The sequence below is a fragment of the Mangrovimicrobium sediminis genome (assembly GCF_004745945.1).
GTDB lineage: Bacteria > Pseudomonadota > Gammaproteobacteria > Pseudomonadales > Halieaceae > Mangrovimicrobium > Mangrovimicrobium sediminis.
The window spans coordinates 1-230,686 of sequence record NZ_SRLE01000011.1 but is presented as its reverse complement, the minus strand read 5'-3'; the positions used below and the strand labels follow the sequence as shown (position 1 = coordinate 230,686).

Sequence of the window (230,686 nt, the reverse complement as noted above, 5' to 3'; positions counted from 1 at the left end):
GAAAGTCCTCGAGCTGTGCGGCAGTAACGAAGTAGCCGGTTTCCAGCGCGTCCGGCTCAATGTTCTTGCCCTTGGGCGCTACCTCGTACAGATCCTCGGTGGCGAAGAAGCCACGGTAACTTAGCAGGGCTTCGTACACCGCGCCGAGCTGGTTGATGCCGAGCTGGGTATAGCTCACCCTGCCCCGGCGCCGCTTGCCTTTCTGCGACCGCGTGAGGGACATGGACTGCACAACCTGCTGCAGGGTGGCATTGCTGAACACCACGCGGTTCAGCAGCGGCGTTCTGGCCGGGTCGAACAGGTGGCTGTCCAGCCCCTGCAGGGTGAAGGCGTTGGCACTGCTCGCGTGGGTGTGGTCGGCCTGGCGGGCGGGAGCGTAACCACTGTAGACCAGGGTGAACATGCGCTGCAGGCTGTCGTGGAAGTAGTGGCCCTGGCGGCTGGCCTCGGTGGTGAGGCGCACCATTTCCAGGTCGCGCAGGCTGTCGAGGCTGTAGCCCAGGCGCCAAGTGTCGTCCGCGGTGGGCAGGTAGCCCAGCTCCGGCCGCGCCTCGATGTAAAACAGGAAAAGCAGGCGGTACATGTAGCGCAGGCATTCGCGGGAGAGCTGGTCCGGGTCCAGGGCGTTCTGGCCGCTGTAGATGCCCTCCTTGCGCTCGCGGGCCTGCTCGATGAGCTGCCCGGCGGCCTCGTTGCCGAGCAGTTCGATGGCCTGGCGCAAGGCGTATTTCAAGTCGTCGGAGACGGCGAAGGCGTGCTTGTGGCTGTTCTCGTCCAGGTTGTCGAGGCGGCACTGGCCCTCTTCCGGCGCCAGGCTCTCCCGGTGCAACAGCACGGCGGTGGCCTTCAGGGTCTTGTCGTCGCGGCGGCCGAGGATTTCCTCCCAGTCGAAACGCAGCAGGCGGTTCTGCGACCACTTGTAGCGGTCTATCAGCAGGCCCTGGCGGTCGCTCAGCAACAGCACCCAGCGCGGCGGGTTGGGCTGGCGGAACAGGGCCTCGTTGAGGATGGCGTACCAGTCCTTGTTCTTCAGGGTGTCGTGGTGAGGGCCGGGGCCGATAAACTGCTCGCGGTTCAATGTGAGGGTGAGCGGGTCTTCGCCCTCGTTGTCCGGGTCCAGTGCGCCCAGTACCCAGAGCTGGTCGCCCAGGGCGGCTAGGACTGGCAGTTCCGTGTTAGGAGCCACCTCACGGTTTTCCGGTTGCCAAGAGATGCCCAGGGCCTGCATCAGTTCCTTGAAGAAATCCCGTTGCAAGCGGATGCGCTCGGTGGCGCTGCGCTCGCTCTTGAGTTTTTGCCGCAGGGCGAAGTAGGCCTGGTGCAGGTTGCGCAGGGCGCGGTGCGGGGAGGTGTAAGCCTCTGCCTGGGCTTCCCTGCTCTCCCATTCGGCGATGGTGTCGGCGAAATCACCCTGGAACACCTCGGCCAGATAGTGGGGGCTAAAGAACTCATTCTCGTTGCTGAGGCCAATGAAGGTGGCGGCTGTGTCCTGGACGGCCATCGTGATTCCTTATGCCCCGCTGCCGTTGCCACGAGTAAACGCGGCGATGATCTGGATATAGGGCTGTGGCTCGATGGTCAGGGTATCGCGCACCCAGACCTGGTATTCCTGGAACACTCTCTCGATATGCTTGAGGCGCATTTCCCGACGGGAAGTCTTGAAGTTCTCTGCCTGCTCGGAACGGGCCAGTTGCATTTCGAGTTGTCGCTCCTGGCGGTCCTGCAAGGACTGCAAATCTGCGAGTTGCCGCTCCAACTCAGGCTGGTGGGTGGCGACGAAATCCGCCTGGCGCTGGGCCATTTCCGCCCTTACGCTGTCGATCACCGGCTGGCGCAGGGCTTCCAGGCCACTGATATCCACCGGCTGGGCGCGGTTGGGCAGGCGGTCGTCCAGCTGTAACTGGCGCAGCCAGTCCTCCGCGGGCTGTACCTCGGCGACCTGCCCTGCCCCACAGCGCACAGCGAACCACTCCCAGATCACCGGGTGGGCTTTGCGGTTGGGGATCAGGCCGCTGACCAGGAACACCGATTCTCCCGGCGCCAGCGCGGCGTTCACCTGCGGGGTATCCGGCAGCACCAGCACCGGCGCGCTGTGGCGGGCCACCTGGGCCAGCAGCCTGTCCTGCAGCCACTGGATAGCCGGGTGCTGGGGCCAGAGATAGTGCAGCTTGGGCCAGGCGTTCTCGTCCTGCCGGCTGCGGCGGATTTCCTCCTCAAAACGCCGCCGGTCTGCCGTTAGTACCAGGCTGCCGGTATCCGGGCGGATTTCCGGCGGCAGGAAGCGGAAACGGTAGTCGAGGTCGTCCGGGGGCGTGAGGGTGAGCGTGTCTTGCGCTTCGTTGAAACTGAAGTTGACCTGTTTGCGTTCGCGGTTGAGAGCTTGCAGGGCCTGGCGGGCAAACTCAAAATCGCTGGGGAACAGGCTGTACCGGTCTACGGTTTGCTGTTCGCTTTCAGCCCGGGATTTGGGCTGTGCGGCATCCGGGTTGAGGAACAGGGCAAGCAGGTCGTCGCCGTCGTTGCTGTCGTCCGGTTGGTACTGCTGGTCGAAGGTTTCGGCATCAGTACCCGCGGCCATGGCCTCGGCCGTCAGCTCTTCCTCCGCCTGCGCATCGTGTACCTTCATGAAGGTGGCCGGGTCGCCGATGTTCCGGTAGGCCTGCTCGTCCTTGTCCTTAAGAATTTCCAGGATGCGCTGGTCACCCTTCACCGTGGGGTTGTCACTGCGGGTGATGAGGTAAGTGATGATCGGCGTCTGTTCCTGGCCGTAGCGGTCCACCCGGCCGTTGCGTTGCTGGAATACCATCAGCGACCAGGGGAGGTCGAAATGCACCAGGCGGTGGGAGAGGTAGTGCAGGTTGATGCCTTCCGAAGCCACGTCGGAGCACAACAACACGCGCAGCGGGGATTCGGATTTGCCGAAGGCCTCCACGATCTCTTGTTGTTCAATATCGCTCCTGCCGCCATGGAGAATCTTCATAGCACTTTCCTTCAACTTGAGATCCGTGCCCATGCGTTCGTAGAGCCACTTCAGGGTCTCGATGCGCTCGCTGAAGATCACCAAGCGATCTTCGGCGTTGGATTTCTTCCAGCCGAAGTCTGTGCTCTTGAGTAGCTTGAGCAGGGACTGGTATTTGCTGAAGTGTGCCGGGATGACCTTGCCCAGGGCCCGTTGCAGACCTTCCAGGGCTTGAATTTCCTCCCGCTCTGCCTCGCTTTGCTGGGCGCCGCTTTCAAGCTTTTTGACGCGCTGCTGAACGGACACCAACGCTGCCGCCGGGGAGCTAAAGATGGCCTTCTGCAGGCCGATACGCACCAGCTGGCCGTTGCGCTCGGCGGTGTTTTCGCCGCGGGCGCTGTGTTCTGCACGGTAGGTGAAAGGCACCTCCAGCAGGGCCTGGTAAGCGAGCTCCTCCTCGGGTGAGGCGTCCAGGTAGATGTCGTTGACGACCCGCTCCTTGAACTCCTGCTGCACCTGGTCGCGAATGTCTTTCTTGAAGCGGCGGATCACCAGGCCCTTGTCGCGGAAATCCTCTTTGGCGTAGTCGTCGGGATCGCTGATGGCCGTCGGGTCCAGCATGTTCACCAGGCTGGCGAAGGAGCGGGCCTTGCCGTCGTGGGGCGTGGCGGAGAGCATGATCAGGGTATCGGACCGGCCCGCCAGCAGCTGTGCCAGCTTGGCGCGCTGGGAACTGGTGCCGCGCTCGGCCACATTGTGCGCCTCGTCGACGACGATGATGTCCCAGTAGGCACTCTCCAGGTGGCGGCGAAACTCGTTGTCCTGCTTGAGGGTGTCGATGGAGATGATCGACTTGTCGTAGTAATAGAACGGATTGTGGTTGCCAGGGATGTTATTGCGCACCCGCTGCAAACCCTGGGAGTCCAGCCGGGTAAGCGGGATGGTGAAGCGGTTCCACAGCTCCTTCTGGAACTGGGTCATCATGCTCTTGAGGGTGAGCACCAGTATGCGCTTGCCGCGGCCACGGCGCATCAGTTCAGTCACCAATATGCCGGCTTCCAGGGTCTTGCCCAGGCCCACGGCGTCGGCAATGAGGATACGCTGGCGGTTCTGTTTGAGCGCCTGTAGGGCCGGGTCCAGTTGGTAGGGCACCGGGTCCATGGCCGCCTTGTGGCCGAGGTGGATGCGGTCGTCAGCCGGGGTAATCTGGCGCAGTTGGGTCTCGATGAACAGGCGGCTCTTCTCGAAGCCGGGGCTGAGGTCCTGCTCGAAGCGGGTCTCGGCCGGGTCGAGCACGCGGATGGCGTTGGCAGCTTCTTCGAGGCTGGTTAAAAATTGGGCGCTCTTGCCAATGACGAGTTCGGAGAGGCCATCGACGGTGAGCACGTAGCCGCCGTCATCGCAGGCATCGGCGCGACGGACGACCCACTCACAGTCGCGAATGACGACACGGGCGCCAGGGGCATACAGGCAGTCTTGCCTAGGTTTTTGCATGTCGTCGGTTCCGTCCATCACTAGCCAGCTCTAGCGTTCTGCAGCGTCCTTGATCGCGCTTTCCAGTACAGTTTTTAATCAATCTTGACGATTCCAGTACTCGCGCTCGCTGGCCGGTAATGATGCCAGAACCGGAGGACCATTGGACATTTCAAAAGATTACAATGACTAACAAAATCCAGGCCTGTGCAGTGATTCGCAAAGCTAGCGTCCGATCAGTCTCATCACTTGATTCACCCACTGGAACACGGTAGTGCTGAAAACCAAGGCTGTGGCGTCAACCGGCGAAGCTGGCTCGTGCACCGCTAGCTACTGGAACGCTACGCCGCCAATTGAAGCATCTGGAAGGCGCAATTCAGATACTGGCTATTTATACAAGTCGTGTTTTCGCGCATAACCGTGAAGCAGGCATTTGCAGTTGGCTACATTGGCAACCCTATAATGCGAACAAATTTGAAACCGATTACTTGTGCCCGTTTGAAAATAGCCGCCCTTGCACAACAAGTAGCAGGGAATGAGAGCTACATTTGAACATGGCCCACCTATAAAAAGTACTGCCGTGCCTTTTTTAACACTACTGGATGAAAGAGCCAAACCCAAGGGATCCCGCGACCCCCTCGGCTTCGAGATGGTGTGGACCTATTTCGGCCGTCGCGTCATCAGCAACCTGACAACGATCACCTCCTCACTGGAAAATTTCGCCACTGCCCTGCTTGGGTTCAAGTGGTGCAATGAACTGAACAGCCACTACCCGGAGCACGAGCGCTACCTGAAAATTCAGGAGTCGTTCCTGCGCTATGAACAACTGGCCGGGTATCTGCGCTTCCTGGGTCGGGACCACAAAATCATGGGCATCACCCGGGTGAGAAAACGCCTGGAGGATCCCAACCGAGCCATTACATTCGGTCTCGGGGCCGGGCAACTCATCCTGAGTGACCAGGCCAGCTACGGACTCTGGGGTCTCTACTCAACGGCGCTACGGGATACGGGCCTTGTCTCTGGTGAGCGACGCGAGTTGACGGCGCACGGACAAGAAATCGCCGGTCAGATAGAAAGAAAGCTGGGGCAAAACAAGCGGGATATACTGATCGAAATTTTTACAAGCAACTCCCGTTTTGGCGACGACGAAATCAATGCGTATTCCTCCTCTTTCGTCCGCGCCATCAACAACCGTACCGCCCGGGAAGCGTTGCGGGACGCTCTGCTGACGGGCAACCCTGGCCATGAGGTCCAGGCTGAAGTGTGGCGCGTTACTCAAAAGATCGCGGGCTCCAGTATCAGGAATATGACTCTGCAGCGATTCATCGATGAACTGAGAAAGCACACCACGCTGGACCGACTCGCCGACTACCTCACGGATATCGAGCATGTTGAGCGGCTGCTGGTCGCCGCCAACAATATTTTCCACTACTGCCGCCGCAAAGACGGAGAGTCACTCGACACCATCCTCTCGGAACTGAAGGGTCGCTACAGGTACGATCATTTGCCAAGGGAGCTGGACCTATCCGGGGTACCACGCGGCGAGGCATTGAACGAAATACTTGATGCCCTCCATCGAGGCGACCAGGCCCGCGTTGTGGAACAGATACTTCAGCTCAATAGCGCCGTTATGGAACAGCGCGGTGGTGCTCCGTGGGTGGAGGTTGAAAGCGGGAGGACCCTACGTGTCAGAGTCCCGAGCGAAACCGTGGAACTGAAAAACCAGGCGGAATTGGAGAGTGCCTGGGATTACGACTACTTCATCGACTCCTACATGCGCGTGGCCAACGACGGCCTGGAGGCGGGATGGAAACTATAGTCGTCTCGGACCGGGTCAGGGAACTGCTGGACGGCTGTACCGTCGAGGCCGCCGTCTTCACCACCTATACCTTTGAGCCGGAGTTTTTTGAGCTAGAGGTGATCCCGCTGTTACTGCCGGGCAGCATCCCCTACTCCTCCGACGCACGGGTAAAACAGTTCCAGGTTCGCGAGAAGCTGCGTACGACCGGGCTCCCCCTGGAGGTGTTTTTTGATCTCAAGATATTCCGACAGGAGGGTAATACCTCACCTGCCATGGAGTACCTGTTCCACGGTGTGCACCTGGGCAACAACGCCTTTCACCCCAAGGTGGGACTGATACTGGTTTACGACCCCAACTATGAAAGGCGCTGCCTGCTGGTCGGCGCAGGTTCGAACAACCTGACCCGGGCTGGCTGGTGGGACAATATCGAATGCATGCATTGGGAGGTACTGTGGCAGGATGAAGCTCCACGGCAATTCCTCAAGCAGTTACGCGACGACGTCACCTGGCTACAGGCTCAGCGCCAGCTGCCTGGCGGCGGGGATCCATCGGCACTGGACAGGATCGGACTCTTCCTGACCGAATGTCGGAGCACGAGGAATGCATCATCCGCCGCCTACTATGAGCTTAACCGCAACAAGGAGCGGCACAACCTCCCCAACTTCCTGCGCAAACAGGCACGAGACAACTTTACCTACAACAACTGGACCCTGGAGATTATCTCGCCATTCTTCGCCGAAGATCCGGAGAATGACCTGGCGGACTTCTTCGACGACTTGGGCGTTCAGGAGATACACATCCTGCTGCCGCTCGATGCGGAAGGCAATGCGCTGTGTACTCCGGCCTATTTCGAGCGCATCAACGCAGAGGAGTATCTCCATTGGGCACGTTGGCGCGATGAGGTCGCGACACAGCTGGGTACGAAAGGACAAGTGTTCCGTCGGCTCCACGCGAAGATGTACCATTTCTACAACCGGAAGCAGTCCTGGCTGTTTGTGGGTTCAGTCAACTTCTCCCACAAGGCAATGTATGACAACAGCGAAGCGGGCTTTTTCACCAAGCTCGACCGTGCAGGCCCACTACTCGAGCCGATAAAACGACTTGCCAATATTCACCCCATCGAAGCCCTGGATCTGCCACCTGGCAATGAGGTCGATGAGGACACGGATTTACCGCGGATCGTACTCGCCTATGACTGGGTTGAGCAGCGCCTGCGGGGCGCCTGTGAGAAAAACCAGGGCTATACGATCAATATCCTTACCCCTGAGGGGTCCGCGGCAGTAGAAGGGTATGCTGTCACTGGATCAGGCACCCAGTGGGAGGGGGAAGTCACGGCTCTGGAGACTCTGCTGCGCAATGGATCCTTAGTCAAAGTCAGCGGTATAAATACCCGCTCTGCCAAGCCCTTCCCGTCCCACCGGGTGATGCTGCAACAGACCGGGTGGACCCATAAACCCATGGAAATACCGGATCTGACGCCCGCGCAAATCATGGCGATCTACGCAGACCTCTCCCCTGAGCGCCGGGAACAGATCGCCCTGAACGAGATGATTCGCAAACTGGTGGACCTGGGAGAAGCCGGTGACCTTACCGGGCCCACGGATGACCTGGTGGTCAAACAGTTCTTCAGTGAATACGCGGAGATCTTTCACGCCTTTCGTCATTTCAACAAACGGCTCGGAGAGCTGGTTGAGACGGACAACCAGAAGCAGCTTGCCTATTACCTGAGCGGTACCGGCATGGATAGCCTGCCTGTCCTGATTGATCACATTTGCGGCGAAGAGGCCAAGCTAGACAGCGTCACCGCCTACCTGATGTTGCTCTGCGTACAGGAAATCTACACCACACCGGCATACGTCAAAGACAAGTCCACCAAAAAACATCTGGACAGGACCAGGCAGGCGATCAAGGTGTTGAAAACCGGCGACGCCATCCGCATTGAGCCTCGGCCCGGTATCAGCCGCAAAGCCTTCTTCGACTGGTTCGAGAAACAGTTCTACGCCAATTACACGGCTAGAGGCCATCAATCATGAGCGCCAGGCCGCTCGACCTGGCGACCGCCGGTGAAATACTCGATTTCACCGGCGGTGATGAGTCGCTGGCCAGCCTTGGCCAGCTCCAGCTCGAAGGCGCGGTAGCTCTACACAACATGATCGTCGATCCCGAGGTCAGGATGGGCTACCTGGCCGATGAGGTCGGCATGGGCAAGACCTATGTGGCCCTCGGGGTGGTGGCCCTGCTGCGTTACTTCAATCCCACGCTCCGGGTACTCTATATCTGCCCTAGTAATAACGTGCAGGAGAAATGGTACAACCGGGAGTACCGGGCCTTCGCCAAGGACAATGTACGGGTCAGCCACTACCGGGTGCGGACCCTGGACGGGCGATCGGCGGCGCCATCGATCAGTTGCCGCAATGTGCCGGAACTGCTGCACAGCCTGTCTCGTGGCCATTACAACGACATTTTTGTCGGTATGAGCAGCTTTAGCCTGTCTCTCAACGAAGACGAGAGCTACTGGGAAGCGAAACTCGAGGAGCTGAGGGAGCTGTTGCCCGCTGCGAGAATGGCCAAATACCGCCGTTCCAAGGATTCCGTCAAGGAGGTCTACGCAGAAGCCTTGAACTATGTGCTGCCCACCTTTGATCTGGTGGTGATCGACGAGGCCCATAACTTCAAGCACGACTTTGAAAGCAGTGACCGGAACAAGGTCTTATCAGCCGCCCTGGGCTTTCGGGGCAATGCCCGATACCGCCGCGTCAAAAGCGCACTGCTACTCTCCGCCACGCCCTATGACCGTAATATCGAGCAATTGCGCAACCAGCTTAAACTTGTAGGCGACGAGCATCTACTGCCGGCAGAGGTCACCAACGATGATCCGCTGCAGATTGAAAACCACCTGCGACGCTTCATGGTGCGCCGGCTCAATGAACTACAAATCGCCGGTCAACCGCACACCCGGAACATGTACCGCATGGAACGGCGCAGTGGTGACGGGGCGCAGATCGAACTGGCCTCGGATGAACAGAAGCTGGTCACCGCGCTGGTACAGAAAAAGGTTGGTGAAGCCCTGGTCAAGCAAGGCGGTTCACCGTCGTTCCAGATGGGCCTGCTGGCTTCTTTCGAAAGCTATGCCGAGACCGCCAAATCAGGCCCGGTAGAATTCGACGGCATATCCGTCGAGAAGGAACATACCGATGCGGCAGACCGGCACGTGGTGGCGGTTATCCAGGACAGTTATGTTGACGCCAAACTCGGACGCACCCTGCCCCACCCCAAAATGGACATTGTCTGTCAGCGACTGGCAGAGCAGCTCTTCACGCAAAACCGCAAGCAGATTGTCTTTGTGCGGCGAGTCAAGAGCGTCAAGGAGCTCAAGATCAAGCTGGACGATCATTACTCCGACTGGCTCACCGGCACGATCCGCGACAGCCTGAAAGGCTATCCCGCCCAACGGGAGATCATGGAGAACCTCGTTGCGGAATTTGAACGCCAGAGTACCCAGCGCGAGGACGATATCTCCGGTGGGGATTTCAAGGGGGGAAGCACCGGCGAGGCGGAGGATCAGCAGCCCCCCAAGAATGACACGCTCTTCACCTGGTTCTTCCGCGGCGCTTGCCCCACGGAGGCTGAGCCCTACCTGAAACAAGGCGATGACAGTTACACCACGCCTGAGGCCATGCGTGCAGGCCTTTCCGCCAAGAACCAGGTGATCTCGGCGCTGCTGGAAATCAACTGGGCCCGAGTAGTGACACGACTCCGTGGTGATGCGCTAGCACAGCTACTGGTAGCGCACGCCGACACTATCGCTAAGCTCGCCACGACATACACAAAAGGACAGCTACGCAACAATCAGCTGGAACTTTTCGAGGCTTCACAGCTGGGCTTTCTGCACTGGTACGCAGAGCAGCACGACCTGCCCGAACTCATGCTGTTGGTGAACCACCTGGCCTCCCGTGAGCAAGTTAAAGAACCAGTGAAGATATCTCCGGATCGCCTGGAGGATGCGCTGAACACACATACACTGTATTGCGCCCTACACGACGCTGATCTGCTACACAGTCTGTTCCCCGCCCTGGAACCACTTCTTGGCCAGCTGTTGGAGGGCACAGCGGCGCAAGCGGAAGCCTTGCAGAAACTGGAGATTCACAAACATCTGGTATCACTGTGCCTACGTACCGGCCATGGCGTAATCGACCTCTATCTCGCCAGGCTCAAGCTCGGCACGGCGAATCTGACCGCCACAACCCGTGCAAAGTGGATGGACAGCTTTGCCAAGGCCCTACGCGAGCAGTCCAATAAGTCGAGTTTCAGCACGTACCGGGAGCTCTACGACACCGCCCAGCACCTGGACTTGATCATCAAGAACAACCTACCGGAGATCTACGATAAGGATCGGGAGGAATATCGCATACACCTGTCGCGTGCCCTGAACCCCATTGCACCCGTGATCGGCGCCACCGGGGAAACGGTGGCCTTGCGCACCGCCCAGGCGCGCAAATTCCGGATGCCGGGCTACCCGCTGGCCCTGATCAGCACGGACGTGTTCCAGGAAGGCGAGGACCTGCATACCTTCTGTGACAGCGTGGTGCACTACGGGCTATCCGGCTCTCCGGTCAGCATCGAGCAGAAAACAGGACGCGTGGACCGCGTCGGCGCCAAGGCACAGCGCCGCCTGCGTGGAATGAAAGATGCCCAGTCCGTGTCGGACGAGGACCTGATCCAGGTCAGCTTCCCCTTCGTGAAGGAAAGCATTGAATTCCTGCAGGTCCGCGCCTTGTGCCGCAACCTGAATACCTTCATTGAGTCGCTGCACAAGATCGGCGAACGCCTGGCTCCCATGAGTGACATTATCGAGGCGGAGCGTGAGATGATTGACGCCTCCCCGATTCCGGATCAAATCCGCAACCACCTGACCTCGCCCTACCTGGCCATCTGTACCCAGAAGTCGTCTCGATTGAACCGGGAGGTGGATATCCGGAATCAGGGCAGTCACATGGAGCGGGTAAGGCAGCATCTGGAAGCCTTACTCAAGGAGTACTTTGGTGAGTCTGCCATCGGCAATGAGGGGCTCTATCTCTCCTATCCCGATGGTCCGACACGCAACGTCCGTGTAAATCTGCGTTCAGCGCGCTCCAGTGGTGAGCTATTGATCAGTGCCGAAGTCATTGACGAGACCATCACGCTTGATGAAATTTCCACTCTCGCCAAGCTAAAGGAGCAGATGGTCATTCGTTCCTGGAATACGTTCCACCGGACCTATGCAGCAGAGACCAGTCTTGGCCATTTCCAGTTGCATCACGATGCGGAAATGCTGGTCGGCGACGATCAGCTCACCAGCGCAGGCGAGATCGCACGTTTCTTTGAGCGTTTCGCCAGACCCCACAACCCCGCCGACTACGCCATGCCAACCTCGAAGACCGTCACTGATGCCTGGCGTCAGGCAAACAAAGAAGGAAACAGTCACTACGGTCAGTGGCGAGCCAGCGTGACCACGTATAAGCCGAACGGATGTCTGGGTCTCGAATTCAGGTTCGGCGAAGACAGTTGGTCTCGCACCCACTGTATCAATATCTTTGAGGCAGAGGGGCGATGCATTTTCCTCGCCCAGGCAGCCTCAGCCGAAGTGGTTCGCTGCCTCAGTGTCGAGCAACTCGTCCGCCTGACGTGGGAGCGAAATCGCTACAACGATATCGTCGAGTTCGCCCTTGACGATGAATACTCCCTGATGGGTCGCGCGATTCACCCGGTTGAAGGACTGTCGTATCGGGAGTTTATGTACTGCGCCTATACGTTGGCGGTTTTGACCGACCGGCTCGAGTTCCTAGTGCGGCAAGAGGACGTGCATTAAGCAGTGCCAACAAACTCTCCAATCTGGGCGCCAACAACAGATACCGACTTCAATGCGGGCTTCGTCGCTACGCTCCTAGTCCAAAATGCACCTGAAGTCACATTTTGTCGAACCGGAGATTCCGCGCGAAATCAGCGCCCTGCGCATAAACAAAAAGGGCTGCCCAAATGGGCAGCCCTTTTTGTTTATGGCGGAGAGCGAGGGATTCGAATCTACAAAGGGCGAAAATGACGCCACCGAATGCCCTCCCACGCCTTTAAAATCAAAGACTTAGAAATTGAGCTGGGCGTGGGGTGGCATGACAAGGCGCGTGCGTGGTCCCATGGTGGTCCCAAAATCCAGCCCCGGATCCAGCCGCCCATGCCCCCGGGCTTCATCAAGGTAGGTACTGGCAAAGCCTTCCATGCATACCGTCATCAACACGAAGCACGATATCACCTACTAGCTCAGGGAGTCAGGACAACGCTTTTGAGCGCAAGATAGTACCTCAAGGGGCGGCATATACTCAAACCGATGACTGCCTATACCCCAGTATTAGTCGTGAGTTAGTATCATCTTGGTTGAGCATCCTCGCCACTTGACACCTCAACCCCGTTTAGCTAAGTAGAGTCCGGTTCCCAAAGCCCGGTTGTGCGGTCGTTTTGTAGAAAGTACGCATAACGGTGAAAACGCTCTGCTAATCGGGATATGACCCCGATAGGCGTCGGTCGTCCGTCACCTACTCCAGGTCCAGGCACTCGATCTAGGTACAGACCTGCCACCATTGTATGGCGAAGTGGCTCACTCCCGTCGCCACCGTGGCCAATGCCAATGTCTTCGTAGACAGTTACACATCCAATATGGCCGGCATGTGGGTCCTTCTTGAGGCCGATCCGGCATTGCACTCAGCCGACACCGGCGTTGGGCTCCTCCAGTGCAGTCTCCATCCCTAGCTTAATCTTAATACTGCGCCTATATTTCTATTGGGCAGACTACTCGCATTATTGTAAAACAGCGGAATGGCATACCAAGGAGCGTCAAATGGAAAAAATTGACACATATTCAGACAGTGAGTGGTTCATCTTGATGGATGTCGACTCGGGCGTCTGCCAATCGTTTTCGGTCCCAGCGATTAGGAAAGAATGGGTGAAAGTTGAGGGTCCTTTCGAGTCGAAGGGGAACGCGGAAAAAATGTTAAGCGAAATATGCATTGAGTTTCGAGCCCGCCTTTATCTGAAAGATGAGTACCGAATAAAGCACCTTCAAGTTGAAAGAAGAAGTAGCCATCGTGCAGACCTAGCTATCTGCCAATCCTACGAAGGGGAACGTTTGAGTAGTGAAACTGGCTGGGATCAATACATCGGAGAATGTGCTACAGGTGTGCAATACGTCTGTCACCAATCGAATGACCCGATTGGCAGAACAAGTGAATGGAAGAAAGGTCAGGCAGTACGTGGGAATAGTGTTCCGGCAGGAACTGCGATTGCATCATTTCGCAACGATGTTTACGCCGATGACCATGCAGCAATCTTAATTGCAGAGAGATCAGAAGGATTGGAAGTCTGGGATCAATTTAACAATCCACAGAAACCATGGGGCAAACGCATACTCGGGTTCGACTATTCCGGAAAGCACCCATATTCCAATGACGGAGACCTTTTCAGCGTAATTCTGTCATAACAATGAACTCAACAGAAGAACTCAACAGAAGTGGAATGATCTCAACCCCCTAGGTGGTACCGTCTCAATTGGGATGTCTAACACTGCGGTTCGGTTGCAGATGCCACAGAAGATAGAGCGTCCTCAGGGGCCGCTTCAAAGCACCAGCGAGAGTCAAGCAGCAACGGTCCCTGGCACAGCGAACTGAGTGCTGGTTTTTCATGTACTTACGCCTAAACAATTTCGCCTTAACCTGCGACCTTGTGGCCTAAGGTTCTATTGTTGGCCTCTTAGCTTGAGACGAATCTTCTTCATCGCTTGACTGTAAGTGACTGCTTTCATCATTTACTGCCGTCCGAAACCCCCTGAGTGCGGCCCCCAGGTCAGTACCCAAGGATCTCAACCTTTTTGTCCCAAAGAGTAGCAAGACTATCGCCAGCACTATCAGCAGTTGCCACGCACTTATACCCATATTACCTCCCGATAATAGTCTATTTAATTTTATAGACTGTAATTGCTAAACAAACCAGCCGGGATTGTCGACCCAAGTTTACTTGACTTTTCTCGGACATAGTCATTAATTAAAAATAACATCACTGACAAAGGAGTTGGTCGTGAGTGAAAAGGATCTTCACGAGGAATGGACTGATGTCAGTGACACGCTCGACACATTAAAGCCCTCGCTAACTCGGCGCAATTTTATTGCGGCAAGTTTGTCTGTTCCCGGTGCGGCCCTCATTTCCTCGTCCTTGTCTGAATCAAAGCCCGATTCGCACGATTCTGACCTCCGATTTCATCTTTCCGAAGATAGAACACATGTCCGAATTGAGATAGTTGAAATTGTAAGCGACCCCGAGTCAAATCAAGTCTTTGAGCAAATTCTGCCTGCCCCCACTTGGAATATTGAATCTTCAGTGTTGGGGTCTGATGCGAGGTTTAAACTACTCAAGCACAAAAGCTCACGCGAGGAGCCAAGCTGGGATAGTGACCCCACATACCGATTAAATGTTAGCAACTGTCAATTTGGACGAAACGGAGGCAGGTCGCTCAACTTTGATTTCTTTTTGAGAACAAGCAATGCCATACCCCGATGGCAACTGCGAGCGAGAACAAATTTTCTGGGCTCTAGTCCCAATAGTTCCTCGCAAAAAATGGGTCTCGTGGTTCCTAGAGTTGTTTTGGATGATATCGTCCATCCAATAGATATGCGTGAGTTTCTCAATGGTGAAGATGCCTTAAGCGCTAGGATTAGTAACACGGCCTTCAGGAACCTTCTAGACCGAACCTTCAATGGCCTTTTCGAACCACTTTCCAATGGAAAAGTCACCGCAAGACTTGGCCCCGATCTAGTCTGGAGTATAGGGCCCGATATAGCCGACTCCGAAGCAGACCAGCACGAACCGTTAGTTTCTGGATTACATGAAGATATTGGAATTAGCCTATTTAAGTTTCGACGAATGCAGAGTGGTGCTGTAAACCCAGGCGATGCCGGAGGATTTGCTGGCGTAGTTGGGGAAGGAACGCCAAACCTTCTCTCAGACGCGATACGAATAAAAGACTCCTCTGGCACAAATACCATTTATCGAACGCCTGACATACTTCAGAACGGGGCGATCGATAGTCAAGACGAGCAGAAGTCGGCAGTTCCAACGTTTCTCGCCAGAGTTGCTGATAGTACACAGCCAAATCAGCCTCCAACTCTGGCCGAGGCGGCGTTGGATGCTCGCTGGTCCCTCACATTCCAAGATGGTTCTGAGGTTACCGGACCGTTCGAAAACCTTCGAGGGCGGCTACATAAATCAGTCCAAGTGGACAGCGATGACTGGGATGACCTTCAACCTCCATGCGAATCCAGGTTGGAATTTCGAGCATACGCGCTGGACTCGCAAGAACGACCTATCGAAACCCCAGCGGGGACAATGAGTGTTGAGGGAATAGCGCTTGAACTTCAGGTGAACGATAAGGCAAGTCGCAGTACTTCTAGGGACCCGTTTAGAAGTATTCCCCAGGCTACGGTGGTACAAGTATTAAGTAGCAAGGAGTGGGGACTTTCAGAGCCGATGGAACTGGATTGGCTTGAGGTAACTTACTACATAAAAGAGGTGGCTATCGCGCTTGAAAATGCTCCTTACAGCCGACTTTTGTTCAATCGTCCCGAGATCGTCTTTCTATTTAATCCACGCCTAGTTGCAACACCGTCTACCAACGTGGTTAACCTAAATCGTAGTACCCGAGGTTCCGCTATAGCAAGACTTAATCTGAATCGGGCCGAGGTCACTGCATCCCGATATACCGATTTGCTTCACTTAAAGTTCCGATTCAAGGACCTTTTACTCGAGATATTCGAAGACCAGCCACCGAAAATCCGCTTCGCAAATGAAAGCTGTGGCGCTTGGTCAGCGAGAGAAATATCAGAATCTCTCGATTCAAGTGATTCAGACCCATCAGAAGGCCAACCCGAGTTTCAGGTTTTACGGAAAATGCGGGACAGAACTGAAGAGCGCGGTACGCAAGCTCAGTCACAAACCGATGAACGAATAGAGCTTCACGACCATCACAATGGCCGCGGTCGGCAGAAACACGATACCAGACCGTTATTAGTGGTGGAATTTCCACCTCAGCACATACTTGAAGAAGCCGTCTTTCTACCACGACCAAGCTCCCCCCCTGATAGCAGTTCTTTAATAGCAGGCAGCGGGGGCGATCCAAATAGATATCGTTTTATCGTAGGATCGGACTTTAGTTCAACAAACTTCCAGATTGAGGATTTCACTAGCGACAGTAGCATCTTTGAAGAGAATCACTGGGCAATCCGGCTAGATGATCGAAAAGGAATTGAGTATGTTCTTGATCAGTTTACCGAGGAGTCTTCGAGACTAAAGTTTCGAGAGAAGCTCCGCGATGAAAAGAAAAAACTCCCCGATGGAAATACATTCTCGGAATTCATCAGGCTGTTCGAGACGGAGGTAGATCGTTACCCGCCACTAGGAATAGGACGCAGAATACCGGCAGATCAGAAAGTCTATATTGGTCCATATGGTATGGATCCAGACACTTACATCGTAGCGCGTAGCGTTGTACTAAAACAACAACGCGCAGATGCTCGAAGGATCGTGACTGAACTGCTTGGATCTGTTCTCGACTCTGCAGTGAACTTACAACGTCTTGGAATTGGAGATTTCGAGTCCAACGATTTGTCAGAACGGCTCGGCGTCGAATCCAAACTTGAATCAATGCATCCTCGCTACCAACAACTTCGAGTAGCTTTTCGGGACTTCCGGCTGGACAAAGTACATGAAGATCTCGGCAATTCACTTGATATCAAGAATGTAGAGTTCTTTATTAGAGATGCGAAGTCGCCCGCCAGCAACGATTTCATAGACAACCATTACATTCCTTGGCTCACGCAAACTCAATCAGCAAAAGGACTCATGGAAGCTCGCATTTCTAGGAAGTCCAAGCTCGTATTTCGAATAAACTGCTTCGATACAATGTCCTCCGGTAGAAAGCATGCATCGCACCCAACTGTAACCCAAGATTACTCCTGCCCATTTAGCCGAGAGACCTTAGATTTTAGCCTTGACGAACTCACTAATTGGTCATCGATGGAGCTAGAGGTAGTATCTCGTGCGGAGAACGTATGGCAACCGGGCCGGGATGGAAGGTTAGACGCAGGGAGCGGTAGAACGCTCGACCTTTCTGCGGGGGCAATGCTCGACAACCTTGGGTTTATCTCTGGACAGAACGTCAGTGCGAGCACAAGACTAGCAGACGTACACTCATCTCTTAGCGAGCGACCGGGAGCGTACGAAACCGAGATTGTAATACCCGCAAGACTCTCGCTGTCGCCTGCGGACAACGCAGTGTTTTTGACGCCAAAACCGGTCCCAGATGATATTTACCTCGATCACGATACAGTTGCTGACAAGTCTCCTAAGTCAGATCTCCTGCAGAAATGCCCTCGGCCTACTCAATTGTGGAATGCACGCCTTGTTTGTGAGGGAGTAGACCCAGGTTTGCGCGCAATCTACTCGCCAGATCTTAGGGCAGACTTTCTATTTGGATCAGAGAAATCTCGAACCTGGCGGGCCGAATGGCCAAGTGACAAAGGTAACAACTCCAATGGAGATGCTGGGAAGTTTCGTCAACTGCCCGGTGGGGCAGCACCCGTAGGTGGATCTCGGGCACCATGGATAATGGGTATCGAAGACACCAATACAAGCCATCCGGGTCCGCTGGACATCGCAAAAAGGATTACTTCTAATCCCGAACCCTGGGACTCTACTCAACTAGATTTCTGTAGAAAATTGCTGAACAGTCAGCTAGAGGATAAGGTTCAGCGTAAATTGTCACCACTTATCTATGACCTTTGTAGTCGTATGGTCTCTTGGGACAACTGGAAGAAGAAACCTAACACCAACAATCAGGAAATCTATAGAAGAATTCGGGAGTTCAGAAGTTCTCTTTCCGCAAATGACCGACATCAGCTAGTACTACTAAGTTCGGCTTGGGGATTGCCGGTCGTGGGGCGGAGGAACCTGGCAGGTGGACTAACCAACGACTCAAGTCAGGCTGAGCCACCATCACGCTATCGCTTAAACGATATTGAGCCGGGTAACGCGTTGTACATGCCTCGGCCTCTAAATGTTTCTGAACTAACGATGACTCCACTTGGGGGCTCATTCCGACACAATACAGGATTCCAGCCATTCGCCGGTGCGCGCCATATTCAGGGAGACTCGTTATTCGAAGCTACTTCTATTGAACAGTGGCAACATTGGACTGTACTCGGACGAGATGTTTTTTGTGAAGTCGTATACAAGGGCTTTCTGGTTCCCACAGGGCATCGGGCAGCACTGGTTAAGCTGACAGAGCGCACTTTCTTGAGGGATAAGGACGAGGGCGTAGTACGTGCTTACTTGAGGCAGCGTATGTTTATTCGCTGCGCCCAGCCTGAAAAGCGGTTTCCTGCTCTGGGACAACCCAATGACGGACGTCGTTTCCCTGCAGGACTTCTCAAACTACTGACAGTACAGACACCGGATATCGTGGACCCATATGAAGGTCGATGTGAAAATAGCTGCGTTGGCGCCGGAGGCAAGGTAGAACTAGACTCCTCCATTGGATTGGTGTTCTGGCCTCGAACAGCACTCATAGAGGGCAACGAAGTACAGTTCGAGCTCTCCATAAGTGGCGTCAAAACGAAGATGCCCATGCTGTTTGTAGACAACGTAGCAGCAAACGACGTAACTACGCTTGAAAAGCTCACGGAGTACTATAATGGCCTTAGATCGCCGGATTATCCTACTGCGCAGGATAGCGTAGATCTAAGCAAAAACCCACGCACCATGCCTCTATCAGGGAGTAAGATTCGCTATTGTCCCGAACTGGAGTCTGGCTCTGCAAGCATAGAAACTGATTATTGGACATTGGGTATAGAGGGGGGAGAGCTTAAAGTACCATCAAAAGCGCGCTCTATCAGCGTTGAAGATTCCAACGCTCCTGTATTCAAGCTCGAGAATAAAAATTTTCGATTTGAATCAATTCTTCAGGGTGCCGATCAACCACCATTTTATCCGTATATCGAAACTCAGCGCGTTCAACTAAGGCAAAACGAGCGCCTGACTGGTAAACGAGAAAGAAGCGTCATAAGCGCATTCGACGGACATTACGTAGCCTATGGTCTTCCGGGTGCACCTAAGACTGGAACACTTCGTGAAGTCACAAGGCTGTATCAATTTGCTACGGAAAATTCCATAAACCCTGCTGATCGCGAAAACCGACAAGAAATATTTCTCAATTTTATTGGACAACCGAGTACGGGAAACGATCAGAATCCTCGACCGGGTCAAGCTATTCTACCTCTGTCTCAACCCAAGCAAGATATGGGTGCAAGACAAGATCAGTCTGGTGGTATCTTTCGTCCGAAGGGCTCAATGATTGCATTGTCCCGCAAGAACGGCGTGATCACCAGAAGCGGGGACTTTCCAATTTGGGGCGATGATCCAAGCCAATTCGACCCAGCGAGCGAAATAACCAGCCTAGCACCCCTCTACTCCAGCAAAGGATTACCAGCCAATCTCTACCAACTTAGCAAATTACAAACAGCGGATATTCTGACGGAGAATCGGCAGCTGTTGAGCCAACATGTCCGCGTATCAGACATAAAGAAGGAATGGCAGAAGATCTATAAAGAGTATTTTTCTGAGGGGGCAACGTTGTTTGGTGTCGTTAAAATTCGCGACATCATTGGGTTGCTCGAAGACACTCTTGAAGACCCTTCTACCGGGGCTCCCCAATTGTTAGAGAAAGTCCAATACGGCGCGAATCAAGCAATTGGTGAAGGTGAAGACGCCGTCGATTATGTTAGAACCCGGGTAGCAAAACCACTATCAGATATCGTTAAGCAAATTGTAACTGATTGGCGTGAGCTCGATGAAGTTATCCGCGAGCGCCAGTCCGATCTAGGTACGCTGTTTACGCCAGTAACGATCGCCCAGGTATACCCAGAGTTGAACCAGGGATTACTCGAACTGGATAGGTCGCTCGACGCCGCGCTAGCGGAAAACGACACTGTGGCTTTCGCATTTTCGCTATCGGAAGTCTATGAAGCTGGCCGCCGGTTTCTGGATGTGGTTCTTGCAACAGCGTCGGACCCGGGTTCAGCTGTAGAAAAAGTTTTGAAGGGTCGCTTCGATACCGTTGTAGAATTTGCTACGGATTTGACGGGAAGCATCACAACTTTTATCTCACATCTAGAAACCGCGGTTGGAAATCTAGACATAGTAGAAACAGTCGCCGACCTTCTTGTGCCCGAAAAGAACGAGACAAGGGCCTATCCTTGGCTTCAGTTTCCTATCCCTTACCCTACTTTCCGCCAAACGGCAGAGAACCCAAACATTCTGATTAAAGTAATGGCTTGCGATGTTCACGAGCTTATAAAGCGAGTCCTGTCAGGTCAGGTATCGCAGGCAGCGGGAATAGATATCCACTATGGAATACAAGGATCAGAGGATGTTTACGCATTTTTCAGAGAAATATTAGAAGATAATATTCGCTCCGTAAGGGAAATACTGACAACCGTAGATGACAAGCTACAGTTGGAGGTGTTCAAAAGAATCCTAGATTCTGAAAGTAACTTCGTCCAGAGAGCCATCCAGAAGTCGTTCGAAAAGGAGTTTGCAATAGTCGAGGCCGCGCGTACGGCTTTTGTCAACCTCCAATCCAGTGCTGAGAACAATTCGCTCGATCAAATGTTCTCGGCCACCGTAGAGCTTGTAGAATTGTTCACCGGCCCTATTGAACTAGAAATTCCGAAGATTTGTGCACCCAATGGCTTGAAACCATTGGTGGTATCTATTGCTCAAGGGGTGTACATCGACCCGATCGCACTGTCGTCAGCGGGCTGGGGGGAAGGAAAAGAGCTTTGCGTTGTTGAGAATATGACTTTAGATGCCAAGTTTGCTCCCACAGACCCAAATGATTCGATTGGCCAATCTCTCTGGGATGCCCACCAGTCGTCTCGGAAGCTTTACGATGAATTATCAGTAGCAGAAATTCACATACGGCGAGGGCTGGAAAGCGCCAAGGTCTCCACATCTGAAATCGACAAAATCGTTGCAGGAATCACAAAAGCAAACACCGCCAGTCTGAACCTCGGCGGCGCGACGGCCCGGATGTATTGTACTGTATACAACGATACCGTATCGCTGTACCTGGCCGGAAGCTCAATGGACAAAGCAGTAACCGCTGTAATATCTACTAACGATTGCCCAACTGATCCAAATGAGCTAAACGAAGCGATCAGAGCCATGTCCACTTTAGTGAAGGCTCTCGACAGTTTCGTGGAAATGCGGACTGGGCTCTTAGGATGTTTGTTTGACGAACTTGATTACTCAGTTTCGACTTTACGCGTATTTTTTGGCAAAAACGACATTCTTAAGAATATATCTGAAGCAGGCTTGGCTCGGTTACTAGTAAGTTCTGAGTACTTGAGCGACCTTTCGGATCCTTTACAGAAGAGAGCCGCTGAGCTAGCCGCAAATCTAGATAAAGAAGTTGAGATTCTAGCCAGACTTTTGCTGAGTTTCTTCAAAGAAATGACGTCAAATTTCATACCGATCACTCAGGTATTCTCTAACGCGCTACCGAATTTGGGTCAATTAAAGTTACCGTTTGGCATCAATATTGAGCTTCTAATTGAAATTGATGAAGCACTTGATGACGTCGTTGAATCCCTCGCAAAGTTGGATGCAAAGCTCAGCCAGACCCTCGCGCTGCCTAATGTGAACCTGAAGACAATCGAAAATCTGAAAGTTGCTTTGGAGGAGAGCGAATCGGCGCTAGATCTTCTTTCTCAAAATATGTCTGATTCTAAATATGGTTTCTCAGGACTATGTAAGGTGGAGCGAGATATTCATGGTTACATCTCTTACCTGAGTGACATCGGCCGCAGATACATAAAGGATTTCGAGCAGGATGCACTCAAGGCACTCGACCCATACGCTGAGAAGATACTCTGTCTGGGTTCTGATGAGCCTCTTTTGGTTTCAGGATATGAGGGGCTCCGCGATGCGCGTACGAAAATAGTAGAGCTAATTGCAGGCAGCGCCATAGCAGGCACTACTTTAGCGCAACGTTTTATTGATGCGCTATATCCGCAGCCCAGAGTAGCAAAGTTCAGAGATCTTGGTAGCGAAAACCTTGATAGACTCGAGCGCGACATTCTATACCTGAAACACACTATTGAAAATCCGATATCGCTAAGAGACAACCGACGCTATTTGAATGCGTTCATCGGCGAATGGGCGAATTCAGCCTCGAACCCTTCAACCCCGGTATTAATTTTACAAGAACTAGGTAAAGTTGCTGCCCAAATTCTACGTGGAGATGTTCTTCAATTGCTCCCATTGAATGAGATTCGTGAAGAAATTGAACAGTATCTATTAAGTTTGGTTCCGACAAGAATCGAGATGCACTATGGATTCGGTCTAACACTGACCGAGAAGGTTGCCAAGGCAACGGCCGGTATCTTTGAACCAGGACACGAATGTCGTTTTCAGAACGACATGAATATCAACATTGATATGAGCACGGGCTCACCTGAGCTGACAATGTCTTCAACTGGGTCACTCGGTCCATTTCAAATAAACCTTATCGGGGACTTTAAGGCCGTCACTCTCTTTTTTAATGGTGCTACTTTTACCGCTGACCAAAACGGTAAGCCAGATTTCGATCTTGATTACAATGATTACGAAATTGGTGATCAACTTTCATTTGTACAGCAAATACAGTCTTTCTTGTCACCTAAAAGCGGATCTGGGTTCTATGTTACTCCGCTTAGTTCCGGTCCAGGGATTGAGGCAGGATATGGCTTGGATTTGGGTGTCATATCTTTTGGTGCCATGTCCTTTTTTAACGTGTCGCTTAATGCAGCTACACTCCTTTTTTTTAATGGCGAAAAAGCTCGTTTTCGAGCCGCATTATCCCGTCGCGATGCACCTTTCACGATTTCTTACACGCCGTATGGAGGCAGTGGATTCTTCGCCATTGAAGCGACTGCGCATGGCGTAGAAGCCTTTGAGGCTTCAATTGAGTTTGGGGTAGCCGGTTCGTTCGGCTTTGGGCCACTTACTGGTCAGGGTCGAATCATGGCTGGTATTTACGTTCGTGTCTATACGGCGCCAGTAAATGGAAGGTACGAAAAACTCACTGAGATTCTTGGGACTTTTTTTGCCGGAGGATCAGCCAGCATTTGGATATTCAGTACCTCGGCATCGTTGTCCGTACGCCTAGGACAAAGTGGCACTGGCGATATGATTGGCGAGGCTGTCTACACGTTCTCATTCTCAATGGGCATAAAAGACTTTGATTACTCTGTTGGTGTTACCAGAGAAGAGAAGAAGCCGAAACCGAGGTCAAGCCAAACTCGCTCGATGGCTCTATTCCATGAACAGTCGCCAGACGCTTGTCGCACTGATCAATGTACTTCTCGGAATGGCCCGATTATTCAAGCAAAAGTCGATCATTCGTACGACGACTGGAAAAGCTATAACGAATACTTCGACGCGGACTTGGATTTGAGGGGGTTTTGGTAGTATGGCAGAGAAAGACGAGATTATTGATAGCGTAAATGCAAGTCGCGGAAAAGCAACCCCCTACTTCCGCATAGTACCCTCTGGAGTTATCGAAAGGGACGGGGTCAAGCACTTCCGGGCAACTGTGCTTCTGACTCCAGACAAAGACGGGGATGGCAAGCTTGAATACCCGCTCGAAGAGTGGCCAGAACAAGTCATCACCGCGGTCAAAGAAGGATTTAGGGGTTACGTCGGTGATGCCGCAGAACCATGGTCAATACCATTGACGATGTACTTGTCCGATAACGGCAGCGGAGCATTTCGCTCTCAAATTGATCTAGGGAGGAAAGTTGATTTCCTAGGTAAAGCTAAGAGACTACGAGCAACGTTCTCGGCACCTGGCTCACCGCAAATAGCAACTGAGATATGGCAAAAGTCGCTAAGCGAAGGCGCAACGGCTGGGTCTAGTGTTTGGGACGAGCTACTCGAGAAAACCTCTGGGTCTATCGCTGGTTCTACTGTTCTAGTAGGAGACCCCCTCCTTAAAACTACTGGCGGCTCGAGCCCAACTGTCGAGTTGGGCAGCCAAGGTCAAATCGTGCAAAAGATGGCGGCTGGAGGGGACAAAACTGTCGACAGTGTTCTTCGAAACCCTCACAGCAGTCTCGCGCTCATTCTAGAAATGCAAAGAGCGGAAGAATTGCTCACTTCGATAACCGAAGCTTTTGGCAATAAGAATGCCCACTTGGCTTCAGAGTATCAAATGCTCTTGCGTGAAGCCGAAAAGTTGAGGTCGAATCCTGAATTTATTTATCGAATAGCGAGATCTAACCAGAGGGAAAACGATTGTACTGCAGACTTTAAAGCCGCTATCTGTGAACAGAAAAAACTGGACTATAAGGAACTCCTCTCTGCGACTGATCAACAACGCGCAATCGCGCGTACATATTTTGATTCTTACTCCAAATCAAGCAATGTAATCAATGCAAGTGTGGCCGTAGAAGCGCCACTAGCTGAACGATGGTCTTCCTCGGATGACCTTCGATCTACGACTGTTCGTGAGAGAGCAATGGAAAGCGAGATGGAGGCGTTCTCATACTCAACGTGGCCACAGTATGCAGAACAGAATGATCCTTGCTCTAATATTTTGAGCTTTACGGACGAAGAGGAAGAACAGAAGCCGCTCCAAGTATTCTTTACTATGCAAAGTACTCCGACCGTATCCAGGCTGTCTGCGCTCGCGATTGACGTAGAGATTCCGCTACCTAGTGTCGCCTCCGAAGCCTTAAGCGCGGTCGAAAATAGTGCAACGGGCGAGACATGGCTCTACCTGTTAGTCGGTACGCCATTAAGCGACTCACTAGCCGCGACCAGAAGGTCTGCAATGACGTTGACCAAGCTTGGATTCAATAAAGACCACGAGCCGATACATTTTTGGCCTACCACAGCCGACGAGTACATTCATCACAAATCAAATTCGCATCACAATATTGAAAGTAGAGTGATGCAGTACAATGGCTTTGTTCTGATGGGATCGAGTGTACCTGATTCATCGGGACAGTCGGGAAGTGCAAGATTCGACCTTTCCAGTATTGATGTGCGCAGTGCTACTGAACTGGAGCTCCAAAGGCGCCTGACTCGGAAAAGCGACGCAATGTACGCCTTAGCGCAAGGTAACAGTTTAGCGCCCAATCCCCCTAATTCACGTGCTTCCACTTTCAACACTTCAGGTCTAGTACTACTAGATCGCGCCGCCCAACTAGCTGCAACTCGAAAACTAGCTTCACGCCACCATAAGCGAGAACAAAACGGGCGTAATCCAAATACCCGATACGTCATACTCGACGCTGATGATTTAACAGCTGGACACCAGCTTTATGTGGGCATACCCAAAGATAGGCAAGACCTCCGAGAAGGAGGTTCCGAATGGCGATCTCTGGTAAATCGGGTGATCGACTTCGGCACCTCGGGAGAGACCGGCTTGGCGGATAGCGCGGCCAAATTGCTTGATAGTCTTGTAGGCAAAAGCTCGGACAGCGATCGCCTCGCGCTCGATAGAGCTAATCTCGGCACTCAAAGCCGTTTACTCCCAAGTAACTACACCCCTGATGGTTTACTTGGAGATCAGGGACGGGTAGAAGCGGTTATTGATGAGGCCATTTGTCAGTGGGACGGTGATCCAATGGGGCTTAACTCCAGCCTCGGTCGAAAATCTTCTGAATCAGAGAATCACTGCACCAACGCGGCCGATGCCTTTGTGTTTGGAAGAACCCTCAGCTTACCAAGTCGCAAAAATAGGCATGTGAACAAAAAAGACCTTCCTATGCATTTAAGATACGGCGTGCCCTATCGATTCGCTATGCCTATAGTCTACGCCGGTGGTTGGTCTGTGCCCACGACGGACATTGACGATACAGATAGGCGGTTAAGTCACAAGGTATGCTACCCCCCCTTGCCTGAAGGACGAGGCCTCCCATATTTTCGTTTTTTGAGGCAGACCCGACTATCCCCACCTCAAGTTCTCATTCCGGACGATGCTGTTCCCACTAGTCATGGCGATATGGGTCCAGAAGATGCGAGCCAATTAGTAATACGTTCGGTGCTAGATGTTCAACCCGGAGTAACTCTCAATGATGAAGAGAAAAAGGAGTACGATGAATTAAAAAGGTCAAGAAAGGCGCCAGCGAGATGTGTCCGTATTCTATTCCCTCCTCCGCTTGACTTCGAAGATGTCGTTCGACATGGCGTCTACGATAATGACAAAAGCCAAAAGCTGATCAAAGGCTGTTTGAGAGCATATTCCTACATTACGGATGAAGGTAAATTCCCAGTCGCGCTGACCAAACGAATGAAGGGATTTAACGGATTGTATCATTTCGTTAGCCGGGAGGTAGTTAGCAATCCCAAGGAAGATGAACTCAATGAGAATATTACAATCGGAGATCCGGTGATCAGCACGAAGTATCCGGAAACTAGGGGCTATTTCGCCGATCCTAAAGCGCGCGCAGTCACTTTTGCTCTGCGCCGACCAGGTGAGAAAGAGTATTTGCCACAAACTCTGACGATACCTATGTTCGGTGATTCAGATTTGTACGAAGTGGAGCCGATGGCAATAGAGGTTCGCTCAAGGAGAATTAGCAAGAAAGATGGGAGCCAAAACGTCAATATTCTACTTAGCGCTGAAAACATCAAGACTCAGATTAGCGGGAGAGAGCACAAATTCGCTGGTGTCCGGGTGGCACTTCTCCCAGGCGAAAGCTACGAGTTGGATATGTGGTGTGTTCCATCGGCTCAAGATTTAGCCAGAGAATTTTCTATTCTTCAATCATTAGCTATAAGGGTGTCCGGTGATGCTTCCTCCAGAAAAGAAATATCAGCCGATGATGTCATCGAAGGCCTTGCCAAAGTACTTGGACCATTCAACCGAAGTATTGCGGAGGCACTCAAGAGAATTCAATTGTCAGCGGTAGTGCCAAAAGACACTTGCTTTGTCGGTCCTGGTGGCTATGTGGTACCAGAGATGGAATTCTTAGTGAAGCTTGCCGAGTTGATCCGCGAAGTGATGCTCACTCACCCCCTAGGAGAAATTGCAGCAATAAAAACAGTCACCGTCACACATGCGGCGAACCGGCCTCAAGAGCCCCCTATTCTAGCTGGCCCGTTGGCAGCAAAGGAGCCTCTGATTAGGTCCGCGGGGCTAGTACCGGAGAGCGTTCGCGACAATTTGGACCTTGTTGTATCGCGAGAATCCGAGTCATCCGAGAAACCCATTGAAGCCGAGATTACTTCAAATGGATCTGCAGGAAACGGCTATAAACGTGTGATTGAAGATACTACGGCGTTCCAAATACAAGGTAAGCTCGAGATAGATCTAGACACGACAGACGGCTTTGAATTGATCGCCCGCACTGTTCTGCCGGGATCAGACATCTTCGACGACTCCGGTAGAAGGCGTAGCTTAGGTGATCGCTTATCCGGTCGTTGGCCAAAAGTGGACGAGCAATGCGAGGCGGCAAGTTCCAATGATGCAAAACACCTTAGCGCAGAACAAGTTTTTGGGTTTTCTATCACTAGAGATGGAAGCGTATTCCATCGTTCCTCCGATGTGTCTCTGCTGCGAGTTGAAGGACTAGATGCATCGAGCCTACCCAACAACTCCTCGATTGGTAGTGATGGACGAAGCGTAATAGAGCTTGGACAATTCTTCCGCGAAGAGACTGGAGGGCCGGATAGCTGGCGAGTAACCAGTCGCCACACATTCCCCGACGGTAAAGCTCGATTGCTAGAGATCACTCCCAGGATATTTTGCCGCTCATTAAACGCAATGACATCCATTCGCCGGGTTACGACCAAGGGAGACAAATACGTGTTTCTCCCTAGGGAACCTGTTCCGGGCAAACACGCAGTTACCATTGGAAAGACAAAGGCCGCACTCCTACCAGCTACAGTAAGGCCGACAAAATGTGATGTGTCTGACAAGATTCCTACGGTCACCTTCAGTTGGAAGTGCGAGGAAGCCGGCTCTGGCATGCATCGAAAAATGCGGATCAGAAGGATGGCAAATATTCATATACGACTCGGACGCGAATGGTTTTCCTCCGGGTTGTTTGAACGCGTTGGTCTGGTGGTGTGGCCCCCATACCTACGGACACCGGAGGATGATGGAAACATTGACGAAGATTATGTGCCATTACGGCATGGTCCGGACGATGACGATCCAGAGTTGATGGTATTACGGGATTTCCAAGATAGCGACTTGGGGCCGGGTGGAGCCTTCGTTACTCGGCTCGGCAGTGATCCAATTCGCGGTACCACATACGATGTCGATATGGGTAAAATTGGAGCCCCGGGCGTCTTTCTCCCGCTAAAAGCATTTCGTGACCTAGAGAGTGGTAACGCACTGTTCGAAAGCGCCTTGAAAATGCCCTTCGGCTCCGCTACAGACTCGAAAGAGCATGGTGTTGAGGATCTAATCTCTGACTCACTCATAGTAGGTGTCGTACACTATGAACCGAAGTTCGACCCAGACAACGAAGAGTGGTACGTGGATGTGGAAATCGACCCTGGTTACTTACCAGAACCGTTCGTACGTCTAGGTTTAGTGCGGTACCAGCCCTATACGCGCCCTGATCTTAAACTATCACAGCCAGTGACCCAGTGGATTCAGATCATGAATGAACGAATCACCGAGCTGAGCATTAAAGATAGCAAGGTACATATCTTAGTCCAGGGATTGGCGACTTTGAACATGAAGCCGCTCCTCGATAACGAGCTCGAGCAGGAGTACAGGGGTCCTATCATGCGAGTTCAGCTCTTCAGTGAAGTCTTTTCAAGCAACGGGGTGACTCACAGAAATCACATCCCCCTAATAGGTAATGGGGGCCAAGCGATGACGGCTAGGGAAGGTTCACGGCCAAGCCTCAGAATGACCAGGGCTGACTGTGGTGATGCGCGTCGCACTACTTGCCAGTGGGAAGTTTCAATTGAGCTCCCAGCCGCTTTTGATCCAGCTGCTCGCTATGTGGTTCACATTGAAGAAATTGAGTTTCGACGTCCCACCGAGTATCCAATAGAGCCAATATCTACAGAGATTCTTGAGGGACTTGACTACTTTGAGGAATCGGGACCTAGGTTTCAGTGTGATCTCGACATCACTGAGTACTTTAAGACACTGGACGTTTCGGTGTAGGGAATTTGACTAGCAGTTTGACTCACTTTAGTTAAGAAAGTTGGCCAGAAGTGTCACTCGAACCCGGGGAAGTCCAGTTGCCACGAAATACCTCGGGAGGCTCCGTGATCTCCCAATCGGGTTTGCTCGCTTTATCGCAATTATCTCGATGGTCCTTGCTTTAGATAGCGATACTTCAAGTGAATGCACTTAGTTGGTCTAGCGCTCAGCAATCAATTTATCAATGGAGATGATAGAGATGCTAGCCAAGCCGCCAGAACCAGATGGTGTCAGCATCCGGATATTCCGCATGGACAGCTCTTGAGCCATTCCACAGATCAATGTGGCCAGTAGCGAGAACTATTGACTTAAAGTCTTCCAGTAGCTGCTCAAGCCCGCGCAGCTCATCATATATTTTTGATAGTACGAGCCCGCCCTCAAAGTAGACGCTTAAAATCAAAGACTTAAAAATTGGGCTGGCGTGGGGTGGCATGAAAATACGCGTGCGTGGTCCCATGGTGGTCCCAAAATTCAGCCCCGAATCGAGCCGCCCAAGCCCCCGGGCTTCGTTAAGGTAGGTACTGGCAAAGCCTCCTAGGCACGCCGTCATCCACACGAAACCCGTCGCACCTAACCACCACAGCACGAGTCGCCCATTCTCGATTGTAGCCCTGTCGTAGTCACGCTTTTCAAGCGAGGTTCCCTGGTACCACTTTGAATATAAATTTGACACCCAATAGCTCAACCGTGCTCTACATCATGTAGTCATGCCTGATCGATCTAGGTACTCGCGCATTTAATGCGAGCATAATTCCTGGTCGATGACGAAATGGCACTGCGAAAGAAGTCCTGCCAGCTAAGTTATTCGGTGCGCTTCAGCCTCTACCAAAAGCTGTCCAATCTGACCTTGCTCTCTACTAGTTGCTAGATTCCAGAAATAAACAATAAAGAATATCGCCAATGCACCTGCCGCGCGGATTGTAAATCCGCCGAGCTCTCCCTGAAGGTTCAAGACTCCGGGGATCACCGCACCAATTGCTCCCGCGGACAGTGCAAGTACGATCCGGAAAGTGATCTCTTGCATGGGTGTTGGGTCCTTGAGCCATACCGTGAGGGCCAATAGAACAGTTATGAATACGAAGCCGAATGTCACTGCTATCCACTTTTCTGCCGTCATTTTCTCAATCCTCATTTGACCGGCGCGTAGCCTATTTTGTCGCTTCTCGTCATCGAATCCAGATGTCGGCAACCCGCGCTTCTGGAACTCATCTCTCAACTCGGTACAATGCTCGGGATATTCAATTCTGACCATTCCCTGCATCATCCAATAAGCATCGTCGGGAGGTTGAAAGCGTTTCTGAATGCAACCCCCAAACTCTCTGATTCTCTTCCAAGAAAGTCCCTGTAGTGCAAATAACTGGTAAGGACAGCCCTGCATGATCCGGCAAGTGACAATCGCCAAACTTCATCTTCCTGTGCGCGCAGATAAGAGCTTTCGGCTACCCACTTTTCAACCCTCGAAGAGTAGCGAACTGCCGACTGGTGTGCCTCCTGGACGAGTTTGGTTCGTTCCTCGACTGTACCGCGCGATCTCTCTGCGCTTTCAATACTTCCGAGAATATTCAAAAAATCCTGCTTACAAGACTCTATCTCCTCTTCCGCAGCTCATATAGCCGTGAAATCGTTTGGCATCCTACCTGCCCGTACCTGAAGTCTTGCCCGTACCTAAAGTCCCCAGCAATCCATCCAGGTCCGAATTGTCTGTTGTAAGGTGGTCCACCTCGAGATCTGGAAAGTGACGCATTATTATGTACTCAACTTCCTCAACTCTCGGAATCGACTCTAGTGATTCGATATCCGCCAAGACTTCGTCAATTTTTTTCATCGACATTTTCGCCAGATCGCTCAAGAATCCTTCGCAAAAGTTTCTGTTGTTGAGTGGACATCGTGTTTCTCCCTATTCCTGAATTACAGACCTGCCTGAGATTTGGTAAACCAAACCCTGCACGTAGACATCCCTGTTGCTAGGAGATTCATCCGTCAACCTTGTCTTGATATGAGAATCGCCCCGGATCAGGCGCATGGTTTCGATTTCCTTTACCGTAGCGAAGTCCAACAAATAGCTTTCCGCATTGAGTTCCAGTGAGCTGCAACCCATCCATTCTTCGTCATTACGCCGCCTCGGAAAAGACCCCGGTCAGTGCTAGTTTAGGCAATAAGTTCTCACAATATGACAGGCGTTCTCAAACTCACTTTGGTACAACCCTGTTCAATTCTGCGGCGCTAAGTGTGTCGTGCTCTTGTAGCATCTCCCTAACGTCATGCAGGGCTGCCTGCGCATGCACCTTATCGCCTCCCATAGTAGAAAAACTCCAGATTGTGCCTGCTTGCGTCAACACAAACCCACCGACGCAAATTAGTGCAGGAAGCCCAGTTACTGCGCTTGGGTTACAGCCGGCTAGAGTCATCCCGTACCCGGTATAATGAAAGGCAACCGTTACAGCTGCCTGGATTTCAGCACTAGTTGTAGCGTCAGCTAGTCGCTATTCTGCAGCTTGAATCTTGGTAAGATAGGTTTGGCGCGCTGTTTTCCATTTGGCCAAATCAGCAAGTTGAGTGTCCGAAATATCTAGAAGATTGTGGACATAGATGTCTGCGCGATAATGCTCCAGCATGCCACATTGCATGCCTCCGAAAGCTTTGGTATCGAAAGCCTCTGGTACCACGACTGAAGTATTGATGATGAACGACTGATTGCAGTTTTGCGCATGCGCCGTGGCTGCAAAAAAAGCAGAGAAGACCAATATCACCATTCTGAAAAACACCACGTTCCTACTCCTCACATGCCGGACTGAAAAATATCCGGCGAACGAATCTACCTATCAGGTAATAAGGGCCTACAAACCGCTTTGGATTCTTCTCTGCTGGAACAGTGCCGTACATTCTGCAACTCCCTTGCATTTTTGTCTAACAATCTGGCTGAGTTGGTCGGCAGGTGGTTGGTGGTCTTGCAATTAACTAGACTTCCAAAGCTAGTTGGGAGGCATGGCAAAGTTGATCATCATAACCTCGCTCATGGCGTCGTCGGTACGATCTTGAATAACATTGGCGTCGTCTGGTTCGCCCAGGGCGACGACCTTCTCGGCAATGATCTGAAAATCCAACAGCAGCCGCTCTTGCTCCGCACTAGGCCGGATCTGCGGCACTTCTCCCTGCGATAGAGCGGCCTCCCAAACTGGAACTCTGTTGGCCAATGCGCCAATGCGCACCCCGATATATAAGACGATCGACTGGAGAACGGAGCACCCACCAGAACGGCAGGCATAGTAGAACATGCGATCCGCAGCGCGTCGCTTGTGCCAGTCGTTACCTGCCTCCACGCAAGCGACATCGTGAACGATGGAAGCGCGGCGGTAATTGCCAGTGTAGGGTGAGCCGACGGTCGACCATAGCGGCTTGGGTATGCTGGCACCGTCAACAATTGTGCCGCTGGGAGCCTGCCAGATCTTACCGTCTGGGTCGCGATACCAGAAATCTTCCAGCAGCATCATGTCGTGATCCGTACCACGTTCAGTCAGCCAGCGCGCGTCTGGTTCGCCTGAGAATGGCGTTTTACCGTTTGTGCTTTCATTTGACATCCCAGACCCTGTCATTGAGATGTCATCTTGCGTCCCGCGGCATTGTTCGCCTTCCTCGTGCTGATGCAGGTCCATCGCCTCGTCGATGGAGCGCAGCACCGCCTCGGCATCGTCGGGTGCCCATTCGGGCACAGCGGGTTGATCAATGCTGAGTAGCTCTGTATCGGACAATTTACTCGCGGCGATATTTTTTTCGCAAAGATTAAGGAATGCGCCCCAATCGATTACCGCCCCGGCGCGGATCACACTGGGGCAATTCTTGCCGGACCAGTCATGATGTTGCTTCATGCAACCGGGGAAAGTGAGGCCCAGCTTTTTTATGCAGAAGGCCACTAGTTTCGCAGCATTAGAATAGCCTTTCGCATCATCCATGTCCGAGTTCATGCAAATTTCGACACCGATGCTCGAGGTATTGCCTCTACTTGCATGAAAACCCACCTCATCGGTCGGCAAGTGCTGATAGACCCCTTTGTCATCTACTGTGTAGTGCCAGGATACCATTCGCTTCACTGCATCTTCGCTTCTCACATAGCGGTTATGCGCGGCTGCATTCGCGCCGGATGTTGTGTTGTCGGTGTTGTGGATTGTGATGTAACTCGCAGTCAACGGCGTTTGAGGTCGGGTCGGAAGACTGGTCGGAATATAGTCTTGGATGATATTTACCAACGCTAATCTCCTCCATTTTGCAAAACATCAGATGGTGTTAACAGAAGTACCGTTGAAAATTCCCGCAGACGATATTCCACGTGGAACGAGTAAACTATCTGACATATCTCGAAAGTCATTACCAGGATCTCTCAATACCGTGTCGAATACATAAAAGGGCCAAGAAATAGACACCCACTAAAATAAATGCCAGGTAGTGCAATTGGATTTGCATGATTTCGGCAGGCTGGTCGTCACGATACCTGCCAAGTTCACTCCAGCGTGTGTCCTTGACGAGTGCTTGCCTAATGCGATCTTTAAGTCCCTGCGAAACGCCGGCTTCGAAAATCGCAATTAATGCACCCTGCCCGAGAACGCCCAAGATTTCAGTTGAAATGGGAATATCAAGCGCTCCCTTCATCTTTGGCATACCTGCTGGATGCATAAGACTCGTCGGGCCCGGGGTAGTACTGAAAACACGCGCCGTCTGTTGAGCAGTCAAAAGAACAATCGACCAGGTTACCGACTGAAGACGGGAAATACTTACTCCCTGGCTTTTTCTATAAGGACATCCACCGATCTGTCGTTGAGCGACACTCCAAATGCGCTGGAACACGTCGTCGTAAAAAGCGGGAACGATCTCAACGCCTTCATCTCGGAGCTGATTTTGGAATAATGGGTATTGATGGACGGCTTTTCGAAGACCGGTTGCGGCGGTAGACTCTTGCTGCATCCAGCCGACACTGAATTCATCAATGCCATGAATCAAGAAGACGTAATTTTTGGCCATGAGAACAATCGTCCATGAAATTGTAGTTCTACATCGGCGCCGATTCACCAATCGGCTAAGACTAGGTATAGCGTACATCTTAAGATTGGACAAATTATGTCAGCTTACTGTATCCGATCAACCCGATTCGGATATTCGCTGTTGGAACGTGTTTAGGATTCTTCCACTTACAGCTACCGAACTCACAAACCAGTTGGTATCAATTCGGCCTATGGTTCATCTCGAGTTCAACCTCCTAGCCACCGGACAAAATTAATTATATTTCATAGAGTTACAGCTCAAGAACTATGAATTTGGCCGGGCATGAGGTCGTACACGCTGTCATGAACAGAGAACTAACCCGTGAAGAACTCTTCCTCCTCGATTGGTGTCGTCCCTCGCAGGAGGTGGCGCGCGATCTGGGAATATCAGACCTGGTACCCTGCAAGCACTGCAAGAAGTTTCGGCTACTCAAGCAACCACCTTCGTATTGGCCAGGGATACCAATCACGTTCACTGCAGTAGAAAGCAAAAGAGCCAAACGCGCCCTGCCTAGCAGACGGGTAGCCAAAAACTTCCCCTACATCCTTGCAACGAGAGGCCTTTTTGCGTACCCCACTAGAATTTAACAGGTGCCACGAAGATCGCCTAAAAAATCTGACTTCTCACTAAATGGGACTTATACGCGGCATCAGAATTGAGTCGTGGTCTTTGCTTCAAGAACGCGACGTTTTATCTGAATACACTTATTGACGTAAACCCATAACGATCAAAGGTCGTGGAAATATTACTAACCAAGCCGCCAGAACCAGATTGTGGCGGCGTCTGGATACTCCGCATGAACTGCTCCTGAACCATTCCACAGATCAATGTGCCCAGTCGCGAGAATTAGCGACTTAGAATTCCTCGTGAGCCCATCATAAATTTGTGAAAGTGCGAGCCCGCCCTCAAAATAGACGATTCCTTTCCAACTGGGTTTGTTGGCCCAACCTGTGGCATCAATTGCCCCACTATTCTGGCTTTTGGTCACTCTGGCCATGCCATCAGCGTTCCTTACTCGCCCATGTGGGCAGTAGTTAACGTTTGACGCTGATGGGAGTGAATAGCCCGCACTTATGACGGCATCCGACAGGTTTAGTGCACAGCAAAGAACGCTGGCAGATTTGCAGCCTTGTGGATGATTGAACTCACACCCGGACACGATGCAGCCAATCTCCTTGAACTTGGCTTCGACCTTATCGTATTTCCAATCCTTAGTTGATGACATTGAAGGCTATCCTGTCGTTATCTTTGCGAGCAAGTGAAGGTCTCGCTCTGGTGGCTCGGAATTACAATTCTATGCAATCAACACTATCTCAGAAAAACTCTTCGAAAGGTAAGCATGAATAAGTCTAGACAAAGTCGCATTGATGGCAAGGAAGTATCCTGGATGTTGAGCAAGTTTGCGATATCCTGTCATCCGCGATTTACAGGCACGACTACCCCGCTCCCGATGATCATCTGGTCCTATTAGAGAAAATCTACCTCGGCAGTGATACAGGGGGCCCTCTCACCGCGGCCAAAGCCATTTGCAAGAAACTCGAAGACGATATGGAGAAATGGGAGCTCGCGTTGTCGGCGGAACGGGAGGCTATTTGCGGCGAGGCGCTAGGACTAAGGATCGGCGACACGATCCTCACGGAGTCTCGCGGCAAAACACTGCGGCTAAAAATTGAGCAGATAAGCGCCTACGTATACAAGGAGAAGTTGAACTTCCACATATCCGGCAAACGGTACCGGAAGGATGGCGTGCTGGGTAAGCGAGACGAAACCATTTGTCTACGAACCGACTGTGATTTTAAAAAATCATCGAAGGTCCAATAACCCCGAAGGCCGGTATACTCAGAAGACTGCCAATCTCGATGAAATAGTAACCGCATGTCCAGTGAGTCTTTCCCCCACAATCAGACCCTCGACATATTTGCCGCCGATGCCCCTGAAGATCGGTTGGTCGATTCCGGTTACCCGGCGCCCGATCGTTTTCCCCTCAACCTGGACGGGCTAAAAGTCGAGAATGTGGTGCTCTCCGATCTTCGGAGCAGCGCCGCCCCTTTGATTATCACTGGCTTCGCCAGTATCGACCGCCTCATCGATTTCTGCTGCGACCATTGCAGCTCAGGCGACGCCGTGGTGCGACTCTTGATCGGGCACGAGCCGTTTCCGTCACGCCGCAGTACGTTCACCGTCAACCGGGCGGACCTGACCACGGAGGCTGAAGCCTATTGGTTAAACCAGGGGATCTCCCTCCTCTATTCTGCCAAGGTCATCGAGATGGTAAACCTACTGAAGTCTGGCAGGATTGAGGCGCGCTACATGCCAGGGCATCGCCGCCTGCATGCCAAGATCTACAGTGGTGAGCCGGGTATTACCGTTGGCTCCTCCAACTTCACCGAGCCTGGCTTGCGGACCCAGATCGAGGCCAATGCGCGGTTCTCAGCCACAAAGGAGTCCAAGCGCTACCGCGAACTGACAGCGATCGCGCAGAACTACTGGGAGCGAGGTGTCAGCTATCAGGAGCAATTGATCGCCCTGCTGGAGAAGCTGCTTCGCGTAGTCAGCTGGGAAGAAGCCCTGGCCAGAGCCTGCGCCGAGCTGCTGGAGGGCGAATGGGCGGAGAAGTACCTGCAGGGAGACTATCTGACAGCCGCCGGCAATCTCTGGCCCTCACAAAAGCAAGGCATTGCCCAGGCGCTCACCGTGTTGTCGAACCAGGGGAGCGTGCTCATTGCCGATGCCACAGGCGCGGGCAAAACGCGCATGGGCACCTATCTGATCGGCGCAGTTCAAGACCAGATCGTGCGCTCAGGTCGTATGCGCCAGGGCAAGGCCATTATGGTCTGCCCGCCTGCGGTGGAAGAGAACTGGATAAGAGAATGCAGTCAGAACAGTGTTTCTCTGGAAACCTTCTCGCACGGGAAATTGAGTCACAAGCGCGCTCGACGGCACGAGCTGACAATTGATGCCCTGCGCCGGGCCCAGATATTGTGCGTCGATGAGGGGCACAATTTCCTGAACTTCAAATCCAACCGGACCCAGGAACTCCTGCGGAATATGGCCGACCATGTCGTCCTGCTGACAGCGACCCCGATCAACCGCAGCATCGTCGATCTGCTGCGGATTGCCGACATGCTCGGCGCTGATAACCTGTCGCCATCAATCCTCCAGGCCTTTGACAAAATGCTGGGCACGAAAAGCATCAACCGGCAGTTGACCGAACCGGAACTGGAGGAGTTACGCAAGGAAATTCGTCGCTTCACGGTCAGACGAACCAAGCGGCAATTGAACAAGCAGATCGAGAAAGACCCCCTCGCCTACCGTGACCAGGATGGCAGACCCTGCAGATTCCCGGATCATTTGCCCAAGGTATATGCCCTCGATGAGAGTGCGTCCGACCGCGCTTTGGCGGAGGAGATCCAATCGCTCACCGACGAGCTCTATGGGGTGACACATTTCTTCAAGCCCATTGAGATGCCGGCCATATTACGCAACCAGGGCGTGTCAGAGTCTCGCTATCTCGAAGGCAGGCTGCATTCGGCAAAGAAGCTGGCCCGCTATATCGTCATGGCCTCCCTTCGATCCTCACGGGCGGCGCTACTGGAGCATATCGAAGGCACCGCAGCTGCTATCGACTACTTTCAGCTGGATCAGTTTCATAAAGGCAGCAGCACCGGAAACGTTCTAGCGCAATTGAACAAAATTGAGGGCCGGGTACCGGAGAACAAGCTCGCTATCGCACTCCCGGACTGGCTGACATCCCCTGAAGCACACGCCAAAGCGAGCCGACACGACCAATCGATCCATCGCCGTATTGCAGAATGTGCACGAAAAATGAGCGATGCCAGGGAAAGGACCAAGGCCAACAAACTGGTTGAACTGCTCGATCACCATGCGCTGATTCTCGCCTTTGACAGCCGCCCCATTACTCTGGCGTTCATCGATCAACTTCTGAGGATACAAGGCCGCGCAGAGACGATTCTGGCATTCGGCGGTGCCGGTACTGAACGCGACAAGATTCTCAAACACTTCGCGAGAGGTTCACATACCCGGGGAATCGTCGGATTGTGTTCGGACAGCATGTCGGAGGGCGTGAACCTGCAGCAAGCATCCTGCCTGGTGCACCTGGATATGCCGAGCGTCGTCCGCATAGCCGAGCAGCGCGCCGGCCGCGTAGACCGTATGGACAGTCAACACAAGGCGATCGAAATCTGGTGGCCCGAAGATGCTGAACAATTTGCGCTGCGCTCCGACGAGCGTTTCATTGAGCGGTATGAGACCGTTGAGCAACTGCTCGGGTCCAATATGCCGCTCCCGGAGTCGATGCGGACCGTACAGAGTGATGTGGTCCATGCCCGCGATATGATCCACCTGGCGGAGACAGCTGACCACCACTGGGACGGGATCGATGATGCCTTTCAGCCAGTGCGTGCGCTGGTGGAGGGCGAACACGCGATCGTGACCGAGGAGGTGTACGAACATTATCGTCACACGCGCGAGAAGGTGTTGTCCCGTGTCAGCCTGGTCAGTGCCAAGAATCCCTGGGCGCTATTCTGCGTCACTGGTGGCAGTTTCGGTGCGCCCCGCTGGGTACTGATCCCCGAGCGTAGATCCAGACCCATTACCGAGCTCAGTCTCATCACAACGACTCTCCGAGAAAGGTTGACACCCAACACTGAAAACAAAAAGCTGGATGAAAAAAGCAGCCATGTCCTTCAACACTTTCTGGAATCACTCGCGGACAATGAAATAAGCTTGCTTGCCCAGAAAAAGCGACGGGCGCTTGAGGAACTCAGCTACGTCATTCAAAAGTTGCTGACCATCACCGGTGAACAGAAGGCGATCGACCACCTACTTCGCCTAAAGGCCTTGTTGGAGTCACCCAGCAATGATCACCAGCCAGACTGGGAAGAGGTCGCATCCCGGTGGTTGGATATGATCAGGCCAGTTTGGTTCGAGCGCCTGAGCGGTAGACGGAACAAGCCGCTGTTACTCAAAGATATTCGCAAGGACCTTCTTGCGCGTCCGGAATGGCTAATTCAATCCCTGGAGGAGAACTTTAGGGAATTTCCGCTGTTGCCAGGTATTGAAGAGCGCATCAAAGCCTGCATTATTGGTGTCAGTTGAAACCAAGGAAGAACCGCTTACGAACAATCCAGTAATCATCCCTGGAGCAGCATTAAAAATATGGACCTACCCGAAATCCAAAATGAGGTTATGCGTAAGATTGGTAGAAATGTTCTTCTCTATCAACAGGTCGAGTACGTCCTCAAATATTTGGTAAGCCATGGACGCATCTCAGGCGACGAAAATACGCTCATGTCGCGTCACGAAAAGAGAATAAAATCGGTTTCCAAGCGAACGATGGGAACGGTTGCTGGTGATTTTTTTAACGAAATATTTGGCGATGATGAGTCTCCTGATAGTCAATCGGAAGACCCAAAGAAAATACACCTCTCAATCGCTTTTCGTATAGAGACTGAAGAAGAACATTTCGAACTACGGCGAGACAAAATAGCTGAACTAGTTGCCGACCGGAATGAATTGATACACCATCTCATTCCAAGACTTAACACCGAATCCATTGATACTTGGACCGAGACAGATCGACTTCTTGACCGTCAAAGAGAAAAGATTCTGCCGGAGCTGGAGTATTTACAATCTATCGCAAAGCAATTTTCGGATTTGAAGAAGGGACTTGGTGAATTTCTCTCGTCGCCCGAGGGTAAAATGCATCTTTTTGGAATCCCCGGTGATACGCAGTGATCGACAAAGCCCTATTTCTGGTCTTTTGAAGATTACTTTTTTCAATCACCGATTAGAACGTCAGGAAATTTAATGCCGATTCACCACTATCCAATCAGGCTCTGTCTGAGATGCCTAAGAAGTCCCGCGTTGACGGCACCAAAGTAATCGATGTTCAGCGCGCCTCTTTTCGACGTTATCAGGCAAGGAGAAGCTGTCGAGAAACGAACGCTTAGCCGCACGCAACGCGTCAATCTGGGCTTGAACTTCGGGAACTTTGCACCGTATCCGCTCCTGAGACTCGTACTCCTCTTTCCGCTTCTTGATCCTGGCTACCGCCTCCTTTGCTTCGACGAGCTTGCCCCCAACCGAAGTCACTTCTCGTTGTAGATCGCTCCGCGACAGGCCCTGCTTCTTTAGTTGGTACATGTATGTCCGGTCCGCCTTTACCTGTTTGATCTCACTAAATACCTCACTGATGGAGGACTTGTAAGCGTCAAGCTGACGAAAGCAGCTATCTAGTAAGCGTCTAATATCGCCGATTTCCGACCTGTAAGCCTGCACTCGCTCATAAGCGCGATCGCGGTCGTATTTTTCGCCATCCAGGTCTCCAAAGCTCTGACCGAACAATGAATGCTTCGGCAGTTCCTTGCCGGCGTTGCCAAAAAATGACCTTCTCGATCTACGGTACCAGGCGTCGATCCGGTCCTTGGCTGTATTGAGATCGCGATAGGCCGCATCCTTGCCACTGTGGGCGGCTGACTTGTCGGCCTTCAACGAATTTATTTCATCCCACAGACCGGATTTTGCGTCGAGAAGCTGGGACTTGCGGTGGTACAGTTCATCGAGCTCCACCTTGTAGCTGCGCAAAAAATACTCAAGCAGGCTCAGGACCTCGGACTGCTTTTGCGCTGCCTGTTTGACGCAATTCTGTGCTTCCTCCTGATCCCTGCCATAAATCTCAGTGGATCGCTCAAATATTGAGCGATTCAAACTAGCAAGCTTCGCCTGTAACGCGCTGTCACAATACTTTAGCGCGGCTTCCTGCTCATGGGCTTTACGGCACACCTGATCGTACCGCCTGAAATCCCAGGAGATCCGCAATTCTCGGATATAGGCGCCAACTTTATTAAACATATTAAGATTTTGTCTTGCAGCTGTTTCGAATAAGCGATCCCAAAAAAGGCCGCGACGGTTCAGCCGAGCCCCAACAGAGTCTCACACCTTAGATTATCGCTGACACCACTTTTGTGCAGTTTTTTGATCATCACAAATTAACAATTCGTCGAATTCTGTGAGTTCATTGGAAACCTGACAGAACCTGGATGATTTGCTTTGGTGATCGCTTCACATGGCCATACACTGGTGGAAATGCCCCGGACACGTTGCTATAGCCCTCCACAAAGGCAATGGACATTCAGCTGCCCAATCTACCGATTACAATGCGAGATCACCATATGGATCTGAAGTGGGAAACCTACAAGCTCTTCATTTTCGACGACCCGAACGCCGAATATAAGTATCAGCAGTACCGCAGCGATGCAGAGGAGCAACTGGCTACCGATCCTCAATTGGTAAGCGAGGTTGATAAAGCCGCCCGGGAAGGCAAACGTGCTGCCGCCCTGGCCGCAACGGTCAAACAAAAACTCCGCTTGGGCGACTCCCCCGACGAAGTACGAACCTGGATTGACGAGACCTGCAAGTACGAGCCCGGGCGCGTTGTTAAATCTGTCAACACAGCGTTTAAGAAAGCAATGGACTGGAAGACCGGCAAAGGAGTGCTCAGGGAGAAGAATCGCAACTTCAAGATCTCCCTGCCCTATACCCCAATCGAGAACGGCTTACACCCACAAAACCTGCGCGCACTTCCGTCATCCCCACGGTGGGAGATCTACATCGACGAAACCGGTAAGGAGTTTTCTGCCCAGGCGCAAGCCTTGAATGAAACGGATAGCACACTGGGGCGCGTTATCGCCCTGGCGATGCCAGAAAGCTGTACATTGCCCGGGCTCGGAAAAAGCACCCACGCCACAGAGCTTACCTATACCGACATCGAGGCGATGCTCCATACCCTGAGAAAGAGCGATGCCGGGATCCTGGGCGCCACGCTCAAGTCTGATCTACACAGTCACAGCTGGATCGCAGCCATTGTCAAACTGGCTCGTTGGATACTCCTCATGCTGCCCATGGACGGACAGACAATGGTTACGTTCAAAATTGAGAACCGGGGAGAATACCGGGACAGCCGAAGCATGAAAGCACTCGAGGAAACTCTCCTCGACGAGCTTCGCCGTCTTGCCCCGGAGCGCTTCGCTACGCTCAATCTCTCATTGAAGCTGATCGACAAAGACGAGCGTTACAATGGCTACGTCGATGTCATCGCCAATTGCTGGGGCAGTTCAGACAAGACCAAGAAAAAACTGCTGAATCGCACCGGTTGGCCAGGCCATTGCCTCCTGCAGAGTACTGATGTCGCCGAAATTGATCGGCTGTACCGAGAGGCGGAGAGTGACCTGGACCCCGCTACCTGGTTTGCGATATGCACGCACCTGACAAAGGAACCCGGACACTCGCTCTTCCATGATGTACTTGCGCTACTGGGGGAGCGCACGCGGTGCGACGCCGCGCTGTGGCGAAAATATCTCGCGGAAGTCCGATACCGCATTGCGCACAAACGCTTCGATGCAGGCAGCCTGGGGCGGGCGCTCACCTGGCTGGACAACTATCATCCTTCTAGCGCGCGATTGCCCGGTCTTCTGGAACTCCAGATGAAATCTGCTCAGCTCGCCGGCGCCAACCATTTGGGGCAATGTGACGTCCAGCAGGTGGCGCAAGTCATGGCGGCAGCTAACGCCCTCAAGGAGGAATCGGCTCACGATGCGTGTGAGGCAGCCTTGAGAATAGCCATTAGCGCGACCAACGGTTTCGACTTTACCAGTGCAGTACCCTTCATAGAGGATTGGCTGACGCAACCCATCGCAGTTCCAGGTCGCCTGAATCATGGCAAATTGCACTCTACCCTGGGGCAACTGTGTGCTTTTCGCGGCGAGTACCCACAAGCCCTGGCGTATTTTGAGGCCGCATTAGAGCAGTTTTCGCAACTTTCCGATCCGGATCAAGCCACCAGTAATCGTCGACAAACTGAAATCTACAAGGCTATTGCATTGATGGACTTGCAGCATCCCGATGCACCGCTAGCTATCAGGGCGATCACTGAGCAGGCCACCGGCAAATCCGGCGCCCCGAGCATCCGACAATTGGCACGCAGCGCTTCGCCATTGCGCTTCGAGCACTATCTATTACTGCGCTGGCTGGTGCGCGGTTCCGAGGAGACCCAGGAACAACTGGAGTATCTCGGCTGTTTCGATGATTGGCAGAACCACGAGGGGCATCCTTGGATGCTAATCAATGCCTACCGAGCCTGGATGTTGGCGAATTCACTCAAAAGCGTTGAGGCCGTCGTTTACCTGCAAAAGGCGGTGGACGAATGTTGCGATGAGGAAAATAGCGCCATACTGCACTGGATGGCCCACTGCCTGCACGCGCTCGGCGACAGCTTAGCACTTGAGCTTGAACCACCCAGGCGCACCTGCCCTGAAGCACCCTTCCCCTCGGCGCATCTGGGTGAACTACGCCATGCCACCTCTAACCAGGAGCGGATACACGCGTTGGATACACTGTTGCCATTCAATTTTCATTGACGGTGAGCGGCAATCCGCCGCCTGCCACAGTCAAGGTAGGTAGGGGGGATAGCTTGTTGGAGGTTTGCATAAAATCCACTACGACGATACCTGGTCGCCAGGCACCCAAAGGACTCACATTTATGTGTTGACAACGGGAAAGTGACTGCCGTATTCTCCTTCGCGCTCTCAGAGCAACTCCAATCAGAGACGGGTACTGCCCGACTCCTCAAAAATCGATACTCAGTTCCACTGGGTGTCGCACAGACAAAACTTTTTTTTGTGGTGCCTTTAGACGTAGCGACGTCTCAAACGGCATGTTTTTGTTGCGATTGGAGGCTCCTATGCGACTTTCTGCTTCTCCTTTGTCTATCGATACCGCTCTCGATAACGTTATCGATTTCGAGGGGCTGATCACGTCCACTCCACTGAACGACCGCGTATCGGTGGCGATCTCACCCTCCTATCGACAAATCACAATCTCGACAGCGGGCCGAGCCTTCTCGGGAAATCTCGACGCCAAGTTGATCCACCAGCTGGGTTCTCACATCTGGCGCGACCTTGATCAGACCGCGACTATGAAGCAATGGTACAACCTGGGTACAGCCGACCTCGTCCAGCGGCTCGAATGCGCCCTGTCCAATTCGGGTTATGTGCTCAGGAGTATGGAAGCCAGCGATGGTCGCCGGATCTATGGACTCACCTCGCCAAATTTCGTTGAGATGAACCAACAGGATTTCCGGCGTGTCTTGGTACAATCGCTGCAGCGACTTGGTATTGCTCCGCGCGAAGCGGTATCTCACACGCCGTTTGGAGAAGTCGTGGAAGAATTCTCCGTGCCTGGGAGCGATCACCAGGTGGGGCTCACTTGCAGAGTCGTCTATGGTCTGAATAATGGCTATAGCTCATACCGATTGAACTGGGGCCGCGTGGTGTTGATCTGCAAAAATGGGCTTACTGCCATAAGAAGTACGGGGCGTGATCGCTGGTTACACACGAAGAATATGGAGATTGGCGATTTCGCCGCGATGTCCGCGGCGGCCGCCTACAATCACCTTTCAGAGGTCGAAAAGCAGATTGCAGCGGCGCGAGCCAGAGCGATCAACTATTCACTTCTCGATCAATTTATGACCAGATTGGCGCTGGCAAACGCGACCAAAGAGCGTGTCGTTGCGCGGTTCGGCCATGAGTTTGGCGATACCGGGGCGAATGAATGGTCGGTAAGCCAGGCTCTGACGTTCCTTGGCCAACACGAACGGGCGATACCCCTGCGCGTCAGGGACAACCTCACGAGGCTCGGCTCCGGGGTGCTCGAACACTCATTGACCGAGGTGGCGTCCTCTCCCGCCGTCATTACGCCCTCGGGATTCTATGACCTTTTGCGCTAGAGAATCTCTGTGACCATACAGTCGGTGATTCCCATGTACCGTTTGACGTGCCGACGTGAGACCTCCGTCATCGTTCAATATAAGGACAACCATGAACGCATTTGAATTCGTCAATCAAGCACTCGATATCAAGAACAATGAGCTTGACGCGATTCTCCAACTGACCGAGGGGAGCGAGGTCGATTGGCTGGAGTTCAAGGCGGCGATCAAGGCCCAGAATCCTCAGGAGGCCGCGGAAAGTAACGATGCGGACTATGTCTTCAACCTGATAAAAGCCCTGGTCAGTATGGCAAACGGCTCAGGCGGTATGGTCGTGCTCGGCATCGACGATGAAGGCAATGCAGTCGGCCTCGACAAAAGTGGGTTCGATGGCAATAGGGACTCTTTCACCCGCCTGATCTCTGACAAGGTTCTAAACAAGGATGGATGGCGCACCCAAAACCGTGGGCGATGGCGCTGGAAAGTTCCAACTGATCGGTTAGATTTTGATCCTTATTGGGCGAGATACCAGGGAACTGACGTGCTCCTTTTTGCAGTTGCCCCGCGCGACTTTTCACACGGTCCGCTTGTCCTCACGCATGCAACAACTAAGAATTCACAGCACAAAGAGGTAGTTCTTGTCAGAGCAGGCGGAGACCGAGGAACCACAGCCAATCTATCACATGAAGAAGCCGAAACTTGGTGGGAAAAGCGCGATCTGGCAGTTGTAAGCCCTAAGTTCGATTCATGGATCAAGGAATTGCAGAAGACTGATCCCGCCGTTTACTTCTCGACGGTGAGCACCTACTGCCATGAATTGGTGGAAGCAAGAGTAGCCGACGAGCAACTGTTTGTGCCACTTGAAGCTACTGCCCGGCAGCGTGACAAAAACTCCGGACGTCGTCGTTATCAGTCCAATGAGGATTATCTCTCCTCCGAGAGGTCCAGCGGGGACATGGCCATGGACAAAAGCCAGTTTCTAGAGATCGCCACCCGGGTGTATCCCGCGTTTCTAGTCGGGGAGCCGGGCTCTGGGAAGAGCACGAGCCTGCTGAAACTGGTGCGAGACATCAACTTTGCTTACCGCACCGTGAATGATGACTGGGCGCTGTATATCCCAATCTCGGGATACACGGGTGAAGGTCTCCGTGATCTGATCTGTCGAGAGATCCGACCACTGAAATGGGCAGATATCTCACTTGCACTCGAATCCGGCCAATTGGCGTTAGTGTTGGACGGACTAAATGAGTGTCCGTCACCACATTTTAAACAATGTACGACTGACCTGAGTGATCTCCTGAAGGAATTTCCTGGTGCGAAGATTATTGTTTCTACGCGCGCCGCTCACCTACCCTACTTCGCTGGAAAAACTATCGAGCTGCGATCCATGGGCACATCGCAACAGCAGCGGTTCGTTGCCAAATATCTGGATGATGTCCCTGACACAGTGCAAGCTTTCTGGGAGTCACTGACGCAGAAATCCACCGCGCAGATGATCGCAAGAAGTCCGCTCCTCCTCCAGATGACGGCTTGGCTCTGGCGCGAAAATGGCGAGCTCCCCGACGGCCTCGCCGACCTTTATAGTCGATTCTTTGGGGCCTGGTTACGCCGGGAAGTTGATAAGGATTTGTCCGCGGGCGAACCATCCATCTATTCAGAGGATGAAACACAAGAGGCCCTGGCATTGCTTGCCTATTCGATGCGCTGCGATGGGCTTGTGGCCTGTACTCCTGGATACGCAGAAGATCGGTTACGCCCGGCACTGGGTGACAGAACAACCCCATTTATTGACCGAACTGTGCAAGGCTTACTGATTCAGACCATAGGCAACGGTTCAAATATCAGGTTCACTCATGAAACAATACAGGAGTACCTGGTAGCCGTCTTCCTGACCAGTCACCCACAACATCATCTACTCCAGGCGGGCAAAGACTTCGACTTGCATCGGTGGTCCATGCCGATAGTTTTCGCATTCGAACTGTTTGATCATCCACCTGAACATTTCGTACAAGCTGCCTGGCAAATCTCACCTCTCTTGGCTTGTGCAGCATTTCGGGATGATGCAAGACTAAAGATTCTTCCAGAACCGGTGGGTCGCCACTCTGCACCGCAAAATGACCTCTGGGTAAGAGGTATTATTCGTTGCATGCGCGGTGAAGACGTCGATGAAGTTACGAGAAGTTTAGCCTACCTTGGCCGGACGCCATCACCAGGCCGCCATTTTCAGAAACATCCACTACCGGACGAGCTCACTTCTGCGCTTGAAGGCGTCGCGTTCTGGTATGCCTTGACAAGCTTTTCTCAAGGGCGTGTCCGCTTGGAGCGCCTGCAGCACCTACTCATCGACAGACGGAATGTCTGGCTGGAATTACTGCCACACGTGGTCATTGGCCAGCCCGACTGGTTGTTACATATGACCAGTGCGCAAAAGCTGGTCGTAGGTGAATTGGAAGACGGCGAGCGTGCCGACGCGATAGCCAATGCGACGGTGGTAGAGCTCAGCTTCATGGTACGCAACAAGATCATTGGTGAGGACGAGTTTCGAGGGCATTGGAAGCGTGCGCTCAATGTCAACGATGGTGACCCTCTGGAACTCGAGCTTCTGGCCCTACTTGCTACCAAGAAGGTCAATACTTCTCAGTTCAACGGTGCCCAACGCGCCATATTGAAGAACATCGGCCAGAGCACGGAGCTATCGCCACGAATACTTAACGTGCTGACGAAAGATCGCGTCCTGCAGGTAGAGGAAATCCGGCAAAACCGTGACCAGATACTTCGGCTGGCAGATTCGGTTTCACCCGTACGCGCGATGCAGTTGATAAAACGCGGAGTACTGCGTCGCAATGACTTTACTGCGCAACAACTACACCTGTTATTTGAAAGGGCCGAGACAGACAAGGATATTGGTTTCATCCTCGAAGCTGGTTTGGCCCAGAGCCGCCAACAAATACCTCTATCCGTTCGAAATCGGGTTCACGGACATGGAGGCTCCATGGAGCGTAATTTGGATAGTTCTACAGATTCTGTCGTGCGCAATGTATATAAAAGCACAGACAAGCGTCCTAGCGAGTTGATCGCAGAACTGTACCTGTCACCCGAACAGAGGCAGCTGGAAAGGGTGCAGCGTGAGATCCAGGATCCTTGTAATTTTCCTGCGGGCAGTGGGTATCACCGGGAGCTGGAGGCCCACATCGAAGCAAGCTCGGATTGGCCCCTGGCGGAGCGCCTGCAATTGATTGACCTCGCTGAGGCTTTCTTCCTCTCCCACGGAAGCAAAAAGCGACTCAAGGACTATCGCGCACTGATCAGAACTGCCCGAGAGGCGATCCTGAGCGCCCAGAAAGACCGGTAGGAGCACTAAGATCGGATCGAAGCGGGCCCCATGCTGTAGTAGCGGTCTGTGATCCTGGTGGAGTGAGATTTGACCAGCTTGCGGGCATCTGCCAGATCGTACCCGTAGATATGGGCGGATGCGATCGAGCCCTTCAGGCTGCCAACACCACACTCAAGCCGATGCGCCAATCGTTCATGCAGGGCGGCGATCGCAAGCAAGTTGGCATATTGGCGACCGAAGATATTCTGGCTGCGGAAGAAAAATTGAAGATGGAGGTCATCATTGCGAATTTTCGCATCCAAGACACTGAGGCAAGGTAAGTTGGGGTCACTCAATCCTGGCGTCACCAGAGAGATCGTCGCTGACTTGGTCTCAGGTTTCGCCTGCAGGCGTTCTACCATCCACTCAAATTGATCGATACCGTTCATGTCATAGATAAGTTGTCCGTAGGTGAACGGACGATCCTTCATCACAATACCTTTGGAGAATTTTCTGAGCATCTTGTCAATGACGTTCTGATCTCCCACATTGGCGATAAAAAGATCTTCTGAAGAAGGGTAAGAGATCGCCACCGAGAGTCCCAGAACCTCCTGGATGACGACATCTTCATCATGGTGTATTTGCCCGTGATCGAGCACGGACTGTATGCATTTTACCCAACACTCTCCAAGCGTGTTGGCAGCAATTGTTATCATCGTCGGCTATACCTACACAAAATTCTTCGTCGTTTTACTCGAACATTTCTTGAGGATCACTGAGAAAATCGAAATAGCTCACTCCATTGATCCGGTTCAAGAAACTATCGTGTTCAATCTGTCGCAATTTTTTCCTGTGTCCTTCCCTCGTCTTGGCCCAGACGCCCCCCGTTTCAATAACCTCTCCGATTACTGTGAGACTGGTATCGCTTCGGTCACTGATGCTCCCTAAAGTTGCGATGTTGTCCTTCGGGACGCAATACAGAAACTGCCAGTCCCCTCCAGCCATTGATAGCTGAAGCGGAGATAGTGCCAGTGTGTTCGCCAATCCCTTTAATGCAGGGTGAACCGGAACCTGTATTTCCTCCAATTCAACACCAAGGCTCGATCCAGGAATCATATTGCGGCATGCCGCCTGCAAGCCGTCACTTATATCGGTGCAGGCGTTGGCAACTCTGGCTCGACTCATCTCCAACGCCAAGCGAAAAGGCGGCCGCTGGCAAATTTGCGCATGGACGAGGACGTCTCGAACCGCGTCTGAGATGGCATGCCCTCTTTTGAAGACTGCAGAGCCAAGTAGCATCGATCCTAGCACCCCGGATACCACCAGCTGGTCACCAGGTTGAGGCGTATTTCTATACAAAAGATTGATTGATGGCGCTCGACCGAGCGCAGTAACCACTACAGACAGTGTATCTGCTTTTTTGGTATCTCCGCCCGTGAGAGTCACATTAAAATCTGCACAAGCTTGCAATATACCGTCAAGAATTTCATCTACAAGACCGACCGTCGTATCCCCGGGCAGCATCAGCGCTACCGACACTGCGAAAGGTTCTCCGCCAGATGCCAGGATATCACTCACCGCATGAGACACCGCAAAATCACCAATACATTCACCACCAGCGAGTCCTAGTTTGTAGGCCTTGCTCACTCCAGATTTATCTGTGTTGATTAGCAACTTGTCGTCGGAGCCGAGCGGATTGTTCAGGATTCCTGCGTCATGGCCTAGACCGCCAATCAATTCCTTGGTAACAGTGGGAAAAGATTGGATGCGCTCAAGAATACGGCTTTTGATAAAACGCTCGCCGACAATATCCAATGCTCGGCTTTCGACCTGTTTTTCAGCGTTACTCATGACAACTAATTCTTCGTTTTGATCTTCTTTTATCAATTGGGAATTCCAATGCGCGCTACCGGAACATAGCAACCACCGTGTCAGATGAACAGCAATTCCGCAGGACCACCACGCTGGCCTATCAGGATGGCGTTCTGCTCAAAAATGATCGCCAGTGCCTCCGCCTGCAAGAAGTCGATACCCGCGACGAAAAAGCTCTGTTCGTACCAGTCACCCGATGCACTGCGACCCACGCCATCAAAGACGTACTCGTTTTTCATTCGAAGTACATCACCCAGAATGCGTTGCCTTTCCCGGTTAGCCTCATCATCGAGCTGTTGTGAGCGCGGATTACACGCGGTAATAAAACACCAGCAGTCACATTCCCACTGTTTCAAATGCTCATCCAGGTCTGGCGCCATCTCGCCCGGCGACAGGGTAATAACGCAATCGGGGAGCTGGCAATCAAACAGCGTCGTGTCGTAGGCCATAGCTGTTGCCGGTCCGATTTCCCGGATGGCCTGGATGCCCGGGTTGGGATTGATCCCTAAGGCCTGCAAATTCATCCCAATACGGGTTTCCAGGTGCAAACAATCCATCCACTCATCTGCCACAGTCGGCTACTCCATTTTTTATGATCAAGATGTATTCACTCATGGCTAGTGTGTGGTTCGTGGGACGTTGAACCGTTGCTGCAAAACTTCATAGAGCGACATCTAGGCCATTTCAGGAAAAAACTTATCTTTAACCCAGCGCGCGCGTCCTATCATCCAAAGCGCCTGGTTCAATGCGAGATTGGGTTGATGGATAATATTCGGGATAAAGGAACTGTACGCCATAACCCACCGGCTTTCTCCCCGCTCCCATATGGTCCAGCTACCCAGTAGTGGGAGTGGGGCGTCATTCATCACCTCCATTTGCGCATAGAAGCACGGTTCCAACGAGTATTCTCCATCCACTTCGAAGGGGAGCTTCAAGGTTGTCAGTAAGCCATGACCAAGAACAGGGTGCGGCTGGCTCGTATGCAATTCGATCAGCGCGGTATCCGAACCAAAAGCCAACTCGAGTGATAAGCCGGTTTTATCCGCATTCACGAAGAATTGATCCTCAGGTAAGCGTTCTGCGATCTCCTCGAACTCACCACTCCCTGCCCACCGACTGGGCTCCTGACCTGCGGGTACAAAATGATGTTCTATGGCGAAAAGTGACTCGTCAACCGTTGCCAGCGGCGGTCCATTGGGTCCGGACACGGCCGGCTTCACACCAAGCTGTTCCGCCATGGCCACAGCCAATCGCTGGGCATCGTAGGCCTGCAGAATCCCTGTTCCGGCGATAAACCGCGGCGTCCAGGCGAGATTGTCCTCGCGGATGTAAACCGTACTCACCAGTGCAATCGGCCTCTCCCCAGGACCAACCCCCATTGCAGCTCTGCAATCACTGTCCAAGTGATCGACCGTATAGCTCGGAGCACCGTTCATGATAACGCGCAAGATCGACGGCAACTGATCATTCTCGGAATGGACCGATTCAAGCAGCTCCGTACGAAGAGTCACCTTGAAATTCGTGTTCCCATCAATCTCGATTCCTTCTGAGACCCGAACGGAGAGCCTATGCGATCCTGGCCACCAGTCAAATCCGTCCGAGTACCAAACCGCCCTGTCATCCGTGATGGCCCAGAATGCAGCTAGCTCTCGTACAAACTGATAGCCAATATCCTGTCGCATAGGTTTCCGTGCTCTGTGAGTGCGTTATGAATCAATAAATGCGGACGTCGTAGCCCAGAGCCCTTAGGCCCTTGCTGGTGCGGCCATTCCTCGGTGGGCACAGCTCAGGCCTTGCCCAACCTGCGAGCTCTGCCACCTGGTTGGTTCCGAAGTGGGCTAGTTTTCGCTCCTCCAGACTTGTCACGTCAAAGATGCGATTCGGCAGTTCCTTGGCTGGACCACCATCGAGCACGTACTTCAACAGGTCGACGACTGACTCCCCTTTCTTGTTACGTTTCTCCCAGAGCCAGCTGGCAAAAGCCCTGGCCCGCTGGTGTTCAGTCGCTCCAGGTGTGTCTTCCAGCCCCAGCACAGACAGGCGCATCCTGCGGACGTGATCCATTGTGGAGTGGTTGGCCGCACACACTTCAATGAAATCTTCCAAGGTGATGTGCGCCAACCGATCTTTGGCGAGGAAGCGTTGTATGATCGGCGCCCGCACATGGCAATGCTCGTCCTCATGCGATGGTGGGTCAGGTAGCCGGGACCACCATTGTAGCGTCCGGACTACCGCCCCAGCGGGATCCGCTCGGTGTTTCACATAGAAATCTTCGTAGGGGTGCCTAGCGCCGTCCTGGACCTCGTTGTAATAGTAGGCATGAAGAAACTGGTCAGCTTGCCAGGCGGGGGGTACATCTTCATGTAGCCATCGCGGCCGAAAATCAGGAGCCTGCTGCGCGATCTCGCGCAGAAAGGTCAGACCCTCGGTCCACTCTTTCACAAAATTGATTCTACGTTTATCAATGGCCTTGCCCTTGTTGGAAACCTCTACAGGCCCACCCCATGTTTTAACCGACCGAAGTTTCAGGGCTTCAGTGTCCAGTGAATGAATTTGCTTAGACCGCAACGCCTGGATGGCTTCTTGCTCGGCGACAATCTCTTCGGTCAATCCGATAGCCGCCTCGCAGCTTTCCAACTGCGCAAAGAAATCCTCTATTTCCCCGAGGCTGCCAGCACTTTCCAGCTCTGACTCCGGGAGAAACACACCAAACTCGATATTGGTCATCCAGGCCCGATCAGTGAGGTTGGCCGAACCCACGTAGACGCCATACCTCTTCCACCAGATGACCTTGGAATGCAGTACATCCGAGATCAGTGTACAAAAAATGTTCGAAGATGCGCTGGCGAGCAGCTTCCGAAGCAAGGCCGGTGCAACCGGCACGGTATGGTCATACCGCATCCAGATATCCAGTCGCCGCCGATTGGCGAGGCAGTTCTCGATTAGCGTTGTAGCGTCATTACCGTAAGCGATCGCGGCCCGTACAAAATCGATTTCGACTTTTTCGTCAGGCAGGACGTTAGGAAGAAACTGACCATTTAGCTTGTTGGCAAATATCTGCATCCATAGCCCCTTTCTAGAAACCCCTGAATCGAACGCCTGTAGGCCGCAGCCAATAGATCCCGATCACGCGCGGCGGCTGTACACAGGCGCGATGGATCGGGAACGATCCCCACCCTACCCAGATCCAGACGATCTGCGTCCCAGCAGGTCATAACCGTCACGTCCGCCTCAAGATGCCCTTCGCTATGACCTTCACAAGCATGCACCAACAGCCCCAGCTCCACTTCGGTCACATCTATTAGCTCCCCGGCTAGCTCCCGGGCCAGGCCTGCTGCCCGCAGACCGTGCTCTGGATCGTGATCGTCGTTACGTCGCCCCAGGTCATGAATGAACGCGAAATACTCCACCACGCGGGTATTGGCCCCTGTCTGGGCTGCCAATAGCAAACCATTACGGCGTACCCGTGCCCAGTGCGAGGCCCCATGGATACCGTGCCAGTCGAGTCGGAACTCGCCCTTCGCATAGTCGATAAACTGGTCGGTGATCAGCGACGCCAATATTTGTCTCCCGAAGGAATAGGCAAGTGGTCCATCCCCGCTTGATTGAATCCGTCATCGATCAGATCTGTGCTGGAAAGGTCCAATTATTTCTCTCATCCATCAGTTTCACCGCGATTACCTTGGGGGGGACCGGCCCCTTACGAAAAACTCGCAGTGGGGCAAGCGAATTGATTGGCCATATTATGCCAGCACCCAGGAAATCGGACTCCTGGTGGCGCAGACCTGTCGCTTTTTCGACCACACCTCAACCCAACACTAGACCATACCATTGTATGCACCCGTGTATTGAGTAAACTGATCACAATAGTCCAGTTACCTCCACGCCCGTCAATTGATTTGCGGCCAACAGTTATCGCGTAGGCACCAACAAAGGACTGCGATGATATTCAAGGAGAAACCATGGCGCCTGCCAGCGGGAAAATCCGAGTAACACTCGGGCTCAAAGCAGACGGGCCGCTGCCCGAACCGCTCAGAAACTCGTTGGGCGAAGTCGTTTGTGGTCCGCAGGGTTTGCTAAACCTACTCGAAACCCAGCTGGGCATACCAGGTAACGAAGCCTCCTTCACCACGCGGCTCATTCAATACCTCGGCTGCGTGGACAGCGCCGTACAGCCGGACGCCTTCTACAGCAAATCCTGGGACGCGGATCCCTTCTCGGTGGCCCGAACCTTATTGCTGTGGCGCGACCAGTGGTATGAAGCCGGCTGGCAGGGTGCATTTCCTGTGGGTGTGCCTGCTCGGCTGGCGGATCTAGCCGCCATCGAGGTCATCGCGCGCGAATCTGTGGCGCCCGGCATTGGTCAGCGCATACAGCGCATCATCGGTCTGCTAGCGGACAACCCTATTGCGATTGAGTCCATCGCCCTCAGGGATTCACTCAGCGATTATCCCTGGCTGTGGCAAAGACTGATCGAAGCTACCGGCGCCGAGCTCCTGCACCTACCAGAGGTGACTCCACAGGCTGATCCCTCAACAGACCTCGGCAAGCTGCAACGTCACCTGCTCAATCCTATAGGCCAGAAACTTGAACTAGAGGACGACGGTACCCTCGTCGCTATTGAGGCCGACGCAGCTTGCGACACGACTTCGCTCATCACCCTGCTCACCCGGCAGCATCTATCAGGCAAACCCGACGAGAACCTCGCCATTCTCGCAGAGCTACGCGGAGATCTGCTGGATGAGGCCATGGAGTGCGGCGGTGCACCACGCCTCGGATTTAGCGCGTTGTCGATCTGGCGCCCTGTATTCCAGGTGCTTCCACTGGCCTGTGAGTTACTGTGGGAGCCACTCAACCCGACTGCCATGGTGCAGTTCCTGTCTCACCCAGTTGGCCCTATCCCGGCTCGGCAAAGGGAAGTCTTGGCAAGAACAGCGGCTGAAGTACCTGGCATTGGCAGTGAGCGCTGGCAAGATGCCGTTACCGAGTGCCTTGAGCGGGAGCCGGAAAGTGAGCGTCAGCGGTTCGCTGACAATATCCGGTACTGGCTGGAATGCCCTCGTTACTCGCCTCAGGAAGGGGTTGAAGGTCAGGTTCTTGCAGACCGGGCTGAACGTGTCGCACGGTGGCTTACTGGGGCTCGGGAAGCATGCGAGGACGCCGCCCTTCAGAGCCTTTACACCATCGCACTCAACCAGGCCGAGGAGTTTGTGCTCGCAATCGAACGCCTGCGCGAACAAGGCCGCAACACACTGAGTCGCGACAACGTATTGCGCCTGATCGAGGACGTGCGAGGAACCGGAGCGCCCGTAGTGGATCGAGAGGCGCAAGTATGCCCCGACCAACCACGCGCCTACCCGGCCACCCACGCCGGAACCTTCTATACGCCTATGGACCGAGTGATCTGGTGGGACTGTCAAGCAGCGGATTCCGTCCGTCGCTGGCCCTGGTCCCGGTCCGAGCGGGCCGCATTGACGGCGAATGGCGTGATGTTGCAAGGGGAGGACGAACAACTCTCCTGGTTGGGTAAGGCTTGGGTACGCCCAATCCTCTGTGCAACACAGCAATGCCTATTTGTCCTGCATGGGGATTCCGACCGACATCATCCAATCTGGGATCATATCAGTAGCGTGACTGCAAAACTGGAGATCGCGCCCGCCACAGCACCCGAGACAATGGCGCGCCTTGGTCTTTCCTACGCAAATATGGAACCGCGGAGCCTGCCACCCAAATCTCGCTGGTGGCAGCTTCCGCCCGATCTCGCGTTAACCGACCGGGATTACGAGTCCTACTCCAGTTTGGACGACTATATACACAGCCCCTACAAGTGGTTGCTCAAATACGCCGCGAAGATTCGGCCCGGGTCACTCGCTGCCGTAAACGACGGATCGCTTCTCAACGGCAATGTAGCCCACCGTTTATATGAGCACTACTTCAGCGAGCACGACAATATCCAGGCCATCGACGTCGGTCTGGTTCCCGCCTGGGTGGACGCGCAGATGCCAACACTTCTGAAATGTGAAGGCGCTCTTCTACTGGAACCCGGCCGCCAGGCGGAGTGCGAACACTTTATCATCGTGCTACAGCAGTCGCTGGTATCCCTGGTGGAGCACTTGCAACAGGCAGGTGTGATCAGTGTCTCTATGGAGGTTCACGGCGAAGGAATTTACACCGGCGGGAAGCTCAGTGGCTCAATCGACCTGCTGGCCACCACAGGTGATGGCCGCGAAGCGGTCATAGATATTAAGTGGGGCAGCAAGAATTTCCGCCGGGATTCCATGCAGGAGGGCAGCTACCTACAGCTGGCTACCTACGCCCAATTGAGATTAGCTGCCGGCGCACCCTCCTTCCCAATGCTGAGTTACTTCATCGTCAGTGATAGCCATATGCTCAATCTGGCCCACAGTTTCTTCCCCAATGCGGAAGTCATCAACCCGACCACTGGGGAAAACGCAGCCCAGTACTGGGCGCGGTTTGAACACACGTGGCGTTGGCGTAAGGCGCAGTTCGACTCGGGGCTGATCGAGGTTACCGTCAATGGCACCGAACCAACAGAAAACTCTGAACCCGGAGAGGCCGGCCTGCCCATGCCGGAAACCAGTGACAAGTTTAACGACTACCAGTTCATTACCGGATGGGGGGAAAACCAGTGAGTACTGCCATCCATTTCATCAGTGCTGGCGCAGGCAGTGGCAAAACATACCGGCTTACACAAAAGCTCAATGACCTGCTCTCCCAACAAGCGGTATCACCCGCAGGGGTAATCGCCACGACCTTCACCAAACTCGCAGCTGGTGAGCTGCAGGAAAGAGTCCGTGGAGCCCTCATCGATGCCGGCCAACTGGTTGTCGCAAACGAGATGGAGCAGGCCCTGATAGGCACCGTGAACAGCGTCTGTGGCGAGATATTGCGTCGTTTCGCCTTTGAGGCGGGAATCCCTCCAGACCAGCAGGTGATCGACGAGGACCAGGGAGACATACTCTTCTATCGCGCTATGGAACAGGCCCTCACAGGCAACAAATCCACGATACGAAAAATGAACATCCTCGCGCAGCGACTGCAAATCGCAGACACGCAAACCAAGCAACAGCTCTGGCGCCAGGAAGTCAAAAAGATCGTCGATACTGCCAGAGCCAACAACCAATCACCGGATACCATTAGGGCCCTGGGCAAATCCAGCGCTGATTCACTCCTGGCGTATTTTCCCCCTGCGATTGACCGCAAGTTTGACGATGAGCTTCTGGGTGCCGTAAATCATGCACTAGCTGCAATCGACACCGAATATGACAAGACCCAGGACACAAGCAAGTTTGTATCGTTGCTCACCGGCGCCCGGGCTGCCCTGATCCACCGACGCCTCACCTGGCCCGAATGGATATCGCTTAGTAAGGGTAAAGTCGGTGCCAAATCCCGCGATCACGTTGCACCTCTTATAGACATTGCAACGCAATTCGCATCACATCCTCAGCTGCACAAAGACCTCCGCGACTTCACCGAACTGGCATTCGCCATTGCCGCTGACAGCCTCATCGCGTACCAGGAAATGAAGCGGCAGAAAGGCCTGATCGATTTCGTGGACCAGGAGCAGCGGCTCTACCAGCTACTGGATAACCCTACCGTCGCCACAACCCTGGGCGAGGAGTTGGAATTGCTCATGGTAGATGAGTTCCAGGACACCAGCCCGATCCAACTGGCACTTTTCCTGAAGCTCTCCAGGTTAGCCGATCGGGTCATCTGGGTCGGCGATATAAAGCAATCCATCTACGGATTCCGCGGCTCCGACCCCTCGCTGATGGACGCCGTGTTGCGTCGAGTCATTGAGCAGGGCAACGCTCCGGAGATACTCGGGGATTCCTGGCGATCCACCCCGGAACTGGTGGCGTATGCGAACAACCTTTTTGTGCCAGCCTTCAGCGACACATTGGGCGCAGAACAGGTCGAGCTCAACCCGCAGCGGGCCCCCTTGCCTGAACAACCTGCAGTGGAAACCTGGCGCCTTCAGGGTGGAAGAAAGGATGTGCGAGCCAGAGCGCTGGCAGGTGGCATAACGTCTTTATTAGACAGCGGTCGCCAAGCGATCGACAAGCACTGCAACCAGCCACGCCCCCTGCGTTATGGGGATATCGCCATTCTCTGTCGCAATCATGACAACCTCGGGGAGATCGCTAATGCCCTGGCCGATGCGAAGCTGCCCATTCGCTATAAACGCCCAGGACTACTGAGCACGCCTGAGTGTTGCCTGGCGCTCGCCTGCCTGCGGCGCCTTGTCGATCCGCTGGACAACCTGGCCTCGGCTGAAATTCACAGCCTCAGCACCTGCGAAAATCCGGAAGCCTGGATCAGCCAGCGCCTGGCCTACATTGAAGCCCCTGAGAAACCGGCACACTCCTGGCTGGAAGATATGCAAGGGCCACTCGCCAATCTGAAGGCACTGCGCAGCCGCATGCCCTACCTTACACCCGTAGAAGCCCTGCGCACTGCCATTGATGCTGCCGGGGTGCGGGAGTCAATTACTCGTTGGGGGCCAACCCCGCAGCGCACCCAGCATCGACTCAATAACTTGGCCGCACTTCTCAATCACGCCCAGGATTACCTCGACCAGTGCAAGGCACAGAGCGAGCCCGCTACCACCGCGGGTCTTATCCTATGGCTTCGGGCACTGGCCGATGCTGAAGAAGATACACAGGCCAGCGGCGGCAACGAGGATGCGATACAACTGGTAACTCACCATGGAGCAAAAGGCCTGGAATGGCCCATTGTGGTTGCCATGGATCTGTGCACAGAGTTGAAGCCACGTCTGTGGGGGCTAACTGTCCTCCCCTCCCCCTCACCCATCGATCTGGATGATCCATTGGCGAATCGTACCCTGCGCTATTGGCCCAGATTTTTTGGAAACCACAGTACCAAAGTCGAGGTACTGGATACTATTACGGAGAGCCAGGACGGACAGAACGCGCTGGAACAGGAAGTCCAGGAATCCAAGCGGCTCCTGTACGTTTCGCTGACACGCGCCAGGGACGGCCTGATTCTGTGCATGGACAACAAGAGAGCAAGCGGCCCCTGGATGGATACACTGCAGGCCGGCTGGATGTTACCTGATGGGGACAGCCTGATCTTACCGGATGGAAGAGCCATCCCCTGCAGGGCCATTGAACTGGTGGAAACCAATAATGTGACTGCAGCTCCACCCTACCAGCCGTTCTGGCCGGAATTCCCCGGCCTCCCAGACACACTGCTGTCACTACGAAAAAATCCATCATCCGTAGCCCCTGTTGAGAGTGCAAGCATCGGCGAAATCATTACCTTGGGTGACCGCATTGAGGTGAACGGCAGCTACGACCCTGCCACCCTCGGCTCCGCACTACATGCGGTGATCGCAACGACTATAATGGGCCAGCAAGCCACCTCGAGAATATTGCTGGACTACGGTGTTCATGAAGTGATCTCGATCGAGGCCGCGGACACATGTTGTCGTCGGCTAATCGAGGCCTTGGATGACAATTTCTCACCCACGGCCTTTTATACAGAATACCCTCTCACCTATACGACGCCATCGGGACAAGTAGTGACGGGTTGGATCGACTTGCTGGTAGAAACCGAGGAGGGACTGATAGTAATTGATCACAAAGCCTCGCCCCGAGGGCGCTCGGAATGGGAGGAGATAGCTCTAAGCTATTCGGGCCAACTTGACGCGTATGTTGAAGGTCTACGGACCTGCTCATCGAAGCCCGTTATCAGCAAATGGATACACTTTGCAGTGTCAGGTGGGCTGGTTAGCGTTATCTAGTCGGCCAGGTGATATCGTACCCGCAGACCCGCTTCTTCGAAGCGATACCTATCCTGTTGCTTGCTGTCATAGGGATTGGGCAGGATTCGTAGAATGGGACTATCGGTGAGCGCGTTCAGCACATGGATAATCCGGAATTGCCGTTTCCATCCTTTTGCGCAGCCTAGGGCGAGACGGATTTCGCTAGAGCCCATCTCAAAAGATTCATCATCCGACTGACTTGCCTTGACCTCGTAGTAATAGGTTTTCCCATCCACAACGATTTCAATATCACAGCCATAGTCGTCGCTTGCAGCATTTCCGGGAAAAGAGTGGCGACTGTTTTCGGATTTCCAGCTACTCGGACTCACGACTTCCTTCCCATACTTCGACTCCAGCAAGCGATAGGCGTGAATTTCCCCTGCGAGCCCCACTAGGTCCTTCATTGCCTGGGACATCCGGCCTTTCGACTTTTGTCCACCGCCTGGTCCTGGCGTGGATTTTGTCGGCTTTGGCTTCCCTTTTCTCGTTTGTGCTTCAAGGTCGCCCGGATGGGTTGCATCCAGCAGTTCCAGGCTGTCGAGGCTCACGAGACCAGAGATATGTTCCATGAGAGTACCCAGGTTATCCGACGTATTCGTAAATTCGGACCCACAAACCTCAACAGCATTTTTGCGCCTGGTCTCTGCCTCACGGTAATGTTCCATGACCTTGCTAGCTTCAGCTATATCAGCTGGAGATACGCCAAGCTTCTCCATCATCTTGTCTATGGCGCTAAACTCTTCGATCGCGTCCCAGATTTCGCTACTAATGCCAGCAGGCTTTAACGCGCTGAGCATGGCGACACAGTCAGACGCTTGCCAAACCTGAATATAGGCTCTCTGAGAGAGCTCCTGCACTAGTTTACCTTCGATGGCCGCTCGCTCCTGAGCCCAGAACCCCGCGTCGATGTCACGCCTCGTGGCCCAAGCTATTGCTACAGACCGCAGCCTTTCAATGGTCGTCGAGAGCAAACGCTGGTTTTTTGCCTGGACCTCGAGTGGGTCAGTTACAACATCGATATCAAGCTTTGAGAGGCGTTCCCGCAGATCCGGCAGACTGGAGGCAGCGGCCACAGCTTCAAGCAAGGATTCATCAACATCCAAGGTGCTTAATGATTGAACAACCACAGACATTACGCCGCTAAAGGGCAAGGTCCAGTAACGTTCGGAATAGTTGGTTGGGCACTTAATGCTCGAAATCTGATGATAGACTGTATCGAAAGCTATCTCACCGCCTGCACGGATCACGAGCGCCCTGGAAAATTGTCGAAATATCAGCCGAAGGGATTCAATCACTCCACGAAAATCTTCAACAACTTCGTCGTTCTTTACAACTGCTTCTCCGCACCGTTCCAGTGCGCTATTCCACGCTCCAAGCTCTGCGACATCGCCAAGTAATTCGTTGGCACCCTGCCCCAGAGTCTTGAAGCCACTCGAACTGTTGACGAGACCGGTCATCTGCTCGAGCTGCTCGGAAGAAAAACCCAGATTTGAAATTGCAGCGAAGAGCTCTTCTGGGTTCGTTGCAGACTCAAGCTCTTCAAGAAATGCATCCGGTTCCAATATAAGCACCAGCGGACGCCAAAGCCGTATTTGCCATGCGAAATCACCAATCCACCGATGCTGAACTTGCTCCAATTCATCTCGAGCTATATTGAGCTTGTTAAGTGCCTGACACAGCTCGTCGTCCGAATACTCCCCAAAGAGCTCGCGCTCGCTCAGAAGGAGTTTTAACGATATGTCAATGTCGCCACGGCCGACGACCACAGACAATACATCTGCAAGCCCACTGAGATCACTCTGAACGCCTGCCAGAGCTAGAATGGTCGGAGATTTACCACTGATGAGAGCTTGGGCGTCTAGTTGTGTTTCGATGAAGCCGTTGTACCGCCAACAGGTATCGAGTTGTTTGACCCAACAAATTCTGACCGAGCGCAGTACATCAAGGACTTCCGTAAAACGCTTGGTCCCTGTGCCACGAGATTGGCTACCGGTGAATGCAACAGTAGCAAGCACCAATGTGATCAGCCAAGGGCACTCTTCCGAGAGCAACGTTTCATTACCAACTTCGACCCATTCCTCTCCGTCGACTAGCGCTAGCTGTTCCAGATGTGATGCAAAACGAATCCGTTCCCCATAGGCTTGGGAAAAATATGCCTCCATTCTCCTCGCGTCTCGCGGTTCTATAGCAAGCAGGGGCTTTGCATGCGCTTCCAGGCCTCGATGGATCTGATGCGTTGTGTCCGGGATATAGACAGGCTGTTCAACTGCAGGGGAGACCACTCGCAAATTTCCAGCCCCCTCACTAATGACCACATACTCAAGCGGTCCTTCATCTTCAAAGGGATTAAACTGCGCCCAAGCATCGCGCACCTGTCCAAGAAACACGTTGGTATTCGAGATATAGTTCTCGGGATCATTCAGCGCACCTGCCAAATCCTCCAGTAATCGGGTAGATCGAGTTTCAACTTCAGGCCCCTGATAGGTCGGCATACCCAATTCGGTCATCACTTCCGCGATGGAAGGATCACTGTCAATAACCGAGGAAATTTCCAGGGGCATTGGATGGAGGTGTGAATACTGATGTATTCCACCTAATCTTGAAAACGCGGGGATATACCACCTTTCAGACGGCGCGAATTCAACTGCTTCCTCATTGAACACTCCCTGAAGCCACTCAACCGTTTGCAGGAAAAACATCAAGAATGACGCCGGGGTGAGCGTATGGGACGTACCCCCGATTTTTCTGAGTCGAGTGACTTGCCAGGAAGGGACGACTTTATCCCAGTTAGGCATTGAAACGAGCAGTAGTTGCATGAAGCGCTCGCGGGCTGTCGCTTCCATAGCTGACCAACTTTCCAAACCCGGAAGGCTGTGCAGAGCACCCATTTCATATTGGAACGCCTTCATAAACATCGGCGCGCTTGATTGAGCCACGTACTCGCGATAGCTAGACCAGATCTCGTTCTCAATAGATTTCGGACCTTGCAGTGGGAGCTGTACTCCTGATGCCATCGAGACCCATAGCTTAGACGCCCACGTGTTGGGCTTAATGACCGTGAGCCTGAGGCCGGAGAAAACTCCAGCCGCAACCAACAGGCGAATCGACGTTCCTCCAAGGCTGCCCCACAAGAGACTGTCCGGCGGGAGCAACACCTTTTTATGCGCGGCAGCGCAAGCCGGAGTGCCAACGGTAGTGAGATAGTCCTCCAAATTCTCACCGGACTTGCCATGCCAACCAGATCCAAAACTGGTCTGGTTAAGGGGAAACCACCCTCCCCGGCACGGTACTGGCAACTGCCCCAGCAATCTGATGGCCTGTTCCTGATCGCCCTTGGCGGCAGCCAAGAGTCGTAATCCCCAATGCAAGATTTCGCGGCACAAATCGGAGTCAGCCGCTCCAAAACTGATAGGCAGTTCTGGTACTGCCTTGACCAGGACACTGCTGAATATCCGCTCTATTCCGTAGGTTTCCACCAGTCCTTGCGAAAGAAATGAGTGTACGGGCGTGTTTCTGATACCACCACGCTCACCGGGCACCTGCACTTCGATAGCTTCGCTCAGGAAAGCCACAGAATTCCGTAATCTTCCCGGAATATCTGTGACATCGAAATCTTGTCTAACCTCTTCATCATCTCCGGAAGTTCTGGGTTGGAAGAAGACTGAAGATCCATCCCCAACAGAGTGTAACTGCCCATCTGTTCCCAACAGTACATTCTTCGAAAGAAGTGGTTGGGGTTTGTTCTTCAACAATTTTCCAGTGTCTTTCCAAAACCCGTTCCAACTTGCTTTCGCTCCGGCTTTGTGGAGATCCGCTGCAATCTGTTCAAGAGTATTTGCGATATCGTCGTCGAGTGGAGCTACCGAAATTCCAAGGCTGTCGTACAGAGCCTGCAACTGCTTCGTTGCATCAGAGCTGCTTACGTTTACCACCGGAAAAGTCGCGTGTTGGCGCAAGACATCTTCTGTGATCACTTCAGCGGCTTCGACCCTAGGCAACAGGCTTGACATATCGGGGCTGTTCCAATCATCCCCTGTAAGCAGGATATCCGCTGATTGAAGCTCGATACCCCGCTGGATCAAGACGGAACTTAATGCCTCGAACCACTCACGACCTTCATCGGTGTTGGACCTGGCAACGAGATCGAGGATTGCATCAAACTCATGCTGCCCACGACCGACAAGGCTTTCGAAGACAATGTCAACTGACAGCTCAGCGATCGTATCTATCAGAAGTTTATTGAATGGATTGGAAAAATCGACGGTGGTTCGGCTCATGTCCCCATGAAAAGGGCCACTGAAATGTGCTGCACAGCCAGTCGGCACACGGGTGGGCAAATATATGTTTAACATACCAGGCGCACTACCCGAGTCCTTCTGCAACGCGACTGCAACAGTCGCCTGCTCTACTTGATGCCAACTGCCCGGAAGTTCCGCTACGGCTTCCTGTATCCGGCTTCTCTCCTCTTCGTTACCCGCCCCACCAATAGTTCGCTGCCACACCCAGAAACAGTGCCCTTTAACGGGTGAGCAATCTCCATCGACCTCATCGACTCGAAGCTCGACCCCCGAAAACGGATCCTGATCAATAGGACGACGCGACTTGAAGAAGTTGCGGACTTTACCCTCCGCTTCCAATGAGAGGGAGTCAAGTTTGTCCAAGAACAGGATTGACTTGGCCTCCAATTCCGAAAGCCGTCTTTTGACGGCAGCTTGCGCCGACGAATTTCTCAGCGGCAACCTCACGACAGTCGAGAATCCTTGTCGCTGAAACTCGAGAACTTTCGGTGTAAATTCGTCTAGCTCTACCGGGATTGGCATGACATAGGGCGACAAATATCCGAGCTCTTCGACCAATCCATCAGCGTTTTCCCCGCCAAACCGGCTATTGAACTCCGCAACCTTGGCTTCTTCCCAAGTACACAGCAGCTCGCGATCATCTACCGGGAATGCAACTTCCGACACACCGTTTGCTAACTTCCCTATTGCTGTGCCGAGAACACAGATGATTTTTGGGTCAAATCGGAAGCAGTAGCCGTCAAAATAATCGCTATCCGATGACTGTCTGGAGTAAATATATGGCTCAGTGGTGATTTCCAGAACGCTACGGAAACCGATACCCTTATTGCCTATGGACTCCTGCGGGTTCTTGTCACTCTGCCCCAGGTTACTTATCGCCTTAAAGTTTGAAGCCGAAAGTGGGCGCCCATCATTTGCGACGTACAAGGATCCGAATTCGCCCTCTTCTTCGTAGGCTATCGCGACTCGTTGAGGGTGTTTCGCGCTAGTTTCGCTCAATAATGCGTCATGTGCGTTTTGGAGTAACTCGACCAGAAAGCGATCATGATATTGATGCTCAACCTGCTCAGTCAGATTGTGGAGGCTGCGGTAACGGGATGTTTCATTGACCATTTCATCCAGAAAACTGCGCAATTCGCCCAGTGTTTTCCTGATAATATGTTCCTTGGACATCCAGATAGATCCAGTACAGAATTATTCAGATTTCTGATCGCAGGCCACAGCTAAACGCAGATCGCGAATAGTTATCGGTCAATATCGTACTCACCCCGACGTACCCAACGGCCTATTTTTTCGCTAATTCCACGGCCTTCCTGTAAAGCATTACTTCCATACGACTTGGCCTTGTCGATATAACCTTGTACTTCCTTGGAACGCCATTCTTCAGCAAATCCTGGACGCTCTTTCATACTGTCCGAGGCTGAGGATAGCTCGATCTGGTAAGCAATAGGATGTATACCGCTGGTGGAAAAGCAATGCAAAATCGCTGAAAAGCGTTGCTCCGGCTGTTTCCCACATTGGCGGTCTATTTGCTCAAGCCGTCGGAGACACTCCTCGGCATACTGGCGTTGGTCTGCCACCCGATGGCAAATGTACGCTTGCACAGGGCCCGCACCAACATTTGCGACAATGCTGTCCAGTTGTGTGATTCTTGAATGCAATGCGCTGAGCCCAGCAGCCTGTAATTTGTCCAGGGCGGCATGTGTGCGCTCCGACCATCGCTTTCTCTCGGGAAGTGAAACGCTGTCTTTCACCTGGCCGACTACTTTTCCTGTCTGCGACTGCGCCAGGATGGGTACTCCGGCGCCCAATACCCAGGCGCCGGCCGGACCGAACAGAAACAGTCCGATACTGGCACCCGCCCAGTTTCCGGTGATAGCCAGACCAGTTCTCACAGTACCATCCATCAAAACCTGCTCGACGGCCTGCGCGCCCGTCAGTTCGCCCTCGTATACGCCCTTTGCGCTGCGATAAGCCGAGATAGCCAAGGCAAACACCGCCACATCGGGATCTGTGGCACTCTGTCCCGCCGCGATCGACATATCGGCGATTTGGGTGACTAGTTCATTACTCACACCGTCAATGAAGTGAACACGCCCTATCAGTTCCTCAGGAATCTGCCCCATCAATTCGGTGTTGGCGATCACCGGGTAATCGTACTGTTTGAAGTGCGTGAGAATTCCGTCCAGATCACTGTGGAATTTTACCTGGACCATCTCCCCATCGACCAAAAGGTCCCAACCAGGCTCGCTTGCTGAGTCAGGCATACTGACAACGTGCCCAGATGCTTGCAGTTTGGCCGCCACTACCTGCTCGGCCATATAGCCCTTGAGGCGCGTAGCAGCGCCCTCACCCATACCCGCCGCGAGCAAAGCAAAGTCTAGCGGGCCGTCAATATCCGCAAGGTAAGAAAAGTTAGCCGCGGCGATAGCCTCGGGGCTAATCTGGGCGAGGCCATAAAGCATATCTCCGACTGTCATGACACCCATCGCCACGGCATTCTCAGATTCCAGTTGCGAACTACGCTGGCGGTCAGTGTCGTTGAGCGGTCGATCGAACTCTTGCCATTCGCGAGGCGATTTTTCAGAGGGAAGGCGCGTTGTTGGCCTCACTAAACGCCACTCCTCTCGATACTGTTCGAGAAGTTCTTCGGTGAGACCCTGGTCCGGGGCGAGATTTTCCGCGCCAGCAAATGCCTGCAATGCTGAAAACAGGCCGGGGCGGCCAACCCCCATACCACGAATAGCGAGCATCGCGACGATGCGTGTTGCTACGGTCGCACGAATCTTCTGATTAGCCGAACTACCCAGCCACCACCCCATACCAAGGGTGCCCGCCACTACGGTAATCGGGTTCGAAACGACCGCCACGAGAGAGACTAGGCCCGGACCGCTGACAAGTGGAATGAAGGCGGACGCCTGAGCTGCCAAAATGTAGGCGGAAAACCCGGCCATGCTCACTGCACTACTGAACACGGCCAATCCGCCTCCCGTAGCCAAAATCTTACTCAGTGCAGCCGCATTGATCTCATCTACTCCAAGTTCCTCTCTGATGCGTACCTGTTCGTCCGGACTGAGTGCGCACATGGCTGCGACCGCGCGATCGATGGAGCCACCACATTCACTTTCATTACCAATGTCAGCGTTAGCCGAGAGCGCCGACTCAAGTAGCTCTCGCAGTACGGGCTCGACGACGGTTTGTAGGTTCACCACCTGGCTCTCGTCGACGTCAGCTCGCTTCCACAGACCTCGTTCGCAAAGCCAATCCTTACCTTCTTCCAGTCTGCTCGGAACGGGTGACAAGATGCTTATCACAGCTGCTGCGACATCGTCAGCCAAGAGTTCCGCGCCGACCAAGCTCGCTGATAAGCGTGGCCCCAACCCCAGGGCGCTACGTAATTGCGCCCACAATACCAGTCGTAGCTGTTCCTCACTGAGGCTCGACTCCAACCAGTGGTGCTGCCGGTGTTTGACGTTGTCTGCGACTTGCAAAAGTTCATCGCTTGTCAACTTACGCACCTGACCTCTTGCCTTTTCGTATACCCGCTTGACATGCGATCCCAGCGAAGCTTCGTCAAAAAGCGCCAGGCATGTCGCCAGCAACTCGCGCTCCGCGCCACCGAGTCCCGCCACAATATGAAGCGGACGCAATGCTTCCTGCGAGGGGCGAGTCGCTGGCAGACTACTTGAGCGCGAGGCGGACATCAGCGCATTCTCCTTTGCATCTACGACTACATTTCCCTATCAATTTCAGTTGCACGATGCTACCTAGTCGCTCCTGTGGGCAAACATACCTTAGCGAGGAATGCCAGGCAGGTCGCAATCACTCACCCTCGAACTCCGCAGAGTCAAACTTGAGTACGCTGCAGTTCTCCTTGATCACACGCTGCAACCCTTCATCGAACCCTGCGCCCTGGCGAGCCTGAATCTCCACCGAGATGGACACCTCGACTCCGAGTTTGGCGGTGAACTGCTGAACCACCTCATCCATGATGGTTGCGAAGTCCATTTTGGCCTTCACCGGATCCACTGAGATGCTGCCGTAGAACTGAGTCTTGGCACTTGCCACCACCCCGCCGCTTGTCTCGCCGCCAGTGGCTGTACCCGTGCCTTCGCCACCTGGCTGCACACCTGTACCACCCGAGGTAGGAGAACCAGCCGGGGTGGTAGCCCCCCCGGTTGTGGTCGGCGTGGGCGTTTCACTTGCCATTTTCTCGCGATAGGCTAGTGCCGCCTCTCTGTCGATCAGCAGTGATGACTCGTCCAGGTTAATGAGCGAACTCCGGCCGAAGGCAAATCCGAGATAACGATCGCCTTCCTTACCAGAAGCAAATCCGAAGTAATCATCGCTGTTGATGCCCTGGTCGATGGCGTTGCGGAAGACCGTGTCATTTACCAGGCGCGGCATGAACAGGTAGTGGCAGGCATCCTGCCAAACCTTGAGGGCGCTGACCTCCGTTACCCCATCTTTCAGATACCACTGATTCAGTACATTGCGGAGGTGGATCGGCGCCCATTCGTAGACCAGCCACTCCTCTTCACGGAGTTTCTGCTCGATAGCCTGGATAAGGTTAGGCGCAGTGGGTGAAACGGAGACCACTTCCCAGCTCAGTGTCGGCCTGCCCTTGACGATCTCCTCGATCGGTGCGATCAACCACTTCCATGCCTCCCGCACCAGCTGCGTGAGGGACTGCTCGGCCCCATCGCGATAGCTCTTTGCCTGCTTGAGGTGGGCCAGGTCCTGGTTCAGCGCACCGCTCTCGATGTCTTCTACGATCGACTGCCAGGCCAGGAAGATACAGCCCTGCTCCTTTAGGCGGCTTACCACATCGTAGTCGGGCGCCAGAAAAATTAGGCGGTTCTGCTTCTGCCGGGGCTGGTCGCCACGGTTACGCAATATCTCCTCTGCCGCAGCAAAGGCCTGATTGCTCTCGGACTTGCTGTAGGCGCCATTTACCGGCAGGACGACCAGGCGTGGACCAGTACCGTACTCATCCGGAATGTCCGCCGACGGCGTGAAGACATGGACGGTTGAGAACTGGTGATTGCGGCCAACAACCTGGGTTGTACGGGTCTTCAGCAGTGGCAACAGTTCGTCGCGCTCGCTGACGGACTGCTTACGGCTTTCCATCTCCCGCCGTAGGTTGGGCTTGGTGTCCAGCCAGTAGCGGTCTTTATCCGCGTAGAGGTAGTGCAAGCGGTCGCGCAGTCGCTTCAGTACGTCGTCGAACAGCCCGATGGTCTGTCCGGGCTGAACAGTTCCCAACAAAATCCGCTCTGTTTCGATACCGCGAATCATTTGCTCACTTGATGACGGGGCGCTACCAAGAAAAATGGTGCGTGCGGCCCGACGAGCGGCCTGTACACTACCAAAACGTGTGTCGTGCCCATCGATGCTGTAGGGCTCTGAACGCGGGCCATCCACTTCCTTTTCGATTACCGGCTCCCAGCCCTGGGGCAGATAGTGAATACTCTTGTTCCGGACGTTACCGTCTTCAAGCGGCAGAGATCCCGGCATGATCAGCGCGTCGCGATTGTCCGAGTTCCACAGGCGGTGGATCACGATAGCCATGTACTGCAGCACGCCACGGGTACGCTGAAACTTATCGAGGGTGGACCAATCCTCGTAGAGGCGGTCGAATATCTCTGGGTGTATGGGGTAGGAGTTGCACAATCGGTCGAAATACGCGTTTGACTGGGTTTCCACCGGGAATTTTTCAGCATGTGCCCGGTAGAAGTCCGAAAACTGGCGACTGATCCCCTCTACAGCAGCACGCTCTCCCGGGGTTTCGAACAAGCGGCGGCGCACAATCTCGAAGGCCTCCTCCGAACCCACCGGCTTCCACACTGACTCCACGCGGGCGAAGTACTTCTCCAGCGAGTTCAGCGCCTGTTGACCCATCGTGCCGCCTACTTCCAACTCTGATTCGGGCAATGAAGCGAGCAGGATGGCGTTGGGCACAGCCTTCATCGCTTCTGTCAGAGCCTGGATAAAGCTGATATTGCTGTCGAAGGTGCCCGCCTTGAACTGCTTGCCCAGTTCGAGCTGGCGGACGAAGGCAACCAGCTCGTCGATAAGGACCACACAGGGTGCTGCCTTCTGTAACAGTTCGCGCAGTACCTCTTTACCGGGTGAGGTACCGTCAGCATCGCTCTCGGCCACCATGTTGTACCCTTCATCGCCGAGCAGTTGCACGGCAAGCTCGCCCCATAGGGTGTTGATAGTGATCCCGCCGTGCTTGCGCGGTTGGCTGGGAGATAGCCGGATACCATCAATCACCGCAATATTGGCCCGGGGTAACTCCTGAATGCCCGCTTCGTCCAGCACCGGGGGGATGCCGGCCAACTTGTCTGTACTGACTTCGCGACTAGCCAGGTGCAACACCGCCAGCATGGTGTGGGTCTTGCCGCCACCGAATGCCGTCTGCAGCTGGATGACCGGGTCTCCGCCTTTGCCGGCAAGGCGCTGGGCAACCGAGATCAACAGCAAACGCATCCCTTCAGTGATATAGGTGCGGGAGAAGAACATCTCCGCGTCCTGGTACTCGGGCGACGCCGTACCGGTGGCCACCTGGGTGATGTCAGCGGCGAACTCGGATTGCTTAAAAGTACCCTCCAGGACATCCTTGTGGGGCGTTGCAATCTCTCGCCAGGGTTTCAAGCTCATCACTCTTCTCCAATCAGTTTCTTCACTCCCGCAAGCAACACGTTAAAGCTGCGGGAGCGGTTGTTATCCAAATTCATGTGGGGTGCAATGGCCCGCGATCCCGCTACCTTCTGGTAGGTAGGTGCGATCTTCTTGAGTTCCTCCGCGGGATTGCCCAACCGATCTGGATCGCGAAACTTTGCCTTCTGTTGTTGATTCCCCAGGTTGCCAGGGCCTATAGCAGTGGCTACTGCCGCCAGATCGCCCAGGTAAAAGCTTTCAAGCTCCCGACACGCGATACGTACTACGGCTTCAGGCTTACCAGCCGCAGCGCACTTTCCCACCAGGCCAGCCTTGATCGTTCCACAATCCCCGCTGTCCTGATCTCTCATCACGACGAACAACGAATCAGGATGCTGCCAGGCTCGTAATCGAATGGGCAGGCGCTTCTCCAGGTCCTGCTTGCCTTCAAACACCACAAACTGAGTCGTGAAATCCTCAGGCAGAAATTTTGGCAGGACCCCTTGCAGCATCTCGCGGGCAGAGGGCTCTTCCAGAAAGAATACCAATTGCGCCATTACGGGCTGGCTCCCTGGAAAAATCCTTCTTTCCAGAGATAACCCATCTGATCTCCCTCGGCGATAAACGCGGCAATCTGTTTGTCATCCCGCGCTCGTTTGATTTCGGTGCATCCGTTCTTCTTGATAAGCCAATAGACCTCATCAATCCCAACCGCGTTCAGGAAATCCGGTGAGTGGCTGGAGACAAACACCTGCCCTCCCCGCTCCGCGTAGGCGCGGAACTCTTCGGCCAACTCCCATAGCAGTGTGGGGTATAGCTGATTCTCTGGCTCTTCCACACAGAGCAAAGGATGTGGCTCCGGGTCGTACAACAAGACCAGGTAGGCAAACATTTTGATCGTGCCATCCGATACATACCGAGCCAGGAAGGGATCCTCGAATGCGCCATCCTGAAAGCGCAGTAGGACCCGTCCCTCTTCTGTTGTCTTAGCATCGACCTGGGTAATGCCTGGCACCCGTTCCGAGAGCTTCTTCAAGACAGTCTTAAAGACCTCGGGATGCCGACTGTGCAAATACTCCGTGACCAAAGATAGATTTTCACCTTCACGGGAAAGGTGCTCGGCATAACCGGACTCCTGCTCCGGACGTGCTCGACTGATATGGAAATCAGATATGTGCCAATTCTCGATCAAGTTTCCCAGTGTCATCACAGCAGGAAAGCGTTCGAACTGGGCCAGGCCCTTGACTGCCAAAATCTCAGGGGAGCGCAGCTTCTGCTGTTCGCGATGAAGATCCTTTACATCAGTGACCCGGTCGAGTTCATTGGTTACCGCCACCCCTTCGCCGTTGCTGAAATCAAGGAAATGCCAGGGTTGCCCTCCACTACCCCTGCGATACTTGAGGATTTCGCGAGTCACTATCGGCTTACCTTGCTGTTCGCCCACAGAGAGAAAATAGGTAATCAACGGCGCGTCTTCGCTCTCACGGAATTTCAATTCGATCTCGATGTCGCCATCTGAACCCCGGGTACGCACTTCGGTAAAGCCACGACTACCACCAAGTTTCATCAATGCGGTATGGACATTACTTGAAAGTGCCTCGCGCAAGAACTCAAATACGCTAAACAGCGTAGACTTACCCGATCCATTGGCGCCGACGATCACGCAAAAACGCGGGATGTCCGTCATCTCTGCGTCACGGAAACTCTTGAAGTTCTTTAGGCGTATAGACTCAATGTGCATAATTGTTGTCCTCAGAATCCCAGCCAAAGATCAGGCCATCTGCCACTAAGGCTGATTTCATGGGAGAAAAGGAGGCAGTCTGCCCGAAAGCAGTCGTTCCGGTATAGACGCGCTCTTCTCGCCAATGCTGCGGTTTCATACCCAAATCCTATACACAAATGTTTCCAACAAGACCGATACTTCTGCTTCGGTCTCATCCAGCTGGCCAGTCTCAATAAACCTGAGGGCGGCAGCAACCTGCATCGGATCGATATTGCCCGACTTTCTTCGGCCGTTGGCATTGACTGCCTGGCCGGATTCTCGCAACTCAACTTCGTCAAGTCCCGCCTCGGTCAGGTAGGTACCTGATGGCTCCCGCCGCAACCAGCCGTTCGATTGCCAATATTCCAAAGCCTTTCGCCGATTCAGAAAGTGAAGCAGTGAAGTGGACATGGCCCTGCCTGTAGCCAAGTCAGCGACAGAACGCACTTGCTGAGCTGCAAGAAAACTGGCGAGAGTATTCGCGCTGAGTGCCTTACCTGTCAGTTCCTTATCTTGGCGATGGACTCGAATTGACGTCATGGCAACCTCCTAGTCAAAAGTCCAGGCCACTTTGAGTACCGCTGTGACCTACCTCATGGGAGGCAGCAACGACCCTGTGCCAGGAGGCGATCAACTCATTGTAAGCGCGGGCCTCTTCAGCCCACTTTTTACGCTCGCACAACGTATAGAGGTGGTACGCTAACTGTCGGATAGGCTCCCCCTTCTCCGGCATTTTCGCTAGTAGTGCTCCAGCGGCTGCTTCCCCTTGATTGTTTAGACTGCGAATCATCTGGTGGCAGGCCTCCCAAATCGGTGTTCGATTATCCGTGGTGGGATCCCAATCCTCAGCGTACTCCTCCCAACGAAGCAACCGGACCTTTTTCTTGCCGGACTCCAACACCCCAGCATCAGCTACCCCCTGCACACTTATTCCTTTAGCCCTCGCCAGTACATCTGCCTCACCAAATTGGCCAGTGCTCCAGCCGTACTGCTCAAACCAGCTGGAACAGAACTGGGTATCTGCGTCGAAGGCACCAGAGTCCGGGCTCAGGTAATCGGTAATAGCACGATTGATCAGTATTAGGGCATCATGGACACCCATATTGGTTCCGTCCTGGTTAAGGACTGCCGAATACTGGGAGAAGATGGCCATGCCCGGGCCAATCGATGCCTGTGCGAGGTCAACCGGTGCAATAGGGCTCTGGCCGCTTTCGCCGCCGATCATGGTTTCCAAAGCTTCAGGCATCTCTTCTCGTAGCTGGCGCTGGAAATCCCGACGCGAAATCGTATCTGCAGAGGACAGGCGCTTTCGACAGATCAATACAATTGAGGACGCCAGCGCATTTGTACCCGAGCCAATCATGCGATTGGCAAGCTCAGTGCGCATTGGCCAAGTGCCATCAATGGAGAATCCAGCCCGAATCACTGCTTCAAGGAAGGTTACCCAACCTGTACTAGTGGTACTACCCTCTTTAGTTTCCGATTGTTTGAATGCGTAATATATCGACACAGGGAAGGCAGGATGGGCCTGCTCCGCTAGATTGTGGATTGCGCGGGTCATCCCATCGAGGAAAAAGGATTCAGCCTCTTCCTTTCCACCATGACGATAAGGTGTAGCAACCAATTCTTCAGCCTTAGGTACTGCCATGGTCCCAAAGAGTTCCGGATAAACGCTGCGCAGAGAGCGTCGGATCCATACGTAAAAATAGTCGGAAAGGTCGGCATAGCCGATATTGTCGTAATATGGAGGATCAGTAGAAACAAGTTTTGCGACACTTAGTCTTTGGCTTCCAGCATCTAGTTGCTCCGCAAATCCGTTCAAAAAACAAGGCAGGCGTTCGATAGACTTTGCTATATACTCGACTTGTACTGTAAAGCCCCCCGAAGACTCAGTCATACAGTTTCCCTCTGCAAAGTCCCAAGTCATAGGAACTGCCTGTCTTCCAAAAGCGTTTCTTATTTTTTCGGCGCTTTTGTGTGAATCCCATGTACAAACAGTCGAACTTCTATCTGCGAGGCGACTTGAGGCGAAGCCTAGATAAACTCCAATTGCATCACCATATGCTGTAGCTCCGCTACCGCCATCAGCCAACCCTATACCATCGTCCGGTACGCCGGCGGCTTTGGCACCAGTAAAGGCCCTTTCGCGGGCTTCCTGTACCAGATCGGAAAAGGTCGTCAGTGCAACGAGTTGTCGAGGAGTAAATAGATCACCAAACGTATTAAGCCCATAGTTCGGTGTCTTAAAGTCCCTCGGATTGACCGGAAGTGTATGCTCGGGCTTCCAAACTGGTTCTGCTTTTTCTGCCAGACGCTCCATTTCTTCGGTTGGTGATAGGTAAACCCTACTTCGGTTTCCCTCTGCCACTATCGCCATCAGGCGCACACCCATGCGCCCGGCTTTACCTTCAGATCTAACGTACTTAAATGTCATGGCAGTCTGAGACATTATGCATGTAGCCCCAGACCGCTCGACCGTTCCGACAATCCCGCCTACCGGCTGCTTTCCAAGCCTGACTTCAAATCGGTAGCTGTCACCCTCTATTACTGGCTCTACCCAAGCCTCCTTTCCTTTTTTGGTCGACAACATGAATGACCGGACCAGCGGAACCTCGACATCGCTGAAGGCTGGATTAGGGCTCTTGACCGTGCGCGCCCACAGCCAGGCTATTACCGTCAGCTCTTCGTTCTCATAGGGCTTGAGATCCTGCCGCCCGGCAATCAATTCAGGGGTAATAGTTACTTTCGGGTATAAATGACCGATGCGTTTGAAAGCCTGTTCGCGCATCCAATGGCCGTAGCGGCGCACATCTTCAGCAAGACCCCTAGCCCCGCTCCAGTCGTCAACCAGCTTGGCTTGCTTTTCACCCTCCGGCAGGGGTCCCACCGGTGCTTGGCCTGCGAATCGAGGCGGAATCTCAATCATTGCCTTGTTGATCATCACCGCGACTGGGTTGAGATCTGAGGCATAGCTCTCCAATCCAAGCCTTTGAGCTTCCAGTGGAATTGCACCACCTCCAGCAAACGGATCGTGGAATGCTGGAAGCCTTTCAGGATCGAAGAGTTCCTTTGCCTGCGGATGGTTTCGATTGAGATGGCAGGTCTCGCGCCAGCTCTCCCATATGGCCTCGCGCGCTCGGCCTAGCACTTCCTCATTGTTGGTATTTTCCCACAGCACAAGGTCGCGAATAATCTGGAACAGCTTTTCGCGCTTGATCTCCGCCTCCTTTTTGTTGACGCCGTAACCCAACTCCCTCTGGTAGCCGGGGTCATTCACTAACTGGGCGAAAAGAACCGCTCGTGCCGCCGCCAGTGGCCGACGAGCCCACCACAGGTGCAGAGTGCTGGGGTGGCCGTGGCGGATGGATTTTTCCCGCGCCGCGGCTGCATTGATGTCGTCGAGGGGAAGTGCGACTTCAATAAGCTTTTTGGGGCTTTTAACCTGCATCAAACTACTTCCTGATCATGGCCGCAGCCTTCCGAAGAAAGCCTGGCTGAGATAGTACTGGCACTCCGAGCTAGCCAATCCATCGAAATGTGCCGGAGGGCGGTGATACCACAGTGTGGGCAGCATCTCCCTGACCCAATCGAAACTGATAGTTGAAATGATCGCATTGCGATGCTCATCAGGATAATCGAGCTGTGCGATAAGGTACTCGAGATGCCGATCCTGGACTTTCATTCGCAGTTCAAATCCCTGCACACCTTCAGCATAGAATGCGTTGAAGAATTTCAGCTCCAGTAGGCCTTTACCAGTTTTCAGTGGTTTGACCTGCTGTACAAAGATCGGCGAATAATAGGGCTGATAACCGTTCCCGTATCCCGGCAACATTTGCCACCCGTACCAAGTCCGCTCCTGCAGCTGCAAATATTCGCTCATCTCCACGACCACGCCTTCACGCTGATTCCCTGACCTCTGGGATCGTCTCACCCAACCGACTTGCGATAATCTCCCGTCGCCGGGTAATCAGTTCGGGTAGATTTCCCAGACGATAGTTTTGAATGTCGTCGGGGAGAAAGTGCTGTTCCAACTGATTGGGTGTAAGCCTCTGAATCCATTGATCGAATGGCAGCTCGTAGTAATGAACCGACTCATCCTCCGTCAGCGCCAGAGCGAGCCCCAACCTATTGGCATGATGCTGGACACTGGTATGTAGCGCTTCGGGAATGCCCGCGCGCTTCAACTCTTCTGGCATGAAATAGCGCGACTGTATCAGCGGCAACGGCCGCAGCTGGTTGGCAGCGAGGTCCTTGCCGTAGACAATAGAGAGCAATTTTTCAGCATTATTCTGGTCCATTTCGACATCGCAGAGCTTTTCTGACCACTCTGCGTTAAAGCCAAACACACGACCATTCAATGCAAACATACGCGACACATCAGCCACTGGAAAATCGACGCTGTGTGATGGCATTTTACGAATGACAGTTCGATAGTCTGTGAGATTCTTTTTTGTTTGCAGTGACAGCAATTTCTGGAACTGCATCAGAATCACCCACTGGCGAATGGTTTCGGAATTCTCGTTTGAAAGTGGGGTGGTTTCGTCGCTGATCCCCTTAAACCAGAAGTAGTAAGAAAGAAACATGACCAGGTTGTGGCCTGACAAGGCATCGCCATACAAGCCATTGGCCCGCATCCAGCGCGCGGTAAACGTCATCGCCTGCTTCACTGAGTCCCAGGACTGCTCCAGCTTGCGGATATTCGCTGGCGTGAAATTCTTTACCTGGATACTGAAATCGAGATTGTTCAGGTAAAGCGCCGTGCGTAGCAGGAATTCGCGCTGGAATGCGCGTTTCGGCAACAATTCCTTGGTGAGTGCCTCCAGCAGTTCTTCTGTTTCGGTACGCGCATTGAACTGCTCCCAGCGCAGGGTAATGACGGACATCAGCAGGTCACTGCGGCTCAGGCGTGTACCACCGTCGTTGGCGCGGATAAAAATATCCAGGACCCGGTCATAGGATGCGCTCTTCTCGGTGAAAGAGGCGAGCGTTTCGTCCTGCCAGACCATATCCCAAAGACGGCGAAGGTTTTCCTTTGCGACAGATTTTTGGGATGCTTCAAGACTGCTGTTGTTGGTGATCCAACTGGTCTCCAGCCGCGCATACTCTTCCTCAGTTGCGACACCGAGAATGAAAGACACCTCAAACCACAACTCCCCCGGCTTTTGCCGGGGACGGTCACTCACGTCGAAAAACTTGAAGCGATAATGCTCACTCAGTGGACTGTCTTCGTCATCCAGTGCATCGTCCGCCTCTGGGGCATGAGCCAGGTCGATATGCAGTGCCAACTCCTCCCAAGCATCAGCGTTGGAACGACGCTTACCTTTTTTCCTGAGTGTGTAGGTACCCTTCAGCCCGATAAGCAGGGAGGTCAAGCGCTGCTGGCCATCCAGGACGAGTGTGCAAGGCTGATCGCCGGAGATTTCAACGCGATCGTTATGGATATCTCCTTCCCAGAAATTCTCTACGAAACGGTAAACTTCCCAGTCATCACGGCTCTGCGCGGGCAAATTCCAGAGCAGCAACGTGCCGATGGGGTACTTGCGCATAAGGGAATCGAACAAGCGGATGATCTGGTCCGCCGTCCAGACGTAGGGCCTCTGGATGCCGGGAATATAGACTCCCTGATTGATCCGGCCGAGCGTTTCCGCGATTGTTGTAACGTTGTAGCTCATCGATTAAAACCTGGATTTTCTTTTGATCTCACAAAGTACTGCAAATTATCGGCGCTAGACTGCTCACTCTGGCAGTAGGCTTTTTTCTATCGCAACCGCTTTGCCTAACAAGTCGCCCAATTCGTAGTTCACACTCGCCACACCGAAATCGGGTTCGCTGGTAAATGGCTCGCGAATGTAGAACGGCCCCTCGAACTCGTCCCCATCGACAATTACCACTGCCAGCAGGAACTTATCCGCCTGGTTGAGTGCGTACATGATTTCGTTGCGACTGACAGTAATGGTGCTCTGCCCCTTGGCACGACCCTTAACCTCGATGTGACGATCCGGCTTGAGTGAGTTATCAGGGTTGGCAGGGGGCTGGGCGGTGACGTCCCAGCCACACTTCTCGGCAGAAACATCTTTCACGGAGTGTCCCAGGCTGCACTCAGCATCCATAACCGCGTTCATCGCAATCCGCTCAATTCGTGAGCGCGCGGCAGCATCAGCGCAGAAGTTAGCCTCACCCTTTCTTTGAGCCAGCAAGCCCTGTGGTACCACCAAAGCACCACCAATCACCACCGGCGTACTGGACTCCACATTCTTCATGGCTTCCAGTTCCCGTTTGCGCTGTTCCAGGCGGGCCGTGAGCTCTTCTACTGTACGACGTGCATTCTCCGGCTGCATGCGTGGCTGCTTGCCGGCCGCTACGTCATCAGTCAGCTTGATATAGCGATCGGACCAGTAGTTGATCTCCTTGACCAGACGTTCATTGACCGCGGCCAGCACCTTGTCGGACTGACGCTCGCGCCGGGTTTTAACTTCCTGATAATGCTCCGGGACGAGGTGCTGGGACGCGTGACCCAGGGCCAGGCTCTCCAGGTTGCTGGCCAGCCAGGGGGCATTGAGAATGTCCTGTACCAGCTTCCGGTCGTAATCGTCGATTGGCTGGAAATCCAGGTGGGGCGCCCAGCCTGCGTGATACGCGGTACCCTGCTGATCTATGGACACGAATTGCAACCGACGGGAGGCTACCCTGGGCTGATCTGTCGCCTTGTCACCTCTCGCTTCCCGAATGCTGTGATCCACCATGAACAGGACCCGGGGCTCCAGGCCATCGTCATTGGGGTCGACCAGTACGGCGCCCTGCTTCAGTTTGCCACGATGGGCAGACAGTATCAGGTCGATGGTGGCGTGCATCAGCGGGTGACCCGGGTGGATCAGGTCGGCCATGGGCTTGCCGCGCAGGCGCACCAGGTCTTTTTCGAAGCAGATGCGCTCGTACTTTCGCAGTACCGGTGTACGGCTCTCACCAATAACACGGTCTCGCTCACGGATAGCGCCGGGGACGTGCCGAATTTCATAGCGGCCCGTTTCCCGCGGACGCAATTCTCCCGTGAGTGTCTGGAATGCCTCCATGAAGAACGCGCGGATAAAATAAGGCTGCAGCTTGCGGGCTTCGGCCTTCTCCATCTCCTCTTTAACGGCGTAGAGATCCTCCAGGCTCATGTGTTGCTCGACGAGGGCGTTGCGTCGCAAAATTTCTTTCAGGTGCTCGGTATCCAGGGCCCCATCGATCACCTGGTGTAGGCGGTCCTTCACCTCTGCCGAATCGCCATAGCGGATTGCCTCAATAAGCAGGTCCTTGAGCGATTTGTTCTCGAAGGCTTCGCCCAGGATATCGAACACCTTGCCGCCGAGAGCCTGCTTTTCCACCTCCAGCTTATCGAACAAGCGCTGGAACACTTGCCCCTCTCGCGTCTGGGCCGCGATGAGATTCCAGAGATGGCAAACTTCGGTCTGGCCGATACGGTGGATGCGGCCGAACCTCTGTTCAAGGCGATTGGGGTTCCAGGGCAGGTCGTAATTCACCATCAGGTTGGCGTTCTGCAGGTTCACGCCCTCCCCGGCGGCGTCGGTGGCGACCAGCACCAGCACGTCCGGGTTATTGCGGAACTCTTCCTGCGCCTTGCGGCGGTTGTCCCGATTGACTCCGCCGTGGATGGTGATGACCGCATCGGGGTTGCCGAGCATGCCGCCGATACGGCCCACCAGGTAGTTGAGCGTGTCCTTGTGCTCGGTGAAGATAATCAGCTTGCGGCGGCTGCCGGACTCCGTGTACATCTCGGGCCGATCCTGCAGCAGGTGGGACAACTCCGCCCACTTCCTGTCACTGCCTGAGCGCACCACGTCCAGGGCCTGTTGCTCCAGGTCCTTCAGGATCAGGATCTCGGCTTCCAGTTCGGGGATGGTTTCCGAGGCTGTGGCCTGGTCGACTACCTGGTCGGAATACAGTTCATACTCCTCGGCGCTGAGTTCTTCGTCGAGTTCGTCAAAGTTATCCGGCAGTTCGAAGGTCTTGGTGACGTTGTACTCCCCCAAGGTAACCGCCACACCATCCTGCACGCGCTTGCCACGCGCGATCAGCTTCATTTCTTCCAGGCGGTCTTCCAGACGCTTGTGACGTCGCTTCAGGGATTGGTAAATGGCTTCCGGACTGGAGGCCAGGCGGCGCTGAAGCTGGGTGAGGGCGAAACCGACAGTGCCTTTGCGTTTGCCATTCAGGTTGTCGGCACGGTTCATCTCATTGCGGACGTAGTCCGTTACAGCGGTGTACAACGCCGCTTCCGCATCGGAGAGTTCGTAGTTGGCGCTGTAGGCCCGACGTTCTGGGAAGAGCGGTGTGCCGTCGAATTTGAGCAGCTCCTCCTTGACCATGCGGCGCATCATGTCGGAGACATCGACCTTGTGAGCGCCCTCGCGGAACTTGCCGAAGAAGCGGTCGCCGTCGAGCAGAGAAAGCCAGATCTGGAAGTCTTCTTCCTTGCCGTTGTGGGGTGTGGCCGTCATCAGCAGGAAGTGCCGAGTGATGGACCCCAGCAATTCACCCAACTGGAAACGCTTGGTCTTGTTTACTTTTTGACCATAGTAGTTCGCGGACAGCTTGTGGGCCTCGTCAACGATGATCAGGTCCCACTCGCTGGCCTTGAGCTTGTCCTGCAGTTCCTCGTTGCGAGAGAGCTGGTCCAGCCGGCATATCAGCTGGTTTTGCTCGTCAAAATAGTTACCGGAGGCACACTGCTCCTGTTTCTCACGGCTGAAGATTTCGAATTGGACGCCAAACTTTTCCAGGAGCTCGTCCTGCCACTGCTCAGTCAACGAGCCGGGGGCAACAATCAGGATGCGCCTGGCATCCGCGCGTACCAGCAGCTCCCGAATCAGCAGCCCCGCCATGATCGTTTTGCCGGCACCGGGGTCGTCCGCTAGCACAAAGCGCAGGGGCTGGCGCGGCAGCATGGCCTCGTAGACCGCCGAAATCTGGTGCGGCAGGGGCTCCACGTTGGAGGTGTGCACCGCCATCATGGGGTCGAACAATGCGGCCTGGGAAATCCGATAGGCCTCCAGGCCCAATTTGAAGTCCGCGCCGGGGGCGTCGAAGGCCCAGGGTCGGCCCGCTTCGGCGAGCGCCAGGCGGGGCTCATCGGAGCGGAACAGCATCTGTTCGCCCAGCCGACCCTGGCTGTCCTTGTAGTATACGGTCAGGGCTGCATCGCCGACCGGCTCCACCTGGACCACGCGCACGATCTCGTCGGACTGAATACCCCGAACCTGAGCGTCCTTCTTGATGTCTTCGAGTTTTAGCATCCGTGATCCTTGGACTTCATGGCTCTTTGTATTACCCCAACTTCCCCAAATAGCATAGCCACCGCTGGTGCGAGACAGGCTAACGGCCCAGTCTAACCCAGGGGTGACTCCATGACGAAATTCCGTAGCATTTGGTCAAATTGTGACCAGAAACGGCGAAGTTCGAGGCATTTTGGTTATTAGTCTCTACGGTCCATCCGCTTTCCTTGCTCCCGTTTCCGACGCAGATAGCCCGCCTTGGTGGATTCCACGTCTTGCAGGTAATCCCGTGCATTTTCGTCATGTTCCGCCAACCGATGGTGCAGCTTGCGGGACATATACATTGCCTCCTTCGACATCCGTTCCCGGTCCCTGCCCCGGGCATAGCGCTTCAACGATTCCAGGGCCTCTTTCACCCAGGCGTTATCGCCCGCCTCAGCTTCGGCCCGCGCGACGATGGCATCCACTCTGGCCCAGTCGCCATCCAGCGCAGCCTGGCGCGCTTCGCGTTGCATCTGCGCCACGCGTATCTCCTGCAGGCGCCCCGCCACCCGCTCATCCTCTGCGATAGCCGCCCAGGCGTCCGGGGCTACCCGCGGCAGGCGCAGGGTGTATGAGCGCGTGTCCGGCTTTTCGGTCACCACGTCGGTGTAGCTGATGAAGGCACGTAGAAGCTCAATGTCTGCATTGCCCTGCGGATTGGGCAGCTCAGCCGGCACAGTCAGCTTGACCAGCGCCCAGGCTTCGCCGTCATATGCGAAATCGGGCATCTGCCAGGTGCTGGCTTCCAGTTCACGATAATCGTTGAGTAGCTCGAATTCGATACCCTCGGGAGCGGATAGCGTCAGCTTGACCTGACGGGCGCACAGGGCGGCCATCAGGGAGAACTCCTCCTGGAAGGGGTCTAGCAGATCTTCCGCTGATTCGCCGTAATAGCTCTGCCCGCCGCCCGCACCGGCGATCTCAACCATCAATTCCTCGTTGAAATGATGGCCCAGGCCATAGGTGGATGTGCTGACGCCGCGCGCCAGGGCAGCGGAGACTTGGGGTACGATCTCGTCCGGCTCCGTGGGGCCGACATTGGCACATCCGTCGGACAACAAAAGCACCCGGGTGAGGTTCTTCTCCGCCGCAAACTCCAGCCCCTGCAGCGCACCAGCCTGCCAGCCGTCGAACAGGGCCGTGCATCCGCCGGAATAGATTCTGTCTATCGCACGCTTGAGCTGACCCTTGTCACTCACCAGCGTCGAAGGCACAACTACATCAACCCGGTTATCGTAGGTGAGCAGGGCCAGGCGATCCCGGCTCTCCAGCTGATCAACGATATAGCCGGCACAACGCTTTGCTTCCTCAAGGGGCCGTCCATCCATTGAGCCGGAACGATCCAGCACTAGGGCAAGGTTCAGGGGAATCCGATCAGCTTCACCGCCCTGAGGGCGCGACGGGGCCTGTGCCCGCACCAGCGCATAGAGCTCGGTGCTGTGGTCCGCCATTACAGCGGAGCGCTGGGGCAGGATGTCGAGTTTGATGTCAGTCATGGTGAACCTCCGCAGTTTCGATGAGCAGTGGCTAGCCCTGCTTATCTGGCGGGGTCAGCGCTGGAGGATTTCAATTCTAGTCACCATAGGCGACGTGTATATTGTGTATACATATACACGTACAGTTTTCGAGCAGGTTACGCCGCCCCCAGGACTCACGTCGGCTGGAATCCTTGGGCCTCTAAACCCTGCATCAGGCGATAGGCGGAGAGGGGCTCATTGACTGCAATCGACGGAGTCGTTGGCGTCAATCCACCACGGGATAACAGGCGTCACCCCAGAGCGTCTCGGGATGATCCATCATCAAATGAATGACGAACGGCACCAGCTTGCCGAGGAAGGCTGTACAGTCGCGCAACTGCTCACGGTTGACGGCGGAATTCCAGGTCGCGCCACCGTGAATGAGTTGATTCCGGAGGGTGTACATGCGAGACAAGACAATGGACAGTACCGCTCCAGTCCGGTGTTCTGTTAGCGCTTTGAAAGCTCCCCGGTTCGCGCGATCAAACTGCGCCTGCCACTCTTCTTCAGCGATATTGCCCCGGTGGTACTCCCAAAACGGCTCGAAGACGTAATGGTTTTTGAGCAACACTCGGATGGAGCCGGGAAATTCATTCCAGATCAATTTGTAGAGGACGTCCTGCGCGTCTAACTCGATCAGTTTGTCGAGGAACTGGCCAAAGGCCTGCTTCTCATACAACCGATCGCCATCACCCAGATCGTTCGCGTAAGCCGCATTGAAGGCGATCCAGAGGAAGATGAAGCGACCGTCATCGTCCTCGCATTGCTCGGCCCGGTCGAGCCAGCTGAGTGCCCGATGGACGCGCATGGTTAGCCCGGGAGGATACGCATCGCGTTCCGCCCGCTGGCGGGTTTTCAACTCAGCATGGGTAAGCTGCATGAATACGCATCCCTGCATGACAAGCCAAGGATTATTTGAAATCTAGCCACTCATAGCAAGGGCTGGCTGCTTTTCGATTATGGATACTTGTGCTTGAACCTGTACCGTACCCCCTTCTTCATGAATCCATAGTTTTTCATTCTCTCAACATCAGCTATGATTTAAGGATGGTCAAACGTGCATCCCAATATCCAGGTTCGCTGGCCCGCGCGGGAGTCATCTTGCAACACGCGGGGGTATTGGTGCTCGGATTAGCATTGGCGATACTCAATACTTTTCGCGAGTTGTTTGCCTCAGTAGAAGTTCGACAAGACGAGGAACGCCGGCTACACGATTCAGACTTGTCGGGTGAGTATAATCACCGCACTGGTCGTCTGGATGCAGGAACCGATCCCTACGGCTGGTACGATGATGATTAGCTTGACCCAGCACTAACGGCGGACACCCCGGCCTACTGCCGCTTTTCCTAACGCACCACCTTGTCTACCAGCATCCTCCCCTGGACGCGCCAATGGTGCCGTCGCATTGTTGATTGATCGACCAACCTGCACCCCCGCCCACGCCATCATCCCGCTCCACAGCAGCGGCAATCCCAGATAGAGACTGGTCGTAATCATATTCAGCAGCATGCGCTTGGCGTCATGTTCGCCGGGGTTGGCGAAGATCTGCAGGAAGACGTTGACGTCCGGATACATCGACAGAATCAAGTTCTGATCCACCCACATGGCCAGGTACCAGAGTACCGTCCAGAATTTGATGGTGAAAATCGCCATGCCTGCGACTACCATCATGGCAATGGAGTAGCGGGATAGGACCACCACCAGGGGCAACAGTGCATAGATACCCAGCAGCATAATGGCCTGGACCATGGGCAGTGACTGCAGCACGGCGGTCATGGTGATGGAAAACAAGGCTGATGCGGTAATTACGCCACCGGCGGCGAGGCCCCCTTTGACGATATTGCCGGCGGTATTGAACAAGCCTGAACTGGAAGTATTGTTGGCAATCAGATCGTTGCTCGACCAGGAAGGCGGAGCGTTGGTAAGCACCGTCTTGGCGACGGCGTCGTTTTGCTGCTCGCTGGCGAGTGTAGGCGCGATGGCGACCACCAAACCGGAGAAGCCTGCGGATGTGGCATCGGCTTCATTGATCAGCTTCTGACTTAGCCCGATCGCAGCATCGTCCCACCACTGATTGCAGTAGGGTTTGCCCCAAGTCGGCGGCGCCGTCAGATCGTACTCTGTGTCCCTGACTGCATTGTAGGCCCAGCCGGTGATTTGGTTGGCTGGGCGCAATGTGTCGTAGAAGCCTGGGGTATCGCGGTAGACGTGGGAGCCCATCCAGTCCGGGTCGTCGGCGCCGTAGGTGGCGAGGATGCCACTGATCGCCGGCGTATTCGGCCGCTCTGCCTGGTACTTGGAGCGGGCCGGGATGTAACACTGGCTGAAAAAGTCACTGACCTCCTGCCGAAGGCGAGGGTCCGCGATGGTGGCCAGGCGGGCTTGCTGCTCAAAGGTGCGCATATCAGCGACCGTTGGCAGGCCTTCGATGATGGCGTGATTCAACCCTGAGCTGAGGGAGATCACGCCGTACCACCAGACGGGAACATTGACGGTTGCTGCTGAACCCGTGAATCCGGCCGTGCCATAAGTACTCTGTGGGGACGCTACCGTTGCAGTCGTCGGTGTTGGGTCCAACAGGGTGGGCGGTGGTGAATGGGACAGGGTTGCCGCGTTGAGGGGTGTGAGCGCAGCTGGCTGCCCGGCGAGCACGACCACCAACAGCGCGATAAACAACTCGATCTCCATCCGTCGTAGCGACAGGCCACTGGCATGGCCGACTTCGCCGCCTTGCGCCGGTTCACGCCAGTTATCGATCAGGATCCCAAGGAAGGGGAGATAGACGATACCGGTACCGACCAGCACGTCCCACAGAATACCGTAGAAGGCCCAGCCAAAGAGTGAAGTAAAAAGTTCCAGATAACTGTCGACGCTCATTTGCTGTTCGTCCCAGCAATGATGTCGAAGAACTTCACGACCATCCCCTGCCCTAGCACCAGCTCAAGTATGATCAGCCAGGTAACTGCCCGCCATCGCAATCCGGTGAGGTACTCAGCCTGGACGGAACTCAGCTTTCCTGACGCAGATAAGCGCTGGACAACGTGGCTCCAGCTGAATGCCACCACGGCGATCACGCCCCAGCGCAGCAGGGTCAACGCCACCCGCCAAGTGTCCATCGTTTGCTGAATCGATTGGATGGACTCGGTTTGCAATCGATGCATCAGTAGATAACCCGCTCCTGCGGTCAGCAGGGCGGCCACGGTGGTGAACAGCAGAAAACCTCTACGTCGTGAGCGGATATTACTGCACACGACCGCCTCGCAAGGGATTGGGATCGAGTGTCGGCACTTCTGGTACCGTCAGTGAACTCTGCCGTTTCGCAGCCGCTCGCTCGAGCAGCGTGGCAACGGTATCCGAGACTACTTCTCGGCGCACCCGGGTTTCGAACAGCAGGTTTTCAATCTCTTTATCGAGCTCAGCGATAGAGTTTTCAGCGTGTTCGCGGGCCACCTCGGTGGCGTAAACTTCCGGTACCTGGCGTCCCGACAAGAGCAGACGGCGGGCATACAGTGCTTTCTCGACCGTACGCGCGATACTGATCTCGGAGACCAGACGCCCCATGATCAGGCTCTGCTCGGAGGCCGGCATCTCACGGATCGCTTCGATCACCTGGCGGGTGATGGCCACACCGGGGGCAGTGATCTGATCGAGATTGGCCAACGTGGGCGGGGTCGCGCCGCTAACCAGGTTCTGGATCTCAGTGGCGACAATGGCCGACTCCTGATAGAGCTTTGGTAGCAGGCCGGTACCGGGAATACTGTCCTTGCGGCAGGTGTCGCAGGTAGTGACGATGTTTTCCCCCACCACATCCACCGTCCAGTCGCGGGCGTCGGCGGGCGAGCCCCATATTTCCGAGAGGCGCGTAGCCGATGCGGCCGGGACCGGACTGGGGTCGGTCACAGCCCGGTTCATATTGATGTTGTAACCGGCTTCGACGATATCCCCGGTGAACTCCAGCACCGGCTGGCCGCTGCCGCCAGCCTGCCCACCTATCCAGGGCACACCGTTGTCGCCATTGGAGGATTCCACCGTGTCTTTGGCGGTGACCGCATCATTGCCGCCAATCCCCATCTGCACCTTCCAGTCATTCCCTTTGGATAAGGTAATCAGATCGGCATAGGGGTTCTTGCCCTGGGCAATCTCGGCCTCCATTTGCTCGCAGGACTTGGTGGCCAGCTGCATGGTTTCTTCGGCCTTGATAAGGGCGTTCTGGAAGAGATCGTAAAGACCCGGATTGGCCCGCTGCAGGATCAGCGCGGGCAAGGCCGCTATAGCGCTCGTGGCGGCAGCGGTCATGGCGTTCATCATATCATCAACGCCGCCACCGATATCGTTCAGGGTGTTGGTCACCGCGGCCACTGGATCGAACTTGCCACAACTATAGCCCAGCCCCAGTTGGGCAGAGCCACCCAAGGTGACAGAAACCACTGCTGGATTCGCCGGTACTGAAACAGGTTCCGCACCACCGATCTCGTAGTACCACAAACCATCTTCAGTCGGCGCCTGTGCGGCGCTCGCGCCATGACCCAACATCAGGAGTGACGGGAGGAGAGATATACAAAGCACAGTGCGTTTGATCATGGTGGGTAGATGATCCAGTTGATGTCGTACAGGAAGAACTGACCCTGCCGTTCACAGCACTGGCAGGGCCGCCAAAGGTTCCAGGCGTAGTCGCCCTCCTCGTCGACGCGTCCACCGCCCCAACCCGCTGCGCTTGCCAGATCGTTGGTGCCAAATACGCTGCAGCTAGCTTCAGCTCGAGGCAGCAGCATCTGCCACTCGCCAGTGCTTGGATCGCCTTCAACCAATGGGCCCGGTGACCAGATTCGCTGGTCCGCGCTGGAGGACGGCGAGATCTGGTCGTAAATGTGCGGTTGACCGCCTCGCGTCACGATATCCCCAGCGCGTTGTGCGTTGATCGCCGCTGCCTTGGGCTCCTCAGCCTGCGTTGTCCAGCCCGTTCTCGGGTACACACCACCCCAGGTCTGGAGCGGCCAGGTGCCAATTTCTCGCAGACCAGGAATCGAGCTGGCGGGGTAGAACATCTCCGGGATCTCCATCCGCCAGGAAAGCGCATCCAGACTGGACATGAAATAAGGGTAGAAGGAGATGGTTTCGGACTCGCACAGGTAACCGGCACCCGCGACAATGTCTGATAGCGCGCTCACTGGATGCCCGATGACATCGGTCTCCCGGAAGATAAGATTGCGGTGGTCCCTGTTGCCCTGCCCGCCTTCCGTTCGATTCCCGGCGCTCTCTATGGGCACGCTAAGCAGGCTGCCGAGCAGCCCCGTGGCGGCAGAATGTTGTGCAGCCCCAAGCAAACTGCGGATCTCTGTCCAGGGGTTGCCGCCGAGATCGTTGTAGCTGCTCACCACCGCATCCGGCTGGTAATGGCCAACCTTGATCGAGGTCTCGACATTGCATTCATAGAGGGAACAGCGCAGCCAAAAGCACATCCCCACCGGCATCCAGCGCATACAACTCAGTGCTGCACTCGCGGTTTGAGACACGATTTCCGTGGTAGTGATGTTTCCAGCATGCCCCATGAGGGAGGTCCACATCAGCAGTATGGATCCGAAACAGCGGAGACTGCGCATCATGGGCGACGCACTCCAGCCCGCCATTCCCGATACAGTTCAGTTGCCGCGACAAGGTCGGTCATGCCGTACACGACAAACTTGCCATCGAAGACAATGGCGGGATGGCCATCAAGGCCATACTGCATCGCCTTGACCAGTCCGGTAGCGGCAGTTTCCAGTTCACCACTGAGCCTGGCATCCACGCGCTGCAGGTGCCGTAGCGCCACCTGCTTTGCGGTGTCGGGATCCGCGGGTAAACCGTTGGAGAGTTCCTGCTGCAGTCGGTCGATACGATCTATCACGTACACGGAGGTAGCATCAGCATCGCTCTGAACTGGGTGGAAGGAATCGGTGAAAACCTCGATCGAACCTGGGAGCTCGCTCGCATCAACCGGCTGATAAAACAGCACGACGAAGCAGGTTGAAAGAAGACGGAGGGCATTACGAGTATTCACCTGCGGTCATCCAGCCTCAGATACCGTTGACAAGGTATTCATGCTGAGGGATTGCCGGCAGGGGGGAAACGACAAACTCTGACCAGAGACGTGGTGGTTTTTGCCCCGCCCTACTCCCGCTTGCGCGATTCCTCGATACGTCTGGCAATCTCGTAAACCGCCTCCAGCTCAGTGCAGTTCTTTTCGCGCATAATGGCCGCACGCTCGGCCTTCTCGTGTTTTTCGGTCATGGCCAGCGCCAGAGACAGGGCCGGCGGGACATTGCGGAACAGGGCTTCGACCTTGTCGGCCAGCACCACGCCTTCCACGTATTTCCCTGGCTCCTTGCGCGCTGAGAGCAGCAGGTTACGCTGCTCATCATTCAGATCCTTGAAGCGGGCGATTTGCTCCACTTCTTCTTTCGGGATCACCAGGCAGAGCCACCACTCCATCATATTGAGCATTTTACGGCTGGCATCCGGGAAGTCCTCCAGGTTCTGGGTGGCGATCCAGAACCAGGCGCCGAGCTTGCGCCACATCTTGGTAATCTTGACCACATAGCGCGCCAGCAGGGGGTTGGTGGTGATGATATGGCCCTCGTCGGTGACCACCAGCGTGGGGCGATCGTCGTGTTGGTGACGTTCCACCAGGTCGTTGATGTGGCTCATCATCGACAAGTAGGCGACAGTGAGCTGATCCTCGTAACCTTCGCGGGCCAGCATGCCCATTTCGAGGATGGTGACATCGGCTTCCGGCCAGGACTGCCCCGGCCGGTTAAAGAAATGCCCCGCCAGCCCCGAGCAGAACAGCGCCATGCCATCGCCCATCTCCAGAGCACGGTTGCGTCGGTGTTCAGGGAGTTCACGATTTGCGGCAATGTCCCGGAAGGCCTCAACGACATCCTGGGTAATCACCTGTGTTCGACTTGTCTCTTTCACCGTTTTCGCGGCGAGGAATATGGCATTACGGATCAATAGCCGGTCTGCTCGGGTCAAGCGGGCATCCTCGCGCTCGTCGCCGCCGGTGATCATGATGCGCGCGGCAATCTCCATTTCACCGAGAATATCCCGGTTGCCGCCCTCGTCCTCCACATCCTCTTCATCCAGTGACGATTCGATAGCCGTATCGTTGACATCCAGGGGGTTGAACGACTGGCGCCGCTCCAGCAGGCGCAGCGCATCGGCGAACGGCGGCAGGCTGACGTCGACGTTGGGATTAAGGGTGATCTGATTGACCGATAGATCGTGGCCGGCAAAGTGCTGCCCCAACAGGGAGAACGAGCCTCCCGCTTCGATGATGAAGACGCGGGGCCGGTGGCGCGCCATCATCTGTTGCAGCAAATACACCAACAGCGCTGACTTCCCCGCCCCGGTCGGCCCCAGAATCAGCATGTGGGCGTTCTTCTTGCGGTCATCCCGGTGCAGCGGGTCAAACACCAGGGGCTCGGCGCCGCGGTTATAGAACACCATGCCCGGATGGCCCGTCCCACGTGAGCGCCCGTAGAACGGCACCAGATTGGCGATATGGCGGGAGAAAATCAGGCGCGACCGGCGCCGTGACTTGTCCAACTCCACGTCAAAGGCCATGGGCAGGTTGCGGATATAACTGTCCAGTGCCAGCAAGTCCGCTTCCTGGGTGATCGGTTGCAGGCCATTGGGCAGAAGCAGCGCATTGAGCCGATTCAAATTGGCTCGCAAGGCTTTGTGATCCTCACCGCGCACGTAGAATGCCAGGTTTACGGGGTAGAGTTTGTTGCCCTGCGCCATCTCCCGCTCGACCTGTTCGGCATCCTCCCGTGTGATGGATGCTTCCGCCGAATCCCCCACCGCGGCGCGCTTGATCTGGGCAATGTGGTTACGGGTCGTGTCCTGGGGTTTGATGGTGATGCTCATGGCCATGACCGTATGCTCGGGCAGCCGGTCAAATAACGAGAATACCTGGTCCCCGGCCTGGCGCTCGGCGGTGAAATGCCCAATATCCGGTGTGCGCCGAAGGCTTTGCACGGTCACGACGGTGTGGGGCATGTTGTCGAACATCCAGCTCGCCGTGGCCTCATCGGAGCGCGGCATCGACAGGGTCAGTTGCTCGGCGAAATCGTACCCGAATGGCAGATTTTCATCCCCGGGATAGGGTGCAATCTGCAGCAGGGTTTGCGGATCACCACAGGCCACGCCCGGTCGGGGATTGAACCAGGGCAGTAGCCACTCATAGAAGGCCTGGCCATCGGCCCGCCTGGCTTTGATGCCCACCGAGGCCAGCGAGGCGATCCATTTGATGGCCACATCATTAAGAGCCTCTTCCATTTCCAGCATCGAAGGGGATTTACCGTTGTTTCTGAGGCGGCGGTAAAGCACCACACGAATGCGGCGTTGCTGTCCCTGCCAGCGAGAGCCAGTCACGGTGGTGTCCTCAAACAAGCCCCCCGCCCTCGAGATCGCCTGCAGGTGGCTGGCCATCACAGATTGGTAATACTGTGAATAGTCGGATGCGCGAACCGCAGGCGGCGGATAGTGTTCCATCAACGCATTGAAACGATGCAGCCGGGGCTCATCCTGCACATAAATCTGTAACACCCAGGGCGCGTCATCCCGCTCAGGGATCGATTCATTGATGGCGATCTGGATCGCATCCCGCAGTTGCGACATAAACACCGGCGTCCTGGCTTCACAGCCGATCGGGGTTACCTCGAACAGCGCGCCCATGCTGATACCATCCTCCAACAAAAAGGCTTTGCTCTCAGGGAAGTATTCCATCCAGGGCAACAGATCGGTGAAGGACGGGGGTCGCTCGTACTGCCGTTTGATCGACGCGCTGGTTAATGGCGCATCATCGCCCTGATCGGATTTCTTCGCTCGCATCGGGCAATCCTGCCTATCTGTCTGGCTGAGTGGGATCGGCGGTCGAAGGTGGCGCTGGGGACACCTCACCCGACACTTCTCCCGGTAATGCGTACTCCACCGTTTCGTAAAATGGAAAGGTGGTGACATACCCCGGTACCGGCGTGCGCTCACGGCCTGACAGGTGGGGAAAGATGTACATCACCAGCGTGGGATTGGGCAGGCGCGGAAAAACGGTGTCGATTTCGTTGGCTGCTTCCCTCACAAAACCGCGGTAGTGCTCGAAGCCGGATTGCGGTAATGGCTGACCACCCATGGCGCGTCGCTGATCGGACCGCTGAACATCGACCATGTGCTGATCGTAGATGGACTTCATGGTCGGGCCGTCCTGTGGCAAAACGGTTTCCTTGGTACCGGCACAGCCGACCGTCAAACCGCTAATCAAGACCAGAAGCGGTGGTAGTCGTCGCTTGTCCGAAGAGAGTCGTTTCATGATGGAGTTTCCTGCCATTGGAATGGAAATCGATGGGAAGTTCGTGGTCGACATGGATCGCCAGCTCGACGCCCGCGGGCACGAAGACCGCATCGAAACTTTGCGCCTGGCGCTCCCACAACCACTTCGCCACTTCGTCGCTGCCCCCGCTCAGGGTTTTGCCCAGGATGTATTGACCTGTCTCACCGGAGACCACGCTGGTGGCATTACCCGAGTCATTGATCAAGGTGGTGGTTTCAGCCTGCGCGGCGGCTTCTCCGGCGGCTTCGAGCGCCATCACGCCAATGCGTTGGGCCAGAAATGCCGGCGCGTTGGTCTTGCGCTCACCGGTGATACAGGGGATGCCTTGCGCATCGGAAATCCAGCCCAGCGGTCGATTGCTGCTTCCACTGGAACCACCTAGCTGATTGCCGCCGCTGGATCTATCATCACTGGAAAGGGTTTGAATGGTGCCGTCCTCGAACACGAAAGTCACCGACTCCAATGTCCCGGTCACACAGGACAACGTCCAGTCACCAACAGCGGTGCCGCTCCAGATCATGCCTTCGACACCCGGGATCCGCAGTCCGTTGGCGGCCAGGTTTTCCTTGCCGGTGATCACTTTGAAGGGCATGGGGTCTCGGACCTGCCCCTGAATTGGTACCCGCCCCACCAGGGCGGTCATGCCGGTGGAACCGATCAGGGTTGCGTTCCGTGGCACGGTATAGACCGGCAACGACGGATTGAGCGCTGCGCCACCTTTGTCCACCAGTGACTGAACTGACGGGCTCGCCTGATCCAGCGCGGTGCGCCCTGTACGGCTGTAGCGGTCGAACAATGATGCCTGGTCACTGTCGGGTGATGATGCAATCTCCAGGGGGCTGATCCACACCAGCGCTTCCAAATCCGGAGTTGCGGATCTCACACCATCCAGGCCGAGTCCGACGGGAATGTCGGAACCTACTGTGGGTGACGGATTGCCCGAGTTACCGTAGCGGCTCGCCAGGGCGTCTACCCTGGCGGTTAATGCCGCGACGGCTGACGTCGAGGCCTGAGGGTCCGTGTCCGCCCGCTTCGAAGCCAGCGATTGCTCCAATCGGGACAGCACATTGTTTTCGATCTGCTTACGGTCTTTGATCAGATCGCGATTTTCCTGTTTCAGCGCGCTGTTATCTCTCCGCAGAGCATTGAGCTCCGAGGTCATGGCGCTGACATTGGCCGTCAAGGTCTTGATCGTGTCGGCCGGTGTATCGGCATCCGGTTTGGGCGCCCGCGGTACCGCATCTAACAGTTGCGGCTGTGCCGCATCGGGTGAGCAGGACTCGATGGCCACCATAGCCGTTAGAAGCAGCACCGAGCCGGCGAGAAGGGGTAATAAGCGGTTGCTGGTGACCATCGACATGCTACCCGTCCCTCCTTACCAAAGGGCCACGTCGAAGGTCCGATCAGAGATCAGATACACTGCCGAGGTATCTGCGTCACTTCCCGAGGGCAGTAGACGATTGTGCTGAAATGTAGCGGCCAACCAGGCACCGCGGAGTTCGCGGGGATCCAGGATGACCGGCTTGGAAGTCTGATTGGTCAGCCTCACTGCTGTGACATACCGCAATCCCGCCTTCCAGGCCGCCACGAGCACAGCTTCAACGCTACCGCCACGAAGTAGGTCGACAGGGGCATCTTTGACGGGTATGGCGACCACCCCCGGCACATTGGGTATGAGTCTTTCGGGTGCATAGAGCTGTTGCGCCGCGAAGCGGGTTAATGCGACGTAGCCCCATTGATTGAATTGGTTGGCAGTGACAGTATAAGAAGGCACATCCTCCGCCTCCGCTTCAATCGTATCCAACACCACCTGCACGTCAGGGAGTGTGGGTCGTTCATCGAGGTTCAACGCTGCCGAAATATCGAGAACAAACAAGGGGCCGCCGTTCTCAGAGCGCACCATCACACGGGTCGATTCGAATGGCTGTCCCGCCAGTAGGTAGAGCGTACCGTTGATGCTCTGGCTGCGCAGGGTTGAGGTCAGCGCCTGCGGCAGGCCAATACTCACCGAGCCGGGAAAATGGATCAGCCGCTCCTCGCCCACGACCAACGGAATGGCGATCGGTGTTTTGCGCCAGACCACACGCTCCAGGCCAGTCGGGACGATCTCATCGACACGGGAGGGTGTCTCTTGTGTCGCAGCAACTTGAATACTGGAAACAGAAAGAACCCAGAACAGAACTAAGATAATCCACTGGCTTGGCGTGGAATAGTGTGAGGCAGGCATTACGAAGGCTCCTTGTCGACCGCTGCACCGTCTGAGTCGGACTCCGACAGATCGGCTTTACTGAGACGGCGTGGGCCATCGGCGCCATAACCATCCAGTGCCAGACCCCAAGGGTTAGTTTCAGGGTCGATCGCCTGGCGCACCACGCGGATGGGATAGCGAATACTGGTTTGCTTGACGGTCATACCTTTCACGGACTCCAGCAAATCCAGATCCAGCCACACCACCCAAACATCGGCTGACAACACATCGACCCGGCGCTCCTCGTAGCCGTGGCCGGGTACTTCATGCACGCCCCGCACCCGGAATGCCAACTCACCGCGACGCGCTTTCAGCTCCATATCGGCTATTAAATCATTGCGATAGCGCGGTGTGAGGTAAGGCGAGATGCGGAAAATTGCGTGGCCATAATCCGTTGCACCATTTTCAGACCAGCGATTGAGCTGCTGAAAGATGTAGAACGCGAACGCATAGACATTGGCCGGAGGCACCTCCTCCGCCGCCAGGACTGCTCCAGAGCGAAGATCCGGCGGCACATAGACCCGCAATTGCTTCGGTGCCTGACTCCAGCCAATCCAGAGCGCGAGGATTATTAGCCCTTGCAAACCGATGACAATCCATAGAGAGCGGAGGTGTGCGCGGACGTTATCAATCTCGAGACGATAACGGCGCATGCTGCGTCCTCCCGACGTCCCATGCCCCCGAGCGTAACACCCACGGTGCACGAGATAGCCCAGAGCCTGCAGCCGAATACGCAACCATTGCTGGTAATATCCCTCAGGCCGTCCACGCTTGATCCGCTGAAACAGCGTGGCTAAGGCAACCACTGTCGCCACCACACCGACACCGGCGATGCCAAACCCCATGGTGATGGCGCCAAGCAACCAGGCGAGTAACAAGCTGAGGGGCAACCACACAGCTATAGCCAGTCCCACAATCGTGCCCAGCTCCGAGGATGAGCAACCTTTGAAAATGGCGGGCTCGGCATTCAGCCGATCCGCCAGAACGTCATGGTCGTTGGACATCGCTTTTCCTCCGCGGCTTTGCGTACAGCGCCTCAAATGACACCGGCCGCTTCAGTAAGGAGGTAGCTGGCAAATATCAGGACTATCGCTCCGACAATGCCCAGCACGCCCACCTCAGCCCATTCCGCCTTGCCCTGGCGTGCCTCGTTGAATTTGGCGAAGCCCAGATAGGCGATCCAGAGGAAGCCAAGCACTGCGATAGCCAGACCCAGTACGAGACCACCGTCTTTGATATAGCCCTGGATCAGGCCAATCCAGTCACCCGCGGCCGGCGCTGTGCTTGGCGCCACCGGCGTCGGCAGTACCGCCCAAAGCGGTACAGGAAATAGCGCTGCCGCTGTCGCCAGCAATAGAGCCCGGAAGCACCCGCGCTTTTGCCTGAATCCACATCGTGTGTTTGATGTATCCATAACCAATGTCCTCTCTTGTAACGCTGATTAAAATGGGGATCATCCCCGCATCCCATTGCGGCACGCCGCTCGTCCAGACCGAGTTGCGTCAAGGGACTCACCGCAAATAGAAACCCAGAACCATCAACACTATGCTCGCCCTCAGCGTGCTCCAGGTGAGATCAAAGACCGTAGCCTGCCCTTCGTGCCAGGCTCGAAATGTGCCGATGGAAACCCAAATAACCCAGACAAAGGCCAGTACCAGGACGATCGATGCAATGGCAGTCAACAGGGTCGCAGGTGTAATACCGGACCCAGCTTGGAATGCAGCATGTTGTGCAGCGGTCATGAGCAGGGCCTACCGACGGTAGTCGCCGCGCAGTGGCGGGAACGAGCGTGGGTGTGCCTGAGGTGAGTCGATGTGGGCCTGGATACCTTCCTTGATCTGTTTCAGATCCTGACGCAGCCAGTCATAACGAAAGCGGATACGGGAATCCGGATTGGCATTCGCCTCGGCCTGTTTTATAGCCGCCTCAAGGGCATTCAGATCATGGATGACCTTTGCGAGGGCGTCGCGCTCGGCACCGGTATCCGCCGAAGCGATTACCGGGGTCATTAATACAATGAGGAGAAAAGAAGGTAGCCAGAGATGGCGTTTCATCGCACTGCTGCTCCCGCGTTTTGTTACGGGGCATAGTGCGAGAGTTAGCTAGGATGGGCGATGGGAAATCAATTCGGTGGGTGGTGTGGTTTAAATCGATCTATGTTGAAACGAAGACGTGGCGTTTCGTTGGGGTGCTTGCTGGGAGGACTCCTGGCTGGCGTTAGCCAGGAATCAGCCCAGAAACAAAAACTACTCGAATCATCCTGAGATTACAGCTCGCTGGGTGGTCCTATATCTCTAGGGTTGTCGAAATTTTAGCGCTATTCGTGTTCATTCAAATAAACCCGGATCTGGAAGTGTGTAGCTGAGCCTTCTACTCTCTCGAATAAGCAATTTATGCTCATCGAGTTCAGCAAGCCATTTTTTGATGATATTCGCGGATAATTCCGGAAAGACTTCTTGCAAATCATCTGGACTAACATGCCGTTTGCGGTTAGCAATGTCTATTAGGGCAGCAAGAAATACCTCAAATACCTTGCCGTACTGTTCAAGCGGTGTGCCAACAAGGGAGATAAGTTGTTTCGACACTATTTGGGGCTGTGGCTCAACGTCTACCTCTTGCCTGGACACTGTTTCACTCAATGGAGATACATTTTCATGCTCGGTATCACCGAGCTCAGCATCCGTTGCAGGCTCATCTATTTGAAGCGACAAATCTCCAGGGTTTGATGTGCTGGACAGGTTGCTCTCAATAGCCACATTCTTGGATGACTTAAGTGCTGCATCGGTGTAATGAACAATGTTTTCAATCGCTTCCTGAAAATTATCGAAGCTGTCATCAATCGGTATGGCACCTTGCTTGATTAGCTGCCGATTCCCCGTAGTATCGGTGTTAGGCACTAACAGCGGGACCCAGCCTTTTTTCAGATTCTCTATGGCTCCAGTCCAGGTTCCTCCTTTCTCAAAATCACTTTTAACAGCCACCACTCCCTGACTCAGAGTGTAAATGTATTTGTTGCGCCCCATCGCATTACCGGTTGAGAACCCCGCTTCCGGGTAATAGGGAGTGGTCAACACCAGTTGACCATTCTGAATAGCTTCCCGATAGATTCTAAGAGTGGATGTTTTCAATAAGCTGTCGGCCAAAACACCGACTGACAAGCCGCCATGATTCAGTGCAGCATTCATGGCAGTTTGATCAATGCCTTTAGCGCCACCGGAAATCACGCTGTAGCCTTGGTCAACTGCCAGACAGGCCAACTTTTTGGTGAGGTCTGCATCAGCATCCTCAATACTGCGAGAACCCACAAAGCCAATACCGGGACGATAGAGTAAAGATTTGTTGCCTATACCAAAGAGAATCGGCGGACGAGCATCTCCCAGGTGCTTACGAATTGAGCGCGGATATTCGTTGCTGCTGCGAGAAAGCATCCAGACGCCGTGTTTTTGCCATTGTTCTAACGCGAAACCCATACTGGCTCCGCGAGCAAGCAGCTCAATCAGTCGTTCGACCGTGATTTTATTTTTGGGGTCAACCCATGTTTTGAGTACCTCACCGGCGTCATTGAGTAGATCGGCTGGCGATAAGCCTTGTTGATGAAGCCACGCAGCAAAGCGGCCGTACTCCGTCGGGGTAAGCGGTTTAAAATTTCTAACCTCTCTTTTATTAAAGAAGACGGTTAGCAGCAATGTCGCCTGTAATACTTTGTCGATGTTCATGTCTCAATTCGCCTTTGTACTTGTGCCACCTCTAACCTCTGGCTGTACTGGTGAGTGCTATTGGGTAGACTTGCTCGGCACCGTATTGCTTTAACAGAGCGGATACGACGGTAAATGTCCAACCGGAATCTACCGTGTCGTCCAGCAATAGCACGCTGCCTGCGTATACCTGTGATTCATCAATGACGAACAGACCGTCGAGATTTTCACTACGCCTGAAACTATTTTCTCGGGTTTTCTGGGGCGGCCGCATTTCTGTCATGGTGACGGTATCGGCACAATGAATCCCTAAAGCCTGTGAAAGTTTGTGGGCGAAGTGGCTCACCAGCGTTGGATGTCGTAGTGAAGGGACATAGCACAACCAGGTGGGTGCGGTCTTAAACGGTATCGTCATGATCATTTTAATCATGGGTTCTATCAGCTCATCACTAAAAGCATTGGCCTGTTTACCATCGGCTACAAGATCGCCCCATGCACCATCGCGCCAACGTGAGAGTGCCAAACCGAGCTCGGCCTCCAATTGAGCGCTCTGATAAGGAAATTGATAGATCCCAAAGGCTGCACGTGCTGCCTCACCTGAAGCACCAAACCGCTTTCTGGGCTTTATCGGAACATATTGATGATGCAAGAAATCATTTGCCGCTAACACATGCTCTCTTAGGACGCTTTGATTTAACTTACCTTCTGGAAAGCAGTTCTGACATTTTCCGCAATCTTCAGAAAGACGGTCATCCAGAGCATTGGCAAGATACCGCATCAAACAACTCGTCGATTGGTGATAATCGAGTAATTGCTGCCATTCGCCTTCTTTAATACTCGACAGCCGCTCGATACGATCATGAGGAAGCGCATAGCGATGAGGCGTCCTTGAGTAGGTTGATCCTTCTTTATAAATGGGGGATGGATCCTCTACGGCGAGAAATTTGAGTACTTTTTCAATGTCGCCGGAAGAAAGATTGCAATACCGCTCAATGTCAGCTTTTTTTAAGCCGTCGTGATTGGCGAGAACACCCAATAGTTGTTCGACCTGTTCTTCAGCCGGGAATGCACTTCTTATGAAAAAGTTTTGAATATGTGCGTCTTCTTCACCCAACATTAATACACCGACGGCAGCATCAATACCCCGACCAGCTCGACCGACCTGTTGGTAATACTCGATAACATTACCCGGGGCCTGATAATGGATGACAAAACCAATATCTGGTTTGTCGAATCCCATGCCTAACGCAGACGTAGCAACCAGTACTTTTAACTGATTGGTGATTAACGCTTGTTCTAAACGTTCACGCTCAGAAGCGACAATGTCTCCGTGATAGGACGCAGCACTGATTCCGTTATTACTCAGCCAAGCTGCGACAGTGTCACAGTCTCTCAAGGTTTTAGCGTATATGATGCCTGTTCCATTGAGCTGTGGAATGATTTCTGAAAGCCAGGCAAGACGCTTAGCTTTTGGCCATTGGGTCATTGTCTGAAGTGACAGTGATTCTCTCATCAGGGAGCCACGTAAGGTCACCATCTCATCCCCGAGCTGGGATTGTATATCAGAGATCACACGGTCGTTCGCTGTGGCTGTAGTCGCAAGGATAGGAAGATTACCGGGTATAGATTGCAAAATACGTGTTATTCGTCTGTAGTCGGGGCGGAAGTCATGTCCCCAATCTGAAATACAATGCGCCTCGTCTACCACAAACAAACAAATATTGGAGAGAACATAACTCAGTACATTTTCAATCAGATTCTGATTGGCGAGTTGCTCTGGTGAAATAATAATAGCGTCAGCCTGTTGCGTGATAACTAACTGTTCATTACGTTGTCGTTCGGCTTGAGACAGGGATGAATTAATAGTTACAACCCTTAATCCAAGAGTTTCAGCACTACTTATCTGATTTCGCATCAAGGCAATTAAAGGCGAAATAATAATCGAAGGCCCTCGACCCATTCCGCGAAGCAGTGAGGTGGCAATGAAATAAACCGCAGATTTACCCCAGCCTGTTCGCTGTACCACAAGCATTTTCTTTTGCTGGGCTACCAGAGCCTCTATAGCTTCATACTGATGCTGATGGAACCCAGCCGAAGCATTGCCCGTCATTGTCTGTAACAGGCGCAGCGCTGGTTCATACAATGTGTTTTCTTCCATGGTGTTTTGCATAGTGTTTATCGCTTGTTATCTGGCTGCCCTGCTGCCATGAGTTTGTTGTCCAAGGCAATGAAAGCTTTTAGCAACCCGCGCCCGACAAAACGTGAGGGACGAGAGGATAAAACCTTATAACCCAACTCCACCGTGTTAACCGCTGCTCTCGCTGTGCCCTCGATGGCAATACCCGCGCCTTCAAACATGGCTTCTATGGGATCCCCGCCGTTTTCATGCTTCTCGACGGCATGACTGATACCCTCCAGCGTTGCAAATACACCCAACCCACCCACACCGGATAAAATGGCATCAACGGCTGTATCTCCGGCGTCAATGACAGCACCGCCGAGCGCCAGACTGACCACTTCATGGAGATCTTCATTGGAATAACCGCTGTCTATTGCATCTGTAAGATTGGCCACTTCGGTAGTGGCGATAATGGGAACGCCATCGGAGACACTGTGGATATAATCGACACTGCCAGTGGATTTGATCTGAAAGGCCACCCCATCAATGACAATGTCCGTATCGGGATGATTGAAGTGCTCAAAGAGTTGACCGCCCGTATCTTCGGCTACCAGTCGTTCAAGGTAGGCACCTTTGGTTAAGCTGATCAATCCAGCGAGGCTTTCTGGTTGTAAAAACAAGGATTCCCACCAAATTTCCGCATCGCTCATGCCAGCATAATTTCCATTAACGGACCTTAGGACATCATAGATATCACCCGCCCTGCTAACATCGCTCCAAAGTGAGACTGGAATGGAGAGAAAGGCGAAAAAATATCCTTTTTTGAGAACATCCTGGCCTACGGCATCTTCGTAATGGCACTGTTGAATAAATTCTTCAGAACTGATTTTTGTCTTGACTACCCGCTCGAATGCTTTCTTGGCCAACTCTCCATAATGGATATTGAGACTGTCAAAATCCTGCTCATGCTTGCGCAGTAAAAGTCGTTTTGCTGTATCAATTTCTCTGATACTTTTGTCGAGGTCTTTAAAATCCAATGAGCCGGCATACTTGATTTGATTCCACCATGACATCTTGCTCATGGCTTCATCCCATTGCTTTTCTATCTCAACGCGTCGTTGCTTCAAATAGTTTTCGGATGATTCAAGGGCATAGTAGGCTTTGTAGAGCGGATGCTGGTTTCGAATGTTGGTAGCTTGCTGAAGATAGCCTTCTTCAAATTGCTTAATTTCCGTTTCCAATTGCTGCTGTAATTCAGCGCGATAACGTGTATCGATCAGTTCTTTAAGGTGTTCTTCGCGATTTTGTATGAGGCTTTGCAATAGATTATTTTTCTTCTCTTTCAACGCTTTCACGGCTGAAGCTAGCGCCGCGGATGTTCCGTCATTTATTGCTTGAGAAAGTCGCCCCCATCCCTCATCAAATGTCTGAAGCAACTCAGAAGTCTTACGAAAACCCAATCCGTTGGAAATACCATAAAAAAGACTGAAGCCGAATGCTGCGCCCCATAACAAGCCAAGAATAACTATCGCATAAGGGGGTAACGGCAGATTAAAGAACATCCAAAATGCAGTCAGTGATAGCGCACTGATGGATATTAACCAAACAGCGGCCATTGTCCTGTAATGATCTTTCTGGATTTTAGTTGCTGATAGTACCTGGAGCGTCTGGTCATCCAATTGCATAGTCATTTATTCCGTTCCCACAGTTTAACTTCCATATCCAGCCTTTAATCTGATTCTTCTAGTTGAACTATCTACTTCAGGATCAATCGCTTAATTCCGATTCGCTTTGCTGATCCCTAATGGCTTCCACCACCAAAGCACTCTGCAGACTGTCTGATCCCGCTCCATGAGTTCCACCGATCTTTGCCCTGAGATCTTCAATGCCAAGTGCCTTGGTCAACGTATCTAACGATGGTCCTCGGTGGCTGCACAGCAAGCCGGTCGCCTGCGCCCAGGGAATAGCTGCTTTCTGACTGCAGAACACCCCTTGAATGCGCGGCATTTCCAACCCGTATCGATCAACGTAATCCAGCAGGATAGGCCAGTCAAAGCTGGCGTTGTGGATGACTATGAGTTGGTCCTTCAGGTACTCGGCAATCGGTTGCCACTGTGAATCGAAGGGTTCGAATTCGGCTGCCTGTTCGTTGGAAATCCCGTGAATCGACTGCGCTTCTGCCGAGATTGGCTTCTGCGGTCGGATTTGAAATTCGACAGATGCTGCAATCTCCCGATGCCTCACGACGGTAATGCCGAGCGTCACAATATCCGGGAGGCCATTTTCGTCAGGGAGTCCAGTGGTTTCGGTATCGAGGACGATGTAATCGTCCGGCAGTTGGGTGAAGATCCACAGCAGCTCTTTATGCATCGCCATCACCTCCTGCCACTTCCATCGAGTGATTCCACGTGGACGATAGCCCCCTGATCATAGTGGTAACGCAGATAGCGCCAGTGAATCGCATCAGACAGTGCTCGAGCGCGCATCACCCCATAGCACTCCCCTTCCGCTCTCACGCTTTGGTAGTGAATACCGAAACTCCGTGCACCACGTAGGGCGTCACCGAGCTGCTGGGCTTCACCGTATTGATCGGGATCGTAGATCGCGTCGCCGACCAGATGACGTACATCGTGGAGAGTCGTCGGACCCACATGCGCACGAATCACGCGCATGTCCTGGGTGGTCTTGTCGATGCGAGATTCCCGCAGGAAGCGCGCCCGATGGAAAGCCGATTCAGCGATGGCCACCACCTCATCGGCGGCGCAGTAATAGATACCGAAGTCCCGATTGAAGCGACCACCCCGCCCATCAACCGGCGGGTGGGTGAAGGCCGCCATGATCCAGGAAGCGCCATCGCCATAGACACGGTCTTCCGGTGGTACCAGGCGAATGTCACCGACTTCATCGCGCAACCTGGGATTGGTCAGGGACTCGACGGCGTAGAGTACGTCCCAATCCTGGGGATTGGAGACGCGCTCGAAAAGGTGAATCTGGGGGTAGCGCGACAGTATGATCCGGTAGGCTGGTCCATTGACCTCACTGCCAGGCAGGGTGTCGATATCGATCACCAGCCACCCCGCTGACCATCGAGGAAATCCCGCACTACCGCCAGGTCCACCACCTGGCCGGCCAGCAAGCGGTCCAGCGGTGCAGTGCCATTGAACAGCGGATTGTCATTGGGCGTTGCCAGCCACTGGTCGGCCAGCGCCGGATCGGGGAACAGGATTTCCAGGGACTTGTAGATCCCCAGGATGTAGCTGGCCCGCTCCAGCAGATCCCGCGTCAACTTGGCCTTTTCCGGCTGGCTCTTCCAGTTGTAGAGGGTCTTCTCGTTGCTGAGCCCCAACAGGGTCATCTGCTGGGCACCGGTCAGGCGCCATTGGCTGAAGATAGTGAAAATCGCCGGCAGCAACGCGCTGGTAACACTGGAACCACGTTGCAGCAGTTGTTCAGCTTGAGCGATCATGCTTACCTCCTTTCAACCTCGTCACCCTATCAAAGACTGTACTGTTACAGTAGATAAATACAGGCTAGCAGGCTGTATTGTTACAGTCAATTGTATCAGAGGTACTTTTTTGAAGGCGCTGGCGATGATGGTGACCGCGAAGGCAAACGCCAGCGAAAATGGCTGGATGACCAAGGAGGCCATAGATTTTTACCGTGCGTGATATAAATGTGCTCAAGCAAGCTAACCTCCATATATTTATCACGCACGGTAAAAATTAACTGTCCTAACGGTGCATTCATGCTATTTATTACCGTACGCTCACTTTTCTGGACAGATTATGGCTCAAGATCAGGTGCAATACGGTGCAATCCGAACCGCTGAGGATCTCGGTAAACTGGTGCGCGCTCACCGGAAACAGCGAAAGCTAACGCTGGAAACGATCTCGGGGCTGGGCAACCTGAGTACCCGCTTTTTATCCGAATTCGAGCGCGGCAAAGAAACAGCCGAACTGGGCAAAGTACTCACGGCTTTGCGCACCCTGGGCCTGGAAGTGGTCGTCCAGCCCCGCGGGCATGCTCCGCTAAAACCCCCACCCGAGCCCGAAGGAGGAAGCCATGCTTGATCCGGATGGCCTCAACGTCTGGAGCGATCAACGGCTTGTCGGCTACCTGTGGCGCAATACCCAGGGGCAGATCGGCTTTCGCTATGAAGAAGACTGGCTGACACAGGGCGGGTTTGCAATTTCCCATACATTGCCCCTGCGACACGGGGATATTACGCCCGAAGCAGGGCTCGCCCACCGCTTCTTCGCCAACCTGCTGCCGGAGGGTGGCGTTCGCGACCAGATTGTTCGCGATCTAAAAATCTCCAATACCGATTTTGATCTGCTCAGGGCCATCGGCGGCGAATGCGCAGGGGCATTGTCCGTTTTGCAAGCGGAATATCAACCATCCACTGAGTACGAGTACTACAAGGTCTCGGATGAAGATCTCGCCAATCTGGTGGCACGTCGTGGTCAGGTATACACGTGGAGCGCAAACGAACGCCCGCGACTGTCTCTAGCCGGAGCGCAGGACAAGTGTCCGCTGTTGGTCAGGAATGGCGCTTACTGGCTGCCTAAAAATGAATCGCCTTCCAGCCATATCCTCAAATTTGAATTGTCCGATTACCGCCACCTGCCCGCATACGAAACCTTCACCACACTGCTGGCCGGGGCTATTGGTTTGCCGGTCGTCGATATCCAGCTGCGATCCATCGCAGATACGCACTATGCCTTGATTGAACGCTATGACCGACGCAGTAATAAGCACAAACAGATTGTGAGACTACATCAGGAGGATTTTTGCCAGGCATTAGGCTTAGGGCATGAACGCAAGTACCAGGCGGATGGCGGTCCGTCTTTTGCCGATTGTTATCGGCTGGTCCAGGACGTTTCCAGTGATCCGGCCAACGATCTGCAGTATTTGCTGCGCTGGCAAATCTTCAACGTGCTGGCAGGCAATTCGGATGGACATACCAAAAACCTTTCTCTGCTGTACGAGGGCAATGGCGAAACTCGCTTAGCGCCTTTTTATGACCTGGTTTGCACCCGTGCCATTGAACGTATTGACTACCATCTGGCATTTTCCGTTGGGGATGAACGCAACCCCGGTGTCGTTTCCCGGAAACACTGGGAGACACTTGCGCAACATTGTGGTGTGCGCCCTCGATTTCTCCAGGGTCAGGTTCAGGATGTCGCGGCTCAATTGCTGGAACAATTGCAACCGACGCGAGAAACTTTCGAAAGACTGTACGGAGACTACGCCGCACTGCAACGGATCGAACAGATCGTGATGAAACAGTGTCGGCGCACGATCGAAGAATCACTGTGATTGGCAAAGTGCTCAACGAACACAGCACTACGCATCAGCATTTTAAGGAGATGGGTGTGCCACTTTATCCCAAGTGGCCAAGGCAAGGAGCCGACATAATCGGCGACATTAATTTTCGGTTGGCAGTAAGAAAGTCCGGTCCGCGCATTCAACCTATGTGAATTACAAATCCAAAATCGAAGATCACTTTCGTCCTCGTCGGGGCTCGCACCAGCTCGCATCGATCACGAAAACAGAAATCGAGAAATTGATCGCACTGGACCTCGTCGGACTCTCCAACAAAACCATCAACGAAGTCATGATTATTCTGCGCGGCATTTTCAAAGATGCTAAAGCACATAACGTGCGCAACGACTCTCCGGTAGAGGCCATCGATAAACTGCCACTCGGTGACCGGGAAGATCCCGACCCTTTTACTCAAACCGAAATCGAAACCATCTTGTGGACGCCGACCAAACGGCAGCAGGAAATCCACATGATGGGTTTCGCCTTTTGGTCTGGGCTCAGAATCTCCGAATTGATTGCGCTCGCCTGGGAGGACATCGACCTCAAGCGCGGAACGGTCAAGGTGTGCCGCGCGAAAGTCGGCGGACGCTTCAAGCAAACCAAAACCAAACGTTCCACGCGGGAGGTAGAACTGATCACGCCGGCTCTGGAATGGCTGCAGGCGCAGCGTCCTTACACAGAAGAGCTGGCACCGCGTCGTCTGAAAGTGACGTCACGAGACAACAAAAAAACCTTCGACGAAGAAGTGCGCGTGGTGTTTTTAAACAGCAATACGATGAAGCCGCACAGATCCGATGGCACGGTCAGAAATTGCTTTTGGAGCTCGCATCTTAAAAAAGCCAAAGTGCGCTACCGCGGGCCGAACAATGCGCGCCACACCTTCATCAGCCAGCTGCTGACGGCCGGTATTCCGAAGGAGTGGATTATTCGTCAGGTCGGCCACACCAGTACCCGTATGATCGATGAGCACTACGGCAGATGGATCTCCGAAGATGCTACAGGTATGGCGCAATTTGTGTCGGAGCGTTTGGGGGTGGGAAAGGGCTTGGTCCCGAAACGGTCCCAAGCCGGACAGGGTAGAGATCTTATTTTATGTAAATCAACCCTTTATATGGCGGAGAGCGAGGGATTCGAACCCTCGATAGGGTATAAGCCTATACACCCTTAGCAGGGGTGCGCCTTCAGCCACTCGGCCAGCTCTCCAAAAAGATAGTAGTGCTCAGTTTTAAAGGATTCGGCAGGAGAAATGCCCCGCTGTAGCCCCCTCTGGCACAGGCGCGGCATGATACCACAATGGTGGAAGAATCAAAGCCTTAGCGGCTTTAAATGCGGGGGGATTAGTCCTTCTTCAGGGCGGCTTTGGGGTGGTTTTCGTCGTCCTGGATGCGTTCGTAAATCTCTTCACGGTGTACAGCCACGTCGCGCGGCGCGTTGACCCCGATGCGTACCTGATTCCCCTTGACGCCGAGTACGGTGACGGTGATGTCGTCCCCTACCATCAGCGATTCACCCACTCTGCGGGTAAGTATCAACATATAGTTTCTCCAATCTCTCGTCCGCTTGGCGTGCACGAGGCACACCAGCAGCTCCCATGGGCCGTTTTACTCACAGCGCCCTTGGGATGTCCCGAGTAACTTCAATGACCATGCTGACAAAAGTGCAAACGAAGGACGCAGTAAGACTACTATCGTTCGTTGCGGGATACACTTTAGGCAGCGTTTTCATCCCGGGGTTCCCGGTCCAGTTCGAACGACGAGTGCAAGGCGCGCACTGCGAGTTCGAGGTACTTCTCCTCGATGATCACTGAGATCTTGATTTCAGAGGTCGTGATCATCTGGATGTTAATGCCGTTGTCCGCCAACGCGCGGAACATCTGGCTGGCCACACCCGCGTGGGAACGCATCCCTACACCCACTACGGATACCTTGGCAATCTTGCTGTCGGCCGTCACCTCGCCCGCGCCGACTTCGGCGGCGGTTGTCTCGAGCACTTCGCGTGCCCGCGGCAGGTCGTTGCGGCCGACCGTAAATGAAAAATCGGTGGTGCCGTCGCCGCCGACGTTCTGCACGATCACGTCGACTTCGATATTGGCCTCGCCCACCGGACCGAGTATGCGATATGCCACGCCGGGCATATCCGGGACTCCCCTGACCGTCAGTTTTGCCTCGTCGCGGTTGAACGCGATACCGGCAATGGTCGGCGTTTCCATGTCTGTCTCGTCCTCAAGTGTAATCAAGGTTCCAGGTCCTTCCTGGAAACTGTGCAGTACCCGCAGGGGTACGCTGTACTTTCCGGCAAATTCCACGGCGCGAATCTGCAGCACCTTGGAACCCATGCTGGCCATTTCCAGCATCTCCTCGAAGGTGATGCGGTCGAGGCGCCGGGCGCCGTCCACCACGCGCGGGTCGGTCGTGTACACGCCGTCCACGTCGGTATAGATCTGGCACTCGTCCGCCTTCAGGGCCGCTGCCAGCGCCACCGCGGTGGTGTCTGAACCGCCGCGACCGAGGGTGGTGATGTTGCCGTTCTCGTCCACGCCCTGGAAGCCGGCCACCACGACCACGTAACCCTGGTCGAGGTCGGCGTGCAGGCGCGCGTCGTCAATCTCGCGAATGCGCGCCTTGGTGTGTGCATCGTCGGTCAGGATGCGCACCTGGCTGCCGTTGTAGCTCTTGGCCTTCACACCGCGCTTGTCCAGCGCCATGCTCAGCAGCGCAGTGGTCACCTGTTCACCTGTTGACACCAACACGTCAAGTTCGCGCGGAACCGGACGCTCCTGGATCTGCTTCGCCAAGTCGATCAACCGGTTGGTCTCACCGGACATTGCCGAGACCACCACCACGACGGAATGCCCGTCCATGCGGAATTTCTCGACTTTTTCCGCAACCTGTTCAATGCGCTCAATGCTACCGACGGAGGTACCGCCGAACTTCTGTACGATCAGGCTCATGAAATCTCGATTCAGCCCGCTTGCCCGGCGTTTCCCACGATTTTTCGCAAGAATTGCGACGAGCAAAAAGGGCGTAATTTAACAACACAAAAAACAAAAAATAAACTGCCCCGAACTAATCTAACGCGATTGGGGTATGGGGCCCGCGCTCAGGATAGCCGATCGCCTACCCACTCGGGTACAGCCTTGAGTACTTCGGGTAATGCGGCGACATCGGTGCCACCTCCCTGGGCCATGTCCGGGCGTCCGCCGCCCTTGCCGCCGAGGCGCTGGGCGAACTCGCGCATCAGGTCGCCGGCGGCGACCTTGTCGGTCAGATCCTTGGTCACGCCGGCGGCGAGAGCGACCTTGTCGTCGTTCACAGCGGACAGCAGCACGACCGCCGAGCCAAGCTTGTTTTTCACCTGGTCCAGCGTGTCGCGCAGGGATTTCGCATCGGCGCCATCCACGTTGGCGGCCAGCACCTTGATGCCGGCAACCTCCACCGCGCCAGCGGTCAGATCGCTGCCCGCACCGGTGGCCAGCTTCTGCTTGAGGCGGGCGATCTCTTTCTCGAGTTCGCGGTTCTCCGCGCGCAGCGCGCTTACTTTCTCGACGACAGTATCGGCCGTGCCCTTGACGACTTTACACACTGAATCCAGGCGCTCCTCGGCGGCATCCAGCTGCGCCAGCGCGGCGGCGCCGGTGACTGCCTCGATGCGCCGCACGCCGGCGGCCACGCCGCTTTCAGCGCTGATGCGCATGAGGCCGATATCGCCGGTGCGCTCGGCGTGGGTACCGCCGCACAGTTCCACGGAGAAGTCGTCGACCCCCATGCTCAGCACGCGCACTTCCGTGCCGTATTTTTCACCGAACAGGGCCATGGCGCCGGCGGCGACCGCGTCCTCCATGCCCATCAGGCGGGTGGTCACCGGCGTGTTCGCGCGCACCTGTTCGTTGACGCGATTCTCGATGGCCTTGAGTTGTTCCGCGGTCACCGGCTCGGGGTGGGAGAAGTCGAAACGCAGGCGCTCGGAATCCACCAGCGAACCTTTTTGCTGCACGTGGTCGCCGAGCACTTCGCGCAGCGCGGCGTGCAGCAGGTGAGTCGCCGAGTGGTTGAGACGGGTGCGCTGGCGCAGGGAGCTGTCGACCTGCGCTTCCAGCACGTCGCCCTTGCTCACGCTGCCCTGCAGCACTTTCACGTGATGCAGGTGCTGGTCGGTGGCCTTGGTGGTATCGGTCACTTCCAGGCGCACGCCCTTTGCCGACAGGTAGCCGGTGTCGCCGGCCTGGCCGCCGGACTCGCCGTAGAACGGCGTATTGCTGAGCACCACCACGCCCTCCTCGTCCGTACCCAGGCTGTCGACAGGCTCGCCGTCGCGCAGCAGCGCGGTGACCGTGCCCTCGCCGTGCAGGCTGTCGTAGCCGGTGAACTCGGTGTGGCCGTCCAGGCGCAGCACGGCGTTGTAGTCGACCTTGAAGCTGCCGCTCTCCTGGGAGCGCGCGCGCTGTTCCGCCATCGCCGCTTCGTAGCCGGGCAGGTCCAGGCGCAGGCCGCGCTCGCGGGCGATGTCGTTGGTCAGGTCGACGGGGAAGCCGTAGGTATCGTAGAGCTTGAACACGACCTCGCCGGGGATTTCCTCACCCTGCAGGCCGTCGAGTGCTTCCTCGAGAATCTGCATGCCGTTATCGAGGGTCTTGGCGAACTGCTGCTCTTCACCCAGCAGGGCCTTTTCCACCTGCGCCTGCTGCTTCGCCAGTTCCGGGTAGGCGCCGCCCATCTGCTCGACGAGGGTTTTCACCAGCTTGTGAAAGAACGGTTCGCTGGCGCCCAGTTTGTTGCCGTGGCGGATGGCGCGACGGATGATGCGGCGCAGCACGTAGCCGCGCCCTTCGTTGCCGGGCATGACGCCGTCGACCACGAGGAAGGCGCTGGAGCGGATGTGGTCGGCAATCACGCGCAGGGATTTTTCCTCGCGGTCGGCAACGCCGAGGATGCCCGCGGCGGCGTCGATCAATGCCTGGAACAGGTCGATCTCGTAATTGCTGTGCACGCCCTGCATGACCGCGGCAATACGCTCCAGGCCCATGCCGGTGTCCACCGAGGGCGCGGGCAGCGGGTTGAGGGTGCCCTCGCCGTCGCGGTTGAACTGCATGAAGACCAGGTTCCAGATCTCGATGTAGCGGTCGAGGTCGTCGTCCTCGCTGCCGGGCGGGCCGCCGGGCACGTCGGGGCCGTGATCGTAGAAAATCTCGGAACAGGGACCGCAGGGGCCGGTGTCGCCCATCTGCCAGAAGTTGTCTTCATCCAGGCGCGAGATGCGCTCCTTGGGGAAGCCGATATCCTCGACCCAGATCGCCTCGGCCTCGTCGTCACTGATATGGCAGGTGACCCACAGTCGCTCCGGCGGCAGGCCCAGGGTGCCGGTGAGGAACTCCCAGGCGAAGGCGATGGCCTCGCGCTTGAAGTAATCGCCGAAGCTGAAATTGCCGAGCATCTCGAAGAAGGTGTGGTGGCGCGCGGTGTAGCCGACATTCTCGAGGTCGTTGTGCTTGCCGCCGGCGCGCACGCAGCGCTGGCTGGACGCGGCGCGGGTGTAGTCGCGCGGGTCGCTGCCGAGGAAGGTGTCCTTGAACTGGTTCATGCCCGCGTTGGTGAACAGCAAGGTCGGGTCGTTGGCGGGCACCAGCGAACTCGAGGCGACACGGGTGTGCCCGTGCTGCTCGAAAAACTCCAGGAAAGCCTCGCGGATATCTACGGTTTTCATAGCGTGTCTCTGTTGTGACCGGCGCGCTCAGCCGGCCATGAAGCCCTCGGGCATGGCCATACCGGCCAGGATGTGCAGGTGCAGGTGGAACACGGTCTGGCCCGCGCCCTCGCCGTTGTTGACGATCAGGCGGAAGGCATCCTGCACGCCAAGCTGTTCGGCGATGCGGCCGGCGGCCAGCATCAGGTGGCCGAGCAGCGCCTGGTCGTCGGCCTGCGCATCCACCAGCCGGGGAATGGCTTTTTTCGGGATGACCAGCACGTGCACCGGCGCCTTCGGCGCGATGTCATTGATGGCGATGCAGTGATCATCCTCGTAGATAAACTCCGAGGGAATCTCGCCGGCGATGATCTTGCCGAAGATCGTGTCGGTCATGGTCTTACCCCAGTTTCTCGTCCGCGGTGAGCTGGCGCGCCTCGGATTCGAGCATTACCGGAATGCCGTCGCGCACCGGGTAGGCCAGGCCTGATGCCTTGCATACCAGTTCCTGTTTTTCCTCGTCGTATTCCAGCGGCGCTTTGCTCACCGGGCAGACCAGGATGCTGAGTAATTTCTTGTCGATCATGGGTTCTTAGGGCTCGCCAAAAGGCGCACATTATACGGGTATTTCCCGGCAAGCGGCCATAGCGAAGCCTGCGCTGCCGCGGGCTGTGGCGCGGGCCAGGACGCGGACTAGGGCGCGGACTCGGGGGCCGGCATCGGCGGCACCAGCAACTGCGGGTCCACCCGGCGGTCGCGCCAGCTCATGCGCCAGTCGAGATGCGGGCCGGTGGCCCGGCCGCTGGACCCCACTTCGCCCAGCAGATCGCCGGCGGCCAGTTCCTCGCCGACCTTCACGTGCAGCTTGCTCATGTGCAGGAACGATGAGGACAGGCCGTAGCCGTGGTCCAGGATCACCGTGCCGCCTGAGTAGAACAGGTCCGGTTCGGCCAGGGTCACCACGCCGGGCGCCGGCGCGTACACGGGCGTGCCGGTGGGTACGGCCACATCGACGCCGTAGTGCGGGCTGCGCGGCGTGCCGTTGTAGATGCGCTGGCTGCCGTAGACGCCCGACACCGGCCCGATGGCCGGCCAGCGAAAGCCGGCCAGCGCCGCCTCCAGCCACTCCGGACGCCGGTAGCGCTGGCCCTTGGCCGCCGCCACCAGCGCGCCCTCGCGGCGGATGCGCGCCAGGTGCTCCTCCGAGGGTGTCACCGTCTCCTGTGGCACGCCCTCGACGCGTGAGATGTTGTACTCGCGCGCGTCTACCTCGAGGGTCGCATCACAATTCGTCGCGCCGCGCACGGTCAGCGAGGAGCGCGCCGCGGCATCGCGGCTGAAGCCGGCGACGAAGGTGCCGTCGGGCAGAACATCCAGCGCCTCGCCGTCGAGGCTTACCTCGCTGCCGGGCGCGACCTGCCCCCAGACCAGCCCGCCCTGCACCAGGCGTCCGTGCAGGTCGGGACACTGGGCGAGTGCCGGCAGGGGGAGAATGGCGAGCGTAAAAATCAGTGGTTTCAGTTTCATGGACAGGATTGTAGGAGCTGGTCACGCGGGGGACAATGGCCGCTCTCACAACCACCGATACCAAACCAGGAACCATGGGACGCTACCGACCACCGCGCCAGCGCGGCTCCCGCTATATCACCCCGGAGGGCGAGCAAACCCTGCGCGAGGAACTGCACCAGCTGTGGAAGGTGGAGCGCCCGCAGGTCACCTCCGCCGTACACGAGGCGGCCAAGAACGGTGATCGCTCGGAAAACGGCGATTACATCTACGGCAAGCGCCGCCTGCGCGAGATCGACTCGCGGGTGCGCTTCCTGCGCAAGCGACTCGACGAGCTGGAAGTCGTCGACCGCATACCCGCGGACACCGGCAAGGTGCGCTTCGGCGCCTGGGTCACCCTGGAGGACGAGGACGGCCAGGAACAGCGCTGGCGCATCGTCGGCCCGGACGAGTTCGACGTGAAGTCCGGCAAGCTCAGCATGGACTCCCCGCTGGCGCGCGGCCTGCTCGGCAAGGGCCTCGACGACGAGGTCGTGCTGCACAGCCCGGCCGGGGAAAAGCACTACTGGGTCACGGGTATTCACTACGACGGCGTGTGATGCCGCCGCCGGCGCAGCCACCAGATCACAAACCCGCTGACCGCCAGCAGGCTCAACACCACGCCCAGCGCATCCACCAGCCACACCCCCAACGGCCCGCCCAGGCGGCCGCTGTGCAGGTCCAGCAATACGCGCTCCCAGGTCAGCCACTGCGGCCCCTGAGGAATCTGCGCGCGGATCGCGTCAGGCAATTCTACCGGCACCGCCTGCAGGATTGCCGCGTCCTGTTCGGGGGGCGTGTCGAAGCGCAGGGCGTCGAGGTCCGCCAGGTGCCAGCGGCCCGCCGCGCCCAGGGCGATGGCATCACCGGCGATTACCAGCCCGGTGAGCGGCACGGGCACCCCCGAGGCGCTGCCCAGGGATTCCAGCAATTCCCCCTGCGCGGTGATCAACACCAGTTCCTGGGCGCAGGCCGCGTAGATCACCTCGTCGAGAAACGCCGCGCCGACCAGGGCACCGCGACAGGGCGCCACCGCCTGGGTATCCAGGTACAGCTCACCCGCGGGCGAGCGCGACAGCCAGCGGGAGTTGACGCGAAAGGCTGTCCCCGCGTGCGGCGCCACGCCGTACAACTGGCGCAGCAGGCCGGCGTTGACGAAACGCTGGTCCAGCCCCAGGCCCTCGGTGTGATTGAGCGCGATGCCGGTAACCGACAACACCAGCACCAGGGCGGCCGCCGCCAACCCGAGGCGCCGGTGCCAGCGCCACAGGAAGCCGACGATACGCTGGCGACGACGCACTCAGGCGTCCACTTGCGCGTCTAGCCACAGGGCCAGGCGCGACATGCGCTCCACCGCGCGCACCGACAGCGTGGCGCCGGTGATGCCGTCGATACGCCGCGACAAATCGCCCTGCTCACCCAGGCTCACTCCCTGGAACTGTTCCGTGAAGAAGGGGTAGCGAATCTCCCAGCCGCGGCTTTCGCGAAACGCCATCACCTCCACCCGCTCGATGGCATCGCCATGCACGGTGACGCCGAGCGTGATCGGTTTTTCCTTGCCGATATCCTCGAGAATCCACGCGGTGCGCTCGCCCTCGCGCCAGTAGCGGATGCGCAGGGCCGGCGGCACCCAGCCGACAGCCGCCTGGGCTGCATCGCGGGCCTCGCCGTTGAGCCACAGCGACTGCGCCCGGGGCTCGGCCCCGGGGAACGCCGCGGCGAGAAACGCGTCGCGGCTCAGGTACTCCTCGGCGTGCGCCGGCGCGACTGCCAGCGCAAGACTGAGCCATGCGCCGAGCAGCGCGCAGGGCACCCGGTAAAAACCGGCGCAGGCCAGCAGGCGCGACAGGCGTGCGCGGCCCGGCATCAGAAGCTCCAGCCGACCCCGAGGTTGAAGCCCTCGTACTCGTCGCTGCCGTCCGGCGCTTCCTGCACCTGGTAGTCGAGTTTGAAGACCACGGTCTCTTCCAGCCAGTAGTTCACGCCCACGTCCCACTGGTTGTACTCGGTGTCGCCACCGCCGCCGGCCTGGTTGTCCCACTCGCTGTAGCGGGCAAAAAAGCCGAGGTTCTTCAGCGGCCGCCAGGAGGGCTCGACATACCAGCCGGTCTGCTCGTCGGCGCCGGTGCGGAAGTCGTTGATGCCGTCGTCGATGTCCCAGCTCGCCCACAGGGCGCGCAGACCGAAGGGGCCGCCCTGGTAAGCGATGTGTGCCTCGTACAGCACCGCGTCCACCTCGTCGTTCAGCTGGCCCTGGTAGAGGTCCTGCTGGTACTGCAGCGAGGCGGCCACTTCCAGGCCGGCGATGCCGGTGTATTTCAGGCGCGCGGTGTAGGCGGGGTCGGAGGCATCGGCCTCGGCGACTTTCTGCCGGCCGCTGCGAATGCTCCACTGGCCTTCCTCCGCATCCAGCTTCAGGCCGGAGGTGAAGGCGGCGTCGTAGCTCAGGCCCGGGGCAAACTCGCCGGACAGGGCCAGGCCACCCTCCCACCAGGTGGTGGGGATGATGCGGCTCTCCACGTTGTTGCGCTCGACGCCGTAGAAGGTATCCGGCTCGTGGGTTTCGTTGAGCAGGCCGACGGGCAGCAGGAACACGCCGGCCTTGCCGCGGGTGTGCGCGCCGAGGTCGTGCTCGATGTAGGCCTGCTCGAGTTCGACCTCGCCGCTGTCCTCGCCGCCCTCGACCAGGGCGTGTTCGACTTCCAGTTCGGAGTAGAAGCGGGTTTTCTCGCTGAACTCGTGGCCGAGGAACAGCACGAAGCGGTGCAGGTCCAGCTGGTCCTTGTCATTGCCGCCATCGCGGTTGTTGTCCAGGTTGTTGTAGTGCAGCTCTGCATAGCCGCCCAGCGTGGTCTTGTTGCCCAGGCCGCCGCTGCCGCCGGCGCCGGCCGCCACCTGCTCCTCGACCATGTCGGCGGTGGCTTCGACCTTGACGTCGGTCTGTTCCAGCCGGCGGTCCGCGTCCGCGAGTTTTTTCTCCAGCGCCTCGATCTGGGCCTGCTGTTTCTGGATGATCTCCCACATCTCTTCCGGGGTGGGTGTCGCGGCCTGGGCCACGTGAGCGGCCAACAGGCTGAATGCCAGGCCAGCGCCAATCTGCTTCATGAGCTTACTTCCCTATAACTTCCGTGCTTCGTGTTGTTGTTTGCCGCTGTGCCGGATGCCTGTCCTGTCGTCGGTTCATCGCTTCCGGGCGAACGACCGACACGAGCAGCTCACCAACACGGCCCCTGCACCGCCTCTCTGGCCGGCTGCGGAGCAGAGCTGGTAAGCCGGAAAGACCCCACCGCTGCTGCGGGAAGTAATGTTAATAACAATATTTCTCATTAACAAGTATGTGACAGCCGGGTTACAGGGCCGGGAGAGGGAGGGTCAGAGCAGCCCGGCCACTCGCCGGCGCAACTCGGGCACGACCTCCTCGTCGAACCAGGCATTGCGCCGCAGCCACAGGGTGTTGCGCGGCGAGGGGTGCGGCAGTGGCAGGAAGCGCGGGCCAAAATCGCGCCAGCGGCGCACGCGCTCGGTCAGGGTCTCGCGGGACTTACCCAGGTAGTGGGCCTGGGCGTACTGACCCACCAGCAGGATCAACTCGATGCGCGGCATCTGCGCCAGCAGCGGCGCGTGCCACAGGGGTGCGCACTCGGGCCGCGGCGGCAGGTCACCGGACTTGCCCTTACCCGGGTAGCACAGCCCCATTGGCACGATGGCGATGCGCGACTCGTCGTAAAAGGTCTCGGGCGACACCTCCAGCCACTGGCGCAGGCGGTCGCCGCTGGGGTCGTCCCAGGGAATGCCGCTGGCGTGCACCCGGGTGCCCGGGGCCTGGCCGACGATCAGCAACCGCGCACTGGCGCTGGCGCGCAGCACCGGGTTGGCCCCCAGCGGCAGCTGCGCCTCGCAGTGGCGACAGGCCCGCGCGGCGGCCAACAGGTCCTGCAGTGGCAGGGTTTCAGCCATGCTTGCCTACCCCCCGGGGGGTGGTCGCCGCCCGCCCCCGCCAATTGCCGCGCGGGTACCCGGCTGGTAGTATCGCGCCCCTTGACATACCCCCCATTTCCACACTGCCAAACTCGATTGCCGGAGCCCCTATGAGCCGCTTCTCCCTGGCCGATCTGGAACACCGCGACCAGTTCATCCAACGCCATATCGGGCCCACCGTCAAACAGCAGGAAGAGATGGCGCGCGCCCTGGGCTACGCGGGCCTGGATGCGCTGATCGACGACACCGTCCCGTCCGCCATTCGCCGCAGCCAGCCCATGGACCTGCCCGGCGCGAGCACCGAGACCGAGGTCATCGCCCGGCTCAAGGCGCTGGCGGCGCAGAACGTCGTCAACAAGTCCTACATCGGCAGCGGATACTACGACACCATCACCCCGCCGGTCATCCAGCGCAACGTACTGGAGAACCCGGGCTGGTACACGGCGTACACGCCCTACCAGCCGGAGATCTCCCAGGGTCGCCTGGAAGCGCTGCTCACCTTCCAGCAGATGATCATGGACCTCACCGGGATGGAACTGGCCAACGCCTCCATGCTCGACGAGGGCAGCGCCGCGGCGGAGGCCATGACCCTGCTGCAGCGGGTCAACAAGAAGAACCGCAGCGCGGTGTTCATCGTCGCCGCGGACTGCCACCCGCAGACCATTGCCGTGGTCAAGACCCGCGCCCTGCCCCTGGATATCGAAGTGCGCGTGGGCGACCCCGCGCTACTGCTCGGCGAGACCGAGGCCTTCGGCGTGCTGCTGCAATACCCGGGCACCCACGGCCACCTGTGTGACCTCGGTGCACTGGTGGAACAGGCCCGCGCCGCCAACACCCTGGTCGCCGTCGCCGCGGACCTGATGGCCCTGCTCATGCTGCAATCCCCCGGGTCCCTGGGCGCGGATGTCGCCCTCGGCAACACCCAGCGCTTCGGCGTGCCGATGGGCTTTGGCGGCCCGCACGCGGCCTACTTCGCCACCCGCGACGCCTACAAGCGCTCCACCCCCGGACGCATCATCGGCGTCTCCGTGGACCGCCGCGGCAACCAGGCCCTGCGCATGGCCATGCAGACCCGCGAGCAGCACATCCGCCGCGAAAAGGCCACCAGCAACATCTGTACGGCCCAGGCGCTGCTCGCCATCATGGCCGCCTTCTACGCCATGTATCACGGCCCCGAGGGGCTGCGCCGTATCGCCCGGCGCATCCACCGGCTCACGTCGATCTTTGCTGCCGGTATGGGCGAGCTGAGCTTCACGCCGGAGAACGCCACCTACTTCGACACGCTGACCTTCGACGTCGGCGAGGCGCAGGACGAGATCGTCACCCGCGCCCTGGCAGCCGGCATCAACCTGCGCGTGCTGGACGGCGGACGGCTGGGCGTCTCGCTCGACGAAACCACCACCCGCGAGGACGTGAAAACCCTGTGGCGGGTATTCGCCGGCAGCGAGGTGGGCGCCAATGTCGCCGCCCTGGACGAGGCCATCGACGGCCACCCGGGCATTCCCGAATCGCTGCTGCGGGAGATGGACTACCTCACCCACCCGCTGTTCCACGACTACCGCTCGGAGACCGAGATGCTGCGCTACATGCGCTATCTCGAGGACAAAGACATCGCGCTGAACCGCGCCATGATCCCGCTGGGCAGCTGCACCATGAAGCTCAACGCCACCACCGAGATGCTGCCGGTGACTTGGCCCGAGTTCGCCGGCATCCATCCCTTCGCGCCCGTCGAGCAGACCGCCGGCTACAGCGCCATGCTGGCGGAACTCGAACACATGCTGCAGGAGTCCACCGGCTACGACGCCATCTCCCTGCAACCCAACGCCGGCTCCCAGGGTGAATACGCCGGCCTGCTGGCCATCCTGCGCTATCACCAGAGCCGCGGCGACGACCAGCGCACCATCTGCCTGATCCCCTCCTCCGCCCACGGCACCAACCCGGCCTCGGCGGCGCTGGCGGGCATGCAGGTGGTGATCGTCGAGTGCGACGAGAAAGGCAACGTGGACCTCGGCGACCTGCGCCTGAAGGCCGAGCGGCACAGCGAGGAGCTGGCCTGCATCATGGTCACCTATCCCTCCACCCACGGCGTGTTCGAGGAGGGCATCGTCGAGCTGTGCGAGATCGTGCACGGCCACGGCGGGCAGGTGTACGTGGACGGCGCCAACCTCAACGCGCTGGTCGGGGTGGCCGCGCCGGGCAAGTTCGGCGCCGATGTCTCGCACCTGAACCTGCACAAGACGTTCTGTATTCCCCACGGCGGCGGCGGTCCCGGCATGGGGCCGATCGGCGTGGGCGCGCACCTCGCGCCCTTCCTGCCCACCAACCCGGTGCTGCCGGTGCCCGGCGTGGCGGCGGACAACGACGTGGTGTCCGCCGCGCCCTACGGCAGCGCCTCCATCTTGCCGATCTCCTGGGCCTACATCGCGCTGATGGGCGGCGAGGGCCTGGCGCAGGCCACCAAGGTGGCGATCCTCAACGCCAACTACATCGCCCACCGGCTCAAGGATCACTACCCCATTCTCTACACCGGCACCACCGGCAACGTGGCCCACGAGTGCATTGTCGACATCCGTCCGCTGAAAGACGCCTCCGGCGTCACCGAGGAGGACATCGCCAAGCGCCTGATCGACTACGGCTTCCACGCCCCGACCATGAGCTTCCCGGTGGCCGGTACGCTGATGGTGGAGCCGACCGAATCGGAATCCCTGTTCGAACTGGACCGCTTCTGCGACGCGCTGATCGCCATCCGCCGGGAGATCGACGCGGTGCAGGCGGGCGAACTGGACGCCCAGGACAACCCGCTGGCCAATGCCCCGCACACCCTGGCTGATGTCGCCGCGGACGACTGGGAACACGCCTACTCGCGCGAGCAGGCCGCCTACCCGGTGGAATCCCTGCGCCGCTACAAGTACTGGGCGCCGGTCAACCGCGTGGACAACGTCTACGGCGACCGCAACCTGTACTGCGCCTGCCCGGCGGTGGACAGCTACCGCGAGGCGGAGTAATCCGTGACGGCGGGCAGCGGTATCACCCAGCCCTTCAGTTATCCATTTCGCATCTTCTTCCTGTCCTGCGCGGCCTGGGCAGTCCTGCTGGTCGCGCTGTGGGTGCTGTACGTCAATGGCACCGGCGCGCTCGCACCGGCCTACCCGGGCAACCTCTGGCACCGCCACGAGATGCTGTTCGGCCTGCTCGGCCCAGCCCTGGCGGGTTTCCTGCTCACCGCGGTGTGCGTGTGGACACGCACCCAACGGCTGCACGGCTGGCTGCTCGCCGCGCTGTGGCTCGTGTGGTTCGCCGCAAGGCTGGTGACGTCCTGGGGCGGCGTCGACAGCGCGCCGCTGGCCACCGCACTGAACCTCGCCTTCCTGCCGCTGGTCGGCCTCGACGCGCTGTGGCGCGTGGTCAGGGCCAGGCAATGGCGGCAGCTGCCGATCCTTGTCGTGGTATTCGCCCTGTGGCTGGTGCAGGGGGCGATGCTGCTGGGCGACTCTGCGCAGGCATTTGACGTCGGCCTGGTGCTCGCCGCCGCGCTCATGCTGATCGTTGGCGGGCGCATCACCCCTGCGTTTTCCGCCAACTGGCTGCGCCTGCAAGGAGCGGATGCCGATCAGGTCCGGCTTTCTCCCGCGCTGGATGTCGCCCTGCTCGCGGCACTGGCCGTGCTGTCACTCGGCCTGTTTGCCGGCTGGCTGGTTCTGGTATCCGGCGGCGCACTGGTCGCGGCCGCCCTCGCCCTGTGGCGCCAGGTGCGCTGGCGCGGCTGGCTGACGCGAGCGGAACCACTGCTGTGGATACTGCACCTGTCGCTGTTGTGGATTCCGCTGGCGCTGCTGCTGCTCGCCGGCCGCGACCTGTTGGACCTGCCGCCGACCGCATGGCAGCACGCGTTGGGCATCGGCGCCATGGCCAGCCTGATCCTGGGCGTGATGAGCCGGGTATCCCTCGGCCATACCGGGCGGCCGCTACAGTTGCCGCAGGGCATGACCGCCGCGTTCTGGCTGATCCAGGCCAGCGCCGTGCTGCGCCTGGCAACCGTGTTCGGCGCCCTGCCCTGGCGCTGGGGCATTATGGGTGCCGGCCTCGCCTGGGTACTGGCCTTCGCGCTGTTCCTGTGGCGCTACAGCGCCATCCTCTGCCAGCCCCGGGTGGACAACCAGCCCGGCTGAGGCGGCGCCACTACGCGGGGATGAGCCGGGGACACAGTCGGCGTCATTTCCAGATGTCGCGGCGCGAAGTGTCGGGATATCACGGGGAGGGCGTGTTCCAATGGCGGCAAACGATAACACGCTGGACACCCCCACATGCTCCCCATGGGACTGCTCGCCGCGATCCTGGTCATCGCACCGCAAGACCCCACCCGCCTCGACGTGGTGTACTTCCACGACGCCCAGGCGGCGAGCGAGGATTTCACCGCCCGCTACCTGAGCCTGCGCAGCGAGGACGGCCCCATCACCCCGCCCGGGAAGTTCCGCCTAGTTGGGGAGACCGATGACGGCGAAGTGACAACCCGTTTCACCCTCGAATTCGTCGCCGCCAGCGCGGTGAGCTACCGCTTCAGCGTCACCCGCGAAGGTCATGTGCTGGCCCGGGGCCTCGCCCTCGCCGCCCCGGAACAACCCGGCAAGCTGCTGGCCAGCGGTTGGACCGGCGAAGTTGAACCCTACGGCGTGGCCCGCTACAGCATCCTGGATGCCGACACCATCGAGGGCTACTACATCTCCAAGATGACCCCGGAGCAGCCGGGAACGGACATGGTCAGCGGCGATACCCGCAACGGTTTTAGCGGCAGCTTCACGCTGAATTCGAAAGAGGTGAACGGCCGCACCTGGGGTCCCCACGAGTGGACCCTGACACCACGCGGCGACATCACCTACCTGCGCTGGCGCGAGGACGGGCGGGTCATCAGCCGCGGCTTCGGCATTGCGGACCCGCAGGACCCGCGCAGCATCGTCGTCGCTTATATTCCGGTGGCCGAGTAGACTCATTCGGCGCAACGCTATCCGTCATAACGACTTTAATCGAGGAGTAACAGCATGCTCAGACACATCGTCCTGCTCAAATTCAAGGAAGATCACACACCGGAGCAAGTAGCCGCCGTGGTCGACGGCCTGAATTCACTGAGCGAGGCGATCCCGCAGATCGTCTCCTACACCCACGGCAGCGATGCCGGCAACACCAACAGCCCCTACGACTATGCCATCGTCGCGGATTTCGCCTCGGCGGAGGACGCCGCCATCTACCAGGACCACCCCGCGCACAAGGCGGTGGGCGCCCACGTAGTGGCGATCATGGCCGACGCGGCACAGATGCAGTTTCACTACTGAACGCGGGGCAGCGCGCTGGGCGCTGCCAAGGCAGCCAATTGCGGCTGCTATAGCAGCTAGAGCAACTCGCCCGCCAACGCGCGGCAGGCAGCACGCAGCCCGGCAATGTTGCCGCCCTCCCCCTGGATGACCTGCAGGCAGACGTGATCGGCGCCGGCGTCGTGGTGTTCGCGCACGCGCCCGGCAATCGTCTCGAGGTCACCCCAGGCGAACAGGCCGTCCAGCAGCGCGTCACTGACGCTGTCCACGTCGGCCTGGCTGAAGCCCAGGCGCAGCCAGTTGTTACGGTAATTGGGCAGGGCCTGGTACATGGCCAGCGCGCTGCGCGCCGCCTGGCGTGCCCGCGCCGGGTCGTCCTGCAGGATCACACCCTGTTCCGGCGCCAGCAGTTTACCCGGCCCGAGGATGTCGCGGGCAGTGGCGGTGTGCTGCGGTGTCACCAGGTAGGGATGCGCGCCCGCGGTGCGCTCGCCGGACAGCGCGAGCATCTTCGGGCCCAGTGCCGCCAGGCACAGTTGGTCGCGCGGCATGCCGGCGCTGTCCAGGCCGTCGAGGAATTCGCGGGTCTTGGCCAGCGGCTTCTGCCACGCCTCGCCGATCATCGGGCCGTGGCTGATGCCCAGGCCGAGCAGGAGACGCGCCTGGCGTTGCGCGGACTGGCCGGCGAACCACGCCGCCACGACCTGCGGCTTGTGTTTCCAGATGTTGATGATGCCAGTGGCGATGGTAATGCGTGAGGTGACATCCAGCAGCGCGTCGACGCTGCCGAGCACCGCGTCGTCGATGCCGCCGGGAATCCACAGTGCTCCGAAGCCGAGTTCGTCGATCTCCGCCGCGGCTTCGGCGGCTTCCACCGGGTCACCGAAGCGCAGTTCCAGGGACCAGATGCCGACTCGGCCGATCGCGGGGGTGCTCATTGGTCACTCCCGGGGGCCGCGGCGCAATACGGTATCTCGAAGATCATGTCGGTGCTCCTTGTGTCGCTATCGGGTCTTATTGTCATTGGCCCTGCTCTTGTCGTTGTGCGGCAGGGGTATTGCGAAGCCGCCAGCATACTACGTCCAAAGGGGTTTGCGGGGGAATGGCGCCGCCCTCCAGTCGGCTTCGTGCAACGCGCGTTTTATGTCATTGTATTGACACCAATTTTGGCGCGCGGGACAATTGCGCCTTTCCCCGAACCGATGGGCGCCACGCCGCGCCGCCGAGGATACCACCATGAACGATGCCAGCGCGGCCCGCTGCCCGATGCACGACAATATCGACCGCCGCAAATCCGCGAAGATCGCGGCGGAAAACACCCACCCGGACCCGGGTTCCCACTGGGTACAGGGCGGCGAGATGGCGCGCAGCATCCTGCGCAACAAGCAGGCGGTGCAGGCCGGCGCCGGCGCGGAGTCCCTCACCTACGATAACCCCGAGCACGCCCCGGTGTTTTTCCTCAATGGCGAGGATCACTTCAACAAGCGGCGCAAGACCCAGCGCTTCCTGTCGCCCAAGGCGGTGACCGAGCAGCACTACAAGATCATGGAGAAGATCACCGGGGAACTGCTGGGCAAGTTCCGCCAGCAGGGCCAGGCCAAACTGGAGGACATCAGCTTCCAGTTGGCGATCGAGGTGGTCGGCGAGATCCTCGGTCTCACCGAAAGTGACCAGGCGGCCCGCGCGCGGCGCATCCAGCGCGTACTCTACGCCAGCATCGCATCGCACAAGCCGGGCCTCGCGGGCAAGCTGCTGAACCTCAAGCGCGCCTTCCACACCGGCGTGTTCTTCCTGTTCGACGTGCGCCCGGCGATCCAGGCGCGGCGCAAGGCGCCGCGGGAAGACGCCATCTCGTTCTACCTGGACGAGGGCTACTCCAACCTGTCGATCGTCATCGAGTGCCTGACCTACGGCACCGCCGGCATGCTCACCACCCGCGAATTCATCGTCATGGCCGCCTGGTACCTGTTCGAGAACGCCGAGCTGCGCGAGCGCTTCCTCGGCGGCGACATGAAAGAACAGATGGCCATCCTCATGGAGATCCTGCGCCTGGAGCCAGTGGCCGCCAAGGTGCAGCGGCGCGTGCACGAGGAAGTCAGCGGCCTCGGCGACAAGCCGCTACCCGCGGGCGAGCTCTACGGCATCGATATCCGCGCGGCGAACATCGACGAGGCGATTGTCGGCGAGTGTCCCTTCGCCCTGGACCCGGAACGCGCCAAGCGCGTGCGCGACACCGGGCGCTACCTGAGTTTCTCCGACGGCCCGCACAACTGCCCGGGCTGGCAGGTCGCCCTGCACGAGACACGTATCTTCCTCGCCGAGCTGTTCCGCCTGCCCGGCCTGCGCCTGGAGCGCGAGCCGGACATCAGCTGGAACCCCTCCCTGGGCAGCTACGAATTGCGCAATGCGGAGATCAGCTGCGACCCGGCCTGAGGCCTGATTCCCCGGCTTTTTTCGATGTAAATCTCTCACACTGGCGGCGCTCTGCGCGCCGCCGGCTTTGTGGTATGGTGCTTGGCTCTGGCTGCCCGGGGGCGGCTGGCACGTGTGCTCAGCAACAATAAACACCACAAGCCGGCAATGAAGAAATACCCGAAGACCACCGTTCTCGTCATCGTTCTCGCGTTGCTGCTGGCCTGGACCTACAGCTGGACCTTCACCGAGCACGGCCGGCTGGATTACCGCGCGGCGCTGTCGCTGCGCCTGCTGTCCTTCACCTACGACTTCCAGCCCGACCCCGATTCCGACTTCCGCATCCCGTTGCCGGTCAACCTGATCTATTCGCTCAGCAACCTGCTGCCCGAGGAGCAGGTGAGCAAGGTGCGCGACGTGGTCATGCCCGGCGAGGAAGCCGACGTGCAGGCGCGCGTGTACTGGCCGCGCGGGCGCCACGACAACCAGCCGCTGCCGGTCATCGTCTACTACCACGGCGGCGGCTTCGTGGTTGGCAGCGTGGATATCTTCGACCCATTGACCCGGGCCCTGGCGAATGCGGCGAAGGCCATCGTCATTTCCGTGGAGTATCGCCTGGCGCCGATCTCGCCCTGGCCCGCCGCGGTGAACGACGCCTATACCGCGCTGCTGTGGGCCGAGGAAAACGCCCTGTCGCTGGGCGGGGACCCGCGCAAGCTGGTGGTTGCCGGCGACAGCGCCGGGGGCAACCTCGCCGCGGTCACCGCGCTCAAGGCGCGCGACGAAGGCGGACCTGCTCTGGCGGCGCAAATCCTCTACTACCCCGCCACCGACCTGACCGCGACCGACTACCCGAGTATCGACAAGTATTCCGAGGGTTACGGACTTTCCACCGGTGCGCGGGAGGGCTTCCACCGCGCCTACGTGCCGGACGTGCCCAACCTGCGCGACGCCTACATCTCCCCGCTGTACGCCCCCGACCTGCGGGGCCTGCCCCCGGCGCTGATCCTCACCGCCGGCTTCGACCCGCTCACCGGCGCCGCCCAGGCCTACACCGCGCGCCTGCGCGAGGCCGGCGTCGCGGTGACCGAGCAGAACTACGCGGACACCATCCACGGCTTCATGAGCGTGGCCCTGTTCCCGCAGCGGCGCAGTGGCCTGCAGGCCACGGCAGTGTTCCTGCAACAGCACCTGTCGGGCATCAGATAGGGCGATGGCGGCACTGTCCGGCAACAGCCCGCGCCCACGTGGGTGGCGTGTACCGTGAACTACTGGTTATTCAAATCCGAGCCGGACGAGTACAGCATCGACGACCTGTTTGCCGAAGCCGATGGCAGCGGACGCTGGGACGGCATCCGCAACTACCAGGCGCGCAACCTGCTGCGCGATGCGGTGAGCGAGGGCGACCAGGTGCTGTTCTACCACAGCAGTTGCAAGGTGCCCGGCGTGGCCGGCACCGCCCGGGTGGTGCGCGCCGCCTATCCGGACCCCGCCCAGTTCGATACCCACAGCCCCTACCACGACCCCAAATCGACTGCGGAGGCGCCGCGCTGGTTCTGCGTGGATATCGCGCCCCTGGCACGCTTCGACGAGGTGCTGCCGCTGGCGCGGCTGAAGCAGGAACCCGCCCTGGAAGACATGGTGCTGTTGCGCCAGGGGCGGCTCTCGGTACAACCGGTCACGGCCGCGCAGTGGCGCGCCGTCACTCGCCTTGCGCAGGCGTGAGCCCGAGCACTTCCCTGGCATAGGCCAGCGCCGCGTGCGCGTCCACGCGTTTGCTGTAGGCCTCCACGAACAACTTGCCCACCACCACGCCCTGCGCGTCGATCACGATCATGCCCGGGTAGGGAATCCCGTAGGCCATGTCGCCGGGTGCGTACTCGGCATTGAGAATCCCGAGGGTGCGGAAGCTCAGCGTGTCCACGTCCTGCAGGATCGGGTACTCGATACCCCACTGCGCAACGAACGCATTGCGCGCGTCGGCATCATCGTAGGTCATGGCGACGAGACCAATCCCCGCCGCCTCCCAGTCCGCCCTGGACTCCTGCAACTGAATGAGTTGGCGCATGCAGAACGGACACCAGCTCACCGAGCGCGCGGCGACAAACACGGTCCCGTTGGCGCCGGCGAACTCCTGCAACAGGCGGATATCGCGGCCCTGCCAGCGCGCGCTGACACCGGGGAAATGGGAGCCGATGGCCGGCCCGGGCTCGAAATCCACCGCGTCCGCAGCGACGAACATGTCGCGGGTGATCAGGTCGTAACCGGCCTGCTTGAGCGGTTCGCGAAATATAAATACCAGTATCACAAGCGCCGCCAGCAGCGCTGCAATGGCGAGTAATATCTTCTTCATGGCCGATCTCTTATCATGTGGTTCCCGGCACTTGTCGCGCTATTCTCGCGTTTTATCGCAGAAATCGTGCCGGCGAAGCGATTGTTGTTACTATGCCACACACTTGATGCGGCAACGATCCACCGTTTCGTCTGTCACACACTATTCGCCATTTTTCGCAGGGGCAACAGTCGTCATATGGCATCCAGAATCCTGAAAATTCTCGCACCGATCGCCGTCCTCATGGGCAGCGTCGGTGTCTACGCTCTGCTCCAGGCCTCGCGCCCGGAACCGGAAAAAAACGAGGAGTCGGCGCGCCCGACCACCGTGTACGTCGCCGAAGTCGTCGAGGGCAGTTCCGCCCTCGAGGTCCAGACCCAGGGCGAGGTGCGTTCGCGCAACCAGATCGACCTGGTCGCGGAGGTCGGCGGGCGTATCGTTGCCGCCTCCCCCGAGTTCGTGCAGGGCGGCACCATCGTGCCGGGCGCGGCGCTGCTGCGCATGGAAGACACGGACTACCGACTGGCGGTCCGCGAGGCGCGGGCGCGGGTCGCCGAGGCCGAACTGGCGGTGCAGCAGGCACTGGCGGACCAGGATGTGGCACGCAAGCAGTTGCGCAATGATCCCAACCCCTCGGACCTCGCCCTGAAGAAGCCCCAGGTCGCCCAGGCCCGCGCCATGCTCGAGGCGGCCAAGGCCGGCCTGGAGCAGGCGGAACTGGACCTGGACCGCACCAGCGTCTCCCTGCCCTTCCACGGCCGCGTCGCCGAGACCTACGTGCAGGTCGGCCAGTACATCGTTGCCGGCACGCCGCTGGCCGAGGTGTTTGGCACCGACCTGGTCGAGGTACGCCTGCCGCTGACCGATGCACAACTCGCTGCACTGGGCCTGCCGATCGGCTACACGGCCCCTGAGGGCGGCGGCCTCGACGTGGCGTTTAGCGCACAGGTCGCCGGCCAACGCCACCAGTGGCAGGGGCGCCTGGTACGCCTGGATGCCTCGGTCGATCCCGACACACGCCTGCTCTACGCCATCGCCGAAGTGGCCGACCCCTACGGCAGCGCTGCCTCCAGCAATGGCATGCCGCTCGCCGTGGGCCTGTTCGTGGACGCGCGCATCCACGGCCGCGACCTGCAGAACGCGATGAAGATTCCGGGCAGCGCACTGCGCGCCGGCAATATCGTCTACGTGGTCAACGCCGAGGGGCTGCTCGAGATTCGCCCGGTCGATGTCGCCCACGCCTCGCCCGACACCGTGGTCGTCAGCGGCGGGCTGAAGCCCGGCGAACAGGTTGTCACCTCCGCCATCCGCAACCCGATCCAGGGTATGGCGCTGGCGACCGTCTCCCGCAAGGAGGGTTAAACCATGCAACGCCTCATTACCTGGTGGGTGCACAACCCGGTCGCCGCCAACCTGCTGATGATCGGCATCCTGCTCTCCGGCTGGCTCGGCCTGAGTGCGGTGGAGAAGGAAGCCTTCCCCAACATCAAGATCAACGAGGCGACCATCTCCGTCGACTGGCCCGGGGCCAACCCCCAGGAGGTCGAAGAGCAGATCATCAAGCGCATCGAACAGTCGCTGCAGAACGTCGATCACGTCTACCACTACTACTCCGAGGCCGTCGAGGGCCACGCGGAGATCGCCGTCACCACCTACCCGAACACCGACGTCAACGAGTTCGTCAACGAGGTGAAGAACGCGGTGGACGCGGTGACCTCGCTGCCGGCGGACATCGAACCGCCGCGCGTCCAGCGCACCCTCAACCGCAACGAGATGCTGCGCGTGGCAGTGCACGGCGATGTCAGCGAACGCGAGTTGACGCGCCTGGCGGAGGAACTCAAGGACGACATGTCCGGGTTGCCGTACATCTCCACCATCGACCTGTTTGGCACCCGCGCCGAGGAAGTGACCATCGAGGTGTCCGAGGACGCGATGCGCCGCTTCGGCCTGAACTTCGAGGATGTCGCCACCGCGATCCGCGCCAACTCCATCAACCTCTCCTCGGGGCAGGTGCGCACCGCCACCGGCGACGTACAGCTGCGCGCGCGCAACCTCGCCGACACGCAGACCGACTTCGAGCGTATCGTCCTGCGCCAGACCGCCGACGGCGGCGTGGTTCGCGTGGGTGACGTGGCGCGGGTGATCGACGGCTTCGAGGACAACGAGATCCTCGCCACCATGAACGGCCAGCCGGCGGTCCTGCTGCAGGTACAGAACACCGAGAACATGCAGGTAGTGAAGGCCAGCGACTCGGTGAAAGCATGGATGGAGGAAGTGAGACCCACCCTCCCCCGCGGCATCGAACTGACCCTGTGGTTCGACACCGCCGATATCTATACCGAGCGCATGGGCCTGATCGAGCGCTCCGCCTACCAGGGCCTGCTGCTGGTGTTCCTGGTGCTGATCCTCTCGCTGCGCCCGAAGGTGGCGCTGTGGGTAACCTCCGGCATCGCCGTGGCTTTCCTCGGCACCTTTGCGCTGCTGCCGGTGAACGACGTATCGATGAACATCATGTCCTCGTTCGCGTTCCTGCTCGTGCTGGGTATCGTGGTGGACGACGCCATCGTGGTCGGCGAGAGCATTCACCACCACGCCCACGAATCGGGCGGCGGTGCGCGCTCCGCCATCGAAGGCGCCTATGCCGTATCGCGACCGGTGTTGTTCGCCGTATTGACCACGATGATCGCCTTCGCCCCCTGGCTGTTCGTCAGCGGCGAGGCGTCGCAGATGACGCGGCAGATCTCCATCGTGATCACCGTCGCGCTGACCATCTCGCTGATCGAGGCATTCTTCATCCTGCCTTCGCACCTGCGTCACCTGGAGCCGCGCGGTGAACTGCGCGGTCTGGCCAAGGTCCAGCAGCGCACCGAACACAGCATTATCAGTTTCGCACAGAATGTCTTCCGCCCCTGCCTGGCGCGGGCGGTCAAGCACCGCTACCTCACGGCGAGCTTCTTCATCGGCGCGTTCATGATCAGCATCGGCTTGTTCACCAGCGGCTGGGTGAAGTTCTACTTCATGCCGCAGGTGGAGTCGGAGCAGATCTTCATCAACGTGACGCTGCCTGCCGGCGCACCCTACTCGCGCGCCCTGGAGATTCTCGACCAGTTGCAGGAGGCCGAGCGCGAACTCATCGCCGAGGTCAACCAGCGCGCAGAAACCGGGGAAGGCAGCGGCGAGCTGATCGCCGGCTGGTACACACGCTCGCGCCGCGACAGCGTCATCGCCATCGTCAAACTGGCGCCGCCGGAAGTGCGCGACATGTCCGCCAAGGAAGCCGCCGAACGCCTGCGCGACCTGGTCGGCGATATTCCGGACGCCGAGGAGATCGAGGTGAACTACTCGCTCACCGGCGGTGGCGCGGATGTCACCTACCTGCTCAAGCACCGCGACCCGGAGATGCTCACCAAAGCTAGCCGCGACCTGCGCGCCCACCTGAGTTCCTACGACGGCACCTATTTCGTGCGCGACAGCCAGCGCGGGGAGTCCGACGAGATCATCCTCAACCTGCGCCCCGGCGCGGAGAAACTGGGCATCACCCTGGCCGACGTCTCGCGCCAGGTGCGCCAGGCCTACTACGGCGAGGAAGTCCAGCGCCTGCCGCGCGAGCACGGCGACGTCAAGGTAATGGTCAAGTACCCGAAGGAACAGCGCGCCAACCTGGCCAGTCTCAACCACTTCCGGGTGCGCACGGCGGACGGCCGCGAGGTACCGCTGATGTCAGTGGTCGATGTCAGCCTGGCCAATGGCGCACAGCGCATCCAGCGCCGCGACGGCGAACGCTATATCGAGGTGCGCGCCGACATGAACCACGACCTGATGGGCGATATCACCAAGGACGTCACCGAGAACTTCCTGCCGGAACTGGAAAACCGCTTCCCCGGCCTGGAGATCCTCAAGGGCGGACAGCAGGAGGAAGAGGAGGAATTCTTCAGCGAGATCCTCGCCCTCTACGCCGTCGCACTGTTCATGATGTACGCGCTGATCGCGGTGGCCTTCCATTCCTACTGGCTGCCGCTGCTGGTGATGACCGCCATCCCCTTCGGTTTCATGGGCGCGATCTTCGGCCACCTGATGTTCGGTATCCCGATGGCCATGTTCTCCTACTTCGGCATCGGCGCCGCGGCGGGCGTGGTGGTCAACGACAACCTGGTACTGGTGGATTACATCGGGCGCCTGCGTGAGCAGGGCAAGTCATTGACCGATGCGGTGGTCGAAGCGGGCGTCAACCGCTTCCGGCCGATCCTGCTCACCACGGTCACCACCATCGTCGGTCTCGCACCGATCATGGCCGAGCGCGCCACCAGCGCGCAGTTCCTCAAGCCCGCGGTACTGTCACTGGCCTTCGGCGTCCTGTTCGCGCTGTTCGTGACACTGCTCATGGTGCCCGCGCTGTACACCATCGGCGGCGATGTCAGCCACGGCCTGGCCAACCTCAAGGCCCGTCTCACCGGCCGCGGCAAGCAAGCCCACGTGTAACGCCCTGCCGGGCGGCGCAACTGCGCTGCCCGGCGCTCTCCCCGACAAGCCCTACCCCGACCGGGCAGGTGTGACCCGCCCGCCGGGTGCGACCCGACAGGCAGGGGCCGAACCTCACTTCTCCAGCTCGAACCGCATCCGGGTCATCATATCGACCTGCCCCTGCGGTTCGCCTTCCACGATGGGCACCTTGTACTTCCACTTGCGCAGCGCCGTGATTGCTGCCCGGTCGAACACTTCGGGCGGCTGCGACTCGATAACCCGGATATTGGTTGTGGCGCCTGTGGGTGTGATATCGAACGCGAGGTCGACGTAGCCCTCGACGCCGCGATTCAGCAGGCGGGTGGGATATACCGGCTGGGTCTTCAGGTAGGCGACAATGTTGCCACCGCCCTGGCCGATCCGGATATCGTCGTTGACGGGTAACTCGAATTTCCCACCGGCCCACTCGATCTCGCCGTCTTGCGGGCCTATATCAAGTTCAGGCGAAACCCAGGCCGGCGGCGGCGCCGGGTTTTCTATCTCTTCGGGGGGATCGTTCTTGATAATCTCCGGTGGGTCCGGCTCTACCCTGACGATCTCTGCGACACGAGTCCCCTTCTCGACAACAGGCACGGCATCGGTCGCGATCAACCGGACCATCAGCAGGAACAGCGATGCCGTCAGCAACAGCGCCACGGGGATTGTGAGAGTGAAAGGGACTATCCGGTAGGCTAAACCTGGCGCGTAGGTACTCATCGTTCGTTCCTCTCATTCGTATTATTGGCTGCGGATTCAGGGGGATACTCCGCCGCGACCGGGCGGGCGGGACGCTGCGGCGAGGGACGCAGGGCCGTTTTTGCCGATTCGTACAAGGGGCGGTGCTCGATGCGCTGCAAGGGCGCCGCGGCGGGCGGCTCCAGGTCGACCGCTCCCCAGGCATTGAGCGGGAGCACGGGAATGTCCGGCCGGCTGCCCAGGTGCATGGCCGCCAGCGGCGTGGTCAGGACCAGGCCAAGCAGCCCGATGACGATTGCCCCGGTGGAAAACACAGAGTGGTCGGCAATCTCCTCGACCATGTAGCGCACCCGCACACCCAGTTCGGACTCGCGACCCAGCGAGACCGTGGCGGGCAGCGAGTTACCACGCGCCAGTCGCAGCAGCATGGCGGCATACCGTGACGGAGCTACCCCGGTCGCGAGTACGTGGTCGTCGCAGGCCTGCTCGGCAGACAGGGAAAGCTGGCGCAGCACCTGGCGGATGCCCGGCACCGGCCAGTAGAGCGCGTGAACACAACGCGCCCACAGGTGCCACAACCAGTCAGCCCTGTCGATATGGGCCTGTTCGTGGCGGATCACCATTGCGAGGTCAGCGCAGTCCCAGGACCGCGCACCGGGCGGAAGCAGCACCTGTGGCCGCAACCACCCCCAGGTCATGGGCGAGCTGACCTCGCCGCTGATGATGACCTCCACCGCCCGCCGGGCGTCGCGGCCTGTCCCTGCGCTCAATACCTCGCCCGTCCTGCGCGCCCGCCTGCCCAGCAGCGCAAGTGCGGCAACGTCGCGGGCAAGCCGGACGATCATGAAACCGGCAACGGCGAGATACAGTGAGACCAGTAAGCTGGCCATTGGCGCGAACCAAGACAGCCCGGCCACGCCCTCCCTGGGCAGCACTTCCAGCGCCCAGGGCGCGACCAGCAGGCCCAGGACCGGGAGCGCCGCGAGGCAGACCAGCGCTCCCAGCGCGATACGGTGACGAACAGCCGCGGCCATGAGAGCGAGTTCTGAACAGATAAACAGGCCGCACCAGCTAACTAGCGTGCCCTTGGCCAGCAGGGCGAACAGGGTCCCCGCTTCAGGCCGGGGAAAAGCCAGGAACTCTGTGGCGGCTTCTATCATCTTCAGCCCCTTTTGCGCCTGGCCTTTTCGATGATGTCGTGCAGTTCATCCAGCTCCTCATCACTCAGGCGCTCGCCATCCTTGCCCAGCAACGCCGCCACTGCTGCGCTGCGCGAACCGCTGAAGAAGAGCTTGAGCAGGCGCTGCAGGGCGGTTTCCCGCACCTTTTCCCGGGATTGGGCGAGGCTGTACAGGTAGCGGGGGCCGTCGGAACGGTACCTGAGGTGCCCCTTCTCGACCAGGATGCCCAGCAGGGTTCGCACCGAGGAATAACTCGGTGCATCCGCGAGGGCACCGTGCACGTCCCTGGCGGAGCACTCCCCCCGCTCCAGGATCACGTCGATGATCTGGCGCTCACGGCGCGACAGTTGTGACGCTTTCTTCATGACCCGGCGACCTCCTTACAGGCCCCTCAGCAAAGTGCTAATTTTTTAGCATGGTGCGAATAATTTAGCACTCTCGGGGCTGCTGTCAAGCACGCCTGTTGCGCTCGCCGGTCAGGCTGGCCTGCGCGGCCGTCAGAATGGCTAGGTGGTCACCGCATCCCCGGGTTCGAGGCACGGTAAACCCGGGCCCCGCACGCTGTTCTCGGCGGGCGCCCGGGGGGCAGGTATCAGGGGATCAGTGTCCCGTGCGGTGTTTTTCGAAGGCGGCGAGCTGTTCCGGCGTCGCCTCGGTCTGGTACTGCGCTTTCCAGTCCGCGTAGGGCATGCCGTAGACGCGCTCGCGCGCACCCTCGTAGTCGACCTCGACGCCGCGCTCTTCAGCGGCCGTCACATACCACTTGGACAGGCAGTTGCGGCAGAAGCCGGCCAGTTCCATCAGCTCGATGTTCTGCACGTCCTTGCGGCTGTCCAGGTGTTCCAGCAGGCGGCGGAATACCGCGGCCTCGATCGCGTCCTGTTCTGCGGACATGGTTTCAATCCTCCGGTTGGCCCGCCGTGCGACGGGCGCGGTTTCAGTATTCCAGCGCCACGCGGTCCTGGCCCAGCTGGTCGCGCAGGGCCTGCAGCAGGTCGTCGCTGGGCACCACGCGCCAGCGTTCGCCGCAGTCGAAGCGCGCGCTGTTGCGCTCCTGCAGGTAGACCATGGACACCGGACAGCTGCCGCCGCCGGCGCCGGCGAGAATCTGTTCCAGTTGCGTGGCGAGTTTTTCGTCGAGGCGGTCGGCGCGCACTTCCAGGGTCAGCCGCGAGGCGTAGTTCTGCCGCGCCTGGTCGATGCTGCGCACGGAGTTGGCGCGCATCGAGGGCTGCCCGGTGCGGTCGTCAAGGCGCACGCCGCCCTCGACGATGACGATGGTGTCCTTGACCAGCAACTCGCGGTACTCGGCGTAGACCTCGCCAAACAGGGTCACCTCGATCTGCGCGCTGCTGTCGTCCAGGGTCATCACCGCCATGGTGCCGCGCTGGCCGTTGATCGTGCGGGTGGCCATGATCAGGCCCGCCACCACCTGGTTGCCCTGGCGGTCCGGGCGCACGTCGACAATGCGGCAGGGGGCGAAGCGGCGAATCTCCGCGCGGTACTCGTCGATCGGGTGGCCGCTGATGTACAGGCCCAGGGTGTCGCGCTCGCCGCCCAGGCGTTCCTTGTCCAGCCACGGCCGCACGTTGCGGAACGGGGCGTAGACGTCGTCGCCGCAGTCGTCGCTGCCCGGCACCAGTTCGCCGAACAGGTCCTCCATGCCGGCGTCGCGGTTGCTGGCGCTTTGCTCCGCGGCGCGCAGGGCGTCGTCCAGCGAGGCCATCATCACCCAGCGCTGTTCGCCGAGGGAGTCCAGCGCGCCGGAGCGGATCAGCGCCTCGATGGCGCGGCGGTTGACCTTGCGCGGATCGGTGCGCGCACAGAACTCGAACAGGTTGGCGAAGGGGCCGCCCTCCTCCCGCGCGCGCAGGATGTTCTCCACCGGGCCCTCGCCCAGCCCCTTGATCGCGCCCAGGCCGTAGATGATCTCGTCCTTCGTGTTCACCGTGAACATGTAGCGCCCCTCGTTGACGTCGGGCAGCTTCACGGTGAGCAGCATGCGCTTGCACTCGTCGAGGAACACGACGATCTTTTCCGTGTTGTCGAGTTCGGAACTCATCACCGCGGCCATGAACGGCGCCGGGTAATGCGCCTTGAGCCAGGCGGTCTGGTAGGAGACCAGCGCGTAGGCCGCGGAGTGCGACTTGTTGAAACCGTAGCCGGCGAATTTCTCCACCAGGTCGAAGATCTTCATCGCCAGCTCGCCGTCGACGCCGTTGTCGATGGCGCCCTCCTCGAACACGGCGCGCTGCTTGGCCATCTCCTCGGGTTTTTTCTTGCCCATGGCCCGGCGCAGCATGTCCGCGCCGCCCAGCGTGTAGCCGGCGAGCACCTGGGCGATCTGCATCACCTGCTCCTGGTAGAGGATGATGCCGTAGGTGGGTTCGAGGATCGGCTGCAGGGATTCGTGCTGGTACTGCTGGTCCGGGTAGGAGATCTGCTCCCGCCCGTGTTTGCGGTTGATGAAGTTGTCCACCATGCCGGACTGCAGCGGGCCGGGACGGTACAGGGCCACCAGGGCGATGATGTCCTCGAAGCAGTCCGGGCGCAGGCGCTCGATCAGCTCCTTCATGCCGCGCGATTCGAGCTGGAACACCGCGGTGGTGGTGGCCGCCTTGAGGATGTCGAAGGTCGGCGAATCGTCCAGCGGAATCGCCGCGATATCCAGCGCGTCCTCGCCGCTGCGTTCGCGGGCGCTGTTGATCATCTTCACCGCCCAGTCGATGATGGTCAGGGTGCGCAGGCCGAGGAAGTCGAACTTCACCAGGCCGGCGTCCTCGACATCGCCCTTGTCGTACTGGGTGACCAGCCCGGCACCGCTCTCGTCGCAGTACAGCGGGGAGAAGTCGGTGAGCTTCGACGGCGCGATCACCACGCCGCCGGCGTGCTTGCCGACGTTGCGCGTCACCCCCTCGAGTTGCTCCGCCATGTCCCAGATCTCCTGGGCCTGCTCGTCCTCGGCGAGGAACTCGCGCAGGGTCTCCTCCTGCTCCAGCGCCTTGGCCAGGGTCATGCCCACTTCGAAGGGGATCATCTTGGACAGCTTGTCGGCCAGGCCGTAGGACTTGCCCTGCACCCGCGCCACGTCGCGCACTACCGCCTTGGCGGCCATGGTGCCGAAGGTGATGATCTGCGACACCGCTTCGCGGCCGTAGGCCTCGGCCACGTAGTCGATCACGCGGTCGCGCTTTTCCATGCAGAAGTCGACGTCGAAGTCGGGCATGGACACCCGCTCCGGGTTGAGGAAGCGTTCGAACAGCAGGTCGTAGGCCAGCGGGTCGAGGTCGGTGATTTCCAGCGCGTAGGCCACCAGCGAACCGGCGCCGGAACCGCGGCCCGGTCCTACCGGGATATCGTGCTGCTTGGCCCAGCGGATGAAGTCCATCACGATCAGGAAGTAGCCGGGGAAGCCCATCTGGGTGATGGTGTCGAGTTCGAAGTCCAGGCGCTCGCGGTATTCCTTCTGCCGCGTGGGAAAATCTTCTGCATTAGTATCGAAGAGAAACGCCAGGCGCTGGTCCAGGCCCTCGTGGGAGAGTTGGCGGAAGAACTCGTCCATGGTCAGCCCGTCCGGCACCGGGTAGTCCGGCAGGTAGGGCTTGCCCAGTTCCAGCACCAGCGAGCAGCGGCGCGCGATCTCCACCGTGTTGGCCAGCGCCTCGGGAATATCGGCGAACAGCTCGGCCATCTCCGCCGCGCTGCGCAGGTACTGCTGGTCGGTGTACAGGCGCGCGCGGCGCGGGTCGTCCAGGGTGCGCGACTCGCGGATACACACCCGCGCCTCGTGCGCCTCGAACTCGTCCGCCGCCAGGAAGCGCACGTCGTTGGTCGCCACCACCGGGCAGGCCAGTTCCTGCGCCAGGGCGACTGCCGCATGCAGGTGGGTCTCGTCGCCATCGCGGCCGCAGCGGTGCAGTTCCAGGTAGAAGCGCTGCGGATACAGCTGCATCCAGTACTGCGCCCGCGCTCGCGCCAGGTCCGGCTTGTCGGCGAGCAGCGCCTGGCCGACATCGCCGGCGGCACCGGCGGAGAGCGCGATCACGCCCTCGGCGCAGCTCTCCAGCCATTCCCGTTTCACATAGGGCATACCCAGGTACTGGCCCTCGGTGTAGGCGCGGGAGATCAGCAGGGTCAGGTTGCGATAACCGGCGAGGTTCATCGCCAGCAGGCAGATGGGGTAGGACTTCTCCTCGTCCTCCGGGTCGAGGACGGCGAAGTCGCAGCCCGCGATGGGCTGCACGCCGGCACCGAAGGCGGCCTTGTAGGCTTTGATCAGGCCGAAGAAATTACAGAAGTCGGTGACCGCCACGGCGGGCATACCGAGGGCCGCGACCTGCTGCATCAGCGGTTTCAGCCGCACCAGTCCGTCGACGATGGAATACTCGGAATGCAGTCGCAGGTGAACGAATTCGGTCATGTTGCCAGTGTACCGCGCATGGCTGCGGCGGGCAGCATTTTACTGCGAACGAAGGGCTGGCAACGCGTCCGGACGCGAAGTCGCAGGGGAAAAAAGAGGAACAGCGCGCCGCGCGAGCGGCGCAGGTTTACTTGACGATTTTCAGCGAGGGACGGCCTTCGGGCTTGCCCTTGTCCGGCCCGCCGGGAGTATCGTCCGGCGGCGGCTCGCCCTTTTCCTCCGCCTCGAACACCATGCCCTGGCCGTTCTCGCGGGCGTAGATACCGATCACCCCGCCGACAGGCACGTAGACATCGGTGGCAACACCGCCGAAGCGGCCGTTGAAGGCGACCGCCGAGTTGGTGATGTTGAGATCCATCACCGCCGTCGGCGAGATGTTGAGCACGATCTGGCCGTTCTTCACGTACTGGTCGGGCACCATGACGTCGGCCACGGTGGCATCCACCAGGATGTAGGGCGTACAGCCATTGTCGACGATCCACTCATAGAGTGCTCGCATGATGTAGGGACGGCTAGGCGTCATCGACATGGCCAGTTCGCTCCCGTCGGTGTCAGGAGCGCATCTCCCGTTCCTGCTCGGAGAGGCTCTCCTGGAAGGAATCGCGGGCGAACAGTTCATCCATGTAGGCCAGCAGCGGCTTGGTCTGCTTGGAGGAACGGATGTCGATGCCCAGGGACGGCAGGCGCCACAGGATCGGCGCGATGCAGCAATCCACCAGGGTGAACTCGTCGCTCATGAAGAAGGGCTTCTCGGCGAAGATCGGCGCGATCGCGGTGATACCGTCCTTCAGTTCCTTGGTCGACTTCTTGATCACGTTGTCGCTGCGCGTGGTCAGGATGGAGTCGACCAGCTGGCACCAGTCGCGCTCGATGCGGTGGATCAGCAGGCGGCTCTCGGCACGCGCCACCGGGTAGACCGGCAGCAGCGGGGGGTGCGGGAAGCGCTCGTCCAGGTACTCCATCATGACCTTGGATTCGTACAGGACGAGTTCGCGGTCAACCAGCGTCGGCAGGCTGTTGTACGGGTTCAGCTCGGAGAGCTCCTCCGGCGGGTGGTTGGCGTCCGTTTCGATTAGATCAACGGTAACCCCTTTTTCCGCCAGGACGATGCGCACACGGTGGCTGTAGTGGCTCGTACTGTCGGAAAAGAAGGTCATGGACGACCGTTTAGTCACAACACCCATCGGGAATTCCTCAATCAACTAGCGGAGGGAGGTGGCGCGGCCCGGTCGGCTACGCCGCGCTCCAATCAGTGCACGTCTTTCCAGTACTCGCGGTTGAGCAACCAGGCGAAGACGAAAAACAGGGCGATGAACAGCAAAACGAAGATACCGGTGCGCTGGCGTTCCGCCGCCATCGGCTCGGCGGTGTAGGCGAGAAAGTTCACCAGGTCATACATGGCGCCGTCGAACTCCTCCGGGGTCATGCTGCCTTCCTGTACCAGCTTGAACTGGCCACAGGGGTCCTCGAGGATATCCTCGCCAGTCAGCGGGTCGCGCTTGACGCCGCCGTTGTGCGCCTTTACCGGACCCATTGCGCAGTCCTGCAGGCCCTGCAGTTCGAGCAGGACATGCGGCATGCCGACATCCTTGAACACGCGGTTGTTGACGCCATAGGGACGGCTGGAGTCTGCGTAGAAGTTGCGCAGGTAGGTGTACAGCCACTCCGGCTGACGCGCGCGCGAGACCAGGGTCAGGTCGGGCGGCGTGGCGCCGAACCAGCCCTTGGCCAGCTTCTTGTCCATGGCGTTGTTCATCAGCGAGCCGATCTTCTCTTCGGGGTCGAAGATCAGATTGGCTTCCATCAGGTCGTCTGGGATGCCGAGGTCCGCCGCCACGCGGTTGTAGCGCGAGTACTGCAGCGAGTGACAGCCGAAGCAGTAGTTCATGTACAGCTGGGCGCCGTGTTGCAGGGAGGCCTTGTCGCCGAAGTCCGCCTCGAAGTGATCACAGTCGACGGCACCACAGGCGTGGCTGCTCTCGGCACCCACCGCCTTGAGCGGGATGATGGTCAGGGCGAGAATCAAGGCCAGGCCGGCGATGCTGCCCCAGAAACCAATACCGCCGTCCATGGTGACGCGCTCGGGCACCGGCTTGGTCTTGTCCATCTTCGACCAGAACGGCATGGACAGGAAGAAGACGAAGTAGAACACCGAGCAGACCTGCGCCAGGAAGGTGCGCTCAGGGGTCGGGCTCTTCACGCCGAGCACACCGAGGATCAGGAAGCTGGCCACGAACAGCACCAGCATCACCTTGGTGATATTGCCGCGGTAGCGCCAGGACTTCACCGGGCTGCGATCCAGCCACGGCAGTACGAAGGGAATGGCCACCGAGGCGGCGAAGGCGATAAAGCCCCAGAACTTGTCCGGCACCGCGCGCAGCACCGAGTAGAACGGCGTGAAGTACCAGACCGGTGCAATGTGCTCGGGAGTCTTCAGGTTGTTGGCCTGTTCGAAATTGGCAAACTCGAGGAAGTAACCGCCCATCTCCGGCAGGAAGAAGATAATCGCGCAGAAAATGAACAGGAATACCGCGATCGCCTGCAGGTCGTGCACCGTGTAGTACGGGTGGAAGGCGATACCGTCCAGGGGAACGCCGTCGGGCCCCTTGTTCTTCTTGATCTCGACACCGTCGGGGTTGTTCGAGCCGACCTCGTGCAGGGCCAGCAGGTGCAGTACCACCAGGGCCAGCAGCACGATCGGCAGGGCCACCACGTGCAGCGCGAAGAAGCGGTTCAGGGTAATACCCGAAATCAGGTAGTCGCCGCGAATCCAGGTGACGATGTCCTCGCCCACCACTGGAATGGCGCCAAACAGCGAGATGATCACCTGTGCGCCCCAGTAGGACATCTGGCCCCAGGGCAGCACGTAGCCGACGAAGGCCTCCGCCATCAGGACGACGAAGATCAGCATGCCGAAGATCCAGATCAGCTCGCGCGGTTTCTTGTAGGATCCGTACAGCAGCGCGCGGAACATGTGCAGGTAGACCACCACGAAGAAGGCCGAGGCCCCGGTGGAGTGCATGTAGCGCAGGATCCAGCCGTAGTCGACATCGCGCATGATGTACTCGACGGAGGCGAAGGCGCCCTCCTGGCTGGGGTTGAAATTCATGGTCAGCCAGATGCCGGTGAGCAACTGGTTGACCAGCACCAGCAGGGACAGCACCCCGAAGAAGTACCAGAAGTTGAAGTTCTTGGGCGCGTAGTACTTGCCCATGTGGGTGTTCCACGCCCGCATGATAGGCAGGCGCGCGTCGACCCAGTCGCGTAATCCTATAAGCACGTTAATCATCAGGCTGCCTCCGTATCCACGCCGACGACAAGGATGTTGTCACCCTCAAACGAATAGGGCGGCACCACCAGGTTGGTCGGGGCGGGCACACCGGAATACACGCGTCCGGCCATGTCGAAGCGCGAGCCGTGGCAGGGGCAGAAGAAACCGCCCACCCAGGAGTCGTCGCCGACGTTGGCTTCGGCGCCCAGTTCGGGGCGGTAGGCCGGCGCGCAGCCGAGGTGGGTACAGACGCCTTCGAGCACCAGGATTTCGGGACGCAGGGAGCGGTCCTCACCGGTGATGTAGGTCGGTTGCAGGGAGATTTCAGACTTCGGGTCCTTCAGCTTGCCGTCGAGACCGGGCAGCGTTTCCAGTTGCGCCGGCGTGCGGTGCACGACATACACGGGCTTGCCGCGCCACTCGACGATGACCATCTGGCCCGGTTCCAACTTGCCGATATCCGCCTTAACCGGCGCCCCTGCCGCCTTGGCCTTCGCCGAGGGATTCCAGGAGCCCAGGAAGGGCACTGCGATTCCCACGGCTCCGGCGACGCCAACGGCACTGGTGGCCGCCGTCAGGAACTTCCTCCTGCCGGAATTTACGCCATCGCTACTCATGCTTTTCTCCCCTGAACTGAGGCGCTCCGGCGGGCATTACCGCACCCCGAACCGGCCTCTCACAAAATGCAGCAAATACTAATGTTTTTGCCGTTTCCTTACAAGGCGAACGCCTTGATTCGCAAGCCATTTGCAGGGCTGCGAGCGCTCGCGAAACGCATAAAAAAACGCCCGCCCGGGGTGGCGGGCGGACGTTTTGATTCTGTCGACAAGCCCCGGGGCGGGGCCGGCAGGCATCCGCTCAGCGCTTGGAGTACTGCGGACGCTTGCGCGCCTTGCGCAGGCCGACCTTCTTGCGCTCGACCTCGCGCGCGTCGCGGGTCACGTAACCGGCCTTGCGCAGGCTGCCGCGCAGGGTTTCGTCGTACTCCATGAGGGCGCGGGTGATGCCGTGGCGAATAGCGCCGGCCTGGCCGAAGCTGCCGCCGCCGGCAACGGTCACGTTGACGTCGAATTTTTCATTCATTTCAACCAGTTCGAGCGGCTGACGCACAATCATGCGCGCTACTTCGCGACCGAAGTACTCGTCCAGCGGACGACGGTTGACGGTGATGTTGCCGGCGCCGTTGCGCAGGAATACGCGAGCGGTGGAGGTCTTGCGACGACCGGTGCCGTAATACTGGGTATCTGCCATGGTTGGAATCCGTTAGATGTTCAGGGGCTGGGGCTGTTGCGCGGCGTGCGGATGTTCGCCACCGGCGTACACCTTCAGCTTCTTGAACATGGCGCGACCCAGCGGGTTGCGCGGCAACATGCCCTTGACTGCGCTCTGGATCACCCGCTCCGGGGCCTTGTCGATCTGCTTTTCAAAGGAGATGGACTTGATACCGCCCGGGAAGCCGGTGTGGTGGTAATACATCTTGTCGGTCGCCTTGGCGCCGGTGACACGTACCTTCTCCGCATTGATCACGACGATGTAATCGCCGGTGTCCACGTGCGGGGTGAACTCGGGTTTGTGCTTGCCGCGCAGACGATGCGCGATTTCACTGGCCAGGCGCCCCAAGGTCTTGTCAGCAGCGTCAACCACGAACCAGTCGCGGGACACTTCTTCTGCTTTGGCACTATAAGTTTTCATGAGAATGACTGCCTCTTGGAGGGCTCCAATTTCGAGAGCGCGAATACTACCCAATGGATTGCGCTGTTTCAAGCGGAAACCCGAATAAATTTCGCTACTTACGGACGCGCCGAAAGTGTGAATTTTGCGCTCTCGGGCGGACTGCTCGAGCCAGGGGCGCCGACACCCGCAAATGCCGCGAGATTCTGCGATAACTGCGGATATTCGTCGATATCCGGGTGTTCAGCGCTGTCCGGCCCGGGAGCGGGTCCGCGCCTCGGCCGGGCGCCCGACGAGACACTACCAGCCTATGGCCGGTGCTCCCGCGCCAGGTACTCGTGCGACTGCATCTCCTGCAACCGCGACTGCGTGCGCTGGAACTCGAACGCCAGGCTGCCGCTGGAGTAAAGCTCGAGCAGGGGCTTGGCTGCGGCAATCACCAGCTTCACGTTGCGGTCGTAGAACTCGTCCACCAGGTTGACGAAGCGCCGGGCCTGGTCGTTGCGCGTGTTGTCGAACTCAGGCACCCCCGAGAGCAGCACCGCGTGAAACACGCGGGCCAGCTCGATGTAGTCGTTCTGCGAACGCGGCCCGTCGCAAAGTTCCGCGAAGTCGAACCAGGCCACGTCGTCAGCCAGGCGGCGGCAGGTGAGGTAGCGGCCGTTGACCTGGATGCGCTCCCAGTGGCGAGCCGGGCCTACCGCCAGGGCCTCGAAGCTGGCCTCCAGGCTGCGGTCCGCCGCCTCGCCCAGGGGGCAGTGGTAGAGCTCCGCCTGCTGCAGGGTGCGCAGGCGGTAGTCGATGCCCGCGTCCACGTTGACCACCTGCGTGTACTGCTGGATCAGGCGGATCGCCGGCAGGAAGCGCTGCCGCTGCAGGCCGTTCTCGTAGAGCTTTTCCGGCACGATGTTGGAGGTGGCGACCAGGGTGACACCGCGCGCGAACAGGGCCTCCATCAGCCCGCCGAGAATCATCGCGTCGCCGATGTCGGTGACGAAGAACTCGTCGAAACACACCACCATCGCCTCCGCCGCGAGACGGTCGGCCACGCTTTCCAGCGGATTCTTCTCGCCCTCCAGCGCGGTCAGCTCGCGGTGTACGCGCTGCATGAAGCGGTGGAAATGCACGCGCATCTTGCGCTCGAAGGGCAGGCACTCGTAAAAGGTGTCCACCAGGTAAGTCTTGCCGCGCCCTACCCCGCCCCAGAAATACAGCCCCACCTCCGGCTCCAGCGGCTGCGGGCGCAGGCGGCGCATGAGGCCGGATAACAGGCCGTCGCGCTGCGGCTCGCGCGCCAGCAGGCGCTCGTAAAGGTCCTGCAACAGGCGCACGGCGGCCTCCTGCGCAGGGTCGTGGGAAAAACCCTCCCGCTGCAGGTCGGCCTGATAGCGTTCCCAGGGTGTGCTCATGCGTGTGGTGATTTGGTGTATCCGGGCGCCACACTTTACCAGAGCGCGGATAGACAGCAACTCCGACAGGGATTTGCCCGCCGGCCTATGGCGTCCCCGCGAAGGCGGTTATACTGCTGCCTGCCACGTCCTGAATTCGGTACCGACAAGGAGTTCCCGCCTGTGTACAGCCTGACCGTCCTCATCATCAGCGCCGCCATCGCCCTGCTCGCAGGCGTCGGCCTGGGTATGCTGCTGAGCCAGCGGGTGACGCCCGCAGGGCAGAAACGCCGCGAGGCGGAGCGCCAGCTGGACGACATCCTGCAGGCCAAGAAGGCCTACGAAGACGAGGTCGTGGAGCACTTCAGCGACACCGCCCGGCTGCTCAACCAGCTCACCGAGAGCTACCGGGACGTGCACAACCATCTCGCCCGCGGCGCCGCCGACCTGTGTCGCGGCGAGGGTCCCGTGGCCCTGGAGAAAATGGAGCGGCGCACTGACCTCGCGGAACTGCCGGCGGACCTCGCCGATATCGAACCGCCCAAGGACTACGCGCCCAAGGCATCGCCCGGCGACAAGGGCGTGCTTAGCGAGGATTTCGGCCTGGAGCGCAAGCGCGCCGAAGAAGAGGCGCGCGTCCCCCCGTCGCTCTGATCCCTGCCTGAAACCCGGCCCGGTCGTCTCAGACCGGGTTGTCGCAATCGAAGAACCGGTGTTCCAGGCCAAAGGTCTGGGACAGCGCCTCGCCTAACGCCTGTACACCGTAGCGCTCGGTCGCGTGGTGTCCCGCGGCAATAAACACGATGCCCTCCTCGCGCGCCACGTGCACCGTCGGCTCTGACACCTCACCGGTGATGAAGACATCGGCCCGCGCCGCCACCGCCGCCTCGATATAGGACTGCGCCGCCCCGGTGCACCAGGCCACCCGCTCGAGGTCCTGTTCCGGGTCGCCCACCAGCAGGGGCTCGCGCCCGGTGAGGGCCTGGATGCTGGCGCACAGCTCGCCGGCGGTCGTGCCCTCGGGCAGGCTGCCCACATTGCCCACCGCACCGGACTCCCCCGGCTGCAGCGGCTCGCTGTCGGCAAAGCCCAACAACTCGCCCAGGCGCGCGTTGTTGCCCAGTTGGGGGTGTGCGTCCAGCGGCAGGTGATAGGCCAGCAGGCTCATCTCGTTGGCCAGCAGGGTTGCCAGGCGGCGGCGCTTCATGCCCACCACCGGCGCCGCCTCCCCGCGCCAGAAATACCCGTGGTGCACGAGCAGCGCATCCGCTCCCCAGTGCGCCGCCGCGTCGAGCACGGCCTGGTTGGCGGAGACCGCCGTCGCCAGCCGGCTCACCTCGGGCCGGCCCTCGACCTGCAGGCCATTGGGGCAGTAATCGCGGAACTGTGCGGGGTGCAGTGTGGTGTCCAGCCAGCGCAGCAGGGCGCGCAGAGAAGTGCTCATTCAGTACCTTTTTTGTTCGCGGGCAGCCCGCTTCATATACAATAATTCTAAGCACGCTACGCGATACCAGTTCGCGGCGCGCTGCGCGGCCCACTCTACAGCAGCCCGGGGACTCTCTCCAAGCGCATGAAGGATACCCTCAAGTTCATCACCTGGCCCGCGCTGGCCGGCGTGCTCGCGGCGCTGCTGATCCTCGATCGCTGGGTGCTGCCGCGCGACGCCGGCAGCCAGGAGCAAGCGGCACCTGCCAGCTACTCCGCCGCCGTCAATCGCGCGGCACCGGCGGTGGTGAACATCTACACGGCGAAACTGGTGAACTCCCCACCGTCGATTCCACTGCTGTCACAGCGCCTGGGCCAGCGCCTGTCGCGCCAGCGCATCGAACGCTCGCTGGGCTCCGGCGTCATCATGACCCGCGAGGGGCATATCATCACCAACCACCACGTGATCGCCGGGGCCGACGCCATCCAGGTGCTGCTGCACGATGCGCGCACCGCCTCTGCGGTGGTGATCGGCAGCGACGCCGCCACCGACCTCGCGGTTCTCAAAATTGACCTGCCCGACCTGGTACCCGCCCAGGTCGCTGACTCGGACCGCCTGCGCGTGGGCGACGTGGTCCTGGCCATCGGCAACCCGCTGGGCTTCGGCCACTCGGTCACCCAGGGTATTGTCTCCGCACTCGGCCGCTGGGGACTGCAGCTGAACACCTACGAGGACTACATCCAGACCGACGCCATCATTCACCAGGGCAATTCCGGCGGCGCCCTGGTCGACAGCGCGGGCCGCCTGGTGGGCATCAACACGCTCATCTACACCGCGCAGAGCCAGGCCGGAGCCGGCAGCGCCACCGGAATCGGCATCAGCCTGGCAATCCCGGCCAATCTCGCGGATTATGTGATGCGCGATTTGATCGAGTACGGGGAAGTGATCCGCGGTTGGCTGGGCGTCAGTGTGGAGCCGGTCAAACTGGCCGGCGGCAGCCAGAGCCAGGCCCTGCTGGTGGTCGGGGTGGCCGAGGCCAGTCCGGCGGCACGCGCCGGCATCCGCGCCGGCGACATCATCACGCACATCAATGGCGAGGGGGTCGTCGATGGCCGCCAGACCATGCACAAGATCGCCCGCCTGCGCCCCGGGGAGGCCATCGCCATCTCGGTACAGCGCGACCAGCAGAGCCTGGAATTGCGCGCGGTGGTCGGCGCCCAGGGGCAGTCCAGCCTCGCCGGCTGAGCGCGGCGCACGCCGAAGGCGAAAACGCCCGCTAGTCCTTCAGGCGCAGTTCCGCGGCGCGGGCGTGCGCGGTCAGCGACTCGCCGCGGGCCAGGGTGGACGCGACCTTGCCCAGCGCCTGCACCCCCGCATCCGAGCACATGATCACCGAGCTGCGCTTCTGGAAGTCGTACACGCCCAGCGGCGAGAAGAACCGCGCGCTGCCGGCGGTCGGCAACACGTGGTTGGGTCCGGCGCAGTAGTCGCCGAGGGCCTCGGAGGTCCACGGGCCCATGAAGATCGCGCCGGCGTGGCGGATGGTCGGCAGCAGCGCCTCGGGATCCTGCACGGAGAGCTCCAGGTGTTCCGGCGCCAGGCGATTGCTGATGGCTACCGCATCCGCCAGGCTGGCGGTGAGGATCATGGCGCCGCGCCCGGTCAGGGAGGCGCGGATGATATCCGCCCGCTCCATGGTCGGCAGCAGGCGCTCGATGCTCGCGGCCACCGCGTCCAGGTAGTCGGCATCGGGACACAGCAGGATGGACTGGGCGTTCTCGTCGTGTTCGGCCTGGGAAAACAGGTCCATGGCCACCCAGTCGGGGTCGGTGCTGCCATCGCAGATAACCAGTATCTCGGAGGGGCCGGCGATCATGTCGATGCCGACGCGGCCGAACACCATGCGCTTGGCGGTGGCGACATAGATGTTGCCGGGGCCGACGATCTTGTCCACCGCGGGCACGCTCTGGGTGCCGTAGGCCAGGGCGGCCACCGCCTGGGCCCCGCCGATGGTGAACACCCGGTGCACGCCGGCGATATGCGCCGCGGCCAGCACCAGCTCGTTCAATTCACCGTGCGGCGCCGGCACCACCATGACGATCTGCTCCACCCCCGCCACCTGCGCGGGCAGCGCGTTCATCAGCACCGAGGACGGGTAGCTGGCCTTGCCACCGGGGACGTAGATGCCGGCACTGGACAGGGCCGTGATCTGCTGGCCGAGCAGGTTGCCGGCGGCGTCGGTATAGCGCCAGCTCTCCTGCAGTTGGTGCTGGTGGTATTCGCGGATGCGCGCGGCGGCGGTTTCCAGGGCGGCGCGGGCCTCGGCGGGAATCGCCTCGAGTGCGGCTGCCAGCCGCGCCTGCGGCACTTCCAGCTGCGCGGCAGCGGACACCTCGAGGGCGTCGAAGCGTGCAGTGTATTCGAGCAGTGCGGCGTCACCGCGGCTGGCGACGTCGGCGATGATGCCCTGCACCGCCGTGTTCACTGCCTGGTCGTACTCTTCCTCCCAGGCGGTCAGCGCGCGCAACCGGGCGTCGAAGTCCGGGGCACTGGCGTCCAGCCTACGCATCGGCATCGGCGCCCTCCCCGACTACGGCGGCGAGTTGGTCGACCAGCGACTGAATGGCGCGGTAGTGCGAGCGCATCGCCGCCTTGTTGACGATCAAACGCGAGCTGATCTGGGCGATCTCGTCCAGCGGCGCCATGCCGTTGGCGCGCAGGGTATTGCCGGTGTCGACGATATCCACGATGAGGTCGGCGAGGTCCATCAACGGCGCCAGCTCCATGGCCCCGTAGAGCTTGATAAGCTCGACCTGCATCCCGCGGCGGGCGAAGTAGTCGCGGGCGATATTCACGAACTTGGTGGCCACGCGCACGCGGCCGCCGGTGTGCTGCCAGTGGGCCGGTCCGGCGGTCATCAGCCGGCAGCGCGCGATGCCCAGGTCCAGCGGTTCATACAGGCCCTGGGCGCCGTGCTCCAGCAGCACGTCCTTGCCCACCACACCGACATCAGCGGCGCCGTGGCGCACATAGGTCGGCACGTCGGTGCCGCGCAGGATGACCAGGCGCACGCCGGGCACGCTGGTCTCGAACACCAGCTTGCGGCTGCGGTCGATATTCTCCAGCGGTTGGATGCCGGCAGTGGCCAGCAGCGGCAGGGTTTCCTTGAGGATGCGCCCCTTGGTCAGGGCGATGGTAATGCCGTCGTCCACGATTCAGTCCACAGACTTCCACTGTTCGGGTGTGTAGGTGCGCATGTTCACCGCGTGAATCGCGCCGCTGGCGATCTCCTCGTTGAGCGCCGCATAGATAAGCTGCTGTTTCTTCACCGGGCGCAGGCCCTCGAACACCTCGCCGACGGCGACGATGTCGTAGTTGGCGCCCTCGCCCTGGACGTGAAACTCGCACTCGGGCAGGTGTGCCTGCAGCAGGGCCTTGACGGTCGCGGCGTCCATAGAATTCTCCGGTTCGGGGTTGCGTGCGTGTCCCGCCCCGAGGCTACGCCGGGGGCGGGGAAGGCATTTTAGGGAAAATCGCGGGCGTTGGCGACCGCGCTCAGGAGCTGACTTCGGCCACCACGTTCCAGCCGGCGATCACCTTGTCCAGGTCGCCGTCGTGCTCGCGGGCCGCCGCCTGGAACTGGTTGCGGTAGATCTCGCCCAGGTTCACGCTCTGGATAATCATGTTGCGCAGCTTCCAGGCACCGTCGCCATCCCTGCCCATCTGGTAGTAGACGACGTAGGGCTCGGCCTGGTCCGAATAGATGAGTTGCTCCACCGTCGCGCGCGACTGCTCGGCCTCATCCGGCGCCGGCCGGGACACTTCAATGCGCGAACCGCCAAAGGCCAGCAGCCCCTTGCCGTAGGTCTGTACCAGGCCCGAACGCATGACTTCGGTGAAGCGGTCCAGCTGTTCGCGCAGCTTCTCGCGACCGGCCTCGTCCAGCGAGCGGTAGCGCTCGCTGCTGGCGTAGGGACCCATCACGCCGCGGGCGAAGCCGCGAAAGTCCACCACCGGGTCGAGGATTGCCTCGATCTTGGTGTAGTAGCGCGACGGATCCTCCTCGACATAACCGCGCGCCTCGGCCACGGTCGCCATGACCTGCTCGGTGGTCTGGCGCACCACGTCATGGGCGGTGACCGACGCCTGCCCGGCGCTGGCGAAGCCCACCCACAGAAACAGCCCCAGCACCCACGCCCGCTGCACTCGAATTGCCATGAATGATCTCCACTGGATGAATTTCTACTATTAACCGCTGTGGCGGACTGTATAATCCGCCTCTGGCCTACAACTGCGCGCCTTTAGACCCACGCGTGGCCGGCGCACCCGGTTTGGGACAACAGCCGTACACCTGCGGTTCCTGGCCTGCGCGCGGCGCATACTGTAACAGGAAATATTTCTTTATGCTGTTAGCGGCCGCCACCGTTCTGGTCGGCTTTATCGTCCTCATCTGGAGTGCGGACCTGTTTGTCGCGGGCGCCGCTTCCATTGCCGAGAACATGGGCATGTCGCCCATTGTCATCGGCCTCACCATTGTTTCCATGGGCACCTCGGCGCCGGAAGTCCTGGTGTCCATCACCGCCGCCATGTCCGGCGCGGGCAACCTCGCCGTGGGCAACGCCATCGGCTCGAATATCGCCAACGTCGGCCTGGTGCTGGGCATCACCCTGCTGATCGCCCCGCTGATGGTGCACAGCGGCTGCATGAAGAAGGAGATGCCCACACTGATACTGGTCACCGTCGGCGCCGGCATCCTGATCGCCGACGACGACCTGTCGCAGGTCGACGGCTGGTTGATGATCGGCACACTCGGCGCGCTGGTGATCTTCATGCTGCGCACCCAGCAAAAGGATGAAGTGCTGGTCGGCGAAGCCGAGGAGGAGTACCTGCCGCACCTCAGCCCCAAGCGCGCCTGGCTCACCTTCGCCCTCGGCCTCGGCCTGCTGGTCGGCAGCTCGCGCATGCTGGTTTGGGGCGCCGTGGAGATCGCCTCCACGCTGGGTGTCTCCGAACTGGTGATCGGCCTGACCATCGTCGCGGTGGGTACCAGCCTGCCGGAACTGGCGGCGACCGTGGCCAGCGCCATGCGCGGCCATACCGAGATCGCCCTGGGTAACGTCATCGGCTCCAACCTGTTCAACCTGCTGGTGGTGATGGCCATCCCGGGTATTTTCAGTGCCGCCACCCTGGAGCCCTCGGTGCTCACCCGCGACTACCCGACCATGCTCGGGCTGACCCTGTTGCTCGCGCTGGCCATTTACATAAGCCGGCTGCGCAGCCGCTCCATGGACGGCCACGCCTACGTCGGCCGCAGTATCGGGGTGTTGTTAGTAACTTGTTACGCGCTGTATTATTACTGGTTATATGTCAGCCTCTGATTCAGGGCCCGCAACCATGGCGGACCAACACGTTCCCGGCTTTATCGACTCCGCACTGCGCACCATAGACATGGAAGCAGAAGCGGTAGCCGCACTCGGCCCGCGCATCGGCGCGCAGTTCGAGCGCGCCTGCGAATTGCTGCTCGCCTGCCGCGGCCGGGTGATCGTCACCGGCATGGGCAAGTCCGGCCACATCGCGCGCAAGATCGCCGCCACCCTGGCCAGTACCGGCACCCCCGCATTCTTCGTCCACCCCGGTGAGGCGAGCCACGGCGACATGGGCATGATCACCGCCGAGGACGTGGTCATCGCCCTGTCCAACAGCGGCGAGGTCAGCGAGGTGCTCACCCTGCTGCCCTTGCTCAAGCGCATGGGCACGGGCCTGATCGCCATGACCGGCAATGCGGACTCGACCCTGGCGCGCGCCGCCGACGCCCACCTCGACGCCGGCGTCGACACCGAGGCCTGCCCGCTGGACCTGGCGCCCACCTCCAGCACCACCGCCGCCCTGGTCATGGGCGACGCCGTGGCCATCGCCCTGCTCGAGGCGCGCGGCTTCACCGCGGAGGACTTTGCCTTCTCCCACCCCGGCGGGGCCCTGGGCCGCAAGCTGCTGCTCAAGGTCGGCGACGTGATGCGCGCCGGCGCCGACATCCCAGCGGTGAGCGAATCCACCCCGATGGCGCAGGCCCTGCTGGAAATCAGCAACAAGGGCCTGGGCATGACCACCGTCACCGACGCCGACGGTCACCTGTGCGGCGTGTTCACCGACGGCGACCTGCGCCGCGCCCTTGACGACCGCGTGGACATCAACAACACGCCGATCTCCGCACTGATGTCGCGCAGCGCCAAGACCGTCACCCCGGGCATGCTGGCCGCAGAGGCCATGCGCATCATGGAGGAGAACGAAATCACCTCCCTGGTCGTGGTCGACGAGGACGACCGCAGTTGCGGCGTGCTGCACCTCATGCACCTGCTCCATGCGGGGATCGCCTGAGCCCCGTGGACACACTGCAGGCAAGCGCACGCCGGCTCAAGCTGCTGGCCCTGGACGTGGATGGCGTGCTCACCGACGGACGCATCTACTACAGCGACCGCGGCGAGGAACTCAAGAGCTTCAATATCAAGGACGGGCTGGGCATCAAGCTGCTGCAGCGCGACGGCATCGAGGTGGCGATCATCACCGGGCGCAACTCGCCGGTGGTACAGCGCCGCGCCGACGAACTGGGCATCACCGAGATTGTCCAGGGCCGCGAGGACAAGCTCAGCGCCCTGCGTGAGCTGTGCGCCGCACGCGGTATCGACCCCGCCGACTGCGCCTACATGGGTGACGACCTGCCCGACCTCGCCGCGGTGAGCGCCGCGGGCATCGGCTTCGCCCCCGCCGACGCGGTGCCCGCCCTGCGCGCCGCCGCCGACCACACCTGCACCCTGCCCGGCGGCGCCGGCGCCGTGCGCGAGGCCTGCGAATTCCTGCTCAGCGCTCGCGGCAGCCTGGACAGCCTGCTCGGGACCTACGCCTGATGCCGCGCACTGTCCAGGTCCTGCTGGTTGTCGGCCTGGTGCTGGCGGCCAACCTGTTGTGGGACCCGCTGGCCGAGGACGCCGGTGAGCGCGACAGCGAGCGGCGCGCCAGGCTGCCCAGCGTGTATATCGACGACGCGCGCTCACTCAGTTTCACCCGCGAGGGCGAACTCGCCGATGTGCTCGACGCCCGGCGCGTGGAGCAGTTCGGCCGCCGCGGTTATGCCCTGCTCACCGAGCCGCGCTTCTACTCTCACAGCAGCGGCAGCAACACCTGGTCCGCCTGGGCCGAGCGCGGCCGCTACGAACCGGCCAGCGGCCGGCTGCTGCTGCGCCGCAATGTCGTGCTCAACCACGACCAGGCCGGCACCCGGCTGGAGACCTCCAGCCTCGACGTGCAACTGGATACCCGCGAAGCGCAGACCGAGCGCCCCGTGACCATTACCTGGGACGACAACCGCACCGTCGCCGCCGGTATGCTGGCGCGACTGGACGCCGAAACCATCACCCTGGGACCCGACGTGGAGAGTACCTATGTGCCGCAGCCCTAGCCGCCTGCTTGCCGGCGTTCTCGCCGGCCTGCTCTGGGCCAACCTCGCGCACGCCCTGCCGGGCGACAAGGAACTGCCGATTCGCATCGAGGCGGACTCGGCGCTGCGCGACGAGAACAAGGGCATCACCCAGTACGAGGGCAACGTCAAGCTCGACCAGGGCAGCCTGCATATCGAGGCGGACCGGCTGATCATCCAGCACCAGGCGGACGACGCGCGCAAGATCGAGGCCTACGGACGCCCCGCCATCATGCGCCAGCAGCCGGACGTGGACAAAGGCGTGATCACCGCGCGCGGCCTGACCATCGAGTATTTCCGCGAGGAAGAGCGCGTGCTGCTGACCGATGAGGCGAGCGTGGAACAGGACGGCTCCATCGCCAGGGGCGACGTGATCGACTACGACATCCCCAACAAACTGATCCAGGTCGGGCCGAAACAGGGCGACAACGGCAGCCGCGTGCATGTGATCATCCCCGCCCAGACCGCGCAGCAGGTCCAGGACAACCAGAAGCAGGACAAACAGGCACAGGACGCAGCCCCCGACCCCAACCAGGTCGCGGACCCCAACGCCCCCCTGCCGGCGGCACAAGCGCAAGCGGAGGCCGCCGATGGCGCAACTGAAGGCCAGTAACCTGGCCAAGGCCTACCGCGGCCGCGAGGTGGTGCAGGACGTCTCCCTGCATATCGACAGCGGCCAGGTGGTCGGCCTGCTCGGCCCCAACGGCGCCGGCAAGACCACCTGTTTCTACATGATCATCGGTATCATCCCCGCCGACCGCGGGCGCATCGAATTGAACGGGGATGACATCACCCGCCTGCCCATGCACCAGCGCGCGCGCCACGGCATCGGCTACCTGCCGCAGGAGGCCTCGGTGTTCCGCAAGCTGTCGGTGGGCGACAACATCCTCGCCATCCTGGAAACCCGGCCGGACCTCAACAAGCAGCAGCGCCTGGAGCGCCGCGACCAGCTGCTCGAGGAATTCCACGTCTCGCACCTGCGCGACAGCCTGGGGCAGTCGCTGTCCGGCGGTGAACGGCGCCGCGTGGAGATCGCCCGGGCCCTGGCCACCGAGCCGGATTTCATCCTGCTCGACGAACCCTTCGCCGGCGTCGACCCGATCTCGGTCAGCGACATCAAACAGATCATCCGCCACCTGCGCGATCGCGGCATCGGCATCCTGATCACCGACCACAACGTGCGCGACACCCTCGATATCTGCGAAAAAGCCTACATCGTCGGCGAGGGCCATATCATCGCCTCGGGCACTGCGCAGGACGTGCTGGACAACGCCCAGGTACGCAAAACCTACCTCGGGGAGCAGTTCCGCCTGTAGCCCGCCGCCCCGCGCAAGTCGGGGTAAATGTCAATAAGCAAATTTCGCGCCAAGCTGTTGCCTCTGCTTGCGCCGGAAGGCTAAACTCACAGACAGTTGTTCAATCGCGACGCCCCTCCCCGGGGTGTCTGAGGTCGCTACCAACAATCGATGAAGCAGTCGCTCCAGCTCAAACTTGGCCAGCAGCTGACCATGACGCCTCAGCTGCAACAGGCCATCCGCCTGTTACAGCTCTCCACGCTGGATTTGCAGCAGGAGATCCAACAGGCGCTGGACAGCAACCCATTGCTGGAGGTGGGCGAGGAAGACACCGAGCCCCGCGCCGAGGCTGAATCCGCAGCGGAAAACCGCAACAGCCAGGCCGAGGGTGAAACCGCGAGTGCCGGCAGCGACAGCAGCGAAAACGACTGGGACAGCGGCGGCGAGACCGGCCTCAACGGCGCCGACGTCATCCCCGACGAACTGCCCGTGGACACCCAGTGGGAAGACCTGCTGCCCTCCAGCGCCGCGCCGAGCATGGCCGCGGCAGACGACACCGATGCCGACTATGAGGGCCGCAACGGCGCCCGCGAATCCCTGCAGGACCACCTGCTGTGGCAGCTCAACCTGACCCGCTTTTCCGACACCGACAACCTCATCGCCCTGGCCATTGTCGACGCCACCGATGGCAACGGCCGCCTGACCCTGAGCCTGGAGGAGATCCACGAGTCCTTCGAGCCGGAGCTGGATATCGAGATGGATGAGGTGGTCGCGGTGCTGCACCGGCTGCAGCAGTTCGAGCCCGCCGGCGTGTGCACGCGCAACCTGCAGGAGTGCCTGCTGGTGCAGCTGCAGCAGCTGCCGCCGACCACCCCGCACCTGGAACACGCCCGGCTGATACTCAACCGCTACCTGCCACAGCTGGCGGGCGGTGATTTCAGCCAGATCCTGCGCCGCACCCGGCTCAAGGAAGAGCAGCTCAAGGACGCCCTGGGCCTGATCCAGTCGCTGGACCCGAACCCCGGCGAATCCTTCGCCCCGGACGAGATCGAGTACGTGGTGCCGGACGTGTTCGTGAGCAAGCGTGAGGGCCGCTGGCTGGTGGAGCTCAACCCGGACATCGCGCCCAAGCTGCGCATCAACAGCGAATACGCGGGCATGATCAAACGCGCGGACAACAGCGCCGAGAACACCTACCTGCGCGACAACCTGCAGGAGGCGCGCTGGTTCCTGAAGAGCCTGCAAAGCCGCAACGAGACCCTGATGAAAGTGGCGACGAAAATCGTCGAACACCAGCGCAACTTCCTCGAGTACGGCGAGGAGGCGATGAAACCGCTGGTGCTGCACGACATCGCCGAGGCGGTGGAGATGCACGAGTCGACCATCTCGCGCGTCACCACGCAAAAGTACATGCACACGCCGCGCGGTATCTTCGAGCTGAAGTATTTCTTCTCCAGCCACGTCGCCACCAGCGCCGGCGGCGAATGTTCCTCCACCGCCATCCGCGCCCTGATCAAGAAGCTGGTGGCCGCGGAAAACCCGCGCAAACCCCTCAGCGACAACAAGATCGCCCAGTTGCTCGAGGACCAGGGCATCAACGTCGCCCGGCGCACTATCGCCAAGTACCGCGACAGCCTGCACATTCCCCCGTCCAACGAGCGCAAACGCCTGGTATGAGCACAAGCACGCGCGGTATTCGTTATATCGGCGGGCGCGCCGGTGGACTAGACTCGCAAATAACAGCTATGGAAAATCCGGCGGCGCCGCCGGTACCGGGAGCAAGCCCGGGTTCACGCAAAGAAGGAGCCAAGCTATGCAACTGAACGTCAGCGGTCATCACGTAGAGGTCACCGAGCCCCTGCGCAGCTACGTAGAAAACAAGTTCGAGCGCCTGCAACGCCATTTCGACAACATCACCAACACCCAGGTCACGCTGATCGTGGAGAAAATGGTGCAGAAGGCCGAGGCCACCCTGCACATCTCCGGCGCGGACCTGTTCGCCCAGGCGGAATCCGAAGACATGTATGCCGCGATCGACGCCCTGGCCGACAAGCTGGACCGCCAGTTGATCAAGCACAAGGAAAAATCACGAGGCCACTGACCCGTCCCCAATGCAAGCACTAGCAGAAATCCTGACCCCGGAACGCACCGCCTGTCACGTTCCGGGGCTCAGCAAGAAACGTCTTTTCGAGAGCCTCGCCCGTATCATCAGCGACGACCAGCCGGAACTGTCCTACGACGACGTCTTCGGCCAGTTGATCGCGCGGGAGAAGCTCGGCAGCACTGGCCTGGGCCAGGGCATCGCCATCCCCCACTGCCGCATCGAGGGTTGCGGCGCGCCCCTGGGCGCCCTGCTCACCCTGGCCGAACCCATCGACTTCGACGCCCCGGACAACAAGCCGGTGGACCTCGTGTTCGCCCTGCTGGTGCCTGAGGGTGAACACCAGAAGCACCTCGACACGCTGGCCGGCGTCGCGCGCCTGTTCAGCCAGTCCGACTACTGCGAGGCCCTGCGCAAGGCCGCGGACAACGACGCCCTGTTCGCCGTGGCCGCCGGAGACGGCGACGACTGAGCATGCGCCTGATCATCATCAGCGGCCGTTCGGGGTCGGGCAAGAGTACCGCCCTGCACCTGCTGGAGGATGAGGGCTACTACTGCATCGACAACCTGCCCGTCTCCCTGCTGCCGGCCCTAGTCGAGGAGACCGGCCGCGAGTCCTACGCGCAGTTTCGCGGCACCGCGGTGTGTATCGACGCGCGCAACGCCTGGCAGGACCTGGCGGATTTCCCGCAGGTGCGGGACTCGCTGCCGGCCAGCGTGGCGGTCGAGATCCTGTTCCTCGAGGCGCAGGACGCCACCCTGACCAAGCGCTTTTCCGAGACCCGGCGCAAGCACCCGCTGAGTTCCGGCGATACGCCGCTGGCGGACGCCATCGAGCGCGAGCGCGCGCTGCTGGAACCGCTGGCCGCGGACGCCTCGCTGATGCTCGACACCAGCAGTATGACCATCTACGAGCTGCGCGACGCGATCAAGCAGCGCCTGCTCGGCTCCAGCGCCGGCAGCATGTCGATCACCTTCCAGTCCTTCGGTTTCAAGCGCGGCGTGCCCGCGGACGCCGACCTGGTGCTGGACGTGCGCATGCTGCCCAACCCGCACTGGGTCCAGGAACTGCGCGCGAAAACCGGACTCGATGCGCAAGTGCGCGACTACCTCGAGGCGCAGCCGCCGACCGGCGAGTTGTACGCGGATATCCGCTATTTTCTCGACCGCTGGCTGCCGCGCTACCGCGAGAGCAACCGCAGCTACATGACCGTGGCGATAGGTTGTACCGGCGGACAACATCGGTCAGTATATCTGGCTGACCGGCTGTACCGGCACTACCGGGAACTGTTTCCCGAAGTGCATCTGAGACACAGGGAACTACCGTAGTGATCGAGACCCAGGTCACCATAATCAATAAACTGGGCCTGCACGCGCGTGCCGCTGCCAAATTCGTCGGCTGTACCTCGGCGTTTTCCAGCCGCATCATGGCCGGCCGGGACGGCGACATGGTCGACGCCAAGAGCATCATGTCGGTCATGATGCTGGCCGCGGGCAAGGGGACCACGCTGGACCTGCATATCGATGGCGACGACGAGCAGGCGGCACTGGCCGCGCTGGTCGAGCTCATCGAAAACCGCTTCGGCGAAGCGGAATAAACCCGCAAGACCAAATCCCACAGCGCAACGTAACCAGTTACTGCGGCGCAGTCAGTTGCCGCAGCGTAACTAATTGCGTTGTGGCGCCGCGCGGAAATTCCGCATAATCGTCGCCTGCGCCGTTCCGATCAACCTGGCCAAGGGAAGCACCGCATGTCGCCGAACAAGCCCACATCGCAGGAGACCCTCGACAAGCTGAGCGAGGCCCTGGAGAGCGGCGCCATGGTCCGCGGCCGGCGCATGCTCAACGGCCTGTCCCCGGCGGAAATCGCCCACCTGCTGGAATCCTCGCCACCGCGCTTCCGCGACGTACTGTGGAAAATGGTCGACGTGGACGTCGAGGGCGAGGTGATCGGCGAACTCGGCTACGAACTGCAGGCCCACTACCTGTCGCAGATGGATGCCGCCGAGGTGGCGTCGATCACCGAGGGCCTGGCGGACGACGACCTCGCCGACATCCTGCAACAGCTGCCGGACACCATCACCCAGGAAGTCCTGGACGCCATGGACCACCAGGACCGTGCGCGCCTCGAGCAGGTGATGAACTACCCGGAGGACGTGGCCGGCGGCCTGATGAGCACGGACACCATCACCATCCGCGCGCGCATCACCCTGGACGTGGTGCTGCGCTACCTGCGCCGCCACGCGGAAATCCCCAAGATGACCGACAACCTGATCGTGGTGAACCGCTCGGACCAGTTCATCGGCCTGCTGCCGTTGCGCACCCTGCTGGTGGCGGACCCCACGGCCAGCGTGCGCGAGATGATGATCACCGACATCGACCCGATCCCGGTGGACATGCAGGATGCCGAAGTGGCGCGCCTGTTCGAGCGCAACGACTGGGTGTCGGCGCCGGTAGTCGACGAGAGCGGCCGGCTGCTCGGCCGCATCACCATCGACGACGTGGTCGACGTGATCCGCGAGGACGCGGACCACTCGTTCATGTCCATGGCCGGCCTCGACGAGGACGAGGACACCTTCGCGCCGATCTCGCGGGCGGCGCCGCGGCGCGCCATCTGGCTGGGCATCAACCTGGTCACCGCGTTCATCGCCGCCGCCACCATCAACCTGTTCGAGGACACCATCGCCAAGGTGGTGGCCCTGGCGGTGCTCATGCCCATCGTCTCGTCCATGGGCGGCATCGCCGGCACACAGACACTCACTGTGCTGGTGCGCGGTATCGCCATCGGCCAGGTCGGGCGCAACAACCAGGTGTGGCTGCTCAACCGCGAGTTGATCATGGGCGCCCTCAACGGCCTGTTGTGGGCCGCGGTGGTGGCGGTCGCCGCCTCCCTGTGGTTCGACGACTGGGCGATCGGCGCGATCATCGCCGCGGCGATGGTGATCAACCTGATTACCGCCGCCTTCACCGGCGCCGCGCTGCCGCTGCTGCTGACCCGGGCGGACATCGACCCGGCCCTGGCCGGCGGCGTCATCCTCACCACGGTGACTGACGTGGTCGGCTTCGCCTCTTTCCTCGGCCTTGCGAGCGTGTTCTATGCGTGACGGAATCGACAGCGACGACGCCTACGACGAGGAGGCGCTGGGCCCGAGCAAGACCCGGCTGAAAAAGGAGATGCACGCAAGGCAGGCCCTCGGCGAGCGCCTTACCGAGCTCAGCAACAAGCAGCTGGCACAGATTCCGGTGGAGGACGAGGGCCTGCTGCGCGCCATCCACGAAACCCGCAACATCAACTCGCGCAGCGCGCGGCGCCGTCACCTGCAGTACATCGGCAAGCTGATGCGCGACATCGACCCGGCGCCCATCGAGGAAGCGCTGGACCGCCTGTTCCAGCCGGCGCGGAAGGCCAACGAGAAGTTCCACGCACTGGAGCGCCTGCGCGACGAGACGCTGGGGGCAGGTCTGGACGGCGTGGAACTGGTACTGGCGAAGTATCCCGAGGCGGACCGCCAGCAGCTGCGCCACCTGCTGCTGCAGCACCAGCGGGAACGCGAGCGCCAGCAGCCGCCGGCCGCCAGCCGCAAGCTGTTCCGCTACCTGCGCGAGTTGTCGGAAGCCGCGGGCTGATTCGGGTCCGCCGCCGGTGCCGTCACCGGTGCGGCGTCGGCGCTGTCCGCCTGAATTTCCTGCACGGTAAGCGGTGCGTTGGGGTCGGGTGCCGCCGGCGAACCCGGCACTGCAGGTAGCGGCACAACCCCGTCACCACCGCCCGCGGCCAGCGGCACCCTCACCGTATTCGGGTCCGGCGCTGCGCCGCCGGACAAGCGCAGTTCGTCATCGAACATGCGGTCGAAGGCAAACTCCGGGGCTTCCCAGGTGCCGCCGATACTGTAGACGCCGCTGGACAGCCGGTTGACCTGTTTCTCGAACACCTTGCTGAACACGAACACCCCCGCCGCTACCGGCAGTCCGCCGGCCAGGGCCGCCACCCAGGGCAGGTTGTTGGCGACCGGCAGGGTGGCCACCAGTTCGCCGTCCAGGCTGCGCGTGGCGATGTCTGACACGCCGCTCATGGCGAAGGCGCTGGAATTGCCGGATACGGTGAGGCTGGACAGCTCGATACTACCGGGATGGAAATACACCTCGCCGTCCATGCGGTTGAAGGTGATGCCGGACTCGAACACATGCGACAGGCTCAGGCCCTGCAGCACACCGGCGAGATTGAGCAGTTCCAGCACCTTGAGCGCGCCGGTACCACCCGGGGTCTGCAGGAAACTGCCCTCGCCGACGTCGATGGCCATGCTGCCGTCGAGCTGCGCCAGCGCAAAGGCGTCCGGCGCCCCGGGCCACGCCAGGTCCAGGTCCAGGCGGCCCTCGCTGGTTTCCAGGGTGCGCGCGTAGCCCAACAGTTCCAGGGTGTCGCCGAAATCCCCGAACACCAGCGGCGCGTTGAGCCGCGACTCGCCGCCGTCGCGCCACACCAGCTTGGCCGGCTGCTCCGGCGTGAGCTGCAGGCCCGCCAGCGACCCGGTGATGTCGCTGGCGGCGAATTCGCCGCCGGCGCCGCCGAGCAGGAACTGCAACTGGCCGACGTCCTTGCCATGCCACAACAGGCGCTGCGCCTGCACTTCGGTGACTGCCAGCTCCGGCAGCGACTCACCGGCCACCGCCTGTACCGTTATCGCCGGTTCGCCCAGGACCGGCGCATCGGGCCTCTCCATCAGCAGTGCCAGGTCGAGTGCGGAGAGCGCCAACAGCGCGGGCTGGCCCGGGCGCTCACGGTATTCGCCACCGCCCCAGGCGGCGTCGAAGCGGGTGTCGAGGCCGGCGTCGCCGTAGCTGAGGCTGAAGGTCACGTCGGTGAAGGACTTGCCCCACAACAGCAGCTGGCGCGCGTAGACGTCTTCCAGGTCAAGAGTCAGCGCGGGGGCTGCAGCATCGTCAGCGGTGGCAGTGGTGTCAGCGTTGGCATCGGCGCTGGCATCGGCGACCGTGGCAGTGCCCGGCGACGCCTGCCACAGGTAGCGGCCGGCGAAATCCTGCCAGGCGCGCACATCGACCAGGTCCGCTTCGCCAGCCACGCGCACCCGGCCCGCACGCAGCGCCGGCGGCGGTTCGGCCAGGCCCAGGGTGGCGCCGTACACCGCCTGTTCGTCCAGGCCCAGGCGCAGTTGCAGGGCATCGTCCAGGGCGAGGTCGAGTTCGCGACGCCCCTCGCCCAGGGGCACCCGCAGCGTGAATGCCGCCGCTTCGGCGGCGGGCTTGGCCCAGGGCCGGGGCAGGTCCAGCGCCACCCCCTCCAGGGTCGAACTCACCTGCAGCAGCGGGGCCTGTGCCTGCCCGAGCTGTACCGACACCGTCACGTCAGTACTGCCATTGGCCAGTTCCAGCGGCTGCAGCGGCAGCCAGGCGCGCAGGCTCTCGGTGTCCGCGTGACCGCGCACCTCGATGTCGATCAGCTGGGCCGCGCCCGCCCCGTCCGCCGCATGCTGCGAGACGTCCGCCTGTAGCGGACGCCCCCACAGGCTGCCGCTCAGGTCGCGCGCGTGGAAGCCGCGCTCGGAGTCGTAGTGCACGGTGCCGGCCACGTTTTCCACCAGCAGGTTGCCCGGGTTGATCCCCACGTCCATGGTTTGCACCCGAGCTTGCAGGTCGATAAACGGCGGCTCGCGGCTATCGGCCAGGTTCAGGCCCAGACGCAGGCGTGTCGCCAACTCGCCATCGGCGCTCCAGTCGTCAAACGCGCCGCCGGTAAGCTGCCGCAGCGGCGAATTGCGCACCACCTGCAAGCCGTCCGCGGCGGGGCCGGTCACCTCACCATCCACCGCCAGGCGCATGGCGTGGTCCGCGTCCATCCAGCCCTCGGCGCTCAGGCGCTGCACACTGGAAGTGTAGAGACGGGCGCTGTCCGCCCACAGGCTGACGTTGGTGTCGTCCACGATCAGCGTGCCGTCGAAATCGTCCACCGCGGGCCAGTCCGGCTGGTACTGGACACGGGTCTGGGCCAGGTCGGTAAACAGTTGCACGGTGCGCAGGGGCGCGCCGTCCATTTTCAGGCTGCCGCGCCAGATGAAGCCTGCGTAGTTCACCCGCCCCTCGCCCACCGCGCCCTCCAGCCAGCGCAGCAGTGCGGCGTCGAGCAGGTAGGGTACGTACTTGCCGCGAAAGCCGGGGTCGCTGTCGCGCAGCCCGACCAGCAGGTCCATCTCGATACCGGTCGCCCGCTCGCGCAGGGGGATGGTCAGGCCGAACAGGGCGCGCACCGTGCCCTCTTCGCCGCGGGCGGTGATCAGCCCGCTGCGCAGGCGCACGTCGTCCACATCCCAGTCGATGGACATGCTGGCGACCAGTTCGGCGTAAGTCTGCGGCGCGTGGTAGACGGTGGGAAATTCGAGGCTGATGTCGCGGCTGTCGATGAGCACCGTGCCGCCCTCCCCGGACAGCTCGAAGTAACCGTCCGCGCCGCGCACCGCCGGGGTGCCGCGCCAGGAGTCCACCGCCAGGCCGAGGAAATTGCCGGACAGGCGCCAGTCGCGCCCGGTCTCGCGCTGCTCGGTATTCATTTCCAGCGCGCTGAGCCGGCCGGCCGGCGACAGCGCGTCGAACACCGACTGCCAGCGCTCCGGCAGCGAGGCCGCGTGCATCAGCGCGCTCCACGGCGCCAGTTCCACATCCGCGGCGCGCACGCGCAGCGAGCGCTCCCAGGCGTCCAGTTGCAGGCGCGGCAGGCTGGCCACTACCTGGTCGCGGCTGGCGCGCAGGTCGTCCAGGGTCACCGTCCACTGGCGGCGCTCGCGGCGCAGGGCGGCGCGCCCGGACAGGGCGTCCAGGGGCAGCTGCCAGCTGCCGTCGCGCGCATCGACGGACAGCCCGCTGGCGGCCAGTTCCAGGTCCAGGGCCGGTTCGCCGCGGTCCCAGCGCGCCCACAGCTGCCCGCTCATCTGCCCCGTGGGCCAGGCCACCGGGGGGTTGGGGAACAGGGCCGCCAGCGACTCCATCTGGCCGGACTGGATATCCGCGTAGGCCTCGCCGACGAAGGAGTCCGGCCGGAACGGGTCGCCCAGGCCGCTGCCGGAAATGGCCAGGCGGGTGCCATTGTCGCTGCGCAGGGTCGCCTCCAGCTCGCGGCTGCTGCCGTTGCGCGACAGGTGCAGGTCGAGCACCAGTTCGCGCCGCTCGCCGTTGGGCAGGGCGAGTTCCAGGGTGTTGTCGCGCAGCGTGAGGTACTCGATATTGAGCAGGAACTCGCGCAGCCAGTCGCCCATCTCGCCCTCGCCGTCACTGAGCTGGGGAATCACCAGGCGCCCGTCGGCGGTGAGTTCCGCGCGCAGGTGCAGGGCCTCCAGTTGCAGGGAAGTGAACTGCAGGCTGCGGGTGGCCAGGGAGTCGAGCACGTCGATACCGATGCGCCCGCCGATCAGCTGCAGGGGCGCGTCTCCGGCGCCGGGCGGCGCGATGCGTAGATCGTGCAGGGCGATCTCCGGGGTGAAGGAATTCCAGTCGCCGCTGACGTTGGCGGCCTCCACATGCAGCGGCAGGCGCTGGTTGAGCGCCGCCAGCACCTGGTCCTGGAACAGGGAGAGATTGCCGGTCAGCAGGCGGCCGATACTGACGTACACCGCGAGCAGGATGATCGCCGTGATCGCCAGCCCCCAGAGGGCCCGGCTCAAGCTGTGAAAGATGGATTGCTGCAAGTCTCGGATTCCACCCGCGTCATCACGGCCAGTTTAGAACAGGACGATATCAAAGTGTTCCGGGTGGGTATCCGGCTCCACCCGCAGGCTGATGCGCTTGCCGATAAACTCTTCGAGGTCGGCCACATTGGCGGATTCCTCGTCGAGCAGGCGGTCGATCACATCCTGCGCCGCGAGCACCATCAGCTGGTCCGTGTCGTAGGCGCGCGCGTCGCGCATGATCTCGCGGAAGATCTCGTAGCAGATGGTCTCCGCGGTTTTTACCAGGCCGCGCCCGCTGCACACCGGGCACTCCTCGCACAGCAACTGGCTGAGGCTCTCGCGGGTGCGTTCGCGGGTCATCTCCACCAGCCCCAACTCGGACACCCCGGTAATCTTGTTGCGCGCCGGGTCGCGGGCCATGGCCTTTTCCAGCGTGCGCTGGACCTGGCGGCGGTGCTCCTCATCCTGCATGTCGATGAAGTCGACAATGATGATGCCACCCAGGTTGCGCAGGCGCAGCTGGCGCGCAAGCATCGTGGCCGCCTCGAGGTTGGTCTTGAAAATCGTCTCCTCGAGGTTGCGCCGGCCGACATAGGAGCCGGTGTTGACGTCGATGGTGCTCATCGCCTCGGTCTGGTCGATCACCAGGTAGCCGCCGGATTTCAATTCCACCTTGCGCCCCAGGGCGCGCTGGATCTCGGTCTCGATACCGTGCAGGTCGAACAGCGGGCGCTCACCGGCATAGTGCTCCAGGCGCTCCGACACCTCGGGCATGTAGTCGGTGCAGAACTCCTGTAATGCATGGAAGTTCTCGCGGCTGTCGACCATGATGCGCTCGACCCCGGGGCGCACCAGGTCGCGCACCGTGCGCAGGTGCAGGGGCAGTTCCGCGTACAGCAGCTCCGGCTTGCGCGCCGCCGCGGCGCGCCGCGAGACCGCCGCCCACAACCGCTGCAGGTAGCGCAGGTCGCCGCGCAATTCCTCGAGGCCGACGCCCTCCGCCGCGGTGCGCAGGATGAAGCCGCCCTCCCCGGCCATGTCCTCCGCGGTGCGGCCCTCGGCCAGCAGCGCCTGCAATCGCTCGCGCTCGCCGGCATCGTCGATGCGCTGCGAGACACCCACGTGATTGCCGCCGGGCATATAGACGAGGTAGCGCGATGACACCGACAGCTCGGTCGTCAGGCGCGCGCCCTTGGTGCCCAGTGGCTCCTTGGTCACCTGTACCACCAGCTTCTGACCCTCGCGCAGGTAGTTTTCCACCGCACCGCGCGCGCGCCCCTCCTGGCCCGGCAGCAGCAGGTCGGAGACGTGGATGAAACTGGTGCGCTCGGCGCCGATATCGACGAAGGCCGCCTGCATCCCGGGCAACACGCGCACCACCTTGCCCGAATAGATATTGCCGAGCATGCCGCGACTGTTGCTGCGCTCGATCAGCACTTCCTGGGCGGCGCCGTTGTCGACCACGGCGACGCGGGTCTCCATCGGCGTGATATTGACGAGGATCTCCTCACTCACCGGCGGGCTCCAGGCCGCCGGCGATACCAGCCGCGCTGAGCAGGCGCCAGGTCTCGGCCAGCGGCAGGCCGACCACGTTGCTGTAGCTGCCGTCGATGGCGGTGACGAAGGCGCCAGCCAGGCCCTGGATGGCGTAGCCGCCGGCCTTGTCCCAGGGCTCATCGGTGGCGAGGTAGGCTTCGCACTGGCGGTGGTTGAGCTGGGTGAAGGTGACCCGTGTCTCCACCACCTCGGCCTGGGGTTCGCCGTCGGGCGTGCACAAACAGATTCCGGTGAAAACACTGTGGCTGCGGCCGGACAGCCGCGCCAGCATGCCCAGCCCCTCGCCGCGCGAGGCGGGCTTGCCGAGGATGTCATCATCGAGCACCACCGCGGTATCCGCCGCCAGCACCGCCACCGCCTCGCCGGGGTGGCGCGCGGCGACGCGCGCGGCCTTTTCACAAGCCAGGCGCAGCACGTAGTCCTCGGCGGCCTCGTCGGGCAGCTGGGTCTCGTCGATGTCCGCCGGTTCACAGCGGCACTGTACGCCGATCTGCGCCAGCAGTTCGCGGCGCCGCGGCGAGGCACTGGCCAGGATCAGTTCCACCTCAGCTCACCCGGTAGGCCCGGCGCACGCGGCGCAGGCTGTGCAGGATCAATGGCCAGAGCAGCGCGCTGGTCAGCGCGGGCAGCAGGAAGACCAGCGAGCGCGCGCCCAGGCCCTCGAGTTTCTGCACCCACTGGCAGACCATCTGGTGGATGCCGATGAGGACGAAGATCACCCCCGCCTGCTGCCACAGGTTGAACACGCGGATACGCTGGTAGAGCATCAGCGAGAGCAGCGCGAGGACCACCAGCGCCATGGCGTTCTGGCCGAGCAGCGCGCCCTCCAGCACATCGACGATCACCCCCAGGCACAGCGCCGTGGCCAGGCCGACGCGGTGCGGCAGGGCCATGCTCCAGTAGATAAGCACCAGCGCCACCCACTCCGGGCGCGCCTGCAGCAGCCAGCGCGGCAGGGGTATCAGGGCCAGCACCAGGGCGAAGAAGAAACTCGCCAGGATTACCCAGTAGGCATGCGCGCGCTGGTCGTCCAAGGCTCAGCCTTCCTCCGCGGGTTTCGCGGTAAACACCAGCAGCACGTGGCGGCTGCGGTCCAGCGCCGCGGTCGGCGTGGCGGTGACCCGGGCGAAGGTCTGGCCCGGGTCGCGATGCACGCTGTCCACCACCGCCACCGGGTAGCCGGCGGGAAAACGCCCGCCCAGCCCGGAGGTGACCAGCAGGTCGCCCTCGCGGATGTCGGTGGTCGCGGAGACGTGGTAGATGGCCAGTGAGCTGAGGCTGCCGGTGCCCTCGGCGATGGCGCGCACGCCGTTGCGGTTGACCTGCACGGGAATCGAGTGGGTGGCGTCGGTGACCAGCAGCGCCCGCGACATGCCCGGGGCGACCTCGACGATCTGGCCGAGCAGGCCGTCCGCATCGAGCAGCGGCTGGCCGAGGAACACACCGTCGCGGCTGCCTTTGTTGAGTACCAGCTGGTGGCGTTCCGGGTCCGGCGACACGCCGACCAGTTCCGCGACCAGCACATCGTCGCGCAGCATGGCGGAGGAGTTGAGCAGTGCGCGCAGGCGCACGTTCTCGGCCTGCAGCGACGCCATCTGTTGGGAGCGCCCCTGCAGCACGAGGTTTTCCTGGTTGAGGCGGGCGTTGTCTTCAAGCAGCGTGGCGCGGCTGACCATGTGCTCGCGACTCCATTCCAGCGCGCGCATGGGCAGTTCCGCCACCCAGTAAACCGGCGTGGCGGCGGTCTCCAGGGCCGCACGCGCGCCGCGCATGGCGTTGAAATGCAGGTCCGCGACGATCAGGGCGACGACGACCAGCAAGACCAGGCCGAGGCGCAGGCCCAGGGTCGACTGCTTGACGAATAAAGGCTTGATGTCCTCTCCTTAAGCGCTCGCGCAGGAAAGCGACAGTGTACTTATTCGGTGGACAGCAGGTCTATGGTGCGCCGGTCCATCATCTCCAGGGCGCGACCGCCGCCGCGGGCGACGCAGGTGAGCGGGTCCTCGGCGACGATCACCGGCAGGCCGGTCTCCTCGGAGATCAGGCGGTCGAGGTCGCGCAGCAGGGCGCCGCCGCCGGTGAGCACGATACCGCTCTCGGCGATATCCGCCGCCAGTTCCGGCGGGGACTGTTCCAGCGCGGATTTCACCGCCTGGACGATGGTGGTCAGCGGGTCCTGCAGGGATTCGAGGATCTCGTCGCTGTCCAGGGTGAAGCTGCGCGGTACGCCCTCGGCGAGGTTGCGCCCGCGCACGTCGATCTCGCGCAACTCGCTGCCACCGAAGGCGCAGCCGACTTCCATCTTGATCTTCTCCGCGGTGGCGTCGCCGATCAGGCTGCCGTAGCGGCGCCGCACGTGGGCGACGATGGATTCGTCGAAGCGGTCACCGCCGACGCGCACGGAATCGCGGTAGACGATGCCGTTGAGGGAGATGATGGCGATTTCCGTGGTGCCGCCGCCGATGTCCACGACCATGCAGCCGCTGGCCTCCTCGACATCCAGGCCGGCGCCGATGGCCGCGGCCATGGGCTCCTCGATCAACCGCACCTCGCGCGCGCCGGCATACAGGGCCGACTCGCGAATCGCCCGGCGCTCCACCTGGGTGGACATGCAGGGCACGCACACCAGCACACGGGGGCTGGGGCGGATGAAACGGGTCTCGTGCACCTTGGCGATGAAGTGCTGGAGCATCTTCTCGGTGACCTGGAAATCGGCAATCACGCCGTCTTTCAGGGGACGGATGGCGGTGATATTGCCCGGCGTACGGCCGAGCATGCGCTTGGCCTCGGTGCCGACAGCCTCGATGGTTTTCTGGCCATTGTGGATGCGGATGGCGACGACCGAGGGCTCGTTGAGCACGATGCCCTTGTCGCGCACGTAGATCAGCGTGTTCGCGGTGCCCAGATCTATGGAGAGATCATTGGAGAACACTCCACGCAGTTTCTTCAGCATTAACTAGTGTACCTTACTGACAACAAAGGAGAACTGGACCTGCCAGTTCCTGATGCATCCCTACCTGCCGTGCCTCGCACCACTGAACTGATATTAAGTATCGTGGCAAGTTCCTTGGAAATACCCTTGAACTGCGAGGATTTTTTACCGTTTTGTCGGCGCAAAAATTATTCCGCGAAGAGTATCAACCACGGGGTTTTTGGGCAAGGCGCAAATATGATAAGTTTACCGCCCCGCCGCAGTCCGGCGGCCACTTCCCCGGTTTGAAAAATGGCTATTGAGCAGGACGAGATCGAGAAAATTGCCGAGCTGGCGCGCATCCGTGTCGATGCGGCGCAGGCCGCCGACCTGACCCGCCGCCTGGGCGACATCCTCGCCATGGTGGACCAGTTGCAGGCCGCCGACACGGCGGACGTCGAACCCATGGCGCACCCGCTGGACGCCACCCAGTGCCTGCGCGCCGACCGCGTCACCGAGGAAAATCGCCGCGAGGCGTTCCAGGCGATCGCCCCGGCCGTCGAGGACGGCCTGTACCTCGTCCCGAAAGTCATCGAATAAGCCCGCCCGGCAGGACACAGCATGCATGATCTCAGCGTCACCCAGCTCGCCCAGGGGCTGCGGGACAAACGTTTTTCCAGCGCCGAGCTGACGCGCGCCTTCCTGCAGCGCATCGCTGAGCTGGACGGGCAGTACAACAGCTACATCAGCGTCGACGAGGCCGGCGCCCTGGCCGCGGCGGCCGCGGCGGACACCACCCTGGCCCGCGGCGAGGGCGGCCCGCTCACCGGCATCCCGCTGGCGCACAAGGATATTTTCTGTACCGACGGCCTGCGCACCAGCTGCGCCTCGAAGATGCTCGACAACTTCGTACCGCCCTACGACGCCACCGTGGTGCGCAAATTCCGCGCCGCCGGCGCAGTGATGCTGGGCAAGACCAACATGGACGAGTTCGCCATGGGCTCCTCCAACGAGACCAGCTTCTACGGCGCGGTGAAAAACCCCTGGGACCTCGAGCGCGTACCCGGCGGCTCCTCCGGCGGCAGCGCCGCGGCGGTGGCCGCGGGCCTCGCCCCCGCCGCCACCGGCACCGACACCGGCGGTTCCATCCGCCAGCCGGCGGCCCTGTGCGGTATCACCGGCCTCAAGCCGACCTACGGCCGCGTCTCGCGCCTGGGCATGATCGCCTTTGCCTCCAGCCTCGACCAGGGCGGGCCGATGGCGCGCAGCGCCGAGGACTGCGCCGTACTGCTCGGCGCCATGGCCGGCCACGACCCGCTGGATTCCACCTCCGCCGACGTCCCGGTCGACGACTATCTGGCCGGTCTCGGCGAACCCCTGGCGGGCTTGCGCATCGGCCTGCCCCGACAGTATTTCGGCGACGGCCTGGATGCCGCCACCGGCGAATGCGTGCGCGCCGCCCTGGGCGAGTTCGAGGCCCTGGGCGCCACCCTGGTCGACGTGGACCTGCCCAACACCGGGCTGTCCATCCCCGCCTACTACGTGATCGCCCCCGCCGAGGCCTCCACCAACCTGTCGCGCTTCGATGGCGTGCGCTACGGCTACCGCTGCGCCGAACCGGTGGACCTGCACGACCTGTACACCCGCACCCGTGGCGAGGGTTTCGGCGAGGAAGTGAAACGACGCATCCTGGTGGGCACCTACGCGCTGTCCGCCGGCTACTACGACGCCTATTACAAGAAGGCGCAACAGGCCCGGCGCCTGATCGCCCGCGACTTCGATGCCGCCTTCCAGCAGGTGGACATCATCGCCGGCCCCACCGCCCCCGGCCCGGCCTTCCGCCTCGGCGAGAAGAACGACGACCCGGTGGCCATGTACCTGGAGGACGTCTACACCCTGGCGGTGAACCTGGCCGGCCTGCCCGGTATGTCGGTACCCGCCGGTTTCGTCGACGGCCTGCCGGTAGGCCTGCAACTGGTCGGCCGCCATTTCGCGGAGGCGCGGCTGCTGAACGTCGCGCACCAGTTCCAGCAGGCTACCGACTGGCACACGCGCCGCGCAGCGACCGGGGGGAGCAACTGATGCAGTGGGAAACCGTCATCGGCCTCGAGGTGCACCTGCAACTGGCCACCGCCTCCAAGATTTTCTCCGGCTCGCCGACCACCTTCGGCGCCGAGCCCAACACCCAGGCCAGCGCCGTCGACCTCGCCATGCCCGGCATGCTGCCGGTGCTCAACGAGCAGGCGGTGCGCTACGCGGTGATGTTCGGCCTCGGCATCGACGCCGAGATCGGCCTGCGCTCGGTGTTCGACCGCAAGAACTACTTCTACCCGGACCTGCCCAAGGGCTACCAGATCAGCCAGTTCGCCGAGCCCATCGTCGGCCGCGGCCACTTTGAGATCCAGCTGGAAGACGGCAGCACGCGGCAGATCGGCATCACCCGCGCGCACCTGGAAGAGGACGCCGGCAAGTCCCTGCACGAGGACTTCCACGGCATGAGCGGCATCGACCTGAACCGCGCCGGTACGCCGCTGCTGGAGATCGTCAGTGAACCGGACATCCGCAGCGCCGAGGAGGCCGTGGCCTACCTCAAGGCACTGCACAGCCTGGTCACCTACCTCGGCATCTCCGACGGCAACATGGCCGAGGGCTCCATGCGCTGCGACGTCAATATCTCGCTGCGACCCAGGGGACATGAGGAATTCGGCACCCGCGCGGAGATCAAGAACGTCAACTCCTTCCGCTTTGTCGAGAAGGCTATCCGCCATGAGATCGAGCGCCAGTCGGACATTCTCGAGGACGGCGGCAAGGTGGTGCAGGAAACCCGCCTGTACGACCCCGACAAGGACGAGACCCGGCCCATGCGCTCCAAGGAAGTGGCCAACGACTACCGCTACTTCCCCGAGCCGGACCTGCTGCCGGTGATCATCGACACCAGCTATGTGGAGGCCATCCGCGAGACCCTGCCAGAACTGCCCACCGCCAAGCGCCACCGCTTTGCAGAGCAGTACGGCCTGTCCGCCTACGACGCCGGGGTACTGGCCGACAGCCGCGCCCTGGGCGACTACTACGAGGCGGCGGTCGCCGCCTGCGGCGACGCCAAGATCGCCGCCAACTGGGTGCAGGTGGAACTGCTCGGCCAGCTCAACCGCAGCGACCTTGAGCTGGGCGACTGCCCGGTATCCGCGCCGGACCTCGGCGGGTTGATCGCGCGCATCCTCGACAACAGCATCTCCGGCAAGATCGCCAAGCAGGTGTTCGAAGCCATGTGGGCCGGGGAAGGTACCGCGGACGAGATCATTGCCGCGAAGGGCCTGAAGCAGGTCTCGGACAGCGGCGCCCTGGAGGCCATGGTCGACGAGGTGATCGCCGCCAACCCGGGCCAGGTGGAGCAGTACCGCGCCGCCGACGAGGGCAAGCGCAAGAAGCTCATCGGCTTCTTCGTCGGCCAGATCATGAAAGCCAGCAAGGGGCAGGCCAACCCGCAGATGGTGAACAGCCTGCTGGCCGAGAAACTCGACTGAGCGTGTTGCACGCAGGCGGGACGGGTCTGCCTGTCCTGCCCGGCTGTCTCCAGCGACGCGCGAGGCTATTCCAGACTCGACACGGTACTGACCGGCATCACCTATAACGTGATCATCAACGCCGGCAAATACCGCTGACCCCCGGGGGCGGTGCACCCCTGGCGTGTGCGCCGCGTCACATTAATTGCAGTGAAACCAAAGTATTAGACAGCCGCTGCCGATCAATTATACTGAGGCGTCTAATTCGGAGAGTAGTGGTAATGGCACAAGAGCCTGACAAACGCGGCCGTCGTGTACTCATCGTTGATGACGACAAAATCGTGCGACTGAAAGCGGCAAAAATGCTCGAGGAGTGTGGCTGCGAGGCGGTCGCCGCGGTCAGCGGCTGGGACGCCCTGACCCGCCTGGAAGACATCAAGCCGGACCTGATCCTGCTGGATATCACAATGGAGCCGCTCGATGGCTTCAAGACCCTCACCCTGATTCGCGCCAGCAAGGAAGAGTACGCGAACATCCCGGTGGTCATGCTCAGTTCCCACGACGACGTGTTCACCATCGGCAAGTCCCGCGACCGCGGCTGCTCCGCCTACCTCGACAAGCCGCTGGAAATGCAGGACCTCAAGCAGGTGCTCGCCGAATTCCTGAGCGTCCGCGCGGCGATGTAAGCGCCCTCCCCCGGCGCTGAACCCCCTTTTCAACAGCGACACGCGTGCAAAGACGCGTGTATCGCCGTGTGCAGAAGAAACGCCCCTGCAATAAATTGCACCTACTGCCCTGACCACCCGCGACGCATTTGCACCGCCCCCACAGTCTGCGACAATACGCGCCCGGGCCGGTCTGTCGCCGGACACCAGCGCGCCAACCGGAACAAACTGCAACGACAAGGAACTCCCCACCGGTGAAAAAAGACAAGGAAAAGGTACTCGACGAAGTCTGGACCGAGGACCACGTGCGCAGCTTCCTCGAGGTGCGCCCCCACGACGCCAGCAACCCCGACTTCTTCATGCTCCTGCGCGCCTACCAGAGCATGCGCGCCGAGGATTTCGAGCTGTTTGTCGGCTTCTTTCGCGAGCAGGGCCGCGACCTCAACGCCCGCGGCGTCGACGGTCGCAGCGTGCTGGACATCGTCCGCGAACACCGCCTGGGCGGCGACTACGCCGCAGTCCTCCAGGGCGCCAGCGCCGCCTGACCTGCAGCGGGCGCGACGCTATAACTGGCATACCTGTTTTGCTATCCTAGCGCCCCCCGGCGGCCCCGACACCGGCCGCTGCCCGGCGGCCGCAACAGCAACAGGAGACGGCGTGATCACGCTCTACGGCATCAAGAACTGCGACACGGTCAAGAAGGCGCGCAAGTGGCTGGACACCCACGCCGTGGAGTACCAGTACCACGACCTGCGCGAGGACGGCCTGCCGCGCAAGACCGCACAGGCGTGGCTCAAGTCACTGCCCTGGGACACCGTGGTCAACAAGCGCAGCACCACCTGGAAGACCCTCGACCCGGCGCAGCGCGAGGCCATGGACGCGAACAGCGCGCTGGCGGCGATTCTCGAGCACCCCACCTTGGTCAAACGGCCGCTGCTGGACACCGGGCACGAACTACACTGCGGTTTTTCCGCCGCGCAATACGCAACTCTCTTCGAACGCCACACCCTCTAGGGTGCACTGCACACAGGTAAACACATGACGGATTCCGCATTCGCGTTCGGCCTCGGGGTCGGCACACGCAACAGCAAGGGACAATGGCTGGAAGTGTTTTTTCCGCAGCCGCTGCTCGCCCCGCCCGCGGCGGTGATCGCCGCGGTGAGCGGCGACAACGACGCGGTGCTGGAGATCGACCAGCTGCGCGCGCTGCGCCAGGCGCTGCTGGAGGCCGGCGAGGAAAAGCAGGCGGCCCTGGCCGGGCGCCTGATGGACGCCGGGCGACCGGCGGTGGCGGTGCTGCTGCGCGAGGACGCGCCGCCGGCCAACGTGCCCGAGGGCTACCTCAAGCTGCAGCTGATCTCCCACCGCCTGGTCAAGCCCCACGGCACCCGCCTGGACGGCCTGTTCGGCGTGCTGCCCAATGTGGCCTGGACCAACGAGGGCGCGATCGACATTGAGGAACTGCCCGAGCGCCAGCTCTCCGCCCGCCTGCGCGGCGAGGTACTGGAAGTGAGCAGCGTCGACAAGTTCCCGAAAATGACCAACTACGTGGTGCCCGAGGGCGTGCGTATCGCGCACACCGCCCGGGTGCGCCTGGGGGCCTACCTCGGTGAAGGCACCACGGTCATGCACGAGGGCTTCATCAACTTCAACGCCGGCACCGACGGCCCGGGCATGATCGAGGGCCGCATCTCGGCGGGCGTCACCGTCGGCGCCGGCTCCGACCTGGGCGGCGGTTGCTCCACCATGGGCACCCTGTCCGGCGGCGGCAACATCGTGATCGCGGTGGGCAAGGAGTGCCTGATCGGCGCCAACGCCGGTATCGGCATCCCGCTGGGCGACCGCTGCACCGTGGAAGCCGGCCTGTTCGTCACCGCCGGCACCAAGGTCACCCTGCTCGACGCCGAGGGCATGCCGGTGGAGACGCTCAAGGCGCGCGACCTGGCCGGCAAGTCCGACCTGCTGTTCCGGCGCAACTCGGCGACCGGCGCAGTGGAGTGCCTGACCAATCGCAGCGCGATCGAACTCAACCACGAACTGCACGCGCACAACTAGGGCCGGGGCACCGTGGACGCCACGCTACAGCTCACCTGCGACCTCATGCGCCGCGCCTCGGTCACCCCCGAGGACGCCGGCTGCCAGGCGCTGATGATGCAGCGCCTGGAGGCCTGCGGTTTCAGCTGCACGCCCCTGCCCTTCGGCGAGGTGGAGAACTTCTGGGCAGTACACGGCGACGCTGGCCCGCTGCTGGTGTTCGCTGGCCACACCGATGTGGTGCCGACCGGTCCGGAGGCGCACTGGCAGTCGCCGCCCTTCGAACCCAGCATCCGCGGCGAGACCCTCTACGGGCGCGGCGCGGCAGACATGAAAGGCAGCCTGGCGGCGATGGTGGTGGCCTGCGAGGCCTTTGTCGCCGAGCACCCGGACCACGCCGGCCGCATCGGTTTCCTCATCACCTCCGACGAGGAAGGCCCCGCCATCGACGGCACGGTGCGCGTGGTGGAATGGCTGGCGGAGCACGGCGAGCACATCGACTGGTGCGTGGTGGGCGAACCCTCCAGCAGCGCAGCGCTGGGCGACGTGATCAAGAACGGCCGCCGCGGCTCGCTCAACGCCACGCTCACGGTGAAGGGCCAGCAGGGCCATATCGCCTACCCGCAGCTGGCGGACAACCCGATTCACCGCGCCGCACCGGCCCTGGCGGCGCTGTGCGCGGAGACCTGGGACGCGGGCAACCGCTTCTTCCCGCCGACTTCGATGCAGATCTCCAACATCCGCGCCGGCACCGGCGCGACCAACGTGATCCCCGGGGAACTGGAGGTGGTGTTCAACTTCCGCTTCTCCACCGAGGTGACCGACGCGGAGCTGCGCCAGCGCACCGAGGCGATCCTCGACGCGCACGGCCTGCACTACGAATTGCGCTGGAGCCTCAGCGGCCAGCCCTTCCTCACTGCGGAAGGTGCGCTGGTCGAGGCGGCGCGCGACAGCATCCGCGAGCACACCGGGCGCGAGACCGAGCTGTCCACCGCCGGCGGCACCTCGGACGGGCGCTTTATCGCCCCGACCGGCGCGCAGGTTGTGGAACTGGGGCCGGTCAACGCCACCATCCACAAGGTCGACGAGTGCGTGCACGCGCCGGACCTGCCGCAGCTGGCGGCGATCTACCGCGGTATTCTCGAGCGCCTGCTGCTCGCCGGCGACTGAGTCCGCTACACCAACCGACCTACTGCAGCGCGGCCGCCCGCTGAGCGAGCAATGCGGCGAGCCGGGCCCGCGTGTGCGCATCCGGCACCAGTAGCGTATCCGCTGTCCCTTCCAGAACCGGCGCCAGCCAGTCCATATCCTCGCCCGCCAGCGCCACCGCGTGCACGGCGATCCCGTCGGCGGCGAATTCCTCGCCCAGGCCCCGGGAGAAAGCGACCAAAGCCGCGGCCGTCGCGGCGCCCACCGCATCTGCCGCCGGCGCGAGCAGCGCGGCGGCGTGCACCAGGTTGAGAATGCGTCCACCGTCGAGTTGCGCCATGAAAGCAGCCGCGGCCCGGCACAGCGCCAGGCTGGACTCGCTATGACGCAGGGCGCCGGACAGGTCCGCGGCGACCGGCGGCAAATTGACCAGCAGGTCGAAGGGGCCGCGCTGGCGCAGTGTTTCCAGCGCGCGCGCCTGACCTTCGCGAGTCGCCAGGTCCGCGGCGACCACCTCGTCTGCCGGCGCACAGCCGCCGACAGCGACCACCCGAACCCCGGCTGTTCCCAGCGCACGGCACAGGGCCTCACCCTGCGCAGACGCGCTGCCGCAGACCAGTGCCGTGGCTGTTGTCGAATTGCCCATACGCGGCCCCCGGACAGCGTTGAATACGTGGACTGGGTGAATACCGGAAACGGTATTACCCGGAAACGTCAGGAATGATACCGGCCGCGGAAGCGGCTGTCAGGCGAGACTGCCCTGCACGTAGACATCGAAACGCACGGCGCGGCCCTTGAGCACGTGGGACGGGCTGGCGCCGCCCAGGGCAGGCGCCTTGAGTGGCCGCTTGACCACTACCCGCGCCACGTCCTGGGCGCGCGCCCATTCGAGCAGTGCGGGCTCCTCGGCGGCATCGTCCAGCAGCAGTTGGAACAGCGCCATCTCCTTTTTCACCGCGGCGCGCTTGCCGCGCTCGGGGAACATCGGGTCCAGGTAGATGACGTCCGCCTGTGCGACGAGGTCCGCGGGCAGTTCGCGGGCATCGCCGCAGTGCAACTGCATGCTGGCCACCACCGTCGACAGCCAGCTGTCGCGACTGTCGCGCGCCGCGGCCAGCCCCGCCTCGAGCATGGCGGCGACTACCGGGTTGCGCTCGCACAGGATCACCCGCGTGCCGAGGTCCGCCAGCACGAAGGCGTCGCGGCCGAGTCCCGCGGTCGCATCCAGCACACACATACCCGCCTTGCGGGTGACACCCACGGCGCGGCCGAGCATCTCGTTGTGCCCCGCCGCGCGGCGATGGCGCATCGCCGCGGCGCCAAAATCCACCGCCACCGGACCGGGCGCCGCCGGGCCGGTCAGTTGCAGGGCGAGTCCGTCATCCCCCAGCAGCAACAGTGCCGCGCAGCTGTCGCAGTGCCGTGGGTCCGTGGCCGGGGGCAATAGCGGGAGGTCAAGGCGCGCCGCCAGGGCCTGCGCAGCGGCCGCGAGGGCGGGATGAGCGGCGCTCACCCCGAGTTGCACGACACTGGACATGGGAGTTTCGGGAACGACCTCAGGACTCGGCGTTGTGGCCACCGCGTCGGTGCAGGACGCCGGCGAGATCGTCGATCAGGTCCTCCACACTGGCCGCCGGGGGCGCCGGCTTGACCGCCGTGGTATCGGCTTCGGGCGAGCCGGCCAGCGGCGGGGCGTCATCCGGCGGCGGATACGGCACGCCCAGTTGCAGCTGGCCACCGTCGAGGCGGATGTCCACCTCCAGGTTGAAGGCGTTGTGGGTGAGGCCGTGCTTGTCGGTAAAACGCAGGCGCAGCGGCTTGCTGTGGCCGTCGAGGTCCTGGTAGCTGGAAAGCCGGCAGTCGATCTGCTCCACCGTTTTGCTCGACAGCTGCGACCCGCGCACCGCGGACAGGCCGCGGTTGCAGGCGGCGACAAACGCCGGGCTGGACACTGGCACGTGTGCCTGCAGGCCGAAACTGCCCATGGTAGTAAAGTCGCCTACCAATACCTGGTTGGGGCTGGCCAGGTCGACGATGCGCGCCAATTCGATGGTCACGTCGCCGACGATGTAGCTGAATACGGTCGGGTTCACCCCCTCCGCCTGGTACAGCTCGTAGTGGCCGCCGATGTGGTAGGCGGCGCGAATCACCGGCACCGTGTTGCCGCGCGACTGGGCGCGCGCCACCGCGTTGTCCGCCACCACCAGCACCAGGAAGGAGAACAGGTCGACGTTGGCATCGGCGCCGAGGCCGCGGTTCCACACGTAGTAGCCGTCGCCGGTGGTGGTGCGCGCGAAGTTGATCTCGATACCCTGCGCCAGCAGCTTGTTGTAGGCGGAGTTGAGGGAATAGGACAGGCTGTTGAGCTGGCTGGCCTGTTCGAACGGGGTGTACAGGGAGAATTCCACGATGTCGAACAGCAATACCGCGCGGTCCTCTACATAACTGATGCCGTAGCGCCGGATGAGTTGCTCGACCTCGTGCAGCAGCACCGGCTCCTCGACCAGGGCGGTGTTGAGCTTGATAAAGGTGGGGGCCACCCCGAGCCGCTCGCAGATCGCAAACAACTCGTCGCGCTGCTTGCGCCGCCGGCCGGAGATCAGCTCGCGGATAAACCCCTCGTTGCCGCGGTGCTCCGCGTCGTCGGCGCAGTAGTTGCCGAGGAAATAATGCGGGACGAAAATCACCAGGAGACCGCGCTCGTCGGCGCTCCAGCAAAGAACGATATTCTGCCCCAGACGCCACTGCTTGCGCAGCGTCTGTTCCAGGGCTTTCAGGTTCCCTCTCTGGATGATGGATATGGCACCGTTGCTCGCGCCTGCACCCTCTTCCCCCGGAGGACGCCGATCGCCGGACTCAGCCATCAGGACTCCCAAACTACTCCATTAGAACGGACATTATAGGTAGCCTGCAGGCGGGCGGCTACGTAGAATCCACGCAAGATGCGAATGTCGGCCGGCCGGGAGGGGGTATGAAACTGCAAGTAAAGGCACTTTGCCGCCTGTCGGCGCTGCTGGTCGCGCTGTCGGCCCTGGCCGCCTGCAACCAGTACGACGTGCGCGTCAACGACCGCGTGGTGTACACGCCCGATCCGCTGTTCAGCGACTACGCCGCCAGCGACCCGGCGTTGCAGCGCTGCCTGGACAAGGCCATCAGCCGGGAGAAGATCACCAGCGCGGCGCAACTGCGCGCGCTGGACTGCCGCGGCGCCGGCATCACCGAACTCACCGGCCTGCAGGTGTTCACCGGGCTGCGTGAACTGCTGCTGGCGGACAACGCGGTGAGCGATCTTTCCCCCCTGTTGCCGCTGTCCTCACTGGAAATCCTGTCGCTGGCCGACAACGCGGTGAGCGACCCGCGCCCGCTCTACGAACTGCTCTCCCTGCGCAGCCTGGACCTGTCCGGTAACACCGGGCTGTCCTGCCCGCCGCGCCAGGACCTGTTGCGCGTCGTCGAACTGACCCTGCCCACGCACTGCGCGCGCTGATGCTCTACCGGCTGGTCGGCTACCTGCCATTCTGGCTGCTCTACGCCCTCGCGCACCTCGGCTACCTGCTGCTCTACCACGTCGCGCGCTACCGGCGCGAGGTGGTGGCGGACAACCTGGCCCACGCCTTCCCGGAGAAGAACGCGGCCGAACGCAAGCGACTGGAAAAGGCCTTCTACCTGCGCCTGTGCCAGGTCGCGCTGGAAGTGCTGCGCGCGCGGACCATGCGCCTCGAAGAGTTTGCCGCGCGGGTGAAGGTGACCAACGGCGAACTGGTGGAGCGCCTTTCCGAGGGCCGCACGCGCTCGATCATCGTGCTCACCATCCACCAGGGCAACTGGGAGTGGATGCTGCACGGCAACACCGCGGCGCTGGGGATTTCCATGGACCCGGTGTACAAGCCATTGCACGACGCCGCGGCAGACGAGGTGATGCTGGAGACGCGCAACCGCTTCGGCTCGCGGCCGCTGGCCATGGCCGACGCCGCCCGCGACATCCTGCGCCGGCGCCGCGAGTTCCGCCTGTTCGTGATGGTCGCCGACCAGTCCCCCACCGGCGACGAGCGCGGCTACTGGACGCAATTCTTCCACCGCGACGCGCGCTTCTACCTGGGCGCGGAGTCGATCGCCCAGGCCACCGGCTTTCCGGTGGTGTTCGCCCAGTGCCGGCGCCTGTCCACCGGCCACTACGAGATGATCTACCGCGAGGTCGCCGAACCGCCCTACGAGAAAGGCTCCCACGCGATCACCGAGCGCTACATCGAGATCGCCGAGGAGGCGATCCGCGCGGAACCGGAGAGCTGGCTGTGGAGCAACCGCCGCTGGAAGCGCGCGCGGCCGGCGGACGCCTAGCGCTGGGGCGTCAGGCCTGGAACCCTGGGCGACCTCAAACCGGCAGCCAGCCGAAACCCTCTGCCTGCTCCGCCCACACCACCCGCTCCAGGCTGGCCAGCGCCGAGGCCAGTGCCTGCTCGGCGAGGTGGCGGGAGTTGTTGTTCTCGCTGATGTGCGCGACCACCAGGTTGTTCAGGCCATCCGCGTCGATCTCGCGCAGGAAACCCGCCGCCTGCTGGTTGTTGAGATGCCCCCAGTCGCCACCCACACGGCGCTTGAGCGGCGGCGGATAGCTGCCGGCGTGCAGCATGTCGACGTCGTGATTGAACTCCAGCAACAGGCTGTGGCAGTCGCGGTAGTGGTTGACCACGTGGGGCGTGATGCAGCCGAGGTCGGTGAGCACGCCGAGCCGGCGCTCGCCCCAGCTGATACGGTACTGGCAGGGTTCCGCCGCATCGTGGGGCACGGGAACGGCCTGCACCGAGAGCGCGCCGACCTCGAAGCACGCATCGCTGTTGAAGCGGCGCATTTCATGGCAGCCGTCGAGGCGCCCGCTGGCGGCGGTGCCGTGGGTGAGGTAGACGGGAATCGCGTGCTGGCGCGACAGGCGCGCCACGCCATTGCTGTGGTCGGAGTGTTCGTGGGTGACCAGGATGCCCTGCAACTGCTCCGGCGCCACCCCCAGCCGGGTCATGCGCCGGGTGGTTTCGCGCGCGGAGAAGCCGCAGTCGATCATCACCAGGGTGTCCCCGGCCTGCACCAGGGTGGCGTTGCCCTTGCTGCCGGAGCCCAGGGAGGCGAAGCGCATCGCGTTAACGCAGGCGCATCGGTTTAGTTGATGTTGCCCTTGACCAGCGTCAGCAGCGTCTGGTGTTCACGCGGGGTCAGCTCGTCGTTCGCGTCCTGCAGGCGCACATAAATGGCCATCTCGTCGCCGCCGAGGTCGCGCAGATTGGCAGTGAAATTCTCGCCGGTGTGCGGCAGGTCGTCGTCACTGTTCCACAGCCAGTCGAACCAGCCGCCGCCGTCCTCGCTCTCCAGGCCGAGGAAGCGAAGGTAGTAGACGCCGCTGCTGCGGTCGCGGTCGGTAATCTCGAAGGCGGATTTTTCCAGCGCCAGGCCGAGGGAAGCCCAGGCCCGGTCAAAGGGCAGGGTCAGCTGGATATAGGCTTCGCCGCTGGCGTCCTCCTGCAGGGAGATACGCCCGCTGGCATTGATCTGCTGCTCGGCGACCATGGAGACCGGGGCGTTGCCGACGCTGTCGGCGATGTACTGCGCCAGGGAGCGCAGCATTTCCTGCTCCTGGTCGAGGTTGTCCGAGGCCTCCGGCCAGCTGGCGATATCGCCGGCCTGGTTCTGCTGCAGCACGTGCAGTTCGCTGGTGCCACGCTGCACGCCCTGCTCGATGCGCATGCGGAAGCGGCTGCCCATGGAGGTCGACTCCAGATTCAGCCAGTCGGTTTCCATGACGCCCGCGCGCGCGTCGATGCGGCGCAGGTTGATGCCCGCGGAGGCGAGGAAACTGCGCACCTGCGGCCACACCTGGCCGGGGGCTTCCTCGATGAGCACCCAGGTGGTGTCGCCCAGGCGCTGGATACGCACGGATTCATCCTGCCCGCCGGCAACCAGCGGCGTGGGTCGCGGCACCTCGAACTCGCCCGCGGCGACCAGCGTGGTGCCGGTAGCGGGTACCGGGTAGATCTCCTGCAGGGCGGTGTCGCTGCTGTCCTCGGGCAGGGCGATAATCGGCAGCTCCGGCGCGGACTTGTAATCCTCGGACTTGTCGCGGAACACACCGCGATCGCCGAACAGGTAACCGCAGCCGGTCAGCTGCGCCAGCAGTGCAAGGCTCGCGACGCCAGCCAGGTAACGCGTGGTACGGTTCATGAGCGCGCTACCTCGAGGGCGGCCACAACTTCGGCGTGGTATTTGTCGTCCAGTCGGGTCAGCGGCAGGCGGATGCCCTCGCCGATGACGCCCTCGTGGGCCAGTGCCCACTTTACCGGGATCGGGTTGGCCTCGAGGAACAGCGCGCGGTTGAGCGCCGCCAGCCGCGCGTTGACCGCGCTGGCCGCCTCGCGGTCGCCGGCCAGGGCCAGGCTGCACAGTTCCGCCACCAGTTGCGGCACGATATTGGCCGTGACCGAGATATTGCCCTTGCCGCCGGCGAGTATCAGTTCCATGGCGGTGGCGTCATCTCCGGAATACACCGCGAAATCGGCGTCGCAACGGGCGACCAGGTCGCGGGCGCGGGCGATGTCGCCGGTGGCGTCCTTGATGCCCACGATGTTGTCGATCTGCGCCAGCTTGACCACGGTGTCGTTGTGCATATCCACCGCGGTGCGCCCGGGCACGTTGTACAGCACCTGCGGGACAGCCACCGCCTCGGCGACCGCCTTGAAGTGCTCGTACAGGCCGCGCTGGGTCGGGCGATTGTAATAGGGGGTTACCAGCAGGCAGGCGTCGGCCCCGGCGTCGGCGGCGGCGCGGGTCAGCTCGATGGCCTCCCAGGTGGCGTTGGCGCCGGTACCGGCCAGCACCGGCAGGCGGCCGGCCAGGTAATCGACACAGTATTTGATGACTTCGCAGTGTTCCGGAACGCTGAGGGTAGCGCTCTCGCCGGTGGTGCCGACGGCGCCGATGGCCGCCGTGCCGGCCGCAATATGCATGTCCAGGAGCCGCTCCAGGGCCGCCCAGTCGACGCTGCCGTCGGCGTGCATGGGCGTCACCAGTGCGACGATACTGCCGGTAATCATTCGAACTCTCCGCGAAGCAGCCCGGGGGCGCCTGAACAGGCACTTTCCGGGAAAGATGGCCATTATCCATGACAGTGTCCGGAACACAACCGGCCTGTGAGAAATTGCCCGCGGGTGCTATGCTGGCCCCACCCTGCGGAGCTCGAGCGTGATGCGCATACACGGAATCCTGCCAGCCCTGATCCTTCTCCTGCTGGGCCTGTCCGGCACCCACGCCGGCGCCCAGGAGGCGCCGGTCATCGGCGAACTCTCCTCCATCGACCGCCAGTACATGCAGCGCCAGCGCGACGGTATCGCCGAGCTCGCCGCGCAGCATTTCGGCGTACGTTTCAGCGGCACAAAGGACAACGACCTCGGCCTGCTCCAGCGCCTGCTCGACGAACAGGTGGTCGTCAACCAGCAGACCCGCGAGTTGCAGGCGATGGGCGTGATCCTCGGCGACCTGCTGGCGGCCGAGTACGGCCTGCACTGGGTGATCTACAGCGACAAGCTCGGGCGCAGCCACGCGCTGCGCTACCGCGACAGCGACAACTACCTGTTCCCGGTAACCATGATTTCGCGCCGCCGCGAGGCGGGCAACCTGACGCCAGTGGCGGATATCTATGCGCGGGCGGGGGCGGCCATCAGCGAGAGCATTCCCGCGCTGCCCTTCCAATAGTCGAAGGCTTCCGCGGCACCAACACGCATCCAGGGTCACCGCATCGCGCGCAGGCGCTTGGCCTGTGCCCGTTCATGCCAGTAGACTGACAGCTGAACGCGACGCGGCCCACTAATCCAGAATGATCCCAGAAAGAGCCCGGAACGAGCCTAGAATGAGCCCCGCATGAGCCAAGCCCAGCCAGCCGAATTCGAACTCCAGGTCGAGGACCGCGACAGCGCGGTGCTGACCCTGCGCGGCGACTGGGTCCATGGCCGTGAGCACCCGGACTACCGCGAACTGCGCGACGAACTCGCGGTGATCTCGGCCCCCGAGCTGGTGGTGGACTGCAGCGCCCTGGGCACCTGGGACTCGGTGCTCATGGCCTTCCTGCTGCAGTGCTACAACCAGTGTCGCGACGAGAACATCGAGTTCCAGCCGCGCGAGCTGCCCGAGGGCGTGCAGCGCTTGCTGCAGGTCGCCACCGCGGTGCAGCCCTACAAGCCGCCGGCGCAGCGCCGCCGGCCCTGGTACGCCCGCCTGCACCTGGGCGAGCTACTGCGCGATTTTCTCGAGCGCTCGCGGGAGACCCTGGCGTTCATCGGCGAGGTGTCCATCGCCCTGTGGAAGCTGCTCCTTGGACGCTCCAATACTCGCTTCGTCGATTTCCGCACCTTCTGTTACCAGGCCGGCCCCAACGCCATTGCCATCATCAGCCTCACCAGCGTGCTGGTGGGCATGATCCTGGCGTACCTCGGCGCGGTACAGCTGCGCCAGTTCGGCGCGGAGATCTATGTCGCCGACCTCGTGGTGATCGGCACCCTGCGCGAGATGGGCGTGCTGATGACCGCGGTGGTGATGGCCGGCCGCACCGGTGCGGCCTACGCCGCGCAGCTCGGCACCATGCAGACCAACGAGGAGATCGACGCCATCGTCACCATGGGCGTATCGCCGGTGGAGTTTCTGGTGGTGCCGCGCATCCTCGCCCTGGTGGTGATGATGCCGCTGCTCACCCTGTACGCCAACCTGCTCGGCGTGATCGGCGGCGGCATCGTCGCCGGCGGCATGGGTATCACGCCGCTCATGTACATGAACGAGGGCGAGCAGGCGCTGTCGCTGGTGCACCTCAATGTGGGGTTACTGAAGAGCGTGATCTTCGGTGCGCTGATCGCGGTGGCCGGCTGTCGCGCGGGCATGAACAGCGGACGCAGTTCCGCCGCGGTCGGCGAGGCCGCGACCGAGGCGGTGGTCATCGCCATCGTCTACCTGATCATCGCCGACGCGGCGATCAACATTATCTTCCAGCAGGTGGGCATCTGATGGCCGAGGCGCATATCGCGGTACGCGAGCTGACCATGGCCTACGGTTCGCGGGTGATCCAGCGCGACCTCAGTTTCGATATCAATCGCGGCGACATCTTCGTCATCATGGGCGGCAGCGGCTGCGGCAAGAGCACCCTGCTCAAGCACCTGCTGGGCCTGGTCGAGCCCGCCGCCGGCGACATCCTCTACGCCGGCGACAGCTTCGTCCACGCGAACGCCAATGCGCGCGATGTCATGCGCCGCGGCTGGGGCATCACCTACCAGTCCGGCGGCCTGTTCAGCGCCATGACCCTGGCGGAGAACGTGGAACTGCCGCTGCAGCTGTACACCGACCACAGCCCCGCCGACCGCGCCGCCATCATCGCCTACAAGCTGGCGCTGGTCGGCCTGGACGGCTACCAGGATTTCTACCCCTCGGAAATCAGCGGCGGCATGCGCAAGCGCGCGGCGCTGGCCCGGGCCATCGCCCTGGACCCGGACATCCTGTTCTTCGACGAACCCTCGGCCGGGCTCGACCCGATCAGCTCGCGACTGCTCGACGACCTGATCGTGCAGATCAAGGAAAGTACCGGTGCCACCGTGGTCATGGTGACCCACGAATTGCCAAGCATCTTCGGCATCGCCACCAACTCGGTCTACCTCGACGCGGCCAGCAAGACTATGATCGCCTACGGGAACCCGCGCGAGCTGCGCGAACACAGCGACCAACCCGTGGTAAGGCAGTTCCTGGCGCGCGAGGCCAGCACTGCGGCACAGGAGAAAACTGCATGAGCGAAAAACCGCACAGCGCCGCCATCGGCGCCTTCGTCGCCGGTGCCCTGTTGATCGGCGTCACCGCGGTGCTGTTCGCGCTGGGTACCGGGTTCGGCAGCAACAGCAACAAGTTCGTGATGGTCTTCGAGGGCTCGGTGAAGGGCCTGAACATGGGCGCGCCGGTCGCCTTGCGCGGCGTGCAGGTGGGCCAGGTGACCAAGATCGAACTGGTGCTGGATTCCGAGACCTCCGAGCTCATTACCCTGGTGGAGGCGGAAATCAGCGGCGACAACCTGCGGCGCACCGGTGCGATCTCCGACAACCTGGTGGAGGATCTCATCGAGCGCGGCATGCGCGCGCAGCTCAATACCCAGAGCCTGCTCACCGGCCTGCTCTACGTGCAGCTGGATTTTCACCCGGACAGCGAAATCAACCTGGCGGACATCGATTCGCCCTACCAGCAGATCCCCTCCATCCCCACCGGCCTCGAGAAGCTGACCCGCGAGCTGGAATCCCTGGACCTGGTGAAGATGGCCAACGATATGGAAACCATCGCCACCGGCCTGGCCGAGTTTGTCGGCGACGAGAAGTTCAAGCAGCTGCCCGGCCAGTTGCACGACACTGTCGCCTCGGTGCAGGCCCTGAGCGAGCAGTTACAGGGCCAGGTCGACAGCACCGGCGGTCGCCTCGACGCCCTGCTCAGCGACGCCAATGGCACCGTCGACCTGGCCAACGAGGAGTTGCCGGAACTGGCCAGGCTGATCCGCAGCAACCTGGAAATGCTGGAGCAGGCCATCGCCACCATCGAGTCCAGCGCGAAGGAGTTCCAGCACCTGGTCGACTACGACTCCAACACCGTGTACGAACTCAACCGTGCGCTGCAGGACCTGGGCAAGGCGGGTCGCTCCCTGCAGTCCCTGGGCCGCACGCTGGAAGAACACCCCGAGTCCCTGATCCGCGGCCGCAGCGAGGACTAGCCATGCACGCCCACTTACGCAACACGCTCGCCCTCCTCGCCCTGCTGGGCCTGCTCGGCGCCTGCGGCAGCACGCCGAAAAGCAACCACTACATCCTGCGCGCGCAGGCGGTACCGGTGGAGACGGATACCGCATTTGCGCTGGGCGTGGGGCCGGTCGGGGTCCCGCCCTACCTGCAGCGCGACGCCATGGTCCTCTCCGACGGCGCCAACCGCCTGGACCTGGCCAACACCGAGCGCTGGGCAGAACCGCTGGAGGACGGCATCACCCGGGTCATGGCGCTGAACCTCGCGGCCCTGCTCGGCACCCAGGACGTGCGCCCCTACCCCTGGCACCCGAAACGGCCGCCGGCCTACGCTCTCAAGCTGCGCGTGCTGGAACTGGACGCCGACAGCGCATCCGCGCGACTGGTGGCGGAGTGGCTGGTCTACCGGCCGGGCGACGACAGCACCCTGGAGCGGCGTATCGCGCGCCTGCAGCAACCGCTGGACGGCGACGGCCCTGAGGCCATCGCCGGCGCCTACAGCGCGTTGTTCTTCCAGTTGAGCGAGATCGCCGCCGCGGCCATCGAAGCCGCGGCGGCCGCCAATCCCCCGACCAGCGAGGAGTAAACCGTATGCACCCACCGTCGTCGCCCCGCGCCCTGCGCGCCGGCCTCCTCGCGGCGTTCGCCGTCACTGCCGCCGATACCAGCCTCGCACAGGACACCGCGCGCCCCTACAACCTGCAACTGGAGGAAGTCACGGTCACCGCGCAAAAGCGCGAGCAGGACTTCATGTCGGTGCCGGTGGCGGTGGACGCGTTCACCGTGCAGGACATCATCAATACCGGCGCGGTCGGCATCCAGGACATCGATGCCTTCATGCCCGGCGTGGACGTCAGCGCGCCCGAGGGCACCTCGACCCAGGTGAGTATCACCGTGCGCGGGGTGAGCGCCATCAACATCAGCTCGGGGCAGGACCCCTCGGTGGCCACCTTCTACGACGGCGCCTACATGCCGCGTGCGGTGACGTCCATCCCGTTTACCGACATCCAGCGCATCGAGGTGCTCAAGGGGCCGCAGGGCACCCTGTTCGGGCGCAACGCCACCGCCGGCGTGGTCAACATCGTGCCCAACAAGCCGGAACCGGAGTTCAACGGCTTCCTCAAGGCGCGCCTGGGCAACCAGGACCTGCAACGCTACGAGGGCATGCTCAACCTGCCGCTGGGGGACGACCTGGCGATGCGCGGCAACCTGTTCTATCACCAGCGCGACGGCTTTACCCGCAACGTCGATGGCGGTGACGATTTCCGCGACGAGGGCTTCCTCGCCGGCCGCGCCGCCGTGCTGTGGACGCCGGGAGAAAGCACCTCGATCCAGCTCGCCGCCGACTTCGAGGACCGCAACGAAATGCCGCGCGCGGCCATCGGCGTCGGCAAGTACGCCTACCAGGGCAGCGACGACCCATTCCGCGGCAAGGACCGCCACGACGTGGTGGGCGGCGAGGAAGAGACCCGCGACATGTACGGCGTCTCCGCGCAACTCGAGCAGAACCTCGGCGGCGCCTGGAACCTGTTCGGCGTACTCAGCTACCGCGACTGGGAAACCACCAACCTGGAGGAGGAGGACGGCACCGCCGACCCGCGGCGCTACCTCGATACCAACAACATCGAGGACTCGGATATCTTCTACACCGAGTGGCGGGTGAGCTACGACGAGGGACCGTTCAATTTTATCGCCGGCGCCAACTACAGCCGCGAGGACGTCTACCAGCGCACCGACATCGGCCTGCTGACCGACTCCTACATGCAGTTCGTCAGCCTGTTACTGCTGCCGGAAATCGGTATCGAGCCGGACCAGGACACCCACGCCTGGGACCTGTTCGCGGATTCCCCCGACGCCTTCTGGAACAGCGTCAGCGACCTCGCGGGCATCGCCGTATTACCACCGGAATACGCCGGCCAGTACTTCACCGAGACCATGGACAACACCGGCGACTTCGTCAACTGGGGCATCTTCGCCGACCTGCGCTACCAGCTCACCGAGCGCCTGGGTATTACCGGCGGCCTGCGCTACAGCGACGACCAGAAGGACTACTCCTGGCAGACCTTCCCGGTGGACCTTGGCTGGTCGCTGCCACCGGCCCGCGTGCAGTACGACCCGGCGGCGCTGGACGTGGCCCCGTCCGCCTACTTCGACAAGTACAGCGCCTCGGACAGCTGGAGCCGGGTCACCGGCCGCCTGGTGCTCGACTGGCAACTCGCCGACAACGCCCTCACCTACCTGTCCTACGCCACCGGCTACAAGTCCGGCGGCTTCGACGGCCAGAGCTTCGGCGCGGTGCGCTCCGGCTCCTTCGACCCGGAGGACATGACCAGCATCGAACTGGGCCTGAAGGGGGATTTCTTCGACGACCGCCTGCGCGCGGAACTCGCCGTGTTCCACCAGGAACTGGACGATCGCCAGCAGCAGGTCGACCTCAAGGAGAGCGCCGACGACCCGGTGGCCGCCCCCGGTGTGATCAGCTCCGACGACACTACCGACGGACTGGAACTGTCGGTCACCTGGAGCGTGATAGACAACCTGCGCCTGGCGGCGCTGACCACCCTGCGCGAAACCGAAACCGAGCGCGAGGCCTATTTCAACGCAGCGGGGGAACCCGCCGGCGGCGACAAGGAAAGTAGCTCCACGGACACCAACTACACCCTGGTGCTGGACTGGACGCCGCAGGTGCCGCGCGGCTTCCTGCTGGTCCACGTCAGCTACGAGTTCGACGAGGACCCGGGCCCGGACTCGGACACGCCGATCTTCCAGACCGGTTCCTGGTACTTCCAGGACCGCGAGTGGCTCAACGCGCGCATCGCCTGGAGCAACGACGCGGAGACCATCGAGGTCGCGCTGTGGGGGGATAACCTGCTCGACGAGGAATACGCCGACAACCCCAGCGGCCTGGGTGCCGACACCCTGGGCGGCATTCACACCAACCCCTACGACACGCTCACCTACGGTATCGACCTGCGCTACTCGTTCTGAGGGCAGCGCTGCGTCCTCTCGCGGGGGCGCGCCCTAACCGTCGCGGGCCAGGTGAACCACCTCGGCCTGGGGCGGCGCCTCCATCAACTCCGGTGCCTTGTTGCGCGCGTTGCTGACCTCGCGTGACAGCGGGACCAGCCGCCAGTCGCATTTTAATCGCGGCTGGAACAGCGGGTCGTCGCTGGCCACCGGGTGGGTATTGTCCAGCCAGCGATCGCGTTCTTCTCCTGCGATAAACACCGGCATACGCGTGTGCCAGGGTGTGAAAGCCTCGGCCGCCGCGGTGGTGACCACGCTGCAGGTGAGCAGGGCGCTGCCGTCGCCGTCCCACACGTCCCACAGCGCTGCCGCGGCAAAGGCGCCCTCCCCGCTCTCGATCAGCCACGGCTGTTTTCCGCCGCCCTCCGTGCGCCACTCGATGAAGCTGCTCATGGGCACGATGCCGCGCTGGCGACGGAACGGGGTGCGGAAAGCGCGGCTACTGGCGAGGGTCTCGGCGCGGGCATTGAACATGCTGTACTTCTGGTCCACCGCCGGCGCCCAGGACGGGGTCAGCCACCAGCGCGCGCTGTCCAGGCGGTGCTCCGGTCCATCCGCGCGCACCAGCGGCACCCCCTCGGTGGGCGCAAGATTGGTCCGCGTGGGCAGGTTGAGGTCGATGCCGAGGTCGCGCAGCAACTGCTGCAGGCCGGGGTTATCGATGACATTGAAGCGTCCGCACATGCCGGCACTGTGCCGAAAAGCCGCGGCGCCGGCAAGCGCGTCAGGGGGCGGCTGCGTCCACCGAGACCTGCATCAGCCAGGCGATCAGGTCGGCGCGGTCCTGTGGGTCGGGGATGCCCAGGCTCATCATGGAGGACGCCGGGTACATGCCCATGGGGTTTTCCAGCCACGCGAACATCACCCGCGGCGTCCACACGAACCGCGCCTGGCGAAACGCCGCGGAGTAGCCGTCGTAGTCCTCGCGCGAGCCGACCACGCGGCCGAAGATGCCGGAGAGGTCCGGCCCGGTGTGCGTGCCCGGCGCGGACTGGATAGCGTGGCAGACCCGGCACGGGCCGAACACCACACGACCGCGCTCGGTGCTGGCCAGGGTGAGGCGGTTGTCCAGTTCGTCGGCGTGCGCTGCTGCGGTGCACAGCGAGGTTAGCGCCAGGACCACGGTTGCACAGGCCGCGCGCGCGATGGCCGACAGGCTCACGCTGTTATTGCCGCGCCAGCCACTCACGCCACTCATAATTCTCACACTACTGACACCACTCACACCACTACCACTACTCATGCCGCACCCGCCGCGGCGCGCCCCGCGCGCCGGCCAAAGAAGGTCGCGTCACCCAGGGACAGGCCGCTGGCGAGCAGCGGTGCGCTAACCATGCCCGAGGCGTTGCGCCCGGCGGCGTAGAGGCCGGGCATGGCCTCGCCATAGGCGTCCAACACCTCGCCGCTCAGGCCGGTGGCAACACCGCCGAGGGTGAATGCCGGGAAAAACGCGCGCTCGCCGCTCACCGCCCAGGCGCTGTAGGGTGGCCCCTGCACCGGGCGCAGGAAGGCGCGGGACTTGCGGAACTGCGGGTCCTCACCGCGCCCGGCGTAGCGGTTGTAGTAGGCGACGCTCTGCTGCAGGGCGCCGCGCGGCAGGCCCAGGGCCTCCTCGATGCCGCCGATGGTATTGCTGCGCGCGGCCAGTTCGAAATCCTGCTGCGTTTCCGGCAGTGCCCCGGCCTGGTCGGTGACCAGCCAGGCACGGCCGCGCTGTTCATAGGTGATGGCGTGGCCGATCAGGCCCTCCCAACTGTCCTCGGCGATGAACCGCTGCCCCGCGGCGTTCACCAGCAGGCCGGCCAGCGCGGCGCCGCTGGCGTCCAGCCGGGACATTGCCGCGCCCTCGTCCATGCGCGGGGCAGCCGCCCCCGCGGCCACGGCCATGTTGATACCCATGCCGAGGTCTCCGGCACCGCCCCAGGGCGTGGCGCACTCGTGCAGCCGCGGGGCATAGCGCCGCACCATGGCGCGCTCCTGGATAAAACCGCCACAGCTCAGGACCACGCCGCGCCGGGCCTGCACGTGCAGCAGGCCGCTGGCAGCGCTCACCGCGACACCACCCACTCGGCCGTCACTGAGCATGACCAGGCGTTCGCCGCGCATCGAGGTGCGCAGGTCCACGCCGAGTTCCGCCACGCGGCGCAGCAGGGCGCGCATCAGCGCAGCGCCGCCGGTGGTCCCGGACAGGCCGGGCACGTGGCCGCGCGGCGCCGGCGCAGCGAAATCCCGCGCCGGCCAGTCGCGCTCCGCCCCACTGAAGAACAGGGAGGCGCTGTCCGCGGGCGTGCCGCGGGCCTCGCTCAGGGCCTCGCGGTAGGTGACGCCCTGCGCGACCAGCCAGTCGAAGTGCGCGGGGCTTTCCTCACAGTACAGGCGCAGTTTATCCAGCGGGGGATTGGGGCCGCCCGCGCGCGATAGGAAGGCGAACATGGCGTCCGTGTCGTCGGCGACGCCGAGCGCCCGCTGCAGGGCGGTACCGCCGCCGGCGTAGATCACGCCCGGCCCGAGACCGGAGGCGCCGCCGGCCTGCGCCAGGTGTTCCAGCAGCAACACGGAAGCACCGGACTGCGCCGCCTCGATCGCGGCGCAACAGCCCGCGGCACCGGCACCCAGCACCACCACGTCGGCGGCCAGGTCCCAGCCCTGCGCGCGCGCCATGACCGGCGCGCTGGCCGCCGCGGCCAGGGCGCCCATCCCGGCCAGCAACTGCCGCCGCCCGATGTGTTCAGCCACGCCGTTTACCGGCGCCCACCGCCGACCTGTGCTCGATCAAAACCACTGCTCCCGGAAGTTTCCCGCAACTGTTCGCGCACCCGATTGTACCGCCTGGCCGCCGATGAAGCGCCCCCGCGACCGGGAAATCCCCGGGTTTTTGGCCCTTTGTTGAAAACCGAAGTCCCTGCTCTATACTGACCGCAGCCATTCTTTTCACTGACTTCTGGGGAGCCCCTACTCTATGGATGCTAGCAACCTGTGGGATACCATGATCCTGCCCTGGATCATCCGCATCGTCCTGGCCGCCGCCATTTTCTACATCGGTCGCGCCGTAGTAAAAATTGTCGTCAAGGTTGTCGACAAGTTCATGACCGCGCGCGCGATGGACGAGATACTGGTCCGTTTCCTGTGCTCCATCCTGCGCTGGGTACTGCTGCTGTTCGTGGTGATCGCCGCGCTCAGCCAACTGGGTATCGACACTACCTCGCTGGTGGCCCTGCTCGGTGCCGCTGGCCTGGCCATCGGCCTGTCGCTGCAAAGCTCCCTCGGCAACTTTGCCGCCGGGGTCATGCTCATCGTATTCCGCCCGTTCACCAAGGGCCACTTCGTCGAGGCCGGTGGCGCCATGGGCGTGGTAGAGAAGATCAGCATTTTCACTACCACCCTGACCACTCCCGACAACAAGGAAGTGATCGTGCCCAACGGCGCGATTCTCGGCAGCAACATCACCAACTTCTCCGCCCGCCCGACGCGCCGCGTCGACATGGTATTCGGCATTTCCTACGGCGATGACATCCGCAAGGCCAAGACCCTGCTCGAGGAGATCATCGCCGCGGATGACCGCATCCTGCCGGAGCCGGCACCGGTGGTGGCGCTGGGCGAACTCGCCGATTCCAGCGTCAACTTCGTGGTGCGCCCCTGGGTGAATGCCGCGGACTACTGGGCCGTGCTATGGGACACCAACGCCGCGGTGAAGCTCAAGTTCGACGAAGCGGGCATCTCCATCCCCTTCCCGCAAATGGATGTCCACCTCGACAAGAGCGAGTAGCTCGCTCACCGCGCCCCGGGTTGACACACAGCCCGGGCGCGGCCCCCAAAGATTACAGAACTTTTACCCACCGGCCGATAAAAAGTCGGGAAATCACCGGAAGTTTCCGACCGGGTGTGGGGCCTTTTGTGCTATAAAAGTCCCCCTTTTTTATATGGGCTAAGACGTGCTGGCGATCAAGCGACAACTCCTGGTTTCCGTGCTCCTGCTGGGCGCGGCTGTGGGTATCAGCGTGCTGCTGTTCCTCGGTCGTCCGCCGGCGGAGATCGCCGAGCCGGTGGTCCGTCCGGTCAGCGTCGATGTGGCGGTTGCGGTGGCCGAGAACATCCGCGTCGAGATCCAGGCCCAGGGCACGGTGGAGGCGCTGCGCCGCACCGCACTGCTGGCCGAGGTCTCCGGCCGCGTGGTGGAGACCAGCGACAAGTTCCTGGTCGGCGGCTTCGTCGCCGCCGATGAAGTCCTGTTGCGCATCGACCCGCGCGACTACCAGACCGAACTGCTACGCGCCCAGGCCGCGGTGGAAACCGCCGAGAGCGCGCTGGCCCAGGAAAAGGGTCGCGCCGAGGTCGCCCTCGCCGAGTGGGAAAAACTGCCCGCCAACAGCCAGCGCAACCAGGAGGCGCGCGACCTCTACCTGCGCAAGCCGCAGCTGGAACAGGCCCAGGCCCAATTGCGCGCCGCCACCGCCGACCTCAACACCGCCCGCGACCGGCTCGAGCGCACTATCATCCGCGCCCCCTACGACGCGGTGATTGCCAGCCGCGACACCGAGCTGGGGCAATACGTGGTCACCGGCGCGCGGCTGGCCGAGGTGTTCTCTGTCGACTACGCGGAAGTGCGCCTGCCGGTAGCGCAGAGCCGGCTGGCCTTCCTCGAACTGCCGGGCCTGGGCAAGTTTGCCAGCGACACCCCCATCGACCTGTACACCGCGGCCGGCGGGCAGGTGCGCCACTGGGAGGCGACCCTGCACCGCACCGAGGGTGTCTTCGACGAGCGTTCGCGTTCGCTGTACGTGGTCGCGCGCATTGCCGACCCCTATGCGCTGCACAGCGCAGACGCCGAGCCCCTGCGCATGGGCAGCTTCGTCAACGCCGCGATCACCGGCCGCGAGATCACCGACGTCATCGCCCTGCCGCGCTACGTACTGCGCGCCGGCAACCAGCTGTGGGTGGTCGGCGCCAACGACATCCTGCAGGACCGCGCGGTCTCGGTGCTCAGCACCGGCGGCGAGTTTGCGCTGATTGACGCCGGCCTGCTGCCCGGAGAGCGTGTATCACTGACGCTGCTGGATGAATCCCTGGAAGGCGCCAAAGTGGTGATCAACTCCACCACCCCGACCGACGAGTTGCGCCGGCGCGAGCAGCGCGCCCTGCCCGGCGACGCCACCGCCGCCCTCGCGCCGTGACCACCGGCACCCCCAACGGCGTTATCGCCTGGTTCGCCCGCAACCCGGTGGCGGCGAACCTGCTGATGCTGATCATCATCGTGGTCGGCTTGGGCAGCGCCGCCAACATCCAGCGCAAGATCATGCCCACCTTCGAGTTCGAGATCATCTGGATCTCCGTGCCCTACCCCGGCGCCGCGCCCGAAGAGGTCGAGCGCGGCATCGTCGAGAAAATCGAAGAGGCGATCAACGACATCGAGGGCATCGACCGCATCGAGGCGGACGCCCTGGAATCCGTGGCGCGCATCATGATCGAACCCGTGGACGGCGTCGATATCAGCAAGCTGTACAACGACGTGCAGAACCGCATCGATGGCATCACCACCTTCCCCGCCAACGCCGAGGAGCCGATCATCACCCAGCCCGAGGTCATGTTCCCGGTGCTGAACATCCAGATCAGCGGCAACCTCGACCTGCGCAGCATGAAAGCGCTGGCCCAGGAGATGCGCCGCGACCTGCTCACCTACCCCGAGGTGTCCGCCGCCGACATCATCGGCGACCGCGCCTACGAGATCTCGGTGGAGATCTCCGAGCCGCTGCTGCGCGAGTACCACCTGACCCTGCAGGACGTCGCGCGCACCATCGCCGCCTCCTCCCTGGACCTGCCCGCCGGTTCGCTGCGCACGCGCAACGGCGAGATCATGTTGCGCACCGTGGGCCAGGCCTACCAACAGCAGGCCTTCGAGCAACTGGTACTGCGAACCTGGCCGGACGGCACCCGCCTGCTGCTCGGCGACATCGCCACCGTGCGCGACGACTTCGTCGAGGAGCGCGGCTTCTCCGAATTCGACGGCCGCCCCTCCCTGGGCCTGCAGATCAACAGCATGGGCGAGCAGGACATCATCGAGACCGCCGCCATCGTCAAGGACTACCTGGCGCAGAAACGCGCCGAACTGCCGGATGGCGTGAACCTCGAGGTGTGGGGCGATTTCACCTACTACCTCGACGAACGCCTGGACACCATGGTGCGCAACCTGGCCATCGGCGCGCTGCTGGTGTTCATTACCCTGGCCCTGTTCCTGGAGATCAAACTCGCCTTCTGGGTGATGCTGGGCATACCCGTGTGCTTCCTCGGCGCCATGGCCGCGATCAACACGCCGTATATCCACGCCTCCCTGAACATGGTCAGCATCTTCGGCTTCATCCTGGTGCTGGGCATCGTGGTGGACGACGCCATCATCATCGGCGAGAGTGCCTACAGCGAGACCGAGGCCCACGGCCACAGCCTGGACAGCGTCATCCGCGGCGCCTACCGCGTGGCCACCCCGGCAACCTTCGGTGTGCTCACCACTATCGTCGCCTTCGCGCCCACCCTGTTCGTACAGGGCATGTTTGCGCCGATGCCGGCCGCCGCCGGCTGGGTGGTCATCCTCTGCCTGACCTTCTCGCTGGTGGAATCGAAGTGGATCCTGCCCTCGCACCTGGCGCACAGCAAACCGACGCGCAACCGCCTGCTGCTGCAGGTGGACCGCGTGCAGGAGGAGGTCAACCGGCGCCTGCGGCACTTCATCGACAATCGCTACCGCCAACTGCTACTGACGTTCATCGCCAACCGCTATCTCTCGCTGGCCGCCTTCCTCGCCCTGCTCATTCTCTGCGTCGGCCTGGTCAGCGGCGGCTTGGTGCGGGTCATCGTCTCGCCGCACCAGCCCGGGGAGTTTCTCTCCGCGGAGCTGCGCATGTCCGAGGGCAGCCCCGAGGAGCGCACCGCGGAGGCCACCCGACGCATCGTCGAGGGCATGCGCACCATCGACCGCGAACACCAGCGACAGACCGGCAGCAGCGAGAGTTTCATCGCCCATATCGCCGCCCACGTCTACGACCGCATCAACGGACGCATCGATGTCGAGTTGACCAAACAGGACAAGCGCGAGATCTCCAACGCCGAGATCCAGCGCCTGTGGCGCGAGCAGGTCGGCCACATCCACGGCGCCGACGTGCTCGGCTTCAAGACCTCCGACGGCCCCGAGTTCGGCCCCAACGTCGCCTTCGACCTCGAGCACAACGACTTCGAGACCCTGCGGGCTGCCGCCGCGGAACTGGAGGAACACCTGCGCCACTACGACGGGCTGTCGGACATTCGCAACGGCGCCAGCGACAGCCGCGACGAATACCACTTCGAACTGCTGCCCGAGGGCGAGGCACTGGGACTGACGCGCCTGGATCTCGGCACCCAGGTGCGCAACGCGTTTTACGGCGCCGAAGCCCAGCGCATCCAGCGCGGCTTCGACGAGGTGAAGGTGATGGTGCGCTACCCGCAACGGGACCGCGAGAGCGTGGAGAGCCTGGACAACATGTACATCCGCACACCAGACGGCGACAGCGTACCGCTGGATACCGTGGCGCGGGTGGAGGTCAAGCCGGGCCTGCTGAAGTCCACGCGCATCGACTTCCAGCGCGCCGCCGAGGTCACTGCGGTGGCGGATATCGAGGTGGTCGAGCCGTCGCGGGTGATCGGCGACCTGGAGAACAACTTCCTGCCGCAGTTGCGCGAGAAATACCCGGGCCTGCACTGGAACAAGGCGGGTCTGGCGGAGGAAGAGCGACTGCTGATGACCAGCCTGTTCATCGGCTTCGGCCTGTCGCTGTTCGGCATCTACGCCCTGCTCGCGATACCCACGCGCTCCTACCTGCAGCCGCTGATCATCATGGGCGTGATTCCCTTCGGCATCATCGGCGCCGTGGTTGGCCACTGGGTGCTCGACTATGCCCTGGGCATGATGTCATTTATCGGGATCGTCGCCCTGTCCGGGGTGGTGGTGAACGACAGCCTGATCCTTGTCGACTACATCAACCGCGCGGTGGCCGAGGGGGTCGCCCTGGGTGAGGCGATCGTGGAGGCGGCGTGCAAGCGCTTCCGCGCCATCATGCTGACCTCGCTGACCACCTTCCTCGGTCTCGCGCCCATGCTGATGGAGCGCAGCGCGCAGGCCCAGGCGATGATCCCCATGGCCATTTCACTGGCCTTCGGTATCGTCTTCGCCACGGTGATTACCCTGGTACTGGTGCCCAGCCTGTACCTGATCCTCGACGACCTCGGCCGCTGGTGGCGCGGCGAGCGCGTCGTGCGGCCGGCCGCCGAAACCTACTGAACCGCGCCGCAGGCCAGGCAGCGCAGGTAGAGATGCCGCGGGTCCTGCAGTGAATCCACCAGCTGCGCCGCGTCCAGCAGCGGCCGCGCCATCGCCACCAGGGCGGCGACGCGGTCAGAGCGCGTATCGACTACCGCGCCCAGCTGGCTGCCGAGCATTTTCGCCAGTTGCTGGACCAGCAGCTGTGACGGGGTCAGGCTCTCTTCGAAGTAATCCACCTCGTAGCTCTCCAACCCGGCCAGTTCCGCCGCCGCGGCGACCGCGTCGTCGAGGCTGCCCAATGCATCTACCAGACCGACGTCGAGGGCATCGGCGGCACTCCACACACGCCCCTCGGCGACGCTGTCTACCGCCTCCAGGCTCATGTCGCGACCCTCGGCCACCACCTTGCGGAAAATACTGTAGGCGTGGCCGACCCCGGCCTGTACCGCCGCCTCCAGTGCCGGGTTGAGCGGCCGGTCCAGGCGCAACGAGCCCGCCATACTCGTGGTGCCCACACCGTCGGTGTGCACGCCGACGCGCTGCAGCAGGTCCTCGACCGTGGGAAAGGCGGCAAACACGCCGATACTGCCGGTGATGGTGGTCGGTGTGGCCCAGATCTGGTCCGCCTCCGCGGCGATATAGTAGCCGCCGGACGCAGCCATCGCGCCCATGGACACCACCACCGGGATGCCGGCGGCGCGGGCGTCGGCCACCTGCTCGCGGATCACCTCGGCGGCGAACATGCTGCCGCCAGGAGAATTGACGCGCAGCACGATGGCCTTGATACCCTCATCCGCCACCGCATCGCCAATCAGCCAGGCCAGGCTGTCGCCGCCGATGGTCCCGGGCGGCTGCTCGCCGGGCAGCATCGCACCCTGGGCGGTGATCACCGCGATGCGCGCATCCTCTTCCTGCGGCAGGTGGGTGACGCGCTTGTGCCACAGGTATTCCTCGAACGGCACCGCCTCATACAGGCCGTCCTCGTTCTGTGCACCGACGATCTCGGTGAGGTAAGCGTTGGCCTCGATGCGCGACATCAGGTGATCCACCAGCTTCGCCTGCAGCGCATCGACGGCCTGGTCGCCGTCGCCGCCGGTCAGGCGCGCCGGCATACCCTCGATGAACTCGCCGACGGCACCCGCGGGCAACTCGCGATTGCGCTCCACGGTGCCGGTGTACTCACTCCACAGGTCGTCCAGCCAGGTGCGCGTGATGACCTTTTCATCCGGCGACATGTCGTTGCGCAGGAACGGCTCCACCGCGGACTTGTGCTTGCCTGCGCGGAACACGTGCATGTTCACAGAGAGCTTGTCGAGGGCGTCGGCATAATAGTTCTGGTACACGCTGAACCCCTCCAGGCCGAGGCCGCCCAGCGGGTGCATGATGATCTCGTCGGCGAAACTGGCCAGCAGGTACTGGTCCTGGGTGTAGTAGTCACCCACCGCGACAATGCGCTTGCCGGCATCGCGAAACGCCTGCAGGGCAGCAGAGATCTCCTGGGTGCGACTGATGCCGACATACATCAGGTAATCCAGCTCCATCACCAGCGCGTCGATCTTGTCGTCCTCGCGCGCGGTGTCGATGGCTTCGAGGATATCGCGCAGCAGTACTTCGTTCTGCGCCGGGTCGGGCTCACCCGCCAGTGCCGCCAGCGGCTCAACCGGCGCCCGCTGGTCAACCACCACGCCCACCGGGTTGAGCAGCAGCGCGGCCTTGGCCGGCAGCGGCTCCGGCGCACGGCCGACAAACACGAAGTAGAACACCACCAGCATGACCAGGAACAGGATGTTGGCCAGCGCCAGTCGCAGCCAGGTGATGCCCCGCCACAGGGCGGCAAAGAAGCGGCGGATCGGTGAGGTGTCACTCATGGGTAGCCTCCACGGCTTGCTGCGCATTCTCGCCGCGCAATTCCCGCGCGCGCCAGCGCACATAGAGCATTCCGCTGCTGTAGATACCGACAACGGCAAGCATGCCCGCCCAGCGCAGGACAGACTGCGGCTGCTCGAACAGGTCGACCACCAGCAGCATGAAATACAGCAGGCTGACAAAACACAGCCAGACAAAACTGCGCAGATTGTCGCGCTGCATACCGGGCAGGAACAGCAACAACGGGACGAGCAATGCTATCCACACGACGGGCGGCGCCCCGCCCAGCCAGGCGTCGGTCAGCTGCTGCAGGCAGAGTACGGCATAGCTGGCCAGACAGATCACCCGCAGGTTGCGCGTTTTCGGGCTCATTGCGCACCCCGCGCGGCAACTACCGCCACCCGCTTGCCCAGCGCCCGGCACAGCGCGGCTTCCTTGTCGTCCAGCGCGCGGTCGTTGTCGGCACCGGACCAGTGTGAAGCGCCGTAGGGTGTGCCGCCCCCCGTCGCGCTCATCAAGCCTGGCTCGCTGTAGGGCAGGCCGACCAGCAGCATGCCGTGGTGCAGCAGCGGCAACAGCATCGATAGCAGGGTCGACTCCTGGCCGCCGTGCAGGCTGGAGCTGGAGGTGAACACCGCGGCGGGCTTGTCGATAAGCGCCCCGGACAACCACAGGCCGGAGCTGCCGTCGATAAAGTACTTGAGTGGCGCGGCCATGTTGCCGAAGCGGGTCGGACTGCCCAATACCAGGCCGGCGCAGTCGCGCAGGTCTTCCATCTCACAGTACAGCGGCCCGGACTCGGGGATGTCCTCGGCGCTGCGCTCGCAGTCCGCGGAGACCGCTGGCACCGTGCGCAGACGGGCGGTCATCCCGGCTACCTGCTCGACGCCGCGCGCCACCTGGCGGGCCATCTCCGCAGTCGCCCCGTGCCGCGAGTAATACAGCACCAGGACATAGGGCTGGGCCATCAGTCGAGCAGGCCCAGCACGTTCTCCGGGGGACGGCCGAGCACGGCGCGTTCCTCACAGACGACGATCGGCCGCTCGATCAGTTTCGGGTGCGCGGCCATCGCCGCCACCAGTTGTTCCTCGCTGGCGTCCTTGCCCAGCCCGAGCTGCTTGTATTCATCCTCGCCGCGGCGCACCAGTTGCTCGGCGCGCATATCCAGTTGCTCCAGCAGCTGACGGATCTGCGCGGCGTCCGGCGGGGTCTCGAGGTAGAGCACCACCTGCGGCGTGACACCGTGTTCCTCGAGCAGCGCGAGGGTGGCTCGCGACTTGGAACAGCGCGGGTTGTGGTAGATGGTGTATTCGCTCATGACTCGCTCCGGGGCCTGTTTCTGCACAGCGCGAGAGTATATCAAGGCCTGTGCCGCGGCGTGACCATTCGTGCCATAATGCCGGCCATGGAGCAACTCAAACCACTGCTGTACGGGGCCTGGCGGCGCTTGCGCTACTTCGTCTCGCGCTTCAGCGCGGACCGCTGTTCGGAAAACGCGGCGGCCCTCACCTACATGAGCCTGTTCGCCATGGTGCCGCTGCTCACGGTGCTGTACACCATGGCCTCGGCGATCCCCACCTTCCAGGGCCTGGAGCAACAGATGCAGGACCTGCTGTTCCAGCACCTGATGCCGGACACCAGTTCCGAGGTCGAGCGCTACCTCAGCGACTTCTCCCGCCAGGCGAAGAACCTCACCGGCCCGGGCATCCTGTTCCTGGTGGTGACCGCGGTACTGATGCTGCGCAACATCGAAAAAGCGTTCAACCTGATCTGGCGGGCGCGGGAAAACCGCAGCCCGATCTCCAGTTTCCTGCTCTACTGGGCAGTGCTCAGCCTGGCGCCGGTGGCGCTGGGCCTGGCCCTGGGCATCAGCACCTACCTGGCTTCCTATTCCAACGTGCTGGACGCCTACGACATCTTCGGGTTCAAGGCGTTTTTCCTCAAGCTTTCGCCAATCCTGCTCAGCGCCGGCGCCTTTACCCTGTTGTACATCGCCGTGCCGAACTGCCGGGTTCCCTTCAAGCATTCCCTGGTCGGCGGCCTCGCCGCAGCGGTCGGTTTCCACATTGCCCGGGCAGCGTTCACCGACCTGGTGGTGGGTTCGAGCTACACCTTCATTTATGGTGCCTTCGCCGCGGTACCGCTGTTCCTGCTGTGGATCTACCTGTCCTGGAACATCGTATTGATGGGCGGCATCCTGGTGCACAGTCTCTCGGCCTACCAGGATGAGGAGCAGGCCAGCCGCCCCACCCTGCTCAAGGCGCTGGACGTGCTCTACCTGTTCTGGGAAAAACAAAAGGCCGGGCACTCGGTGCGCGAGATCGAGATTCTCAATGGCCGCCACGTGGTGACCCGCGGGCTGGACAGCGAAACCTGGCGGCACCTGCGCGACATCCTGATGGAAAAAAACATCATTACCCAGACCGACCGCGGCCACTACCTGCTCAGCCGCGACCTGCACACCATCAACTTCTGGCAGATGAAAGAATGGATCAACGACGAACAGACGCTGGCAGAGGAACCCGTCGCCGCACACATGGACTGGCAGGCGAACGCCTTCCAGTTGCTGCGCCAGCAGCGCATGCAGCAGCGCGAACTGCTGTCGATGACACTCGCGGAGCTGTACGGCGCGTGAGAGGAATCGCTATGGCACTGGCCTGTGTCGCACTGGCCGCCTGTGGGGCGCAGCAGCCGCCGGACCGGGTGGAGCGCCTGGACCTCGATGACTACCGCGGCCGCTGGGTGGTGATCAACTACTGGGCGCAGTGGTGCAAGCCGTGTCGCGAGGAGATCCCCGAGCTCAACGACTTCGCCCAGCGCTACCCGGAAGTGGCCGTGCTCGGGGTCAACTACGACGGTGCCCGGGACGCTGAACTGCAGGCCCAGATTGACAGTTTCGGCATCCGCTTCCCCACACTGCTCGAGGATCCGGCTGCCGGCCTCGGCGTGGCCCGGCCCCAGGTCCTGCCCACCACCGTGTTTATCGGGCCAGACGGCGCGCTGGCGGCCACCCGGGCAGGACCGCAGACGCTGGAATCCCTCGCCGAGGCCACCGGGCAGGCGCCGCCGCCGAAAGAGGGGTCAGAGTCGAGACTCTGACCCCGGGGCGGGCTATTCCGGAGGGAGGGGTCAGAGTCACGACTCTGACCCCGGCACCTGGCCCCCGGGACTTGCTTGGTAGCCCCAAAAAAAAACGGCCCCGAAAGGGGCCGAAATCCACACTAAACACCAGTGAGTCTCACAGAGATGTAACCTGGATACTCCAGAGGTAGCGGCGCTGCATCTCCAGGGGTCCGAGGACCCACGCCGTTACGGAAAAGTCTGACTGGGGCCGCTGCATGAAGTTCCCGACGTAAACCGCAAAAACGATATTTTTTTCAACCCGCGCACGCATGGACATGGCCAGAGGCAGGGGCTAGGCTTGTCAGCTTTCCAATACCGGGTGCAAACAGGGAGTTCCGCATGGGCAAAATCTACGATAACAACGCACTGACCATCGGCGGCACACCCCTGGTCAGGATCAACCATCTGGCCGGCGGCAACGTCTATGCGAAGCTCGAAAGCCGCAATCCTGCCTTCTCGGTCAAGTGCCGCATCGGTGCCAGCATGGTCGAGGCGGCGGAGAAAGACGGCAGCCTGAAGCCTGGCATGACTATCGTCGAACCAACCAGCGGCAACACCGGCATCGCCCTGGCCTTTGTCGCCTCCGCCAAGGGCTACGGCTGCATCCTCACCATGCCCAACACCATGAGCCTGGAACGGCGCATGTTAATGAAGGCGCTGGGCGCCGAGGTCGTACTGACCGACGGCGCCAAGGGCATTCCCGCAGCGATCGCCAGGGCCGAGGAAATCATCGCCTCCGACCCGCAAAAATACTGGGGCCCCCAGCAGTTCGAGAACCCCGCCAACCCGGCGGTGCACGAGGCCACCACAGGCCCGGAAATCTGGGACGACACCGACGGCGGCGTCGATATCCTGGTCTGCGGCGTGGGCACCGGCGGCACCCTGACCGGCATCTCGCGCTACATCAAGAACACCTGCGGCAAGGCCATCACCACGGTGGCCGTCGAGCCGGACAGCACCACCGTGATCACCGCCGCCAAGGCCGGCGAGGAACCCACCCACGGGCCGCACAAAATCCAGGGGATCGGCGCCGGCATCCTGCCGAAGAACCTCGACCTGGACATGGTCGACGTGGTGGAGCGGGTCTCCAGCGAAGAGGCCATGGAGATGGCGCACAAGCTGATGGAAGAGGAAGGTATTCTCGCCGGGATCTCCTGCGGCGCCGCCATGACTGTGGCCTGCCGCATCGGCGCCCGCCCGGAAAACGCGGACAAGATGATCGTGGTCATCCTGCCCGACTCCGGTGAGCGCTACCTCACATCGCCGCTGTTCGCCGGGTTCTTCTCGGAGAACGAGACCGACCAGACCACGGTCAGCTGACGCTCCGTGCTCGACGAACTGGACCTCGACCGCGGCCTGCGCCTGGGCCTGGATGCGCTGGAACTGGAAGCGCCGACCCCGGTGCAGGCGCAGGTTATACCCGCCGCCCTGGCGGGCGCCGACCTGCGAGTCAGCGCCCAGACCGGCTCCGGCAAGACCCTGGCCTACCTGTTGCCGACCCTGCAGCGGATACTCGCCGCGCCGCCGGCGCGCGATGCCGGCGCCGCGGCGGTGGTGCTGGTACCCACCCGTGAACTGGCGCGCCAGGTGCTGCGCAGCTGCCGCGAACTGATCGCCAAGACCAGCCTGAGTGCCCAGGGCATCACCGGCGGCGCCGATTTCAAATACCAGAAATCCCTGCTGCGCAAGAACCCCGAGATCATCGTCGCGACCCCCGGGCGGCTGCTGGAGCACTGCGAAAAGGGTAGCGCCGACCTCGCTGCGGTGCGCACCCTGGTGCTGGACGAGGCCGACCGCATGCTCGACATGGGCTTTCGCGAAGAGGTGCTCAAGGTCGCCGCGTTCTGCCCGGCGCAGCGCCAGGTCATCCTGCTCTCCGCCACCTTGAACCATGCCGGCCTGGGCAGCGTCGCCGACACCCTGTTGCACGACGCCGTCAGCGTGGCCATCGACCCGCCGCGCACCGCCGGTAGCGGCATCCGCCACCAGCGCATCCTGGCGGACTCACCGGAGCACAAGGACGCCCTGCTCAAGGCCCTGTGCGAGCGCGAAACCGCCGGGCGGGCACTGGTGTTCGCCAACCAGCGCACCACGGCCCAGCGCCTGGGCGCAACCCTTGCAGAGGCCGGGCTGCGCAGCGACTGCCTGCACGGCGAGATGAGCACCGAGGAGCGCAAGGCGGTGATGCATCGCTTCCACAACGGGCAGATCCAGGTGCTATGCGCCTCCGACCTGGCCGCCCGCGGCCTAGACGTACCGGGCATCGAGCTGGTGGTGAACTACGACCTGCCGCGCAGCGGCGATGACTACCTGCACCGCGTCGGGCGCACCGGGCGCGCGGGCGCGGAGGGCCTGGCGGTCTCGCTGGTCGCCCCACGCGACTGGAACCTGATGATCAGTATCCAGCGCTACCTCGGACTGGAATTCGAGGCGGTCGCCATCGACGGCCTGAAGGCGCGCTACCAGGGTCCGAAACGACTCAAGTCCTCCGGCAAGGCCGCCGGCAGTAAAAAGAAAAAAACCACCAAGGCTGCCACCAAGGCCAAGCTGCGCGCGCGCGAGCGCAAGAACAAGGGCAAGCGGCGCACACCCACCGGCGTTTCCAGCGACGGCTTCGCCCCGCTGACCCGCCCGCCGCGCGACAAATAGCGCGCGGCAACTGACACTTGCGCCTGTTCTTCGCCCTGGAGGTCCCCGCGGACCTCGCCCTGGGCATCGCCGACTGGCGTGCCCGCGCCCTCCCCCTTGCGGGCCGCGAGGTTCCCGCCGCGAATTTCCATATCACCCTCGCCTTTATCGGCGAGCTGGCCGAGGCGGCGCTGGACACACTGTGCCGCGAGGTCGATGCGCAGATCGCCGCACGCCCCGCTGCCGCCGGCCAGCTGCAGCTCGACCAGGTCGGTTACTGGCCGCGCCCGGGCATTTTCTGGCTGGGGCCGCAGACCTGGCCGGATACCCTTGGCGGCCTCGCCCACAAGCTGGGCGGCCTCGGCGCCCGGCACGGCAGCGAGCGCCGTCGCGACCGCTTCCAGCCCCACGTCACCCTGTTCCGGCACTGCACCACGCCACCCCCTGCCCCCACCGAATTGCCACAGTTCGCGCTGCCCTACCGCGAGTTCCTGCTCATGGAGTCACGCCAGGGGCGCCACGGTGTGCGCTATGCGCCGGTCGCCGGCTGGAGCCTTGGCGACCCGCTGTGAATTGCGCGCGACTGGGTTAAAATCTTCAGCTGACCCCGAGGTACGCGCGATGACCAACCCCCTGCTCGAGCAACACGAACTGCCCCCCTTTTCCGCCATCGAGGTGGACCACATCGAACCGGCGATCCGCTCGCTTATCGAACGCAATAAAGCGCAGATCGAGGAACTGCTGGGCGACCCGGCCAATCACACCTGGGCCGCGCTGGTCGCGCCTCTGGAGCAGCTCGACGACGAACTGTCCAAGGCGTTCTCGCCGGTCTCGCACATGAACAGCGTGCGCAACGCCGACGAATTGCGCTCGGCCTACAATGCCTGCCTGCCACTGCTCTCGGAGTACGGCACCTGGATGGGCCAGCACGAGGGCCTGTTTCGCGCCTACACCTACATTCGCGAGAACGAGGCCGACACCCTCGACGCCGCGCAACTCAAGGCGCTGGATCACGCCCTGCGCGATTTCCGCCTGGCCGGCGTGGCCCTGCCCCCGGCACAGAAGGCGCGCTACGGCGCGCTGCGCAAACGCCTGTCGGAGCTGGGCAGCAAATTCGGCGAGAACGTGCTCGACGCCACCAACGCCTGGTCGCGGCAGGCCAGCGCGGAAGAACTCGCCGGCCTGCCCGCCAGCGCCCTGGCGGTGGCACAACAGGCGGCGCAACAGGCCGGCGTCGAGGGCTACCTGATCAACCTGGAGTTCCCATCCTACTACCCGGTGCTGACCTACGCCGACAACGCGGAGCTGCGCCGCGAGGTCTACGAGGCCAACTGCACGCGCGCCTCGGAGCTCGGCCCCCACGCCGGGCAGTGGGATAACTCCGCCACTATCGTCGAGACCCTGGACCTGCGCCGCGAGCTGGCACAACTACTCGGCTTCGACAATTACGCGCAGCTCTCGCTGGCGACCAAGATGGCTGACAGCCCGGAGCACGTGGTGGGCTTCCTCGAGGAACTGGCGGAAAAATCACGCGCCCAGGCGCGCACGGAGTTCGCCGAACTGGCGGACTTCGCCCGCAGCGAATACGGCGTGGAGGAACTGCAGGCCTGCGACATCGCCTACTACAGCGAGAAACTGCGCCAGCAGCGCTACAGCGTGTCGCAGGAGGACGTGCGCCCCTACCTGCCGGTGAACCGCGTGCTGCCCGGCCTGTTCGAGGTAGTGCATCGCCTGTACGGCGTCGAGGTCGAGGAAGTGACCGACTTCGACACCTACCACGAGGATGCGAAACTCTACAACGTGCTGCGCGACGGCCAGGTGATCGCGCGCTTTTACCTGGACCTCTACGCCCGCGCCCACAAGCGTGGCGGGGCCTGGATGGACGACTGCCGGGTGCGGCGCGTCGCCGCCAGCGGGGTGCAACTGCCGGTCGCCTACATGGTGTGCAACTTCACCCCGCCGGTGGGCGAACAGCCCGCCCTGCTCACCCACAACGAACTCACCACCCTGTTCCACGAGTTCGGCCACGGCCTGCACCACATGCTCACCGAGCAGACCGTCGCCGCGGTCTCCGGCATCAACGGCGTGGCCTGGGACGCGGTGGAACTGCCCAGCCAGTTCCTCGAGAACTGGTGCTGGGAGGGCGAGGCGCTGGCCTTTCTCTCCGGTCACCACGAAACCGGCGAACCCCTGCCCGAGGACCTGCTGCAGCGCATGCTGGCGGCGCGCAATTTCCAGTCCGCCATGCAGATGGCGCGCCAGCTGGAATTCGCATTGTTCGACATGCTGTTGCACATGCGCTGGTCCGGTGGGGAGATTGATGCGGTACAGGCGCTGCTCGACGAGGTGCGCAGCAATGTGTCGGTGGTGCCGGTTCCGCCCTTCAACCGCTTCCAGCACAGCTTCTCGCACATCTTCGCCGGCGGCTACGCGGCGGGCTACTACAGCTACAAGTGGGCCGAGGTGCTCTCCGCGGACGCCTTCGCGCGCTTCGAGGAAGAGGGAATTTTCAACCCGCAGACCGGCGCGGACTTCCATCGCGAGGTGCTGGCGGTGGGCGGCTCGCGCGAGCCGATGGAGACCTTCGTCGCCTTCCGCGGCCGCGAACCCAAGATCGAGCCCCTGTTACGGCACTCGGGTATCGCCGCCTGAACTAGTCGTCGCTGGCGCCAAGCCAGCGATAGCACACCCCAGCGAGCGCGGCGCCGACGATCGGCGCCACCCAGAACAGCCACAGCTGGGAGATCGCCCAGCCGCCCTCGAACAGCGCCACCCCGGTGCTGCGCGCCGGGTTGACCGAGGTGTTGGTCACCGGAATGCTGATCAGGTGCACCAGGGTGAGGCCCAGGCCGATTGCCACCGGCGCCAGCGCCGCGGGAGCGCGCTGGTCGGTGGCGCCGAGGATGATCAACAGGAACATGAAGGTCATCACCACTTCGCAGACCAGCGCCGCGAGCAGGCTGTAGCCCCCCGGCGAGTGCGCGCCAAAACCGTTGGAGGCAAAACCCGCGGTCTCGAAGCCGGGCTGGCCGCTGGCGATGACGTAAAGTACCGCGGCGCCGGCAATCCCCCCCAGCACCTGGGCTACAACGTAGGGAGCCAGCTCCGCCGCCGGGAAGCGCCCGCCGACCAGCAGGCCCACGGAGACCGCCGGATTGAGGTGGCAGCCGGAGATGTGGCCGATGGCAAACGCCATGGTGAGGACAGTGAGGCCGAAGGCCAGTGCCACCCCCAGCAGGCCGATACCGACCTCGGGAAAAGCCGCCGCGAGTACCGCACTGCCGCAACCGCCCAAAACCAACCAGAACGTGCCGATAAACTCGGCACCGAGTTTCCTGCTCATGCTCATCGCTGCATACCCTGTAGTCCCTGGGAAGCGCCGGCATTCCGGGCGTTAATCAGGATAGTCGGGGATACGCGGGCGCGCCATACGGCGCGCGGAACAGCGGTGTCAACTGCGCCAGATTGCGCTGGCCCGCTGGCTGGGGCCGGAGGCCACGGAGACTTCCACCTCGCGCAACCCGTCGGCAGCGGAGAGTTCCAGCAGGCGCGCGAGCAGGTAGCGCGAGAACTCCTCCACGGTGGCGTTGCGGATCGGCAGGACACGGGTATCACTGCGCAGGAACAGCATCTGGTCGCGGTCGAAATGAACGCGGTAGTAGACGCCGTCCTCCTCGATATGCTGGAAGGGTGACTCGCCGGCCAGCAGGGTGTACTCGTCGAGTTCGTCGCACAACTGCGCGATGCGCCGCTTGTACACGTTGTAGTCCGCGGCGAAGCCGTTGTCGCCCATGGGCGCGACGAAGCGCGCGGACACGGCATAGTTGTGACCGTGCAGCCGCTCCCGCTCGGTGGCGGAAAAAATCGTGTAGTGCGCCGCAGAGAACTTGTGGCTCTGCTTGTCGATGTGCAGGCTGGTTAACTCGGTCATGGGCCCCCCGAAACCTAAGAGGCTGGCATTGTTGCGCGCGGCGCGGGCAAGTGCAAGGCGCCTGCCAGCGCTTGATCCCGTCCGGCGCAGGATCTACTGTAAGCAGATAAAGCCAACAACAAACAGGACGCGCTACACGTGCACCGGGGTCGAACAGCGCGATGGGTAAAAACCGTTGCTCGAGGCATATCGTATATACTCACCTGTATAAATACCTGATACCCCGACAGGGTTTCGGCGAGTGCCAGTAGTACCGGACAGGTGATCGCGCGCAGCGCTGCCCCGGGGACAAGGAAACACCGCAGTGATGTCAAATTCGCACATTCTCATCGTCGACGACGTCGCCGACAACATCCAGATCGCCATGAACCTGTTGCGCGAGGACGGCTACCAGTTCTCCTACGCCAACGACGGTCCGCGGGCGCTGGCCATGCTCGAAGAGAGTGGCGACGAGTTCGACCTGATCCTGCTCGATGTGATGATGCCGGGCATGGACGGCTTCGAAGTCTGCCGGCAGATCAAGAACAAGACGCCCTGGCACGAGGTGCCCATCATCTTTCTCACCGCGCGTGCGGAAGTCGAGGCAATCACCCGCGGCTTCGACCTCGGCGGCGTCGACTATGTCACCAAGCCGTTCCACGGTGCTGAACTGCTCGCCCGGGTGCGCACCCATGTGCAGTTGTACAACGCGCGCAAGATCCTGCAGCAGAAACAGATTCTGCTCGAGAACAAACTGGTGTTCTCGCAAAACCGGTTGTTGTCGGAACTGGAAGACACGCAGAAGGAACTGATCTGGGTCCTCACGGAACTGATGGAGGCCACCTCCGACGAAACCGGCAAGCACATCCGCCGCGTCTCGGAGATTTCCGCCCTGTTCGCCCACTTGCACCCCACCCTGGACGAGAGTGACGCCAACGCACTGATGCACGCCTCGCCCATGCACGATATCGGCAAGATGACTATCCCCCACGATATCCTGCACAAGCCCGGGCGCCTCACCGCGGACGAATTCGAGATCATGAAGCGGCACACCAGCAACGCCTACACGCTGCTGTCCAGTTCCAAGCGCAAGCTGTTCAAGGCGGCGGCGATCATCGCCCACGAGCACCACGAAAAGTGGGATGGCAGCGGCTACCCGCGCGGCCTCAAGGCCAGCCAGATCCATATCTACGGCAGGATCGTCGCCCTCGCCGACGTCTTCGACGCCCTGACCCACCGCCGCTGTTACAAGGACGCCTGGGAAGTCGACGAGGCCCTGGACTACATCCGGGGGCAGCGCGGCCGCCAGTTCGATCCGGAACTGGTGGACCTGCTGTTCGATAACCTGGGCCAGTTCCTTGCCATTCTCGAGCTCTCCTGAGCGGCTGCTGCCCGGCCTCTTCGCGCTACTGCTCGGCTGCTGCCTCCTTGTTGCCGGGACCCCTCCCGCCGCCGCGGACACCGGCGTATTCGAAGCGCGCATCGCGGCCAGCCTGACCGACGCGGAGAAAGCCTGGATCGCCGAACACGGCAGCGTGCGGGTCGCCGCCGAACCCGACTGGGCGCCCTTCGATTTCCTCGACGAGAGCGGACGCCCCCAGGGCATCTCCTGGGACTACCTGCGCCTGATCAGTGAAAAGACCGGCCTGCAGTTCGAGCAGACGCCGCAGGAGATGCCCTGGCGCGAGATCCTGGCGGGATTCCGGCGCGGTGAGATCGACCTGCTCCCGGCGGTGTACCAGACCGATGAGCGCGACGCCTACATGCAGTTCTCCCCGGCGTACTTCCGCACCCTGGATTACTTCTTCGTGCGCGACGACGTGGAAGCGACCAGCATGATGGATATCGCCGACAAGCGCGTCGCGATCCCCCACGGCTACGCCAATATCGGCTTCGTCCGCGAGCAGTTCCCGCAGATGGAAATCATCGAGGTCGAAACCCTGGGCGACGCCATCGACGCAGTGGTGGAGGGACGCGCCGAAGTGCTCTACGACACCTTCGCCGCCATCGACTACTGGCTGACCCGCGACGGCATACAGAGCATCCGCCCGTTCCACTCCAGCCGGCGCGCGGACACCAAGACCCTGCACTTCGCCACGCCGCGCGACAAGCCGCTGCTCGGCGCCATCGTGCAGAAGGGGCTGGAGGCGATCACCATCGACGAGCGCCAGGCCATCTACCGGCGCTGGCTGACCGGCAAGGCGAGCCAGGACAGCCACGAGACCATGACCCTCACCGCACGGGAGAAGGCCTGGCTGGAGGAGCACCCGTATATCCGCTTCACCGGCGACCCCAACTGGCTGCCCTACGAGGCCTTCGACGAGAACGGCGGCTACGTCGGCATCGTCGCCGAATACCTCAAGCTCATCGAGCGCAAGCTGGGCGTTCGCTTCGAGCGTATCCAGACCGACACCTGGTCCGAATCAGTCGACCTGGTGCGGCGCGGTGAGATCGACGTGCTCTCGGAAACCAGCGACTCCACCCTGCGTTCGCAACTGCTGTTCACCCAGACCTACCTGACCAGCCCGATCGTGATGGTCATGCGCGATGGCGAAAACTACGTGGAGAACCTCGCCGCAATCAGCGACCGGCGCATCGCCATGATCGCCGAATACGGGTATGTGGACACCATCCAGCGCGCCTACCCGGACATCCCGTTCCTCGAGGTTCCCAGCATCCAGGCGGGACTGACCGCGGTGTCCACAGGCGAGATCGACGCGCTGGTCGCCACCCTGGCCCAGGCCAGCTACCACATCTCCAACCTGGGCATCCAGAATATCCGCATCGCCGGCCGTACCGAGTTCGACACCCAGCTCGCCTTTGGCATCCGCCAGGAGTTCCGGCCGCTGGTCTCGATGTTCAACCGCGCCATCGCCGATATCTCCGCGACGGAAAAGCAGCGCATCCTCGACGACTGGGGCCACTACAAGTTCACGCCCAAGCTCGACTACCGCCCGGTGGCCTGGGCGGCGGCAGTGTTCCTGGTGCTGGCCGGCCTGATCCTGTACTGGAACCGCACCCTCGCCCGCGAGGTGGCGCTGCGCAAAGAAGCAGAGGCGCAGTCCAGGGCCCTGATCGACAACATCCCGCTGCAGGTCCTGGTGGTCAACCAGCGCGGCGACGTGCTGGTCGCCAACCCGCAGGTGTTGTCCGACTACGGGATAGCGGAAGAGGATATCCCGAATTACAACATGCGCGATTTCTTCGTCGAGGAGCGCGATCGCCAGGACGTCCTGCAGGAGATTGCCGAGAAAGGCGCGGTCAAGCAGCGCATCACGCGTTTCCAGCGCCTGGACGGCGGCATCCGCTCGATGATGATTTCCATCATGCCGGTGCGCTTCAACAAGCGGCCGGCGCTGCTGTGCATCGCCGTCGACATGACCGACCGCCTGGCCATGGAGGAGGAACTGAAAGAGGCCCGCGACCGCGCCGAGGTCGCCAACCGCAGCAAGTCGCAGTTCCTCGCCAACATGAGCCACGAGATCCGCACGCCGATGAATGCCATCCTCGGCTTTACCGAACTGCTCGAGGAGCAGGTGACGGACCGCAAGCAGAAGTCCTGGTTGAAAACCATCCAGTCCGCCAGCCAGGACCTGCTGTTGCTAATCAACGATATTCTCGACCTGTCCAAGATCGAGGCTGGCGCCATGCAGCTCAATACCAGCGCCACCAACCCGCATGTCTTGTTCGAGGAGTTGCGCCAGATTTTCGCCCTGAGCGCAAGCAACAAGGGCCTGGAACTGCTGCTGGAGATCGACCCGGCAATTCCCGAGAGCCTGTTGCTGGATGTCACGCGGTTGCGCCAGGTACTGGTCAACCTGCTCGGCAACGCCATCAAGTTCACCGACAGCGGCCACGTGCGCCTGCGTGCGTTGAGCGAGAACTGCGATGCGATCGGCAGCAAGCTCGACCTGTGTATCGAGGTGGAGGACAGCGGTATCGGCATCGCCGACACCGACCAGGCGGTCATCTTCGAGTCGTTCCAGCAGGCCGCCGGCCAGGAACTGACCCACCACGGCGGCACCGGTCTCGGCCTGTCGATCTCCAGCAAGCTGGTGAGCATGATGGGCGGCACCCTGGACGTGCACAGCGAGCCGGGTAAAGGCGCCACCTTCTCCGTCCGCCTGCAGGGCGTCGACGTCGCCACGCTGGCCCAGGGGGCGGAGCGCGCCGATGGGCCGGGCGAACCCGACATCCGCTTCGAGCCCGCGGTGGTGCTGGTGGTGGACGATATCAGCAACAACCGCCTGCTGGTGCGCGAGATTTTCGCCGACACCGGGATCAGCATCCTCGAGGCGGGCGACGGCCGCGCTGCGGTGACACTGTGCGCAAACGAACACATCGATCTCGTGCTGATGGACCTGCGCATGCCAGGCATGGACGGCTACGAGGCCGCGGCGGCGATCAAGCAGTTGAGCGATGTGCCCATCATCGCCCTCACCGCCTCGGTGATGAAAGAGGAACTGGAGAGAATTCGCGCGCGCAACTTCGACGACTACGTGCGCAAGCCGGTGCGTCGCCGCGAACTGCTGCGCGCGCTGGCGGCCTACCTGCCGCACAGCGAAATTGTCGACGCGTCCGAGGACGCGCCGATCGCCCTCAGCGACCGCGAGCTTGAACACCTGCCGGCAATCGTCGAGGAGCTGGAGAATTTGCAGCCGGCCTGGCAGCAGGCGATGGCCAGCAACAACCTGCGCAAGATTGAAGCCTTCACCGACAGGCTCCATGCACTCGCGCAGCGCCACGAAGACTTTGCGCCGGTGCGCGACTACGCGCGCGAGTTGCACGAACTGGTCGAGGTCTTCGATATTGCCGGCCTGGACAATACCCTGCCGCGCTTCGCCGCGCTGTGCGAACAACTGCGCGACCTGCAGCAAAGCACCGTAACCTGAGCACAGCGCCGCCCGCCGCAAGCTTGACGCACCGCGGCAAATCGGTGAGGCTGGTGCGCTTCCGGGGAGTTACAGATCATGACCATCGCCATTATCACCGGTGCCAGCGTGGGCATCGGCGCCGAGACCGCTGCGCTGTTTGTCGACAGCGGCTACCGCGTTTTCAATCTCTCGCGTCGCGCCTGTCCCCTGGCGGCCGTGGAAAACCTGCACTGCGACCTCGCCTCGCCGGCGTCGGTGGCAGACTGTGTCGCGACCCTGGCTCCCGCCCTGGCCGGTGCGCCGCGGGTCGCCCTGGTGCATAACGCCAGCCAGATGCGCAAGGACGCCGCCAACGCCTGCGCGAGCGATGACCTGCGCGCGGTGCTGGAAACCAATATCGTGGCGATCAACTCGCTCAACCAGGGCCTGCTGCCGCTGATGGGCGCGGGTTCCAGCGTGCTCTACGTGGGTTCCACCCTCTCGGAGAAGGCGGTGCCGGGTTCCTTTACCTATGTGATCAGCAAGCACGCCCAGGCCGGCATGATGCGCGCCACCTGCCAGGACCTGATGGGCAGCGGCATTCACACCGCCCTGGTCTGCCCGGGCTTCACCGACACCGAGATGCTGCGCACCCACATCGGCACCGACCCGGCGGTAGAGGCCGCGATCGCCGGCATGAACAGCTTCAACCGCCTGATCGAACCGCGCGAGATCGCCGAGCTGATCCACTGGGCGCACCTGCACCCGGTGATCAACGGCGCCGTGCTGCACGCCAACCTCGGCCAGCGGGAGGCCTGAGTTGAACGCGGTGGAGCCGGCCCTGCAGGAGCGCCGCGAGCGCGTCTTCCTGGTGCTCGCCGGCACCTTCCTGTGCGCCATGACCCTGCTCAACGTCATCGGCATCACGCGCTTCGTGCAACTCGGACCGATGGCGCTGGCGGTGGGCACCCTGCCCTACCCGCTCACCTTTTTGTGCACCGACCTGATCTGCGAACTCTACGGTCGCGCCAGGGCCAACTTCCTGGTCACGGTGGGGCTGGGCCTGAACTTCCTTATCCTCGGCGTGCTGCTGCTCGGCAACAGCCTGCCCTCAGTACCCTCGGAAAGCATGCCTCCCTGGCAGATCCTGCAGTTGGCGGCGCCGGTGCACATGCCCAATGGGGAAATGGTTGAGAACAGTGTGGGCCTGTACCAGCTGATCTACGCCACTACCTCCGGCGCGGTCTTCGCCTCCATGCTGGCGTACGTCGCGGCCCAGTATTGCGACGTGCAGCTGTTTCACTTCTGGAAGCGGGTCACGAAAGGCAAGCACCTGTGGATCCGCAACAACTTCAGCACGCTGATCAGCCAGATGGTGGATTCGCTGACGGTGATCACCGTCACCTTCGGCGCCGCCTTCCTGCGCGGGGAGATGGCGCTGGCCACGATGGCCGCGCTGGTCGCCTCGAACTACCTGTTCAAGGCGAGCGTCGCACTGCTCGACACGGGCCCCTTCTATGGCTGTGTATACGCCCTGCGCCGCTACCTCCGGCTGGCGCCAGGGGAGTACGCGGCGGCCAGCCAGAAGAGCGCAGGCTAGCCCGCCGCCGCCAGGACCAGATTGGCACGGCGCACCTCCTCCAGGTATTCCTCGACCATGGCCTCGGCCACATCGTGCGTGGACAGCCCGTGCGTGCGGGCGCGCTGCAGAACGCGCTCGAGGTTGTCCTCGATACGCGCAATATGCTGGCTGCGCTCCTCGGCCGGTGAACCCAGGCGCTGGTGGTGCACGTCGATAATGCCGCCGGCGTTCACCAGAAAATCCGGGCAGTAGAGAATACCGCGGTCGCGCAGGTGCGCCGCGTCCACCGCGCTGGCCAGCTGGTTGTTGGCGGCACCGCAAACGATGCCCGCCTGCAGCGCGTCGATGCTGCGCTCGTCGAGAACCGCGCCCATCGCGCAGGGGGCCACCACGTCGACCGCCAGCTCCAATACTTTCGCCGGGTCGACCGCGATCACACCGAGTTCCTCAACCGCGCGGCGCAGGTTGTCGACGTTGACGTCGGCGCCATACACCTCGGCGCCGGCCTCGCGCAGGTACTTCGCCAGGTAGTAGCCGACGTGACCCAGGCCCTGCAGCGCGACGCTGCGGCCCTTCAGGTCCGCTTCGCCGAAGCGGTAGTGCACCGCGGTACGCATGGCCAGGAATACGCCCCAGGCGGTGCTCGGCGAAGGGTCACCACCGTAGCGGTTGTCTTCCAGGCCGCTGACCCAGCGGGTGCGCTCGGCCATCACGCGCATATCGGCGACGCCAGTGCCGGAGTCTTCCGCCGCGACATAGCGCCCGCCCTGGGCGTCGATGAACTCGCCCATGGCCAGCAGCAGGTCGCGCGACTTGTCGCTGCGCGGGTCGCCGATGATCACCGACTTGCCACCGCCCAGGGGCAGGCCGGCCATCGCCGACTTGTAGGTCATGCCGCGGGACAGGCGCAGCACGTCGTGCAGGGCCGCGTCCTCGCTGGCGTAGGGGAACATGCGACAGCCGCCCACACCGGGGCCCAGGGTACTGTCGTGCACGGCGATAATGGCGCGCAGGCCACTGCCGTTGTCATTGGAAAACGAAACCAGTTCGTGCCGGTCGTAGGCCGGTGCCGAAAACACGCTCATCGTAGATCCTCGATGGATTCCCTGTGATTGACGCTCAGGCGGCGTCAACGATAGTTACCGCACTCGCCGCCATCTCGCCGCGCAATTGCGCCAGCAGTCGGTCGCGGCGCACCGCGAGCTGTTCGCGGTTGCGATCCTTGACGTGGCCGAAGCCGCGCAGCTGTGCCGCCAGTCCGGCCAGCTCCCGTGCCGGCGCGTAGTTGTCCGCATTCAGCTCCTGCACGATCGTATCCAGCAGCGCGACATAGTCCTCGATGTCGCGGCGCTCCTGGCGGCGCTCTTCCGTGTAACCGAAGATATCCAGGCGCGTACCGCGCAGGCGCTTGAACTTCGCCAGCCAGCCGAAGGCGCCGAGCATCCACGGCCCGAATTCGCGCTTGATCAACTGGCCGCTGGCGGGGTCGCGCTTGCTCAGCAGCGGCGGCGCCAGGTTGAAGCGCAGCTCCACGTCGCCGGCGAACTGCTTGTGCAGCTTCTTGAGGAAGGCCGGATCGCTGTACAGGCGCGCCACTTCGTACTCGTCCTTGTAGGCCATCAGCTTGAACAGGTTGCGCGCGGCGGCGAGGCTGATCGAGTCCGCCTCGGCTGCACGCGGGTCCGCGGCGCGCACGCGCGCGATGACACCGCTGTAGCGCTGGGCGTAGGCGGCGTCCTGGTAGTCGGTCAGGCGCTGTACGCGGTCGGCGAGTACCGCGTCCAGGTCCTGCAGGCGTGGCTTGGGCGAGGGTGCAAGCTCTTCCACCAGCGCCAGCACTTTCTCCGGCTGGTGCGCACAGCGGCGGCCCCACAGGAACGCGCGCTTGTTGAAGGCCACGGCGACGCCGTTGAGCTCGATCGCCTTGTCCAGCGCCTCGGCGCTCACCGGCACCGTGCCGCGCTGCCAGGCGAAGCCGAGCAGGAACAGGTTGGCGGCGATGGAGTCGCCCATCAACTGGGTGGCGATGCGCGTGGCGTCGATAAAGTGCGTGGCCGCCTCGCCCACCTCGTCGCTGATCTTGGCGCGCATGGAGGCGCCGGGGAATTTCGCGTCGGGGTTGAGGATGAACGACGAGGTCGGCACTTCCGCCTCGTTGACCACCGCGTGGGTGCGACCGTGGGAGACCTTGCCCATCGCCTCGTAGGCGGAGGTCACCACCAGGTCGCAGCCCAGCAGCAGGTCCGCCTCACCGGCGGGAATACGCACCGCCTTGATGTCGTCCTGGTGCTGGCTCACGCGCACGTGGCTGACCACGGCGCCGAACTTCTGCGCCAGGCCGGTCTGGTTCATGGTCGCGCAGCCCTTGCCCTCGATGTGCGCGGCCATCGCCACCAGCGCGGCGATGGTCAGCACGCCAGTACCGCCGACACCGGTGACCACCGTGTTCCAGGGGCGGTCCAGGCCGGGTAGTTCCGGCTGCGGCAGCGGGTCGAACATGTCGGAAGTATCACCGGCGCCGGCGGGCTTGCGCAGTTCGCCGCCGAGCACGGTGACGAAGCTCGGGCAGAAACCGTTGGCGCAGCTGTAGTCCTTGTTGCAGGAGCTCTGGTCGATCACCCGCTTGCGGCCCAGTTCGGTCTCCAGCGGCAGCACCGAGAGACAGTTGGACTTGATGCTGCAGTCGCCACAGCCCTCGCACACCGCGTCGTTGATGAACAGGCGCTTGGCCGGGTCAGCCATCGCGCCCTTCTTGCGCCGACGGCGTTTCTCCGCGGCGCAGGTCTGCACATAGACGATTACCGAGGTGCCCTTGTACTCGCGCAACTCCTTCTGCAGCGCGTCCATCTCGCTGCGGTGGTGCAGCGAGTAACCCGGGATACCGGCGAAATCGCCGCGCCAGGCATCCGGGGCGTCGCTGACCAGGGCGATGCGGTGCACGCCCTCGGCGCTCACCTGGCGCACCACGTCACCCACTGAGAGCGTGCCGTCGATCGGCTGGCCGCCGGTCATGGCGACGGCGTCGTTGTAGAGAATCTTGTAGGTAATGTTCACCCCCGCGGACACCGCGGCGCGAATCGCCAGCAGCCCGCTGTGGAAGTAGGTGCCGTCGCCGAGGTTCTGGAACATGTGCGGGGTGTCAGTGAACGGGGCCTGGCCGATCCAGGTCGCGCCCTCGCCGCCCATCTGCGTGAACGTGTGCGTCTCGCGATCCGGCATCCAGGTGGCCATGTAGTGGCAGCCGATGCCGCCGCCGGCGCGGCTGCCCTCGGGCACCTTGGTCGAGGTGTTGTGCGGACAGCCGGAACAGAAGTGCGGCACGCGCTCGATAATCTCGCGCGGCTTCGCCAGCGATGCTTCCTTCTCGTTGATCCAGGCGATGCGCTGCTCCATCAACTCGGAATGGAAGAAGCGCTTGATGCGGCTGTGGATGGCCAGCGCCACCATCGCCGGGGTCAACTCTCCAAGGTTGGGCAGCAGGTCGCGGCCGTTCTCGTCGAACTCGCCGAACACACGCGGGCGCGAGCCGACCGGGGAGTTGTACAGCTGGCCGGTGAGCTGGTCCTCGATGATCGAGCGCTTTTCCTCGACCACTAGGATCTCTTCCAGCCCTTCCGCGAAGTCGTGGGTGGTGCGCGGCTCCAGCGGCCACGGCATGCCCACCTTGTACACGCGCAGGCCGATTTCCGCGGCCGCAGCCTGGTCGATACCCATGTCGTCCAGCGCCTGCAGCACGTCGAGGTATGCCTTGCCGGAGGTGATGATGCCGAAGCGCGGGTTGGGGCTGTCGATGACGATGCGGTTGATGCCGTTGACCCGGGCGAACTCGCGCGCCGCGTAGATCTTGTACTTGTTCAGCCGCAGTTCCTGCTCCAGCGGCTTGTCCGGCCAGCGCGCGTGCACGCCGTCCGGCGGCAGCTGGAATTCCTCGGGGATGTGGATCTGGATGCGGCCGGGGTCGATGTCGGCGGAGATCGCCGAATCCATATTCTCGGTGATCGCCTTGAGTGCCACCCAGCAGCCGCTGTAGCGCGACAGCTCCCAGCCGTACACGCCGAGGTCCAGCACTTCCTGCACGTTGGCCGGCGCCAGCACCGGCACAGAGGCGCCGATGAACATGTGCTCGGACTGGTGCGGCAGGGTGGAGGACTTGCAGGCGTGGTCGTCGCCGGCCACCGCCAGCACGCCGCCGAACTTGCTGGTGCCGAAGGCGTTGGCGTGCTTGATCACGTCCATGGAACGGTCGACGCCCGGGCCCTTGCCGTACCACATGGAGAACACGCCGTCGTACTTGGCGCCGGCGAACAAATTGGTCTGCTGACTGCCCCACACGGCGGTGGCGGCGAGGTCTTCGTTGACGCCGGGCTTGAACACAATATTGTGCTGGTCCAGCCAGGCGCGCGCGCTCCACAGGGCCTGGTCGACACCGCCCAGGGGTGAACCGCGGTAACCGGAGATAAAGCCCGCCGTGTTCTGGCCGCGCTGGCGGTCGCGCTGGTGCTGCAGCATCGGCAGGCGCACCAGCGCCTCGATGCCGGTCATGTAGGCATGCGTGGTATCCAGGGCGTACTTGTCGTCCAGCGACACGTCGCGCAGGTGTACCGATTGGTCCTTACCCATGGCTGGCTCCCGGTTTCAGGTGGTCAATAGTGTGCGGGCGCGGGACCGAAATTGTTATGTCGGATTACCCCCGATATCGAGCAATCCTGCATAATTTAGTCGCAATGGAAAAATAACCGACAACTTTTATCCGGTATTGATGCAACGCCTGTTTTACTACTCCGGCTGGCCGTAGCTGCCCGTCAGGCTGTAGTAGATCATCAACACCACGTCGTCGGGGCCGACGCGGTCACTCGCCCACAGTTCATCGTAGTCGCGCGAGGGATTGGCGGCGAGGATGGCATCGATGTCCCGCCCCGCGTCGATCATCGCCTGCACCCGGTTGCGGATGTCCCAGAGCATGTCGCGGTAGGCCTGCAGGGCGCGCTTGTCGCCCACCGGGCCGTGACCCGGCACCACCCGGGTCGCGTCGTCGATGCGCGCCAGCACCGCGTCGAGGGCAGGAAAGTAGCCGTCGATGCTGCCACCGCCGGCGAGGTCGATGATCGGGTAGAGGCCGTTGATATAGATGTCGCCCATGTGCACGACGTTGCTGCCAGTGAACCAGGCGACCGCGTCGCCATCGGTGTGGGCCGGCGAGACATAGAAAAACTCGATGCGCTCGCCGTTGAAGTACAGGTTCATGCTCTCGGGAAAGGTGACGACAGGCAGGGCCTGCGCCGGCGCGGGTGGCGTGGTGCTGCCAAAGAACAGGTTGGTCTGCGCGCGGGTCATGCGCTGGCGCGAGTTGTCCTGGGCGAGAATCAGCGCGCCGTCCTGTGCGAGCAGGCTGTTGCTGCCGGTGTGGTCGCCGTGAAAGTGGGTGTTGAGCACGAACTCCACCGGCCCGGGTTGCACGCCCTCGATAGCATTCAGGATCTTCCCGTGAATCTCGGGAAACTCGTTGTCCACCAGCAGCAGGCCGTCCGCGCCGGCGGACAGCAGCATGTTGCCGCCCGAACCGTGCATGAAGTAGAGGGTGTCGGACAGTGGGTGCACGTCTATTTCGACGCTGGGCCAATCGAAGGAAAATCCCCCCGCCACCTTCCAGGGGCCGCTCCTGTCCGCGCCGCCGGCCTGCTCGCCGGCCACGCCCGGTGACAGCGGCGTCAGTGCCAGCACCAGCGCGCACACTGTGGCATCCCACTTGCCCTGCCTGCCCCGATTCATACCCATACTCACCCCCTTGAATTCCTGTCTGGTCGATCAGGAACTCAAAGCAACCCCCATGCCAGCAGGCTTTGGTCAATGCAACCGCGGGCTATGCCGGGAGTTCCGCGAAACCCAAAACCTGACCAAATGGCATAATAATTGCTGAAATCAGGGCATGCGTATTCAAAAGCTCTTTCGAGTCATTCTCACCCTCCTGTTGCTGAGCCTGCCCCCGTTGCAGGCACAGGCAGCGGGCGAAAAACCCATCAAGCTGCTCGTTTATGGTGCGACCGTGATCCCGGTCGACGGCAGCGGCGAGTACCTGGAGACCGGCTATCTCAGTGTCGACAGCGATGGCCGCCTGGTGGAGGTCGCCAGCGGGGCGCCGTCGCCGGAACTGCTGGCCAGCGCCGAACAGGTGGTCGACGCCAGCGGCAGGATCATCACCCCCGGCTTTCTCTCCGGCCACAGCCACCTCTACCAGAGCCCCTTCCGCGGCATCGGCGCGCACTACACGCTCAAGGGCTGGATCGCCACCTACCACGGCACCTACGGCCCGTTCTACGACCCCAGCGACCTGTACTGGTACTCGCGCCACGGCGCCATGGACTACCTCGGCCACGGCATTACCACTATCTTCGACTGGACGCTGAACAAGGATTGGTCGCTGGACGACTACCTGGGCCTGTACCGCGGCTCGCTCGATTCCGGGGCGCGTATCATCTTTGGCTACGGCATCGATTCCAGCAAGGACCTCGCCACCAATCGCGCCATGCTGCAGCAATACCTGCAGACCATTCGCGACGAGCATATGGATACCTCGAACCCGAAGGTACCGGCGGTGTGGATGAGCGGCATCGGCCTGCTCAATGGGCGCCACGACGCGGCCATGGAGTTCACCCTGGCGCGGGAATTCGAGCTGCCCATGCAGGTGCACTACCTGGAAGAGCCGGACCCCGCCTACGTCGCCATCCAGCGCTCGCTGTACCCCATGTACGAGGAGTTCGGCGTGCTCGGCGAGGGTTTCAACTTCGCCCACTTCATCAATACCACGGACGAAATCCTGGAAAAAACCGGCGCCAGCGGCACCGGCATGATCTGGAACCCGCTGTCCAACGGGCGCCTCGCCTCCGGCCTCGCGGACATCCCGAAATACCTCGAGTACGACATCCCCGTGGGCATGGGCATCGACGGCCAGGCCAGCGCCGACATCTCCGACCCCTTCGAGAACATGCGTATGGGCATGTATGCCATCCGCATGAAATACCAGGATGCGCAGGCGATGATGCCGCTGGACGTGCTGCGCATGCACACTATCGGCACCGCGCGGGTGTTCGGCATCGAGGACCAGGTGGGCAGCCTGGAACCGGGTAAGTACGCCGATTTCGTGGTCATCGACCCGCGCGCGATGGAAACCAGCCCGCCCATCCACCCGGTGGAACACGTGGTGCTGGCCTGTAGCGTGGCCAACCTCGAGAGCGTCTACGTCGGCGGCGAGCTCACCGTGCAGCGCGGCGAGTTTCTGCTCTCTGACTACCCCGAGGTCACACGCGAAGTCACCGAGCGCCTGGCCGCGGTGCGCGCGCGACTGGAACAGGCACGCCGCGACGGCTTCACCACGCCCAAGGCCTTCGATGCGGTGCCGGGGTATGATTCCGGCACCTTCGTGCCCGAGTTGGAGTACCCCGGCTACGCGCGGCCGCGGGAATAATCCGGACGTGCCTCGCGCCGCGCGCCGACAGTTTCCAGCGACACGGCGCACCCGCTGCATTGCCTTGCTGCTCGGCTGCCTGGCGATGGCCGGCGCCAACGCGCGCGACGACGTTTTCAATTTCACCCTGCCCTGGCTGCCGGTTGGCGACTATGCCTACTACACCGCGGGCATCGCCCTGGGCTACTACCGCGATGTCGGCATCGACCTGCGGGTAAAGCGTGGCTTCGGCTCCATCGACGCCACCACCAAGCTCGCCGCGGGCCTGTTCGACGCCGGCGAGGTGGACATCGCGGCGGTGATCAGCGGCCGCCTGCAGCAGCAAACCCCGGTCAAGTGCATCGCCAGCAACCAGACCGTCAGCCCGGGCGGATTCCTGGTGCTCAAGAGTTCGGGTATCGAGACCCTGCAGGACCTGGTCGGCAAAACGATTGCCACCCAGCCCGGCAACGCCATGTTCCTGTACCTGCCGATGCTCGCGGCGCAACAGGGCTTCGACGCCACGCGCATCCAGCGGGTGAACGTGGACAACACGGCCATGGCCGGACTACTGCTGCGCGGCAAGGTCGATGCGGCGGCGTTCCTGGTCACCAACGAACCCTTCCTCGACCGCCAGGCGCAGCGCTTCGGCAAGTCGGTGCGCGCCATCCGCTACGCGGACTACGGCCTGGACATCTACGGCCAGTGCATCGCCGCGCCGGACGAGGTCATCGCCAACAAACCCGACCTGCTGCGCCGCTTCCTGCAGGCGACCCTGCGCGCCCGGCGTTTCGCCCTGGAAAACCCGGAAGAAACCGTGGCGCTGCACCACGCTGCCTACCCGGAGGTCGACCCCGAGGATGCGTTGCTGAGCCTGCGGGCCGCCCTGCCCTACATGTTCAACCCGGTCACCGAGGCGGCCGGCCTCGGCCAGTTCGCCCCCGCGCGGGTGCAGGCAACCTACGATGCGGTGGTGAAATCCCAGGCCCTGCAGGGCAGCGCACCACTGGAGGCGTTTGTCGACGACTCACTGGTGCGCGACCTGGAGAGCGCCGGTGATTGAACTGCGCGGCGTCGCCCATCGCTATCCCGGACAGGCCGACGAAGAACACACCTTCACCGGTGTCGATCTCGAAATTCCCCGGCACAGTTTCGTCGCCGTGGTCGGCCGTTCCGGCTGCGGCAAGTCCACCCTGTTGAACGTGATCGCCGGCCTGGATGCGCCCTGTGCCGGCAGCGTCAGCATCGACGGGAAGGCCGTTTGCGGTCCACCGGACGCGGTGAGCCTGATGTTCCAGGCGCCGACCCTGCTGCCCTGGCTCCCGGTACTGGACAACGTGCTGTTCCCGCTGCGCATCGCCGGGGCGGACCTCGCCGCGGGCCGCGACCGCGCGCTGCAGTTGCTCGAACTGTGCGGAATCGCGGATCGCGCCCGGGCGCGGCCACAGCAGTTGTCCGGCGGCATGCAGCAGCGCGTGGCCCTGTGCCGGGCGCTGGTGTCGCAACCCTCGGTACTGTTGATGGACGAACCCTTCGGCGCGCTGGACGCCCTCACCCGGGAACTGATGGGCGAGGAACTGCTGCGCCTGCGCGAGCGGCAGCCGCAGACGGTACTCATGGTCACCCACTCCATCGAGGAAGCGGTGCTGCTGGCGGACCGCGTGGTGGTGATGGCGCCCGACCCCGGACGTATCCGCGAGATCATCGACGTCGACCTGCCACGGCCCCGCGACCTGGCCCAGGCGCAGCCGCGAGCTGTCGCCGGTGCCTTACGCGAGTTGATATTCGAGCGCGGGGGCTCGACAGCGCACGCCGCGGGTCAACCGCGCGTGGAGGTTGCATATGACTGAGGCGGTCGGCCAGCGACTGGCCGCTGCGCTGGCGCCGCTTGCCTCGCTGCTTGCACTGCTCGTGTTGTGGGAGGCGGGCGTGCGCTGGTTCGAGGTCGACAGTTTCCTGTTGCCGCCGCCCAGCGCCATCGGCGCGGCACTGCTCGACTCCGCCGGCCCGCTGTGGGACAACAGCCTGTACACCCTGCGCACCTTCGCCGCCGGGTTCGGCCTGTCCATCTGCGTGGCGCTGCCGCTGGCGGTGCTGGTCACAGCCTCACGCTGGCTGGCCGCGGCGATCTACCCGTTGCTGGTGCTGATACAGTCGATCCCCAAGGTGGCCCTGGCGCCAATCCTGATTGTCGCCATGGGCACCAGCGAGGCCCCGCGCGTGGTCATCACCTTCCTGGTGGCGTTCTTTCCGCTGGTCATCGCCACCGCGACCGGCCTGCTGCACACGCCGCCGGAGCTGTTGCGCCTGGCGCGTTCGCTGCGCGCCTCGGCGCTGCAGCGCCTGCTCTACATTCGCCTGCCCCATGCGGTACCGTTTATTTTTTCCGGGCTGAAGATGTCGGCGACGCTGTCGGTGATCGGGGTGGTGGTGGCGGAGTTCGTCGCCGCCGACCGCGGTCTGGGCTACCTGATGACTTCTGCCATGGCCTTTTTCAATACACCGCTGGCCTACGCCGCGATGCTGCTGCTGTCGCTGATCTCCATCGCGGCATTCCACGGCATCGGCCTGCTGCAGGCGCTGCTGTTTCCATGGTCGACAGGCCAGCCAAACGCGGCCGGGTGACCCCGCCGGGAGATGACGATGGACGATTCGCGTATCAACATCATCGAGTTGAAGTCCGGCCAGCGCAACAGCCGCGCCGCGCGCGCGGTGTCGCGCTCACCGCTGCCCGGGGAGATTCCGCTCATCGACGTCAGCCCGATCTATACGCCGGGTAACACCGAGGGGCTGGCGCGCACTGGACGGGCCATCGCCGAAGCCTGCCAGCGCATCGGTTTTTTCTACGCCACCGGCCACAGCGTCGCGCCCTTGATCGTCGACAATGCGTTCAGCGCGGCGCGGACGTTCTTTGCGCTGCCGCTGGAAGAGCGCCTGCGCATCAAGCTCAACGACCGGCACCGCGGCTACATGCCCATGGGCGACACCACCGTGCCGGGCTATGCCGCCAACCTGCACCACAGTTTCGAGATGGCACTGGACCTCCCGGTGCAGGACCCGGACGTGCTGGCCGGCAAGCCCTTGCACGCGAGCAATGTCTGGCCGGAACTCGCCGGCTTCCGCGACGCGGTAGAGGCCTGCTACGACGCCGGCTGCCGCTTCGGCTTTCACCTGCTGCGGGCGATGGCCTCCAGTCTCGACCTGCCGGACAGCTACTTCCAGGCGCTCTACCGCGACAAGCCGCTGGCTTCGATGCGCCTGCTGCACTATCCACCCTCTCCCGACCCGGTCGATGCACAGGACGATTTCGGCATCGCCCCGCACAGCGACTACGGCGTTCTCACTCTTCTGCTACAGGACGAAACCGGTGGGCTGGAACTGCTCACTCGCGGCGGTGAATGGATACAGGCGCCGCATGTGCCCGGCGCCTACGTGGTCAACATCGGCGACCTCATGGGTATCTGGACCAACGACCGCTACACCTCCATGCAACACCGGGTGCGCAATACCGGCGAGCGTGATCGCTACTCCATCCCCCTGTTCTACAACCCGTCATTCGACACACGCATCGCCTGCCTGCCCGGCTGCGCCACGTCGACGCAGCCGGCGAAGTACGCGCCGGAGCGCATGGGCGAATACCTGCTGGCAAACTTCAACCGGGTCTGGGAGAGCTACAAGCGACCAACGCCCGGGGACTAGCCGCCCGGTTTCGCACCGCATCCCGACCCACGGTTGCCATGCCCGGAAAATCCCGCTATGAATGCATAACTTATCCGAGGAATGGCAAGGAAGGGGCATAAATTGGCCGAGAAAATCACCCGCCAGGACATCGACATCCTGGAACTGCTGCAGCGCGATGCCACCCTCAGCACCAACGCCATCGCCGAGCGCATCAATATTTCCCAATCGCCCTGCTGGCGGCGCATCAACCGCCTGGAGGAATCCGGCGTCATCCGCCGCCGCGTGGCACTGCTCGACCGCCACGCCCTGGGCATGGAAGTGGTGGTGTTTGCCACCATCAACCTGACCTCCACCGGGCGCCAGAACCTGCTGGCCTTCGAGCAGGAGATCGTGGGCCACCCGGAGGTCATGGAGTGCTACACCATGACCGGCATCTGGGACTACATGCTGAAAATCGTCACCCGCGACATCCGCCACTACGAGAACTTCGTGCGCAATACCCTCACCGCCAGCCCGGCAATCCGCGAACTGCACTCGCACATGGCGGTGACAGAGATCAAGAACAGCACCGAGTTGCCCCTGGATACGCAATTGTGAGCCCGACCCTGGCGAGCAAGCTGCCGCGGGTCGGCACCACCATCTTTACACGCATGTCGGCACTGGCCGCGGACACCGGTGCGATCAACCTCTCCCAGGGCTACCCGGATTTCGACCCGCCGCAGGCCCTGCTGGATGCGCTGGCGCGCGCGGTGCGCGAGGGGCACAACCAGTATGCGCCGATGACAGGACTCCCGGCGCTGCGCGAGCAATTGGCGGCCCAGTTACAGCACCACCGCGGTGTCAGAGTCGAACCGGATGCGGAAATCACCGTGGTACCCGGTGCGACCGAGGGCATCTTCTGCGCGGTCATGGCCTGCGTGCGGCCGGGCGACGAGGTCATCGTGCTCGACCCGTGCTATGACAGCTACGAGCCCGCCATCGAACTGGCCGGTGGGCGCGCGGTGCACGTCCCGCTCACCCTGCCGGACTTTCGCGTCGACTGGCAGCGCGTGGAGGACGCCATCACGCCGCGCACGCGCATGCTGATGATCAACTCGCCGCACAACCCCACCGGCAGCGCGCTGTACCGCGAGGACCTCGAGCAGCTGGCGACCCTCGCCGAGCGCCACGACCTGCTGGTGTGCAGCGACGAGGTGTACGAACACCTGGTCTATGACGCGCGCGAGCACCACAGCGTGCTGCAGTGGCCGGCACTGCGCGAGCGTGCCTTCGCGCATTTTTCCTTCGGCAAGACCTTCAGCGTGACCGGCTGGAAGACCGGCTACTGCGTGGCGCCGCCGGCGCTCACCGCCGAGCTGCGCAAGGTGCACCAGTTCGTCGCCTTCGTCGCGGTCACCCCGGTGCAGCAGGCGATTGCGGAATTCCTCGCCGCCGAACCGGACTACCCCGCCACGCTGGCGGCCTTCTACCAGCGCAAGCGCGACCTGTTCAACGACGCGCTGGCCGCGTCGCGTTTCACCCTGGTGCCCAGCGCGGGCACCTATTTCCAGCTGCTGGATTACGGCGCCATCGACCAGCGGCCCGACAGCGAACTGTGTGAGCGCTGGACCCGCGAGCACGGCGTCGCCTCGATACCCGTTTCTGTGTTCTACCAACAGGCCCCGGAGCTGCGCCTGCTGCGCTTTTGCTTTGCCAAGAGCGACGCCACGCTGCTGCGGGCCGCGGAGCTGTTATGCAAGATCTGACCGTCACCCTGCTGCAGACTGAACTGGCCTGGGAGAACCCCGCCGACAACCGCGAACAGATCGCCGGGGCGCTGGCCGCTGCGGCACCAGACACTGACGTCGTGGTGCTGCCGGAGATGTTCACCACCGGCTTTTCCATGAACGCGCTGGACAACGCCGAGGACCCGGGCGGCGCCACCGAGCAGTGGATGCTGGCACTGGCGCAACAGTACGATTGCGCAATTACCGGCAGCATTGCTGTGCGCGGCGATGGCGGTGCTTTCAACCGGATGCTGTTTGCCACACCCGAGGGCATGCGCTTTTACGACAAGCGCCACCTGTTCCGCATGGCCGGGGAGCACAAGCGCTACCTGGCGGGAAACGAGCGCGTGATCGTCGACTGGCGCGGCTGGCGCATCCTGCTGCAGGTCTGCTACGACCTGCGCTTCCCGGTGTTCAGCCGCTATCGCGGCGACTACGATCTGGCCCTATATGTCGCCAACTGGCCGGACAGCCGGCGCCTGCACTGGCGCCAGCTGTTGATCGCGCGCGCCATCGAGAACCAGGCCTGCGTGGTCGGCGTGAACCGCATCGGCAGCGATGCCAGGGGCCTGGACTACAGCGGCGACAGCCTGGCCATCGCCGCGGACGGCACCGCGACCGCCTCTGTTACACTGTCCGCGGACGCGCTGCACAAATACCGGGAAGCCTTTCCGGCGCACATGGACGCCGACGACTTCCAGCTGTTGCCCTGAACCGCGGCACCACGGTTGAACCTGACGGCGCGCCACAAGTCACACAACACACATGGACAGCCAGCCAGGAGCTAGCATGCAGGCAGATTCAGACGATCGCTACACCGATGCACCGCCGCGCGGCGGCATTCCCAAGCTGCCGTTTATTCTCGCCGCCATGGCGGTGGCCATTCTCGCCGCCTGGTATTTCACCGGTGACAGCGGCGGC

178 protein-coding genes, 1 tRNA gene and 1 pseudogene (1 of these 180 cut by a window edge) are annotated in these 230,686 nt (G+C 60.7%); 79 read left to right on the top strand and 101 right to left on the bottom strand.

Going from position 1 to position 230,686, the window contains the following annotated elements:
- Nucleotides 1-1,501, bottom strand: partial view of a DNA methyltransferase family protein gene (locus E4634_RS16185; protein WP_135445693.1) — the start only. 3,482 nt of this gene lie to the left of the window's left edge; 1,501 of the gene's 4,983 nt are visible here — the first part of the coding sequence; the start codon lies at nt 1,499-1,501; its stop codon lies off the left edge, out of view.
- A gap of 9 nt (nt 1,502-1,510) precedes the next feature.
- A complete protein-coding gene (locus E4634_RS16180) occupies nt 1,511-4,453 on the bottom strand; it encodes a DEAD/DEAH box helicase (RefSeq protein WP_135445692.1) in 2,943 nt (980 codons plus the stop codon).
- Between the two features lie 514 nt (nt 4,454-4,967).
- Here E4634_RS16180 and E4634_RS16175 point away from each other — a divergent pair.
- From E4634_RS16175 to E4634_RS16160, 4 genes are all read left to right on the top strand, one after another.
- Nucleotides 4,968-6,251, top strand: coding sequence for a hypothetical protein (locus E4634_RS16175; RefSeq protein ID WP_206046915.1), 1,284 nt, complete (start codon nt 4,968-4,970; stop codon nt 6,249-6,251).
- Complete coding sequence (locus tag E4634_RS16170) at nt 6,239-8,266, top strand: phospholipase D family protein (RefSeq protein WP_135445691.1); 2,028 nt, start codon at nt 6,239-6,241, stop codon at nt 8,264-8,266. The genes E4634_RS16175 and E4634_RS16170 overlap by 13 nt, the downstream gene beginning before the upstream one ends.
- Complete coding sequence (locus E4634_RS16165; protein ID WP_135445690.1) at nt 8,263-12,081, top strand: DEAD/DEAH box helicase family protein; 3,819 nt, start codon at nt 8,263-8,265, stop codon at nt 12,079-12,081. Before E4634_RS16170 ends, E4634_RS16165 begins: the two co-directional genes overlap by 4 nt.
- A gap of 1,020 nt (nt 12,082-13,101) precedes the next feature.
- A complete protein-coding gene (locus E4634_RS16160; protein WP_135445689.1) occupies nt 13,102-13,740 on the top strand; it encodes a BPSL0067 family protein in 639 nt (212 codons plus the stop codon).
- 247 nt (nt 13,741-13,987) lie between these two features.
- Here E4634_RS16160 and tatA read toward each other — a convergent pair whose 3' ends face one another.
- Nucleotides 13,988-14,191 carry a twin-arginine translocase TatA/TatE family subunit gene (gene tatA / locus E4634_RS16155; RefSeq protein WP_135445688.1) on the bottom strand — a complete coding sequence of 68 codons (204 nt, stop codon included), beginning with the start codon at nt 14,189-14,191 and terminating at the stop codon, nt 13,988-13,990.
- Nucleotides 14,192-14,333: 142 nt separating this feature from the next.
- On the opposite strand from tatA, the gene E4634_RS16150 reads away from it, so the two are divergent.
- Together E4634_RS16150 and E4634_RS16145 are read left to right on the top strand one after the other, a co-directional pair.
- Entirely contained in the window at nt 14,334-23,816 is a 9,483-nt protein-coding gene (locus tag E4634_RS16150; protein WP_135445687.1) for a hypothetical protein, read from the top strand.
- A 1-nt stretch (nt 23,817) separates the two neighbouring features.
- On the top strand, nt 23,818-29,484 hold the full coding sequence (locus E4634_RS16145) for a hypothetical protein (RefSeq protein ID WP_135445686.1): 5,667 nt from the start codon (nt 23,818-23,820) through the stop codon (nt 29,482-29,484).
- A gap of 835 nt (nt 29,485-30,319) precedes the next feature.
- Here the strand turns inward: E4634_RS16145 and E4634_RS16140 are convergent.
- From E4634_RS16140 to E4634_RS22180, 5 genes are all read right to left on the bottom strand, one after another.
- Nucleotides 30,320-30,925 (bottom strand): hypothetical protein, encoded by a 606-nt coding sequence (locus E4634_RS16140; protein ID WP_135445685.1) that lies wholly within the window; start codon nt 30,923-30,925, stop codon nt 30,320-30,322.
- A gap of 1,081 nt (nt 30,926-32,006) precedes the next feature.
- Nucleotides 32,007-32,291: a hypothetical protein gene (locus tag E4634_RS16135; protein ID WP_135445684.1), complete on the bottom strand. Its 285-nt coding sequence runs from the start codon at nt 32,289-32,291 to the stop codon at nt 32,007-32,009.
- Between the two features lie 204 nt (nt 32,292-32,495).
- Complete coding sequence (locus tag E4634_RS16130) at nt 32,496-33,767, bottom strand: N-acetylmuramoyl-L-alanine amidase (RefSeq protein ID WP_135445683.1); 1,272 nt, start codon at nt 33,765-33,767, stop codon at nt 32,496-32,498.
- A gap of 118 nt (nt 33,768-33,885) precedes the next feature.
- A complete protein-coding gene (locus tag E4634_RS16125) occupies nt 33,886-34,536 on the bottom strand; it encodes a hypothetical protein (protein ID WP_135445682.1) in 651 nt (216 codons plus the stop codon).
- A gap of 769 nt (nt 34,537-35,305) precedes the next feature.
- Nucleotides 35,306-35,782, bottom strand: coding sequence for a T6SS effector amidase Tae4 family protein (locus E4634_RS22180; RefSeq protein WP_135445681.1), 477 nt, complete (start codon nt 35,780-35,782; stop codon nt 35,306-35,308).
- A gap of 650 nt (nt 35,783-36,432) precedes the next feature.
- Between E4634_RS22180 and E4634_RS16115 the strand changes: the two genes are divergently transcribed.
- Both E4634_RS16115 and E4634_RS16110 read left to right on the top strand, forming a co-directional pair.
- The gene (locus E4634_RS16115; protein WP_135445680.1) at nt 36,433-39,675 is read left to right on the top strand and encodes an SNF2-related protein; all 3,243 of its coding nucleotides are present in this window, start codon (nt 36,433-36,435) and stop codon (nt 39,673-39,675) included.
- A gap of 60 nt (nt 39,676-39,735) precedes the next feature.
- A complete protein-coding gene (locus tag E4634_RS16110) occupies nt 39,736-40,314 on the top strand; it encodes a hypothetical protein (protein ID WP_135445679.1) in 579 nt (192 codons plus the stop codon).
- Nucleotides 40,315-40,428: 114 nt separating this feature from the next.
- Here the strand turns inward: E4634_RS16110 and E4634_RS16105 are convergent, their stop codons facing one another.
- Entirely contained in the window at nt 40,429-41,430 is a 1,002-nt protein-coding gene (locus E4634_RS16105; protein WP_135445678.1) for a hypothetical protein, read from the bottom strand.
- A gap of 320 nt (nt 41,431-41,750) precedes the next feature.
- Between E4634_RS16105 and E4634_RS16100 the strand changes: the two genes are divergently transcribed.
- The 3 genes from E4634_RS16100 (at nt 41,751) to E4634_RS16090 (ending at nt 48,692) form a co-directional block, all read left to right on the top strand.
- A complete protein-coding gene (locus E4634_RS16100; RefSeq protein ID WP_135445677.1) occupies nt 41,751-43,994 on the top strand; it encodes a hypothetical protein in 2,244 nt (747 codons plus the stop codon).
- 323 nt (nt 43,995-44,317) lie between these two features.
- Complete coding sequence (locus E4634_RS16095) at nt 44,318-45,361, top strand: hypothetical protein (RefSeq protein ID WP_135445676.1); 1,044 nt, start codon at nt 44,318-44,320, stop codon at nt 45,359-45,361.
- A 91-nt stretch (nt 45,362-45,452) separates the two neighbouring features.
- Nucleotides 45,453-48,692 (top strand): NACHT domain-containing protein, encoded by a 3,240-nt coding sequence (locus E4634_RS16090; RefSeq protein ID WP_135445675.1) that lies wholly within the window; start codon nt 45,453-45,455, stop codon nt 48,690-48,692.
- A gap of 5 nt (nt 48,693-48,697) precedes the next feature.
- Here the strand turns inward: E4634_RS16090 and E4634_RS16085 are convergent, their stop codons facing one another.
- The 6 genes from E4634_RS16085 to E4634_RS16060 all read right to left on the bottom strand — a co-directional run bounded on the left by E4634_RS16085 (nt 48,698) and on the right by E4634_RS16060 (nt 54,085).
- Entirely contained in the window at nt 48,698-49,312 is a 615-nt protein-coding gene (locus tag E4634_RS16085) for a thymidylate synthase (RefSeq protein ID WP_167854940.1), read from the bottom strand.
- 91 nt (nt 49,313-49,403) lie between these two features.
- Nucleotides 49,404-50,540 (bottom strand): thiamine-phosphate kinase, encoded by a 1,137-nt coding sequence (locus E4634_RS16080; protein WP_135445673.1) that lies wholly within the window; start codon nt 50,538-50,540, stop codon nt 49,404-49,406.
- A gap of 44 nt (nt 50,541-50,584) precedes the next feature.
- Nucleotides 50,585-51,097, bottom strand: coding sequence for a DUF3293 domain-containing protein (locus E4634_RS16075; RefSeq protein WP_135445672.1), 513 nt, complete (start codon nt 51,095-51,097; stop codon nt 50,585-50,587).
- A 102-nt stretch (nt 51,098-51,199) separates the two neighbouring features.
- A complete protein-coding gene (locus tag E4634_RS16070) occupies nt 51,200-52,207 on the bottom strand; it encodes a hypothetical protein (protein ID WP_135445671.1) in 1,008 nt (335 codons plus the stop codon).
- 31 nt (nt 52,208-52,238) lie between these two features.
- Nucleotides 52,239-53,588 carry a phospholipase D-like domain-containing protein gene (locus E4634_RS16065; RefSeq protein ID WP_135445670.1) on the bottom strand — a complete coding sequence of 450 codons (1,350 nt, stop codon included), beginning with the start codon at nt 53,586-53,588 and terminating at the stop codon, nt 52,239-52,241.
- Nucleotides 53,564-54,085 carry an HD domain-containing protein gene (locus E4634_RS16060; RefSeq protein ID WP_240725219.1) on the bottom strand — a complete coding sequence of 174 codons (522 nt, stop codon included), beginning with the start codon at nt 54,083-54,085 and terminating at the stop codon, nt 53,564-53,566. The genes E4634_RS16065 and E4634_RS16060 overlap by 25 nt, the downstream gene beginning before the upstream one ends.
- Nucleotides 54,086-54,487: 402 nt before the next feature.
- On the opposite strand from E4634_RS16060, the gene E4634_RS16055 reads away from it, so the two are divergent.
- Nucleotides 54,488-57,178, top strand: coding sequence for a PD-(D/E)XK nuclease family protein (locus E4634_RS16055; protein ID WP_135445669.1), 2,691 nt, complete (start codon nt 54,488-54,490; stop codon nt 57,176-57,178).
- Nucleotides 57,175-60,312, top strand: coding sequence for a UvrD-helicase domain-containing protein (locus E4634_RS16050; protein ID WP_167854939.1), 3,138 nt, complete (start codon nt 57,175-57,177; stop codon nt 60,310-60,312). The genes E4634_RS16055 and E4634_RS16050 overlap by 4 nt, the downstream gene beginning before the upstream one ends.
- On the opposite strand, the gene E4634_RS16045 is transcribed toward E4634_RS16050, so the two are convergent.
- From E4634_RS16045 to E4634_RS15990, 13 genes are all read right to left on the bottom strand, one after another.
- Nucleotides 60,309-65,804, bottom strand: coding sequence for a sacsin N-terminal ATP-binding-like domain-containing protein (locus E4634_RS16045; protein ID WP_135445667.1), 5,496 nt, complete (start codon nt 65,802-65,804; stop codon nt 60,309-60,311). The genes E4634_RS16050 and E4634_RS16045 overlap by 4 nt on opposite strands.
- A 71-nt stretch (nt 65,805-65,875) precedes the next feature.
- Nucleotides 65,876-68,335, bottom strand: a complete 2,460-nt coding sequence (locus E4634_RS16040) for a hypothetical protein (protein ID WP_135445666.1) — start codon at nt 68,333-68,335, stop codon at nt 65,876-65,878.
- Nucleotides 68,336-68,453: 118 nt separating this feature from the next.
- On the bottom strand, nt 68,454-71,297 hold the full coding sequence (locus E4634_RS16035; RefSeq protein WP_135445665.1) for an ATP-binding protein: 2,844 nt from the start codon (nt 71,295-71,297) through the stop codon (nt 68,454-68,456).
- Complete coding sequence (locus E4634_RS16030) at nt 71,297-71,854, bottom strand: DUF4276 family protein (protein WP_135445664.1); 558 nt, start codon at nt 71,852-71,854, stop codon at nt 71,297-71,299. The genes E4634_RS16035 and E4634_RS16030 overlap by 1 nt, the downstream gene beginning before the upstream one ends.
- Complete coding sequence (locus E4634_RS16025; protein WP_135445663.1) at nt 71,854-73,038, bottom strand: AAA family ATPase; 1,185 nt, start codon at nt 73,036-73,038, stop codon at nt 71,854-71,856. The genes E4634_RS16030 and E4634_RS16025 overlap by 1 nt, the downstream gene beginning before the upstream one ends.
- Nucleotides 73,028-73,177 carry a hypothetical protein gene (locus E4634_RS21520; protein WP_167854938.1) on the bottom strand — a complete coding sequence of 50 codons (150 nt, stop codon included), beginning with the start codon at nt 73,175-73,177 and terminating at the stop codon, nt 73,028-73,030. Before E4634_RS21520 ends, E4634_RS16025 begins: the two co-directional genes overlap by 11 nt.
- Nucleotides 73,174-73,599 carry a hypothetical protein gene (locus tag E4634_RS16020; protein ID WP_135445662.1) on the bottom strand — a complete coding sequence of 142 codons (426 nt, stop codon included), beginning with the start codon at nt 73,597-73,599 and terminating at the stop codon, nt 73,174-73,176. Before E4634_RS16020 ends, E4634_RS21520 begins: the two co-directional genes overlap by 4 nt.
- 13 nt (nt 73,600-73,612) lie before the next feature.
- On the bottom strand, nt 73,613-76,507 hold the full coding sequence (locus E4634_RS16015) for a DUF1156 domain-containing protein (RefSeq protein WP_240725218.1): 2,895 nt from the start codon (nt 76,505-76,507) through the stop codon (nt 73,613-73,615).
- A 15-nt stretch (nt 76,508-76,522) separates the two neighbouring features.
- Nucleotides 76,523-76,945 (bottom strand): hypothetical protein, encoded by a 423-nt coding sequence (locus E4634_RS16010; RefSeq protein WP_135445660.1) that lies wholly within the window; start codon nt 76,943-76,945, stop codon nt 76,523-76,525.
- Nucleotides 76,946-76,955: 10 nt separating this feature from the next.
- The gene (locus tag E4634_RS16005) at nt 76,956-78,731 is read right to left on the bottom strand and encodes a DUF262 domain-containing protein (protein WP_135445659.1); all 1,776 of its coding nucleotides are present in this window, start codon (nt 78,729-78,731) and stop codon (nt 76,956-76,958) included.
- Nucleotides 78,732-78,794: 63 nt separating this feature from the next.
- Entirely contained in the window at nt 78,795-82,355 is a 3,561-nt protein-coding gene (locus E4634_RS16000) for a DUF8742 domain-containing protein (protein WP_135445658.1), read from the bottom strand.
- 179 nt (nt 82,356-82,534) lie between these two features.
- Nucleotides 82,535-83,872 carry a vWA domain-containing protein gene (locus E4634_RS15995; RefSeq protein WP_135445657.1) on the bottom strand — a complete coding sequence of 446 codons (1,338 nt, stop codon included), beginning with the start codon at nt 83,870-83,872 and terminating at the stop codon, nt 82,535-82,537.
- A 247-nt stretch (nt 83,873-84,119) separates the two neighbouring features.
- Nucleotides 84,120-84,773, bottom strand: a complete 654-nt coding sequence (locus E4634_RS15990) for a HEPN domain-containing protein (protein ID WP_135445656.1) — start codon at nt 84,771-84,773, stop codon at nt 84,120-84,122.
- A gap of 89 nt (nt 84,774-84,862) precedes the next feature.
- On the opposite strand from E4634_RS15990, the gene E4634_RS15985 reads away from it, so the two are divergent.
- Nucleotides 84,863-85,192 (top strand): hypothetical protein, encoded by a 330-nt coding sequence (locus E4634_RS15985; protein ID WP_135445655.1) that lies wholly within the window; start codon nt 84,863-84,865, stop codon nt 85,190-85,192.
- Between the two features lie 12 nt (nt 85,193-85,204).
- Here the strand turns inward: E4634_RS15985 and E4634_RS15980 are convergent, their stop codons facing one another.
- The 19 genes from E4634_RS15980 to E4634_RS15885 form a co-directional block, all read right to left on the bottom strand.
- The gene (locus E4634_RS15980; RefSeq protein ID WP_135445654.1) at nt 85,205-86,770 is read right to left on the bottom strand and encodes a conjugal transfer protein TraG N-terminal domain-containing protein; all 1,566 of its coding nucleotides are present in this window, start codon (nt 86,768-86,770) and stop codon (nt 85,205-85,207) included.
- Nucleotides 86,767-87,093, bottom strand: a complete 327-nt coding sequence (locus E4634_RS15975) for a hypothetical protein (RefSeq protein WP_135445653.1) — start codon at nt 87,091-87,093, stop codon at nt 86,767-86,769. Before E4634_RS15975 ends, E4634_RS15980 begins: the two co-directional genes overlap by 4 nt.
- Before the next feature lie 40 nt (nt 87,094-87,133).
- A complete protein-coding gene (locus E4634_RS15970; protein ID WP_240725217.1) occupies nt 87,134-88,474 on the bottom strand; it encodes an integrating conjugative element protein in 1,341 nt (446 codons plus the stop codon).
- The gene (locus E4634_RS15965) at nt 88,471-89,496 is read right to left on the bottom strand and encodes a TIGR03756 family integrating conjugative element protein (protein ID WP_135445652.1); all 1,026 of its coding nucleotides are present in this window, start codon (nt 89,494-89,496) and stop codon (nt 88,471-88,473) included. The genes E4634_RS15970 and E4634_RS15965 overlap by 4 nt, the downstream gene beginning before the upstream one ends.
- Entirely contained in the window at nt 89,493-89,930 is a 438-nt protein-coding gene (locus E4634_RS15960; RefSeq protein WP_240725216.1) for a TIGR03757 family integrating conjugative element protein, read from the bottom strand. Before E4634_RS15960 ends, E4634_RS15965 begins: the two co-directional genes overlap by 4 nt.
- Nucleotides 89,931-90,040: 110 nt before the next feature.
- Nucleotides 90,041-92,767 (bottom strand): conjugative transfer ATPase, encoded by a 2,727-nt coding sequence (locus tag E4634_RS15955; RefSeq protein ID WP_135445651.1) that lies wholly within the window; start codon nt 92,765-92,767, stop codon nt 90,041-90,043.
- A 13-nt stretch (nt 92,768-92,780) separates the two neighbouring features.
- Nucleotides 92,781-93,239 (bottom strand): TIGR03751 family conjugal transfer lipoprotein, encoded by a 459-nt coding sequence (locus tag E4634_RS15950; protein ID WP_135445650.1) that lies wholly within the window; start codon nt 93,237-93,239, stop codon nt 92,781-92,783.
- On the bottom strand, nt 93,184-94,620 hold the full coding sequence (locus E4634_RS15945) for a TIGR03752 family integrating conjugative element protein (RefSeq protein ID WP_135445649.1): 1,437 nt from the start codon (nt 94,618-94,620) through the stop codon (nt 93,184-93,186). Before E4634_RS15945 ends, E4634_RS15950 begins: the two co-directional genes overlap by 56 nt.
- Before the next feature lie 15 nt (nt 94,621-94,635).
- Nucleotides 94,636-95,487: a TIGR03749 family integrating conjugative element protein gene (locus E4634_RS15940; RefSeq protein ID WP_135445648.1), complete on the bottom strand. Its 852-nt coding sequence runs from the start codon at nt 95,485-95,487 to the stop codon at nt 94,636-94,638.
- Entirely contained in the window at nt 95,487-96,512 is a 1,026-nt protein-coding gene (locus tag E4634_RS15935) for a PFL_4703 family integrating conjugative element protein (RefSeq protein ID WP_240725215.1), read from the bottom strand. Before E4634_RS15935 ends, E4634_RS15940 begins: the two co-directional genes overlap by 1 nt.
- A 32-nt stretch (nt 96,513-96,544) precedes the next feature.
- Entirely contained in the window at nt 96,545-96,922 is a 378-nt protein-coding gene (locus E4634_RS15925; RefSeq protein ID WP_135445646.1) for a TIGR03745 family integrating conjugative element membrane protein, read from the bottom strand.
- Nucleotides 96,923-97,019: 97 nt separating this feature from the next.
- Nucleotides 97,020-97,250 carry a TIGR03758 family integrating conjugative element protein gene (locus tag E4634_RS15920; RefSeq protein WP_135445645.1) on the bottom strand — a complete coding sequence of 77 codons (231 nt, stop codon included), beginning with the start codon at nt 97,248-97,250 and terminating at the stop codon, nt 97,020-97,022.
- 9 nt (nt 97,251-97,259) lie between these two features.
- Nucleotides 97,260-97,562, bottom strand: coding sequence for an integrative conjugative element protein, RAQPRD family (locus E4634_RS15915; RefSeq protein WP_135445644.1), 303 nt, complete (start codon nt 97,560-97,562; stop codon nt 97,260-97,262).
- Nucleotides 97,563-97,835: 273 nt separating this feature from the next.
- A complete protein-coding gene (locus E4634_RS15910; RefSeq protein ID WP_135445643.1) occupies nt 97,836-99,224 on the bottom strand; it encodes a DNA-processing protein DprA in 1,389 nt (462 codons plus the stop codon).
- 31 nt (nt 99,225-99,255) lie between these two features.
- Entirely contained in the window at nt 99,256-101,373 is a 2,118-nt protein-coding gene (locus E4634_RS15905) for a RecQ family ATP-dependent DNA helicase (RefSeq protein WP_240725214.1), read from the bottom strand.
- Nucleotides 101,374-101,378: 5 nt separating this feature from the next.
- Entirely contained in the window at nt 101,379-103,007 is a 1,629-nt protein-coding gene (locus E4634_RS15900; RefSeq protein ID WP_135445642.1) for a hypothetical protein, read from the bottom strand.
- An 82-nt stretch (nt 103,008-103,089) separates the two neighbouring features.
- Nucleotides 103,090-103,692: a 3'-5' exonuclease gene (locus E4634_RS15895; RefSeq protein ID WP_135445641.1), complete on the bottom strand. Its 603-nt coding sequence runs from the start codon at nt 103,690-103,692 to the stop codon at nt 103,090-103,092.
- Between the two features lie 5 nt (nt 103,693-103,697).
- Entirely contained in the window at nt 103,698-104,390 is a 693-nt protein-coding gene (locus E4634_RS15890; protein WP_135445640.1) for an RES family NAD+ phosphorylase, read from the bottom strand.
- Nucleotides 104,387-104,788, bottom strand: coding sequence for an MbcA/ParS/Xre antitoxin family protein (locus E4634_RS15885; protein WP_135445639.1), 402 nt, complete (start codon nt 104,786-104,788; stop codon nt 104,387-104,389). Before E4634_RS15885 ends, E4634_RS15890 begins: the two co-directional genes overlap by 4 nt.
- Nucleotides 104,789-105,107: 319 nt before the next feature.
- Between E4634_RS15885 and E4634_RS15880 the strand changes: the two genes are divergently transcribed.
- The 3 genes and pseudogenes from E4634_RS15880 to E4634_RS22080 all read left to right on the top strand — a co-directional run.
- On the top strand, nt 105,108-105,392 hold the full coding sequence (locus E4634_RS15880; protein WP_135445638.1) for a helix-turn-helix domain-containing protein: 285 nt from the start codon (nt 105,108-105,110) through the stop codon (nt 105,390-105,392).
- Nucleotides 105,385-106,641 carry a type II toxin-antitoxin system HipA family toxin gene (locus E4634_RS15875; RefSeq protein WP_135445637.1) on the top strand — a complete coding sequence of 419 codons (1,257 nt, stop codon included), beginning with the start codon at nt 105,385-105,387 and terminating at the stop codon, nt 106,639-106,641. Before E4634_RS15880 ends, E4634_RS15875 begins: the two co-directional genes overlap by 8 nt.
- A 298-nt stretch (nt 106,642-106,939) precedes the next feature.
- Nucleotides 106,940-107,560: pseudogene (locus tag E4634_RS22080) on the top strand (tyrosine-type recombinase/integrase); the annotation flags it as partial.
- 199 nt (nt 107,561-107,759) lie between these two features.
- Here E4634_RS22080 and E4634_RS15865 read toward each other — a convergent pair.
- From E4634_RS15865 to E4634_RS15835, 7 genes are all read right to left on the bottom strand, one after another.
- Nucleotides 107,760-107,850, bottom strand: a tRNA-Ser gene (locus E4634_RS15865).
- A 134-nt stretch (nt 107,851-107,984) separates the two neighbouring features.
- Nucleotides 107,985-108,182, bottom strand: a complete 198-nt coding sequence (csrA, locus tag E4634_RS15860; RefSeq protein ID WP_135445636.1) for a carbon storage regulator CsrA — start codon at nt 108,180-108,182, stop codon at nt 107,985-107,987.
- 173 nt (nt 108,183-108,355) lie between these two features.
- Nucleotides 108,356-109,597 carry an aspartate kinase gene (locus E4634_RS15855; protein ID WP_135445635.1) on the bottom strand — a complete coding sequence of 414 codons (1,242 nt, stop codon included), beginning with the start codon at nt 109,595-109,597 and terminating at the stop codon, nt 108,356-108,358.
- A 149-nt stretch (nt 109,598-109,746) separates the two neighbouring features.
- Complete coding sequence (alaS, locus tag E4634_RS15850) at nt 109,747-112,347, bottom strand: alanine--tRNA ligase (RefSeq protein ID WP_135445634.1); 2,601 nt, start codon at nt 112,345-112,347, stop codon at nt 109,747-109,749.
- Nucleotides 112,348-112,374: 27 nt separating this feature from the next.
- The gene (locus E4634_RS15845; RefSeq protein WP_135445633.1) at nt 112,375-112,722 is read right to left on the bottom strand and encodes a histidine triad nucleotide-binding protein; all 348 of its coding nucleotides are present in this window, start codon (nt 112,720-112,722) and stop codon (nt 112,375-112,377) included.
- A gap of 4 nt (nt 112,723-112,726) precedes the next feature.
- Entirely contained in the window at nt 112,727-112,912 is a 186-nt protein-coding gene (locus E4634_RS15840) for a Trm112 family protein (RefSeq protein WP_135445632.1), read from the bottom strand.
- Between the two features lie 107 nt (nt 112,913-113,019).
- Nucleotides 113,020-113,853 carry a M23 family metallopeptidase gene (locus E4634_RS15835; protein WP_135445631.1) on the bottom strand — a complete coding sequence of 278 codons (834 nt, stop codon included), beginning with the start codon at nt 113,851-113,853 and terminating at the stop codon, nt 113,020-113,022.
- A 74-nt stretch (nt 113,854-113,927) separates the two neighbouring features.
- Between E4634_RS15835 and greB the strand changes: the two genes are divergently transcribed.
- Entirely contained in the window at nt 113,928-114,431 is a 504-nt protein-coding gene (gene greB / locus E4634_RS15830; RefSeq protein WP_135445630.1) for a transcription elongation factor GreB, read from the top strand.
- Here greB and E4634_RS15825 read toward each other — a convergent pair.
- The 4 genes from E4634_RS15825 to E4634_RS15810 form a co-directional block, all read right to left on the bottom strand.
- On the bottom strand, nt 114,416-115,171 hold the full coding sequence (locus E4634_RS15825; protein ID WP_135445629.1) for a PepSY-associated TM helix domain-containing protein: 756 nt from the start codon (nt 115,169-115,171) through the stop codon (nt 114,416-114,418). The two genes, greB and E4634_RS15825, sit on opposite strands and share 16 nt — an antisense overlap.
- A complete protein-coding gene (locus E4634_RS15820; RefSeq protein ID WP_135445628.1) occupies nt 115,172-115,738 on the bottom strand; it encodes an FMN-binding protein in 567 nt (188 codons plus the stop codon).
- Nucleotides 115,738-116,976, bottom strand: coding sequence for a porin (locus tag E4634_RS15815; protein ID WP_135445627.1), 1,239 nt, complete (start codon nt 116,974-116,976; stop codon nt 115,738-115,740). Before E4634_RS15815 ends, E4634_RS15820 begins: the two co-directional genes overlap by 1 nt.
- Nucleotides 116,977-117,243: 267 nt before the next feature.
- Entirely contained in the window at nt 117,244-117,828 is a 585-nt protein-coding gene (locus E4634_RS15810; protein WP_135445626.1) for a uracil-DNA glycosylase family protein, read from the bottom strand.
- Between the two features lie 131 nt (nt 117,829-117,959).
- On the opposite strand from E4634_RS15810, the gene gcvP reads away from it, so the two are divergent.
- The 4 genes from gcvP to E4634_RS15790 all read left to right on the top strand — a co-directional run bounded on the left by gcvP (nt 117,960) and on the right by E4634_RS15790 (nt 123,176).
- A complete protein-coding gene (gcvP, locus tag E4634_RS15805) occupies nt 117,960-120,854 on the top strand; it encodes an aminomethyl-transferring glycine dehydrogenase (RefSeq protein ID WP_135445625.1) in 2,895 nt (964 codons plus the stop codon).
- Between the two features lie 3 nt (nt 120,855-120,857).
- Nucleotides 120,858-122,018: an NnrS family protein gene (locus E4634_RS15800; RefSeq protein WP_135445624.1), complete on the top strand. Its 1,161-nt coding sequence runs from the start codon at nt 120,858-120,860 to the stop codon at nt 122,016-122,018.
- A gap of 135 nt (nt 122,019-122,153) precedes the next feature.
- Nucleotides 122,154-122,831 carry a hypothetical protein gene (locus tag E4634_RS15795; protein ID WP_135445623.1) on the top strand — a complete coding sequence of 226 codons (678 nt, stop codon included), beginning with the start codon at nt 122,154-122,156 and terminating at the stop codon, nt 122,829-122,831.
- Between the two features lie 54 nt (nt 122,832-122,885).
- Entirely contained in the window at nt 122,886-123,176 is a 291-nt protein-coding gene (locus E4634_RS15790; protein ID WP_135445622.1) for a Dabb family protein, read from the top strand.
- Between the two features lie 56 nt (nt 123,177-123,232).
- Here E4634_RS15790 and E4634_RS15785 read toward each other — a convergent pair whose 3' ends face one another.
- A complete protein-coding gene (locus tag E4634_RS15785) occupies nt 123,233-124,093 on the bottom strand; it encodes an LLM class F420-dependent oxidoreductase (protein ID WP_135445621.1) in 861 nt (286 codons plus the stop codon).
- A 298-nt stretch (nt 124,094-124,391) separates the two neighbouring features.
- Here E4634_RS15785 and E4634_RS15780 point away from each other — a divergent pair, with 298 nt between their 5' ends.
- The 3 genes from E4634_RS15780 to E4634_RS15770 all read left to right on the top strand — a co-directional run bounded on the left by E4634_RS15780 (nt 124,392) and on the right by E4634_RS15770 (nt 127,292).
- Nucleotides 124,392-125,588: a cytochrome P450 gene (locus tag E4634_RS15780; protein WP_135445620.1), complete on the top strand. Its 1,197-nt coding sequence runs from the start codon at nt 124,392-124,394 to the stop codon at nt 125,586-125,588.
- A 114-nt stretch (nt 125,589-125,702) separates the two neighbouring features.
- Entirely contained in the window at nt 125,703-126,776 is a 1,074-nt protein-coding gene (locus E4634_RS15775) for an alpha/beta hydrolase (RefSeq protein ID WP_135445619.1), read from the top strand.
- A gap of 54 nt (nt 126,777-126,830) precedes the next feature.
- On the top strand, nt 126,831-127,292 hold the full coding sequence (locus E4634_RS15770) for an EVE domain-containing protein (protein ID WP_135445618.1): 462 nt from the start codon (nt 126,831-126,833) through the stop codon (nt 127,290-127,292).
- Here the strand turns inward: E4634_RS15770 and E4634_RS15765 are convergent.
- Nucleotides 127,270-127,920, bottom strand: a complete 651-nt coding sequence (locus E4634_RS15765) for a peroxiredoxin family protein (RefSeq protein ID WP_135445617.1) — start codon at nt 127,918-127,920, stop codon at nt 127,270-127,272. The genes E4634_RS15770 and E4634_RS15765 overlap by 23 nt on opposite strands.
- A gap of 177 nt (nt 127,921-128,097) precedes the next feature.
- Here E4634_RS15765 and E4634_RS15760 point away from each other — a divergent pair, with 177 nt between their 5' ends.
- Nucleotides 128,098-129,261, top strand: coding sequence for an efflux RND transporter periplasmic adaptor subunit (locus E4634_RS15760; RefSeq protein ID WP_135445616.1), 1,164 nt, complete (start codon nt 128,098-128,100; stop codon nt 129,259-129,261).
- 3 nt (nt 129,262-129,264) lie between these two features.
- Nucleotides 129,265-132,378: an efflux RND transporter permease subunit gene (locus tag E4634_RS15755; protein ID WP_135445615.1), complete on the top strand. Its 3,114-nt coding sequence runs from the start codon at nt 129,265-129,267 to the stop codon at nt 132,376-132,378.
- Nucleotides 132,379-132,492: 114 nt separating this feature from the next.
- Here the strand turns inward: E4634_RS15755 and E4634_RS15750 are convergent, their stop codons facing one another.
- From E4634_RS15750 to zapE, 12 genes are all read right to left on the bottom strand, one after another.
- The gene (locus tag E4634_RS15750; protein ID WP_135445614.1) at nt 132,493-133,116 is read right to left on the bottom strand and encodes an energy transducer TonB; all 624 of its coding nucleotides are present in this window, start codon (nt 133,114-133,116) and stop codon (nt 132,493-132,495) included.
- Nucleotides 133,113-134,255, bottom strand: coding sequence for a M56 family metallopeptidase (locus E4634_RS15745; RefSeq protein WP_135445613.1), 1,143 nt, complete (start codon nt 134,253-134,255; stop codon nt 133,113-133,115). The genes E4634_RS15750 and E4634_RS15745 overlap by 4 nt, the downstream gene beginning before the upstream one ends.
- A gap of 2 nt (nt 134,256-134,257) precedes the next feature.
- Entirely contained in the window at nt 134,258-134,641 is a 384-nt protein-coding gene (locus E4634_RS15740) for a BlaI/MecI/CopY family transcriptional regulator (protein WP_135445612.1), read from the bottom strand.
- A gap of 235 nt (nt 134,642-134,876) precedes the next feature.
- A complete protein-coding gene (locus E4634_RS15735) occupies nt 134,877-135,170 on the bottom strand; it encodes a DUF1244 domain-containing protein (protein ID WP_135445611.1) in 294 nt (97 codons plus the stop codon).
- 43 nt (nt 135,171-135,213) lie between these two features.
- Complete coding sequence (gene dnaE / locus E4634_RS15730) at nt 135,214-138,696, bottom strand: DNA polymerase III subunit alpha (RefSeq protein WP_135445610.1); 3,483 nt, start codon at nt 138,694-138,696, stop codon at nt 135,214-135,216.
- 127 nt (nt 138,697-138,823) lie between these two features.
- Nucleotides 138,824-139,225: a ClpXP protease specificity-enhancing factor gene (locus E4634_RS15725; protein WP_135445609.1), complete on the bottom strand. Its 402-nt coding sequence runs from the start codon at nt 139,223-139,225 to the stop codon at nt 138,824-138,826.
- Nucleotides 139,226-139,247: 22 nt separating this feature from the next.
- A complete protein-coding gene (locus tag E4634_RS15720; RefSeq protein ID WP_206046913.1) occupies nt 139,248-139,880 on the bottom strand; it encodes a glutathione S-transferase N-terminal domain-containing protein in 633 nt (210 codons plus the stop codon).
- 65 nt (nt 139,881-139,945) lie between these two features.
- Entirely contained in the window at nt 139,946-141,985 is a 2,040-nt protein-coding gene (locus tag E4634_RS15715) for a ubiquinol-cytochrome c reductase (protein ID WP_135445608.1), read from the bottom strand.
- Nucleotides 141,985-142,584, bottom strand: coding sequence for a ubiquinol-cytochrome c reductase iron-sulfur subunit (petA, locus tag E4634_RS15710; protein ID WP_135445607.1), 600 nt, complete (start codon nt 142,582-142,584; stop codon nt 141,985-141,987). Before petA ends, E4634_RS15715 begins: the two co-directional genes overlap by 1 nt.
- A 241-nt stretch (nt 142,585-142,825) precedes the next feature.
- A complete protein-coding gene (gene rpsI / locus E4634_RS15705) occupies nt 142,826-143,218 on the bottom strand; it encodes a 30S ribosomal protein S9 (protein ID WP_135445606.1) in 393 nt (130 codons plus the stop codon).
- A 12-nt stretch (nt 143,219-143,230) separates the two neighbouring features.
- Nucleotides 143,231-143,659: a 50S ribosomal protein L13 gene (gene rplM, locus E4634_RS15700; protein ID WP_135445604.1), complete on the bottom strand. Its 429-nt coding sequence runs from the start codon at nt 143,657-143,659 to the stop codon at nt 143,231-143,233.
- 287 nt (nt 143,660-143,946) lie between these two features.
- Nucleotides 143,947-145,047, bottom strand: a complete 1,101-nt coding sequence (gene zapE, locus E4634_RS15695) for a cell division protein ZapE (protein ID WP_135445602.1) — start codon at nt 145,045-145,047, stop codon at nt 143,947-143,949.
- 162 nt (nt 145,048-145,209) lie between these two features.
- Here zapE and E4634_RS15690 point away from each other — a divergent pair, with 162 nt between their 5' ends.
- Nucleotides 145,210-145,680: a Z-ring associated ZapG family protein gene (locus E4634_RS15690; RefSeq protein ID WP_167854937.1), complete on the top strand. Its 471-nt coding sequence runs from the start codon at nt 145,210-145,212 to the stop codon at nt 145,678-145,680.
- Nucleotides 145,681-145,708: 28 nt separating this feature from the next.
- Here the strand turns inward: E4634_RS15690 and E4634_RS15685 are convergent, their stop codons facing one another.
- The gene (locus E4634_RS15685) at nt 145,709-146,470 is read right to left on the bottom strand and encodes a Nif3-like dinuclear metal center hexameric protein (RefSeq protein ID WP_135445598.1); all 762 of its coding nucleotides are present in this window, start codon (nt 146,468-146,470) and stop codon (nt 145,709-145,711) included.
- A gap of 126 nt (nt 146,471-146,596) precedes the next feature.
- Between E4634_RS15685 and E4634_RS15680 the strand changes: the two genes are divergently transcribed.
- Nucleotides 146,597-147,697, top strand: a complete 1,101-nt coding sequence (locus E4634_RS15680; RefSeq protein WP_135445596.1) for a S1C family serine protease — start codon at nt 146,597-146,599, stop codon at nt 147,695-147,697.
- A gap of 31 nt (nt 147,698-147,728) precedes the next feature.
- Here the strand turns inward: E4634_RS15680 and hisD are convergent, their stop codons facing one another.
- The 4 genes from hisD to E4634_RS15660 all read right to left on the bottom strand — a co-directional run bounded on the left by hisD (nt 147,729) and on the right by E4634_RS15660 (nt 150,670).
- A complete protein-coding gene (gene hisD, locus E4634_RS15675) occupies nt 147,729-149,027 on the bottom strand; it encodes a histidinol dehydrogenase (RefSeq protein ID WP_135445594.1) in 1,299 nt (432 codons plus the stop codon).
- Nucleotides 149,014-149,664 carry an ATP phosphoribosyltransferase gene (gene hisG, locus E4634_RS15670; RefSeq protein WP_135445592.1) on the bottom strand — a complete coding sequence of 217 codons (651 nt, stop codon included), beginning with the start codon at nt 149,662-149,664 and terminating at the stop codon, nt 149,014-149,016. Before hisG ends, hisD begins: the two co-directional genes overlap by 14 nt.
- A gap of 3 nt (nt 149,665-149,667) precedes the next feature.
- Nucleotides 149,668-149,907 carry a BolA family protein gene (locus tag E4634_RS15665; protein WP_135445590.1) on the bottom strand — a complete coding sequence of 80 codons (240 nt, stop codon included), beginning with the start codon at nt 149,905-149,907 and terminating at the stop codon, nt 149,668-149,670.
- A gap of 100 nt (nt 149,908-150,007) precedes the next feature.
- The gene (locus tag E4634_RS15660; protein ID WP_135445588.1) at nt 150,008-150,670 is read right to left on the bottom strand and encodes an MlaC/ttg2D family ABC transporter substrate-binding protein; all 663 of its coding nucleotides are present in this window, start codon (nt 150,668-150,670) and stop codon (nt 150,008-150,010) included.
- Between the two features lie 185 nt (nt 150,671-150,855).
- Here E4634_RS15660 and E4634_RS15655 point away from each other — a divergent pair, with 185 nt between their 5' ends.
- From E4634_RS15655 to yjgA, 13 genes are all read left to right on the top strand, one after another.
- Complete coding sequence (locus E4634_RS15655; RefSeq protein WP_135445586.1) at nt 150,856-151,830, top strand: calcium/sodium antiporter; 975 nt, start codon at nt 150,856-150,858, stop codon at nt 151,828-151,830.
- A gap of 16 nt (nt 151,831-151,846) precedes the next feature.
- Nucleotides 151,847-152,827 (top strand): KpsF/GutQ family sugar-phosphate isomerase, encoded by a 981-nt coding sequence (locus E4634_RS15650; RefSeq protein ID WP_240725212.1) that lies wholly within the window; start codon nt 151,847-151,849, stop codon nt 152,825-152,827.
- 5 nt (nt 152,828-152,832) lie between these two features.
- Nucleotides 152,833-153,354, top strand: coding sequence for a KdsC family phosphatase (locus E4634_RS15645; RefSeq protein WP_206046912.1), 522 nt, complete (start codon nt 152,833-152,835; stop codon nt 153,352-153,354).
- The gene (lptC, locus tag E4634_RS15640; RefSeq protein ID WP_135445584.1) at nt 153,354-153,905 is read left to right on the top strand and encodes an LPS export ABC transporter periplasmic protein LptC; all 552 of its coding nucleotides are present in this window, start codon (nt 153,354-153,356) and stop codon (nt 153,903-153,905) included. The genes E4634_RS15645 and lptC overlap by 1 nt, the downstream gene beginning before the upstream one ends.
- Nucleotides 153,889-154,536, top strand: coding sequence for a lipopolysaccharide transport periplasmic protein LptA (gene lptA / locus E4634_RS15635; protein ID WP_135445582.1), 648 nt, complete (start codon nt 153,889-153,891; stop codon nt 154,534-154,536). Before lptC ends, lptA begins: the two co-directional genes overlap by 17 nt.
- Nucleotides 154,514-155,239: an LPS export ABC transporter ATP-binding protein gene (gene lptB, locus E4634_RS15630; RefSeq protein ID WP_135445580.1), complete on the top strand. Its 726-nt coding sequence runs from the start codon at nt 154,514-154,516 to the stop codon at nt 155,237-155,239. The genes lptA and lptB overlap by 23 nt, the downstream gene beginning before the upstream one ends.
- Nucleotides 155,240-155,389: 150 nt before the next feature.
- Nucleotides 155,390-156,895, top strand: a complete 1,506-nt coding sequence (locus tag E4634_RS15625; RefSeq protein WP_135445579.1) for an RNA polymerase factor sigma-54 — start codon at nt 155,390-155,392, stop codon at nt 156,893-156,895.
- 136 nt (nt 156,896-157,031) lie between these two features.
- The gene (hpf, locus tag E4634_RS15620) at nt 157,032-157,319 is read left to right on the top strand and encodes a ribosome hibernation-promoting factor, HPF/YfiA family (RefSeq protein WP_135445576.1); all 288 of its coding nucleotides are present in this window, start codon (nt 157,032-157,034) and stop codon (nt 157,317-157,319) included.
- Nucleotides 157,320-157,329: 10 nt separating this feature from the next.
- Nucleotides 157,330-157,791, top strand: a complete 462-nt coding sequence (gene ptsN, locus E4634_RS15615) for a PTS IIA-like nitrogen regulatory protein PtsN (protein ID WP_135445574.1) — start codon at nt 157,330-157,332, stop codon at nt 157,789-157,791.
- A gap of 2 nt (nt 157,792-157,793) precedes the next feature.
- Entirely contained in the window at nt 157,794-158,648 is an 855-nt protein-coding gene (rapZ, locus tag E4634_RS15610) for an RNase adapter RapZ (protein ID WP_135445573.1), read from the top strand.
- Nucleotides 158,648-158,917 carry an HPr family phosphocarrier protein gene (locus tag E4634_RS15605; protein ID WP_135445571.1) on the top strand — a complete coding sequence of 90 codons (270 nt, stop codon included), beginning with the start codon at nt 158,648-158,650 and terminating at the stop codon, nt 158,915-158,917. Before rapZ ends, E4634_RS15605 begins: the two co-directional genes overlap by 1 nt.
- A 153-nt stretch (nt 158,918-159,070) precedes the next feature.
- Nucleotides 159,071-160,423 (top strand): magnesium transporter, encoded by a 1,353-nt coding sequence (gene mgtE / locus E4634_RS15600; protein WP_135445569.1) that lies wholly within the window; start codon nt 159,071-159,073, stop codon nt 160,421-160,423.
- Nucleotides 160,416-160,946 carry a ribosome biogenesis factor YjgA gene (gene yjgA, locus E4634_RS15595; protein WP_135445567.1) on the top strand — a complete coding sequence of 177 codons (531 nt, stop codon included), beginning with the start codon at nt 160,416-160,418 and terminating at the stop codon, nt 160,944-160,946. Before mgtE ends, yjgA begins: the two co-directional genes overlap by 8 nt.
- On the opposite strand, the gene E4634_RS15590 is transcribed toward yjgA, so the two are convergent.
- From E4634_RS15590 to E4634_RS15565, 6 genes are read right to left on the bottom strand one after another with little or no spacing between them, the layout of a single operon-like run.
- Nucleotides 160,913-165,013: a YhdP family phospholipid transporter gene (locus tag E4634_RS15590; protein ID WP_135445565.1), complete on the bottom strand. Its 4,101-nt coding sequence runs from the start codon at nt 165,011-165,013 to the stop codon at nt 160,913-160,915. The two genes, yjgA and E4634_RS15590, sit on opposite strands and share 34 nt — an antisense overlap.
- Nucleotides 165,014-165,046: 33 nt before the next feature.
- Nucleotides 165,047-166,510, bottom strand: coding sequence for a ribonuclease G (rng, locus tag E4634_RS15585; protein WP_135445563.1), 1,464 nt, complete (start codon nt 166,508-166,510; stop codon nt 165,047-165,049).
- A complete protein-coding gene (locus E4634_RS15580; protein ID WP_135445561.1) occupies nt 166,503-167,096 on the bottom strand; it encodes a Maf family protein in 594 nt (197 codons plus the stop codon). The genes rng and E4634_RS15580 overlap by 8 nt, the downstream gene beginning before the upstream one ends.
- Before the next feature lies 1 nt (nt 167,097).
- Entirely contained in the window at nt 167,098-167,586 is a 489-nt protein-coding gene (gene mreD, locus E4634_RS15575; RefSeq protein WP_135445559.1) for a rod shape-determining protein MreD, read from the bottom strand.
- Nucleotides 167,587-167,589: 3 nt separating this feature from the next.
- Nucleotides 167,590-168,426, bottom strand: a complete 837-nt coding sequence (gene mreC, locus E4634_RS15570; RefSeq protein WP_135445557.1) for a rod shape-determining protein MreC — start codon at nt 168,424-168,426, stop codon at nt 167,590-167,592.
- 41 nt (nt 168,427-168,467) lie between these two features.
- Nucleotides 168,468-169,505 carry a rod shape-determining protein gene (locus E4634_RS15565; protein ID WP_135445555.1) on the bottom strand — a complete coding sequence of 346 codons (1,038 nt, stop codon included), beginning with the start codon at nt 169,503-169,505 and terminating at the stop codon, nt 168,468-168,470.
- Between the two features lie 270 nt (nt 169,506-169,775).
- Here E4634_RS15565 and gatC point away from each other — a divergent pair, with 270 nt between their 5' ends.
- From gatC to dapE, 8 genes are all read left to right on the top strand, one after another.
- Nucleotides 169,776-170,063, top strand: coding sequence for an Asp-tRNA(Asn)/Glu-tRNA(Gln) amidotransferase subunit GatC (gatC, locus tag E4634_RS15560; RefSeq protein ID WP_135445553.1), 288 nt, complete (start codon nt 169,776-169,778; stop codon nt 170,061-170,063).
- 21 nt (nt 170,064-170,084) lie between these two features.
- Nucleotides 170,085-171,545 carry an Asp-tRNA(Asn)/Glu-tRNA(Gln) amidotransferase subunit GatA gene (gene gatA, locus E4634_RS15555; protein WP_135445552.1) on the top strand — a complete coding sequence of 487 codons (1,461 nt, stop codon included), beginning with the start codon at nt 170,085-170,087 and terminating at the stop codon, nt 171,543-171,545.
- On the top strand, nt 171,545-172,987 hold the full coding sequence (gene gatB / locus E4634_RS15550) for an Asp-tRNA(Asn)/Glu-tRNA(Gln) amidotransferase subunit GatB (RefSeq protein WP_135445550.1): 1,443 nt from the start codon (nt 171,545-171,547) through the stop codon (nt 172,985-172,987). The genes gatA and gatB overlap by 1 nt, the downstream gene beginning before the upstream one ends.
- Nucleotides 172,988-173,247: 260 nt before the next feature.
- Nucleotides 173,248-173,652 (top strand): response regulator, encoded by a 405-nt coding sequence (locus tag E4634_RS15545; RefSeq protein WP_135445548.1) that lies wholly within the window; start codon nt 173,248-173,250, stop codon nt 173,650-173,652.
- Between the two features lie 233 nt (nt 173,653-173,885).
- The gene (locus E4634_RS15540; RefSeq protein WP_135445546.1) at nt 173,886-174,176 is read left to right on the top strand and encodes a PA4642 family protein; all 291 of its coding nucleotides are present in this window, start codon (nt 173,886-173,888) and stop codon (nt 174,174-174,176) included.
- Nucleotides 174,177-174,288: 112 nt separating this feature from the next.
- Nucleotides 174,289-174,645, top strand: coding sequence for an ArsC family reductase (locus tag E4634_RS15535; protein ID WP_135445544.1), 357 nt, complete (start codon nt 174,289-174,291; stop codon nt 174,643-174,645).
- 24 nt (nt 174,646-174,669) lie between these two features.
- On the top strand, nt 174,670-175,686 hold the full coding sequence (gene dapD, locus E4634_RS15530) for a 2,3,4,5-tetrahydropyridine-2,6-dicarboxylate N-succinyltransferase (protein ID WP_135445543.1): 1,017 nt from the start codon (nt 174,670-174,672) through the stop codon (nt 175,684-175,686).
- A 12-nt stretch (nt 175,687-175,698) separates the two neighbouring features.
- Nucleotides 175,699-176,835 carry a succinyl-diaminopimelate desuccinylase gene (dapE, locus tag E4634_RS15525; protein ID WP_135445541.1) on the top strand — a complete coding sequence of 379 codons (1,137 nt, stop codon included), beginning with the start codon at nt 175,699-175,701 and terminating at the stop codon, nt 176,833-176,835.
- A 19-nt stretch (nt 176,836-176,854) separates the two neighbouring features.
- On the opposite strand, the gene E4634_RS15520 is transcribed toward dapE, so the two are convergent.
- The 3 genes from E4634_RS15520 to E4634_RS15510 all read right to left on the bottom strand — a co-directional run bounded on the left by E4634_RS15520 (nt 176,855) and on the right by E4634_RS15510 (nt 179,678).
- A complete protein-coding gene (locus E4634_RS15520; protein WP_135445539.1) occupies nt 176,855-177,460 on the bottom strand; it encodes an SDR family NAD(P)-dependent oxidoreductase in 606 nt (201 codons plus the stop codon).
- A 99-nt stretch (nt 177,461-177,559) separates the two neighbouring features.
- Nucleotides 177,560-178,351, bottom strand: coding sequence for a class I SAM-dependent methyltransferase (locus E4634_RS15515; protein ID WP_135445537.1), 792 nt, complete (start codon nt 178,349-178,351; stop codon nt 177,560-177,562).
- A 19-nt stretch (nt 178,352-178,370) separates the two neighbouring features.
- A complete protein-coding gene (locus tag E4634_RS15510) occupies nt 178,371-179,678 on the bottom strand; it encodes a hypothetical protein (RefSeq protein ID WP_135445535.1) in 1,308 nt (435 codons plus the stop codon).
- Nucleotides 179,679-179,785: 107 nt separating this feature from the next.
- Between E4634_RS15510 and E4634_RS15505 the strand changes: the two genes are divergently transcribed.
- Nucleotides 179,786-180,301 carry a hypothetical protein gene (locus E4634_RS15505; RefSeq protein WP_135445533.1) on the top strand — a complete coding sequence of 172 codons (516 nt, stop codon included), beginning with the start codon at nt 179,786-179,788 and terminating at the stop codon, nt 180,299-180,301.
- A complete protein-coding gene (locus tag E4634_RS15500; protein ID WP_135445531.1) occupies nt 180,301-181,152 on the top strand; it encodes a lysophospholipid acyltransferase family protein in 852 nt (283 codons plus the stop codon). Before E4634_RS15505 ends, E4634_RS15500 begins: the two co-directional genes overlap by 1 nt.
- A gap of 34 nt (nt 181,153-181,186) precedes the next feature.
- On the opposite strand, the gene E4634_RS15495 is transcribed toward E4634_RS15500, so the two are convergent.
- From E4634_RS15495 to dapA, 3 genes are read right to left on the bottom strand one after another with little or no spacing between them, the layout of a single operon-like run.
- The gene (locus tag E4634_RS15495; RefSeq protein WP_135445529.1) at nt 181,187-181,942 is read right to left on the bottom strand and encodes an MBL fold metallo-hydrolase; all 756 of its coding nucleotides are present in this window, start codon (nt 181,940-181,942) and stop codon (nt 181,187-181,189) included.
- Nucleotides 181,943-181,965: 23 nt separating this feature from the next.
- Nucleotides 181,966-183,021 carry an NlpB/DapX family lipoprotein gene (gene bamC, locus E4634_RS15490; protein ID WP_135445527.1) on the bottom strand — a complete coding sequence of 352 codons (1,056 nt, stop codon included), beginning with the start codon at nt 183,019-183,021 and terminating at the stop codon, nt 181,966-181,968.
- Nucleotides 183,018-183,890 (bottom strand): 4-hydroxy-tetrahydrodipicolinate synthase, encoded by an 873-nt coding sequence (dapA, locus tag E4634_RS15485; protein ID WP_135445525.1) that lies wholly within the window; start codon nt 183,888-183,890, stop codon nt 183,018-183,020. The genes bamC and dapA overlap by 4 nt, the downstream gene beginning before the upstream one ends.
- A gap of 151 nt (nt 183,891-184,041) precedes the next feature.
- Here dapA and E4634_RS15480 point away from each other — a divergent pair, with 151 nt between their 5' ends.
- From E4634_RS15480 to E4634_RS15455, 6 genes are all read left to right on the top strand, one after another.
- Nucleotides 184,042-184,548, top strand: coding sequence for a DUF3806 domain-containing protein (locus E4634_RS15480; protein WP_240725211.1), 507 nt, complete (start codon nt 184,042-184,044; stop codon nt 184,546-184,548).
- Nucleotides 184,549-184,713: 165 nt separating this feature from the next.
- A complete protein-coding gene (locus E4634_RS15475) occupies nt 184,714-185,847 on the top strand; it encodes an ABC transporter permease (protein WP_135445523.1) in 1,134 nt (377 codons plus the stop codon).
- Nucleotides 185,847-186,620, top strand: a complete 774-nt coding sequence (locus tag E4634_RS15470) for an ABC transporter ATP-binding protein (RefSeq protein ID WP_135445521.1) — start codon at nt 185,847-185,849, stop codon at nt 186,618-186,620. Before E4634_RS15475 ends, E4634_RS15470 begins: the two co-directional genes overlap by 1 nt.
- Entirely contained in the window at nt 186,617-187,579 is a 963-nt protein-coding gene (locus tag E4634_RS15465) for an MlaD family protein (protein ID WP_135445520.1), read from the top strand. The genes E4634_RS15470 and E4634_RS15465 overlap by 4 nt, the downstream gene beginning before the upstream one ends.
- Before the next feature lie 2 nt (nt 187,580-187,581).
- Entirely contained in the window at nt 187,582-188,190 is a 609-nt protein-coding gene (locus E4634_RS15460; protein ID WP_135445518.1) for a PqiC family protein, read from the top strand.
- A 5-nt stretch (nt 188,191-188,195) separates the two neighbouring features.
- Entirely contained in the window at nt 188,196-190,592 is a 2,397-nt protein-coding gene (locus tag E4634_RS15455; protein WP_135445516.1) for a TonB-dependent receptor, read from the top strand.
- Between the two features lie 33 nt (nt 190,593-190,625).
- Here E4634_RS15455 and E4634_RS15450 read toward each other — a convergent pair whose 3' ends face one another.
- Genes E4634_RS15450 through E4634_RS15440 form a run of 3 tightly spaced genes read right to left on the bottom strand, consistent with a single transcriptional unit; the run spans nt 190,626 to nt 193,367 of the window.
- Nucleotides 190,626-191,315: an SOS response-associated peptidase gene (locus tag E4634_RS15450; RefSeq protein WP_135445515.1), complete on the bottom strand. Its 690-nt coding sequence runs from the start codon at nt 191,313-191,315 to the stop codon at nt 190,626-190,628.
- A 40-nt stretch (nt 191,316-191,355) separates the two neighbouring features.
- On the bottom strand, nt 191,356-191,829 hold the full coding sequence (locus tag E4634_RS15445) for a c-type cytochrome (RefSeq protein WP_135445513.1): 474 nt from the start codon (nt 191,827-191,829) through the stop codon (nt 191,356-191,358).
- A 41-nt stretch (nt 191,830-191,870) separates the two neighbouring features.
- A complete protein-coding gene (locus E4634_RS15440; protein ID WP_135445511.1) occupies nt 191,871-193,367 on the bottom strand; it encodes an FAD-dependent oxidoreductase in 1,497 nt (498 codons plus the stop codon).
- Nucleotides 193,368-193,590: 223 nt separating this feature from the next.
- Here E4634_RS15440 and E4634_RS15435 point away from each other — a divergent pair, with 223 nt between their 5' ends.
- From E4634_RS15435 to E4634_RS15425, 3 genes are all read left to right on the top strand, one after another.
- A complete protein-coding gene (locus E4634_RS15435) occupies nt 193,591-194,397 on the top strand; it encodes a mechanosensitive ion channel family protein (protein ID WP_135445509.1) in 807 nt (268 codons plus the stop codon).
- Nucleotides 194,398-194,563: 166 nt separating this feature from the next.
- A complete protein-coding gene (locus tag E4634_RS15430) occupies nt 194,564-195,802 on the top strand; it encodes an efflux RND transporter periplasmic adaptor subunit (protein WP_135445507.1) in 1,239 nt (412 codons plus the stop codon).
- Complete coding sequence (locus E4634_RS15425) at nt 195,799-198,933, top strand: efflux RND transporter permease subunit (RefSeq protein WP_240725210.1); 3,135 nt, start codon at nt 195,799-195,801, stop codon at nt 198,931-198,933. Before E4634_RS15430 ends, E4634_RS15425 begins: the two co-directional genes overlap by 4 nt.
- On the opposite strand, the gene sppA is transcribed toward E4634_RS15425, so the two are convergent.
- The 4 genes from sppA to arsC are packed head-to-tail and all read right to left on the bottom strand — an operon-like array spanning nt 198,927 to nt 202,099.
- Entirely contained in the window at nt 198,927-200,783 is a 1,857-nt protein-coding gene (gene sppA, locus E4634_RS15420; protein ID WP_135445505.1) for a signal peptide peptidase SppA, read from the bottom strand. The genes E4634_RS15425 and sppA overlap by 7 nt on opposite strands.
- A complete protein-coding gene (locus tag E4634_RS15415; protein ID WP_135445503.1) occupies nt 200,776-201,153 on the bottom strand; it encodes a DUF2069 domain-containing protein in 378 nt (125 codons plus the stop codon). The genes sppA and E4634_RS15415 overlap by 8 nt, the downstream gene beginning before the upstream one ends.
- Nucleotides 201,150-201,749 (bottom strand): NAD(P)H:quinone oxidoreductase, encoded by a 600-nt coding sequence (gene wrbA, locus E4634_RS15410; protein ID WP_135445501.1) that lies wholly within the window; start codon nt 201,747-201,749, stop codon nt 201,150-201,152. The genes E4634_RS15415 and wrbA overlap by 4 nt, the downstream gene beginning before the upstream one ends.
- On the bottom strand, nt 201,749-202,099 hold the full coding sequence (gene arsC, locus E4634_RS15405) for an arsenate reductase (glutaredoxin) (RefSeq protein WP_135445499.1): 351 nt from the start codon (nt 202,097-202,099) through the stop codon (nt 201,749-201,751). Before arsC ends, wrbA begins: the two co-directional genes overlap by 1 nt.
- An 87-nt stretch (nt 202,100-202,186) precedes the next feature.
- Here arsC and E4634_RS15400 point away from each other — a divergent pair, with 87 nt between their 5' ends.
- From E4634_RS15400 to prlC, 6 genes are all read left to right on the top strand, one after another.
- On the top strand, nt 202,187-203,416 hold the full coding sequence (locus E4634_RS15400; RefSeq protein WP_135445497.1) for a YihY family inner membrane protein: 1,230 nt from the start codon (nt 202,187-202,189) through the stop codon (nt 203,414-203,416).
- Nucleotides 203,417-203,427: 11 nt separating this feature from the next.
- On the top strand, nt 203,428-203,880 hold the full coding sequence (locus E4634_RS15395; RefSeq protein ID WP_135445495.1) for a TlpA family protein disulfide reductase: 453 nt from the start codon (nt 203,428-203,430) through the stop codon (nt 203,878-203,880).
- A gap of 363 nt (nt 203,881-204,243) precedes the next feature.
- Complete coding sequence (gene cysK / locus E4634_RS15390; protein WP_135445493.1) at nt 204,244-205,224, top strand: cysteine synthase A; 981 nt, start codon at nt 204,244-204,246, stop codon at nt 205,222-205,224.
- A gap of 6 nt (nt 205,225-205,230) precedes the next feature.
- Nucleotides 205,231-206,553, top strand: a complete 1,323-nt coding sequence (locus tag E4634_RS15385) for a DEAD/DEAH box helicase (RefSeq protein ID WP_135445491.1) — start codon at nt 205,231-205,233, stop codon at nt 206,551-206,553.
- A gap of 17 nt (nt 206,554-206,570) precedes the next feature.
- Nucleotides 206,571-207,104, top strand: a complete 534-nt coding sequence (gene thpR / locus E4634_RS15380) for an RNA 2',3'-cyclic phosphodiesterase (RefSeq protein WP_135445489.1) — start codon at nt 206,571-206,573, stop codon at nt 207,102-207,104.
- A gap of 49 nt (nt 207,105-207,153) precedes the next feature.
- A complete protein-coding gene (prlC, locus tag E4634_RS15375; protein WP_135445488.1) occupies nt 207,154-209,184 on the top strand; it encodes an oligopeptidase A in 2,031 nt (676 codons plus the stop codon).
- A 1-nt stretch (nt 209,185) separates the two neighbouring features.
- Here the strand turns inward: prlC and aqpZ are convergent, their stop codons facing one another.
- Together aqpZ and E4634_RS15365 are read right to left on the bottom strand one after the other, a co-directional pair.
- Nucleotides 209,186-209,875, bottom strand: coding sequence for an aquaporin Z (aqpZ, locus tag E4634_RS15370; RefSeq protein WP_240725209.1), 690 nt, complete (start codon nt 209,873-209,875; stop codon nt 209,186-209,188).
- Nucleotides 209,876-209,983: 108 nt separating this feature from the next.
- The gene (locus E4634_RS15365) at nt 209,984-210,463 is read right to left on the bottom strand and encodes a 6-pyruvoyl trahydropterin synthase family protein (RefSeq protein WP_135445484.1); all 480 of its coding nucleotides are present in this window, start codon (nt 210,461-210,463) and stop codon (nt 209,984-209,986) included.
- A 307-nt stretch (nt 210,464-210,770) separates the two neighbouring features.
- Here E4634_RS15365 and E4634_RS15360 point away from each other — a divergent pair, with 307 nt between their 5' ends.
- The 4 genes from E4634_RS15360 to E4634_RS15345 all read left to right on the top strand — a co-directional run bounded on the left by E4634_RS15360 (nt 210,771) and on the right by E4634_RS15345 (nt 216,895).
- Complete coding sequence (locus tag E4634_RS15360) at nt 210,771-211,823, top strand: response regulator (RefSeq protein WP_135445482.1); 1,053 nt, start codon at nt 210,771-210,773, stop codon at nt 211,821-211,823.
- Complete coding sequence (locus tag E4634_RS15355) at nt 211,801-215,334, top strand: transporter substrate-binding domain-containing protein (RefSeq protein WP_135445481.1); 3,534 nt, start codon at nt 211,801-211,803, stop codon at nt 215,332-215,334. Before E4634_RS15360 ends, E4634_RS15355 begins: the two co-directional genes overlap by 23 nt.
- Before the next feature lie 78 nt (nt 215,335-215,412).
- Complete coding sequence (locus E4634_RS15350) at nt 215,413-216,114, top strand: SDR family NAD(P)-dependent oxidoreductase (RefSeq protein ID WP_135445479.1); 702 nt, start codon at nt 215,413-215,415, stop codon at nt 216,112-216,114.
- Nucleotide 216,115: 1 nt separating this feature from the next.
- A complete protein-coding gene (locus tag E4634_RS15345; RefSeq protein WP_434783508.1) occupies nt 216,116-216,895 on the top strand; it encodes a queuosine precursor transporter in 780 nt (259 codons plus the stop codon).
- Here the strand turns inward: E4634_RS15345 and E4634_RS15340 are convergent.
- The 3 genes from E4634_RS15340 to E4634_RS15330 all read right to left on the bottom strand — a co-directional run bounded on the left by E4634_RS15340 (nt 216,892) and on the right by E4634_RS15330 (nt 222,646).
- Nucleotides 216,892-217,962, bottom strand: a complete 1,071-nt coding sequence (locus E4634_RS15340; RefSeq protein WP_135445477.1) for a Glu/Leu/Phe/Val family dehydrogenase — start codon at nt 217,960-217,962, stop codon at nt 216,892-216,894. The genes E4634_RS15345 and E4634_RS15340 overlap by 4 nt on opposite strands.
- A gap of 34 nt (nt 217,963-217,996) precedes the next feature.
- Nucleotides 217,997-221,497 (bottom strand): indolepyruvate ferredoxin oxidoreductase family protein, encoded by a 3,501-nt coding sequence (locus E4634_RS15335; RefSeq protein ID WP_135445475.1) that lies wholly within the window; start codon nt 221,495-221,497, stop codon nt 217,997-217,999.
- 156 nt (nt 221,498-221,653) lie between these two features.
- Nucleotides 221,654-222,646: an MBL fold metallo-hydrolase gene (locus tag E4634_RS15330; RefSeq protein ID WP_167854936.1), complete on the bottom strand. Its 993-nt coding sequence runs from the start codon at nt 222,644-222,646 to the stop codon at nt 221,654-221,656.
- A 157-nt stretch (nt 222,647-222,803) separates the two neighbouring features.
- Here E4634_RS15330 and E4634_RS15325 point away from each other — a divergent pair, with 157 nt between their 5' ends.
- The 8 genes from E4634_RS15325 to E4634_RS15290 all read left to right on the top strand — a co-directional run bounded on the left by E4634_RS15325 (nt 222,804) and on the right by E4634_RS15290 (nt 230,478).
- Entirely contained in the window at nt 222,804-224,339 is a 1,536-nt protein-coding gene (locus E4634_RS15325) for an amidohydrolase family protein (RefSeq protein ID WP_135445472.1), read from the top strand.
- Between the two features lie 7 nt (nt 224,340-224,346).
- Complete coding sequence (locus E4634_RS15320) at nt 224,347-225,381, top strand: ABC transporter substrate-binding protein (protein ID WP_167854935.1); 1,035 nt, start codon at nt 224,347-224,349, stop codon at nt 225,379-225,381.
- The gene (locus tag E4634_RS15315) at nt 225,374-226,168 is read left to right on the top strand and encodes an ABC transporter ATP-binding protein (RefSeq protein WP_135445468.1); all 795 of its coding nucleotides are present in this window, start codon (nt 225,374-225,376) and stop codon (nt 226,166-226,168) included. The genes E4634_RS15320 and E4634_RS15315 overlap by 8 nt, the downstream gene beginning before the upstream one ends.
- Nucleotides 226,161-226,943, top strand: coding sequence for an ABC transporter permease (locus E4634_RS15310; protein ID WP_135445466.1), 783 nt, complete (start codon nt 226,161-226,163; stop codon nt 226,941-226,943). The genes E4634_RS15315 and E4634_RS15310 overlap by 8 nt, the downstream gene beginning before the upstream one ends.
- An 18-nt stretch (nt 226,944-226,961) precedes the next feature.
- Nucleotides 226,962-228,017 carry an isopenicillin N synthase family dioxygenase gene (locus E4634_RS15305; protein ID WP_167854934.1) on the top strand — a complete coding sequence of 352 codons (1,056 nt, stop codon included), beginning with the start codon at nt 226,962-226,964 and terminating at the stop codon, nt 228,015-228,017.
- Nucleotides 228,018-228,119: 102 nt separating this feature from the next.
- The gene (locus E4634_RS15300; protein ID WP_240725208.1) at nt 228,120-228,596 is read left to right on the top strand and encodes an Lrp/AsnC family transcriptional regulator; all 477 of its coding nucleotides are present in this window, start codon (nt 228,120-228,122) and stop codon (nt 228,594-228,596) included.
- Nucleotides 228,593-229,744 (top strand): methionine aminotransferase, encoded by a 1,152-nt coding sequence (locus E4634_RS15295; RefSeq protein WP_346763345.1) that lies wholly within the window; start codon nt 228,593-228,595, stop codon nt 229,742-229,744. The genes E4634_RS15300 and E4634_RS15295 overlap by 4 nt, the downstream gene beginning before the upstream one ends.
- Nucleotides 229,732-230,478, top strand: a complete 747-nt coding sequence (locus tag E4634_RS15290) for an amidohydrolase (RefSeq protein WP_135445460.1) — start codon at nt 229,732-229,734, stop codon at nt 230,476-230,478. Before E4634_RS15295 ends, E4634_RS15290 begins: the two co-directional genes overlap by 13 nt.
- The last annotated feature ends 208 nt before the right edge of the window (nt 230,479-230,686 follow it).

Coding starts and splice junctions, on each gene's coding strand:
- E4634_RS16180 (WP_135445692.1), bottom strand. CDS start 4,453: ATGCAAAAACCTAGGCAAGACTGCCTGTATGCCCCTGGCGCCCGTGTC.
- E4634_RS16175 (WP_206046915.1), top strand. CDS start 4,968: ATGAGAGCTACATTTGAACATGGCCCACCTATAAAAAGTACTGCCGTG.
- E4634_RS16170 (WP_135445691.1), top strand. CDS start 6,239: ATGGAAACTATAGTCGTCTCGGACCGGGTCAGGGAACTGCTGGACGGC.
- E4634_RS16165 (WP_135445690.1), top strand. CDS start 8,263: ATGAGCGCCAGGCCGCTCGACCTGGCGACCGCCGGTGAAATACTCGAT.
- E4634_RS16160 (WP_135445689.1), top strand. CDS start 13,102: ATGGAAAAAATTGACACATATTCAGACAGTGAGTGGTTCATCTTGATG.
- tatA (WP_135445688.1), bottom strand. CDS start 14,191: ATGGGTATAAGTGCGTGGCAACTGCTGATAGTGCTGGCGATAGTCTTG.
- E4634_RS16145 (WP_135445686.1), top strand. CDS start 23,818: ATGGCAGAGAAAGACGAGATTATTGATAGCGTAAATGCAAGTCGCGGA.
- E4634_RS16125 (WP_135445682.1), bottom strand. CDS start 34,536: ATGGCCAAAAATTACGTCTTCTTGATTCATGGCATTGATGAATTCAGT.
- E4634_RS22180 (WP_135445681.1), bottom strand. CDS start 35,782: ATGTCATCAACTAAGGATTGGAAATACGATAAGGTCGAAGCCAAGTTC.
- E4634_RS16115 (WP_135445680.1), top strand. CDS start 36,433: ATGTCCAGTGAGTCTTTCCCCCACAATCAGACCCTCGACATATTTGCC.
- E4634_RS16110 (WP_135445679.1), top strand. CDS start 39,736: ATGGACCTACCCGAAATCCAAAATGAGGTTATGCGTAAGATTGGTAGA.
- E4634_RS16105 (WP_135445678.1), bottom strand. CDS start 41,430: ATGTTTAATAAAGTTGGCGCCTATATCCGAGAATTGCGGATCTCCTGG.
- E4634_RS16100 (WP_135445677.1), top strand. CDS start 41,751: ATGGATCTGAAGTGGGAAACCTACAAGCTCTTCATTTTCGACGACCCG.
- E4634_RS16095 (WP_135445676.1), top strand. CDS start 44,318: ATGCGACTTTCTGCTTCTCCTTTGTCTATCGATACCGCTCTCGATAAC.
- E4634_RS16090 (WP_135445675.1), top strand. CDS start 45,453: ATGAACGCATTTGAATTCGTCAATCAAGCACTCGATATCAAGAACAAT.
- E4634_RS16070 (WP_135445671.1), bottom strand. CDS start 52,207: ATGCGACAGGATATTGGCTATCAGTTTGTACGAGAGCTAGCTGCATTC.
- E4634_RS16065 (WP_135445670.1), bottom strand. CDS start 53,588: ATGCAGATATTTGCCAACAAGCTAAATGGTCAGTTTCTTCCTAACGTC.
- E4634_RS16055 (WP_135445669.1), top strand. CDS start 54,488: ATGGCGCCTGCCAGCGGGAAAATCCGAGTAACACTCGGGCTCAAAGCA.
- E4634_RS16045 (WP_135445667.1), bottom strand. CDS start 65,804: ATGTCCAAGGAACATATTATCAGGAAAACACTGGGCGAATTGCGCAGT.
- E4634_RS16040 (WP_135445666.1), bottom strand. CDS start 68,335: ATGTCCGCCTCGCGCTCAAGTAGTCTGCCAGCGACTCGCCCCTCGCAG.
- E4634_RS16035 (WP_135445665.1), bottom strand. CDS start 71,297: ATGAGCTTGAAACCCTGGCGAGAGATTGCAACGCCCCACAAGGATGTC.
- E4634_RS16030 (WP_135445664.1), bottom strand. CDS start 71,854: ATGGCGCAATTGGTATTCTTTCTGGAAGAGCCCTCTGCCCGCGAGATG.
- E4634_RS16025 (WP_135445663.1), bottom strand. CDS start 73,038: ATGCACATTGAGTCTATACGCCTAAAGAACTTCAAGAGTTTCCGTGAC.
- E4634_RS21520 (WP_167854938.1), bottom strand. CDS start 73,177: ATGAAACCGCAGCATTGGCGAGAAGAGCGCGTCTATACCGGAACGACT.
- E4634_RS16020 (WP_135445662.1), bottom strand. CDS start 73,599: ATGACGTCAATTCGAGTCCATCGCCAAGATAAGGAACTGACAGGTAAG.
- E4634_RS16015 (WP_240725218.1), bottom strand. CDS start 76,507: ATGCAGGTTAAAAGCCCCAAAAAGCTTATTGAAGTCGCACTTCCCCTC.
- E4634_RS16005 (WP_135445659.1), bottom strand. CDS start 78,731: ATGAGCTACAACGTTACAACAATCGCGGAAACGCTCGGCCGGATCAAT.
- E4634_RS16000 (WP_135445658.1), bottom strand. CDS start 82,355: ATGCTAAAACTCGAAGACATCAAGAAGGACGCTCAGGTTCGGGGTATT.
- E4634_RS15995 (WP_135445657.1), bottom strand. CDS start 83,872: ATGACTGACATCAAACTCGACATCCTGCCCCAGCGCTCCGCTGTAATG.
- E4634_RS15990 (WP_135445656.1), bottom strand. CDS start 84,773: ATGCAGCTTACCCATGCTGAGTTGAAAACCCGCCAGCGGGCGGAACGC.
- E4634_RS15980 (WP_135445654.1), bottom strand. CDS start 86,770: ATGAGCGTCGACAGTTATCTGGAACTTTTTACTTCACTCTTTGGCTGG.
- E4634_RS15970 (WP_240725217.1), bottom strand. CDS start 88,474: ATGATCAAACGCACTGTGCTTTGTATATCTCTCCTCCCGTCACTCCTG.
- E4634_RS15965 (WP_135445652.1), bottom strand. CDS start 89,496: ATGATGCGCAGTCTCCGCTGTTTCGGATCCATACTGCTGATGTGGACC.
- E4634_RS15955 (WP_135445651.1), bottom strand. CDS start 92,767: ATGCGAGCGAAGAAATCCGATCAGGGCGATGATGCGCCATTAACCAGC.
- E4634_RS15950 (WP_135445650.1), bottom strand. CDS start 93,239: ATGAAACGACTCTCTTCGGACAAGCGACGACTACCACCGCTTCTGGTC.
- E4634_RS15945 (WP_135445649.1), bottom strand. CDS start 94,620: ATGTCGATGGTCACCAGCAACCGCTTATTACCCCTTCTCGCCGGCTCG.
- E4634_RS15940 (WP_135445648.1), bottom strand. CDS start 95,487: ATGCCTGCCTCACACTATTCCACGCCAAGCCAGTGGATTATCTTAGTT.
- E4634_RS15935 (WP_240725215.1), bottom strand. CDS start 96,512: ATGTCCAACGACCATGACGTTCTGGCGGATCGGCTGAATGCCGAGCCC.
- E4634_RS15925 (WP_135445646.1), bottom strand. CDS start 96,922: ATGGATACATCAAACACACGATGTGGATTCAGGCAAAAGCGCGGGTGC.
- E4634_RS15920 (WP_135445645.1), bottom strand. CDS start 97,250: ATGACCGCTGCACAACATGCTGCATTCCAAGCTGGGTCCGGTATTACA.
- E4634_RS15915 (WP_135445644.1), bottom strand. CDS start 97,562: ATGAAACGCCATCTCTGGCTACCTTCTTTTCTCCTCATTGTATTAATG.
- E4634_RS15910 (WP_135445643.1), bottom strand. CDS start 99,224: ATGAACATCGACAAAGTATTACAGGCGACATTGCTGCTAACCGTCTTC.
- E4634_RS15905 (WP_240725214.1), bottom strand. CDS start 101,373: ATGCAAAACACCATGGAAGAAAACACATTGTATGAACCAGCGCTGCGC.
- E4634_RS15900 (WP_135445642.1), bottom strand. CDS start 103,007: ATGCAATTGGATGACCAGACGCTCCAGGTACTATCAGCAACTAAAATC.
- E4634_RS15895 (WP_135445641.1), bottom strand. CDS start 103,692: ATGCATAAAGAGCTGCTGTGGATCTTCACCCAACTGCCGGACGATTAC.
- E4634_RS15885 (WP_135445639.1), bottom strand. CDS start 104,788: ATGATCGCTCAAGCTGAACAACTGCTGCAACGTGGTTCCAGTGTTACC.
- E4634_RS15880 (WP_135445638.1), top strand. CDS start 105,108: ATGGCTCAAGATCAGGTGCAATACGGTGCAATCCGAACCGCTGAGGAT.
- E4634_RS15875 (WP_135445637.1), top strand. CDS start 105,385: ATGCTTGATCCGGATGGCCTCAACGTCTGGAGCGATCAACGGCTTGTC.
- csrA (WP_135445636.1), bottom strand. CDS start 108,182: ATGTTGATACTTACCCGCAGAGTGGGTGAATCGCTGATGGTAGGGGAC.
- E4634_RS15855 (WP_135445635.1), bottom strand. CDS start 109,597: ATGAGCCTGATCGTACAGAAGTTCGGCGGTACCTCCGTCGGTAGCATT.
- alaS (WP_135445634.1), bottom strand. CDS start 112,347: ATGAAAACCGTAGATATCCGCGAGGCTTTCCTGGAGTTTTTCGAGCAG.
- E4634_RS15845 (WP_135445633.1), bottom strand. CDS start 112,722: ATGACCGACACGATCTTCGGCAAGATCATCGCCGGCGAGATTCCCTCG.
- E4634_RS15840 (WP_135445632.1), bottom strand. CDS start 112,912: ATGATCGACAAGAAATTACTCAGCATCCTGGTCTGCCCGGTGAGCAAA.
- E4634_RS15835 (WP_135445631.1), bottom strand. CDS start 113,853: ATGAAACTGAAACCACTGATTTTTACGCTCGCCATTCTCCCCCTGCCG.
- greB (WP_135445630.1), top strand. CDS start 113,928: ATGGGACGCTACCGACCACCGCGCCAGCGCGGCTCCCGCTATATCACC.
- E4634_RS15820 (WP_135445628.1), bottom strand. CDS start 115,738: ATGCCGGGCCGCGCACGCCTGTCGCGCCTGCTGGCCTGCGCCGGTTTT.
- E4634_RS15815 (WP_135445627.1), bottom strand. CDS start 116,976: ATGAAGCAGATTGGCGCTGGCCTGGCATTCAGCCTGTTGGCCGCTCAC.
- E4634_RS15810 (WP_135445626.1), bottom strand. CDS start 117,828: ATGGCTGAAACCCTGCCACTGCAGGACCTGTTGGCCGCCGCGCGGGCC.
- gcvP (WP_135445625.1), top strand. CDS start 117,960: ATGAGCCGCTTCTCCCTGGCCGATCTGGAACACCGCGACCAGTTCATC.
- E4634_RS15795 (WP_135445623.1), top strand. CDS start 122,154: ATGCTCCCCATGGGACTGCTCGCCGCGATCCTGGTCATCGCACCGCAA.
- E4634_RS15790 (WP_135445622.1), top strand. CDS start 122,886: ATGCTCAGACACATCGTCCTGCTCAAATTCAAGGAAGATCACACACCG.
- E4634_RS15785 (WP_135445621.1), bottom strand. CDS start 124,093: ATGAGCACCCCCGCGATCGGCCGAGTCGGCATCTGGTCCCTGGAACTG.
- E4634_RS15780 (WP_135445620.1), top strand. CDS start 124,392: ATGAACGATGCCAGCGCGGCCCGCTGCCCGATGCACGACAATATCGAC.
- E4634_RS15765 (WP_135445617.1), bottom strand. CDS start 127,920: ATGAAGAAGATATTACTCGCCATTGCAGCGCTGCTGGCGGCGCTTGTG.
- E4634_RS15760 (WP_135445616.1), top strand. CDS start 128,098: ATGGCATCCAGAATCCTGAAAATTCTCGCACCGATCGCCGTCCTCATG.
- E4634_RS15755 (WP_135445615.1), top strand. CDS start 129,265: ATGCAACGCCTCATTACCTGGTGGGTGCACAACCCGGTCGCCGCCAAC.
- E4634_RS15750 (WP_135445614.1), bottom strand. CDS start 133,116: ATGAGTACCTACGCGCCAGGTTTAGCCTACCGGATAGTCCCTTTCACT.
- E4634_RS15745 (WP_135445613.1), bottom strand. CDS start 134,255: ATGATAGAAGCCGCCACAGAGTTCCTGGCTTTTCCCCGGCCTGAAGCG.
- E4634_RS15740 (WP_135445612.1), bottom strand. CDS start 134,641: ATGAAGAAAGCGTCACAACTGTCGCGCCGTGAGCGCCAGATCATCGAC.
- E4634_RS15735 (WP_135445611.1), bottom strand. CDS start 135,170: ATGTCCGCAGAACAGGACGCGATCGAGGCCGCGGTATTCCGCCGCCTG.
- dnaE (WP_135445610.1), bottom strand. CDS start 138,696: ATGACCGAATTCGTTCACCTGCGACTGCATTCCGAGTATTCCATCGTC.
- E4634_RS15725 (WP_135445609.1), bottom strand. CDS start 139,225: ATGTCGATGACGCCTAGCCGTCCCTACATCATGCGAGCACTCTATGAG.
- E4634_RS15720 (WP_206046913.1), bottom strand. CDS start 139,880: ATGGGTGTTGTGACTAAACGGTCGTCCATGACCTTCTTTTCCGACAGT.
- E4634_RS15715 (WP_135445608.1), bottom strand. CDS start 141,985: ATGATTAACGTGCTTATAGGATTACGCGACTGGGTCGACGCGCGCCTG.
- petA (WP_135445607.1), bottom strand. CDS start 142,584: ATGAGTAGCGATGGCGTAAATTCCGGCAGGAGGAAGTTCCTGACGGCG.
- rpsI (WP_135445606.1), bottom strand. CDS start 143,218: ATGGCAGATACCCAGTATTACGGCACCGGTCGTCGCAAGACCTCCACC.
- rplM (WP_135445604.1), bottom strand. CDS start 143,659: ATGAAAACTTATAGTGCCAAAGCAGAAGAAGTGTCCCGCGACTGGTTC.
- zapE (WP_135445602.1), bottom strand. CDS start 145,047: ATGAGCACACCCTGGGAACGCTATCAGGCCGACCTGCAGCGGGAGGGT.
- E4634_RS15685 (WP_135445598.1), bottom strand. CDS start 146,470: ATGAGCACTTCTCTGCGCGCCCTGCTGCGCTGGCTGGACACCACACTG.
- E4634_RS15680 (WP_135445596.1), top strand. CDS start 146,597: ATGAAGGATACCCTCAAGTTCATCACCTGGCCCGCGCTGGCCGGCGTG.
- hisD (WP_135445594.1), bottom strand. CDS start 149,027: ATGCCGATGCGTAGGCTGGACGCCAGTGCCCCGGACTTCGACGCCCGG.
- E4634_RS15665 (WP_135445590.1), bottom strand. CDS start 149,907: ATGGACGCCGCGACCGTCAAGGCCCTGCTGCAGGCACACCTGCCCGAG.
- E4634_RS15660 (WP_135445588.1), bottom strand. CDS start 150,670: ATGGCAATTCGAGTGCAGCGGGCGTGGGTGCTGGGGCTGTTTCTGTGG.
- E4634_RS15655 (WP_135445586.1), top strand. CDS start 150,856: ATGCTGTTAGCGGCCGCCACCGTTCTGGTCGGCTTTATCGTCCTCATC.
- E4634_RS15650 (WP_240725212.1), top strand. CDS start 151,847: ATGGCGGACCAACACGTTCCCGGCTTTATCGACTCCGCACTGCGCACC.
- lptC (WP_135445584.1), top strand. CDS start 153,354: ATGCCGCGCACTGTCCAGGTCCTGCTGGTTGTCGGCCTGGTGCTGGCG.
- lptA (WP_135445582.1), top strand. CDS start 153,889: ATGTGCCGCAGCCCTAGCCGCCTGCTTGCCGGCGTTCTCGCCGGCCTG.
- lptB (WP_135445580.1), top strand. CDS start 154,514: ATGGCGCAACTGAAGGCCAGTAACCTGGCCAAGGCCTACCGCGGCCGC.
- E4634_RS15625 (WP_135445579.1), top strand. CDS start 155,390: ATGAAGCAGTCGCTCCAGCTCAAACTTGGCCAGCAGCTGACCATGACG.
- hpf (WP_135445576.1), top strand. CDS start 157,032: ATGCAACTGAACGTCAGCGGTCATCACGTAGAGGTCACCGAGCCCCTG.
- ptsN (WP_135445574.1), top strand. CDS start 157,330: ATGCAAGCACTAGCAGAAATCCTGACCCCGGAACGCACCGCCTGTCAC.
- rapZ (WP_135445573.1), top strand. CDS start 157,794: ATGCGCCTGATCATCATCAGCGGCCGTTCGGGGTCGGGCAAGAGTACC.
- mgtE (WP_135445569.1), top strand. CDS start 159,071: ATGTCGCCGAACAAGCCCACATCGCAGGAGACCCTCGACAAGCTGAGC.
- yjgA (WP_135445567.1), top strand. CDS start 160,416: ATGCGTGACGGAATCGACAGCGACGACGCCTACGACGAGGAGGCGCTG.
- E4634_RS15565 (WP_135445555.1), bottom strand. CDS start 169,505: ATGCTGAAGAAACTGCGTGGAGTGTTCTCCAATGATCTCTCCATAGAT.
- gatC (WP_135445553.1), top strand. CDS start 169,776: ATGGCTATTGAGCAGGACGAGATCGAGAAAATTGCCGAGCTGGCGCGC.
- gatA (WP_135445552.1), top strand. CDS start 170,085: ATGCATGATCTCAGCGTCACCCAGCTCGCCCAGGGGCTGCGGGACAAA.
- gatB (WP_135445550.1), top strand. CDS start 171,545: ATGCAGTGGGAAACCGTCATCGGCCTCGAGGTGCACCTGCAACTGGCC.
- E4634_RS15545 (WP_135445548.1), top strand. CDS start 173,248: ATGGCACAAGAGCCTGACAAACGCGGCCGTCGTGTACTCATCGTTGAT.
- dapD (WP_135445543.1), top strand. CDS start 174,670: ATGACGGATTCCGCATTCGCGTTCGGCCTCGGGGTCGGCACACGCAAC.
- E4634_RS15520 (WP_135445539.1), bottom strand. CDS start 177,460: ATGGGCAATTCGACAACAGCCACGGCACTGGTCTGCGGCAGCGCGTCT.
- E4634_RS15515 (WP_135445537.1), bottom strand. CDS start 178,351: ATGTCCAGTGTCGTGCAACTCGGGGTGAGCGCCGCTCATCCCGCCCTC.
- E4634_RS15510 (WP_135445535.1), bottom strand. CDS start 179,678: ATGGCTGAGTCCGGCGATCGGCGTCCTCCGGGGGAAGAGGGTGCAGGC.
- E4634_RS15505 (WP_135445533.1), top strand. CDS start 179,786: ATGAAACTGCAAGTAAAGGCACTTTGCCGCCTGTCGGCGCTGCTGGTC.
- E4634_RS15500 (WP_135445531.1), top strand. CDS start 180,301: ATGCTCTACCGGCTGGTCGGCTACCTGCCATTCTGGCTGCTCTACGCC.
- E4634_RS15495 (WP_135445529.1), bottom strand. CDS start 181,942: ATGCGCTTCGCCTCCCTGGGCTCCGGCAGCAAGGGCAACGCCACCCTG.
- bamC (WP_135445527.1), bottom strand. CDS start 183,021: ATGAACCGTACCACGCGTTACCTGGCTGGCGTCGCGAGCCTTGCACTG.
- dapA (WP_135445525.1), bottom strand. CDS start 183,890: ATGATTACCGGCAGTATCGTCGCACTGGTGACGCCCATGCACGCCGAC.
- E4634_RS15480 (WP_240725211.1), top strand. CDS start 184,042: ATGCGCATACACGGAATCCTGCCAGCCCTGATCCTTCTCCTGCTGGGC.
- E4634_RS15475 (WP_135445523.1), top strand. CDS start 184,714: ATGAGCCAAGCCCAGCCAGCCGAATTCGAACTCCAGGTCGAGGACCGC.
- E4634_RS15470 (WP_135445521.1), top strand. CDS start 185,847: ATGGCCGAGGCGCATATCGCGGTACGCGAGCTGACCATGGCCTACGGT.
- E4634_RS15465 (WP_135445520.1), top strand. CDS start 186,617: ATGAGCGAAAAACCGCACAGCGCCGCCATCGGCGCCTTCGTCGCCGGT.
- E4634_RS15460 (WP_135445518.1), top strand. CDS start 187,582: ATGCACGCCCACTTACGCAACACGCTCGCCCTCCTCGCCCTGCTGGGC.
- E4634_RS15455 (WP_135445516.1), top strand. CDS start 188,196: ATGCACCCACCGTCGTCGCCCCGCGCCCTGCGCGCCGGCCTCCTCGCG.
- E4634_RS15450 (WP_135445515.1), bottom strand. CDS start 191,315: ATGTGCGGACGCTTCAATGTCATCGATAACCCCGGCCTGCAGCAGTTG.
- E4634_RS15445 (WP_135445513.1), bottom strand. CDS start 191,829: ATGAGTGGCGTGAGTGGCTGGCGCGGCAATAACAGCGTGAGCCTGTCG.
- E4634_RS15435 (WP_135445509.1), top strand. CDS start 193,591: ATGGATGCTAGCAACCTGTGGGATACCATGATCCTGCCCTGGATCATC.
- sppA (WP_135445505.1), bottom strand. CDS start 200,783: ATGAGTGACACCTCACCGATCCGCCGCTTCTTTGCCGCCCTGTGGCGG.
- E4634_RS15415 (WP_135445503.1), bottom strand. CDS start 201,153: ATGAGCCCGAAAACGCGCAACCTGCGGGTGATCTGTCTGGCCAGCTAT.
- wrbA (WP_135445501.1), bottom strand. CDS start 201,749: ATGGCCCAGCCCTATGTCCTGGTGCTGTATTACTCGCGGCACGGGGCG.
- arsC (WP_135445499.1), bottom strand. CDS start 202,099: ATGAGCGAATACACCATCTACCACAACCCGCGCTGTTCCAAGTCGCGA.
- E4634_RS15400 (WP_135445497.1), top strand. CDS start 202,187: ATGGAGCAACTCAAACCACTGCTGTACGGGGCCTGGCGGCGCTTGCGC.
- E4634_RS15395 (WP_135445495.1), top strand. CDS start 203,428: ATGGCACTGGCCTGTGTCGCACTGGCCGCCTGTGGGGCGCAGCAGCCG.
- cysK (WP_135445493.1), top strand. CDS start 204,244: ATGGGCAAAATCTACGATAACAACGCACTGACCATCGGCGGCACACCC.
- prlC (WP_135445488.1), top strand. CDS start 207,154: ATGACCAACCCCCTGCTCGAGCAACACGAACTGCCCCCCTTTTCCGCC.
- aqpZ (WP_240725209.1), bottom strand. CDS start 209,875: ATGAGCAGGAAACTCGGTGCCGAGTTTATCGGCACGTTCTGGTTGGTT.
- E4634_RS15365 (WP_135445484.1), bottom strand. CDS start 210,463: ATGACCGAGTTAACCAGCCTGCACATCGACAAGCAGAGCCACAAGTTC.
- E4634_RS15360 (WP_135445482.1), top strand. CDS start 210,771: ATGTCAAATTCGCACATTCTCATCGTCGACGACGTCGCCGACAACATC.
- E4634_RS15350 (WP_135445479.1), top strand. CDS start 215,413: ATGACCATCGCCATTATCACCGGTGCCAGCGTGGGCATCGGCGCCGAG.
- E4634_RS15340 (WP_135445477.1), bottom strand. CDS start 217,962: ATGAGCGTGTTTTCGGCACCGGCCTACGACCGGCACGAACTGGTTTCG.
- E4634_RS15335 (WP_135445475.1), bottom strand. CDS start 221,497: ATGGGTAAGGACCAATCGGTACACCTGCGCGACGTGTCGCTGGACGAC.
- E4634_RS15330 (WP_167854936.1), bottom strand. CDS start 222,646: ATGAATCGGGGCAGGCAGGGCAAGTGGGATGCCACAGTGTGCGCGCTG.
- E4634_RS15325 (WP_135445472.1), top strand. CDS start 222,804: ATGCGTATTCAAAAGCTCTTTCGAGTCATTCTCACCCTCCTGTTGCTG.
- E4634_RS15310 (WP_135445466.1), top strand. CDS start 226,161: ATGACTGAGGCGGTCGGCCAGCGACTGGCCGCTGCGCTGGCGCCGCTT.
- E4634_RS15305 (WP_167854934.1), top strand. CDS start 226,962: ATGGACGATTCGCGTATCAACATCATCGAGTTGAAGTCCGGCCAGCGC.
- E4634_RS15290 (WP_135445460.1), top strand. CDS start 229,732: ATGCAAGATCTGACCGTCACCCTGCTGCAGACTGAACTGGCCTGGGAG.